Source organism: Candidatus Competibacteraceae bacterium (assembly GCA_016699715.1).
GTDB lineage: Bacteria > Pseudomonadota > Gammaproteobacteria > Competibacterales > Competibacteraceae > Competibacter.
Genome location: CP065007.1, coordinates 2,418,305 through 2,648,990, shown reverse-complemented (window position 1 = coordinate 2,648,990; position 230,686 = coordinate 2,418,305). Strand labels below are relative to the sequence as shown.

Genomic DNA, 230,686 nt, shown 5'->3' with positions numbered 1-230,686 from the left:
GTTGTGGATCGGCGCTGGACAAGCCCAGGCTGGCCAAACGGTCTTCGATCAGGCTGCGCAGGCGATTGTTGACCCGGATGCGATCCAGATCACGCTTGACGGCTTGCCCCAATGCCTCAGCGGTAATGGCATCCTCAATGGCAATCTCGGTACCGTCGCCCAGACCGATCACCATCCGGTCGCCTTCTTCCTGGTAGTACAGGCGACTTTCGGGTAACGCACTGAGGATTGCGGCGACTCGGGGATGATCCATACCCACCAGAGTTTCAATCAAGGCCGCCTTTTCGGTGAAATCGGCTTCGCGGAGTTGCGTCAAGATAGTCCGCAGTGCGTCGTCATCGGCGGCGCGGACGGAGGATGCCGCGAAGAGCGTCAGCAACAGCAGGGCAAGACCGGTCAGCCCGGCGCGAAACGACGTGCGGAATACCATAAGGAGCGCTTCTCATCGGAGGAGTGAGTGAGAAATCCCCCCTCTTTGCTGAACTTGCGGAAATGGATCGGGTGGCTTTTAGCTTCCTTGGCCAAGGCGGGGCGCGCATGGCGCCGGGGTGATTGAAGCCGGCGCCACCCGATCATTTTTTGAAGATCAACCCAGAGGGGACCGGAGAGATTACTGGTAATTCTGGCCCGAACACTTCTTGGTGACGGTGTTGTAATTGCCGCACTTGATCTTGGGATCGGCCCAGTCGGCGGTAATATCCTTGCTACCCGGCAGGTAGTCGGACCAGGCGTCGCCCGGCACCAGACCCTTGGTCTTCCACACCACATCGAACTGCCCGTCGGCCTGGATCTCGCCGATGAACACCGGCTTGGTCAAGTGATGGTTGGGCAGCATCTTGGCCACGCCGCCGGTCAGATTGGGATACTCGATGCCGACCATGGTGTCGATCACCTTGTCGGGATCGGTGCTCTTGGCCTTTTCCACCGCCTTCACCCACATATTGAAACCGATGTAGGTGGCTTCCATCGGGTCGTTGGTGACGCGTTTCTTGTCCTTGATGAAGGTGTGCCACTGCTTGATGAAGGCATCGTTGGCCTTGTTCTTGATGCTCATGAAGTAGTTCCAGGCGGCGAGATGACCCACCAGCGGCTTGGTATCGATGCCGGACAGTTCTTCCTCGCCGACCGAGAAGGCGACGACCGGAATGTCGGTGGCGGAAATGCCCTGGTTACCCAGTTCCTTGTAGAACGGCACATTGGCGTCACCGTTGATGGTGGAGACCACGGCGGTCTTTTTGCCGGCGGAACCGAACTTCTTGATGTCGGAAACAATAGACTGCCAGTCGGAATGACCGAACGGCGTGTAGTTGATCATGATGTCCTCTTCCTTGACGCCCTTGGCCTTGAGGTAGGCTTCCAGAATCTTGTTGGTGGTACGCGGGTAGACGTAGTCGGTACCGGCCAACACCCAGCGCTCCACGCCCAGGTCGTTCATTAGGTAATCCACCGCCGGGATGGCCTGCTGGTTGGGGGCGGCGCCGGTGTAGAACACATTGCGCGACGACTCTTCGCCTTCATATTGCACCGGGTAGAACAGGATACCGTTCAGTTCCTCGAACACCGGCAACACCGACTTGCGCGACACCGAAGTCCAGCAGCCGAACACCACCGCCACCTTATCCTTTTGCAACAATTCGCGCGCCTTCTCGGCGAACAGCGGCCAGTTCGAGGCCGGATCGACCACCACCGCTTCCAGTTTCTTGCCGAGCAGGCCGCCCTTCTTGTTCTGCTCATCGATCAGCATCAGGACGGTGTCCTTGAGCGTGGTTTCGCTGATCGCCATCGTCCCCGACAGCGAGTGCAGCACCCCAACCTTAATGGTATCGGCGGCATGGGCCAGTGTGGTGCCCAGCGCCAGCGCGCCGGCCAGCAGCCAATGGGATAACTTCGGCATTGTCTTTGTCATGCGCAGCCCTCAATGTGGTGATTGACCGGCCCGCCCGGATGCGGACCCAGAGGGCGCTTCATCAAACGCCGTGCCAAACCACAATATCAATGATATTCAATCGATTGATTTGGACTGTACGTTGCGGGCAAAACAGTCGCGCCTTGTCATGGTGCAAGGCGCGGCCTTATTGCGGCAAAGCGGGGCGAAGGCGGTCGTAAGGATCGGGGCTGAGTTTCAAACAGGTGCATTCGGAGAACGGAATGGGTGCGGGCATCCGCTTGGAACACGATCGGCGAATTAATCCGCCGGGCCGCGTTCCGCGCCGAGCATCCCCCGCTCAACGATGAAATCGATCACCTGCTCCAGCCCCTGCCGGGTTTTGAGATTGGTAAAGACGAACGGCTTATCAGCGCGCATTTTTCCCGCATCGCGCTCCATGACCTCCAGTGATGCACCAACATGGGGCGCAAGATCGATCTTATTGATCACCAGCAGATCAGAGCGGGTGATGCCGGGTCCGCCCTTGCGCGGGATTTTGTCGCCGGCCGCCACATCGATCACGTAGATCGTGAGATCCGACAATTCCGGGCTGAAGGTGGCACTCAAATTGTCGCCGCCGGATTCGACCATCACCAGATCCAGATCGGGAAAACGCTCGCACAACTGCGCCACCGCCGCCAGATTCATCGAGGCGTCCTCGCGAATCGCGGTGTGTGGGCAACCCCCGGTTTCCACTCCGACGATCCGTTCCGGCTCCAGCGCCTGGGCACGGGTGAGAAACTGGGCATCTTCGTAGGTGTAAATATCGTTGGTGACCACCGCGATTCGATAGCGGTCGCGCAGCGCCTTGCACAGCGCTTCGACCAGGGCCGTCTTGCCGGAACCGACCGGGCCGCCGACGCCGACCCGCAGAGGTTGTGGATTCATGAATGGATGACCTGTTGAGGAGAAGGGGGTGAAAGATCCGTGGGCAATGAATATGCCAGCCAGTCTGGCCAAATTTTCGAAGATCGCTTATCAATCGCCAGCGACATTTGATTCCATTTTGACTCATAAAGGGGCATGCGTGGATCTGGGCTGTGTACCAATACTACTTGATCCCTCTTAACCGGTTCAAACCCTATTCAATCCTTTCAATTAACACTACTATTTTGTAACTTCTCAATAAGTCATGGCGGCCTTGGCTGACGATATTCAGTTAGAGTACCCCATCGAGTCTCCCATCCTCACCCTGGAATCACCCCCCGGCATGCCGACTCCCCCGATCCAACTCCCCGACCTCCCCGACGCGGAACGGACCCCGCTGGTCGAGCAGTTGTTGGCATTGATCGAAGCGATGGCCGAGACCATCCATCGTCAAGCAGAGACGATTCAGCAGTTGCGCGATGAGATTGCGGTGCTCAAGGGCGAGAAGCCGAAGCCGACGTTCAAGCCGAGCGGGATGGAGAAGCAAACCGATCCCAACGTGACGGACGGCCGTGACGGTGACGGTGACGGTGACGGGGAATCGAAGGGCAAACGGCCGGGTTCGGCGAAGCGGCACAAGACCCAGGACTTGATCATCCACGAGGAGTGTCCGATTCCGCCCCGCGACGTGCCGGCGGGCGCCCGCTTTAAAGGGTATCGGGATTTTGTGGTGCAGGATCTGAAGATCGAGCCGCACAATACCCGCTATCGGCTGGAAGTTTGGCGGACCCCCGACGGCGAGTATCTATACGGCGAGCTGCCGCCGGCGCTGCAAGACGGGCATTTTGGTCCGGGGTTACGTGCCTACGTGCTCTATCAGCACCATCAGTGTCATGTCACCCAGCCGCTGTTGCGCGAACAACTGCTGGAATGGGGCATCGACCTCTCCGCGGGGCAGATCGATGCCCTGCTGAGCGGGCACAACGAGCCGTTCTTTGCCGAAAAGGATCGGCTGCTTGCGGTGGGTCTAGCGGTGAGTTCCTTTATCTCGGTCGATGATTCGGGGGCTCGCCATCAAGGCCGCAACGGCTACGTCACGCAGATTGGCAATGATTTCTTTGCCTGGTTCTCCAGCACCGAGAGCAAGAGCCGGATCAATTTTCTGCAACTTCTACAAGCGGGCACACCGGTCTATCGGCTCAATGACGAGGCGTTGGCGTATTGGCGCGAGCAGGGGTTACCCCAGGCGCTCTGCCAAAACCTGATGGCGCATCCCACGGTGGAGGGGGTCACCACCGCGGCCTGGGAGCAACAGCTCGACGACTGGGGCCTGGTCACCGAACGGCATCGCCGCATCGCCACCGAAGGGGCCCTGGTGGGCGGGCTGTTCGCGAAAGGACTCTCGCACGACTTGGTGATCGTGAGCGACGGTGCCGGGCAGTTCGCCATTCTGCTGCATGCCTTGTGTTGGGTGCATGCTGAACGCCTGATTCACAAACTCATCCCGCTCGATGAGAACCATCGCCAGGACCAGGAACGGGTGCGCGACGAACTCTGGACGCTCTACGCCGACCTCAAGGCGTACCAGCGCGACCCCGATCCAGCGGCGATGGACGCCCTGCGCGCGCGCTTCGAGGCCCTCTTCACTCAGAAGACCTCCTTTGCGACCCTCAATAACACGCTCAAGCGTCTGTATACCCATCAGTCCGAGTTGCTCCTGGTGCTCTTGCGCCCCGACGTCCCGCTGCATACCAATGGCAGCGAGAACGACATCCGGGGGTTTGTGAAATGGCGCAAGGTCAGCGGCGGAACGCGCAGTGACTTGGGGCGACGCTGCCGCGACACCTTTGCCAGCTTGAAAAAGACCTGCCGGAAACTCGGGATCTCGTTCTGGGACTACCTGAACGACCGGATCGGGCAGGTTGGTGCGATCCCCCCTTTGCCAGAGATCGTTCGAGAACGGGCGGCGGCGGCAGAGGCCGTGCCGTGAGTTATTGAGAAGTTACACTATTTTTACTACACACTCGCCACTCCTGGAATCCGTCATGCAAGACCGTTGGTTATCCGTCGATGAGATCGCCGAATATCTGGGTGTCAGCAAGGACACGGTGTATGCCTGGGTAAGCGGCAAGGGAATGCCCGGCTATAAGGTCGGGCGGTTCTGGAAGTTCAAGAAGGAAGATGTGGACGCCTGGGTGCGAGCCGGCGGCGCCGCCAGCATCTCCGACGACGACCTCGAAGAAGTACCCAGAGATGCCTGAGGGCGAGCGTGATCGCGAGAACGGCAAGGATGCGGTGAACGAAGGCGCTCGGACCAGTTACTGGGCCGAGCGAACCGTGCCTGTCGCTCCTTCCCAACGGACGGATACGCTGACACCCGCCGCTCGCAGCGAACGGATGAGCCGGATTCATGGAAAGGACACCCAACCGGAAATGAAGGTCCGCCGCCTCGTGCATGGCTTGGGTTACCGTTATCGCCTTCATCGCGGAAATCTCCCCGGCAAGCCCGATCTGGTTTTCTCCAAGCGACGCAAGATCATTTTCGTGCATGGCTGCTTTTGGCATCGCCATCCAGATCCAAATTGCAAGTTGGCGAGGCTGCCAAAATCCCGCTTGGAGTTTTGGTGTACCAAGTTGGAGAGCAACCGATTGCGCGATCTTGAAAATCACAAGAAACTTACCGCGGATGGATGGCGAGTGTTGGTATTATGGGAATGCGAGCTGCGCGATATCGCAAAGCTTGTGGAAAAAATCAGGAGCTTTCTGGAAGATGAACAAAGCCAAGGTCATTGAACTTTTCGCGGGTGCGGGTGGCCTGGGCATGGGCGTAAGTCACGCTGGTTTTGAGACCACCGCCGTGATTGAATGGAATCGTTATTGTTGTGACACCATTCGTGAAAATCAGAGTCGTGGCACGGAGCCAGTATGCAAATGGCCCCTGGTCGAAGAAGACGTTAGGAAGGTTGATTTTCGGCCTTTTGAAGGCGGCATCGATCTGGTTTCCGGCGGACCGCCTTGCCAGCCATTCTCGCTGGGAGGAAAGCATCGTGGTCATGGCGATCACAGGGATATGTTTCCCGAAGCGGTACGCGCTGTCCGTGAAATTCGACCACGCGCTTTTCTTTTCGAAAATGTCAAGGGATTGACGCGGGCCGGATTCGCCAGCTATTTCGAGTACATTCGTCTGCAACTGACTTATCCAGAGATCATAAAGCGTTCGGGCGAAGAGTGGTCAGCTCATCTCACCCGTCTGGAACGCCATCATACCCATGGCAGTTCCCTAGACCTGCAATATCGATTGGTGACAAGAGTTTTAAATGCCGCCGATTATGGTGTTCCACAGCGTCGCGAACGGGTATTCCTTGTGGGATTTCGGTCAGATTTAGACATTGAATGGGCTTTTCCCGAGCCAACACACTCTCAAGAAGCGTTATTTTGGGAACAGAGTCATTCCAATGCCTATTGGGAACGGCATGGAACACCAAACCCCAAGATAAAAATGATGAAATCGATCCCTCGGTGGGCTGAAAAATTAAAGGAAAAGCCCATTTTGATGCCATGGCGCACTATCAGGGATGCCCTATCCGACCTGCCTGATCCAGAATTTAATCCTCTCACCGCGGCAAAATATTTGAATCATCGTTTTCAAGGAGGAGCGCGCAGTTATCCCGGCCATACGGGTAGCCCAATTGACGAACCGGCAAAGACTCTCAAGGCTGGTGTGCATGGAGTTCCCGGCGGGGAAAACATGCTACTCAAACCGGATGGAACCGTGCGCTATCTAAGCGTTCGGGAAAGCGCGCGACTCCAGATGTTTCCCGATACCTTTGCCTTTCATGGCTCCTGGACGGAAACCATGCGACAACTTGGAAACGCCGTGCCGGTTGGCTTGGCCGAATTGCTGGCCAGCCATGTCAGGAAACATCTTGAGCACTCAACATGACCGTAAAGACATCGCCGTACAATCCGCTGGACAAGATGAATCTTGGCAAGAGTGTCGCCCAAGCATGGCTGGCGCAAGCGGTGGTCGCCCTGACCGAGACCACCGAACTTCAAGGAGCCGGAGTGTATGCGATCTACTACATCGGCCCATTTCCGGCTTACGAACCCATCGTGAAGCCCCATCGAAACGACGCGTTTTGGCAGCCGATCTATGTGGGCAAAGCCATCCCGAAGGGGGGACAAAAAGGCGGCATCACCGCCGATGCGAGCAAGGGAACAGCCCTGCGAGACCGCCTCCGACAACACGCCGCATCCATCGAACAAGCCCATAATCTGGACCTGCAAGATTTTTACTATCGCTGCCTGGTGGTTGACGATATCTGGATTCCCTTGGGCGAAAACATGCTGATCGAAACCTTCAAGCCCATCTGGAACATCATGATCGACGGTTTCGGCAACAAAGACCCAGGCAATCGCCGGGCAACCCAGTACCGCTCATCCTGGGATGTCCTACATCCCGGCAGGGCCTTTGCGGAAAAGCTGGCCAGCGGCGAAACCACGCCGGCGGAAATCTCTCGCAAACTCGAATGCTACTTTGCCGGACTACCCATGCCTCCGGTTTCCACCCAGAACGACGAAGACGAAAACGAAGACGACGCTTGAAATTTTCTCGTGGCCACCTCGCGCGAAGCCGATCAAAACCAATCTCATCGACCCAACCCCTCTGAAATCCTGAAAACAGACGGCGTCTGACCCCGGCCGGTCCGAGCGACCCATTCACGGCACCTTAACCCCAAAAACCGGTTGCGAGCGTTTATGGTTATACCGAATCCCGCTCAACCCATGGAGGTCACGACCGATGAACCGAACCCCGTTGCTGTATCCGCTCGGTATTCTGCTGCTGCTCGGCGCGGCGCCGCCGGACGCGCTGGCCCGCATCAAGCTCACCACGCTGCCAGTGCGCGAGCGGGTGGAAATCCAGCTCGATCACGCGCAAATCGCCCTGGTCGAGGAAGAACGCATCGTGCCCCTGGTCAAGGGCGTCAATCAGGTGGATTTTTCCTGGGCCAACACCCGCATCGATCCCGATACCCTGGTGCTGCGCATTCTCGCCCCGGCGGGTGAGACGGTGCTGGACGCCAAGGTGCTGTCGGTCAGTTATCCCCCGAACGAAACCGCCCTGGTCTGGTCGGTGGCCGCCAGCGCCTCCGGCGCGGCCCGCATGCGGATCAGCTATGTGCTGGGCGGACTGGGCAAGGAATTTCACTACCGCGCCGTGGCCGACCGCGATGAGAAGACCCTCAATCTGGCGCAATATCTGCGGGTGAACAACAACGCCAACGAAGCCTACGACGCCGCCCAGTTCTGGGCCGGCGTCGGCGAGCGTTTCGAGAAACCGCTGGGGCTGAACGAGACCAAGGAAGTGCTGTTGGAGCGCTTCGCCGCCGTGCCGGTGCGCAAAACCTACACCTGCGACCCGGTGCAATTCGGCTATCTGGACCGCGCCCAGGACAAACTCAACGTGCCGATGCACTACGTGGTTAAGAACGCCGGCGGCCCGCTGGGCCGGGAACCGTTGCCGGACGGCAAGGCACGCATCTTCCAGGACGACGGCCAGGGTGGCAGCGCCTTCCTCGGCGAGGATCGCGGCGCGTTCACCCCACCCGACGACGAATGGGAACTCTATCTGGGCCTGGCCCGCGACATCGGCGTGCGGCGCACCGTGGATCGCAACGAGCGCCAGCGCATCGCCGGCAATCTGTATCGCCACGAGGTGACGCTGAAATACGAGATCGAGAACTTCAAGGACACGCCCGTGACCCTGGATATCGCCGAGAGCGTGCGCCAGATCCGCAACGACATTCGCGGCGACAACGGCCGCGACCCGGACTGGCAACTGGGCGACGGCACCCTGCGCCAACCCGATCCCGAAAAGAGCGACGCCGACAAGTTGCTGTTTCATGTGAATTTGCCCGCCCGCGCCGCCAACGGCCAGGCGCAAAAACAGATTCACACCCTGCGGCTGACCCTGAACAACGAGTGGTGAGCGCCATGATCGTGAACCGGATTACCCGTTTGCTCTGCCTGTTCGGATTGCTGCTGCCGCTGGCGCTGCCGGCCCGCAACGTCGATCTGGCCACCGTGCCCGAGCGGCGCACGGTGCAATTGACCATCTACAACTCCGAAGATCTGACCCTGGTGCGGGAAACGCGGGTGGTGACCTTCAAGCAGGGCGTCAACCCCTTACAGTTCTCCTGGGCCAACACCCTGATCGATCCAACCTCGGTGGATTTGCGCTTCCGCCAGCCCCGGACCGGGCTGGACGTGCTCGACACCACCTTCCCGCACGACAAACCCCAGATGCTGTACTGGAACGTGCAAAGCGATGCCAATCGCGAGGCGACCATCGAAATCAGCTATTTCACCTCCGGCATCACCTGGGCGGCGGACTATCTGGCGGTCGCCGATCCCGATGAAAAATCTCTGCGGCTGGAAAGCTTCGTGCGGGTCCGCAATCAATCCGGCGAAGATTACGAAAACGCCCAGGTGCGGTTGGTGGTGGGCACCATCAATCTGGTGGAGAAAATCGCCGAATTGGCGAAAGTACCGGTCGGTCGAGTCAACGAACTCAAGCGCGAGGACTATCGCGATCTACGCCAGAAAGCCGCCCGCAAGATGATGGCGCCACCCGCGCCGGTGATGGAAATGGCCGCCGGTGCCATGGCGTATGACTCGGCCACGCTGGAAGCGCCCAAGGAGATTATCAAGGAAGGGCTGAGCGAGTATTTCATCTATACCATCGAAGGCACGGAGACCGTGCCGAACGGCTGGGCCAAGCGCCTGCGCAGCTTCGAGGCGGACGCCGTGCCGATGACGGTCGAGTATCGCTACCGCCCCCGCGAATACGGCGACCCACTGACGCGGCTGTACCTGCTGAAAAACGACGCGGCCTCGAAACTGGGCGGCACGCCGCTGCCGGATGGCCTGATCCGGGTGTTTCGCGCCAACGGTGGCGAGGGCTTGAGTTATCTGAGCACCCAGAACCTCAAGTACGTGCCCATCGGCGACAAGATCGAACTGAATCTGGGCGTCGATCCGGCGGTGGTGTTCGAACTGGTCAAGCAGAAAGTCTATCGCGACAACTTCTGGTTGCAGGTCAAGGGCGGCAACCTCTACCGCAAGCTGGGCGAAGACGGGCTCAAGCTGGAACTGGACAGCCAGGTGGCGGGCTGGGACGAACACACGGTTTACCGGCAACGCATCCGCAACTACAGCCGCAAGCCGATCGCGGTCCAGATCCGTCGCGACTATCCGGGCGATACGGTGTTCCGTAGCCGGCTTGATCCCACCCTGCACGACTTCCAGACCGTACAATTCGAAACCACGGTTCCCGCCGGCGAAAAAGCCGAACTGGATTACGAAATCATCCTCCGGCAGGGCTACAACCAAAAACAGAACCGGGTGGAACTGCAAACCAGGGAGCCAGGACGCTGAGATAGATGGATAATCGGTGGTTACGGCTCACCGCGCCCTCACCCCGCGCTGCCACGCCCACCCAAACTCTAGCAAACTCCAAACATACAAGGGTTTGAATCATCCGGGCCTCCACAACCCGAATAGAATGGCTATATCACCGGTGACCGGAATGGGGTTTCGATCATCACGCCATGTACCATGATTGGACGAGCACACCCGCGACGACGATGAGGATGGTTTCCATAAGTTCCATGTCAACACCGCCGAGGGCTTCGGGTCGGATCTCACTGCACGCTTTTGGTCGAGCGATGCTCAAGCCACCCACGGTGGGACCCAACGCCTGGTCCTGCCTCGTGGGACTCATGGTCGCGGGCTGGCTCCTGTTCTCCCTGACCGCCTTGGCTGGGGAGGACAGGCGCGTTCTCGTGCTGTATTCCAATCATCGCCTGCTGCCGGCAAATCTCGAATTCGAAGCCGGCCTGCGTGAGACGCTCGCCAGTTCGACCGAGCTGAGCGCCGAGTTTCTCGACTATCCCCGTTTCGACGGCGAATCCTACATTCGCGCCCTGACCACGTTCCTGCGCGAGAAGTATGCTCTGCGACCGCCGACCGTGCTGGTCGCCGGGGGCGGAGAGGCGCTCGATTTCCTGCTCCGCCATCGCGCCGAGCTGTTTCCAGGCAGCCCGGTGGTCCACGCGGCCGTTACCCGGTCGTTCCTGTCATCGCTCCCATCGCTGCCGGCCGACGTGGTCGGCGTCCCGATCCAATACGATTTCCTGGGCACCATCAAGCTGGCGCTGCGCTGGCATCCGCACGCCCGACGGCTGGTGGTGGTGACGGGCGCCTCCACGCGGGATCGCGCCTGGGAGGCTGAGTTGCGCGGCGAAGTCTTGCAATTCCAGGACCGGGTAACCGTCGAGTTTCTCGCCAGCCTGCCGACCGATGCGGTGTTGCAACGACTGAGCGAGTTGGATAGCGATACCGTGGTATTTACGCCGGGCTATTTCGAGGACGGCGTCGGTCACCAGTTCTCCCCTCGCGAAGCCGCCCGGCTCATGGCCGACACCGCCGCCGCGCCGGTGTACGGCCCATTCAACACCTTCATGGGTACGGGCATCGTCGGTGGCCTCATGCCGAATTTCGCGGCCATGGGGCGACAGGCGGGACACATCGTGAACGATCTGCTCAATGGCGCCGCGCTCCGCCTGCCCACGATCATGCCAAACACCTTGAATGTCGACTGGCGACAGATCCACCGCTGGGGCATCGACGCCAACGCGATTCCGGGCGATTCCATCGTGTGGTTCAAGACGCCGACGTTCCTGGAGGCGCACCGAACCGCAGCGATTCTTGCCGCCGCCGTGTTCGTGCTCCAGGCCGGACTGATTATCGGGTTGCTGATCGAGCGTCGCCGCCGCCGCCGGGCCGAGTTGGTCACGCAACGGCAACGCTTCGAACTCGCCCATGCGGCGCGGTTGGCAGTCGCCGGGGAATTGACCGGCGCCATCGCCCACGAGATCAACCAGCCGCTCGGCGCCATCCTGAGCAACGCCGACACCGCCGACCTCCTGCTCGAATCCGGTACGGATCGACGCGACGAGATACGCGAGATTCTCGCCGACATCCGCCGCGACGATCTGCGCGCCAGCGAAGTGATCGGCCGGCTGCGGGCACTGCTCGCCAAGCAGGTGCTCGAACGGCAACCCTTTGATCTGAACGAAGCCGTGACCGATATCGAGTTCATATTGCGGGCCGAAGCGCGGCGGCGACGAGTGATTCTCGACCTTCGGCCGGCGACCACCGCCGCCCCGCTGATCGGCGACCGGATCCAGATCCAGCAGGTGCTCCTCAATCTGGTGCTCAACGCCATGGACGCGGTGGCTGATGAGTCCGCGGACCGGCGCATGGTCGTCGTGTCCGTCGCGCACGGGGTCGGCGGTATCGTCCTCACGGTGCGTGATCGCGGTCACGGCATCGCCTCCGAGCACCTGCCGCTGATCTTCGATTCCTTTTTCAGCACGAAGCGCCAGGGCATGGGGCTGGGGTTATCGATTGTCCGCACTCTCGTCGAGGCTCACGAGGGCCGCGTCTGGGCCGAGTCCGGTCCCGGCGACGGGGCAGTGTTCCAGGTCGAATGGCCAACGGCGGGCGCGACGCTTCTTCCATCGCCGAGGCCGGCATGAGCACCACCCCGCTGATCCATGTCGTCGATGACGACGAGTCGCTGCGCACCGCGCTGCTGCGGCTGCTCGGCGCGGCCGGCTTCGAAGTGCGTGGCTATGCATCGACGGGCGATTTTCTCCTGCACCCGCTGCCTGACCGTCCCGGTTGTCTGCTGCTCGATCTGCGCCTACCCGGCCCATCCGGCCTCGAACTGCAAGCGGCTCTGCCACGGCACGGGGTTAGGCTGCCGGTCATCTTTCTCACCGGCCATGCAGATGTGGCCGCCAGCGTGCGGGCAATGAAAGCCGGCGCGGTGGACTTTCTGACGAAGCCAGTCGAGCGCGATGCTCTGTTTGAGGCGCTCCAATGCGCGCTCACACGCGACACGGCCCAGCGCGCGGCCCGTGCGGAAGCGAAGCGACTGCGCGCGACCTTTGCCGCGCTGACCCCCCGCGAGCGCCAGGTCTTCGATGGCCTCGTCGCCGGCTGGCTCAACAAGCAGATCGCCGACGATCTGGGGATCTCGGAACGCACCGTCAAGGCCCAGCGCGCGCAACTCATGGCGAAACTGGGCGTCGGCTCGGCGGCTGAACTCGGCCAACTGGCTGAGCGGTTGCGATACCTGTCTGACTGATCCCGGCTGCGTTCACACCTGCGTTTGCCCCTTCGGGCAACCCCTTTGTTCTTTCGGGTAAGCCTTTTGCCCCTTTGTCCAATTGTCTCGTTGCCGTGCAGGCTGGATGATAAGCAATCTGACTATTCCGGTCGGTAATTCAGTTAACGTGCCAATCGAGAGAAACATGATGGTGATTACCGATCATCATGTACTGATGACGACTTTCAACCAGGAGAAACGACTCCATCCAAGGCGCTTGACAGTCTTGTGTCTTCAACCGGCGGGCCGCCTGTTCCCGGCGGGTTTTGTGGAGATCCGCAATAGTGGTTGCCGACCAGAAAATACTGGTAGTCGAGGATGACGACAGCCTGCAACCGGCGATCGAACGCCTGCTGAACGCCGCCGGCTGGCGGACCGTAGCCTACGCCTCGGCGGAGGCGCTGCTGGCGAACCCCACCCCTGAGGATGTGGCGTGCGTAATCTGCGACCTGAAATTGCCGGCGATGTCCGGCTTCGACCTGCTGGCCGAATGGCGTGCACCCGGCGGGAGGCCGCCCCTGATCCTGATCACGGCGCATGACGCGCCGGGCATGGATAAGGAGGCAATGCGGCGCGGCGCGGCGGCCTATCTGGCTAAACCGTTTCGCGGCACCGCGCTGCTGGAGGTCATCAACGCGGTGACCGAAGGTCGCCGGCCCCCGTCGGTGCTCGCGGCGGAGCGGAGACCGGGACCGTGATCACCAATGGCGAGTTCTGGATAACCAGCTTCAATCCCCCAGCCATCCAACCCACCCTGAGAAGAGGTATCACCATGCCAATCAAGAAAGCATCGTGCTCCAAATCGTCTTTCATCGCGGGGCTAAAAATCACCTGCTCCGTCATCGCCTTGACGACCTGTCTGGCCGCCGCCGGCGCCCAGGCCGCCGACACGGGCGCACGCAACCACGCCAAAGGTCAATACGATACCGTTACCGCCACCTATATGGTGATCGAGGGCGACGAGCTGCTCGCGATCAGCGAGCGTTTCGAGATCCCTGTCGAAGCACTGAAGGCACAGAACAAGCTGACCTCGGACGATATTAAGGTGGGTCAGAAGCTGGCCGTGGCCACCAGCACGGACAGCCCCGCCAGCACGAGCGGTGGGAAACCCAACATCCTGTTTATCGTATCGGACGACACCGGCTACGGCGATCTTGGACCCTACGGCGGCGGTGAAGGACGCGGCATGCCCACGCCCAACATCGACAAGATGGCCGATGAGGGGATGACGTTCTTCTCGTTCTATGCGCAGCCGAGCTGCACACCCGGACGGGCCGCCATGCAGACCGGGCGCATCCCCAACCGCAGCGGTATGACGACAGTGGCCTTCCAGGGCCAGGGTGGCGGACTGCCCGCGGCCGAGTGGACACTCGGCTCCGTGCTCAAGAAAGCGGGTTACCAGACCTACTTCACCGGCAAGTGGCACCTGGGCGAGGCGGACTATGCGCTGCCCAACGCGCAGGGCTACGACGAAATGAAATACGTCGGGCTATATCACCTCAATGCCTATACCTACGGCGACCCGACCTGGTTCCCGGACATGGATCCCAAGTTGCGGGCGATGTTCCAGAAGGTGACGATCGGCTCGCTGTCGGGTAAGGCCGGCGAGAAGGCCAAGGAAGACTTCAAGATCAACGGCCAGTACGTCAACGAGCCTGGTAAGTCGGTCACGCTGCACGGCGTGACCTATCCTGACGGCGTGGTCGGCATCCCGTACTTCGACAGCTACGTCGAGAAGGCCGCGATCGAGTTTCTCGAAGAGGCGGCCAAGGACAAGAGCAAGCCGTTCTTCATCAATGTCAACTTCATGAAGGTGCACCAGCCGAACCTGCCGGCGCCCGAGTTTGAACACAAGTCGCTGTCGAAGTCCAAGTACGCCGACTCGGTCGTCGAACTCGACACCCGCATCGGCCACATCATGGCCAAGCTAAAGGAACTCGGCCTGGACGATAGCACGCTGGTCTTCTACACCACCGACAACGGCGCCTGGCAGGACGTCTACCCCGACGCCGGCTACACCCCATTTCGCGGCACCAAGGGCACGGTGCGCGAGGGCGGCAACCGCGTTCCGGCGATCGCCATCTGGCCGGGCAAGATCAAGCCGGGGGTGCGCAACCACGACATCGTCGGCGGTCTCGACCTAATGGCGACCTTCGCTTCGGTCGGTGGCGTGAAGCTGCCGGAGAAGGATCGCGAGGGACAGCCCATCTACTTCGACAGCTTCGACATCTCGCCGGTGCTGTTCGGCACGGGCAAGGATCCGCGCACCTCGTGGTTCTACTTCACCGAGAACGAGCTGACCCCGGGCGCGGCGCGCGTGGGTAACTACAAGGCCGTGTTCAACCTGCGCGGCGACGACGGGCAGGCCACCGGCGCTCTCGCGGTGGACAGCAACCTCGGCTGGAAGGGCGCGGAGAAGTACGTGGCCGCGGTGCCGCAGGTCTTCGATCTGTGGGCCGACCCGCAGGAACGCTACGACCTGTTCATGAACAACTTCACCGAGCGCACCTGGACGCTGGTCACGATCAGCGCGGCGATCAAGGATCTGATGAAGACCTACGTGCAGTACCCACCGCGCAAGCCCCAGAGCGAGGCCTACACCGGGCCGATCACCCTCTCGGGCTACGAGAGGTTCAAGTACGTGCGGGACTCGCTTGAAAAGGACGGCATCAGCATTCCGCTGCCAACCGGTAACTGAGTTAATCGTTGCGGGGCGCCGCCTTGCGACGGCGCCCCGTCGGATTCACCTTCGAGCAGATGGGACATGACACCCTACACAGGAAGCACACCACTCATGAAACTGATCCGCACCCTCATCGCCATGTTGGCTGTGGTCATCACCGGCGTTGCCACCGCCGCCAGCGACCAGACTCCGCTTCCCTCGTGGAATGACGGCCAAGCCAAGCAGTCAATTATTACTTTCGTCGAAAGTGTGACCAAAGAAGGTTCGCCAAGCTTCGTTCCCGTGTCCGAACGCATCGCCACCTTCGACAACGACGGCACGCTGTGGGTCGAGCACCCGATGTACACCCAGCTCGCCTTTGCCCTGGACCGGATCAAAGAGCTGGCGCCCCAGCACCCGGAGTGGAAGCACAAACAGCCCTTCAAGGCCGTGCTCGACAATAACCTCAAGGCATTGGGCGCCGCGGGCGAGAAAGAGTTGCTGGAACTGATCATGGTGAGCCATGCCGGCATCAGCACCGCCGAGTTCGAAACCATCGTGAAGGACTGGTTCGCCAAGGCGCGCCATCCTCGCTTCAAGCGACCCTACACCGAATTGACCTACCTGCCGATGGTGGAACTGCTCGAATACCTGCGCGCCAATGGCTTCAAGACCTACATCGTCTCCGGTGGTGGCATCGAGTTCATGCGGCCGATGACCGAAGCGGTGTACGGGATTCCGCCCGAGCAGGTGATCGGCTCAAGCATCAAAACCCAATACGAGGTCAAAGACGGCAAGCCCGTGCTGATGCGACTACCGAAGATTGATTTTATCGATGACAAGACCGGCAAGCCCGTCGGCATTAATACGTTCATCGGCCGGCGGCCCGTTGTAGCGTTCGGCAATTCCGCCGGTGACCGCGAGATGCTCGAATGGACCGGTGCCGGTAGCGGTGCGCGGCTGATGGGGTTGGTACACCATGACGACGCTAAGCGCGAGTATGCCTATGGCCCGGCCAACGGGTTGCCGGACACCCATTTCGGCACGTTCCCCGAGTCACTAATGAAAGAAGCCAAGGAGAAGGGGTGGCTCGTCATCAGCATGAAGGATGATTGGAAGCGCCTATTCACGTTCGAGCCGTAGGCCCGGACACACTTGCTTAGCGCAGCATCAGCACCAGCTCCTCCTGGCCGCGCAGCAGATTGAGCAACAACCCATCGCGATCGATCATGAGTTGCCTCAATTCGGCGGTGTTGGAGATGGGGCGGCGATTGACGCCGATGATAATATCGTTTCTGCGCAGACCGGCGCGGGCGGCGGGACTACCGGAATCGACGCCCGCGATCAGCACGCCCTGTACCTTCCCGGCCAGCGGCGAATTCGGCCCGATATCCTCGAAGGTAGCTCCGGCCAACCGTGGATGGAGCACCTCGCCTTCCGCCTTGGCCGGCACGTACTCACCTACCTTGGCATTGAGGGTGAGCGGCTTGCCATCTCGCAGGATTTCCAGCCGCGCCGCCTCGCCCACTTCCAGCAGGCCGATGGCGTTGCGCAGACCGCCGCCGTCGCGAATCGATCGCTCGTTGACCCGCAGCACCACGTCACCCTCTTTCAGCCCGGCCTTGGCGGCGGCGGAACGGGGGCTAACCTGGGCGATGATCGCGCCCTGACTGGCGGACAAATTGAACGCCCGCGCCAAGTCCGGCGTGAGATCCTGCACCGACACCCCCAACTGACCGCGCCGCACCGAACCATGCTCGACGATTTGCTCCATGAGCCGCGCCACCATGTTGGCCGGAATGGCGAAACCGATGCCGACATTGCCGCCGCCGGGCGCGATGATGGCGGTGTTGACGCCGACCAGTTCGCCGCGCAGATTGACCAGCGCGCCCCCCGAGTTGCCGGGGTTGATGGAGGCGTCGGTCTGGATGAAGTCCTCATAACCCTGAATGCCCAGACCGGTGCGGCCCAGAGCGCTGACGATGCCCGAAGTCACGGTCTGGCCCAGCCCGAACGGATTGCCGATGGCCACCACGAAGTCGCCGACCCGCAGCCGGTCGGAATCGGCCAGCGGCAGCGCGGTGAGATTGCGGGCGGGAACCTGAATCACCGCCACGTCGCTTTCCGAATCGGAGCCGATCACCTTGGCTTCGAGCTGGCGGCCGTCGCGCAGGGTGACGGTGATGGTATCGGCCCCATCGACCACATGGTGGTTGGTGATGACGTAACCACGACGGGCATCCACCACCACACCGGAACCGACGCTCTGCGCCCGGCGCGCGCGCGGCTGGTCGGGGATATTGAAGAATCGGCGGAAAAATGGATCGTCCAGCAACGGATTGCGGTGCAGTTGCACCCGGCTTTCGGTGGCGATGTTGACCACCGCCGGAGTGGCCCGTTCCAGCATCGGCGCCAGGGTCGGCAGCGGCTGGCCCTCCACCAGGGCGGGCAGGGCCGCTTGAACCGGCGGCGGAACGGCGACGGCGAGACCCAGCACCAGCAGGACCACTGGCAAGAAATGGCATTGGCTGTTCATGCGACAAAAACTCTCTATCTTGAACGGCATCGGGCAATTTAAAGCCAGGGAGCGACCGTCGGCGGGTGGCCGGTACCCACCTTACAAGGTCACCGTCCCCAATGAGCGCGCGGGTCGAACGGAAGTTCCCGCTCCATGCGCCGGAAGCATTCGCGCGCTTCCTCGGTATCGGCCGGCGGGTTGACGATACGCAGCACCGCCAGTTGATCGCCGGGCGGCTGACCGGGCAGACCGCGGCCGCGCAGCCGCAACTTCTGGCCGTTGTGGGCGTTGGCCGCAATGTTCAACGTTACCGGACCACCCAGCGTCGGCACTTCGACCTTGCAGCCCAGCGCCGCTTCCCAGGGCGCCAGCGGCAGTTCCAGCGTAATGTCGCGCCCCTTGACCTGGTATAGCGGATGCGGCCTGATTGTCACTTTCAGATAGAGATCGCCACCGGGTCCACCACCGCCCTGGCCCGCCAGCCGGATCTTCTGGCCGGTGCTCACTCCGGCGGGAATCTTGACGTTCAAGGTGCGAGTTTGGGTGCTGACCCGACCGCTGGCGTCCATCTCCGGCGTCTGCAACTGCAAGGCGCGCTGGCCACCGTGATAAGCCTCTTCCAGACTGATGTCCAGCGCCACGGTTCGATCTTGGCCACCGGACTGGAAACCGCGTCCGCCACCGTGAGACCCGCGCGCGCCACCGAAGCCGCCGAGCCCCCCCAAGTTGCCGAACATCGACTCGAAAAAGTCGCTGAAATCGCCGCCGAAGCCACCGCCGGTGGATGTCCGTCCACCCTGCCAGCCGGGCGGCGGCCGGAACTCCTGACCGGCCCGCCAGTTGTTGCCGAGCTGGTCGTAGGCGGCGCGCTTTTGGGCGTCGCGCAGCACTTCGTAGGCCTCGGCGACCTCCTTGAAACGGTCCTCGGCGTTGGTTTCCTTGCTGACGTCCGGATGATACTTGCGCGCCAGCCGGCGGTAGGCTTTTCGGATATCCTCTTCCGAGGCATTGCGGGTCACGCCGAGGATTTGGTAGTAATCCTTATATTTCATGCCGGCTCCGGGCGGTTTGGGCACAAGCGACCGGCGGGAGCGACCCCGCCGGGCATCGGGTTCAGCCTTCGACCTTCACGGTCCGCGACACGGTATGGGTCAGCTTGGGAATACCGATTTCCAGCACGCCGTGCGTGCTGCGGGCGGCGATCCGGGCCAAATCGGCGGTGTCGGGCAGGCTGAAACGGCGGTAGAAACTGCCGCAGGGCCGTTCGACCCGGCTGTAGCCGGCGCGGGTTTCGCGGGTTTCGCCCGGACGGTTGCCACGGAGAGTCAGAATGCCGTTTTCGGCGATAATCTCGATATCCTTCGGGTCCACGCCGGGGATATCGGCGCGCACCACATAGCGCTCCTTTTCTTCCTTGATGTCCACCGCCGGAATCCAGTCGCAGGTGGCGATACTGGATTGGTCGTTGCCGGCGTTGTAGGGTTCGAACAGCCGGTCCAGTTCATTGCGCAGGTGGTGCATATGCCGCCAGGGTTCGAAACGGGTCGGGTTCATGGCAGGAAGCCTCGCATGAGTCAGTGGTCGATGTTTGTAAGGTGAGGCCGGTCCGCCGGATTTCAAGCGGTTCCGACCGGATTTTCTTCGAAGCCGAAAAGGGTATCCGTCATGAACGAACGTGAGTTTCTGCCGCTGGCGATTGCGGTGCTGACCGTGTCCGATAGCCGCACCTTGGCGGACGACGCGTCCGGTCAAACCCTGGCGGAGCGGCTGAGCGCCGCCGGTCACCGGCTGGCCGACCGGACGCTCGTGCCCGACGATATCTACCGTATCCGGGCGGTGGTGTCGGGCTGGATCGCCGATCCGGCGGTGCAAGTGGTGCTGATCACCGGCGGCACCGGCATGACCGGTCGCGACAGCACGCCCGAAGCGATTCGGCCGCTGCTGGACAAGGAGATCGACGGTTTCGGCGAATTGTTCCGCATGCTGTCCTGGGAAGAGATTGGAACTTCCACCCTGCAATCGCGGGCGCTGGGCGGGCTGGCCAACGCCACTTTCATGTTCTGCCTGCCCGGTTCGACCGGGGCCTGCCGCACCGGTTGGGACCGCATCCTGCAAGCACAGTTGGACGCCCGCACCCGGCCCTGCAATCTGGTCGAGCTGTTGCCGCGCCTGCGGGAAGGACAGGAGGGCGGCGGTCGTGCGGCCGCGTAAACTCCGGCTCGGCATCGCCCTGGGCAGCGGCTCGGCTCGCGGCTGGGCACACATCGGCGTCCTGCGGGCGCTGGAACAGGCCGGCATCGTCCCGGACGTGGTGGCGGGCACCTCGATCGGCGCGCTGGTCGGCGCGGCCTACGCCAGCGACCGGCTGGACCGGCTGGAAGAGTGGGTCGCGCGGATCGACTGGTGGGAAATCATCCGCTACATGGACATGCGCCTCGGTGGAGTGGAAGGCGAACGATTGATGCGCGCCTTCGGCGAGCGGATTGGAGACGCGCGAATCGAGAGCCTGTCCAAACCGTTCGGCACGGTGGCCACCGATCTGCAAACCGGCCGCGAAGTGTGGTTTCAAAGGGGTTCGCTGCTGGAGGCGGTGCGCGCCTCCATCGCCCTGCCGGGACTGTTCAGCCCGGTGCGGTTTCAGGACCGCTGGCTGGTGGACGGCGGGCTGGTGGACCCGCTACCGGTGTCGTTGTGCCGGGCACTGGGCGCGGAACAGGTGATCGCGGTGAATTTGAACGGCGACATCATCGGCCGGCATTTGGGCGGACGATCATCGCGCCTGTTCAGATCCAGCCCCCTGCTGGGGCGGCTGAGCACCGGCTGGCAGACCGTGTTGGGGAATCTGCACGACCGGCTGTCGCCGCCGCAGGAGTCGCCGAGGCCGGAAGAGGATGAGCCGCCGAGCCTGTTCGACGTGATGGCCGGCTCGATCAACATCATGCAGGATCGCATCACCCGGGCGCGGATGGCCGGCGACCCGCCGGACGTGGTGCTGGCGCCGCGCCTGGCGCATCTGGGGCTGATGGATTTCGACCGCGCCAGCGAGGGCATCGCCGCCGGCATGGACTGCGTGCGGCTGCACCTGCCGCTGCTGCGCGATGCCTTGAACCTGATGGAAAAGTCGGAGTGACGGGCTGCGGTTTCGCCTACAATCCGCCCTCTTTCGCGCAACCCTGTTGAAATCTCCATGCCGATCCTTCGCTATATCCTGACCATCGCCTGCCCCGACCGGGTGGGGATCGTGGCCGCCGTGTCCGGCGTGCTGGCGGCCCATCGCGGCAACATCGTGGAATCCAGCCAGTTCAGCGACACCGAATCCGGCCGGTTTTTCATGCGACTGGTGTTTGATCTGGACGAAGCGACCGAACCGGCGCTGCTGGCGCATTTCACCCCGCTGGCCCGGCAGTTCGAAATGGACTGGCGCCTGTATGACCGGCGCCGGCCGCCACGGGTAATGGTGCTGGTATCCAGGGCCGAGCATTGCCTGAATGATCTCTTGTACCGGCACCGCACCGGGGCGTTGCCGATGGAGATCACCGCCATCGTTTCCAATCATCGCGAACTGGCGCATCTGGCCGACTGGCACGCGATTCCCTATCACCATCTGCCGGTGACGGCGGCGACCAAGCCGGAGCAGGAGCAACAGATTCTGGATCTGGTCGAGCAGACCCGAACCGAACTGGTGGTGCTCGCTCGCTACATGCAAATCCTGTCGCCGGAACTGTGCCAGGCGCTGGCCGGGCGGGCGATCAACATCCACCATTCCTTTCTGCCCGGCTTCAAGGGCGCCAAACCCTACCATCAAGCCTACAATCGCGGGGTGAAGCTGATCGGGGCCACCGCCCACTACGTCACCGCCAACCTGGACGAAGGGCCGATCATCGAGCAGGAAGTGGAGCGCGTGGACCACGCGCACAGTCCGGAACACCTGGCGGCGGTCGGCCGCGACATCGAGAACATCGTGCTGGCCCGGGCGCTTCATTATTACCTGGAACGGCGGGTGTTCCTGAACGGCGGCAAGACCGTGGTGCTGCGCTAGGGGCGGCGGGATGGCCATCGATCCTCCCTACCTGGCCGCGTTCCTGATCGGTCTGAGCGGCGGCGCGCACTGCTTCGGCATGTGCGGCGGCATCGTCGGGGCGCTGACCCTGGGCCTGCCACCGGCGCCGGGGCATCCGCTGCGCGCCCGTCTGCCGTATCTGCTGGCCTACAACGGCGGGCGCATCATCAGTTACATGGTTGCCGGCGCGCTGGCCGGCGGCGTGGGTGCCTGGGCCACGCATCTGCTACCGGTCCATCGTGCCCAGCTGGGGCTGCAACTGCTGGCCGGGCTGTTCATGATTTTGCTGGGCTTGTATCTGGCCGGTTGGCAAACGGTGCTGGGGCGGCTGGAACGGGCCGGCGGCATACTGTGGCGGCGGATCGAGCCGCTGGGCCGACGCTGGCTGCCGGTACGCACGCCGGCGCAAGCGTTGGGCATCGGCCTGGTATGGGGTTGGCTGCCCTGTGGCCTGGTCTACAGCGTCTTGGTGTGGGCAATCGGCGCGGGTGGAGCGCTGGAAGGCGCACTGCTGTTGCTGAGCTTCGGCCTGGGCACCCTGCCGGCGCTGCTGGCGATGGGCACGGCCGCGGCGGCGCTGGCGGAATTCGTGCGGCGACCGGCGGTGCGCCGTTTGACGGGAACGCTGGTCATGCTGTTTGGGGTTTATGAAATCGTGCTGGCGGCACGGATGCTGTCGGGCTGACACCGGTTGGGCGATACCCCCGACATTTTTTGTCCAGGTCATCCCGCGCCACGTCGTGATTCGCCACGCGGCAAGAGCGAACATCGCTCTACAAACCCGGCTGAATTCTGATAGTCTTCCACCTTTAAAGCCGCGCCCGCCCTGCCCAGCACCCGTTCCATGACTCCGACTCCTCGCACCCGCGTCAAGATCTGCGGCATCACCCGTCCCGGGGACGGCATGACGGCGGCCGCGTTGGGCGCGGACGCCATCGGCCTGGTCTTCCATCCGCCCAGCCCCCGCTACGTGAGCGCGGACGCGGCACGGCGGATCGTCGCGGCCCTGCCGCCCTTCGTCACCACGGTCGGCCTGTTCATGAACGCCGAACCGGCGGCGGTGCGCGCCGTCCTATCCAACGTTCCCTTGCACCTGCTGCAATTCCACGGTGACGAGGAAGCGACCTACTGCGCGGCGTTTGGCCTGCCCTATCTCAAGGCCGTGCCGATGAGCGCCGACGCCGATATACGGGACTACGAGCAGCGTTTCGCCGACGCGGCCGGATTGTTGCTGGACAGCCACGGCGGCGACAAAATGGGCGGCTCCGGCCAAGGCTTCGACTGGGCGAGAATTCCCACCGAACGCCGCAAGCCCCTGATTCTGGCCGGCGGCCTGCATCCCGGCAACGTCGCCGCCGCGATCCGCCAGGTCCGACCCCAGGCGGTGGACGTCAGCAGCGGCGTGGAAACCGCCAAGGGCATCAAGGGCGCCGGACTAATGCATGCATTTTTTCGAGGTGTGAACGATTGTGAAAGCCGCACTGCATAACCCGGTCGATTTCAGCCAGTTTCCCGACGCCAGCGGTCATTTCGGTCGCTACGGTGGCCGGTTCGTGGCCGAAACGCTGATGGAAGCCCTGCACGAACTGAACGATGCCTGGCGGGACTGCCGCGGCGACCCTGAATTCCTGGCGGAACTGGACGCCGATCTGGCCCATTACGTCGGTCGCCCCAGCCCGCTCTACCACGCCGAACGCTGGAGCCGACAACTGGGTGGCGCGCAAATCTACCTCAAGCGCGAGGATCTCAATCACACCGGCGCGCACAAGATCAACAACACCGTTGGCCAGGCGCTGCTGGCCAAGCGCATGGGCAAGACCCGGCTGATCGCCGAAACCGGCGCCGGCCAGCACGGCGTGGCTTCCGCCACCGTGGCCGCCCGGCTGGGGATGGAATGCGTGGTCTACATGGGCGCGGAAGACATCCAGCGCCAGGCGCTGAACGTCTACCGCATGCGGCTGCTGGGCGCCACCGTGCATCCGGTGACCTCCGGCTCGCGCACCCTGAAAGATGCGCTCAACGAGGCCCTGCGCGACTGGGTCGCCAATGTGGACGACACGTTTTACATGATCGGCACGGTGGCCGGGCCGCACCCCTACCCGCTGATGGTGCGCGAGTTCCAGGCGGTGATCGGCCGCGAAGCGCGTGAGCAGATGCTGACCGAACACAACGCGCTGCCGGATGTCCTGGTGGCCTGCGTGGGCGGCGGCTCCAACGCCATCGGCCTGTTCCATCCGTTTCTGAACGACAGCGAGGTGGCAATCTACGGGGTCGAGGCCGCCGGCTCCGGCATTGACACCGGTCGCCACGCCGCCACGCTATGCGCCGGTCAGTCCGGTGTGCTGCACGGCAACCGCACCTATCTGCTGAGCGACGAGTACGGCCAGATCACCGAAACCCACTCGGTTTCCGCCGGGCTGGACTACCCCGGTGTCGGCCCGGAGCACGCCTGGCTCAAGGATATCGGCCGGGTTCAGTACGTCGCCGTCACCGACGGCGAGGCGCTACAGGGCTTCCACGATCTGACCCGCACCGAGGGCATCATCCCGGCGCTGGAAAGCAGCCACGCCCTGGCCTACGTCACGACACTGGCCCCGACCATGCGCCCCGACCAAAGTATCGTGGTCAACCTGTCCGGCCGCGGCGACAAGGACATCCATACCGTCGCCACGCTGGAAGGCATCCAACTGTAAGAGTCTTAAATCTTATGAACCGGATTACCCACCGTTTCCAGGAATTGCGCCGCGCCGGGCGCAAGGCCCTGATTCCGTACATCACCGCCGGCGACCCGCGCCCGGAACTGACCGTACCGATGCTGCACGCCCTGGTCGCGGCCGGTGCCGACATCATCGAGCTGGGCGTGCCGTTTTCCGACCCGATGGCCGACGGCCCGGTTATTCAGAAAGCCTGCGAGCGGGCGCTGGCCCAGGGCATGACCCTGCGGCGGGTGCTGGAACTGGTGCGCGAATTCCGCCAGACCGACGCGCAAACCCCGCTGGTCCTGATGGGCTATCTCAATCCCATCGAGCGCATGGGCCACGGAGAATTCGTCGCCGCCGCCCGCGACGCCGGAGTGGACGGCGTGCTGACCGTGGATCTGCCGCCGGAAGAAGCGGTTGAACCGATCGAACTAATGAACGCCGCCGGCATTGCTCCGATCTTCCTGGTGGCCCCGACCAGTTCCGTCGAGCGCATCCGCCACACCGCCCAACTGGCGCGGGGCTATCTCTACTACGTCTCGCTCAAGGGCGTGACCGGCTCGGCCGCGCTCAATGTCGCCGAAGTGGCCGACAAGCTGGCGGCAATCCGCGCCTGCACCGATCTGCCGTTGGGCGTCGGCTTTGGCATCAAGGACCCAGCGACCGCCGCCGCCGTCGCCCAGGTCGCCGACGCCGTGGTGGTGGGCAGCGCGCTGGTCGCCAGAATGCATGAACTGGCTGACGACCCCGAACGGATGCGCCGGGAAGTCGCCGCGCAGATCGCCGCCATGCGCCAGGCCATGGATCAGGCCTGCCTGTCCGCCGCCCTCGCCGACTGAGCGCCCCACCGCGCCCCCGTTCACCTCCACCGCGGCCCGCCCGGCATCTTGGCCACCGGCCGCCGGAGGGTCCTCCCAAACCCGGAACCCGTGGCATGAGCTGGTACGAAAAACTCGTTCCCTCCCGCATCCGCACCGACGGCCGCAACAAACACCAGATTCCCGAAGGCTTGTGGAGCAAGTGCGAGGAATGCGGAGCGGTGCTGTATCGCGTCGAACTGGAGCGCAACCTGCAAGTTTGTCCCAAGTGCGGCCATCACATGTACCTCGGCGCCCGTAACCGCCTGCACGGCTTTCTGGATGAAACCGAACCGAGTGAAATCGGCGACGATATCGAACCGACCGATTTCCTCAAGTTCAAGGACAGCAAGAAATACAAGGACCGCTTGGCCCAGGCGCAGAAAACCTGCGAGGAGAAGGATGCTCTGATCGCCATGCGCGGCCTGCTCAAGGGCATGCCCGTGGTTGCCGCCGCTTTCGAATTCGAGTTCATGGCCGGCTCGATGGGTTCGGTGGTCGGTGAGCGTTTCGTCCGCGCCGCCCGGATCGCCCTGCGGGAACACATCCCCTTCATCTGCTTTTCCGCCAGCGGCGGCGCACGGATGCAGGAGGCCCTGGTCTCGCTGATGCAAATGGCCAAAACCAGCGCCGTGCTCGCCCGGCTGGCCGAGCACGGTGTCCCCTACATCTCCGTGCTGACACATCCGACCACTGGCGGCGTCTCCGCCAGCCTGGCGCTGCTGGGCGACATCAACATCGCCGAACCCAAGGCCCTGATCGGTTTCGCCGGCCCACGGGTGATCGAACAGACCGTGCGGGAAAAATTGCCGCCCGGCTTTCAGCGCAGCGAGTTCCTGCTGGAACACGGCGCCATCGATCTGATCCTCGACCGCCGCGAACTGCGCGACCGGCTGGCCACTCTGCTGGCGATGCTGACCGGCCGCAACATCCTGGCGGCTTAGGCGCGCGCATCGAGATCCTCTGATGCCCGACCCGCGGTTTGCGACCCTGGATGACTGGCTGCGCTGGCAGGAAACCCTGCACCCCCGAACCATCGAATTGGGTTTGGAACGGGTGCGGGCCGTGTTGCGCCGGCTGCAACCGGAACCGCCGCCCCACATCGTGATCACGGTCGGCGGCACCAACGGCAAGGGTTCCTGCGTCGCCCTGCTGGAGTCGGTCCTGCGGGCCGCCGGTTACCGGGTCGGCGCCTACACCTCGCCGCATCTATTGCGCTACAACGAGCGTATCCGCATCAACGGCGCGGAAGCGAGCGACGACGCGCTCTGCCGGATTTTTGCCCGCATCGACGCGGCTCGCGGCGACGTTTCCCTGACCTACTTCGAATTCGGCACCCTGGCGGCGCTGGAGCTGTTCCACGAAGCCGGCGTCGAGGTCGCGCTACTGGAAGTCGGCCTCGGTGGACGGCTGGACGCGGTCAACGTCATCGACGCCGACGCCGCGCTGGTGGTCAGCATCGGCCTCGATCATACCGACTGGCTGGGACCGGATCGCGACAGCATCGGCTACGAAAAAGCCGGCATCTACCGCGCCGGTCGGCCAGCCATCTGCGCCGATCCCGATCCGCCGCGCCGGCTGGTCGAGCACGCCCGCGACATCGGCGCAACTTTCCTGCAAGCTGGTCGCGACTACGGCTTGGCCCGCACCGGCCAGACCTGGCGCTGGTGGGCGGACGACCTGTGCTTCGACGAGCTGCCACCACCGGGGCTGGCCGGCTCGCACCAGACCGGCAACGCCGCCGCCGTGCTCATGACCCTGGCCAGCCTGCGCGATCGACTGCCGGTTTCCGCCGCCGCTATTCGTGGCGGATTGGCGCGAGCTGAACTGCCCGGCCGCTTGCAAAGCATCTCCGGCCCGGTTGAGTGGATTCTCGATGTTGCCCATAATCCACATGGCGCCGCCGTCCTGGCCGCCAACCTGTTGGAACGACCCTGCGCCGGGCAAACCCGGGCCATCATCGGCCTGCTGGCCGATAAGGACGCAAACGGCATCGTTCGGGCACTGAGCGGCCTGATCGACGGCTGGCATCCGGTCATGCTGACCGGGCCGCGAGGCGGCTCCGGCGACGAACTGGCGCGGGTACTGCGCGATGTCGACGCGCCAGCGCCCACCGACATCGCCAGCGCCTGCCGAGCCGCCCGGACCGCCGCTCGGCCCGGTGACCGCATCGTGGTGCTGGGTTCGTTCCAAACCGTTGCGCCCGTGCTGGCCGACCAGCCGTGGCTATCCGATTCTCCCCCGCCACAATCACGGGAGGCTTGATTTTGAACAACCGCTTAACCCAACGCCTGGTCGGTGCCGCCGTCATTACCGCGCTGGCCGTGATTTTCGTCCCGGAATTGCTGGAAAAATCGCAAACGCCATCCACCCCGGTTCGCTCGCCGGACACCCCATCGCCCAGTGCTCCAAAACCATCCACGCTAACTTTCTCCGTTCCGGCGCCGGCCGACACTGCCCCACCGGTCGCCCAGACGATGCCCGTGGCTCCAGAGGAGGAACCGGCCCCACCGGCCGAGACGCCGGCCGATCAGGAAGAAGCGGCACACGTCGCCAGGGACCAGGCCGAAGCCGAACGCATCGCGGCGACCAAGGCCCGCGCCGAGGCTACCCGCCGCCAAGAGCAGGCGGAAGCCGCTCTAGCGCGCGCGCGCGCCGAAGAAGCGCGCGGCGCCGCCGCCAACAGCCAAGCCGCCCGCCTGCAAGCCGCCCAGGAAGCCGCGCCGCCGCCACGCTCGTCCGCCACGGAAACCGCCGCTGCTCAAGCTGAAACCAGCCGTGCCGCCGCCGCCGCCCGCCGGGAGGCCGCCCGCGCCGAAGAAGCCCGCCGCCAGGCCCAGGCCGAGGCCGCCCGCCGCGCCGCTCAGGCCGCCGCCGCCCGCCGGGAAGCCGCGCGTGCCGAAGAAGCCCGCCGCCAGGCCCAGGCCGCCGCCGCCCGCCGGGAAGCCGCGCGTGCCGAAGAAGCCCGCCGCCAGGCCCAGGCCGCCGCCGCCCGCCGGGAGGCCGCCCGCGCCGAAGAAGCCCGCCGCCAGGCCCAGGCCAAGGCTCAGGCGGCCCGAGCCAGACCACCCGCCATGCCCCAAATCGAACTGGTCGCCAAATCCCGTCCCGCGGCGACTTCGAACCCACCAGCCCCCATGCCAGCCAGCGGCGGTGCCGTTGTAGCCAGTTTCGCGTTGCAGGACAATGCCTATGCCGTGCGCGACCGCTACCGGAGTCGCAATATCCGGGCGGCGGTCGAACAGACCACGGCCAACGGCCGGCCGCTGTACCTGGTGCGCATCTGGCGTTGAATCCTGTCGATAGCGCCGCGTTTCAGCCCACGCGCGTTTTTGCTAAGATGTAAGTTCCTGAGACCGCAAGCGACCCTCCCCTCATGATCCATGCGCACGAACGTTCCGGAGCGGGATACCGCAACCCATGAACTGGGCGGATTATCTGATCATCGCCATCATCGCCCTCTCCATGCTGGCCGGACTCTGGCGCGGCCTGCTGCGCGAAGTGATCTCGCTGGCTACCTGGATTGCCGCCTTCGCCATTGCTTTCCTGTTTGCCGAACAAACCGCCACGCATCTTACTCCCTACCTGGACGTGCCGTCGTTGCGTGCCGCGGTTGCCTTTGGTGGTCTGTTCCTCATCACGCTGCTGATCGGTGGGCTGATCGGCATCCTCACATCCTACCTGGTCCACTATACCGGCCTGACCGGTACCGACCGGGTCTTGGGCATGAGCTTCGGTCTGGCGCGAGGCGTGGCCGTCGTCGTTGTGCTGGTATTGGCGGCGGGGTTGACGCCGCTACCCAAGGATGCCTGGTGGCAACAGTCGTTGCTGTTACGGCATTTTCAGGAAACCGCCCTCTGGCTGCGGGATTTCCTGCCGCCAGAGTTGGCCCAGAATTTTCGCTTTCCTGAAATCGTTCCCAAATGACGGCGGTAGCCGTCCAGTACGCGCGGGTGGTGACAGATGTGCGGAATTATCGGTATCGCGGGGCGTGGCCCGGTCAACCAGAGCCTGTTCGACGGCCTCACCGTATTGCAGCATCGCGGCCAGGATGCGGCGGGCGTCGTCACCTGCGACCTCGGCCGCCTGTTCCTGCGCAAGGATAACGGCCTGATCCGCGATGTCGTCCGCACCCGCCACATGCGCAACCTGCACGGCAATATCGGGATCGGCCACGTCCGCTATCCGACCGCCGGCAGTTCCGATTCCGCCGAGGCGCAGCCGTTCTACGTCAACTCGCCGTTCGGCATCACCCTGGCCCATAACGGCAACCTGACCAACGCCATCCAGCTCAAGGACGAGTTGTTTCGTTCCGATCTACGCCACATCAACACCAATTCCGACTCGGAAATCCTGCTCAACGTATTCGCTCACGAATTGCAGCAGCGCAGCAAATTGTCGATCGATGCCGAGGATATCTTCGCGGCGGTGGCGGCGGTGCATCGGCGGGTGCGGGGCGCCTACGCCGCCGTGGCGCTGATTGTCGGCTTCGGCCTAGTGGCCTTCCGCGACCCATACGGCATCCGGCCGTTGGTGTTCGGCCGGCGCGAGACCGAGAGCGGCATGGAGTACATGGTTGCCTCCGAAAGCGTGGCGCTGGATGCGCTGGATTTTCAGCGCATCCGCGACGTGGCGCCGGGCGAAGCGGTGCTGTTCGACCTCGATGGGCGCATGCACGCCCGCCAGTGCGCCGATCATCCGAGCTACTCCCCCTGCATCTTCGAATTCGTTTACCTGGCCCGGCCCGACTCGATCATGGATCAGGTCTCGGTGCACAAGGCCCGGTTGCGGATGGGCGAATATCTGGCCGAAAAAATCCTGCGGGTCTGGCCGGATCAGGATATCGACGTGGTGATTCCGATCCCCGACACCAGCCGCACCGCCGCCCTGCAGATGGCTTCGATCCTGGGCATCAAGTATCGGGAAGGCTTCATCAAGAATCGTTACATCGCCCGCACCTTCATCATGCCCGGCCAGAAAATCCGCAAGAAATCGGTGCGACAGAAGCTGAATGCGATCGACCTGGAATTTCGCGGTAAGAACGTGCTGCTGGTGGACGATTCCATCGTTCGCGGCACCACCTCCGAACAAATTATTTGCATGGCTCGGGAGGCCGGCGCCCGCAAGGTGTATTTCGCTTCGGCCGCGCCGCCGGTGCGCTATCCCAATGTCTACGGCATCGATATGCCGGCCGCTTACGAGCTGATCGCCCATGGTCGCTCCGAGGAAGAAGTGGCTCGCGCCATCGGCGCCGATCATCTGATTTTTCAGGATTTGTCCGACCTGGAAGAAGCGGTGCGGCGCGGCAACCGTGCGCTCAAGGCTTTCGATGCTTCCTGTTTTACCGGTGAGTACGTGACCGGCGATATCGATCGGGCCTATCTGGACTGTCTGGCCCGCGAGCGTTCCGACAGCGTCAAGGCCACCTATGAAACCGCCGAAAACGCCGAAAACGCATTCATCGACCTGCATAACGATGCCTGAGCGCGGCGCTTGGTCTTTTTGACAGCACGGCGCTGACCTTCTAAGCTTGCCGTCCAGCGCCGATTTGAATGTTCAGCTTGCAGGCGCTTAACAAATTTCGCTAAAGCGGGTTGAACCTGCCTGGGTCGTCCCACCGAGCGGGTTTTTTCATGCCCGCGCGCCGCCGGCGCCATCATCAGGGCACTCCGCGGCGACTTTGCAACCCCCATTGACCGCGGAGATGCCCGGACATGCCCATCGACGACATTCCCGAACTCGGTTTCGCCAGCCTGGCGGTGCGCGCCGGCCAGCAGCGCACCTTTGAAGGCGAACACGCCGAACCGATTTTCGCCACCTCCAGCTTCGTGTTCGCCAATGCCGCCGAAGCCGCCGCCCGCTTCAGCGGCGCGGTCGCGGGCAACATTTACTCCCGCTTCACCAATCCAACCGTGCGCGTGTTCCAGGAGCGGCTGGCGGCGCTGGAAGGCGGCGAAACCTGCATCGCCACCTCGTCGGGGATGGCGGCGATCCTGGCAACCTGCATGGCGCTGCTCAAAAGCGGCGACCATGTCGTCTCGGCCAATGCGGTATTCGGAACCACCGTTTCGCTGTTTAATCAATATCTGGCCAAGTTCGGCATCGCCACCAGCTACGTTCCCTTGAGCGACATCGCCGCCTGGGAGGCCGCGATCCGCCCGGAAACCCGATTGTTTTTCCTCGAAACCCCGTCCAATCCGCTGATGGAACTGGCCGATATCCGGGCGCTGGCCGATCTCGCCCACGCCCACGGCTGCCTGCTGGTGGTGGATAACTGTTTCTGTACTCCCGCCTTGCAGCGGCCCTTCGAACTGGGCGCCGACTTGGTGATCCATTCCGCCACCAAGTACCTGGATGGTCAGGGTCGCTGCGTCGGCGGCGCCGTGGTGGGCGACCGACAGCGGGTCGGCGTCGATATTTACGGTTTTCTGCGCACCGCTGGCCCGACCCTGAGCCCGTTCAACGCCTGGGTGTTCCTCAAGGGGCTGGAAACCCTGTCCCTGCGGATGCGCGCCCACAGCGAGAGCGCACTGCACTTGGCTCGCTGGCTGGAGGCTCAGCCGGCGGTGGAGCGGGTCTATTACCCCGGCCTGCCCTCGCACCCGCGGCACGAGCTGGCGAAGCGGCAACAGAGCGGCTTTGGCGGCATCGTTTCGTTCGAGCTGCACGGCGGTCGGGAAGCCGCCTGGGCGCTGATCGACGCCACCCGGATGATCTCCATCACCGCCAATCTGGGCGACGCCAAAACCACGATCACCCATCCCGCCACCACCACTCACGGCCGGCTGACTCCGCAAGAGCGTGAAACCGCCGGTATTCGCGAGGGGCTGGTGCGCGTTTCGGTGGGCCTGGAGGCGATTGCGGACATCCAGCGCGATCTGGAACGCGGTTTCCAGCGCACCGCCCCTCACTCCGATCTCTCTTCCACCGGGGGAGAAGCGACTGATCGATGATCAAAGCCATCACTTTCGATCTGGACGACACGCTCTGGGATATCTGGCCGGTGGTCGAACGCGCCGAGCAGCTGCTGCACGAGTGGCTGGCGGCACGCTACCCGCGCATGGCCGAGCACTTCACCCCGCTGGAGCTGCGGGATTTATCGGTCGAGGTGGTCGCCGCTCGTCCGAACATGGCTCATGACCGCACCTGGTTGCGCAAGGCGGCGTTGAATCTGGCGGCGCGGCGGGCTGGTTATTGGGAGTTCGACGTGGAAAGCGCGTTTGAAGTATTTTTCGTCGCCCGTAATGCGGTGGAACCGTTTGCGGACGTGCGGCCAGTGCTGGAGCGGCTGGCCCGACGCTATACGCTGGCCTCCCTGTCCAACGGTAACGCCGATCTGTGCTTGATCGGCTTGCACGATGTTTTTGCCTTCTCGCTCAACGCCATCGACGTCGGCGCGGCCAAACCGGAACCGTTGATGTTTGAACTGGCTCGGCAACGACTGGCGGCGCGGCCTGAACAGATCGTCCATGTCGGCGATGACCCGGAACATGATGTCTTCGGCGCGGCTCAAGCCGGTTTCCGCACGGTCTGGGTCAATCGCACCGGCCGAGACTGGCCTGGTGGTCCGCGAGCAGACGCGGAAATCGGCCATCTGGCGGAACTGGAAAACGTGTTGGCGGCTTGGGAAAACGACGCACCCTGAGGCGAAGCGCCGCCAGCCAGCACCGGCTCACCAGGGAATCGGCTCTCCGTCGCGGAAGAAACCGCCGGTTGGCCCATCGTCCGGCAAGGTAGCGGCCCAGACGATGCCGGAAGCACCCTCCTCGACCGTCCGCTCGGCACTGGGGCCGCCCATTTCGGTGCGCACCCAGCCCGGACAGACCGAATTGACCAGGATGTTGGAACCTTGGGTCTCGGCCGCCAGGATTCGCGTCAGCGCGTTCAAGGCGGTTTTGGAAATCCGGTAAGCCGGTGATTTTCCTTCCATTTCGCTCAATTGACCCATACCGCTGGAAACATTGACGATGCGGCCATGCTGCTGCTGCTTCATCAGCGGCGCCAGTTCCTGCGCTAGCAGTAGCGGGCCATACAGGTTGGTCTTCAGCGTCGCGGTCAGCGTTTCCAGGCTGGCGTTGAACACGCTGGTGTTGCCCGCATCTTCCGCACCGTGGCTATCAAGGAAAACCCCGGCGTTGTTGACCAGCACATCCACTCGGCCACAACGGCTGTGAATGAACGCGCCCAATTCGGCGACGCTGCTTTCCGAGGTAACGTCCAACGGCTGGAACAACACGTCCAGGCCCTCGGCCAGTAATTTTTCCAGCGCCATTTCGCCCTTGCCCGCATTGCGGCTGGTGAGAAGCACGCGGAAACCGTGCTTGGCCAGTTGCCGGGCCGTTTCCAGACCCAGCCCGCGGTTGGCGCCCGTCACCACCGCCACGGGCGAAGTGTTTTTACCGGTTAGCATGATGATCTTCTCCAGTCCAGCCCTGTTTGTTGTCAAAATAACACTAATTGTTGTAAATATTAACAGTATCTCTCCTGTAAGAAAAACAAAACCCTATCGGATCGCCAAGCCCGCCGACCCGAAGGAATCGCCACGGCTTTCGACGAACCACGAAAAAGGGCGCGATGTACGCGCCCTTTGCCCCACTCCCGCAAAAAGTTCAGGTATTGATCTTGTGCAGGGCGCGGCCATGGACGGACAGTGCCGCCTCGTGCATCGCTTCGTACAGGGTCGGGTGACCATGGATGGTCCGGGCCAAATCCTCGCTGCTGGCGTTAAACTCCATCGCCAGCACCGCTTCCTGGATCAACTCGGAGGCGTAGGGACCCATGATATGGCAACCCAGCAGCGTATCGGTTTCCGCATGGGCCAGCATCTTGACCATGCCGACGGCGGCATCCATCGCCTTGGCGCGACCGTTGGCAGCGAACGGGAAGGTACCGATCTTGTAGGGGATGCCTTCGGTCTTGAGCGCCTGCTCGGTCTTGCCGACCCAGGCGATCTCCGGATCGGTGTAAATTACCCAGGGAATGGCGTCGTAGTTCAGGTGGCCGTGCTGGCCGGCGATAATCTCGGCCACCATGACGCCTTCTTCCGAGCCCTTGTGGGCCAGCATCGGCCCGCGCACCACGTCACCGATGGCGTACACGCCCGGCAGGTTGGTCTCGCAGTGTTCGCCGACGTGGATGAAACCCCGCTCGCCGAACAGCAGATCCGACTCGGGGGCGGCGACATCGTCGGTGTTTGGCCGCCGGCCCACCGACACCAGCAGTTTCTCGACCGTGATCTCGTGCTCGCCGTCCTTGTCCTTGAAGTGGACCTTGACACCGTCCCCGGTTTTCTCGGTGGCGATCACGCGGGTGCCGAGCCGGATGTCCAGGCCCTGCTTCTTGAACTGGCGCAGTGCGTCGCGGGCGATCTGCTGGTCAGCCAGGGCCAGAAAATCCTCGACCGCCTCCAGCATGACGACCTTGGCGCCCAGGCGATTCCACACGCTACCCAGTTCCAGACCGATCACGCCGGCACCGATCACGCCCAGGGTTTTGGGCACCTGGCGGAAATCCAGGGCACCGGTCGAATCCACGATGACGCTTTCAGCGTTGTCCACCGGAGCGGCGCCGATCTCGATCGGCACGGAACCGGTGGCAATAATCACATTGTCGGCGTTCACCACGTCGGTCGAACCGTCGCGGTGGGTGATTTCCACCTGCCGGTCGGCCAGCAGCTTGCCGTGACCCTGCAACCATTCGACACCGTTGGCCTTGAACAGGGCGCCAATGCCGTTGGTCAACTGCAGCACGATGTCTTCCTTGCGCGCCATCATTCGGTCGAGGTCCAGCCTGACGCCTTCGATGTGGATACCGTGGCTATCGATGCCTTCCTTAAGGTGATGGTACTGTTCGGAGGATTCGAGCAAGGTCTTGGACGGGATGCAGCCCACGTTCAGGCAGGTGCCACCCAGAGCGGGATCGCCCTTGAAATTAATCCACTTCTCCACACAGGCGGTCTCCAGACCGAGCTGCGCGCAGCGGATCGCCGCCACGTAGCCGGCGGGACCGCCTCCGATGACGACCACATCGTAAGTCTTTGCCATTGCTTGTACCTATCAGCGAACAGGGAATAGGGAATAGGGAATAGGGAATGAGGGACAGGAAACGGGGGGATACGCCCAAGGCCGCGCATTGACCCCGATACCTGTCCTTTTCCCATGTCAGACGTTCAGGACCAGACGGGCCGGGTCCTCGATGCACTCCTTGACGGTGACCAGAAAAGTCACGGCTTCGCGCCCGTCGATGATGCGGTGATCATAGGAGTGGGCCACGTACATCATCGGCCGGATCACGACTTGACCGTTCTCCGCCACCGGCCGGTCCTTGGTGGCGTGCATGCCGAGAATGCCGCTTTGCGGCGGGTTGAGGATCGGCGTGGACATCAGCGAGCCGAACACGCCGCCGTTGGTGATGGTAAAGGTGCCGCCAGTCATATCCTCGACGGTCAAGGTCCCCTCTTTCGCTTTCTGACCAAACTCGCCGATCGCTTTCTCGATATCGGCCAAGCTCATCTGGTCGGCGTCGCGCAGAATCGGCACCACCAGACCGCGCGGCGAAGACACCGCGATGCCGATATCGTAGTAGCCGTGGTAAATAACATCGTTGCCGTCGATCGAGCCGTTCACCGCCGGATAGCGCTTGAGTGCCTCGATCACCGCTTTGACGAAGAAACCCATGAAGCCCAAACGGACATTGTGAGTTTTTTCGAACTGATCCTTGTAGCGGCTGCGCAGATCCATCACCGGCTTCATGTTGATTTCGTTGAACGTCGTCAACATGGCGGTGCTGTTCTTGGCCATCAGCAGTCGTTCGGCGATCCGGGCACGCAACCGAGTCATCGGCACGCGCTGTTCCAGTCGACCGAGGGCGTCGGGTGGCAGCGGCGCGGCCGGCGCGGAAACCGGCGCGGAAACCGGCGCGGAAACCGGCGCGGAAACCGGCGCGGCGGCGATGGGGGCTGGCTGGCCTTGCTTTTGCGCCTCAATGTAGGCCAGCACATCGGCCTTGGTCACACGCCCGCCGCGCCCGCTGCCCGCAATCTTAGCGACATCCAATCCCTGCTCGGCGGCCAGGCGACGCACCGCCGGGCTCAAACCTTCCAGGTCCACTTCCATCGTTGCCGCGGGCGCCGAGGCGGCGGGGGCGGGGGCGGCGGCGGCCGGAGCGGGGGCGGCGGGCGCTTCGGCCGCGGGCTGGGCGGCACCTTCTTCCAGCGTGGCGATCACCTCGCCGGTGGTCACGATGTCGCCTTCCTGCCGCAGGATCTGGCCCAGTACGCCATCCGCTGGAGCGGGAATGTCCAGCACGACCTTATCGGTCTCCAAATCCACGAGGTTTTCACCCCGCCGCACCGGTTGTCCCGGCTGTTTCTTCCAGTTAACCAACGTGCCGTCGGAGACGGATTCAGGCAGAGTGGGGACTTTCACTTCTAGGGTCATTGTATTTGTTTCCCTTGGGTTCCGGGTTTTTTTAGGCTAAGCCATGGTGGTTATTGGCCCAGGGCCTGGTTGACGAGCGTTTGCTGCTGTTCGACGTGGACGCTGTAGTAACCCACCGCCGGCGATGCCGAAGGTTCGCGACCGGCGTAATGGAGCTTCTGGCCCGACCGCAGGCCCCGTTCCAGGTGATGCAGGCTTTGATACCAGGCGCCCTGGTTCTTGGGTTCTTCCTGACACCAGACGATGTCGGTAACGTTGGGATAACGCTCCAGTTGCTGGCTGTAGGGCGTCTGCGGGAACGGATAGAGCTGCTCGATGCGGATGATGGCGACATGCTCCAGCTTCCGCTCGCGGCGCGCTTCCAGCAAATCGTAATAGACCTTGCCGCTGCAGAACACCAGCCGGGTGACCTGCGACGGCTCGTGAGGATCGAACTCGCCGATGATCTCCTGGAAACAACCCTCGGTCAGATCCTCCAGGCTGTTCACCGCCAATCGGTGCCGCAGCAAGCTCTTTGGGCTCATCACGATCAACGGCTTGCGGAACGGGCGCAGCATTTGCCGGCGCAACATGTGGAAACACTGGGCCGGGGTTGACGGCACCACCACCTGCATGTTGTTCTCGGCGCACAATTGCAGGTAGCGTTCCAGCCGGGCCGAGGAGTGCTCGGGACCCTGGCCTTCGAAACCATGCGGCAGCAGCATCACCAGCCCGCACAACCGGCCCCACTTGGTCTGGCCGGAAGAAATGAACTGATCGATCACCACCTGCGCGCCATTGGCGAAATCGCCGAACTGGCCCTCCCAGATCACCAACCCGTTGGGTTCGGCGGTGGTGTAGCCGTATTCGAAACCCAGCACCGCTTCCTCGGACAGGATGGAATCGATCACGAAAAAGGTCGGCTGACCCGGATACAGGTTGGCCAGCGGCGTGTAGCTGCTGCCGTCCTTCTGGTTGTGCAGCACCGAATGGCGGTGAAAAAAGGTGCCGCGACCGCAGTCCTGGCCGGAAATGCGCACCTGATAGCCTTGCTTGAGCACAGCGGCGTAGGCCAGATTTTCGGCAAAGCCCCAATCCAGCGGCAGGGCACCGGCGGCCATCTTGCGGCGGTCGTCCATGATCTTGGCCACGCGCGGGTGCATTTCGAAGCCTTCGGGTACCTTCAGCAACTGCTCGGACAGTTCGCGGAGGGTCTCCAACGACACGGCGGTGTCGGCCGGAAGGCTCCAGTCCTCGTTCTTGAACGCCGACCAATCCACGGAATGCGGTCCCTTGACATGGGGCTGCGTCGGCCGCGACACCTGATGGCCGGCGTCGAGGTCGTCGCGGTACTTGGTCTGCATGTCGTGAAATTCGGCCTCGGCGATCACGCCTTCGGCAATCAACTGCTCGGCGTACAAGGTAGCCGTGGTTTTGCGTGCCCGGATCTTCTTGTACATCATCGGCTGGGTGGCGGCCGGTTCGTCGGCCTCGTTGTGACCGAGTCGGCGGTAGCAGATCATGTCGATGACCACATCCTTGTTGAAGGTCATCCGGTACTCGAGCGCCAACCGGGTCACGAACAGCACCGCCTCGGGATCGTCACCGTTCACATGAAAGATCGGCGCCTGCACCATCTTGGCCACATCGGTGCAGTACAGCGCCGAACGGGTATCCAGCGGGTTGCTGGTGGTAAAACCGATCTGGTTGTTGACGACGATGTGCACGGTACCGCCGGTGCGGTAGCCGCGTACCTGCGAGAACTGAAGGGTTTCCATGTTGACGCCCTGGCCGGCGAAAGCGGCGTCACCGTGGATCAACAGCGGCATCACGGCGTTCAGGGGTGGGAATTCCGCGCCGGGCGGGCGACGGCGCTCCATGCGGGCGCGCACCGAGCCCTCGACCACCGGATTGGCGATCTCCAGGTGCGAGGGGTTGAAGGCCAGGGCCAGATGTACCGGGCCGCCGGGCGTTTCGACATCCGAGGAGAACCCCATGTGGTACTTGACATCGCCGGTGCTGCTCTCGGCCACTCGCCGCTTGCCCTCGAACTCCTCGAACAGCTCGCTGGGGGCCTTGCCGATAATGTTGACCAGCACGTTGAGGCGACCGCGATGGGCCATGCCGATCACGATCTCCCGCACGCCCTGGGCGCCCGCCAACTGGACGATCTCGTCCATCATCGGGATCAGGCTATCGCCGCCTTCCAGCGAGAAGCGCTTCTGGCCGACGTAGCGGGTGTGCAGATAGCGCTCCAGCCCTTCGGCGGCCACCAGCCAGCGCAGCAACTCCCGACGCTGCCCGGCTTCGAGATCGAGCCGGGCGCGCCGCCCCTCCAGCCGCTTCTGAATCCAGCGCTTCTCGGCGGTGTCGTTGATGTGCATGTATTCGGAACCGATGGTGCCGACGTACACATCGCGGATCAGGTCGAGAATCTCGCGCAACGACCACTGCGAGGGTGCCATTAACGAACCGGTATTGAACAACGAGTCCATATCGGCCTCGCTGAGACCATGGTAGCCGGGCTCCAATTCCGGTACCGGTGGTCGGTCGCGCAGGCGCAGTGGGTCGAGATCGGCGGCTTTGTGGCCGCGAGTGCGATAGGCGTTGATGATGCGCAACACCGAAGCCTGCTTTTCGGCGGCGGCGGGGCTGAACGCCTGCATGCGCCCCACGCCGGCCCGCGGCTGCAACGCCAGGTGAGCGAAAGAATCGCGGATCGGGCCGTGCGCGACGTCGTGGGCACCCTGGGTCTGCGACTGCAGGTTACGAAAATACTGCCGCCAGTTCTCGCTGACCGATTCCGGGTCGCTCAGGAAACTTTCGTACAGTTCCTCGATGAACGCCGCGTTACCGCCGAACAGGGGTGAACTTTGGCGAAACTGCTCGATAAGTGTGCTCATTGATGGTTGTTAACTCCCGGGTATTGTAAGGACCCCAATAACATCCGATTTGGGGCGGTTTTTCCTGGAGCGCAGTGGATGGACGGGCGGGCCGCGCGGCGCGTCTCCGCCGAGCCGTGGCGGCGCCTTGGCCGTACCGGGAACAGGGAAGATGTCGGGCAGGACACCACCGCGCGCAGCCGCGTCGGTTGTTCCAATCATTCTCAATTTCGGCCTCAACCATTTTCCTGGCCGACCCGTCAATGATACAACCATACTCATGGTGGCGAATGACGGGATACGCCGGGCGGAAAGCATGGTGGATATCCAGAGGTGTGGGTAGTCTTAAGGACAAGGCGATTATAACGATGGCGCGGACGCGGATAAACCCGTGATTGGTTGTTCCAATTCATGCCTCCACAAGCACGATCAAACCTCGATGAGCCCATGCTCCGCGGCCGGCGACAGGCCTTTCTTCCATAACTTTTGTTCAGGCCTTTCTTCCATAACTTTTGCTATGGCAACAAGGCTGCTGTACATTTTCAATCGATGGCATCGCGAGTCGCCGGTGCCAGTATCGTGGCGGAGATCGATAACGGCTGTTTCCGCCGCGCCGGTCTGGTTCCATTCAGGAGGGAATCGCGATGGTCGCTACCAATCCGATCGCGCAGGGAGCGCCCGTGTCCTACCAGCCCGCCGAAGGCGAGGCTTATATGGGCGATGCTCAACGGACTTACTTTCGCCAAGTTCTCCAAGACTGGAAGCAAGGTCTGCTGGAGGAGGTGAGCCGCACGGTCAACCACATGCGGGACGAGTCTACCGCGTTTCCCGATCCCAACGACCGCGCTACTCAGGAAGAGGAATTCAGCCTGGAATTGCGCACCCGCGACCGGGAACGCAAGCTGCTCAAGAAAATCAACGAGGCCCTGGCTCAAATCGAAAGCGGCGATTACGGTTATTGCGAGGCTTGCGGCGTGGAGATCGGGCTGCCGCGCATGCAGGCTCGTCCGACCGCCACCTTGTGCATCGACTGCAAGATGCTGGAAGAAATCCGCGAAAAACAAGGCTAGCCGCGCACGGTATCGTTCGGCTGACCTCGCGCTTCACTCATGCGGCGGTTGCTTGACGCAAGCCCCCGGTCAATAGGGGATGGTCCAGCACGCGGCCGTTTCGCGCCATCCCCGACCGGACCGCTCCATTTTGGCTCCCTGGTCGCCGCGCTCGCCAGTTTCCTGGAGGCCCGGCGTTACGGTGGGGAGTGGTTGTTGCGCATCGAAGACGTGGATATGCCCCGCAGCGCGCCGGGCGCCACTGATGCCATCCTGCGCGCCCTGGACCGCCACGGCCTGCACTGGGACGGGCCGGTGTGGTATCAGAGCCAACGCCGGGATTGCTATCAGGTGGCGCTGGAGCGGTTGTCGCAAGCCGGGCTGGCCTATCCCTGCACCTGCACCCGGCGAGAATTGGCCGCCCACGCCAGCCACGCTCGCGACGGCAGTCCGATTTACCCCGGCCATTGCCGCGGCGGCATCCACCAACCGGGCCGCCCCGCCGCCATCCGCTTGCGCGTGACCGACACGCCGCTGGCGTTCCAAGACGGTCTACGGGGTCCTTACGAGCAAGACCTGGAGCGGGAGGTAGGCGATTTCGTCATCCGTCGCGCCGATGGTCTGTTCGCCTACCAACTGGCGGTCGTGGTGGACGACGCGGCTCAAGGCATTACCCAGATCGTGCGTGGCGGCGACTTGCTGGATTCCACCCCTCGACAGATCTATCTGCAAATCCTGCTGGGCCTGCCCACACCCGCCTATGCCCACCTGCCGGTCGCCGTTGACCGACACGGCCACAAGCTCGGCAAGCAAACCGGCGCGACGCCGCTCGATCTCGATAGACCGGGATTGGCCCTCATGGCCGCGCTGTGTTTTCTCGGCCAAAACCCGCCACTCGAGCTAAATGGAGAACCACCGGCGGCGATTCTGGCTTGGGCGCGCACTCATTGGCGACTGGAACGGGTGCCGGCGATACCGGCGCGCCGCTGGGACCTCCAGGGCGCGCGCGGACCCGCGCCGGATGGATTGACTCAGACAGCCGAGCTTCTAGACTTAGAGCGATAAAATCAAACGACCCCTGGCGTGGCGCTTGCCGCCCTCCGCCCGTCGCCGCTGATATCACAACCCCATCCCACCAAAGGAGCAACACGATAATGTCTGAAGCCAAGGTCTATCCAGTACCCGCCGAAGTCGCCGCGCACGCCTGGATCAACAACGATCAATACCTGGAAATGTACAAGCGCTCGATCGATGATCCGGAAGGGTTCTGGGCGGAACAAGCCCAACAGTTTCTGTCCTGGTACAAACCCTGGGATAAGGTGCTGGACTGGGATTTCACCAAGGGACATATTCGTTGGTTCGAGGGCGGCAAGATCAACGTCAGCCATAACTGCCTGGATCGCCACCTGGCGACCCGCGGTGACCAAATCGCCATTATCTGGGAGGGCGACAGCCCCAACGAAGACCAAAAAATCACCTACAAGCAACTGCACGAGGATGTTTGCAAGTTCGCCAATGCCCTGAAGGGCTTGGGCGTCAAGAAGGGTGACCGGGTCTGCATCTACATGCCGATGATCCCCGAAACCGCGGTCGCCATGCTGGCCTGCACCCGCATCGGCGCTGTCCATTCCATCGTGTTCGGCGGTTTCTCGCCGGATTCGCTGAAGGACCGCATCGTCGATGCCGAGTGCAACGTGGTCGTCACTTCCGACGAAGGTCTGCGCGGCGGGCGCCAAGTGCCGATGAAAGCCAACGCGGACAAGGCGTTGCAGAATACGCCCAGCGTCCAGAAGATGGTGGTGGTTAAGCGTACTGGCGGCAATATTGCCTGGGTCGAAGGCCGCGACGTGTGGTATCACGACGTGATGGCCACCGCGTCCACCGACTGCCCCCCAGAGCACATGGATGCCGAGGATCCGCTGTTCATCCTCTACACCTCCGGCTCCACCGGCAAGCCCAAGGGCGTGCTGCACACCACCGGCGGCTACCTGCTGCACACCGCGATCACCCACAAGTACATCTTCGACTATCACGACGGCGACATCTACTGGTGCACCGCCGATGTGGGCTGGGTGACTGGCCACTCCTACATCGTCTATGGCCCCCTGGCCAACGGCGCCACCACCGTCATGTTCGAAGGCATCCCGACCTTCCCGGACGCCGGCCGGTTCTGGCAGGTGGTCGACAAGCACCAGGTCAACATCTTCTACACCGCGCCGACCGCCATCCGCTCGCTGATGCGCGAGGGCGAAGCACCGGTCAAGGCCACCTCGCGCAAGTCGCTACGCCTGCTGGGCTCCGTGGGCGAGCCGATCAACCCCGAAGCCTGGGAGTGGTACTACCACAATGTCGGTGACGGCCGCTGCCCGATCGTCGATACCTGGTGGCAGACCGAAACCGGCGGCATCCTGATCACTCCGCTGCCGGGCGCCACCGCCCTGAAGCCCGGCTCCGCCACCCGGCCGTTCTTCGGTGTAACCCCCGCCCTGGTGGATGCCGAGGGCCAGTTCCTGGAAGGCGCCACCGACGGCAACCTGGTCATCACCCGGCCCTGGCCGGGAATGATGCGCACCGTGTACGGCGATCACCCGCGTTTCATCGAAACCTATTTTTCGATGTACAAGGGTTTGTACTTCACCGGTGACGGCGCGCGTCGCGACGAGGACGGGTACTACTGGATCACCGGCCGAGTGGACGATGTCATCAATGTTTCCGGTCACCGCATGGGCACCGCCGAGGTCGAATCGGCGCTGGTGCTGCATCCGGCGGTCGCCGAGGCAGCGGTGGTCGGCTTCCCGCACGACATCAAGGGTCAGGGTATCTATGCCTACGTCACCCTCAAGATGGGCATCGAACCGACCGAGGCGCTGCGCAAGGAACTGATCGCTCACGTCCGCAAGGAAATCGGTCCCATCGCCTCGCCGGATGCACTCCAGTGGGCACCCGGCCTGCCCAAGACCCGTTCCGGCAAGATCATGCGCCGCATTTTGCGCAAGATCGCCGCCAACGAAGTGGATGCGTTGGGTGACACCTCGACCCTGGCCGATCCGAACGTGGTCACCGACCTGGTCGATAACCGCGCGGTCAAATAACAATCTGTCGGGATAACAACAACGATCCCGTGGTAACCCTGAACCCGGCCGTCTCACCGAGATGGCCGGGTTTTTTTATGGCGCCGCGACGGCCTGACGCACTCCCGTTTCGCTGATCCAGACATCGATCAGTCGCGCCGGAGTGATGTCAAAATACACGTTGCGCACGCTGACACCAGACCATGCCGGCACTGCCAGTTCGGCGGACGCCATTTCCTCCAGTTCCGGCGGTGATTCATCCTCGGCGCGCTGTTTGAAACTCTCGCAGCAAACGTGGAAGGGCACGCCGCATTCGCGCGCCGCCAGCGCCAGCAACATAGTTCCAACCTTGTTGATGGCCGAACCGTCGGCCAATAGGCTGTCGGCGCCGACCAGCACGCCATCGGCGTGGGCAACGAACAGGCCCATCTGGGCGTCGGTGATGTAAATGGTCGGTACGTTCCAGGCCGAGAGCCGCTCCACCATCCGCCGTCCCTCGGCCAGTGGCCGCGATTCGGTGACGATCATTCGCAAGTCCTGGTTCCTGAGCAAACGACAGGTTTCGAGCACCGTCGAGCTGAGACTGTGAGTCATCAAGGTACGACCGGGACCGAACCAACGGGCCGCGTGGGCGGCGCAGTCGGTCACTGCTTGGCGCGACAGGGCGATCAGCGCCGCCGCGTGCTCGGTGGCCAGCCGGCGGAGCCGTTCCAAATCCCCGTTGGCCGTACCGATCCGCTCCCGCCAGCGCCGCAGCAGATTGCCGATCGGTGCCATGCTCGGTCGGATTGCCGCCAGTTCGGCGGCCAAGGCCAGCAAGCGTTGCCGGAATTCGTCACAGTCGGCGGCCGGCAGCGTCTTCGCCGCCTCCGCCAGGATCGCCAGGCAACGGCGAGCCAACTCGCTGGCGCCGTGAATGCGATCATTGCGAATTTCCGCGATTTCACGGTTGAATTGCGAGTGGTTCATCGTTAAGAATTAAAGAGATAATAAATGATCACTGGTCGCTACCAGGATATGACAACGCCGCCCCCACCGGCGGCCCGCCCACTTCCCGATTTCAGCAGGAGACCGGTTATGAGCGATGTTGATCCCATCATCGGCAATTGGTACCACAACGAGGATACCGGCAACGATTTCGAAGTCGTTGCTCTGGACGAAGACGCGCAGACGGTCGAAATCCAGTACTTCGACGGCGAATTGGAAGAGATGGATCTGGACATCTGGTACGAGCTGCCACTGGAGACCATCGAAGCGCCGGAAGACTGGTCCGGCCCCTACGATGAAATCGAGCCGGACGACCTGGGCTACGACAAGGACGAAGAGTTCAGCGACGAGAACGACCTGCTCGCCGACCGGGAAGACTGAGCGCCAGCCTCGCCGCGCCGGCGGTTCACCACCGGCGTCACTTGTCCCGTCGCGCGCGGGCAAACGCCTCGGCCAAGGCACCCGGACGATTTTCCGGCGGCGGCTCCTGACGGTCGCGACCGCTGGAGCGGTCCTTGCGCGGCCGATTCCGCTCGCGGGCGGCGGGCGGCGCGGCGGCGGGTACCTGGCGATCCTGCTCGCCGGCAAGCGGTTGACTCAGGCGCAGGGTCAGGGCGATGCGCCGTCGCTCCAGATCCACCTCCAACACCTTGACCTTCACCACCTGACCGACCTTGACCACCTCGCGCGGATCTTTTACAAAGCGGTCCGCCAGCGCCGACACATGTGCCAGCCCGTCCTGATGCACACCGATATCGATGAACGCGCCGAAGTTGGCAACATTGGTCACCACCCCTTCCAGCACCATCCCCGGCTGTAAATCGGCCAGCTTTTCCACACCCTCCTGGAACGTGGCGGTCTTGAACTCGGGCCGGGGATCGCGCCCCGGTTTTTCCAGTTCCGCCAGAATGTCGCGCACGGTCGGCAAGCCAAAGCGCTCATCGGTAAAGCGGGCCGGCTCCAGCGTCTTGAGAAAGGCGGCGTTGCCCAGCACCTCGTGCAAGCCACGCCCGCTGCCGGCGAGGATGCGTTCGACCAGCGGATAGGCTTCCGGGTGGACGGCGGAACGGTCCAGCGGATTGTCGCCATTGAGAATCCGCAGAAAACCGGCGGCCTGTTCGAAGGTTTTGTCGCCCAACCGGGAAATTTTCAGCAACTGTTCCCGCCGCCGGAACGGGCCGTTGGCGTCGCGATGCTCGACGATGTTGCGGGCCAGCGCCGCGTTCAGCCCGGCCACCCGCGCCAACAACGGCGCCGAGGCGGTATTCACGTCCACGCCGACCGCGTTGACGCAATCCTCGACCACCGCATCCAGGCTCCGTGCCAGCCGGGTTTGTCCGACGTCGTGTTGATACTGGCCCACGCCAATGGCTTTCGGTTCAATCTTGACCAGCTCCGCCAACGGGTCTTGCAGGCGGCGGGCGATGGACACCGCCCCGCGCAAGGACACGTCCACCTCGGGAAACTCCCGCGCCGCCAGCTCCGAGGCGGAATAGACCGAAGCCCCGGCTTCCGACACCATCAGTTTTTGCAGACGCAGTTCGGGATGGCGTTGCATCAACTCGGTCGCCAATCGGTCGGTTTCGCGCGAGGCGGTGCCGTTGCCGATGCTGAGCAACTCCACCTTGTGCCGGCGGCACAGTTCCGCCAGCGCGTGCAGGCTCTCGTCCCACTGCTTGCGCGGGGCATGGGGATAAATGGTCGCGGTATCCACCAACTTGCCGGTGACGTCCACCACCGCCACCTTGACCCCGGTGCGCAGTCCGGGGTCCAGCCCCAAGGTCGGCCGGGCACCGGCCGGCGCGGCCAGCAGCAGATCGCGCAAATTACTGGCGAATACTCGAATTGCCTCTTCCTCGGCGGCTTCGCGCACGCGTTGCTTCAATTCGGTCTCCAGATGCGACAGCAGCTTAACCTTCCAGGCCCAGCGAGTGGTTTCTCGCAGCCAGCCATCGGCGGGCCGGCCCTCGTCACGAATGCCAAAATGAGCGGCGACCCGCCGCTCGCCGGGGTCGGGTCCAGGGGCTTCGGGATCGCCGATTTCCAGCGTCATCTGCAATATCCCTTCATTGCGGCCCCGGAACAACGCCAGGGCGCGATGAGAGGGAACCTGCCGGAGCGCTTCCCGGTAGTCGAAGTAGTCGCGAAACTTGGCGCCTTCCTCAGTCTTGCCTTCAAGCAGTTGCGAATGCAGCACCGCGTTGTCCCATAGATACTCGCGCAACTCGGCCAGCAATTCGGCGCTCTCGGCGAACTCCTCCATCAGAATCTGCCGTGCCCCATCCAATGCCGCCTTGACATCGGCCACGCCACGCTCGACATCCACGAAGCCAGCGGCAACCTGCTCGGGCGTCTGTGTGGGGTCGGCCAGCAGGCCGTGAGCCAGCGGCGCCAGTCCGGCTTCGCGGGCGATTTGCGCCTTGGTGCGGCGCTTGGGCTTGTAAGGTAGATACAGGTCCTCCAGCCGGGTCTTGGTGTCGGCGGCGAGGAGGGCGGTTTCCAGTTCAGCGCTCAATTGCCCCTGTTCACGGATGCTGGTCAGGATGACGCCGCGCCGGTCCTCCAACTCCCGCAGGTAGCCGAGCCGTTCTTCCAGCAGGCGCAGTTGGGTATCGTCCAGCCCACCGGTGGCTTCCTTGCGGTAGCGGGCGACGAAGGGCACGGTGGCGCCGCCATCCAGCAGGGTGACGGCGGCTTCGATCTGGCTTTCCCGGACGGCGAGTTCGCGGGCGAGAGTGGCGACAAGGGTCATGGGGATGAATCGTTGGCTCTGTGTGGTGGGAGGCGAAGCACTTGTAAGACATCGCCGCTCTGCTTTCAAGAGTTCGCTTTGGCGCAGATCCTCTCGGCGGCCCTGCTGGCGTCGCGCGGGCGTGGGTCCATCCCCAGATCCATCCAGAATCGATGCGGCACAGAGGGGCAATCTCCGCCACCAACGGCGGATTTAAGAAACATTCGGGTCAAAATATACATTTTTCGTTCTATTCTGTGTTGGTGGGCGCATCCAAGTGGGGCAAAACGGTCAGCCTCGGAGCGCCGCAATGCGACAAAAACATGACAATAACCTCGTGAGGAAAAGCGAATGACGAATGACGAGCGAATGCATGATGCCTATAAAAAACAGTGTCGAACGACACTGATTGCTTTTGTGGTGGTCACCTTGATGACCCACATTTTCCCCATGTATTTCTTGTTCCCCGAACTGAACAAGATGACGATCTTTGGGTTTCCAGCCGACTACTGGCTGACCATTGTCATCGGCTGGCTGGTGCTGATCCCGGTTTTCTGGATCTACATCCAGATCAGCGAAAAAGTTGACCAGGAAATCAACGATTCCAGCAGCGGAGCAGCGGACAGCTCGCCAGGAGGCAACCCATGAGCCGGTTTCTAGCGCTGATAGCCCTGTTCCTGCCCGCGCTGGCTCTTGCGCAAGCTGAGGAACCCAAGTACTACGTCTTCGAACCGTCAGCAACGGTCTCGACGCTCGGCATCATCTACACCCTGCTGATGATCGGCTCCTTCCTCTATGTCGGTTGGCTGTCGAAGAAACGGGTTGCGTCCAGCGACGATTACTTTACCGCGGGCCGCAGTATTGGCCCGCTCGCGAACGGCTTGGCCATGAGTTCCAACTACATGAGTCTGGCCACCTTCCTGGGTTTTACCGCCCTGCTGTGGAAGATGCAGTATTACGTCGTGGCGCTGGTGATGAGCTTCACCGGCGGCTTCGTATTGATTTCGGTTGCGCTGGCGCCCGCATTGCGCCGTTGGGGCAAGTTTACCAGCATGCAGTTTATCGGCGAGCGCTTCGGGCGGACCGCCAAGGTGGTTGCCGTGATCTGCATGATCTTCCTGGCCCAGCTCTATTTGATTGGCCAGATGAAAGGTGTCGGCAACGTCTTCCAGGTGATGTTCCACTGGGATTACACGACCGGATTGATCGTCGGTGGCCTGGTCGTCACGGCTTACGTCACCATCGGCGGCATGTACGGCCTGTCCTACAACCAGACCTTGCAGGCCATCATCATGATCATTGCGCTGTACGTACCGGCGGTGATCATCCTGCTGAAGATCGGCGCCGGTCCGGCCAGCTTCTTCCCACCGTTCGGCTACGCTGACCTGGTGCCGCAGATGAATGAGGTCATGGCCTCCTATTTTAATCCGTTCCTCACCGTGAACGGCACCGTGCCGATGAGTTTCAAGTTCTATTGTGGCGTGTTCTTCTCTATTGCCTGCGGGACCATGGGCTTGCCGCATATCGCCATGCGCTATTTTACGGCGCCTTCGATTCGCGACGCCAAGATGTCAACCTTATGGGGCACCTTCTTCGTTGGCCTGGTGTTTTTCACCACCTTTGCCATCGGCTTCGCCGCCAAGCTCTACACCGTGAATGAGTTGAATGCCCAAGGTCTGCAAATCCAGGCGAAAGAGGCGGACCTGCTGATCGTCGTGATGAGTCAGGCGTTGACGCCGGGCTGGATCGCGGCGATGCCGGTGGCTGGTGCGCTGGCAGCGGGTTTTTCGACCATCGGTGGTCTGCTGATGGTGATTGGCTCTGGCCTCGGCAGCGACATCTACGAAACGATCAACCCAAAAGCCGAGGATAAGAGCAAGGTCAAGATGGGTTACATCTTCACCGCGCTGGGTGGCCTGGCCACCATCGGTCTGGCACTCAATCCCCCGGATTTTCTGCTAACCAGCGTGATCTGGGCCTTTATCGTAGCGGCCTCGACCTTCACCCCGGTGCTGGTTCTCGGCATCTGGTGGAAAGGCGCCAACAAAGCGGGCGCGATCGCCGGTCTGCTCGTCGGTGGTATCCTGTCCGGCGTCCTGTTTTTCAGCAAGGGCAAACTGGGCGATTTCACGCTGATTGACGCGGGACCCATCGTGCATTTGGTCACCGGTATCTTCACCATGTCGGCGGCCTGGTTCACGATTGTCGTCGTCAGCCTGCTAACCGGTGGCGAAAAGAACGAGAAGGTACTGCGTGAGATCGATCGTATTCACGGTTGGCAGAACTATGATTCCAAACGCTATAGCAGCAACACCTTCGCTTTGGTGACCGCTGCCCTTGCCTTGGCGCTCATGATCTGGTCAGCCATGCCTGATCCGACTTACGCCAAGCCAGTGGAAGCGCCGGCCGCTGCCGCGCCAGCCGCCCCGGCGCCGGTGGTAGATGCAGCAGCAAAAGCCGCAACTGATGCAACAGAAGCCGTAAAAGCAGCAGCAGGAACAGCAGCCGACGCAGCAAGCAATGCGGCAGACGCGGCAGCCGATGCAACAACCGATGCGGCGGACGCGGCAACCGACGCGGCAGCCGATGCGGCAGACGCGGCAGCCGATGCGGCAACCGATGCGGCAGACGCGGCAGCCGATGCGGCGGACGCGGCAGCCGATGCAACAACCGATGCGGCGGACGCGGCAGCCGATGCGGCAGACGCGGCAACCGACGCAGTAACCAATGCGGCCGAAGCCCCAGCGGCCGAAGCCCCAGCGGCCGAATCGGCTCCGGCTGCTCAACCGGCTTCTGGTCAACAGTAGCCGTTAACACTCTCCCTAAGATTCCCTCCCCCCTTGTGGGGGAGGGTTAGGGTGGGGGGTAGAAATTGCCTATTCTCGATATTTTTCTCCTACAGCCACAAGCTTGCATACACGCTTGTGAAAATCGGCGCGCTCCACTTTGGATCAGCGCCTTTATCATCCTGGTCGGGGTGATTTACGGCATTCTGGTCGCCCTGCTGCAACGCTCTATCGGCGGCGAGTTGAAAGGCATCCCGGTCACAAATATTCCGTTCTGGGTTCTGATGCTGGGTAACATTCTGCCCGGTGTTCTGATCACAATCATGATCCATATCGGCATCATGCTGGTGGCTTGGCTCATGGCCAAGGCATTAGGCGGTCGGGGTGAACTAGGTCTGCTCTACCGGGCGGGCGGCTATTTATTGCCGTTGACCCTGCCGGCATTGCCAGCAGTGGCGTTCACGGTCGCCGTGACGACCACGACTGCTCATTCTGCTGGACCGATACCACTGATCTATCAAACGCTGGCCGTTTTCGGCGCGGCCTTGTTTCTCGCAGGTCTCTACCAAGTGTTTCGCATCACCCAAAACTTCCCGTCCACCCGCGCCCTGTTTGCCGTTGCTCTATTCGCCGCCTTCTCGGTTTCGATCCTGAGTCTGGCTTGATACCCTAGCCGTCCATTCAGGCGCGTTTGGCGGCTGCGGAGGGAGCGGGGTGCGATCTCAAACGGCGATTTTCAGCAAACTGGTTCGCGACTTCATGCGCGACCGTCCGCCGACGGTGCTGTCGGGCACGAGCTGTGCCGAAGCCGTCCAGCAGATGTTCGGCGACCACCTGTCCAGCGTGGTCGTCACCGACGCCAGCGGGCGCCTGCTCGGTCTTCTCACCGAACAGGACGTGACCCGGCGAATCGCGTTCCAGGTTCCTCCCGAAACCCCCGTCGATCAAGTGATGACCCGCCGGGTGTTGACCATTCCCGCCGGCGAGTATCTCTACCACGCCATCGGCCGGATGCGGCGTTACAACCTGCGCCACTTGCCGGTGCTGGACGAAAACCACACCGTGGTCGGCATCCTCGATCTGTACGATGCCCTGTCGGCGGCGTCCGAACAGATGGTGCAGCAAATCGATTTGATCACGCACGAGGGCACGCTCGAAGGGCTCAAACAGGTCAAGACCGCCCAGGTCGAACTGGCCGCCGAACTGCTGGACGACGGTCTGCCGGCACCCGAAATTCAAGCCCTGCTGACCCATATCAACAATGACATCTACCGACGCGTGACCGATCTATGCATCGCCGGTCTTGATGCCGAGGGCTGGGGCAAGCCGCCGGTCGATTTCTCGGTCATCGTCATGGGTTCGGGCGGTCGGGGCGAGAATTTCATCGGCCCCGACCAGGACAATGGTTTCATCATCGAGGACTACCCCGACGAAGAGCACAACCGCATCGACGGCTATTTCATGGAGCTGGCGAGCCGACTGGTCGCCAGCCTCGACACGGTCGGCCTGCCGCTGTGCCGCGGTTATTGCATGGCGGTCAATCCGATGTGGCGCAAGACCCTGTCGCAGTGGTTCCGACAACTGGATGGCTGGGGACGCAAGCGCAATCGGATCGCCCTCCAGTTATCCGATATCTTTTTCGATTTCCAGCCGGTGTGGGGACATCGCCACGAACTGGCGGGTCGCCTGCGCGGCCATGTCACGACGATGCTGCGCGAAGATCGCGCGTTTTTACGGGCGATGTACGAGGAAACCAGCGACCACAATGTTGGTCTCGGGCTGTTCGGCGGCTTCGTCACCGAAAAGGAAGACCCCTATTATCGCGGCCAGATTAACCTCAAGCATCACGCCCTGCTGCCTTTGGTGGAGGGCGCGCGGCTGTTCAGTCTCCGTGAAGGCGTGGAGCAAACCGGGACGCTAGCGCGGATCGATGCCCTGCACAATCTCGGCATTCTTGACGCCACCGAACGCGAAGATCTCAAAGGCAGTTTCGTCCAAATCACCAATCTATTATTGAGTCAGCAGATCGCTGATTTCCGCACAGCCAGGAAAATCACCTACTTCGTCCATCCCGATAGTCTGTCCAAGCGAGCCAAGGAACATCTGGCGGACGCCATGAAGGCTATTGACCGGTTACGTGACCGAGTCCGTGCCGAGCTGGCCGGCCATCTGTCCTGATCGGCGCCAGTGCCGGCGTCCTGAACAACGAAACCCAACGAATCCATGAAACTGCGACTTGTTTTTGCGCTGGTATTCGCCGCCATCACTCTCACCGCGCTGGCGGCGGTCACGACCGCACTGTGGCTGGCATTCGCCGAGCTGGTCCGGAGCGGCAAGCTGGCGGCGAGCTTCGAACCCTGGAGCTATCTGATGCACTACGCGGCCGTCGCCGGCTTCTTTCTGATCGCCGCAATCGCCGCCGCCTGGTTTTTCTGCGATCAACTGGTGGCGGCGCCCCTGACCAGCCTGACCCGCGGCCTGCTCACCACCCTGCACGCCAATCCCGATCATGAAATCCAGTACGCCGGACCGAGCCAGTTGGGGCCGTTGTTTCAGGCCGTCAATGAACTGACCCGGCGTCTCGCCGCCCACCACCGCGAACTGCTTCAGGCCATGACCACCGCCACCGCGCGGGTCGAGGAGCAGAAAAGCCGGCTGGAAGCCATCCTGATGGACTTACAGGAAGGGGTGGTGGTGTGCAATCTCAACAATCAGGTGCTGCTGTACAATCAATTGGCTCTAAAAATCCTGCACGTCACCGGTGAACTCGGGCTCGGTCGCCCGTTGTTCACCGTGGTAACCCGCGAACCGGTTTCCAATGCCTTCCGCCGCCTGCGCCTGCGTGTGGCCGAAGGCCGCCACCACCAGCACCCGATGGGTATCACCACGCGCTTCGTCTGTGCCACCACCGACAGCCAGCATACCCTGCATGCCCAGATGACCCTGATTCTCGGCACTGAGGAATCGCCCACCGGCTATGTCATTACCTTCAACGACATCACCGAGGATCTGGCGGCGCTGGGCAAGCGCGACCGTCTGCTGCGCGAAGCCACCGAGGGTTTGCGGGCACCGATCGCCAACCTGCGCGCGGCGGCGGAGATGCAGGCCGCCAATCCGGACATGGATAGGGCCGCGCACCGCACCTTCGATGAAGTGGTATTCAAGGAGAGTACCGCGCTGAGCGAGACGGTGAACCGCCTGTGCCACGAGTATCGCGACGTGATCACCGGCTACTGGCCGATGAGCGATGATCTGTCCGCCACTCTGTTGGAGTTGGTGGCGCAGCGGCTGAAAGAAACCTCGGACATCGCGGTCACCGTGGTCCACCTGCCGCAGTGGCTGCACGGCGACAGCCATTCGGTCATTCTGCTGCATGAGTATCTGGTCCGCCGCATCAGCGCCCAGACCGGCGGCAAGGTCTTCGACATCGGCGCCGAGGCCGGGCCGCGCCAAATCTATATCGACACCGTCTGGCGCGGCGAACCAGTGCCGGCGGCCGTGCTCGACGGCTGGCTGGACGCTGTCCTGCCAGGTGCCCCTGGCGGCCTCACCGTGCGCGACGTGCTCGACCATCACCAGAGCGAGATCTGGAGCGACCGCCCCGGCGATGGATGGGCCCGGGTTCGGGTGCCGCTGCCGCCGGCTCGTGGCATGCACATGGCCAGTGAACTGCCGCCGCGGCCGGAGTTCTACGATTTCAGCCTGTTGCAGCAGACGGCGCCGGGCGGCGATCTGGCCGAACGGCCGCTCAAGTCGCTCGATTACGTGGTGTTCGATCTGGAAACCACCGGGCTCAAGCCCTCGGAGGGCGACGAGATCGTTTCCATCGCCGGGGTGCGCATCGTCAATGGCCGCATTCTTACCGGTGAGACTTTTGATCGTCTGGTCAATCCCGGCCGTCTCGTTCCCAAGGACTCCACCCGCTTCCACGGCATCACCGACGACATGGTCCAGGGCAAGCCACCCGCGCATCTGGTGTTGCCCCAGTTTCGCCAGTTCGCCGGCGATGCCGTGCTGGTCGCGCACAACGCCGCGTTCGACCTGAAGTTTCTCAAGTTGAAGGAAGCGGAAAGCGGTGTCGTCTTCGATAACCCGGTGCTCGATACCCTGCTGCTATCGGTGTTCCTCCACGACCACGCGCTGGAACATAGTCTGGATGCCATCGCCGAGCGCTTCGGGGTGCGGGTATCGGGCCGCCACACCGCGCTGGGCGATGCTCTGGTGACCGCCGGGGTCTTCGTGCGCATGTTGGAATTGCTGGAAGATATGGAAATCATGACCCTGGGGCAGGCTGTCGCCGCCGCCTCGACCATCGTCGAGGTGCGAGCGCGACAGCGGCAGTTCTGAGCCCAACCCGCCCACGGCAATTCCACGGCACCACCGGCCCCTAAAAAATAATGAAGGAGAGGACCGGCCGGCCCTCCCCTCCATCATCCTCAAACCAGGGAAATTTCAGAACAACGGTTCTTCCGCCACCAGCAAACCATCCTCGTCGGCGTAGACATAGTGGCCCGGCAGGAAAGTCACGCCGGCAAAGCGCACCGGAATATCCCGCTCGCCGATACCGCGTTTGACGCTCTTGAGCGGATGCACGCCCAGCGCCTTGACGCCGATGCCGATTTCGGCGATGGCGGCGGAATCGCGGATGCCGCCGTTCACCACCACACCGGCCCAGTCGTTTTCCTCGGCCATTTCGGCGAGCTGGTCGCCCAGCAGCGCGCAGCGTATCGAGCCGCCGCCGTCCACCACCAACACCCGGCCTTCGCCCGGCTCTTTCAGCGCGGCGCGAACCAGGGAATTATCCTCGAACACCTTCAGGGTCACGATGGGGCCACAGAACATCACCTCGCCGCCGTAATCGCCGAAGATCGGCTCGGCGATTTGCAGGCGATCGGAAAATTCATCGCACAGGTCGGTCGTCTTGAAGTCCATGGGGGCTACTCTCGCGGATTGGGAACAGGGGTTTTGAAGTTTACCCTACTTATTTTACGCCTTAACGGCTGGTGATCTTCAACTCAATGCGGCGGTTGCGGCGGTACGCCTCCGGGTTGTCCGCCGGATCGATCGGGTGATATTCCGCCATGCCGACCGCCGCCAGCCGCTGCGGCGGGATACCCTGCTGGATCAGATAGTTCACCACTTCCTGCGCCCTCGCGGTGGACAACTCCCAGTTGGAGGGAAAACGACCGCGGATCGGCACCCGGTCGGTATGACCCTGTACTTCGATGATCACTGGCAAATCCGGTGGCAAGCGGGCGGCCAACTGCTGGTAAACCATGGCGAATTTATCCAGGTCGCCGCGCCCTCCCGGCGACAGCGCGGCCTCGCCGGAGGGAAACAGCACCTCGGACTGAAACACGAAGCGATCGCCCACTACCTTGATGTCCGGATTGCCGGCAAAGACCTCGCGCAGCCGGCCGAAGAAGTCGCTGGCGTATTTCTCCAATTCCTCGACCCGCTCCAGCAAGCGCTTCTTGAGCGCGCTGTCCAGCGCCTCGATCCGGCCCTTCTGCTGGACGATGACGGCATCACGTTGCGCCAGTTCGTCCTGGTTGGCCGCCAGGGCTTGGTTGAGCCGCTCCAGTTCGTTGGCCAGCCGTTCGGCCCGGGCGCTGAGTAGCGCCGCCAGGTCCTGGGCACCAGCCGCCGCCTGTTCCGCCTTGCTTTTATCGACGCTCAGCGCCGACTGCGCCATTCGCAGCGCCGCCAATTCGTTGCGCAGTTGCGCCAACAGCGCGTCCCGCGCGCCGACCGTGCTTTCCAGACCCTGGACTCGTCCGCGCAGCTGCTTCGCTTCCTGTTCGGCGTCGCCGGCCAAGCCTTCCAGGTGCTCGACGATTCGTTGTAATTGGCCGATGGCGGTGTCCTTGCCCATCATCTCGCGACCGATCAGTACCTCGCTGACCACAAACACGGTGATCAGGAAGATCAGCACCATCACCAGTCCGCCCAGCGCATCGGTGAAAGCAGGCCAAATATTGATATCGCCAAGCGTGTCACGTCTGCGGGGCATGAGTATCCTCGTCCCGCTGAACGGTAGTCATCGGCTGCTGCGCCAGCAGACGGGCGATAGTGCGCAGTTCGTGCCGCAGATCGGCGGTGCGGTCGTTTTCGATATCCCGCAAGGTCGCCCGCAGGGACTCGATCCGCTCGCCCAGGCTGGCGATTTGCTCCGCGACCCGGGTGATGCCCTCGCCGCGGTTGGCCAGATACTCGGTGGTCGCCGCCACCCGCTCCAGCCGGTCGGTGGTGGCTTGCAGCAGGGCCGCCAGATGGCGCGGTGAAATGGTTTCGGTGCTGGCGGTGACCGTGACCACCGGCTGCCACAGCGGCACCAGATCGCTAACCACCAGCGCCTCCATCTGGGCATGGTGGTGGTTCTGGGCATGGAGCAGTTGCAATTCCAGAAAGCTCAGCGCCAGCGCCGCCAGCAGGCCGAACATCGAGGACGAAAACGAGGTACCCATGCCGCCCAGCGGCGCGGCCAGCCGATCCTTGAAGCTGGCGATCAAGGTCATGGTGTCGGCCGCCTTATCGGTGGACAGACCGCCGATCACGTCGCGTACTCCGGCGATGGTCAGCAGCAGGCCGTAGAAGGTGCCGATCAAACCCAGCAGCACCAGCGCCCCAACCAGATAGCGCACCAGCGCCCGCTGGTCGTCGCCCCGGGTGGCCAGCGAATCCAGCAGATACGGCAAGGTCGCGGCGGCGTCGCCGTGGCTGATGACCCGATGAATCTTGCGCAGAAAATCGCCCACTCCACGGCCGATATTCTCCAGCAGGGCCTGGTTGGCCTCGGTGTGGGACCATTCCCGGCGGCGGGCCTTCAGCGCCATGGCGGCGGCCCGTTCGGCGGCGCGGACCTCCCCCAGCGTGTCCGCCAGCGCCTTGAAGGTGTAGAACACTCCGAACAAAAACACCGCCGCGACGGTGCCGTTCAAATAGGGGTTGGTCATGAAGGCGGCAGCCAGCGGGCGCTGGAAAAACACCCCTAGCGCCGCCAGCGCGACCAGAAACAGTACGGAACGAAGCAGATATCGGCTAGCGCCCCGGGCGGAGCGCTGATCGGACAGGGTCTTGGGCATCGGCTATCCATCGTCTCCCGAACACGGGAGCGCACTCTACATGAATCGGATCAACGAGGGTACGACCGCCGGATGCGGTAAGGGTTTCTACGCCTGAAAGCCATGGCCCCAGCGACCGGCGAAGGCGATCCGGTCGAGTGGCTTGCGCGTTCTGGGCGCCAGTTCCCGCTCGCGCAACGGGTCCGGGAGGCTGTCGGCGGGCGCCGGATGGCCAACCGCGATCATCGCCATGCAGGCGTGATCGGCGGGGATGGCGAACGCAGCCTTGGCCTGGTCGGCATCGAAACCGCCCATCTGGTGCGCCACCAGACCCAGCGCCGCGGCTTGCAAGCAGAGATTTTCGCTGGCGGCGCCGGTGTCGTGCTGCCCCCAGCGGTTCGGTTTGTTGTTGTGGCCGAAGTTCGGCGCCGCCACCGACAACAGCAGTATCGGTGCATTTTTGACCCAGCTTCGGTTGCCCTCGGCCAGGCATTCGAACGCGCTTTGCCAGCCGGTGGCATCGTGAAACCGATCCCAAACCAAATAACGCCACGGTTCGTCGCCGAAGCAGGACGGCGCCCAACGCGCCGCTTCCAGCAACGCCAGTAGATTCTCGCGGCTGACCGGCTGATCGGCGGCGATGGCGCGGGGGCTCCAGCGGCGGGCGATGAGATCGGCAATGGGGTGCTGGGTGACGGCGGGTTTTTCGAGCATGAGGAGGCATCTCCCGGTTGTTGGTTATTGCAAGGCTCTATAAAGGACCACGCCGAACCGGAAAAAAGCGAAAATACCGGCGCATTTTCTTGCGAACCGTTCATTCCATTCGACCACGGGGGCCGTCATGTCCTACCTGCAGGAAATCAACGACTATCTCAACCACCACGTCCCGCTGTTTGGGGCCATGCAGGCCCGGCTGGAACGCTGCGACGATTCCGGGTTGGCGATGACCGCGCCACTGGCGCCGAACATCAACGACAAGGGCATCGCCTTCGGCGGCTCGATGGCGGCCATCGCCGCGCTCACCGGCTGGGCGCTGACCCGCTCTACCCTGGATCAGCACAGCGAGAACGCCGAGATCGTGATCACCGACAGCACCTTGAAGTTCCTGAAACCGCTGCGGGAAGACATCGTGACCGAATGCGCCCGGCCGGACCCGGCCACCACCGAAAAATTCCTGCAAAGCCTTCGCCAGCGCGGCAAGGCCCGCTGGGCGGTCGAGGTGATCATCCGCTCCGGTGGCGAAGCGGTGATGACCTTCAGCGGACAATACGGTGCCTATCGGCCTGAAAAATCGGCTTGAATCACCTCTGACGGCGGGAAACGGCATGATCGGCGATGCTTTCATCCAGGATGGCCCTCGCGGGCTGCGGTTCACCGCGCCGGCGCATGTGGTGGTCGCCATGCGGCCGGATGAAGTCATCCCGGCGCTGCAAGCCCTCGAAACCGCTGTCAACCAGCACGGCCTGACCGCCGCCGGCTTCATCACCTACGAAGCCGCCGCCGCCTATGGTCTGGCCGTCCACGCCCCGCTGCCGGACCTGCCGCTGCTGTGGTTTGGCCTGTATGAACGCATGGAAATCCTCGCTGCTTGGGCGACGGAATGGGCCGATCCACCGTCCTCCGCGTCCTACATGGTGGGTTCCTGGCAACCCGCCCTCGACCGCGCCGCCCATGCAACGATCATCCGCCGCATCAAGGATTACCTGGCCCGTGGCCATAGCTATCAGGTCAACCATACCTTTCCGCTCCAGGCCACGTTCGCGGGCGACCCGTGGCCGTTCTTCGTCGATCTGGCGACGGCGCAGCAGGGGGAGTACGCCGCTTTTATCGACACCGGCCGGTTTGCGGTCTGCTCGGCCTCGCCGGAACTGTTTTTTCAACTGGATGGCGAGCGCTTGACCACGCAACCGATGAAGGGTACGGCGACGCGCGGACGGACCTTGGCGGAAGACGAGGCGCGGATGGCCGATCTGCGGCAATCCGTCAAAAACCGGGCCGAAAACCTGATGATCGTGGACATGCTGCGTAACGATCTGGGCCGGGTGGCCGAAACCGGCAGCGTGGCCGTGCCCCGCTTGTTCGCGGTCGAGCGCTACCCCACCCTGCTGCAAATGACTTCCACCGTCACCGCCCGCACCCGGGCCTCGGTGGTGGAGATTCTGGCCAGCCTGTTTCCCTGCGCCTCGATCACCGGCGCGCCCAAGGTGCGCACCATGCAAATCATTCGGGAACTGGAACCGCAACCGCGTGGCGTGTACACCGGGGCCATCGGCTGGATCGGCCCGAAGCGGCGGGCGCGCTTCAATGTCGCCATTCGCACGGCGCTGATCGACCGCGAGCAGCGGCGGGCGCGCTACAGCGTGGGCGGTGGCGTGGTCTGGGATTCCGATGCCGGCGACGAGTACGCGGAATGCTTGCTCAAGGCCCGTGTGCTGACTGCGCGGCAACCCCAGTTTCAATTGCTGGAAGCGCTGCTGTGGGAACCGGGCGATGGCTATTTCCTGCTGGAAACGCATCTGGCGCGGTTGGCGGATACCGCGCTTTACTTCAAGGTCCCGCTCGACCGGCCCGCCGTCGAGGCCCGGCTAAGCGAATTGGCGACGACTTTAAATGCGGCGAGCAAAATCCGGCTGCTGGTCAATCGGAACGGCGCATTCACGCTGGAGGTGGTCACACTGACACAGGAGACATCTCCGCCACCGGTGCGAATCGGTCTGGCCCAGGCACCCGTCGATTCCAACGTGATCTGGCTGTATCACAAAACCACTCGGCGCGAGATATACGACGACGCCCGCGCGTCCCGACCGGATTGCGATGAGGTCATCCTGTGGAACGAACGCGGGGAGCTGACCGAGGCCAGCACGGCGAATCTGGTGCTGGACCTGGACGGCGAACGACTCACCCCGCCGGTGGCGAGCGGTCTATTGGCGGGTACGTTTCGCGATTGGCTGCTCGCTGCCGGCCACATTCGGGAGCACGTTCTGACCCCCACCGACCTGCGCACGGCCCGGCATATTTATCTGGTCAACTCGGTGCGCAAATGGCGGATGGCCGTGCTCGTTGGCTGAATTGTGCCGTTCACTTTGCCTTGTCGATCTCGTCCAGAAGAACAGAATCTTCCCAGCCATCGGGCAAGCGCGGCGCTAGAATAGCGGTCGCGGCACGCGCTTGCCGACCCGGAGATTTGCCATGGTTACCTTCGATCTACCCGGCTTTATCACCACGTTTCTGGCCGTGATGGCGGCTTTGTTCGTTTTCGCCATCGGCGTTGGCATCCTGCTGGTCGCCGTGCTTTACATCATCGACATCACCCAGACTCAACATGCCATTCGTCGCAATTTCCCGGTGATCGGGCGGTTGCGCTACCGGCTGGAGCATCTGGGCGTGTTTTTCCGCCAGTATTTCTCCGCCATGGATCGGGAGGAGATGCCGTTCAATCGGGCGCAACGCGCCTGGGTCTACCGGGCGGCGAAAAATCTGGACAACACCCAGCCGTTTGGCTCCACCCGCGATCTGCGCCCGCCGGGCGCCGTCCTGTTCGCCAACGCCGCCTTTCCCGCGCTCGATACCGAACCGGCGACAGCCGAGCCGCGGGTCATCGGCCCGGATTGCCCCCAGCCATATGCGGCGCCCAGCTTTTTCAACATCTCGGCCATGAGCTACGGCGCGATTTCTCAACCGGCGGTACGCGCGCTGTCGAGAGGAGCGCGACAAGCCGGTTGTTGGCTCAACACCGGTGAGGGCGGTTTGTCCCCCTACCATCTGGAAGGCAACGCCGACCTGGTGTTCCAGATCGGGACCGCGAGATACGGGGTGTGCGACCAGTGGGGTGCTCTGGACGAAAATAAACTGCGCGCGGTAGCCGCCCATTCTCAGGTCCGCCTGTTCGAGATCAAGCTGAGCCAAGGGGCAAAACCGGGCAAGGGTGGCATCCTGCCCGCAGTCAAGGTCACGCCGGAAATCGCCGCCATCCGCGGCATTCCGCTCGGCCAGGATTCGCGCAGTCCCAATCGTCATCCCGACATCGCCGACGCGGCGGCGCTACTGGATTTCGTCGCTCGGGTTCGCGTCATCACCGGCAAGCCCACCGGCTTTAAGCTGGTGATCGGCGATCCACGCTGGTTCGACGATCTGTGCCAGACGATCCTCCGTCGAGGACCGGCCAGTGCCCCCGATTTTATCACCGTGGACAGTGCCGACGGTGGCACCGGCGCGGCACCGATGAGTTTGCTCGATTATGTGGGTTTGCCGATTCAGGAAAGCTTGCCGCTGGTGGTGGACAAGTTGAGCGAATACGGCCTGCGCGAGCGGGTCCGGGTGATCGCTGCCGGCAAGCTGATCAATCCCGGCGAAGTGGCCTGGGCGCTGTGCGTGGGCGCCGATTTCGTGAACTCGGCGCGTGGTTTCCTGTTCGCGCTGGGCTGCATTCAGTCCATGCAGTGCGACAAGAACACTTGCCCGGCCGGGATCACCACTCACAACCCCCGGTTGCAACGCGGGTTGGACCCGACGGACAAGGCCGAACGGGTGCGACATTACGCGGAGAACTTGCGCCGCGAGGTGGCAATCATCGCCCATGCCTGCGGCGCGGCAAATCCCCGGCAACTACGACGCGAGCATTGCCGGATCGTGGTCGGCCCCGGTCGCTCGGCGCCGCTGGACGAACTGTATCGCCCGGCGCCAGTTCGGTGCTTGGACGCCACTTGAACCGCTCCTTGTCCAAATTAACCGCCTTCTTGTGACAAAGAAACATCGCTGCCGAAACGAGTATTTCCGATCTGGAGACCAATCTGACACATGTCGCCGATGGATTTCTTCTTCTCCATCCACTGATCCCATACCTGTTGATTAGGAGTAGGGAACGCGTCGCTCACACCGACTCCGTCAAGCGTTCCAGCGCCTCGCGATATTTGGCGACGGTGCGCTCGACAATCTCCGGCGGCAACTCCGGCCCCGGCGGCTGTTTATCCCAGTCCAGCGTTTCCAGGTAGTCGCGCACGAATTGCTTGTCGAAGCTGGGCGGGTTGACGCCCGGTCGATATTGATCCGCCGGCCAGAACCGTGAGGAATCGGGGGTTAACGCTTCGTCCATCAGTACCAGTTGCCCGCCCTCGTCCAGGCCGAATTCGAACTTGGTGTCGGCAATGATGATGCCGCGCGCCAAGGCATACTCCGCCGCTTCCCGGTACAGTCGCAGGCTGACCGCCCGCACCCGCTCCGCCAGCTCCGCGCCGATTTCCCCGACAACATGCTCAAAGCTCACGTTCTCGTCGTGCGCGCCCAGCGCCGCCTTGGTGGATGGGGCGAAAATCGGTTCCGGCAACCGTTCCGCCAATTGCAAGCCCGCCGGCAACGGGATGCCGCACACTCGACCATCGTACTGGTAATCCTTCCAACCGGAACCGATCAGATAGCCGCGCACGATAGCTTCGACCGGCAAGCCCTTCAATCGCCGCGCCACCACCGCCCGGCCCGCGACCGCCGCCCGTTCGGCCGGATCGGGCAGCGCCTGTTCCAGCGTCAGGCTGGCCAGTTGCAAGTGGTTGGGCACGAGGTGACGGGTGCGGTCAAACCAGAAATTGGATACCGCCGTCAGCACCGCGCCCTTGCCGGGAATCCGGGTGGGTAAAATCACGTCAAAGGCGGAAAGCCGGTCGCTGGCCACCATCAGCAGGTGCCGATCGTCAGCCGCGTACAGATCGCGGACCTTGCCGCGATAGATCAGCGGCAGACGGTGAAGCTCGGGCGAGGCGGCGACAGCGGACATAAGCATGCAACTCCTGCGGCTGGGGAAAGAATCGGCGCGGCGCATTGTAACCGTCCGGCCGGCGGCGGAAAATGCGATTGTCCACCCGCGCTCGCCCAACTGACGTTTCGCAAGGCCCCCGATCCACCGCCACGGTACCCTGCCGCCATGAACATCAACGACGATTTACTGCCCACCGACCTGCTGTTCTTCGCCAACTTCATTTGGCTGCTGGTCGGCGTGCAGGCTCTGCGGTCGGCGCCGTGGCGGCTGTTTCTGGCGAACAACCGGTTGCAACATGTATTCATGGGCGCTTCGGTGGCGTTGTTCCTGATGTGGATCTTCGAGGTGGGGGTGCGGCCGGCTCTCGGTTTTCACTTCCTGGGCGTAACCGTGTACACCCTGATGTTCGGCTGGTCGCTGGGCACGATCGGCGTCAGTCTGATCACGGTGGCGGTGACGACGATCAGCGGCGACTGGTCGGCGCTGGCCGCCAATGCCCTGCTGTTGGGCGTACTGCCGGTCTCGACCAGTTATGGGATCTATTATTTGGTTCACCGCTACCTTCCCCACCACCTCTTCGTTTATATTTTCCTGTGCGGCTTTTTCAACGCCATGCTGGCCGCCGGCGTGGTGGTACTGGCGCTGGTGTTGCTGCTGGTCACGGCCGAGGTTTATTCCTTCGCCCGCATCAGCCGCGATTATCTACCGTTCGTGCCGCTTTACCTGTTCCCGGAGGGCATGCTCAACGGCATGGTCATCACCGCGCTGATCGGGCTGCGGCCCGACTGGTTGAAAACCTACGACGACGAAACCTATCTCGCTCATTGATGCGGGAACGGGAACCTCGCTGTAACCCGGTTATCTCGACCCCGCACATTCGAAGAGGCATTTGAATCCAAGGTGTTTGGCAAATTGTTCGGCGGAACATTCGGCTTCATGGTGGGCGGGCCGGTGGGCGCGCTGCTGGGCGCGGCGGTCGGCCATAATTTCGATCAGGCTCAATCGCGGGGCAAGCGCGCAACCGTCCCCCCCGAGCGCGGCAACACCCAGGAACACATTCAAAACACTTTCCACTCGACCGCGTTCCAGCTCATGGGCCACATCGCCAAGGCGGACGGTCGGGTTTCGGATCGGGAAATCGCCACGGCCCGCGCCATCATGGATCGCCTGCGGCTCAACGCCGGCCAGCGCCAGGCCGCGATCGACGCCTTCACCACGGGCAAACAGCCGGATTTCCACCTGGATGCGGTACTGGAAGCGTTCCAGCGCGCCTGCCGTGGCCGTCCGGCGCTCCTGCAACAACTGCTGGAGCTGCTACTGAACGTTGCCTATGCCGACGAAAGCCTGCATCCGCACGCTCATACCCGGCTGCTGTACATCACCGACCGCCTGGGCATCCACCGCTTGCAATTCGAGGCGCTGCACGCCCTGTTTCGCGCCCAGCGCTGGGCACAGCGGCCAAACCAGGACGGTGGTGGCGAAACGCACGACCACCGGCAGGCGCACAATCGGCGTTCCACCACCGCCGTCGGCTCGCTGACCCAAGCCTATGCCGTGCTGGGGCTACAGCGCGAGGCCAGCCCCGACGCGATCAAACTGGCCTATCGCCGCCTGCTCAAACAGCATCATCCCGACAAACTGGCGGGCCGCAACGCCTCGCTGGCCGAACTGGCGCTCGCCACCGAAAAAACCCGCGAACTGACCGCCGCCTACGACCGCATCCGGGAAGCGCGCGGTTTCTAATCCGCCCGACGCGAACAGGATGACCGGCGCCATCCAGGCTACCGGTTGCTAGAGAACTCCCCGCTCGGCCAGCGAAACCACCTGTCCGTCGCCGATGACGATGTGATCGAGCAGGCGAACATCGACCAGGGCCAGCGCTTCCCTCAGGCGCACGGTAATCATTTCGTCGGCGCGGCTGGGTTCGGCGATCCCGGACGGATGGTTGTGTGCCACGATCGCCGCCGCCGCGTTATGGTGCAGCGCCCGTTTCACCACCTGCCGGGGATGTACGGCGGAACTGTCGATGGTGCCGAAGAACAACTCTTCGTATTGGATGACCCGGTTCTTGTTATCCAGAAACAGGCAGGCGAACACCTCGTGCGGGTGGTGGCGCATGCGGGCCAGCAGATACCGGCGGGTATCCGCCACACCCTGGATGGCATCGCCACGCTGCAGGGTCTCCTCCAAATAGCGCCGCGCCAGTTCCAGCACCGCCTGCAACTGCACGTACTTGGCCGGCCCCAGCCCCGGCGTTGCGCAAAACCCCGCCTGATCCAGCTCCAATAACTTACGCAAAGTTTCATGCTGCTTGAGCATGTCCCGCGCCAGATCCACCGCGCTGCGACCCGGTATGCCGATCCGTAGAAAAATCGCCAGTAGCTCGGCGTCGGACAAGGCGGCGGCTCCACGCCGCAGCAGCTTCTCCCGTGGACGCTCCTCATCGGGCCAATCGCGAATGGACATCGCCGCATACCCCTTTTTCGATTGATGACGCCAAGCATGGCCACTCGACTCGAACAGATCAAGACACTGTGACACTTCCCCGATGGCCGCCGGTCGCGCCGCGAAAACGGCGTATTGCCCTGAAATCGGGCACGCGTCCCACCAAAAGCACCGCCATGAAGCGAGTGTGCCCTTTCATGTCGGTCGAAAACCGCGTTTCTGGATTAGTGAATAATTTATTATTTTTTATAAACAATAAGATATAAAAGTTGGCAATCAGTTTGCTAGCACTATAGCCGTGGATTCGTGCTCGTCGGCCTCTTCAGGTTCGACCAGCGCGGGTTCCAGGCGGCTAACGGGGGCCGCCGTCGCGGACTATGGCGTCCAACCATGTATCGTCGCACGTTGCGTGGTTGGACGCCCTTTTTATCCCCCTTGCTTGAACCCTGCTCCCTCCTGCTTCTGTACCTGTTCAAGCTGCGCTAAGCTTGCCGCGATTTCCCCAATCGCGCGGAGTTTCGCCATGCTGCAACCTCTGGCCAAGAAACGTATTTTACTGGGCGTCACCGGCGGTATCGCCGCCTACAAGAGCGCCGACCTGACCCGCCGACTGCGCGAGGCGGGCGCCGAGGCGCAGGTCGCCATGACGCCCGCCGCCACCGCCTTCGTCGCCCCCCTGACCTTTCAGGCGGTATCCGGCCAACCAGTGCGGGTCGATTTGCTCGACACTCAGGCCGAAGCCGGCATGGGCCATATCGAATTGGCGCGCTGGGCCGATCTGATCCTCATCGCGCCGGCCACCGCCGACTTCATCGCCCGACTGGCCCACGGCATGGCCAACGACTTGCTCAGCACGCTGTGTCTGGCCACCGACCAGCCGATTGCGGTCGCGCCGGCGATGAATCGGCTGATGTGGCAAAACGTCGCGACCCAGGATAACTGCCGGCTATTGGCGCGGCGCGGCGTACACATCTGGGGGCCGGGAGTCGGCGAACAGGCTTGCGGCGAAATCGGCGCCGGACGAATGCTGGAGTCGGTGGAATTGTGCGCTCATGTCATCGAACTGCTCGGTGTCCGGGAAAGCATGGCCGAAATCCGCTCGGAGCCTCTCGTCGTGGAGCCGGCGACCGCGCCGCTCGCGCCCCATGACCTGCAAGGGCTAAGCGTGTTGATCACCGCCGGCCCGACCCGCGAGGCACTCGATCCGGTGCGCTTCATCAGCAACCGCAGCAGCGGGAAAATGGGCTTTGCCGTGGCCGAAGCAGCGGCGCTGGGGGGTGCTCGGGTGCTACTGGTCAGCGGCCCGGTGAATCTCGAAACTCCGCCCGGCGTCGAGCGGATCGACGTGGACAGCGCACTCGAAATGCACGAAGCGGTGATGCGGCATGTCCACGATGCGGACATCTTCATCGCCACCGCCGCCGTCGCCGATTATCGCGCCGCCAGTCCGGCCGAGCAGAAGATCAAGAAGACTCACGATACCCTGTGCCTGGAGCTGGTGCGCAACCCGGACATTCTGGCGGAGGTCGCCGCCTTGCGCTCGCACCGACCGTTCACGGTCGGCTTCGCCGCCGAAACCCACGACGTGCTGCGCTACGCCGAGGACAAGCGCCGCCGCAAGAATCTGGATTTGATCGCCGCCAATCAGGTCGGCATGGCCGGCAGCGGCTTCGAGAGCGCGCAAAACGAATTACATGTGCTGTGGGAAGGCGGGGAACGGCTGCTGCCACTGGCCGACAAGACCCTGCTTGGGCAACAACTGATCGCACTGATCGCGGAACGTTATCGCGGCTGGAAGGGAGAGCGCTGAACTGTTAGCCTGCCGACAACCTTGGAGTGTCTGATTGTGAGCCATCGCGCCATCGAACTGAAAATCCTCGATCCCCGTTTGGATCGGGACATTCCCCTGCCCGCTTACGCCACCACCGGCTCGGCGGGATTGGACCTGCGCGCTTGCCTGACGGAACCGCTGACGGTCCATCCGGGCGAAACCCATTTGATTCCCACCGGCCTGGCCATTCACATCGCCGACCCCGGCCTGGCGGCGATGGTGCTGCCACGTTCCGGTCTCGGCCACAAACACGGCATCGTGCTGGGCAACCTGGTCGGTCTGATCGACAGCGATTATCAGGGCGAACTGCTGGTCTCGTGCTGGAATCGGGGCCACGCCCCGTTCACCATCGACATCGGCGAGCGCATCGCCCAGTTAATCATCGTGCCGGTGGTGCGGGCCGAATTCGCCATCGTCCCCGAATTCACCCCCAGCACGCGCGGCACCGGTGGTTTCGGCCATTCCGGGCGGCATTGATCCTCGCGCATGATCCAAACCATCTTCCGGGAGTACGACATCCGTGGCGTGGTGGGCCGCGATCTGACTCCCGAGGGGGTGCGACTCATCGGCCAGGCGGTGGGCAGCCTCGCCGCCGAGCGAGGCGAAATCCAGGTGATCGTCGGCCGCGACGGGCGGCTGTCCAGCCCTGTCCTGTGCGAGGCCCTCAAGGCCGGTATCCGCGCCGCCGGGCTGGATGTACTGGATCTGGGTACGGTTTCGACTCCGCTGCTGTACTACGCCACCCACACCCTCGACATCAGCCATGCCGGGGTCATGGTCACCGGCAGCCACAATCCGGCGCCGTACAACGGGCTGAAGATCGTGATCGACAGGATCGCCCTGCACGGCGAGGTGATCCGCGACCTGCGCCGCCGCATCGAGGCCGGCGACCTGCGCCGCGGCCATGGCCGTGAAGGGTTCGCCGACATCCGCGCCGATTACATCCGGCGGATCAGCGACACGCTGCGCCTGTCCAAACCCTGCAAGGTGGTGGTGGACTGCGGCAACGCGGTCGCCGGCTATACCGCGCCGCCCCTGCTGCGCGCGCTGGGCTGCGAGGTGATGGAGCTGTACTGCGAGGTGGACGGGCGCTTTCCGCACCACCACCCCGACCCCAGCGTGCCGGAGAACCTGATCGACCTGCAAACGGCGGTGCGGGCGCACGGCGCCGATCTGGGGCTGGCCTTCGACGGCGACGCCGACCGGCTGGGCGTGATCACCAGCACCGGCGATATCGTCTGGCCGGATCATGTGCTGATGCCGCTGGCCGAGGACGTGCTGGCCCAGCATCCCGGCGCGGCCATCGTGTACGACATCAAGTCTTCCCAGTACCTGACCCGGCTGATCGAAGGTCTGGGCGGCCAAGCGATCCTGTGGAAAACCGGTCATTCGCTGATCAAGGCCAAGATGCGCGAAACCGGCGCGCTGCTGGGCGGCGAACTGGCCGGTCATTTCGTTCATGCCGATGCCTGGTTCGGCTTCGACGACGCGTTCTACGCCGCGGCCCGGTTACTGCGGTTGCTAGTCCGGCAGCCGCTATCCAGCGCCGAATTCTTCGCCACCTACCCGACCGGCCTCAATACGCCGGACCTGCGGCTGGACATGGCCGAGGGCGAGCCGTTCGCGTTCATGGCCCGGCTGGCGGCCCAGGCCGATTTTGGCCCGGACGCGCGAACCATTACCCTGGACGGGCTGCGGGTGGAATTCCCGCACGGCTGGGGGCTGGTGCGCGCCTCCAACACCACGCCCAGTCTGACGCTGCGTTTCGAGGCAGACGATCCGACCGCCATGACCGACATTCAGGATCGGTTCCGCCAGCAACTGCTGGCCTTGCAATCCGATTTAGCCCTACCCTTCTGATTTCTTCGTTTCCCATCGTTTTTAGAGGTTGATCCCCGCATGGCTTTAGACGCCCAGGCCGCCACCCAGGTGGCGCACGTTCTCACCGAATCGCTGCCCTACATCCGCCGTTTCGCCGGCAAGACCTTCGTGATCAAGTACGGCGGCCACGCCATGGAAAACGAGCATCTAAAAAACGGTTTCGCCCGCGACATCGTGCTGATGAAGCTGGTCGGCTTCAATCCGGTGGTGGTGCATGGCGGCGGCCCGCAGATCAGCGAACTGCTCAAGCGCATCGGCAAGGAAAGCCGCTTCGTGGACGGAATGCGCGTCACCGACAGCGAAACCATGGATGTGGTGGAGATGGTGTTGGGCGGGCTGGTCAATAAGGAGATCGTCAACAACATCAACCGCCACGGCGGTTGCGCGGTGGGCCTGACCGGCAAGGACGGCGATCTGATTCACGCCCGTAAACTGACCATCACCCGCAAGAGTCCCGATCTGGAAGCGCCGGAAATCGTCGACATCGGCCATGTTGGCGAAGTCGCCAGCATCGATAAATCCATCGTCGAGACGCTGACCCACGGTAACTTCATCCCGGTGATCGCGCCGATTGGGGTCGGTCCGGATGGACAGTCCTACAACATCAACGCCGATCTGGTCGCCGGCAAGATGGCCGAGGTGCTGCACGCGGAGAAACTGATTCTGCTCACCGACACCACCGGGGTACTGGACCAGGAGGGCCACCTACTGACCGGCCTGGATGCCCACCAGGTACAAACGCTGATCGACGACGGCACCATCCACGGCGGCATGTTGCCGAAGATCGGCTGCGCGCTGGAAGCGGTGCGCGCTGGGGTCAAGGCGGCGCACATCATCGACGGTCGGATCGAGCACGCGGTACTGGTGGAATTGTTTACCGACGCCGGCATCGGTACCTTGATTCGGGGGTAGGTGGACTACCACCCCAAGCGCTGGAAGGCCCAGGGCGCGGCCGCGATCCAGGGCGGCGGCAGGCTCCAGACGCGGCCAAGCCCCAGATGTCGATCCCGAACAGAATCACTCCCGTCAGGCTGGGCCTCTGGTGGGCGGCCTAAATTTGGTGGGCCCTGTAGGATTCGAACCTACAACCAAGGGATTATGAGTCCCAAAAAATTCATTGGGACACCTTGATTAATTTGATATTTTTACAAAAATCTCAATAAGTTGCATAAACTGCAACAAGTGGCGACTATCAGAAATAACGCCATTATTCGTGGTTAAGTGGACAACCGGTGGACAACAGCGCGTCTATCATGCCCAGGGGTGGCCCTGTCTATCCCCGCCAAGCGGACCCGGAAGCCATCCTATCTGCCCCGGAATTTCGATAGTTTTTATTTACCGTAGCAGTGTTCAATAGGGTGTGGATTTGTATAGATGGACTTTTAGTGGACAATATCCGGGGTTTGAATTTTTAACACCATACAAAATAACGATTTTTTTCATAAAATCATGGGATAGTAAATCCCCTGTTGTCATTTATCGCCGCTTAACGTAGGCTTTCGCCATGGGTTGAACCTTGGAGGAACGGCGGTGGCGACTTTCGACAAACACACTTCGAACAACGGCAAAATCACGCATCGGGTACGCATCCGCATGAAGGGTTGCCCGTTGCAAACCGCCAGCTTCGACCGGCTCACGGATGCCCGACGCTGGGCGCAACAAACCGAGTCGGCGATTCGGGAAGGGCGCTACTTCAAGACCCGCGAAGCGCAACGCCACACCCTGGCGGAACTGATTGGCCGCTACATTGCGGACGTGCTCCCCAGCCAGAAAGATAGCGTCCATCGACAACGACAATTGGCCTGGTGGCGCGAACAGTTGGGCGCCTACGCCTTGGCCGACCTAGCCCCGCCCCTGATTGCCGAGTATCGAGACAGGCTAGCGGCTGGATTCCCTGGCGATACGCCCCGATCCCCAGCAACGGTGGTTCGCTACCTGGCGGCGCTCTCACACTGCCTAACCATCGGGGTGAAGGAATACCGGTGGTTGGATGATTCGCCCATGCGGAAAGTCACGAAACCCCGCGAGCCACGCGGGCGCGTTCGCTTCCTGTCGGATGAGGAACGCGCGGCCCTGCTCTCCGCATGTGAAGCCAGCCCGAACCCCTACCTGTTCCCCGTGGTGGTGCTTGCCTTGTCTACCGGAATGCGGGCGGGCGAAATCATGGCGCTGGAATGGCGCGATGTTGACTTGCAACGCGGCTGGCTCACCTTGCGTGAGACGAAGAACGGCGAACGGCGCGGCGTTCCGCTGGCGGGCAAGGCCCTGGAACTCTTGAAGCAACATGGCAAGGTGCGGCGGCTGGATACCCCGCTGCTGTTCCCCGGCAACAACCCCGGCAAGCCGGTGGATTTGCGCGCGCCCTGGCTGGCGGCCCTGAAGCGGGCGGGCATCGAAGATTTCCGCTTTCACGACCTGCGACACTCAGCAGCCAGTTATCTCGCCATGAACGGCGCCAGCCTGAACGAGATTGCGGCGGTGTTGGGGCATAAAACCCTGTCCATGGTTCAACGCTATGCCCATCTATCGGAGTCGCACAAGTCGGGCGTGGTGGAACGGATGAACGCGGCGATATTTGGCGCGTAGGCGGCCGGCGGCGTGCGGGCAGGCAAGGTGAAGTGAAGTGAGTAAGGAGAAGGGTAGGTCGAAGGTGAAAACAGCGTAGAAACGAAGCGGGGCGGCCCTGTGGCGAAACAGGAACCGCCCCTTGTCATATCAGCCTTGGAGTGTGCTTGATGACTGGTGAACAGGATACCGGCAATCCAGAGGGGTTGCCACTAGCGGAACGGACGCGGCGCGGGTTGCTGGCAGGCGAATCGGAACTATGGTTATGGGAAATCATGGAACTGGAATTTCCGGCCGCAACAAGCTTTCAGGACAAGAAACATCCCGATTATATCGGTTGGGAAAAAGCCATTGAGGCGGCGATTCGATACGGGTCGTTAGGCGACGGCCCACACCTTGAACGGTTTAGCGAATCAGCAACGTACCGATCCCCCGCTACCAATTGGAAGCGACCGAAAACCTTTCACATTCCCGGCTATGACTGCTGGCGAATACCGCGCGAACCTTACCGGACCTGGCGCGCAACACAATCCAATGCCCCGACTGGTTCCCTCATTAATTTGTGGACATCTCTGCTCTCTCAAAGCGAACCGGAACCACTCCCCCAGGGCGAACCGGACAAGCCCGAACAGGGCGCGGCGGGAAATCAAAACCCGGCGCTGAACCGCCAGTGCGTTACCGACAAAGCCCATTTTCTGGACAATGCGGTATGGAATGGAACCCAACAAACCACGGTTAAAAACCATCCTGAAGTAGCTTATTTCAAAGGGCGATATGACACCCCAACCCTGTTGAAATGGGCAAGCGAGATTGACCCTCGCCCTAAAAACCAGCGCGGCGGCCGGCCCCGTAAATCCTAACTCTGAAAATCCCCTGTCTACGTAGAAACCCCTTTTCTACGTATACGCCTCTTTTTTTTCTCCCCAAGCCGGTTAATCCTTGTCGCTACTTTCAGCGACCATGAGGATTAACCGGCAATGCAACCTCTAACGATTCGCCAATTATCGGAACGCTTCCCGGCGTTCTCTGAACCGGCTCTACGCAACCTGGTTTTCTGCTCCAAGGAAAGGCAATCGTCGCAAGGCCCTATTCCCGGCAATGGACTAGACCGCGCGATACTCCGTGTGGGTCGTCGGGTATTGATTGACGCGGAACAGTTCCAGGAATGGATTCGGGAAAAGCAGGGCGGCGACCATGCGGCGGCTTGAGGGCGGTTCGCAACTCGCTTGGGTTCGGCTCCAGTTGCTGGCAGGAAAAGCATTGACGCACCCCGATTTAATTGGCGCCTGCAATGGGCGTGGTGGCTGGCGATTGGGCGCCGTGGTTCATCAACTGCGCCGTGATGGCTGGCCTATCGAATCCCGGCCCATGCCGAACCCCGGCCCAGATACCGAGTTGAATCCACCGGTTTGTTACGCGCTTCCGCCCGGCTGGCGGCCCGGTGGCGCGGTGCAATTGGGGCTGGAATTGTGACCACTGCGTTTTGCTCGCGATGTGGCGCCCCGTTTCACCGTGGCGTGGATGAAACGTGGAAACTCCTGTGCATCCGCTGCTTTAAGGAGAACAAACGAGCGGAAGCGGCGGAGACTCACGCGGCCGACCGGGAATCGTGGCGGGCGCGATACCTCGAGTCCAACGCTGAATGCCGCCGGTTGCGTGCGCAGGTGCACGCCCTCCTTTCACAATCGGCGGCGCTCGCCATTCCACCGTTGGACGAACTCCGGGAGCAACTTCCTCGGCTGTTACTCTGCTGCCACCCCGACAAGCACGACGGCAGCCAAGCGGCCACCAAAGCAACCCAGTACTTGCTTCAGATCCGCGCGAGGCTGAGCGCATGACGCCACTTGCCCATTGCCCGGCCCAGGACTATGCTTGTTCCCGGCGCCTGAGAAACGCCAAACGAAGCGGCCCCGCACTCCGTCAACGTGCTTTTTTAATGCCCGGATTCCGCCTGGAATTCGCGTGCAAGCCTGCCTCCTCTGTCGGGAGCGGGCGGGATGCGCTACCCGCAAGGGCGCGCGCTGCTCTTCGTTGCAGTTTCTCAGACCCGCCCGTTTCCCGGCGCCACCGCCGGGTTTCATCGTCCATTATCGGAGTTGAAACCATGCCCCGCATATCAGCGGAAACCATCAAATCAGCAATTGACCCCGAGAGTTTTTACCGCGCGGCTTTGACTTGGAGAGGCAAACCGAGCGCTAAAGGCTGGATTTTAGCGGTGTGCCCTTTTCACGCGGACACCGATCCGTCCCTTGCCGTCAATCTGCACAACGGCGGCTTCCGCTGTTTCGGGTGTGGCGAGAAAGGCGACCTCATTTCCTTTCACGCCAAGCTGAACCGGCTGTCATTTCGTGACGCAATCGATGATTTGGCGCGGCGGTATTTATTGACCCTGGAGAATTAATACCGATTACTAATAGATTTTACTACTTTAGTGCGGATAAAATAAAATCAAAACTGGTCAAAGAAACCACTTCGCTTGGGAGAAGCGATTGAATGAGTTCATCCACTTTTTTACGTAGTTCATCTAGGGTTTTTAAATTGATCCAACACAATTGATCTTTCATTGATTGCCAAACACGCTCAATGGGGTTCACATCGGGACTGTAAGGCGGTTGGAATAATAAGACGACATTATCGGGGATTACGAGTTTTTTGGCAGAATGAAAGCGACCGTTATCCAATTGAATTACGTTGAGGCTGTGCGGATAAGTTTTAGAAAATTCATTCAAAAACCACTGAAAGCAATCAGCATCTAAATGGGAAAATTCTAAAAAGAAGTTTTCGCCACTCAGTGGCTCAATGGCACCATAGAGCCAAAATGATTGAAAGGTCCATTGAACTGGACCAACTGGCTTAATCCCCAGTGCGGTGATGACCCGCCGGGTGATCGTTTTTAATCCAAAGCGACTTTCATCTTGGCACCAATACCGTAAAGGCCGGACCGCTTCATTTTCAACTTGCTGAAGAATATCAATTAATTCAAGTTGTCGTGGAAGTTTTTTTAAAAGAAACCACCGCCTCTTCATGGCGATGAACGCTCGTTGGCCGCGCCACTTTAAGTTTTGCTTTGAGTTGATAACGAACGACTTGATGCACTGTTGAATAAGGAATATCGACCTCGTATTCCTGGAGAAGCCACTGCTGGATTTGTCCGTAACTATGAAATCCATGAGTCGGATCGTCCAGACGGCGCTGGAGTGCCTCTCTCATAGCTTCGGTAATTCTCGAACGACGGCCGCCATGATAATTCCACTGCAACAGCCCGATTAAGCCTTGGGTACGATATACTTTGAGCCACTTGACAATGACGGATTTCGATCGCCCTAAATGATCGGCTAACTCTTGTAAAGAATGAAAAATTTCACTTTTAATCCAATATAGAATTTGTAATCGCTCTCGAAACTTGGCGTGAGTTTGTTCATTCATTATGCGCTTTAGTTCTTCGGAGGATTCGTGGATTTCGACTTGTAATGAGCGGCTCATGACTGGATCAATAAAAGTAGGTTAAATGAGTATGATAACAAAATCTAATCGTAAATGGTATAACCATGCTGGCGACTGCAATTCATGGCCGGCCCCGTGGCTTTATCAACTGGAAACCGCAAACGAAAACGCGGGTGCTGATTGAACAGGCGCAAGCCGTCTTGGAGGAATACCAAAAGCATTTGCCTTTGACCTTGAGGCAAGTGTTCTACCGGCTGGTGGGCGCGTATGGCTACTCCAAGACGGAGAGGGATTACGAACGGCTTTGTGAAACCCTGAACAAAGCCCGGCGGGCGCGGTTGATTCCGTTCGGCGTGATTCGGGATGACGGCTTTCACGGCGCCCGCTGGCAGGGCTGGCATACCCTGGAAGGGGCAAAGCGTTCTCTGATTGCTACGGCGGAAGGCTATCGAATCGACCGCCAGCGCGGGCAACCCGTCCAACTGGCGGCATGGTGTGAGGCGGCTGGCATGGCGCCCCAGCTTGAGCGGATTTGCGAACCGTACAGCATCCCCGTCTATTCCAGCGGCGGCTTCGACTCCGTGACCGTCAAGCACGACATGGCGCAGGCATTCGCCCGAATCGGCCGGGTGCTGGTTCTACACATCGGCGACCACGACCCCAGCGGCGTTCACATTTTCGGTTCGCTGGATGAAGACGTGCGGGCGTTCATCAACGAATTCGGCGGCGATGCCGAGTTTATCCGCCTTGCCGTAACTCCCGACCACATTACGCGCCATAGCTTGCCCACGGCCCCGCCCAAGGAAACCGACCGGCGCAACTTCACGGGTGAAACCGTGCAAGCGGAAGCGCTCCCCCCGGATGTACTCGCCAGCATCCTGCAAGACGCCATCAGCAGTTATCTGGACATGGCCGTTTATCGGCAAGCCATCGAAATCGAACAGGCCGAACGGCGGGTGCTGGTGGCGTGGCTCAAAGAAAAACCCGCACCCCATAGCGCGACTTGAACACCACCGGGAGCGGGTGAATTCCTACCAAACCGATAGGCATTTTACCCCGTTCCCCCTGCGGCGGAACCCTCTTATGAACAACCTAGAATTTTCCCCATCGCACCGGCCGGCCTTCATTCCCAAAGCCTGGAAAGACCGAACCGGCGCGTTCTATCCCTTCAAGGCGTGCTGGTGGTATCGCAACCCGGCGGGCGAACCCCTTGGAGTCGTGGCGCGCTTCGACTCCGACCGCAACGGTAAGCAAGTCATCCCCTACTTCCAGCCGAACGCTTCCGGCTTCAAGGCCGGCGGCCCAACGGCGCCCGTGCTGTTCGGCGCGGAACGATTGAACGGACACCAAGCCCCGGCGTTCGTGGTGGAAGGGGAAAAGGTAGCGGCGGCCCTGCACTCGCTGGGACTGGCGGCGGTATCCGCCCAAGGCGGCGCGAACAAGGCGGCCGGCGGCGATTGGGCGGCCCTGGCGGGTGTGCCGCAAGTCTACTTGCTCCCGGACAACGACCGGCCCGGCGAAGATTACGCACGGGCGGCGTGCAAGGCGCTGGCGACGCTTTCCCTCGCTCCCGAGATTCGAATTGTCCGCTTGCCGCAACTCCCCGAGAAAGGCGACGCGGCGGATTGGCTGGCGGAACGGTTGCCCAAGTGGAACGGCTTCGACCCGATACCAGAAGACCGGCGCGGCGAACTGGCGGCGGAATTGCTGGCCATCGCGGAACAGGGCGAACCGCCCCCGGCGGACTGGCTGGCGGATGAGGTCAAGCCCGAACGCCCCAAGGGCAAGCCGGCGGGCATGGGTGGTGGGCGCTATGTGGCGGCCTCGCGCGGAATGATGGTGGTCCGGTTCAACGCGGCGGGCGAACCCGAGGAACAGCCGTTGTGCAACTTCACGGCCCGCATCGTGGAAGAACTGGCCTGTGATAACGGGTTGGAAATCAATCTGTCGCTGGCCCTGGAAGGTGAGCAAGGCGGACGCCCCTTGCCCCGCGTGTCGGTAACCTTTGAAGAATTCATGGCCATGGGCTGGCCCGCGAAGAACTGGGGAACGCAGTGCATCGTTGAACCCGGCAACGGGAAGAAAGACACCCTTCGCGCGGCGATTCAAACCCTCTCCCATGCCAAAGGCGCGGTGGAGCGGCGCACCGTCTACACCCATACCGGATGGCGCCAAGTGGACGGCGCGTGGTTGTACCTGCACGGTGGCGGCGCGTTGGGCGCGGCCGGATCGGCGGCCGGTATCGAGGTAGACCTATCCGGCCTGAATCGCTACGAACTGCCGGCACTTTCGACCACGCCACAAGAGCGATTGGACGCGGCGGCGGCGTCCCTGGCTTGTCTGGACATCGCACCCCCGGCCGTGAGTGTGCCCCTGCTGGCCTGTGTCTACCTGGCGCCCCTGGCTCAAGCACTGAACGTCGATTTCATGTTGTGGCTTGAGGCACCCTCGCAAAGCCAGAAAAGCAGCATCGCGGCGCTGGCGTTGGCGCATTTCGGCGCGGCGATGGATCGGACCTGTTTAACGGCGAACTGGACGGATTCCGCGAACGCCATTGAGGGCAAGCTGTTTGCCCTGGCGGATGCGCTGGCGGTGATTGATGACTACGCCCCGCAACCCAACGCCAGCCAACAAGCGGCCCTGGACGCAACGGTAATACCAATTCTGCATAGATTTTACGCTATTGCCTGTAGGTCGTAGGTTGGGCAAAAGCGCAGCGTTGCCCAACAATGAGCCTGGATGCTGGGCTAACAGCTCAATTCTATTCAGAAACGGTATAAGCCGGGTTATTCGCAGTTGCGGCAACCGGCAAGGGCGCGGCCGGTTACGGGCGGATTTGTCGCAACGGCCGGACCGCTACCCGCGCGGGCTGACGGTGGGCACGGCGGAACAATGGCCGACCGGCGAAAGCATCAACGCGCGGCTGTTTGGAGTCACTCTGCAACGGGGTGATGTGGACTTGGCGGCGCTGACTCGGGCACAAGAGGCGGCGGAAGGTGGGTTGCTGGCACGCTGCATGGCGGATTACATCCAGGACTTGGCGGCGCGATTCGATGAGGCGGTGGCGGATGCCAAGCGGGCATGGACGGAGTATCGCGCGGCGGCCCTGCAACAAGGGCTATCCGGGCGGGCGCCTGAACAAGTGGCCTTCCTGCTGGTAGGCATGGGCTTGGCGTTTCGCCATTTCAAACAGGCCGGCCTAACTCTCCCCGATGTGAACCCGATTGACGTGCTGATGGAACTGGCGCGGCGCCATAGCCGGCACGTGTCCGACTCGCAACCCGCCGAACGCTTCCGGGCGGCCCTGGCGGAATTGCTGGCCAGCGGCGCGGCCCATGTGGAACCGCTGACGGATGATGGAAGCAGGAACTTTGCCCAAGAGCCGTTGCGCGGCCCCCGTATCGGCTGGCGCAACGAGAGCAAGCGGGAACTGTACTTGCTCTCTACTCCAACCCTGGAAGCGGTGAACGAAGCGCTCCGCAAGGGTGATACCGGCCTGAACATCCGGCCCCGTGCCCTGTGGCGCCAGTGCCAGCAACGCGGCTGGTTGCTGCCTGGCGACGCGATACCGGGCGGCGGCGAACGGACCACCCGCGTGGTGAAGATTGCCGGCAAGTTGGAACGGGTTTTAATGTTCGATGCAACCGCTCTCGAAAGTTAGGGCTCTCTACCCCCACAAAAGTGGTAAAAGTGGTAAAAGTGGTAACCGTACTTTTAGAATCAACAGGTTAAGGGTTACCACTTTGGTTTAAAAGTGGTAACCGAAAACTCAAAAGTGGTAACCGTGGTTGCGGCGGCATTCTGTCCGGTTACCACTTTTACCTTGGGCGGTTACCACTTTGGTTTAAAAGTGGTAACCCTTAACTCACTGAATATAAAGGCGTGGTTACCACTTTTACCACTTTTACCACTTTTACAGCCCTATAGGGAGGGAAACTATTTATGCGTGTTGATGATGATGACGTGGTGGCGGTGAAGCTGGCCCAAGGTTCCATGAAATGGCATGTGGTAGACCCTGCCGTGACCTGCTACGAAGGAAGCCGCGTGCCTGTTCCCGGACGAACGGCGGCGATGTACCACGTTCCGACCGGGCGCCTTGCCCGATCGGATGGAATCAAGCTGAACGATGGGGAAGTGTGTGGCAATTGCCGGCGTGCCCTCAAGGTGAGGATTCGCAACGACCGGGAGCGGGAACAGTTTCGGCAACGGCGGTGAACGCACTATTGGAAGTGATGCCCGGCGATGCCCTGAAATAGCGGTTTCTTTGTTGTGGACAATCGCCAGTGCTTTTCATGGAGTGGACAACCGGTGGACAGTAGGCAAAAGGAAAGGAGCTAGACTTTCGCCTAACTCCTTAATTTTACTGGTGGGCCCTGTAGGATTCGAACCTACAACCAAGGGATTATGAGTCCCCTGCTCTGACCGTTGAGCTAAGGGCCCGTGACCGTGAAATTTTACCCGGCCCGCGGAGTGCCCGCCAGCGATTCAATCCAGATCCAGGAAGCTGCGCAGTTGCTCCGAGCGATTCGGGTGCCGCAGCTTACGCAGGGCCTTGGCTTCAATCTGGCGGATGCGCTCGCGAGTCACGTCGAACTGTTTACCGACCTCCTCCAGGGTGTGATCGGTCGGCATATCGATGCCGAACCGCATTCGCAACACCTTGGCTTCACGCGGGGTCAGCGTCGACAACACTTCGCGAGTGGATTCGCGCAACCCTTCGACCGTGGCTGCTTCCACCGGCGACATCACCATGAGGTCCTCGATGAAGTCGCCCAAGTGCGAATCTTCGTCGTCGCCGATCGGCGTCTCCATCGAAATGGGTTCCTTGGCGATTTTCAGCACCTTGCGAACCTTGTCCTCCGGCATCTCCATGCGCTTGGCCAGTTCCTCCGGAGTCGGTTCACGACCCATCTCTTGCAGCATCTGCCGGGAAATCCGGTTCAGTTTGTTGATGGTCTCGATCATATGCACCGGAATGCGGATGGTGCGGGCCTGATCGGCGATCGAGCGGGTGATCGCCTGCCGGATCCACCAGGTGGCGTAAGTCGAAAACTTGTAGCCGCGCCGGTATTCGAACTTGTCCACCGCCTTCATCAGCCCGATGTTGCCTTCCTGGATCAAATCCAGGAACTGCAAACCGCGATTGGTGTACTTCTTGGCGATGGAAATCACCAGTCGCAGGTTGGCCTCGACCATCTCTTTCTTGGCCCGACGCGCCTTGGCTTCTCCGATCGACATGTGGCGGTTGATGTCCTTGATTTCGTGGATCGACAACCGGACTTCCGTTTCAATCGCCTGCAATCGTCGCTGCGCCGCCAGCACGTCGTCACGCTGCGCCGCCAGTAAGGATGAATATTTCTTGCCGGCCTGAATCTGTTCCTCCACCCAATCCAGCCGGGTCTCGTTCTGCGGGAACGAGGTGACAAACGTCTTGCGCGGCATCTGGGCCTTGCCGACGCAGATATGCATGACTTCCTTTTCGCGGGAACGGATGCGCTCGGCCATCTCATGCAGGTTGGCGATCAACTGGTCAAGCGCCTTCGGTACCAGCCGAAATTGCAGGAAACGCTCACCGAGTTGCTGGCGCAGCGCCTGAGTTTGGAGGTGCTGCAAACCGAGTTCGTCCGCGCTGGACTGGGTTTGGTGGTAGAGGGCGCGCAATTCCTCGAAACGGCGGGCGGTTTCCTCGGGGTCGGGGCCGCTTTCGACCACGCCTTGCTCCTCCTCTTCGCCCGCTTCCTCTTCGCCCGCTTCCCCTTCGTCCGCTTCCTCTTCGTCCGCTTCCTCTTCGTCCGCTTCCTCTTCGCTCGCTTCCTCTTCGCCCGCTTCCTCTTCGTCCTCGCCGACTACCGCATCCGGATCATCCGAAGTCAGCGGTATTTCTTCCTCCGATATCGGCGAAGAGGCATCTTCGTCCTCTTGGAAGCCGCTGATCACATCGCTCAGCCGGGTGCCGTTGTCGCTGATCGAATCGTAAATTCGCAACAGTTCGCTGGTTGTCAGCGGATAGTTGGCCAGCGCCGATAGCACCTGGCCCATCCCTTCCTCGATGCGCTTGGCGATCTGAATTTCGCCCTCGCGGGTCAGCAATTCGACCGTACCCATCTCGCGCATGTACATCCGCACCGGATCGGTGGTGCGGCCGAACTCGCTGTCCACGGCGGCCAGCGCGGCGGCGGCTTCCTCGGCGACCACATCGTCGTCGGCGCTGGCTGGGTTCTCATTGAGCAACAAGGTCTCGGTGTCGGGCACAAATTCGTGGACTTCAATGCCCATGTCATTGATCATCGCGATGATGTCTTCGATCTGTTCGGGATCGACGATATCATCGGGCAGATGGTCGTTCACCTCGGCATAGGTCAGAAAACCTTTTTCCTTGCCGCGGGCGATCAATTTCTTTAATTGCGACTGTTGCTGCTCGCTCATGACTTATTCACATACTGAGAGGAATAAAAAAGTTAAACGAATGAGCCTATCACAAAAACCAAACCAATAATCGCAAACAATTAAAAATTAGGTTTTTTGTGGCTTACCCAGGCTCCGCAATTCTTCCCGTTCCTCAAAACTGAGCGCGCGCGGCGTACCCCGCAGTGTTCCCAGCAAATGTTCTCGCGGGTCATTGCGCCGACGCAGGTAGCTAATGATGTCGGCAAACTCTTGTTCAAACTGAAAATCTTCTTCCAGTGCTTCCAAGCGCCACTGAGCCAACCGCTCCAGAATCGCACCCTCGCGGGTATCGCGATAGCGCTCCAGCAGCGCGGCAATGCTCAAATCGGGGTTGGCGCGCAAACCGCCGATCAATTCGGCCAACAACTTCACGCCCGGTTCGCCGCTCCGCAGGGCGGGATCGTCCGCCACCACCGCCCACGCCAGTTCGGGGCGATAGAGCAGCAAGGCAATCGCCTTGCGCAGCGGGGTGCGAGTCAGTTGCAGGTTGTGCCGGGCGAGGTCGACGGTTCCGCCCACCGGAAGCCGCAGACGGGTATGCATTAGTTGCGCTTCCTGGCGCAGACGTTCCACCATCAGATCCCGAAAATGCCCTTCGGGCAGCTTTTCCAACAGCGGTCGGGCCAGTTCGGCCAAGCGGGCGCGCCCAGCCAGCGTGTTGGGGTCGGCCTGGGCGCGCAGTTCGGCGAACAAATAATCAGCCAGTGACACGGCTTGTTCCAGCTGCCGTTCGAACCCCACCCGGCCTTCCCGCCGGATCAGCGTATCCGGGTCCTCGCCTTCGGGCAGCAGCAAAAAACCGACCTGCCGGCCGTCGCGCAGGAACGGCAGCGCGACCTCCAACGCCCGCGTCGCCGCCGCCCGCCCGGCGCGGTCGCCGTCAAAACAGAACACCAGGTCATTGACCGTGCGAAACAACCGCTCGACATGCTCGGGGGTGGTGGCCGTGCCCAGCGTGGCAACGGCGTAGGAAATATCATGCTGGGCCAGCGCCACCACATCCATGTAACCTTCAACCACCACCAACCGCCGCAAGTGCGGGGTATGGATGCGAGCCTCGTGCAGGCCGTATAGCTCCGCGCCCTTGTGAAATACCGGCGTCTCCGGGGAGTTGAGATACTTGGGCGTGGTGTCGCTATCCAGCGCCCGCCCGCCGAAAGCGATGACCCGGCCGCGGCGGTCGCGGATCGGGAACATGATGCGGTCGCGGAACCGGTCGCGCGGCCGACCCTGCTCGTCGCGGCTGGCCAGGCCGGCATCGACGAGGTCCTGAACCGTGGCACCGGCTTCGTGCAGTGCCTGGCTCAGATTGCTCCAACCGGGCGGTGCATAACCGATCCCGAACGTAGCGGCGATCTGGCCGGTCAGCCCGCGCTGGCGCAGGTAGTCGACCGCTCGTTGCCGGGCCGGATGTTCGCGCAACCGCTGGCGAAAGAACCGGTCGGCCTGAGCCAACCAGTCCAGCAATGACCGAAACGAACCGGAGCCGCTCGGGCCGCCGCCGGTCTTGGGTACTTCCAACCCGACCAGGCGAGCCAGATCTTCAACCGCGTCCGGAAATTCCAGTCGCTCGTAGGCCATCAGGAAGCCGATGGCGGTACCGTGAGCGCCACAGCCGAAGCAATGGTAGAACTGCTTGCGCGGGCTGACCGTAAACGACGGGGTTTTTTCGGCGTGAAACGGACAGCAGGCCATGAATTCATGGCCCATTCGACGCAGCGGCACTCGAGCGTTGACGATCTCGACGAGATCTGCCCGGCTAAGCAATTGATCGATGAATTCCTGAGGTATGCGGCCAGCCATATCCACAAAGCCTAGCGAACCGGCGGGCGGCCGTCAGCGGTCGAGCACAATGAAAAGCATGACGGATTGGAACGCGTGGGCGTGAAACCAGTTCCGGTCAGGCGTCGAGACGGGCCTTGACCCGGGTGCTGATCTTGGCCATGTCGGCCCGACCCTGCGCCTGATCCTTGATCAGGGCCATGACTTTGCCCATGTCGCGTACCGATTGGGCTCCGGTCACGGCAACGGCGTTGGCGACCAGTGTGTCGATGTCCGCTTCGCTCAGTGGCGCCGGCAAGTAGGATTGGATCACCTCGATTTCGAAGGACTCCCTGGCGGCCAGGTCCTCACGGCCGGCGCTTTGGTACTGCGCCAGCGATTCCCGGCGCTGCTTGATCATCTTTTCCAGCACGCCGAGCATCTGAGCATCGTTCAGCTCGATGCGCTCGTCTACCTCGCGCTGCTTGACGGCGGCCAGAATCAGGCGAATCGCGCCAAGGCGTTCCTTGTCCTTGGCGCGCATGGCGGTTTTCATGTCATCCTGAATACGGTCTTTGAGGGACATGACGGCGGACTCGCGAACGGAAGGGGCGACAGGAGGGCTGATTCAGATCAGAACAGACGAACACGGCGGGCAGCTTCCCGGGAAAGCTTCTTCAAGTGGCGCTTGACGGCGGCGGCTCGCTTGCGTTTGCGTTCCTGGGTGGGCTTTTCGTAAAACTCGCGGCGGCGTACTTCGGACAGCACGCCGGCTTTTTCGCAGGAACGCTTGAAGCGGCGCAGCGCGACATCAAACGGCTCGTTATCTTTGACTTTCACGGCAGGCATTAAACCATCACCTCATTCATGGTCTTGGGCGAAAAAAGCTGGAGTCGGACTATGCGGAAAATAGTAAATTGTACTCATGCCTGTTGCTAAATGCAAAGTGGCAACGCATTAAGGCGCGGACGGTCTTGAAACGAACGGCTCAAACGGTCGTGGATTCGTTCAATACATACCGCAGGTAAGCCTCGGGCAAACCGAGCTGTGCGGCCAACACCTCGGGCGTTGCCGCGTTCTCGCGCAGGGCCGCGCGCCAGCCCACCAGGCCAGTGGACAGCGAGCGGCCGCGCCGCTCGCCTTCCCTGGGTTCGCCGCTGGTAACGTCGTATTTATGGGCATAGCCGCGCGGCGTGACCATCAGGCCGTCGCGGACGAAGGTGTGGCTGTTGCCGATGAGCACGGTGGACGACATGCCGATCTCGCATTCCGCGAGATCGGCGAGCGTGGCCAGATCCACCCGCTGTTTGGCGCGGTAAGCGGACTTGACGATGGCGACCGGCGTTTGCGGATCGCGATGGGCGAGCAAGATCGTTTGGGCGTGAACGATCTGCTCGCCGCGCCGCCCGCTCTTCGGGTTGTAGAGCGCCACCACGAAATCGGCGACGGCGGCGGCCTGGAGCCGGCGCGCGATTACCGGCCACGGCGTCAACAAGTCGGATAGCGAAATGGCGCAGAAATCGTGCGTCAGCGGCGCACCGACCCGCGCGGCGCAACTATTGAGCGCCGAAGCACCGGGGATGACCTCGACCTCGATGTTCGAGTCCGGCGTCCAACCCGCTTCGAACAACACCTCGTAGGTCGGCCCGGCCATGCCGTACACGCCGGCATCACCGGAACACACCAGCGCCACTCGCCGACCCTGGCGGGCACGCTCCAGGGCCTCCAGGGCGCGGTCGATCTCTTCGGTCATCGCTTTCTTGATGACCTCCTTGCCATCGAGTAGGGGCTTGATCAGCTTGATGTAGGTGGCGTAGCCGATCACGGTGTCGGCTTCGATGATCGCCTGGCGCGCCGCCGGCGTCATGTGGTCCAGACTGCCCGGACCGATGCCGACCAGGGAAATTCTGCCGGTGGGACATGGGGTCGTCATCAGGGGATGATCCTTGCGATCGAGACAGTGGCGCTGCGCCCATCGGGGCCGCGCACCCGATGTTTTGCAACCAGCAACTGACTCGTGGCGGCGGGCTCGCGCGTTCCGGCGGCCAGCAGCGCGGCCGCCTCCGACACCGAAGGCGTACCGGTATGACGGCGCACGGTTTCCGAGGGATGGGGCACCGGCACGACCGCCAACCGCGCGGCTGGGTAAAAGCACAACGACCAGCCATGGGCACGAGCCAGTTCCAGCAGGCCCACCTCGTCCGCCTTGAGGTCGATACTGGCGGCGGCGACGATTTCCAGGGGCGCGCCCGCTTGCCGCGCCACCTCGGCCAGCGCTTCATCGACAGCGCGCGTCAAGGTGGCCATCGGCGTGCCACGGTCGCAGCCGAGACCGAGGGCGAGGCGAAGAGGGATCGCGTTCATTCCATGCCCTCCGGTGGGCGGTAAGTCACCAGTTTGGCGGCCAATGCCGCCGGCAGGTCCGGCACGACGCGTCGGCTGATCCACAACACGGCCGCGAAAGCCGCCGGGTCGATGTCCTCCAGCACGGTACAGATCCGAAGATTGGTCGGCAGCGGCGCCGTTCGCGTCCACCAATGCCGGGTACCGGCCTCCTGCACCAGGGCCACCGGCTCATCGTTGACCACGGCGGCGCTGGCGCGGGTGACGTTATCCTTGGGTGCGTCGATGCGCCAGCCGAACTCGCGGCCGAGCAGATCGACCGCCAGAGTGCCGCGACTGTCGGAAGCCGTGGTGAATACGGGCGTGGCGCCGATCCGCTCGGCCAGCAGCGCCGCCAGCGCGTTGGCGCCGCCGATATGACCGGACAGCACCGGAATGGCGAAACGGCCGCCCTCGTCGAGCACGACGATGCCGGGATCGTGGACCTTGTCGCGCAAATGCGGCGCGATCAGCCGCACCACGATCCCCAGCGCGACGATGGCGACGATGCCATCGAACCGCGCGAACAGCATCGGGATCTGGTCGGCGGTCTGGCCGGCGAAACAGCTCGCGAAACCGGGGGCGGCGGCTTCGGCCTCGGCGCGGAATTTTTCCGGGGCAAACAGCCGGGCACCGGGTAGGACCGCGATCACGCGGCCGGCCTGGACGACCCCGGAACGGGTGATGCTCACCACCGCCACCTGCTCCGGGCCGAACGGCAGGTGATGCCTCACGAGGCGACCTCGCGGACCCGCCGGGGGCGGCAACCCCGCGAAATCGGCGGCTTGACACGGCGGGGGTTGCGGACCAGCAACAGCGACAGATAAGGCACGGTTTCATCGCGCAGCGACAACACGTTCCGCACCACGCGCTCCTCGGGCGTGCCGACTTTTTCGACATACACCGCATGTTGGGCGATACCGCGTCGTTCGAGGAGGTCCAGCAGCTCATCGAGCATCGGCTTGATCTTCAGCAGGACCAGGCTGTCGAATTGGTCGAGCATGTGATCGACGACCTCGACACCATAGGACGCGGGTAACACCGCCAATGCTTCGTCGGCCTCGACCATCGGCTGAGCGATGCGGGCCGCGCTGGCGCAGTAGGAGCTGACGCCGGGGATCACTTCGACCGCGATCGCCGGCTGCAACTGGCGCACGGCGCGAGCCAGATGGCCGAACGTGGAATAGGTCGAGGCATCGCCTTCGACCAGGAAGAGCACATCCTGCCCGTCGGCCAGCCGTTCGACCGTCAACGTGGCCGCGTGCAGCCAGGCGCGGGCCAACAGCTCGGCCTGGGTGGTCATCGGAAACACCAGCGGCAAGGCATCGGCCGGCACCGCCAATCCGCCACGCTGGGCGATATCGAGTACAAAGGACGGCTCCCCTTCCTTCTTCACCGGATAAACCCATCGTGCCGGGCTGGACAGCGCCGTCCAAGCCCGCCGGGTGATCAGATCGGGATCACCGGGTCCCATGGAAACGCCGATCAGGCGACCAAACACTGCTTTCATGTGCACTCCTTCGTAACGACCACGATCCACACCGGGTTTTGCGCGGCCAAGCGGTGTAGTTGAAGAATGGGCTGGCTGCGCGCCGCCGACAGTTGCAGCACCTCCCACCGCAGGCCACTGCTCCGCGCGGCAGCCATGGCGGTGGCGAAATTCTCGAAGGTGACGACATCGATCGCCAGTCGGCCACCCGGCTTGAGGCGAGCAAGACTCCGTTCGATCAGCACCGACAGGGCACCGCTCGAGCCGCCGATGAACACCGCGTCGGGATCAGGCCAGGTTTCCAGTTGGGCGGGCGCCCGATCCGTGATCAGCGTGTAGTTGAGGATGCCGAAACGGCGGGCGTTGGCACGGGCGTTGGCGCTGTCGTCCGGATTTTTTTCGATGGCGTAGACATGGCCGTCCGGGCACAGCAAGGCCGCTTCGAGACCGACCGTGCCGGCGCCGGCGCCGATGTCCCAAACCAGGGCGGCGGGATCGAGTCGCAGCTTGGCGAGCGCGACGGCGCGCACTTCGAGCTTGGTGAGCAAACCCTGTTCCGGCTGGCGCTGGGCGTACTCTTCGTCCTCGATACCGAATCGCGGGCGCGGCGGGCGCGGCACGATGCGGCGCAGGATCAGCACATTGGGCGCGGGAAAAGTCCGCTCCGCCACCGCCGCCGGCGTGAGATCGGTAAATAGCGCTTCGTCGGGCGCGTTGAGGCATGCCGCCACGTCGAGGCGAAACGCCTCACCCAATCCGGCCGCCAGCAGCAGACGGGCGATGCGCGCCGGATCGTTGGCCGGCGAGGTCAGGCAAAGCAGCAGATCATGCTGGCCGAGCGCCCGCGCCAGTGGCGCCAGGCCGTGATCGTGGCGGGCGCCGGGCGCCCATTCGCCGGCGTCGGCGGCATGAACCGAAACCAGCTTGGCATCCTGCCAGGACAGGCCGAGACGGGCCGCGGCCAATTGCACGCTGGACAGCGTCGGTACGACGTGGACCCGCTCACGCCCCAACGCGGCGATCAAACCGGCGGCAATACCAAAGCAGAGTGGATCGCCGGTGGCGAGCACCACCACTCGCCGCCCGGCGCTCAGTGCCTCCTCGACCCAGGCGGCCACGGCGGCGACGCGACCGTTCGCATCACGCTGTTCGGCCTGCTCCGACAACACCGACGCGACGGCACGCAACTGATGGGGCGCGCCGATGACCAGATCCGCCGTGCGCAGGAGTTCCTGGGCGTGCGCCGTGAGGCCAGCCGCGCCGTCGTCATGCACGCCGACGATCTGACAGGGTGTCATGGCCGCCCGCCTCCAAACCGATCCAGGGCCTCGGTGTGCGACAAAACAAGCAGGGTCTGGCCTTCGGTATCGCAGACCAGCACATCGAGTTCGAAACAGCCCGGATAGCGCCGGTTGAGGCTGATCCAGGCGCGCCGGGCGAGCGCGCGATGAAAATCCACGGTCAAACCGAGTTCGGCGAGCTTTTCGGCGGCGAAGCGCCCGGTTTCGGCGGCGCGGATGGCCGTCACCAAGGAAGCCGGCGCACCCACTTCGGCGGCGGTTTCGGCCAGCAGATCGCGGTCGATGGCCTGCCGCCAGGCGTGGGTGACGGGCAGTCCCTGAGCGATCTTGGTCAGCTTGCCGACCATGCAGCCCAGAATGACACGCCGAAAACCGCAATCCCGCGCGGTGTCGAACGCCGCCTTGATGAAGTCGCCCATCTGCACGAAACAGGCTTCCGGCCATTCGGGATATTGCCGCATGGCGCGTTTTTCGGTGCGACCGCCGGTGGTGAACACCACGGCTGGCTGCCGCTGCGCGGCGGCGACTTGCACCGCCTGCACCACGCTGGCCCGGAACGCCGCCGTCGAATAGGGGTGAACGATGCCGCTGATGCCCAGAATGGAAATGCCGCCGAGAATGCCCAGCCGGGGATTGAGGGTCTTTCTGGCCATCGCTTCGCCGTCGGGCACCGAAATCGTCACTTCGAGACCGGCATGATCGAGCAGGTCGCCGGCGGCGGCCCGCACGTTGTCGGCGATGTTCCGGCGCGGCACCGGGTTGATGGCCGGGCCGCCCACCTCCAGCCCGAGTCCTTCCTTCGTCACCGTACCGACACCGGGACCGCCCTTGAGCATCAGGCAACCGGCTTGCCCGGCCAGCAGGCGCACATCGGCCGTGAGTCGCGCGCCATGCGTGGCGTCCGGGTCGTCGCCGGCATCCTTGACCACCACGGCATGGGCGGTATTCGCCGCGACGCAACCGTCCTCGACGGCGAAACGGACCCGCCGACCGTTCGGCAGGAGGCACTCGATCATGTCCGGCACGGTACCGGAGACCAGACCCAGAGTGGCTGCTCGCGCCGCCGCCGCCGAACAGGCGCCGGTGGTGAAACCGCTGCGGTTGCCGCGCGCGCGGCGCGGCGTCGCCTTGCGCGTCTTCTCGTCGGAACGGTCATGCCCGCGACGCTCAGGCGGCGGCATGCGCTTGGGTTTCGGCCAGCGCCAACAGGCCATGCAGCGCGGCGACCACCAGGGTCGATCCACCCTTGCGGCCCCGACACAAAATCCACGGAACTTCGCTCAGCGTGGCCAACTGCTCCTTCGACTCGGCCGCCGACACGAAACCCACCGGCATGCCGACGATGAGCGCCGGACGCACGCCCTCCTGGCGCACCAGGCGGATGACTTCGAGCAGGGCCGTCGGTGCGTTGCCGACGCCGATCAGCGCGCCGTCGAGCAGACCGCGCCGCCACGCCAGGCGCATGGCCTGCACGGCGCGGGTGCTACCCTCGGCGCGAGCGCGCTCGATCACCTCGGGATCGGCGATGAACTGGTGAGTCGTCAGGCCGAAGTGTTTGAGCCGGGGCGCCGAGAGACCAACGGTAATCATCTCGACATCGGCGACGATGGGCGTCATGCCCTTCAGTACCGCCGCCCGTCCGGCGGCCACGGCCCGAGGATGAAACGCGGTGAGACCGTTGAATTCGAAATCGGCCGTGGCATGGATCATGCGGCGAACGATCATCCATTGCTCGGCGCTGTAAGCGTGCTGTTCGACCTCGGCATCGATCACGGCGAAGGACTCGTGCTCGATGGCTTGACCGGCGACGGTCAGTTGCTCGGTGACGACATGGTTCATGGTCGACTCAGGCATGATGGAGGTGACCGCCACCGCTTCGCGTCGAGTCCGACGGTGGGGCGGCGTGGTGATGCGGATGGTCATGGGCGTGGCTATGCCCTGCGTCATGGCCATGGGGGCGGACACCTTCGGCGGCGGCTTGCCGGAAGGCGCAACCATCGCAATCGAGCAGCGCATCCTCGGTCGCCGCCGCCGTGGCGCGGGTATCGAGCAACGCGAACAAGCTCTCGTCGCAACCGAAGTAGGAACCGAGCGCGAAACTCACTTGAGGGTAGACCTGTTTCAAGCGCGTCATCTGTTCACCGATGCGCTCGATCAGCACGCCCGTGAACAAATAGACCGGTTGCACCAGAATTTGGCTCATGCCGAGCCGAACCTGGCGTTGCACCACCGATTCCAGGCGCGGGTGGGTAACGTCGGTAAAGGCGATGTCCGCCAGATCGTGCTCGCTGGCCTCGTACACCCAACGAGCGAGGCGCGCCATGTCGCCGTTGGCGCTGGCGTCGGACGAACCGCGACCCAACAGGATGACCCCGGTGGTGCGCGGGTCGGGCATGGCCATGTCCCGCATCAGGCCGTCGAGCCGGCGCATGACGATGGCGAAGATCTCGCGACCCAGACCCAAGTGTGGCGCACAGGCGAATTCGATCGTCGGATGGCGGATGCGCGCGGCGGCGATGGCGGTCGGGATGTCCATCTTGACGTGGCTGGCGGCGTTGAGGATCAGCGGCAGCACCACCACGCGCCGACCATGGGCGGCGGCGCGGTCGAGCCCTGTTTCGAGCAGCACCTCGGCCAGTTCGATGAAGCACAGCTCGATGCGCCAGTCCGGGTGATGTTGCCGCCAAAGCTGGGCGAAGGCCTCGATTTCGTCGTTGCTGCCGGGGCGGCGCGAGCCGTGGCCGACGAGTAATAAGGTGGTGTCATTCATGGCTGGAGTCTCCGGGAGGGCGGGCGGTCGCCCGGCGGAAGCGGTGAGCGAAGGTCGGATCATAGAGCTTGGAGCGGACCAGGTTGGGCCAGTCACGCGCGCCCAGCGCCGGGCTGGCGATGATCATGGCCTGGGCGCCGATTTTCTCGGCCTGGCATTTGCGCTTGATGTCGGCGAGGGTGCCGCGAATGATCTTTTCCGCGTCCGGCCAGGAGGCTTTTTGCACCACCAGCATCGGCGCGTCCTCGGCCCAGCCGGCGGCGCGCAAGGCGCGTTGCACGTCGTGAAGCAGGGTGATCGACAGGAAGATGCAGAGCGTGCTGTGGTGCGCGGCCAGCGCTTCCAGCTCCTCGCCCGCCGGCATCGGCGTGCGGCCGGCCACGCGGGTGAGAATGACGGTTTGCGTCACTTCCGGCAGGGTCAGGGTTTCGCCGGCGGCGGCGGCCGAGGCCAGGGCCGAGGACACGCCGGGCACCACGGCCCAGGCGATGCCCGCCGCGTCGAGCGGCCGCGTCATCTCGACCAGCGCGCCGTAGAGGCTGGGATCGCCGGTTTGCAAGCGGACCACGGTGTCATGACGGGCGGCGGCATCGAGCAGCCAGACCGTCATTTCCTCCAGCGTCATATCCTTCGAGTCGCGGATCTCGCAGCCGTCGGGCGCGTACAAGGTGGCCGCGACATCGACCAGCGAACCGGCGAACAGGATGGCGCCCGCCCGTTCGAGCAGGGCGCGGCCCTTGACGGTGATCAAGTCGGGGTCGCCGGGACCGGCACCGACGAACCAAATCTTAGCGGGCATGAGGACTTACACCGGGGAAGGAACGCGGTGGAGCCGCGTGGCGGCGGCAACGAAACCCGGTTCACTGTGCATGAGCATCCTCTGGGCTGAACACGATACTGGATCGAGCGCGGCCTCACGGGGAAGAAGCAGGAGCGGGAAAGTCGGATCATGATCGGCGCTGGGAAGCCCACGCGCCCGATGATCGGTCAAACCCACACCCCGGGGTCGCGCCAAACAAATCGATCAGGCCGGTCTTCTGGCTTAGCCGTCTTCCGCCTCCATCAACCTTCCCGCGCGGACGCGCAGTGGCCTAGCGATGGATTTGTCAGGCTTACAGCAGCGGGGGCTGCGCCGGACTGGCTGGCTTGGTCAAGACACCAGCGTCACCGGACTTCCCGTTTCACCCGGTCGCATGGCAATGCGGTCGGGAACCTGGATCGAATGAAAAAACAGCATACTCCTCCACGTAACGAAGTGACAAGATAGACCCATGAGACTCGGAAGGATTGTTTTGCAGGGTCTGCCGTCTAAATTTACCGGCTGTTTGGGTTGCAAGATGCGGTAATGCATACCCAATCAGCGCGTTGTGGTGGAAATGTTGACTCCATTGCACTGTTGTCGTGCGGCACGTCGACTGGCAGCAAAGAACCATGTGTTCGGGCGTATGGGTACTGATCACAAAGGCCAAGCCCTCCGCTATCTATTCCCGCACCAAAAGCAGCAACCGTCACCGATTACCGTAGTCCAGCTTGGTGACGGGTTCATCCATGATCACCGCTCCCTTTCGTTCCGGCGCGCTACCCCGCGCTCGACGGGTTACGTCCTTTCTATTATCTGAAACATCGCAATCTGGATAACGAACCGAAGTTAAGATCATCCACAGACATTAAACCGTTTGATTAAATTTCAGGTTGCAAGTAGAATTCTTATCACGTCAAGTTTTTGGAAACAAATGAAAAGGGAAGCCGGTGTAAATCCGGCGCTGCCTCCGCAACTGTAAGCGTCATTTTCAAAACCACCATTATTCACTGGAACTGATCTTCTGGGAAGAATAACGGTATCTAAGACGCAAGCCAGGAGACCTGCTTGATGCCAACTTCAATGATCTTCGGAAGGGAGATAGAAGTGATTCAGTGGATCAGAACTTGAATACACGCAAGAAAACACTCTGTCTTTTATTTATTGAGTGCCTGAAACAATCAGGCTTACGAGTTGTTTTTTAAATTTGTATTTACAATCGAAACACTGACTCATTGGCTTTTCTCCTTCTCTATTGATCATTTGAATTCTTCGCAAGCATTCAAAATTGTTCAGCCTGAGTGCCTTAATCACCGGTCGAGTCTGAACTAGGGGAAAGTCATGCACATAGAGCCAGGTGTCGTAGAAGGTGGGAAAATGGTGCTTAGCTATGGAACGGCTACCGTTGCGCTGGGAGTTGCGGCTAAATTAGCTGTTGATAACATCAAATTGGGCGGATTATTGCCATTGCTGATTAAAAGCTTGTTGGCAACCTGTCTAGTTTTCATGTTCTTTGAAGTCTTGCCACATTATCCCGTAGGTGTTTCAGAAGTCCATCTGATTCTAGGGACAACACTTTTCCTGATTTTTGGTATTGCTCCCGCCGCCATTGGCTTAGCAGCAGGCTTGTTGGTGCAGGGTGCATTTTTTGCACCCTTCGATTTGCCGCAGTATAGTATTAATGTCACTACGTTACTGGTGCCACTCTTTGTCATGGCCTTGTTGGCACAGCGGGTTATCCCTGAGCAGGTTGCCTATAAAGATATTACATACTCCCAAGCATTAAGATTATCCATTGCTTATCAAGCTGGTATTGTCACTTGGGTTGGATTTTGGGCCTTTTATGGTCGTGGGTTCGGCAGTGATAATTTAACGGCTGTCGCCTCATTTAGTGGCGCTTATATGAGCGTTATTATTCTGGAACCGCTCGTGGATTTAGCCGTTTTGGCTGGAGCAAAAGCGCTTCACATGCTCAAAGGCAGCGCCTTTGTTGAAAGCCGGTTATACAATCCTGCAACTCGATCCTAATCGCTTCGCCGCCCGATCCCACTCGACGGCGCGCCCGCGACGAGGAGTCCGAGCTTGGCCGTCTCGTTTCCACAACGCCGAGCGGATTGTTATAGTGCGGCTCTTCGCAACCCACCACGATCCTCATGAAGACCCCTTCCCTGATGGTGCAGGGCTGCACCTCCGATTCCGGCAAGAGCACGCTGGTGGCGGCCTTTTGCCGCATCCTGCATCGGCGCGGCGTGCGCGTGGCGCCCTTCAAGCCGCAGAACATGGCACTCAACGCGGCGGTGACCGTGGATGGCGGCGAGATCGGCCGCGCCCAGGCTTTGCAGGCCCTGGCCGCCGGGCTGGAACCGCATACCGATTTCAACCCGATCCTGCTCAAGCCCAGCACCGACCGGCAGGCGCAGATCATCATCCACGGCCGGGTGGCCACCCAGCTCGATGCCCAGGCCTACCACGCCTACAAACCACGGGCCATGCCGGCGGTGCTGGCCTCGTGGGAACGGTTGTGCGCACGCTATGAATGCGTGGTGATCGAAGGCGCCGGCAGTCCGGCCGAAATCAATCTGCGCAATCACGACATCGCCAACATGGGCTTCGCGGAAGCGATCGATTGCCCGGTGCTGCTGGTTGCGGACATCGACCGGGGTGGCGTGTTCGCGCACCTGGTCGGCACGCTCGAACTGCTCTCCGCCAGCGAGCGCGAGCGCGTCGTCGGCTTCGTCATCAATCGCTTTCGCGGCGATCTGGCCATCCTCGCGCCCGGCCTCGACTGGCTGGAGCGCCGCACGGGCAAACCGGTGTTCGGGGTGCTGCCCTACCTGCACGGGCTTTATCTCGACGCCGAGGACGCACGCTCCGGCAGCGTTTTCGAGCAGCGCGCCACCCGGCTCAAGGTGATCGCGCCGGCCTATCCCCGCCTCTCCAATCACAACGATCTCGATCCCTTGCGCCTGCATCCCGAGGTCGATTTTCAGTTCATCGCCCCCCCCGAAACACCGCCGCCGGCCGATCTGGTGGTGCTGCCCGGCTCCAAGGCGGTGCGCGCCGATCTGGCCTGGTTGCGCGCCCATGGCTGGGAAGATTATCTGAAGCGCCATTTGCGCTATGGCGGCAAGCTGATCGGTCTATGCGGCGGTATGCAGATGTTGGGCAAGGCGCTGCACGACCCGCTGGGGCTGGAGGGCGAAGCAGGCGGCGTAGCCGGACTCGGCTTGCTCGATTTGACCACAACCTTGGGCGAAACCAAGCAGTTGCGCCAAGTCAGCGGGCATCTGTGCCTGCCGGGCGCGCCAACGTTTATCGGCTACGAAATCCATCAGGGCTTGAGCCACGGCCCGGCGCTCGAACAACCCGCCGTGCGTCTGGTCGATGACGGGCGCGGCGATGGCGCGCAAAGTCCCGATGGCCAAATCCTCGCGACTTATTGCCATGGCCTGTTCGATCATCCCGATGCCCTGGCCGCGCTGCTGCGCTGGGCCGCGCCGGAGGCCGAGGACGCCGCGCCCTTCTTGCGCGTCGATCCGCTGGCCCGCCGCCAAGCCGACCTCGACCGACTGGCCGATGCCGTGGAGGCGGCCCTCGACATGGACAACATACTGGCGCTGCTGATCGGAACCGAGGCTTCCCCCCATCGACCGGAGCCGCTGCCCGGATGAGCGACGAACTCGACACCGCCGACCGCCGGCACGCCTGGCGCATGGCGCGCAAGAAAACCGTGATCGACGACAAGAAAGCCACGGCCACCCAAGCGCGCGGGGTGCTGGTCCTGCATACCGGTTGCGGCAAGGGTAAATCCACCGCCGCCTTTGGCGTGCTGGCGCGCGCGCTCGGCCACGGCCAGACCGCCGCCGTCGTGCAGTTCGTGAAAAGCCGCGCCGACACCGGCGAGACTCTGTTTTTCCGCGATCACCCGCGTGTGCATTGGCACGTCATGGGCGCGGGATTCACCTGGGAAACCCAGGACTCGATGTGTGACGCCGCCGCCGCGCGGGCGGCCTGGGACCAAGCCCTGCATTATCTGCACGATGCCACGCTCGATCTGCTGATCCTCGATGAGATCACCTACGCCTTCAAGTACGGCTGGCTGGACGTGCCGGAGGTGATCGCGGCCTTGCGCGCCCGGCCACCGATGCAACATGTCCTGCTCACCGGCCGCGCCGCGCCGCCCGCGCTGATCGCGGCCGCCGACACGGTGAGCGACATCGCCCTGGTCAAGCACGCCTTCCAGGCCGGCGTACCGGCCATGCCAGGGCTGGAATTCTGATGCCGCGCTGTCCCGCGCTGTTCGTGGCGGCGCCCGCCTCCGGTCAAGGCAAGACCACCGTCACCGCCGCGCTGGCCCGTCTGCACGCCCGACAGGGACGCACCGTGCGCCTATTCAAGTGCGGGCCGGACTTTCTCGATCCGCAGATCCACCAATTCGCCAGTGGCCAGCCTTGCCATAGCCTCGATCTCGGCATGTGTGGCGCGGCCGATGCCGCCTGGCGATTGGCGGCCGCCGCGGAAACGGCCGACCTGATCCTGATCGAAGGCGTGATGGGGCTATACGACGGCCAACCTTCGGGCGCCGATATCGCCCGAAGGTTCGGCGTGCCGGTGATGGCGGTGATCGACGCCCGCGCCATGGCGCAAACCTTTGGTGCCCTGGCCCACGGTTTGGCCACCTTTCAGCCGGGTCTGCCGTTTTCCGGAGTGCTGGCTAATGATGTCGGCGGTGCCGGTCACATCGAATTATTGCGCGCCAGCCTGCCGCCCGGCCTGCGCTTTTACGGCGCCATCCCCAGGGATGCCGAGGCGACGCTGCCCGAGCGCCATTTGGGCCTGTTGCAAGCCGGCGAAATCACCGATCTCGGGCAACGCCTGGACCGTATCGCCGATCATCTCGCCGCCACCGGCGCGGCGGAATTGCCCCCTCCGGTGGAATTCCCCGCCACGCCGGCGCCGGTCGTGCCACCGCTGCTGGCCGGTCGGACCCTCGCCATCGCCCACGATGCCGCCTACGGCTTCCTCTATCCGGCCAATCTCGACACCTTGCGCGCCCTGGGTGCCCGGCTCGAATTTTTCTCGCCGCTGGCCGGCGATGCCCTACCCGTCTGCGACGCGGTCTGGCTGCCCGGCGGTTATCCCGAACTGTACGCCGCTGAACTGGCGGCGCGGCGCGAGCTGTGGACGGCGCTGGCGGCGCATGTCGCCGTCGGCCATCCCCTGCTGGCCGAGTGCGGCGGCATGATGAGTCTGTTCGCCCGCTTGCGCGACAAGGATGGCCACACCCATATCCTGGGTGGTCTCTTGCCCGGCGAAGTCGCCATGCAACCCCGGCTGTCGGCACTCGGCACCCAGACCGTCACCCTGCCGGAAGGTGACTTCAGTGGCCACACCTTCCACTACTCGCAGACGACCACGCCATTGACGCCCATCGCCCACGCCACGCCACTCTCGACCCGTCGTCGAGGGCAAACCGGCGAAGCGATCTATCGCCAGCGACGGCTGACGGCGAGCTATCTGCACCTCTATTTTCCATCGAATCCGGTGGCCACCGCCCACCTGTTTCTGCCTTGAGCCTTCCGGTGTTAGGCTGCTTGCCCATGGAATCATGAGAAACCGATCAGGTGGCAAACGGCATGTTGATTCTCGGCATTGAAACGTCCTGCGATGAAACCGGCGTGGCGCTGTACGACAGCGAGCGGGGCCTGCTAGCGCACGCGCTGCACAGCCAGGTCGCGCTGCACGCCGAATATGGCGGGGTGGTGCCGGAACTGGCCTCTCGCGATCATGTGCGCAAGCTGTTGCCGTTGTTGCGGGAAATCCTCCGGCAGGCGGGTGCGACTCCGGACGCGGTCGAGGGTGTGGCGTACACCCGCGGGCCGGGACTGATCGGCGCGCTGCTGGTGGGCGCGGCCATCGGGCGCGGCTTGGCCTGGAGCTGGAACGTACCCGCCATCGGCGTGCATCACATGGAAGGGCATCTGCTGGCGCCGATGCTGGAACCGGAGCCGCCGGAATTTCCGTTCGTGGCGCTGCTGGTGTCCGGGGGCCATTCGCTGCTGGTGGAAGTGGAGGGTGTCGGCCAGTATCGCATTCTGGGCGAGTCGGTGGACGATGCCGCCGGCGAGGCGTTCGACAAGACCGCGAAACTGCTGGGGCTGCCGTATCCTGGCGGGCCAGCGCTGGCCGGGCTGGCGGAACAGGGCGACCCGCAACGCTTCCGGTTCCCGCGCCCGATGACCGATCGGCCCGGCTGCGATTTCAGCTTCAGCGGGCTGAAGACCGCCGCCATCAACACCTGGCGGGGATTGGAACCCACGCCGACGAACCGGGCCGACGTGGCGCGCGCCTTCGAGGACGCGGTGGTGGACACGCTGGCGATCAAATGCCGGCGGGCACTGCAAGCCACTCGGTTGCGACGGTTGGTGGTGGCCGGTGGCGTGGGCGCCAACCGGCGGTTGCGGGAGCGGTTGCGCGAGCTGCTGGCGGAACTGGGCGGACAGGTTTACTACCCCCGGCTGGAATTCTGCACCGACAACGGCGCGATGATCGCCTATGCCGGCTGGCGGCGGTTGACGGCGGGCCAACGCGAAGGCCTGGCGATCGAGGTGCTGCCGCGCTGGCCGCTGGACAGCTTGCCGGCGGTACATTGAGACTCTTCCGGCGAAACCCGTGCCGACGATACCGGCTCAGGGTCGTTTTTCGAACAGGTCGTTCGCCAAACGTCGGATCAGATCGCCATGGGCCAGACATTGACGCCATTCTCGTGGGATGCCGTCAACGCCATAATACGCGCCGGCCAACTGCCCGAAGATAGCGGCGGTGGTATCGGCGTCATAGCCCAGATTCACCGCCAGCAAGCTGCCTTCCCGAAAATTCGAAGACCGGTTGAACGCCCACAGCGCCGCCTCCAGCGACTCCACGACATAGCCGCTTCCGAAGACTTCCAGCGGCGTTTTCCGCTTGAAGGAGCCGGCGGCGACTTTATCGATCTCGGGACATAACGGCTCTTGCTCCCAAAGATGAGGAACGGGCGAGTATCGCGGTGACAGCAATGCTTCCTTGGCGACCCCTTGCAGCGCGCCGATCAGCAGCCCCGCGAAGTACCGGCACGCATCCAGGCAAGTCGTGGCGCCATGGGTCGTTCGCGAACTCTCCGCGCTGAGCTGGATGGCGGTTCTGGGCTTGGACGCAAAGAACAGGGGAACCGGCGCCAAGCGCATGAGGCTGCCGTTCCCGGCCGAGTAGGGATCGGTGGGACCGGAGAACGGTTCTCCGGTGTGGGCATAGCGCCGCAAGGCCCCGGAAACCGTGTTGCCGATATCGAAACAGCGGCCATTGCTGCTGAGATAACCGTCGCCCCACCATCGGGTATATCGCTCCATTTGATCGCGGGCGTCGAACGAGCGGCGGACGATCAGGCTTTCCGCGAGGCAAAGCGCCATTGAGGTATCATCCGTCCATTGGCCTTTCTCCAGTCCGAAGGGGCCGCCTCCGACGATGTCCGTTAAGGGAACAAAAGTGCCCGGCACCTTGAATTCGACCGTCGTCCCCAGGGCGTCGCCCGCGGCCAGGCCCAATAAACACCCTTCGTAGCGTAATCGCATTGCAAGCACCCACTCCAATTCGATATTTCAATCGACCGCCCCGTTGGGTGTCGTGAAGTTAAAAAACCATGAGTTGCAGGCACAACCCGCAAATCGGGTGAGGATGTCCCAATGTCGGGCCTGGCCGTATTGGGTTTAAACGCCGCATCAATGCCGCACCGATAACCGAAAGCGTCGGCCATCCTGACGCAGGATCGCGCCGTCGCGGACCACGCTTTCCAGCACCGGCCCCTCGCTCAGCCGCTCGCCTTCCCGATAGTGCCGGCCATTGATGACCACAAAGCGTTTATCGGGATCGGCGCTGTAGATGTGAATATCGAGATTGAGGGCGGGCAGGCCGCGCCGGTCGGCGGCGGGCAAGGTGTCCGGCGGCGGCGCCAATTCCGGTATGGGCGCGACGGTCACGGAACCGGGCGTCACGGTTGGCCGGGACGGCTTCTGGCGCTGCTCCCGACTGTCCGGAGCGACGGGTGGGCGCGATGGTGATTCGGACTCGACCGTTTGGCCCACCGGTTCCTTGCGGGACACGGCCGGCGCTCCCTCCTTCTCCGATGCCGCTGACGTGGATGGCAGGGAACGGGGCGCCGGCGTGGCGGCTGGAACGGCCACCGATGGGGCGGCGACGGACGAGGGCTGGGGCGCCGGCTGGGAGCGGCCGAGGAAGAAAGCCAGCAGCAGGGCATTGAGCCCAAGACCCAGAACCGTCAAGCCGTACCAGAACCGGCTCCGCCTGGATTCCGTCAGGGGTGGCGCGGCGGTCAGCGCCGGTGGCTGACCGAGATGGCGTTCCTGTTCCGCCTTGCGCAGCGCATCGAGGATATAAGACATCTCTACCGATCCTGAGCGGGTTGATCGAGCGCGGGCATATCGGGGGTGGGTGCCAGGTTGTTCAGCAAGACCAGCGTCCGTCCACCCGCCAAACCGTCGGGTTGCAAACCGTTATCCTGCTGAAAGACACGCAACTGCTTGCCAAGAGCGTTATCGAAGGTGGCGGACAGCGGTTCGATGCCGGGTTGGTCGGCCGCCAGTGCTAACCGCCGGCGAAGCCAGCGCACCGCCTCGCCGGTATTGCCTGGACCGATCAGTGGCAGGTCGATTTGCGGTCGCCACAACAACAGGTACTGACCGGTCCACAACGGCGCGAGTTGCGTGAGCGGCACAGTCATCGCTTGGCCGGCGATCTCCAGCGTTGCCTCATCCCCCTTCAGCGTCCGCAGCAGCGCCGTCGTTGGAATACCGCCGGGGTTGACGGTCAGCCGCAACACGGCGGGGCGGTTGAAGCGGCGCAGCATGTCCCAGTCGTCGCGGCCCGTCAGGCAGCGCAAATCCTGGGTTTTGACCCATTCGCAGAACGCCGCGCCGGCACCCGGCGTTCGAGTGACGCCCCAGACCGTCAGCAGTCGGTTGTTGGCATCGTCTCCCCGGGACTGGCGCAACAGACTGGCCAGATCAAGGGAGTCAGTAGCGGCCGAAGATGGGATCGAGCCGGCGGATATTGCCGTGGGTGGTTGCGGTGACGCCGGATCGGCTACCGGCGGTGGGGTGGGGTCGGCCGGTGGCGGCTTGGCGTGCGACAACCAGAATCCGAAGCCGATCATGCCCAAGCCCGCCAGCCCGGTGCCCAGTGCCAGCCAGGGTCGAACCCGTGGTTTGCGGGCGCCGCCGGTCGCGGATTCCGAAGCCATTGGACGGATCGGCGCCGCGTGCCGCGACCCTGACCGGAACGCGGCAATCCAGCCGCCTCCACCATCGCCCCGCAGCGCTTCTCGGGCCGCCCGACGGACCGTGCCGGCGGTTATGCGCCGCATGCCCTGACTGTAGGCACCGAGCAAAGCGCGGTCGCAGATCACGTTGATCAGGCGCGGGATGCCGCCGGAGTAGCGGTATACCACCCACCGCGCTCCGGCCGCGAACAGATCCGCCCGCCCGCCGGCCACCCGCAGGCGATGGTCGATGTAGGCGGCGGTTTCGCGGCTATCCAGCGGCGACAAGTGGTGACGGGCGGTGATGCGCTGGGCCAGTTGCCGCAAATCCGGCCGCGCCAGCAGCCGGCGCAGTTCCGGTTGGCCGACCAGGATGATCCGCAGCAGTTTGTGCTTGGCGGTTTCCAGATTGGTCAGCAGGCGGATCTGTTCCAGTACCTCGCGGCTCAGGTTCTGGGCCTCGTCGATGATCAGCACCGTGCGCCGGCCGGCGGCATGGGTGCGCAGCAGGTGCTGGTTAAGGGCGTCCAGCAGCGGTTTGAGGGTTTGGCGCTCGCGTGGGTAAGGCACACCCAACTCGTCGCAGACGACCGCTAGCAATTCCTCGACCGTCAGCCGGGGGTTGAGGCACAGCGCGATATCCACTTGTTCCAGCCGCTGCTCCAGCAGGGCGCGGACCAGCGTGGTTTTACCGGTACCGACCTCGCCGGTCAGTTGCACAAAACCGCCGTCCTCGCCAGTGCCATACAGCAGATGCGCCAGCGCCTCCTGATGATGGCGGCTCGGATAGACGTAGCCGGGATCGGGCGTGATGGCGAAGGGCGGCTCCCGCAACCCGAAATGCGCCGTGTACATCCTTACACCTCGCCGTAGCGCGCGCCGGCGCCGATCCAGCGCCGGATCAACGGTTCCACCCGTTCGGGGTGATCGCGCAGCAGCCGGTCGGCGGCGTAGCGGGCGGCGTTCAACAGATCCTGATCGCGCAGCAGGTCGGCCACCCGCAGGCTTTGCTCGCCGGTCTGGCGGGTGCCGAGCACTTCGCCGGGACCACGCAACTCCAGATCGCGGCGGGCGATTTCGAAGCCGTCGTGGCATTCCCGCAGCACCGCCAATCGGGCGTGCGCGGCTTGCGACAGCGGCGGCCGGTACAGCAGCACACAACTGCTGGCGGTCGCGCCGCGCCCGATCCGGCCGCGCAACTGGTGCAGTTGCGCCAAGCCCAGGCGTTCGGCGTTCTCGATGATCATCAGGCTGGCGTTGGGTACGTCCACGCCGACCTCGATCACCGTGGTGGCGACCAGCAAATCCAGTTCGCCGGCCTTGAACGCCGCCATCGCCGCTTCCTTGGCGGCTGCCGGCAGCCGGCCATGGGCCAAACCGATCCGCAGTTCCGGCAGTCGCTCCGCCAGTTGCCCGGCGGTGACCGTCGCCGCCTGACATTGCAACGCTTCGGATTCCTCGATCAGCGGGCAGACCCAGTAGGCTTGCCGGCCGGCGCGGCAGGCTCGGCGGATGCGCTCGATCAGCTCGTCGCGGCGGCTGTCGGGCGCGGCCACCGTGGTAACCGGCAGGCGGCCCGGCGGCAATTCGTCGATGGTCGAGGTATCGAGATCGGCGTAGGCGCTCATGGCAAGAGTACGCGGGATCGGCGTTGCGGTCATGATCAACTGATGCGGGCAACGCCCGCTGGCCCGGCCCTTCTCGCGCAGGGCCAGCCGCTGGTGGACGCCGAAGCGGTGCTGTTCGTCCACGATCGCCAGGGCCAGTTCGGCGAAGACGACCGCCTCCTGAAACAACGCGTGGGTGCCGACCGCGACCTGCACCGCGCCGCTGGCCAACCGCTCCAACGCCAACCGTCGGGCCTTGCCGGTCAGCCGCCCGGTCAGCCAGGCCACTTCGATCCCCAGCGGTTCCAGCCAGGTTCGCAGGTTGCGGTGATGTTGTTCCGCCAGCAGTTCGGTGGGCGCCATCAGCGCCGCCTGGGCGCCGCTTTCCACCGCCCGCAGCGCGGCGGCGGTGGCCACCACGGTTTTACCGGAGCCGACATCGCCCTGCAACAGCCGCAGCATGGGCCGGGGCTGGGCGAGGTCGGCGGCGATTTCTTCCAGTACCCGCTGCTGGGCGGCGGTGAGCGCGAAGGGCAGCCGCTCCACGAAACGCTGGCTCAATCCCCCGCTGCTCAGCGATGGCGAGGCCTGGCGGCGGGTGCGTTCGCGCAACCGGCGCAGACTGAGCTGGTGGGCCAGCAGCTCCTCGAAGGCCAGTCGTCGCCGGGCTGGATGGCGACCGCTCTCCAGCTCCGCCACCGATGTGTCGGCCGGCGGCTGGTGCAACAGCCGCACCGCCTCGGCGATGGGGGACAGTTGCAGTTGGGTCAGCAACACCGGTGGCAACCATTCCGGCAGCAGCGCCGCCGCATCCAACTGCTCCAGCGCCTGCTCGGCCAAGCCGCGCAGGGTGAACTGCTGTAGGCCGGCGGTGGCGGGATAGATGGGGGTCGGCCGGTTTTCCACCGGCGGCGTGTCCGCGTCGAGCCGGCGGCATTCGGGATGAATCATTTCCAGCCCGCCGCCGTAGCTTGAGCGGACCTCGCCGAAGCAACACAGTCGCGTGTCCGGCTGGCCGAGCCATTGTCGTTGCGCGGGACTGAAATGGAAAAAGCGCAGGGTCAAAACACCCGTGCCGTCGCTCAGATGACAGAGCAGGCAGCGCCGGCCGCGTGTCGTCACTGCGCTGCTGGTCACCACCGCCTCAACCTGCGCCTCCATGCCGGGCTGAAGCTGACCGACGGCGGTGACTCGGCCGCGATCCTGGTAGCGCAACGGCAGGTGCAGCAGTACGTCGGCGGCGGTGTGCAAACCCAAGCGCCGCAGCCGTTCCGCCAGCTTCGGCCCGACGCCCTTCAGGGCGGTGACCGGCAAGGGTTCGCGGGTCGGCGGCCACGCGGCATCCCGCACGGCTGATTCCTCGATCATGGCGCCGATGGCGGCGGTTCCCGATCCAGCGCCACCACCCGGTTGCGGCCCTGTTCCTTGGCCCGATACAGGGCGGCGTCGGCACGGCCCAGCAGAGCAGCGGCATCGGTTTCGTCCGACCTCGCCACCGCCAAGCCGACGGACACCGTGATAGCGGGCAATTCGCCACTGCCCCGGAACGACGGATGCAGTTGCATCACCGCCCGTCGCAGCTTTTCCAGTCGCGCCCGCGTGTCGGCCAGCGTCGCTCCCGACAGGATCAGCACCAGCTCCTCGCCGCCGTAGCGACAGGCGATGTCGCCGCCGCGCAGCGACTGGCGCAGCAAGCCGCCGACCGCCCGCAGCACGACATCGCCGGCTTCGTGGCCGTAGTTGTCGTTGAAGTGCTTGAAATGATCGAGGTCCAGCATGGCGACGGTCAACGGTTCGCCACCGCGCTGACAGCGGCTGAGTTCGCGGGGCAGGGTTTCATCCAGATAGCGGCGGTTGAACAGGCCGGTGAGCGGGTCGCGGATCGCCTGTTCGCGCAAGGTTGCTCGCAGCTTGAGGTTCGAGAGCGCCAGCTTGATGGATTCGCCAAGCTTAATGGCGAGATTGCGCAATTCCTGGAGCTGTTCCTTGGAGAGAGGATGTCCGGCGCCGATGTGCAGCAAGCCCAGGATGTCTCCCCGCACCATCAGAGGCAGACAAAAAGAGAGGTGCGCCGGCTGATTTAAAAAATGGAGGCAACAAACGTCTTGTCCGGAGTCGATGACTTCTTGCGGCTCTCCGCCTCGAAAGGCCCGGCACTGAACGAGCGGCAGCGCCGGCGGCAGCGCGCGATCGTTGCCCCAACGCGCCACCCACCGCAGGGCCGGGGCGTCGTCTTCGCGGACCGCCAGGCCGCCGGCATGATCGGCAAACAGGATTTCGGCGCCGTGGGCGATGATTTCATAGGCTTCCTGGGCGGTTTCGCAGGATAATAACGAGTTATCCATGCGGTTGGCGGCGGCGATCTGGACATTGTGGCGCCGCAGCTCGGCCAAGGTCTTGTGCAGGGTTTCTTCCATGCAGTGGCGGTCGTGGACATCGGTATGGGTACCGGCCATCCATAACGGTTGGCCGTTGGCATCGCGGCGCGTTAGCTTGCCGCGATCCAGGACCCAGCGCCATTCGCCGTTTTTGGCGCGTATTCGATATTCGCACTGGTATTGCGGCGTTTCTCCATTGAAATGGCGTTGCAAGTCCGTCTGGCAACGCGACCAGTCGTCGGGGTACACGAGAACCTGCCACGCTTCAATACGCGGTGCGATATCGGCCAGGTCGTAATCCAGCATTTCCGCCCAGCGGCGGTTGAACAGCACGTCGCCGGTGGCGATGTTCCAATCCCAGCAACCATCGTTGGCGCCATCCAGCACCCGCTGCAACCGCTCCTCGCTATCCCGCAACGCCTGTTCGGTGGTTTTGAAGTCGGTGATATCCCAGTTGACGCCCACAAAACGCAGCGGTTGATCGGAGGCGTCGCGCCGCGCCTTGGCAATGGCCTTGATGAAGCGGGTCTCCCCATCGGGCCGGACGATCCGAAAATTGGTATCGTATGGTGATCCGGCGATGGCGGCCCGCATTTCTCCGTGAAGTCGGGGCAAATCGTCGGGATGCACGCGGCTCAACCAGGTTTCGAGACTCGGAGCGAATTGCTCCGGGGAGATCCCATAGAGGGCAAACATGGCTTCGTTCCAGACCAACCGGTTCGCGCGTACATCGTAATCCCAGATGCCGACCCCGGCGTACTGGGTCGCCAGGGTCAGCCGTTCGCTCAGGGACGCCACTTGTTCGGCGGCGCGCTTGCGTTCGGTGATGCCCCGGCAAATACACAGGATCAATTTCCGCCCGGCCGACTCCGTGGCGCTGCTCACTACTTCCACATCGATCATCGAGCCATCCTTGCGACGATGACGCGTCTCGAACTGTTCCCCAGTCGCGCTGATCTGCGCGGCTTTGCTCAACAACACCTCGCGTGTCCATTGATCATCCCAGTCCCAGAGATGGAGTTGCTGGGTCTCCGCCAATGAATAGCCCAGCATGTCCGCGTAATGCTGGTTGGCCTCGTCCACTTTGCCGTTTCCGTCGACGATGACGATACCATCGCGCGACTGTTCGAAGAGGGCGCGCCGGCGCGTGACCTCGTCGGTGAGCGCCTGTTCCGTCTGCTTGCGCTCGGTGATGTCCACGATGACCGCCAGCAGCAGAACCTGGTTTTGGTGACGGATCGGGTCGGGGTAGATCGCCACATCGCGGAGTTCGCCGTTGGCGAGGCGGTGTTGGGATTCGATGCTGGTCGGCGAATCCTGGCTTTCCTTGAGCCGGGCCAACAGCGTCAGCGTGTCCTCCGGGGTTCGAGTGTCGAAATCCCAGACGGGTCTCTGTCGCAATGCGTCCCGCGGATAGCCGTAAAAATCGGCGGCGGCCTGGTTGGCGTCCACGATCCGCCCATTGTCGGGATTCACCAATATCCGGACGATTTTGCGGCTTTCGAAAATGGCGCGATGCAGGGCGGCGGCTTCCTCCAGCGATTGGTGGTCCCGATCCAGCCGACGGCAAAATTCCTCGATGGCACGCCCGATGGAGACACGGAATCGATTGAGCGGCTTCAAGATGTGGATCGTAAAGAACCTGATGGAATTCATAACCACGCTTGGATCACTGCCTGGGTTGGCTATCACAAACCTTGCCGCCGGTGTCCAGCGCCGGCCGACCAATGTGATTCGGTTCAGTATCCTCCAGCGCCAGCGATCATGGATCGGCCACGACAAGAAAGGTTCGATATAGAGGATCGCAGCATGGAATTCGCGCCCTCCGGCGGGGGATGGGCGGCTGGACCGGGAAAGCCTTCCTGGCGGACCGCCGCGATATGCGCGGTTTTTTGGCCCGGCGGGATGCGCCCGACAAGGCCGATGCCTTGAATGCCGGGGTGGTTTTCCGGCAAGCGCAAGGCTTCGACGTGGCCGTGGAGTTCCTGACGGGCGACGGTCTTGGAAGCCGCGAACAGGCTGGCGGCGCTGCGTGGAATCCGTGCCTGACTTTCGAGACGGTTCTCGATGTCGTGGGCGACCTGATCCACTCCCGCCCATGTTTCCTGGGCTCTAGTCCGGCAGCGCCAGTACCGCGTCCATTTCCACTGGCGCGCCGCGTGGTAGAGCCGCAACCCCGATCGCCGCCCGGGCCGGATAGGGTTCCTGGAAATACTCGGCCATGATCTGGTTGACCAGGGCAAAATGGCCAAGATCGGTCAAAAACACGTTGAGCTTGACCGTATCGGCCAGACCGCCGCCGCCGGCGCGGGCCACCGCCGCCAGATTGTCGAACACCCGGCGGATCTGCGCGTCCATGCCGCCATCGACCAGTTGCATGGTGGCGGGGTCCAGCGGAATCTGGCCGGACAGGTAAACGGTGCGGCCGACCTTGACCGCCTGGGAATAGGTGCCGATGGCGGCCGGGGCCTGATCGGTCTTGATGATTTCACGGGGCATGACTTGAAGGTTCCTTTGCTGCGTTCTCCGGCAGGGGTGGAGAACCGGTTCGAGCGAACGCCCTCCTCCATGTGGGACTGGAGTGGGGTTATTAGCCGCGCCGGGCCAGCTTTAGCGTTTCCGGCAAAGTGCGTAACTGGCGCATCACTCGGGCCAGTTGCGCCCGGTCGCGGACGTTGAGCAGCAGATGCACGGTGGTGGTGTTGCCGTCCCGTTCCGTGGTGTTGATGGTCTCGATATTGGTGTCGGTGGCGGAGATGGCGGCGGCGATGGTGGCCAGCACTCCGCGTTTGTTAGCCACCTCGAGCCGCAGTTCGGCGCTAAAGTCGGCACCGGATTGTTGCTCCCATTCCACCTCGATCCATTTCTCGGGGTTTTTCTTGTAGCTGGCGACGTTTTTACAATTGTCCCGGTGGATAACGATGCCACGCCCGGCGTTGAGGTAACCGATGATGGGATCGCCCGGCAGCGGCCGGCAGCACTTGCCGAAACCGACCACCGTACCCTCGGTACCCTTGATCAGCAATGGCTGGGCGTCGATGTCCTCCGGCGGACGGACTTCGTCCTCGCCATCTTCCGGCAACAGCCGCTTGGCGATCAGTGCCGCAAAGCGGTTGCCCAGGCCGATATCGGCCAGCAAGCCGTTGAAATCGCTTAGGTTGAACTCCAGCAGGAGTGTCTGGACCCGCTCCGCCGGCAGTTCGCCCAACCCGCCAACGCGTCCGGCCAACGCCTTTTCCAACAAGCGCTTACCGAGCAGGACCGCCTCCTCGCGCCGTAGGTGCTTGAGGTAATGGCGGATGCTGGAGCGTGCCTTGGCGGTGACCACGAAGTTGAGCCAAGCCGGATTGGGGCGGGCGGTGGGTGTAATGATCACCTCGACGGTCTGGCCGGTGGTCAGCGGCGTACGCAGCGGCACCAGTCGCCGGTCCACCTTGGCGCCCACGCAGGTATTGCCGACATCGGAGTGGATGGCGTAGGCGAAGTCCACCGCGGTGGCGCCGCGCGGCAGATCGACGATCTCGCCGCGCGGGGTGAACACGTAGACCTCGTCCGGGAACAGATCCACCTTGACGCTTTCCAGGAATTCCACCGGGTTACCGGCGCGGCGCTGCATATCCAACAGCTTTTGCAACCACTCGCGGGCGCGCTGCTGGGTGTGGCTACCCTGGCCGTCGCCGGATTTGTAGCGCCAGTGCGCGGCGACGCCGACCTCGGCCATGACATGCATTTCCTCGGTGCGGATCTGCACTTCGATCGGGACGCTGTTGGGGCCGAACAACACCGTGTGCAGCGACTGATAGCCGTTGGCCTTGGGGATGGCGATGTAGTCCTTGAACCGGTTCATGTACGGTTTGTACAGGTTATGCATCACCCCCAGCACCCGATAGCAGGTATCCACGGTGTCGACCACGACCCGCACCGCGTAGACGTCGTAGACATCCTTGAACGGCAGGTGCTTGCCATGCATCTTTCGGTAGATACCCCATAAATGCTTGCCGCGGCCCATGACCCGGGCCTGAATGCTTTCTTCTTCAAGGCGGGTTTGAATGCGGCTTTCGAGCTGGCCGACAATCTCCCGGCGGTTACCGCTCAGCTTGCGCACCGCATCCTGCAACACCCGAAAGCGCAGCGGGTGCAGGTGGCTAAAGCCGAGGTTTTCCAACTCCTGGCGCAGGTGGTTCATGCCCAAGCGGCCGGCGATGGGCGCGTAGATTTCCAGCGTTTCGCGGGCGATGCGGCGGCGCGATTCCGGGCGCATGGCGCCGAGAGTGCGCATGTTGTGCAAGCGGTCGGCCAGCTTGATCATGATCACCCGCAGATCCTTGGCCATGGCCAGGAACATCTTGCGGAAGTTTTCGGCCTGCGCTTCCAGTTTGGAGTTGAACTGGATCTGGGTCAGCTTGCTGACGCCGTCCACCAGATCGGCGACCTCCGGTCCGAAACGGGCGCTGAGCTGCTCCTTGCTGTAATGGGTGTCTTCGATGACATCGTGCAGCAAGGCCGCCTGCAGCGTGATGTAGTCGAAGCGGACGTTGGCGAGAATGCGGGCCACCGCCAACGGGTGAAAGATGTAAGGTTCGCCGCTCTTGCGGTAGATGCCGGCATGCGCCTCGGCGGCAAAACCGCAGGCATCGCGCAGGCGCTCGACCTGGTCGGGTTCGAGATATCCGCTGGCGATGGCACAGAGGTCGTCGATGCGGAGACGCAAATCGTCCAGCCATTCGTCGTCGACAGCCAGTTTCCGCAGCGGCTGGCTGTTGTCCCGGACTTCCCACAACGTCGCGCTCAGCAAGATCGGGTTCTCCTGAAGGATTGGAAACCGGTGCTGTCAGCCCGGCTCGGGCGGAGGCTCGCTGGGGGTGGCAAGCGGCGACTCGGCCTCGGGAGCGGCATGCATCTGGCGGTATTTTTCCTGGATCAGATGATCGATCTTGCCTTCGGCCAGTTCCCGCAACGCGACGACGGTGGGTTTGTCGTTTTCCCAGGGGACCAGTGCTTCCCGTCCCAGCGCCAGATCGCGGGCGCGGCGCGCGGCGATCAGCACCAGTTCGAAGCGGTTGTCCACCCGATCCAAACAGTCTTCAACGGTGATTCGAGCCATGTCAGCAATTGCTCCGGGTTCAATGTCGGAAGTGGGAACCGAGTATATTAGTTAAAACAAGTAATTAAGACAACAGCGACCGGAGCAGTTCCCGCTGCCGCTCCAGTTGCGCCACCCGACGCTGGCGTTGGGCGATCACAATGGCGCGCAGCGCGTCCAGCGCTACCGCGAATTGGTCGTTAACCACCAGATAATCGAACTCGGCGTAGTGCGACAATTCGTCCAGCGCCGCCGCCATGCGCTGTTCGATGACCTCGGGGCCATCCTGACCGCGCCCCGCGAGACGCTCGCGCAGGGCCTGCCGGGATGGCGGCAGAATGAAAATCGTCGTGCTGTCCGGCCACAGCGCCCGCACTTGGCGGGCGCCCTGCCAGTCGATTTCCAGGATCACATCCCGCCCGGCTTGCAACTGGGACATGACCGCGGCGCGACTGGTACCGTAGCGGTGGCTGAATACCTGAGCCTGCTCCAGGAACGCATCCTCGGCGATCATCCTCGCAAAGGTATCGGGGGACACGAAGTGGTAGTGGACGCCATCTCGCTCGCCGGGACGAAGCGGTCGAGTGGTGTGGGAAACCGAGACGGCGACTTCCGGCGTGGTTTCCACCAAACTTTTGACCAAGCTGGTTTTGCCCGCTCCGGAGGGGGCGGCGACGATGTACAGGGTTCCGGCGTTCATTTCAAACTCATCGACTTGGACCGTGAAAATTGGCGCATCGTTCGGAGCCGGCTTCAGGCGCGCGGCGGAGCAAACCCCTGCTCGCCAGTGTGTTTGGAAATGATGTCATGAATCCGGCCCGGATCAAAGCCCGCGCGCCGGTTGTCGCCAGCGCGCGGGCGGCGGCGGAGAGCACCGGGCATCATGAATGCTGTGTGCCGTGGCCGTCCACGTTAAACTAGCCGTACTGACTTTCCAACGGGACGGTGGACATGCGAGGTTTCGGGCCGCGGGCGCTGGCGCCGCGCGATGGTTGGGACTGGCTGATACAGGCCTGGCAGTTGATGCGGCGACGGCCATGGCTGTTCGTGGCCGTCGCCCTGTTCGCGCCGGCCGGCAGCGCCTTGTTGCTCGCGCTGCCGATCTGGCATTGGTGGCTGCCGCCGCTGGGCGCCTGGGTCACGCTGATCGCCACCGTATTCTGCTACGGTTTGCCGTTGAGCCTAACGGTGACTCTGGCCTGCGCCCTGGCCCGCGCCGCCAACCGCAAGCAGCCGCCGGCGCCTCGGCAACTGTTCAATCGAACCGCTCTCAAGGCGCTGGGCAAGACCAGCCTGTTTCTGTTCGTGCTGCTATTGCAGGCTTATCTGGTGATCTACTGGGTACAGGATCAACTGCTGCCGACGGATCTCGCCACCCTCGACGGCATGCCCGGAATGCCTCCAACGACCTTCGGCGTGGCCAACACCGTGTTGGGGACGCAACTCAGTGTGCTGGGTGGCGTGCTATTGGTTTTGCAGGTACTGCTCACCTGGTTTGCCATCCCACTGAAATTGTTCCGCGAACTCCCACTATCGGCCTGCTGGCGGCATAGCGCGCTGGCCATGCAGCTCAATCCGTGGCTGTTTCCGGTGCTGGGTCTGGCTGGCCTGGTGCTGGTGGTGCTGCCGTTTTTCGGTTTTTTTTCCATCCCCGCCCAAGTGCTGGCGCTGCCGCTACCGGTCTATCTGGGAGCGTTGCTGTACGTAGCCTGGAACGATGTGTTTCAGGACGGCATCGAGAACGAGGAGATCATCGAACTCACCCCCAAGTGGCAAGCCAGCGTCAGCGGCGGGTCAGTGTCGCGTCGATCCCGCGCAGCGCCAGATTGAGATCGTCGCCCAGCGGAATCGCTCCGGCGGCGCGTATGGCGACTGGATGACGTCCAGCAATCCGGCCGCCGATAAAAACCGGGATCGACACCGCGCGACACAGTTGCGGCAGGTCGTGCTCGATCGCCGTCGCGGCGGCTTCCACCGAGCCGGACAGGACAATGGCCTGGGTCGAGGCGCGTGCCGCCACCGGCGGCAATTCCTCCAGCGGCGTATTCGGACCCAGTAGCACCACCCGGTAGTTCCAGTCCAGCGCCGCCAAGGCGAACAGCAGCAGACCGACTTCGTGTCGCTCGCCCGGCAAGCAGGCCGCCAGTAGCTTTGGACCCTGCCGACCTCGACCCAGATGATGGAAACGCGCCCCCAGCTTGTTGCGCAGAAACATGCTGAAGAAATGCTCCTCGGCAATGCTACCCTCGCCTTGCGACCATCGTTCGCCCAATTCCCGCAGCAGCGGCACGATCAGCCGGCTGGTGACAATGTCCACGGGATACAGCGCGAGGATTTCGTTGTAGACCTCGTTCAACACGCCGTCATCGAACTCGATGATTGCCCGCAGCAGGCGGCGTTGGTTGGTTGGCCAAGGGTCGAGGTCCGGCGGGGCGACCGGCGGTGGGTCGAGGCACGCCTGCCCGGTTTCCAGCACTTGGCGTACCTGGCCGATGGACATGCCGTTGTCCAGCAGCGCGACCACCCGATTGATCATTTTCACGTCGGCCATGGTATACAGGCGATGGCCTTTGGGAGTGCGAATGGGTTTGATCAGGTCGTAGCGGCGCTCCCAAGCGCGCAGCGTCACCGAATTCACCCCGGTCAGGCTGGAAACCGTGCGAATGGGGACCAGTCCTTCGCCGGGTAAGCCGTGGTTGCCGTTGTTCGTCCGCATCGTCGGAGGACCTCTCGCATCGCGCAATGCGATTCAGGATAGCAGGTGACGAATTTTATACAAAAAATGCACAAATCGGTTTTTTCGTCGTATTCCTCGCCTATATCCATACAATATTTGTACGACAGTGCAGACTTTCGTCGAAGATATCGCTTCCATCGATCAAAAGGTGACCGTAATGCCGCATGTTCTGGTTCTATTGATCCTGGCACTCGCGCCGTTGCGAATGGCATTGACCGACGATTGCCCGGCCAACCTCGATTTTCGGATGCGCCCGCTCGCCAGCGACCGCGCCGAATCCCTGTGCGAGCGATATGCCGGCAAGGTGCTGCTGGTGGTCAATACCGCCAGCCAGTGCGGGTTTACGCCGCAGTACCAAGGATTGGATGCTCTGTACGACCGTTACCGCAAGCAAGGGCTGGTGGTACTGGGGTTTCCGTCCAATGATTTCGCCCAGGAGCCGGGCGGCGAAAAGGACATCCAGAATTTCTGCCGGCTGAACTACGGCGTGCGATTCCCGATGTATGAAAAGATCGGTGTATCCAGCGCGGCGGCTCACCCCTTCTACCACCAGTTGGCCGCGGGTGGCGACGGTTACCCGCAATGGAATTTCTACAAATATCTGCTGGATCGCAACGGCGTGGTGGTGGCGCTGTTTCCATCCCGAACTCGCCCGGACGACCCGCAATTGATCGCGGCCATCGAGCAACTGCTTTAATCCAACGGAGGTCTCGGCCATGAACTCGACCGTATCCGCGCACTCCAACACCGCCCAGACGACCGCTATTCCCGCTGCCGCATTATGGCTGGGCGGGACGGGGCTGATTCCCTTCATCGCGCCGGTCGCCGCGCTGTGGCTGGGGCCGGCGGAGTGGCGGGATTTGGCCTGGCTGGCGCTGCACACCTACGCCGCCGTCATCCTCGGCTTTACCGGCGCCGTCGGCTGGGGCGCGGCGTTGCGAGAGAGCGATGCCGGCCGGCTGTGGCGGGCGATGGCTTGGAGCGTGGTGCCGGCCCTGCTGGCCTGGGTGGCACTGTGGCTGCCGCATCATCAGGGCGTGGCGTTGCTGCTACTCGGCTTTGCCGCGCAGTATGCGATGGACCGCCGCGCCGTGGCGACCGGTTGCTTACCGGACTGGTACGGCCGATTGCGGCGGGTGCTGACGGCGGGCGTGACGGCCTGTCTGGCGCTGGCGCTGGCGCGAACGTTCTAAGCGGAACTAATCCGCCCACTCATGCACCGGCCTACCACTCCGCTGCCGCGCCAGATAGGCCAGGGTCAGCTCGTTCAGATCCGGTCCGTGGCGAGCGAGAAAGCGCCGCTGCCAGTCCGAGCCGGTGCGACCGCTATCCACCCGCGCCGCGACGATATCCAGATACGCTTCCACATCCGCCGCGTCGATCTCCAGCGCCCGCAGCCCGCGCCGGGCCAGCGGCAGCAGTTCCTCCAGCAGCAGTTGCCGCAACGATGCGCGCCGGCCGTTCAACCACACGATCTCGGCCCGCAACCCGTCCCGCGCCGCCGCGTAGAAATTCGCCCGGCTCAAGGCGAAAGGCAGCGCCGTCGATACCGGCGGCACCGCCCGCGCCAGTGCGTGAACCAGTCCGTAGTACAGCGCCGCGTTGGCGATCAGGTCGGGAATGCTGGGACCGGCCGGCATCACCCGGTGTTCGATGCGCAGGTGCGGCGCGCCGTCGGCCTCGAAGCCCAGCAGCGGTCGGTTCCAGCGCCAGATCGTACCGTTGTGCAGGCGCAGGTGTGGCAGTTGGCCGATTGGTTCCGCGCTGAGATCGACCGGCAGCAAGGGCGGGTAGTGCGTCAGGTTTTCCGCGAACAGTTCCAGCAGCGAGTTCCGGATGTAATCGTTCCCGAAGGTCACCCGGCGGTAGGCCGGATTGTCGGCGCTGGCTCCGCCCGGTAGATCCACGCCCTGTTCGAACAGCCGGATCCGGGTTTCTTCCCAAAGCACCTTGCCGAACAGCAGCGGCGAGTTGGCGGTGGCGGCCACCAGTGGCGCCGACAGCGCCAGCGCGGCATTGAAGAAGGCGGCGGCTTGCTCGGGTACGACTTGCAAGTGCGCCTGAAACGAGGTGGTGGCGGCTTCCAGCATCACGTCGGGATGGGAAAGACGCAGGGTTTCCGTGCCGTGGATAGCCAACTGCATTGGCTGGCCGTGCCGCCGCCGCAGGATCTGATCGTTGATGGCCCGGTAGCGCTCCTGGTTCGACATGTGTTCCACGCTCAGATCCGTGTCGCGCAGAGTCGGCAGGATGCCGATCAGCGCCACGGTGGCGTCCAGATCGGCGGCGACTCGCTGGCAGCGTTGCCACAGGCTTTCGAGGTTGCCGTGCATCCGTCGCAGCGCGCCGCCGTGCAGCGCCAGCGGTGGGGTATTGAGTTCGATGTTGAACACGCTCAGTTCCGGCACCACCAGCGGATCGGCCATCCGCTCCAGAAATGCCTGGTTGAGCGGTGCCGGCTGGCCGGCCCGATCCACCAGCCACGCCTCGACCTCGAAGCCCGCGACGCCGCTGACCGGGGCGAAACGCCGTTCCCGCAACCAGTCGTGCAGGATGGCCGTTTCCCGGCGCAGCCGTTCCCCAAACCGCTCGAAATCCCGGTGGGTGAATTGGGAGTAGGCGATTTCCTGACCCATGCGCGGCGCCTCCAGCCGTATGCCTAAGCAAACTATAGCCGCCCGCGCTCGTCCCGCATGGCGAAACCGCGCAACGGCAGGTCGAGGCCGCGCGTCAAGGCGATGGCCTGGAAGCGTTCGCCCATTTCGCCGGGCAGGGTCAACAGCTTGACCTGACGGGTCTGCTCCAGGTAACGGAGCGTGTCGGCGGGGTCCGCGTCGGCCAGCAGATCCATGAGGCCGCAGCCGAACAGAAAGTAGTTCTGGGCGGTGTAGCCGGCCACGTCCAGCCCGGCGACGAGCGCGGCGTCGGCCACGGCGCTGAAGTCCACGCTGGCGGTGATGTCCTGCAAGCCGGGCAGAATCAGCGGATCGTCGTGAACACGGTGACGGTAATGGCAGAGCAAGGTGCCGGTCACGCGTTCGGGGTGGTAGTAGTCCCGGCGCGGATAACCGTAATCGACGAACAGCAGCGCGCCCGCCGTCAGCGTTTCGGCGATGGCGCCCAGCCAGGCATCCAGATGGGGCACGTATTCGGAGGTGTAGCCTGGCGGCAGGCGCCAACCCAGTTCCTGTTCGATGCGGGCGACGGCGGCGGTTATTTCGGGATCTTCGTCGCCTTCCACCCAATCCAGCCCCGTTTCTTTCCAGGTCACCGCCAGTCGGCGTGGCCCCGCCTCGGTGATGTGGAAGCGTTCGACCGGCAGAGCGTCCAGCACCTCGTTGGCCAACACCACGCCGCGCAGGCCCGGGTCCGGCAACGCCTCCAGCCAGACCACGCGGTCCAGCAGATCGGGCACCCGTTCCGCCAGGGTCTGGCGTTGGCGCTGGTGCAACTCGCCGCTCAGTTCCAGGATGGCGTAACGCTCCGGCAGGGCCTCCAGTGCATGCAGTTCCCGCAGCAGGTCGGCGGCCATGATGCCGGTGCCGGCACCGAATTCGAGCAGGGCGCCACCCCCCAGCGCCTCCAGAATCGGCTGGCATTGACGCGCCAGACAGCGCGAGAACAGCGGCGACAATTCCGGAGCGGTGACGAAATCGCCGTCCGGGCCGAACTTGCGGGCGCCGGCCCGGTAATAGCCCAGACCAGGGGCATACAGCGCCAGATCCATGAACCGGGCAAAGGAGATGGCGCCACCAGCCGCGGTGATTTCGGTGCGAATCCGGTCGAGTAGCCGGGCGCTGTGCGCGGCGGCGGCGGGGTCGGGCGCGGGCAGGCGATCGAGCGGGTTGGAAGCTGGAAGCATGAGCGTTGCCAGTAAAATGGAGGTAGGTTTGGAGGAAGTGTCAAAATGTTTTTTACCACAGGCGCGCAAGCAGGCGCAGGCTTGCCGCCGGATTTTTTATTTGGGCATCATGGTGTTTACCTGGATATAAACCCGCGCTGCAAACAGGCTACAATCGCCCAAAATTATGCCAGCCTCCGATGAATTTCCCGACGTGCAATCTTCTCCGATGAAATCTCTCACGAGTCCGTTTTTTTGGGCCGCCCTTCTGATTATTGTTGCCCCCATGCCAGCCCTGGCTCAAACACAAGCGGCAGATCAGGCGCGATCCGCCACCTATGTCAGCGATTTGCTGGACGTCCCGCTGCGCGCGGGCGCTTCCAACCGCTACAAGATCATCGGCGCGGTGCGCAGCGGCACCGCCATCGACGTGCTGAAAGTGGATGCGGTCAAGGGCTATACCCAGATCCGCACGCCAACCGGGGTCAAGGGTTGGCTGCCTAGCGCCCAGGTCACCGACACCCCAAGCAGCCGGGAGCAACTCGCCGGTGTCCGTCAGAATCTGGAGCAATTGCAGAGTCGGAATGTGGATCTCAAACAACATCTGGAAGAGGTGGTCGGCAAGCCGGGAGAAGAGAATCTCAGCTATCCGCGGCTGTACGACGAAGCGCTGCGGTTGCGCCAGCAATTGGCGCAATACCGCAAGGTGTCGGCCGATACGGTGGCGATCGACGAGCGCAACAAGATGTTGCAGGAACAGGCTGTGGTCCTGGAACGGGAACTGCAACTGGTCCAGCAGGAAAATCGGGCGCTGCGCGACGACAACGACAACCTGCGGTTTCTGATGGGCGCGGTACTGCTGGGTGCCTGCCTGTTACTGGCTGTGATGATGCCGCGTATCCGGGAGCAGCGGCGCGAACAGTGGAGCCGGTTGTAAGGAGCAGGGCTCGGGGGCGAATCGGATACCGGGTTGAGCGGGACGCTGCATTTTGGAATAAGGCTTAGCGATCCAGCGCCAGCATCACCGGCGTGAGCGTTTCCCGCGACTGATCGTGGGCGGCCCATAGTTCGGCGAAGGTGGACCCCAACAGTGGATGGCGACGGTCGCCGGCCACCTCGGCCAACGGTCGCAGCACGAAGGCGTGGCGGACGATCTCGTCGCGAGGGATATGAGTTTCCGCCTCACGCCACACCAGATCGCCGTAGAGCAGCAAATCCAGATCCAGTGCCCGCGGCGCGAGTTTTGGACCACCACCGTGCCGCTGGTGGGTGACCTCGATCGCCCGCAGACCGGCAAGGACCTCATGTACCGTCCATTCGGTTTCGAAACCCGCCACCAGGTTGAGAAAGTCGTCGCCGACGAAACCGACCGCCGCGCTGGCGTAGATGGTGGACAGGGTCAAGGGGCCGAAACGCCGCCGCAGCGCGGCCAGCCCGGAGCGGATGTGTCGTTCCGGTTCGATGTTGCTGCCGACACCGACGTAAACCTGGACCATCGCGCTTCAGCCCCGACCGCCGCGTTCGATGACGACGCCAGCCTCGCGGGCATCGGACGGCACGCCGGGCTTGCGCAGGGTCAAGCGCAGCCAGGGCGCGGCGAATTCCCGCAGCAACAACTCCGCGATGCGCTCGGCCAAAGTTTCCAGCAACTGGAAGTCGCTGGCGGCCGCGAGCGCGGCAATCCGTTGTGCCATGGCCTGGTAGTCGAGCGTATCGGCGAGCCGGTCGCTTTCGGCCGCTGGGCGGATATCGGTGCCCAGTTCCAGATCCAGCAGCAGGTTCCGGCGGGCCTGGCGTTCCCAGGGATGAACGCCGATGAGCGTTTCTATGCGCAGTTCGCGGATAAAAATAATGTCCATGACGGGGCTCCCAGCGATGAATTATCTTTATAAGCAGTAAGGGTCGATCCGGTCGGGCGGAGGTCCTCGACCATCCCGCTTTGAGCCGGCGTTAACCGCCGCCCGACTCCGTCCCAGTCCCCGCTGGCTACCGTGCCGGCTTTCCGAAGTGCTTGACGACGGTATTCTATGCTCACAAACCTGTTGTTTGTCGTTCTCGGCTATCTGGCCGGTTCGATTTCCACCGCCATCCTGGTCTGCCGGGCGATGGGACTGCCCGACCCGCGCAGCGAAGGGTCGCGCAACCCCGGCGCCACCAACGTGCTGCGCTTCGGTGGCAAGAAGGCCGCCGCCATTACCCTGGCCGGCGACTTTGCCAAAGGACTGCTGCCGGTGCTGCTGGCACGGCTGGCGGATGTGGGGGAAATGGGATTGGCCCTGACCGCGCTGGCGGCGTTTCTGGGGCATCTCTATCCGGTATTCTTCGGCTTCGAGGGTGGCAAGGGCGTGGCGACCGCGTTCGGGGCGATACTCGGCCTCTCGTATCTGGTGGCGCTGGCGGCGTTCGCTACCTGGTTGTTCATGGCCTTCGTGGTCCGCGTTTCTTCGCTGTCGGCCTTGACCGCCGCCGCGCTGACCCCGCTGCTCGCCTGGGGATTCGGAGTGCCGGACACCTACCTTGCCGCCGTGCTGGTCATGGTGGCGCTGCTGGTCTGGCGGCACCGCTCCAACATTCGCCAACTGCTGGCTGGCACCGAAGATAAGATCGGCACCGACCGACCATGAGCGTGTCGGGCGGCGGCGATCGCTGCGTCGCCGCGCCCGCCGGCCACTCATTTTCCCCACCAGCCGGTAAAAATCCTATAAAATTTCGTATTTCCAGCTTTGCTCCATTTCGGTTTTCCCCAGTTGCGCTACTTTGAGTACCCACGGTTGTGAACAAAGAATCCAGCTACACTCGCGAGGAATTGCTCGCCTGCGCCCGCGGCGAATTGTTTGGCCCCGGCAACGCTCAATTACCGTTACCGAACATGCTGATGGTTGACCGTATCGTCCACATCGGCGCCGAGGGTGGTCAGTACGGCAAAGGCGAAATCGTCGCGGAATTGGACATTGATCCCGAGCTGTGGTTTTTCGGCTGCCATTTTATCGGCGATCCGGTGATGCCGGGTTGCCTGGGACTGGACGCCATGTGGCAACTGGTGGGATTTTTCCTGGGATGGATGGGCGGCCAGGGGCGGGGGCGGGCGCTCGGTTGCGGTGAGGTCAAATTCACCGGCCAAGTGCGTCCCGAAGCCAGGAAATTGACTTATCACATTCACATGCGGCGGGTCATTCTGCGTAAACTGGTCATGGGCATCGCCGACGCGACCCTGGACGTCGACGGCCGGACCATTTACTTCGGGAAAGACCTGCGGGTCGGACTTTTTACCTCGACCGACGGCTTTTGAGGATGAGGACCATGAGACGAGTGGTTGTCACGGGTATCGGTATCGTGTCCAGCATCGGCAACGATCGCTGGGAAGTGCTGGAATCGTTGCGGCAGGGCCGCAGTGGTCTGGAGTACGCACCGGATTACCAGGAAATGGGCCTGCGCTCGCATGTGCGCGGGCCGCTGCGAGTCGATCTGGCGGCCCAGATCGACCGCAAGGTGCTGCGGTTCATGGGTGATGCCGCCGCTTTCAACTTTCTGGCCCTGCGTGAGGCCATCGCCGACGCCAAATTAAGCGATGAGGTGGTCTCGAACCCGCGCACCGGCCTGATCACCGGCAGCGGCGGCGGCAGTCCGCAGAACATCGTCGAAGCCGCCGATCTGCTGCGCAACAAGGGATTGAAGCGGGTCGGGCCGTACATGGTGCCACGCACCATGAGCAGCACCACCACCGCCTGCCTGGCGACGCCGTTCAAGATCAAGGGCGTGAATTACAGTCTCGGTTCCGCCTGCGCCACCAGCTCGCACTGCATCGGTCACGGCGGCGAACTGATCCAGTGGGGCAAGCAGGATGTGGTGTTCGCCGGCGGCGGCGAAGAAGTGCACTGGAGTTTGACCCACCTGTTCGACGCCATGGGCGCCTTGTCCACCAAGTACAACGCCACGCCGCAAACCGCCTCCCGACCCTACGACGCCAGCCGCGACGGTTTCGTGATCTCCGGCGGTGGCGGCATCGTGGTGCTGGAGGAACTGGAGCACGCCCGGCGGCGTGGCGCGCGGATCTATGCCGAATTGATCGGCTATGGAGCGACCTCCGACGGTCACGACATGGTGCAGCCGTCCGGCGAGGGCGCGCTGCGCTGCATGCGACTGGCGCTGGAGGGGGTGAACGAGCCGGTGGATTACATCAATACCCACGGCACCAGTACGCCCGCCGGCGACATGCGCGAACTGGAGGCGATCCGTGAAATGTTCGGCGAGCACGTTCCGCCGATCAGCGCCACCAAGTCGCTAACCGGCCACGCGCTGGGCGCGGCGGGGGTGCATGAGGCGATTTACTCGCTGCTGATGATGGACAACCGCTTCATCGCCGCCTCGGCCAACATCGAAACCCTCGACCCGGCGGCGGAAGGGATGCCAATCGTCCGCGAGCGGGTGGACAACGCCGATCTCAAGGTGGTGATATCCAACAGCTTCGGCTTCGGTGGCACCAACGCCACGCTGGTATTGCGGCGGTTCGAGGCTTAACTTGCCGCTGATCGTCTGGAAAAAGGCCGCCCGCGGGGCGGCCTTGTCGCTTTCTGGAGAAAAAACGTGATGGCCAGTTTTCCGTTGCTTGCGATTATCGTCGCCGCCTACACCGCTCTGGCCCTGGTCGCGCCGGGCTGGCTGAACGGCGTGGTGTTCGTGCTACCCCTGCTATCCGAATCGATGCTGCCGTTTCAGGGCGGCGACCTGTTGCTGGTGGTGGGCCTGTTGCTGCTCTGCGTCGAGGTGTATCGCGCCACCAGCAGTTCGACCGCCGCCATTCTCAACCATGTGCTGTCGCTGGTGGTATTCATCATCGCCCTGATCGAGCTACTCGTGATGCCGCGCATGGCCAACATGACCTTCTTTCTGATCGTGCTGATGACCCTGAGCGATGTGATCGCCGGTTTTACCGTAACGATTTCGACCGCCCGGCGGGATATCCAGCGCCCGTCCTGATGCCCCGCTCGACGCCGGTCGAATCCGCCGGAGTCCGTTCCGCCCATGTCCATCTCCGAATTTTCCCTGATCGAGCGTTACTTCGCCGCGCACCGCTTCCAGCGTCCCGATGTGGCGCTGGGCATCGGCGACGACTGCGCGCTGCTACTGCCTCCGGCCGACCAGCAGTTGGCGACAACCGTGGACACGCTGGTGGCCGGGGTGCATTTCTTCGCCGACGCCGATCCGGAAGGCGTCGGCCACAAGGCACTGGCGGTCAATCTCAGCGATCTGGCGGCGATGGGCGCGACCCCGGCTTGGGCCACGCTGGCGCTGACCCTGCCCCAAGCCGACGAGGCATGGTTGGCGGCGTTTTGCCGGGGGCTGTTCACGCTGGCGGATCGATACGGGGTGCAACTGATTGGCGGCGATGTCACGCACGGTCCCGTCATCGTCATCACCATTCAAGCGCAGGGTTTCGTGCCACCGGGGCTGGCGCTGCGCCGCGACGGCGCGAAACCGGGTGATGGTCTCTATGTTACCGGCACCCCAGGCGATGCTGGCTTGGCGCTGGCGGCGGCGTTCGGCAAGGCCACTATCGCGGCCGGTCATGAGGGCTACATCCGGGCGCGACTGGAACGACCGGAGCCGCGAATCGCCGAGGGCTTGGCGCTGCGTGGAATCGCCAGCGCCGCCATCGATGTCTCCGACGGGCTGGCGCAGGATCTGAGCCATATCCTGGAACGCAGCCAGGTCGGGGCACGACTGGAGGTGGAGCGGCTGCCGCTGTCGCCGGCCTTGGTGGCCAGCCTGGACCGGGAAACCGCCACCGTCGTGACCGCCCTGACCGGTGGCGACGATTACGAACTCTGCTTCGCCGTGCCGCCGGAACGAATTTCGCAACTGGAAGGCAACGTGGCCGAGTGGAACTGCCGCCGCACCCGCATCGGCGTCGTCACGGCGGAACCGGGCTTGCGATTGGTGCACGCCGATGGTGCGACCTTTCACCTGGAGCGGCGAGGTTATGACCATTTCAGCTGAATGTTCGGCTCGGGCACCTGAAATGCGGAGAGACCCCCTTGAGCGCGGTCGTCATTTATATGGGTGACTACACCGGCGAACCGTTTGCGCGGGGCGTGGCCGACATCCTCGGCGCAACGGTCGAGGTGGCGAAGTGGAACACGCTCCATACCTTCAGGATTCTACCCAAGCGTTGGGTGGTGGCACGTTCCTTCGGTTGGCTCGAAACGTGCCGCCGTCTCTGGAAAAACCGGGAACGCAAGCTCCACGCCAGCCGCCAAATGGTCGTTCTCGCTTTCCTCGCGCTCTTACTCCGGAGATCCTAAACAGGCTCTTACATGAAGCCTGATGTATTGCCGCCTCTCCAAGAGGCTTGGAGTCACCAAGAATATGAATCGTACTTCACTCCTCTCCCCGCCTCCCCCCATCCAGGGGAAAATCGCTGAAAAGCCTTGTGCCCGCGTCTTCCGCGATCCCATCCATTTTCTCGCCCTCGGCTTCGGCTCCGGCTGCGCCCCCAAGGCGCCCGGCACCTTCGGTACGCTGGCGGCGATTCCGCTGTACCTGTTGGCGCAACCGCTGCCATTGTGGGCCTATCTTCTGTTAACCACTTTCGGTTTCGTGGTGGGCATCTGGATCTGTGATCGTGCCGCCCGCGATCTCGGTGTCCACGATCATCCCGCCATCGTCTGGGACGAGGTGGTCGGCTATTTCGTCACCATGATCGCCGCCCCAGCCGGTTGGTTATGGATCGTGATCGGCTTCATTCTGTTCCGGGTGTTCGACATTCTCAAACCGTGGCCGATCCGGCGGGCCGACCAACGCATCGGCGGCGGCTTCGGCATCATGTTCGACGACCTGCTGGCGGCCGGCTATGCCTGGCTCATACTGCAAGGCCTGGTCTACGGCATGACTCTACTGGACATTTCCTGATTTCCGCGTCCAGACTTTGTAGACCCACGACCACTGAAGGGAACCCAAACCAATGAAAATCGAGACCATCGCCATCCACGGCGGCTATACCCCGGAAGCCACCACCAAGGCCGTCGCCGTTCCCATCTACCAAACCACGTCCTACGCCTTCGACGACACCCAGCACGGCGCCGATCTGTTCGACCTGAAGGTGCCGGGCAACATCTACACCCGGATCATGAACCCCACCACCGCCGTTCTGGAACAGCGGGTGGCCGCCATGGAGGGCGGGGTCGGCGCACTGGGCGTGGCCTCGGGCATGGCGGCCATCACCTACGCCATCATGACCATCACCGAGGCCGGCGACAACATCGTCACCACCTCCAGTCTGTACGGCGGCACCTACAACCTGTTCGCTCACACCTTGCCGCGTTACGGTATTGAAGTGCGTTTTGCCGACTACCGCGACACCGAGGCGATGGGCCGGCTGATCGACGACCGGACCAAGGCGGTGTTCTGCGAATCGATTGGCAACCCGGCGGCCAACGTGGTGGATTTCGGCGCGCTGGCCGAGGTGGCGCACGCCCAGGGCGTGCCGCTGATCGTGGACAACACCGTGCCAACCCCGTACTTATGTCGGCCGTTCGAGCATGGCGCCGACATCGTGGTCCACGCCCTGACCAAGTACATGGGCGGCCACGGCACCAGTATCGGCGGCGTCATCGTCGATTCCGGCTGTTTTCCATGGGATCAGCACAAGACCCGCTTCGCCCGGCTGAACGAACCCGATCCGTCCTACCACGGCGTGGTCTATGTCGAAGCGCTGGGGCCGGCGGCGTTCATCGGCCGGGCACGGGTGGTACCGCTACGCAACACCGGCGCGGCGATCTCGCCGTTCAACAGCTTTCTGATTTTACAGGGCATCGAGACCTTGCCGGTGCGGATGGACCGCCATTGCGAAAACGCGGTCAAGGCGGCGGAATATCTGCGCGACCATCCGCAAGTGACCTGGATCAAATACCCGGCGCTGGCGGATAGCCCGGAGAAACCGCTGGTGGACAAATACATGGGCGGGCGTGGCTCCAGCATCCTCAGCTTCGGCATCAAGGGCGGCCGCACGGCCGGCGCCAAGTTCATCGACGCGCTGCAACTGGTGACCCGGCTGGTCAACATCGGCGACGCCAAATCGCTGGCCTGCCATCCGGCCACCACGACGCACCGCCAGTTGTCTCCGGCGGAGCTGGAGAAGGCGGGCGTGAGCGAGGATCTGGTGCGACTGTCGATCGGCATCGAGCACATCGACGATATCCTCGCCGATCTGGAACAAGCACTGGCGGCGGCAAAGTAAGCACGCCGTCACCCCGAACCCTCCTGGAGGAGACGACTCAGATGAAAGCACGCGCGGCCGTGGCCTGGGAGCCGAAGCAGCCCCTGGTCATCGAAGAAATCGACGTGGAAGGTCCCAAGGAAGGCGAGATTCTATTGAAAGTCGTGGCCAGCGGCGTTTGTCACACCGACGCCTTCACGCTGTCCGGCGACGACCCGGAAGGCGCGTTTCCCTGCGTCCTCGGTCACGAGGGCGGCTGTGAGGTGGTCGAATGCGGCCCCGGCGTCAAGGGCTTGAAACCCGGCGATCACGTCATCCCGCTCTATATCCCCGAATGTGGCGAGTGCGAGTACTGTCGCTCCACCAAAACCAATCTGTGCCAGTCCATCGCCGCCACGGTGTGGACCGGCTACATGCCCGACCATACCCGCCGCTTTTCCTGCAAGGGCACGCCGCTGTTTCACTACATGGGCTGTTCGACCTTTTCCGAGTACACCGTCGTCCCGGAAATCGCCTTGGCCAAAATTAACCCGGCGGCGCCGCTGGATAAGGTCTGCCTGCTGGGTTGCGGCGTCACCACCGGCATCGGCGCGGTGCTCAACACCGCCAAGGTCGAACCGGGTTCGACGGTCGCGGTGTTCGGGCTGGGCGGCATCGGCCTGTCGGTGATTCAGGGCGCGGTGATGGCACGGGCCGGGCGGATTATCGCCATCGACCTTAATCCCGACAAATTCGCCATGGCCACTGCGTTGGGCGCGACTGATACCCTCAACCCGGCCGAGATCGGCGGCGACGTGGTCGAAGCCATCAAAGAGATGAGCAACGGCGGCGTCGATTACTCCTTCGAGTGCATCGGCAACGTCAACGTCATGCGCCAGGCGCTGGAGTGCTGCCACATGGGCTGGGGCGTCTCCACCATCATCGGCGTGGCGGGAGCCGGTCAGGAAATCCGCACCCGGCCGTTCCAACTGGTCACTGGCCGCACCTGGAAAGGCACCGCCTTCGGTGGGGTCAAGGGCCGCAGTCAGTTACCCGGTTACGTGGACCACTATCTTCAGGGCAAGATCGAACTGGATCGCATGGTGACCCACACCTTGCCGCTGGCAGATATCAACACCGCTTTCGACCTGATGCACGAGGGCAAAAGCATCCGTTCCGTCATCATTTTCTAGGGGAATCCCGCCGGTGGAGCACATCGAATCGATCAAGGAATTCGGCGGCTGGCTGAACCGCTACCGCCACCGTTCGCAAGCCTGCGATTGCGACATGAGCTTTTCCGTCTATCTCCCCCCCCAGGCGGAGACGGAAAAAGTTCCGGCGGTCTACTGGCTGTCCGGCCTGACCTGCACCGACGACAACTTCCGGGTCAAGGCCGGAGCGCAGCGTTACGCGGCGGAACTGGGGCTGGCCCTGGTCATCCCCGACACCAGCCCGCGCGGCGCGGAGGTGCCGGACGTACCGGAGCGCTACGATCTCGGTCAGGGGGCGGGGTTCTACGTCAACGCCACTCAAGAGCCGTGGGCACGACACTATCGTATGTACGATTATGTGACCCGCGAACTGCCGGCGCTGGTCGAAGCGAATCTGCCGATTACCGAAGCGCGCTCCATTACCGGGCACTCGATGGGCGGCCACGGCGCGCTGATCTGCGCGTTGCGGGAACCGGAACGCTACCGTTCCGTCTCCGCGTTCGCGCCGATCTGTCACCCGATGGCCTGCGGTTGGGGGCAAGGCTGTTTCAAGGCTTATCTCGGCTCCAATCGCGAGGACTGGGTTGCTTACGATGTCGTCCGCCTGATCGAGGAAGGCGCGCCAGCCATTCCATTGTTGATCGATCAAGGCACCGCCGACGAATTCCTCGCCCAGCAGTTGCATCCGGCGTCGCTCGAACGGATCTGCGCCGCCCGCAATTTTCCGCTGACCCTGCGGTGGCAAGAAGACTACGATCACAGCTATCACTTCATCGCCACCTTCATCGGCGAACACCTCGCCTATCATGCCAAGGCGCTGCACGGTGCTTAGCGCCGTCACGCGCGCAATCCGGGATTTTTCGTGAAACAGGATCTACTGAAACTCTTGCAAAGCCTGCTGCGGGGCGAATTGAGTCGCGCCCGCCGCCGGCGCCGGAACCGTTCACCGTGGCTGATCGGGGGGCTGGTGATCGGCATCGCCGCGATCAGCTACTTTCTGCACGAACCCAAGGCGCCGCCTTCGGCGATACCGAAGGGCGCGGAATTAAGCTGCGCCGTCAAATCGGTCTACGACGGCGACACCCTGACCGCCAGTTGCCCGGAAGGCACGGTCAAAGTACGGATGTTCGGCATCGACACCCCGGAGATGGGCCAGAAGCCGTGGGGCACCAAGTCGCGTGATGCGTTGCGCGAGCTGCTGCTCCGTAACAACATCACGCTGCGGGTGCGGGATCAGGACCGCTACGGCCGGACGGTCGCCCAAGTGTTCGTCGGGCCAACCGATGTGGGTTTGGAGATGGTCCGGCGAGGGCAAGCGGCCGTTTACGAACAGTACAACGATTCGGCCGCTTACCGGCAGGCTCAGACCGAGGCGAAGCGGGACCGGCGCGGCATCTGGGAAAAACCCGGCAGTCAGCAGGACCCGGCCGCTTGGCGGCGATTGAACCCACGCTGAGGCATATAAACAACCATGACGTTTTCGAATGTAACTTTTTCATACATATCCATATGCTCTTTATCAACAATAATGTAATTATTTGCTATTGTTGATTTTTTCGTAGATTCGACTAAGTTTTTAGTGATCCATTCCGACCTTATCCAGTAAGTTTTTGAGACTGATCACCATCGGGGTGGAACTTCGGTCGTGGCGGTTCGAAACACACCCAGCCTAACCCCCTGTCTCCGTCAGGCCGCGTCGTCCTCAACAGCTCGCAATTCATAATTGCATTCATTCTTAGCTTGTTGCCGATGAGCTTAACGGATAGCCATAGAGGATATTCCAATGACTAATAATCGTCATTTCAGATTGTTAGTAAATTTTCTTGCCTTGTTCCTGGGATTGTGTCTCGCACTATTGAGTTCTTCCTCGCGAGCACAATCCCAGGCCGTGCTGGAATCCCCCGCGGCGGGAGCCTTCGTACAAAGCGGAGTGGGGCTGATCCGGGGCTGGGCCTGCGCGGCGCAACGGATCGAATTCAGCCTCGACGGCGGATCGTTGCAAGCCATCGCTTATGGCACCGACCGGCCGGACACCGCCGCCCTCTGCGGCGACAGCGACAACGGCTTCGGCTTCACCCAGAACTGGGGCGAAATCGGCGACGGCGTCCACAACCTGCGGGCCTTCGCCGACGGAGTGGAATTCGCCAACGTCAACTTCACGGTCACCACCCTGGGCCGGGCGTTTCTGACCGGCCTGCGGGCGCAATACACCCTGCGCGACTTCCCCGCCGCCGGCAATGAACCCCAGGTGCGCTGGTCCGAACCGCAGCAGAACTTCGTGTTCGCCCGCCAAGCGACGATCCCGGCCAACACCCCGCCGTCGACCCATCCCCGGGCGGCGCTGGAAGCGCCGGCCCAAGGCTCGTACCAAAGCGGGGTCGAGTTGATCCGGGGCTGGGCCTGCGAAGGGCAGCGGGTCGAGTTCAGCCTCGACGGCGGCGCGCGGCAAGCCATCGCCTACGGCACCGACCGACCCGACACCCAGAGTGTATGCGGCGACACCAACAACGGTTTCGGTTTTACCTATAACTGGAACCGGCTCGGCGAGGGCACCCACAACCTGCGCGCGTATCTCGACGGGGTGGAATTCGCCAACGTCAACTTCGCCGTCACCACCCTGGGAGCGGAATACCTGACCGGGCTCCGTCGCCAATACGTCTTCGACAATTTCCCCGAGACCGGCCAGACCACCACCGCCGAATGGTCCGAACCGCAGCAGAACTTCATCGTGGCCCGCAGCACCGCCACGCCCTCCCGGCTGGCGTTGATCGCCGCCATTACCGATGTGCTCAATCCGATGGCCGTGGCCGGCAACGGCACCGGCGCGGCGCTGGGGGAAAGCACCGGCGTGATCGCCACCAAGCGCGGCGACGGCGTGCCCACGCGGCTGGAGGGCATCACCTGGGCCAGCCGTCCCACCGGCCAGTCCGCCGATCTGTCATTGGCCGACGATGGTCTGCCCGACGCCTATATCGATTCCAGTGGCGTCGAGGCGCGATTCAGCGATTACCAGCTGACCGATGCCGCGTCCAGCGTGACGGTGAGTTTTTTCCGCAACGGCGCCGCCCAGGGCACCCCCGCGACCGTGCCGGTCGAGGGCGCCGGGTTGCGCGCGCTGCAAACCATGGCCGAGCGGGTGCGCTTGGCGCTGCAAAGCACACCGGCCAGCACCGGCCGGCAAGTGGCGCCCGCGGTGAGCACGGCAGCCGCCCGGCAGCCGCAAGACACCCCCCTGTCGCGCTTTACCCTGAGCGCGCTGCTGGTCAACAGCTACTGGTATGGCAGCGTCGCCGCCGGCGAGACCCTGTGCGCCGTGCGCGCCGCCGCCGATCAGGCCGGGGTGAGCGGCCTGGTCGCCCCGGCGGCTTGCCAGTCGCCGCTGATCACCGCCTTCCTGGCCCGGGCCGCCACCCGGCGCGGCACGGCGGCCGCACCGCCCGTGTCCGGCATCGATCCGCTGGTGCAGCAGGCCTTGCGGGCCGACGCCGATGTCGTCGAGGCACCCTGTGGTCCGGCCGGCGGCGGCGTGTCCTGCCTGGAACCGGTCGCCAGCCAGTTGCAAACCCGTCAGGACGAGGACGAACAAACCCCGGTCTTGCCTCGGGAGGAACCCACGGATGCCGTCCTGCCACCGCCGACCGGGGTCGACGCCAGCGATGGCACCTTCGCCGATCGAGTGCGGATTACCTGGAATGCCGTGGCCGGCGCGATCGCCTATGAGGTGTATCGCGATGGCTTCCTGCTCGGTTCGCCAACCGGCACCGCCTTCGAGGATACCGATGTGGCGCCCGGTGCTACCCATGCCTATACGATTAGAGCGTGCAACGCCAAGGGGTGTGGCGGTCTTAGCAACTCCGATGATGGCTATGCTCAAGCGCAACAAACCGTGACCTACCTGGTCACGGCCACCGCTGGTCCTGGCGGCACCATCAGTCCGCCCTCGCAAACGGTCAACGCTGGCGCGACCACCAGCTTCACCGTCACTCCCGACAGCGGCTACGTTATCAACTCGGTCACCGGCTGCGGCGGCAGCCTCGGTGGCACGACCTACACTACCGGTCCGATCACCGCTCCCTGCACCGTCACCGCTAGCTTCAGTGCGCTGCCGCCCGAGAGCTACTTGCTCACCCTGACCACGACCGGGACCGGATCGGGTACGGTCGGTGGCGGTGGCGGCTATCCGGCGGGTACCAGCGTGACCCTCACCGCCACTCCGGACGTCAGTAGCACCTTCGCCGGATGGAGCCCCAGCCCTTGCGCGGCCAGTTTCACCATGCCGGCCCAGAGTCTAGCCTGTACCGCGACCTTCACCCTTAAGAGCTACACGGTCACTGCTACAGCCAGCGGCGGCGGCACCATCAGTCCACCCTCGCAGACGGTCGACCACGGCGCTACCGCCAGCTTCACCGTCACCCCCGACAGCGATTACCAAATCGCCTCGGTCACCGGCTGCGGCGGTAGCCTTGGCGGCACGACCTACACTACCGGTCCGATCACCGCTCCCTGTACCGTCACCGCTAGCTTCAGTGCGCTGCCGCCCGAGAGCTACTTGCTCACCCTGACCACGACCGGGACCGGATCGGGTACGGTCGGTGGCGGTGGCGGCTATCCGGCGGGTACCAGCGTGACCCTCACCGCCACTCCGGACGTCAGTAGCACCTTCGCCGGATGGAGCCCCAGCCCTTGCGCGGCCAGTTTCACCATGCCGGCCCAGAGTCTAGCCTGTACCGCGACCTTCACCCTTAAGAGCTACACGGTCACTGCTACAGCCAGCGGCGGCGGCACCATCAGTCCGCCCTCGCAGACGGTCGACCACGGCGCTACCGCCAGCTTCACCGTCACCCCCGACAGCGATTACCAAATCGCCTCGGTCACCGGCTGCGGCGGTAGCCTTGGCGGCACGACCTACACTACCGGTCCGATCACCGCTCCCTGTACCATCACCGCTAGCTTCAGCCTCGCAACCTACCTGGTTACGGCCACCGCTGGTCCCGGCGGCACCATCAGTCCGCCCTCGCAGACGGTCGGCCCCAGTGCGACAGCCAGCTTCATTGTCACTCCCGACCCCGGCTACTATATCGATACGGTCACCGGCTGCGGCGGCAGCATCAACGGCGGCGAGTACCCCTCCAGCAGCAGGACCTACACCACCAGCCCGATCACCGCTGACTGTACCGTCACCGCCAGCTTCCGCCTCGCGACCTATGTGATCACGGCCACCGCCGGTTCCGGCGGCACCATCAGTCCGTCCTCGCAAACGGTCGACCACGGCGCGACCGCCAGCTTTACCGTTTTCGCCGATGATTATTACTATGTTTACTCGGTCGACGGTTGCGGGGGTAGCTACGTTGGTGATGACCTAGGCGGTACTTATACCACCGGCCCGATCACCGAGGAGTGTACCGTCACTGCCGGTTTCTGGAGTCCACAGTAGAGTAGCCCATCTCCTGTGTGCAGGAGCAACCTCGACCATAACGATTCACGTCTTGGTTAAGGTTGCTCCTATCGTCCGCGCTGGCTATAACCATCGGTCTATATCTACTTCCGAGAACGGTATGACTGGCGGTAAACCATGACTGTGTCCAATCTCCTTCCGACCGCCGAACCCGCCGCCGTCCGTCGCGACCAGGGCCACTACCGCTGCGAGGGTCGCTGGACCCTGGCGGGCATCGAGGCGCTCGACGCACAACTGCAAGGCATCCGCTGGTCAAGCGGCGCGCTGCAACTGGACGGCTCCGGCATTCGGGCCATCGACACCACCGGCGCGCTGCAACTGCTCAATCTGGTCGCCGTGCTGGAACGGGACGGTCGCCGGGTGCAACTGATTGGCTTGCACGAGGAACACCGGGAACTGCTGGATCTGGTGCGGGAGCGCCGCGCCGCCGCCGGAGAACCACCGCCGCTGGCCACGCCGCCGGGTCGGCTGGAACGGCTGGGCCGATGGGCTTGGCATTACCTGCGGCGTAGCATCGATTTTCTGGCTTTCGTCGGTGAAGCGGCGCTGGCGCTGGGCCAACTGCTCTTGCATCCCAGGCGGTTTCGCTGGCGGGCGCTGTTTGGCAACATCGAAACCGCCGGCGTCCATGCCCTGCCCATCGTCGCGCTGCTGGCCTTCATGATGGGCGTGGTCATCGCCTATCAGGGCGGTCGGCAACTGGAGCTTTACGGCGCCAACATCTTCATCGTCGAACTGGTTTCGCTGACCATGCTGCGCGAGCTGGCGCCGCTGATCACCGCCATCATCGTCGCCGGCCGCACCGGCTCGTCCTACACCGCCCAGATCGGCACCATGCAGATTACCGAGGAAGTGGACGCGCTGCGCACCATCGGTATCCCACCCATGAATCTGCTGGTGTTGCCCAAACTGCTGGCCCTGGTGGTGGCTCTACCGTTGCTGACGCTGTTCGCGGACGCGCTGAGCGTGTTCGGCGGCATGGTCATGGCGCGAACCATGCTGGATGTGAGCTATGGCGATTTCCTCGACCGCTTCCCGCGGGTGGTGACGCTGACCTCGTTCCTGATCGGGATCGGCAAGGCGCCGGTGTTCGCCGCCATCATCGCCCTGGTCGGCTGCTATCAGGGCTTCCAGGTACGTGGCGGTGCCGACGCCGTCGGCCGACAGACCACGGTCAGCGTGGTGCAGTCGATTTTTCTGGTGATCGCCGCCGATGCCCTGTTCTCGGTAGTCTTGGGTAGCGTCGGGTTATGGCGCTAAACATGGGTCTGGCGGAGAAGGTGATCGAAATCAGTGGCCTGCGCACGAGTTTCGGCGAGACGGTCGTTCACGACAACCTGGACCTCGCGATTCCACGGGGCGAGGTGGTAGCCCTGGTCGGCGGCAGCGGTTCCGGCAAGACCACCCTGGTCCGGGCGGTGATCATGCTGCTGAAACCAGCGGCGGGTTCCATCAAGCTGTTCGGAGAAGAGATTGTCGGGATCGGCGACGGCCCGGCATTCCGGCTGCGACGGCGTTTCGGCATGTTGTTCCAGCAGGGAGCGCTGTTCGGTTCGCTCACGGTGCGGGAGAATGTGGCGGTGCCGCTGAGCGAGCATACCCGGCTGTCGGCCCGGCGGATCGCGGAAATCGCCGATCTCAAAATCGCGCTGGCGGGTCTACCGGCCGACACCGGCAATAAACTGCCGCGCGAACTGAGCGGTGGCATGCTCAAGCGCGCGGCGCTGGCGCGGGCGCTGGCGCTGGACCCGGCGCTGCTGTTTCTGGACGAGCCGACCTCCGGCCTCGATCCGGTCAGCGCCGGCGCCTTCGACGAACTGGTGGTGCAGCTCAAGGAATCGCTGGGGCTGACGGTGGTGATGGTGACCCACGACCTGGATTCGCTGTGGCACGCCACCGACCGGGTGGCGTTTCTGGGCGAGCGGCGGGTGATCGGCTTCGCGCCGATGGCGGAGTTGGTGACGGCCGAACATCCGCTGATCCGGGCCTATTTTGAGGGGCCGCGCGGTCGCGCGGCGCGGGGACAAGCGTGTACAGCAAAGTGAATTATGCCCTGGTGGGCCTGTTCGTCATTCTCTTCGGCGCGGCGGCGGTGGGCGTGGCGTTCTGGCTGACGATCGGGGTCGAGAACAAGAGCTACAGCCGTTATCGCGTGTACTTTCACGAATCGGTGGCTGGTCTGAGCCTCAAGGCGGCGGTCCGCTATCGCGGCGTTCAGATCGGACAGGTGGAATCCATCCGCTTGGATCCCGCTAACCCCGATCAGGTGGATGTGGTGCTGAACATCGAACGCGGCACGCCGATCCGTCGCGATACCATCGCCACCCTGTCCAAGCAAGGGCTCACCGGAGTAGCGGCGGTGGAACTCAGCGGCGGTGGTGGCCAATCGCTTCCCCTGGAGAAACAACCGGGACAGGAGTTGCCGGTGATTCAGGCCGGGCCGTCGCTGGTGGCCCGCCTGGACGAGGCTTTCAACAACATCATCACCAACGTGGATAATCTGTCGCGGCGCGTCGAACGGTTGTTGGGCGATCAGAATCAAAGCGCCCTGACCCAGACCTTGCAACATCTCAGCACGATCACCGGCGCGGTGGCCGACCGCTCCGACCGCATCCGCCAGACCCTGGACCATGTGGAAGTCTTCACCGGCACGCTGGCGGGACGGGCGACGCAATTGGGCAAGGCGCTGGATCAACTGACGACGATGTTGCAGGGAAGCGGCGATTTGAGCGTGCAGCTTCGGGCCACTCTGAGCGATTTTCGCGCGGGCGCCCAAGCGGTGCGTCGAACGGCCGACACGTTCAATCGGACCAGCCGGGACTTGAGCGGCCTGGCTGAAGTCGGGCAACGGGAATTGCGACAGTTGGGGCAGAATACCGTACCGGAATTCAATAACCTGCTGACGGACGCCAACGAACTGGTGGTGGTCCTTCGACGGCTGGCCGAATTGCTGGAACAAAACCCGCGCGCCCTGCTGATGGGCAAGCCCAGCGGTCGGCCGGACCCTGGGGAGAAGTAAGCGTGTGGGAAGCCGCTTAACCGCGAATAAAAGTCAAAAAGGACGGAATGTGCGGAATCACAACGGGTTGTGCCTTGAACGCGAACGCGGGCGACGGTGGGTCCGGTTTGGGGGCGTGCTACTGACCGCCCTGGCGCTAAGCGCTTGTCTATTGCCACAGGACAAGTCACCGCCGCGACAGGATTATTTGCTGGAAGTCGCGGCCTTCGCGCCACCACCGATCCAACGCACTGGCAACAAGATCCTGCTGGTGGCGGTGCCCAGGGCAGCACCGGGATTCGATTCCAACCGCATCGCCTACAGCCGGGAGCCGCTGAAGCTGGACTACTACAACGACAGCGGCTGGAGCGACACACCGGCCAAGATGCTGCTACCCATCCTGGTGCGGGCGTTCGAAACCACTGGAGTGTTCAAGGCGGTGGTATCGCCGCCGGCACCAGGGTTGGCCGACTTGCGGGTGGATGTGGATCTAATCCGCTTGCAGCAGGAATTCATGACTCAACCCAGCACGGTGCGGTTGACCGCCCGTATCAAAGTGCTGGATATGAAAAGCAGACATGTGCTGGGAACCCAGGTGTTCGAGGCGGTGGAACCGGCTCCCAGCGAAAATGCCCACGGCGCGGTCCAGGCGACGAACGCCGCCGTTCGGAAAATTCTGGGAGAGATGGTGCCGTTTGCGCTGCAATATGTGGGGTGAGCGGCTCGACACCCCCTCTGTGGCTGCTCTCGCGCAAGACAAGGGAAGGGCCGCTCTCGTCCCTTTTCCTACAATCTCTCAATCCTTCAACGTCCACTGGAGACGCCCATGAACCCTGGCGGCATGACTAGCGAACAGACCTGTGATTTTCCACATCCATCGCTTGAGGCGGTGTGCAAGCGACTCATGGAGCGCGCGCCATGATGTACTTCTCTGGGACCATCGCCGACGTGATCGAAGACGGCGCCACCGCGACGCTGGTTTTGGATACGGGCCGAATCAAGCATCATCTACAAGCCGACTCGCGCCTGCTGGCCGAGGCGTTGACCGCGCTCTACGGGGATGACTGCATCGGCAAACCCGCCGCGGTCCAGTGCGATGGCTCGACGCTCACCAGTATCGAGATTCCCGGCGCGGCGCCGAACTACACCATTTGAACGGTGGGGCTTGCCGATATCGGAACCTTCATCGTCGAGAATGGGCTCGACGGACTGATCGATATCCGCTCGGCGGGCTTCGAATGCAGCTTGCTGAGCGGACACGGCGGCACGGTCGATCTCGACCTGACAGTCGGCTTCATGAAGCAGGCGCCGTGAAACACGACTTGAACACCGATTCGACCGGAATCCCCATAAAGGCCCACCCATGAGCGAATACCAATACTACGAATTCCTGGCCATCGACCGGCCACTGAGCGCCAAGGAGATCGCCGAGCTGCGTGCCCTGTCGACCCGCGCCCGGATCACCCCGACGAGCTTCGTCAACGAGTATCACTGGGGCGACTTCAAGGGCAGTCCCGATACCCTGATGCGGCGCTATTTCGACGCCCATGTCTATTTGGCCAACTGGGGGCAATGCCATTTTTCCCTGCGCCTGCCCCACGACGCGCTGGACGCCGAGACCGCCGCCGCTTATACGACAAAATACGCCTTTCTGATCAAGGAGACCGGCGAACACTGGGTGATCGACTGGAGCTTGAACGAATCGGAGGACTACGACCGCTTTGGAGAGGACGACGGGTGCGACTGGATGGCCCGTTTGACGCCTCTGCGCGACGAACTGCTATGCGGCGAGCAGCGGGCGCTCTACCTCGGCTGGCTGGCGGCGGTCGAGGCCGGCGAAGTGAAGGACGAACAATTGGAACCGCCGGTGCCGGCCGGCATGCAGCAGCCGACTTCGGCGCAGCGCGCCCTGGTCAAGTTCCTGGGCGTTGGCCTCGACCTGCTGACCGCCGCAACCATCGCCAGCACCGCCGCCGTGGAAGATGTTCCAGCGCCGGAAGAGAGGGAAACCTGGCTGGACACCGTGCCGGCGAATGAAACGCGCGAACTGCTCCATCTGTTGCTGGACGGTCGGGGACAGCAGGCCGAACGCACTCTGAAAGCCCGTTTCGCCGCCTGGCAACGCGAACGGCGTCCGTCCTCCGTGGCCGGAACGCCCCGCCGCACCGTGGCCGAACTCCGGCGCCTGGCCGAGGAAGTTGCTCAACTTCGCCTGCGGCGGGAAGCCGAGGCTCACGCCCGCGCCGATGCCGAGCGGCGGAAACAGCGCGAGGCGTATCTGAGCACTTTGGCGCGGGACTTCGACCGGGCTTGGGCGACGGCGGACCAGCAGGCCGAACGGGGTGTGGCATCGGCTTACGACGAGGTACGGCGCGCCGTGGTCGATCTGGCCGAAGCCTACCAGCGGCACGCGAGCCACGAACAGTTCGAGCAGGCCCTGCAACGTTTCATGGCGCCGCACCGGCGCCGCACCACGCTGGTGAAGCGACTGGCGGACGCCGGCCTTTGGAAAAAGCGGTAACTCCCTTGGCGGTAGCCACGCCTCACCCGCAATCCCGGTTCACGACGCTTCTGTATTAGCTTATAACGCGATGTTCGACTTTTTCGAGGAGAGATGAGGGCAGACCGATGCGGCATGACGGTGCGAGCTAAGCTGAGAGGAACCAACCACCTCAACCGCACGGAGAGACCGCCATGCCGCTTGAAGACTTTATCATCACGGTGTTTTGCTGGGTAGAAGAACACCTGGAAGCCCTGCTGGGGGATCATCGCTTGCGCCAGCGTGGTTTTGCCCCGAAGTTGGCGGACAGCGAAGTGATCACCATGGAGGTGGTGGGTGAGTTTCTGGGTTTGGATACCGATGTGGGCATCTGGAAGTATTTCCGTCGTCATTGGCCGTCGTGGTTTCCAAGACTCGGATCGCGAACCACGTTTGCCCAGCAAGCGGCCAATCTCTGGGTCGTCAAACAGCGGCTGCATCGGCATCTGCTGATCGACTTGGGGGCGGTGACGGACCCTATTCACCTCGTCGATGGCTGCCCCATGCCGGTGTGTATGCTGACCCGTGCCCCGCAATGCCGATGTTTTCCCGAGGCGGCCGGCTTCGGCTATTGCGCGGCAAAAAAGCAGTATTATTATGGACTTCATGGTCACTTGATGATCACATTCGATGGCGTGATCACGGCGTGGACGGTGACCCCCGCCGCCGGTGATGAACGCGAAGCGCTTTGGGATTTGACGGACGGCGTTCACGGCTTGGTCATTGGCGACAAGGGATACCTGAGCGCCTGTCTTCAGGCGGAACTGGCAACCACGGGGATCGATTTGCAAACCCCCTTGCGGGCGAACATGGCCGATTCCCGTGCGCCTTGGATCATCCAACAACTGACGAGAACCCGCCGCCTCGTGGAAACCGTCATCGGTCAACTGACCGAGCAGTTTCATTTTGAGAAAATCCGGGCGCGGGATGTTTGGCACTTGACGAGTCGGATCGCCCGAAAAATCTTGGCGCACACCTTGGGTATTTTCATGAACCGGCAAATCGGTCGGTCAGACCTGCAGTTTGAGAGCCTGATCGCCTGAAAAGTCGAACATCGCGTCTTATACTAATTTACTAAACATGCCGCATGCCGTCCGATGTCGATCATCGCGATCCAACGGTGTGGCCTGGCGCCGTAAAATCCCTTTCAAACCAGATCGCTCGCAGACCAGTTATGAACACCTCGACACCGACGCAATCCGCGCCTGCTCCCATACCCGAGCAGGCGATTTCACCCGCGCGCCTCGAACAATTCCCCATCGCCTTTTTCTCGATCGTCATGGGCATGGCCGGACTGGCGCTGGCCTGGCAGAAAGCCCACCTCGTGCTGGGCGTACCGCCGATGATCGGCACGGGTCTGCGCGGAGCGGTCAGCGCTTTGTTCGTCATCCTGTTGGTTTTTTATGCCCTGAAAGCCCTGCGTTATCCGCAGGCGGTCGCCATGGAAATGCGTCACCCCGTGAAGATCAACTTCTTCCCGACCGTCTCGATTTCCCTGCTGCTACTTGCCATCGCCTATTTGGAATCGGCGCCCGAGGCGGCATTCTGGCTGTGGGTCGTCGGCGCTATCCTGCATCTTGGCTTCACCCTGGCGATCTTTGGCAGTTGGCTGCACCACACTCACTACGATATCAAGCACGCCAATCCCGCCTGGTTCATCCCCGTGGTCGGCAACATAATCGTACCGGTGGCCGGAGTACGGTTGGCCTCGCCCGAGCTGTCCTGGTTCTTCTTCAGCATCGGCCTGGTGTTCTGGATCGTGTTGATGACCATCGTGCTGTACCGGCTGTTCTTCCACGAGGCACTGCCGGCGCGACTGGCGCCCACGCTGTTTATCCTGCTGGCGCCGCCGTCGGTGGGGTTCATCGCCTATACCCACCTGACCGGCGAGATCGACGCCTTCGCGCGTGTCCTGTATTACACCGCGCTGTTTCTGGCCCTGCTGCTGGCCAGCAACGCCGTGCGCTTCCTGCGACTGCCCTTTTTCCTTTCCGCCTGGGCCTACTCCTTCCCATTGGCCGCGCTGACGCTCGCCACCCTGATCATGGCCACGCACTTGGCCAGCCTCCCGTTTTTTACTGGGTTAGGTGTCGCGCTGCTGGCGTTGCTCTCGCTAGTGGTCGTGGTGCTGGTGCTTCGGACCCTGCTCGCGATTGGGCGGCGGGAAATCTGCGCGCCGGAATAATCACCCGTGGTCGGGCTGGGGGCCGCTTTCGGCTACACTCTTTTCCATCGAACCGGAGGAGGGCTCCCCAATGCGTTGGCGTGATCTGAGGCGCAGCAGTAACGTGGAAGACCGGCGGGACGAGTCACCATCCGTCCGGCGTGGCGGCGGCGGCATCAAGCTGGGCGGCGGCGGCGGCTTGCTGCTGGTGATGGTGGCGAGCCCGATATTCGGGGTCGATCCCATGGGGCTGAAACCCGGCGACGTCAAGGAATGCAATACCTTTGTCGCGCGGCGTCCCTGAGCGGGTTTCGCCGGTCATGGCCGCCCGCATCCTGCTGGTCGAGGACGAACCCACCATCGCCGAAATCGTCGAATTCGCCCTGAGCAGCGAGGGATTCCAGGTCGTCTGGCGTACCCTGGCCCGCGACGCCGAAACCGAGTTGGCCACCGGCCTCCACGATCTGCTGATCCTCGACATCGGTTTGCCCGATGGCTCCGGGCTGGAGCTGCTCAAGTCGATAAGACGCGACTCGGACCTCCCGGTGCTGATCCTCTCCGCCCGCAACGCCGAACTGGACCGGGTACTTGGGCTGGAACTCGGCGCGGACGATTACGTCAGCAAGCCGTTCAGCCCGCGCGAACTGGCCGCCCGGGTCAAGGCCATCCTCAAGCGCAGCGCCCGAACCCACGCCATCGCGGCGGAACCGGCCGCCGGCGAAACCACCGGGGCCGGCGGCTTCGAAATCGACGAGGCCCGCGCCACCATTCGGTTTCAGAACCGTCCCCTGGACCTGACCCGCTATGAATATCTCATCCTCAAGACCTTGTTGGCCCAGCCGGAACGGGTGTTTTCCCGTGCCCAACTGATGGATCGGGTTTGGCCCGATCCCGCCGCCAGCTTCGAGCGCAGCGTGGACACCCACATCAAGACGCTGCGAGCCAAGCTGCGCGAGATCGAACCGCAATTCGATCCGATCCGCACCCACCGCGGTTTGGGTTATTCGATCCGAGTCGTGGACCGATCCTGAAACCGCGCCGCCATGCGTCTGGGTCTCAAGCTGTTTCTCGGCTACTTCCTGATCGTCGGTCTGGGCGTCTATTTCTCCCTGAACATCTTCGGCAAGGAACTCAAACCGGCCTTTCGCCAGGCGACCGAGGACACGCTGATCGACACCGCCAACCTGCTGGCGGTGCTGGTGCGCGACGACTTGCTCGACGGGAGCATTGCCGATGGCCATTTCCAGGACCGGTTGGCGGAATACGCCCGTCGCGCACCCAACGCCCGAATTTGGGATATCGCCAAGCAGGCTTTCGACCATCGCATCTACATCACCGACCAGCGGGGCGTGGTGCTGTTCGACTCCAGCGGGCGCGCTGTCGGTCAGGACTATTCCGGCTGGAACGATGTCTACCTGACCCTGCGCGGCCAGTACGGCGCCCGCACCACCCGCGACAATCCGAAGGACGATCGGAGCTCGGTGATGTACGTGGCGGCGCCGGTTCGGGACGGCGAGCGCATCGTCGGCGTGCTGACCGTGGCCAAACCCGGCGCCAGCGTCCAGCCCTACGTGGACCGGGCCGAAGCCAAGCTGTATCGCGCCGCCGCCGTGCTGGTGGCGGTGTCGCTGACCGTGGGGCTGGCGTTCTCCTGGTCGCTGGCCCGTTCCATCGGCCGGTTGGCCGGTTACGCCCGCGCCGCCGCCGACGGCCGGCGGATGCGCGCCCCGAAAGGCGGCGGACCGGAACTGCGGGCGCTGGCGGATGCGCTGGAAACCATGCGGAGCAAGCTGGATGGCCGGGATTACGTGGAGCGCTACGTCCACACCCTCACCCACGAGATGAAAAGCCCGCTGGCGGCCATCGCCGGCGCCGCCGAACTGTTGCAGGGCGAACTGCCGGGGCCGCAACGCGAGCGCTTCGCCGGACTGGTCGCCGGGGAGGCCGAACGGCTCCAGCAGTTGGTCGAACGCCTGCTGGCGCTGGCGACCGTCGAGCAGCGGCGCGAACCGCAGGAGCGGCGGCCGGTTGCCTTGCGTCAGACCGTGGAGGAATGGCTGACCGCCCGCGCGCCCGCCGTCGCCCGCAAGAACTTGCGGATCGACAAGCGGATTTCCGAGGGCGCGGCCTTTCTGGGTGAACCGTTCCTGCTGGTGCAGGCCATTGGCAACCTGCTCGATAACGCACTGGACTTTACGCCCGCGGAAGGAAGCATCGTAATCGAGGCCGTTCCGGTCGGCGATGCCTGGCGGTTGACCGTGATCAATAGCGGCAGCGCCATTCCCGACTATGCCCGCGAGCGGCTGTTCGAGCGCTTCTATTCGCTGCCCCGCCCGGATACCGGCCGCAAAAGCACCGGGCTGGGGCTGGCTTTCGTCCGGGAAGTCGCGCAACTGCACGGTGGGACGATCACGGTGGATAATGTGCTGGACGCCGCTGGAACGGCTTCTGGAGTTGCTGCCCGGCTTACACTGTCGGCGGCCTGATTCGCCCTCGATCCCCGCGTTTGACTACTTCACCCAATCCTCACATTTCCCGCACCTCCCGCACATCGGGACCTCAATTCGCTTGGTTAGGCTGGCCTCGTTCATTCAACCGAGGAAGCCCCGATGAGAAATCCGCTGTTCGTCAAGGTGGTTTTAGTGTTTCTGGTTACGGTGGTGTTGGCCACCGGCCTGTCGCAAATCGATTATCTGGTGAGAGAGCGCACGCAGCGCCGCGATCAGGTCGTCGCCGGCATCGCCGCCGCCACCGCCCGCGACCAAACCCTGGTCGGACCGCTGCTGGTCATTCCCTATACCCGCATCGTCAAGACGCAGAAGCCCATCCAGTCGGAAGAAGGTAAAACGGTCGAGGTCGAAAGACGCTATGCGGACCGGCTTTATCTGCTGCCGGCCGAACTGGATGTCCAGGCCAACCTGAACACCGAACAAATTCGACGCAGTCTTTACCACGCCGTGGTGTTCGGCGGCGCCGTTTCGTTCAAGGGCCGCTTTGCCGCCGAGGGCGAATTGCGAAAGCCCGACCCGAACGAGCAGATCGAATTCGGCGAGCCGCGCCTGATCGTCGCGATCAGCGATCCGCGCGGCATCCTGCGAGTACCGGTGCTGACGTGGGGCGGACAACGCCTTGATTTCCTGCCGGGCACCGGCGAGGACAAGCTGCCGAATGGCATCCAGGCCCGTCTTACGGGTCTCGATCTCCAGCACGGGTGGTCGGCCGAGTTCGAATTCGCGCTCGACCTGCGCGGCACCCAGTCCTTCGATGTGGCGCCGGTGGGCGATACCACCCGCATCGACGTGCGCGGCAACTGGCCGCACCCCAGTTTTTATGGTCAGTTTCTGCCGGAGTCACGCCAGGTGAGCGATGCCGGTTTTTCCGCCGCCTGGTCCACCACCCGGCTGGCCACCAACATGCTCCATCAGTTGAACGCCCGCCTGCGCGGCGGCCAGTCGCTCGATACGCTGATCGGGGTGCGCTTCGTCGATCCGGCTGACAGTTACACGCAGACCGACCGGGCGATCAAATACGGACTGCTGTTTATCGGCCTGACCTTCGCCGCCTTCTTCCTGTTCGAGGTGCTCAAGCGGCTGGCGATTCATCCCTTTCAGTACGGCTTGGCCGGCACGGCGCTGGTGCTGTTCTATCTGCTGTTGCTGTCGCTGTCCGAACATGTGGGTTTCGGGATCGCCTATGTGATCGCCACCGCCGGCTGCGTGGCGCTGCTGGCCTATTATCTGAGCTTTGTGCTGGGTAGCCTGGGCTGGGGTTTGGGCTTCGGGGCGCTGATCGGCGCGGTGTTCGGGATTCTGTACGTGTTGATCAGCCTGGAGGATCTCGCCCTGTTGGCCGGTTCGGTGACGCTGTTTGGCGCCCTGGCGCTGGTGATGGCGCTGACCCGCAAGGTAGACTGGTATCAGTTGGGGGATGCGCTGGGCGCGCGGCGCGGCAAGGGATCGAACGGCGAGTGAGAGACCTCCCTACCCATATCCCCTCTCCCGCAAGGCGAGGGGATTACCGGTCGATCTCATGGGCGGACCTCCATGGCCATGCCGCTTGGATCGGCGCTCAAGTCGTGCCGCCGCCAGGCGTCCGGCGGCAGCGCGACCGCCGCCAACTCGCAGAGATGGCTGTGGTGGGTAAAAAACAGCACCTGCGCGCGGCGCGCCAATTCGGCCAATACCGCCAGCGTCGCCACGGCCCGGTCATCGTCGAACTGCACCAGCAAATCGTCGATGGCGATGGGAACGGCCTCGCGCTCCCGCAGGTGTTCCTCGATGGCCGCAATGCGCAAGGCCAGAAAAAGCTGGTCGCGGGTACCCTGACTCATCCCCGCCACCCTCAGCCGCGCGCCATCCGGCCGCTGGCCGAGCAGGATTTGTCGGTCATCCTGGTAATCCATCACCAAGCCGCTGAAGCTGCTCAGGGTGATTCGGGCGAAGATCTCGCTGGCACGGCTCAGCACCGGTCCCTGATGCTGCTCCCGGTACGCCTGCACGACCCGCGACACGACGGCTCCGGCCAGCCGGGCGCGGGCGTAGGCTCGGGACTGCCGGGCGATACGGGCGGCCGTCTCCTCGGCACCCTGTTGTGCCTGTGCCGCCACGTCACCACCGTCGATGGCCTCAAAAGCGCCGCGTGCGTCCAGGTAGATCGCATACGCGGTTTCCAGCTCGGCTTCACCCTCGCGGATCGTGGTTTCCAATTGGTCCAGGCGGGCGTTGGCGGCATCCAGATCCTCGCCCTCGATCTCGGCCAGCACTTCGGCCAGCGGGCGAGCGGCGCCGCGCACCAGTTGCTCCTCGATCTCGGTCACTCGCTCGGACAGCCGCCGCTTGTGCGTCGCTTGTTCCTCGACCACCGCCAGTTCGTCCGGCGATTCCACCCCGGCGCGACGCATCAATTCGGTCAGGTGGTCGCGCTGCTTGGCGGCGGCGGCCTCCGCCTGGTCGAGTCGTTGCCGCTCCCGGGCGATGGCGGCGTCGGCTTGCTTGCGCCGCCGGTCGGCGTCGCGCGCTTCGTTCAACCCGCCATACAACGCCATGGCGGTCCGGTCGGCCGTCTGATCGGCGGCGGGTTCGCCGACGACATGCGCCAATTCAGCCAGCGCGCTTTCAAAGTCGGAACGGGTCGTCCGTTCCCGCTGGACCTCGCCGGATAAGCCTTCCAGCTTGCGCAAGGTCTGGGCAAGCCGATCCCATTGATCGAGCCGGACTCGCGCCTCCGCCGGCAAGGACTGGGGCGACAACCGCAATTCGCTCATGGCGGCGTTCCATTGCACCCGCCAGATCGCCTGTTTCCCGGCCAGTCCGGCGCGCTTCGAGGCGACTTCACTCAGTTCGGCTTCGCATTGGCGGATGCCGCTATCGAGCTTGGCGCGTGCCATGGCGGTTTGGCGGCCCTGCTCAATGGCCACCTTGGCACGGCCGAGCGCGACCGACAGGGCTTCGTCATCGCTCAGCGCCGGCAACCCGCATTTCCGCAAGGCCCGATCCAGCGTTTGACGGGCCACCGCCAGTGCCGTGCCGATCTCCCGCCGTTCCCGTCGCAGCGTGTCCAGACGAGCGGCACGTTCGACCAGCAGCGCCTGTTTGCCCAGCCACTCCGCCGCCGCGCCAGGCGAAAGATCGGGTTGGCGCAAGGATTCGGCGATCGCCTTCCAGCGGGTGTCGAGCCGGTCGCGTTCGGCCGTCAGCGCGGCGAACTGGGCCACATGCTCCGAACGCGCCCGCTGCATGTCGGCGATGCGCTGGCGGAGGTTCTCGACGCTGGTGGCTCGCTTGGCATCGGCGTGCAGCAAATCGGCCAAGCGGTCGGCTTCCCGCAGGGCAAGCTCGAAGGTATCGGCCAGCGCGGGTTCCGCCGTGCGCTCGACATAACCCTGGCGAATCCGCCGCCAGCCTGCGTCGCGCGCTTGACGGGCCTGCCATACCTGATCGTGGGTCACGATTTCGCCGGCCGCCGCCAATCCGCGCAATTCGCGTTCCCGCTCGCCGATATCCCGTTGCAGGATTTCATCCTGTTTGTTGAGCGAACGTTCCGCCTCGGCCCACTGGCGATAGCCGTCAACCATCTCGGTCACCGTGGCCAAGGGCGGCACGCGCAGCGCGATCAACGCATCAAGCGTCCCTTCCCACAGCGACGCGGTTTCGTGAACGAGCGCGGTTTCCAGTGCGGCGATTTCTCGCTCCAACTGGACGCACTGGCCGGTGAGGTCGCCGGGCGCGGCCGCCTGCTCGCGCGCCTGTTCCAGCGCCTCGAAGGGCATGGGTACGGGCTGGGTTTCCAGCTCATCCCGCAGTCGCTGGCGCATGTCGGTCAGCTCGCGCTCCCGTTCTTCCAGTTGCTCGCTCTGGGCCGACCGCTTGTCGCATTCCTCCAGCAGCGCCTGTACCCGCGCCCGCGCCGTGGGTACGGGCGCCAGCGCACGGCTCCGCTCCGACAGTTCGGTGGGCGCAAGATCCGCCGCCAGCGCCGGATCGATCTCGGCAAGCTGGCCGGCGAGAGTCTGGCGCGCGGCATCGAGATCCGCTTCGATTCGGGGCAGGCGTTCCAGAGTGCCCCGGTAGTCGTTCGCGGCGTGATGCAGCCGCTCAATGGCACCCGCATGGCTCAGCAACGCTTCGCGGACCACCAGTTGGGAGCACTGTCGGCGCAACTCCTCCAGCGCCGCCCGGGCTTCCCGCTGGTTGTCGGCGGCGGCACGCAGGCGTTCCTCGGTTTCGATGCGTTGCTGTCCGGCCTCCGGTGGCAGAAGAGGAACCGTGGCCAGCGTGGCCAGTTCCTGAAGTTTCGCCGAGCGCTCGGCGGCCAGCGGCAGGTGGGCGATGATCCGGGACAAGCGGCGCTGTTCCTCACGCCAGCGATTCAATTCCACGCGCCGCTCCGAATGCTTCTTCTCGGCTTGACGCCTGGTCCGCTCGGCCTGCTCCCAGGCCGAGGAACGCACCGTGGCTTCCCGTGCCCGTTTGCGCTGCTCTTCCAACTCCTTGAGGGCGACCTGAATTTCACTACTGCCGGCTCGTGGGCGAAACAGTTTCGAGACCTCGGCCTCCAGCTTGTCCGACAACTGGCGCAGGTCGGCCAATCCCGCCGCCGCCGCGAACAGGCTTTGGCCGATCTCTCCTTTGCCTTCCAGCAGCGCTTCGCCGCCGCGCGTCAGTCCATCGTGGTCAAGCCCGAACAGGGCGCGGTACAGCGCTTCGTCCAGGCCGCCCAACAACCGGGTCAGCCTATCCTCGGCCAGTGGCTGATCGGTCCGTTCCTCACCACTGGCCTCGTTCAATGCAAACAGGGTTTGCTTGCGCCCCTTGCGCCGCATCACCGCCAGCCGCCCGGCGTCGGCGGTCGCCAGCGCGGCGCCGATCCGCAAGCGGGGGTTTGAATGGATAAAGTTGTCGGCGGTGCGCTCCTCGATCCCGAACAGCAGGCCGATGAGCGCGCGCAAGGTGGTGGACTTGCCCGCTTCGTTCGGACCGTAAATGACATGGAAATCCGGCCCGCCGCTAAAATCGAGCCGGCGTTCCGAGAACGCACCGAAGGCTTTGAGATAGAGATGCTCGATCTTCATCGGGCGCCTTCGTCCCCGGACAACCGCGCCAGCAGATCGGCCTCCACCTCGCCCAGCAGTTCGAGCAAGGCATCGGCGGTGTCCAGACACAAGGCGTCGCGGTCCTCGCGGAGTTCCATGGGCAATTTTTGTCGCAACTCGCCCAGCGCTTCGGTAGCCACGGCGCGCAGCGCGGCTTCGTCCGCCGCCAATCGGCGTAACTCACGCACCAACAAACCGATGGGATCGTCGCGTTCGGCGATGCGGTCGAGATCCAGCAGCGGACGGGTGCGGAATTCGATTTTCTCGATCCAGGCCCGCCCGTTGCTGGCTTCGATCGCGACGGCGCGCAGTTCCTGTTCCAGCTTTTCGCGATCCGCGGCCAGTCGTTGATGCAGGGGACCGCTACCCCGTACCTGAACCCGCACCGCCAGCGCGCGATCCTCGGCCCCGGCGAGCCGTCGTCGCAAATCCAGCCGGGCCGCATCCAGCAGCGCATCCAGATCGGGCAAGCCATCGATATCGAGCGACAGGGTGTCCCAGCGCATCACGTCGAGCGCGACGAATTGCCGCGAAATCGCCCCATCCTCGACCGTCACCAACGTGCAGCCCTTGGGGCCAACTTCGCGGATGTGGCGGCCCTGGGTATTGCCCGGATAGACCACCCACGGTTCGCGGCACACGATTTCCGCCGCGTGGACGTGGCCCAGTGCCCAGTAGTCGTAACCCTTGCCGCGCAGCACATCGAGCGTGGTTGGGGCGTAGGGGTCGTGACCGGGACGACCGTCGAGCGCGCTATGCAGCAGGCCCAGGTTGAAATAGCCGGCCAGCGGGCGGGGATAAGCGGCGGCCAGGTCGTCCACCACGGCGGCGGTGGCGAAGCTCTGCCCATGCACGGCGATACCAATGTCGGCGAAGATCTTGGTTTCCGGGCTGGCGTCCGCGAACAGATGCACGTTCGCCGGCAGACGCAGGGCCTTGGTGAGCCGGCTGGCCGCGTCGTGATTACCCCGGACGATGGCGACCGGGATGCCTTCCTCGGCCAATTGCGCCACGCCCTTGATGAAAAACAAGCCGGTGTTGTGATCCGGCCAGTCGCCGTCGTACAGATCGCCGGCGATGACGACCAGATCGACTCGTTCGCGCCGGGCGACGGCGATCAGGTTATCGAAGGCGCGACGGGTGGCGCCACGCACCTCATCCACTGGAGCGCCCTCATAACGGTCGAGGCCGCGCAAGGGGCTGTCGAGATGCAGGTCGGCGGCGTGCAGGAAGCGCATGGCACGGAATACAAGTTGGGTGGTGGGTTTCTTGAAGTGTAAGTGGTGTCGCCTTATTGATCAATAAGATACCACCCAACCAGGGACGTGGCGAAACGCCGCGCTCACCGCGCCGAAAAATCGATGCGCGGATCGACCAGGTGATAACTCAGATCGCTGACCAGATTCAGCAACAAACCGATCAGGCTGAACATGTAGAGCGAGCCGAACATCACCGGATAATCCCGGTTGACCACGGCCTCGAATCCCAGCAAGCCCAGCCCGTCCAGCGAAAAAATCACCTCGATCAGCAAGGAGCCGGTGAACAGCATGCCGACCAGCGTGGCGGGAAAGCCGGCGATCACCAGCAACATGGCATTGCGGAACACATGCCCGTACAACACGCGATGTTCACTCAGACCCTTGGCGCGGGCGGTCACCACGTATTGCTTGTTGATTTCGTCCAGGAAGGCATTTTTGGTCAGCATGGTGAGCGAGGCGAAGCCGCCGATCACCATCGCCGTGACCGGCAGGGTCAAGTGCCAAAAATAATCCACGATCCGCGCCGGCCAGCTCAAATCCACCCAGTTGTCCGACACCAACCCCCGCAGCGGAAACCAGTCCAGATAGCGTCCGCCGGCAAACAGGATGATCAACAGGATGGCGAACAGGAACGCGGGTATCGCATAGCCCACGATCACCGCCGCGCTGCTTAGCACGTCGAAGCGCGAGCCGTCGCGCACCGCCTTGGCGATGCCCAGGGGAATCGAAATCACATAAATCAGCAAAGTGCTCCACACCCCCAAGGAAATCGACACCGGCAATTTATCCACCACCAGTTCCCATACCTCCCGATCGCGGAAGTAGCTCTTACCGAGGTCGAAGGTGAGGTAATCGCGAACCATCAGGCCAAACCGCACATAAGCCGGCTTATCGAAACCGAATTGGCGGTTCAATTCCGCCACGAAAGCCGGGTCCAATCCCTGGGCGCCGCGATAGGCGCTACTCCCACCCGTCGCCGCGTTGCCGCGTCCCGCCTCCGCGCTTTCGCCACCGCCCACCCGAGCGGTGGCGGCCACGGCGGTATTTTTCAGTTGCGCCAGCAATTGCTCCACCGGCCCGCCGGGCGCGATCTGCACGATGGCGAAGTTGATGGCGATGATGCCAAGCAGGGTCAGGGGAATCAGCGCCAGGCGGCGAAGGATGTAGGCGAACATGATGCGGATTACGGCTTACCGGTGGTCTCGTTCCCGACCAGCGCCGCCGCCCTGGCGGGATCGATCCACCAGGTATCCAATTGCACGCCTTGCAACGGTGTCACCGACGGATAGCCGAACTTGTCCCAAAAGGCGATTCGGGCATAGGGAATGTGCCAGTGTGGAATGACCAGGAAATTCCATTGCAACGCCCGATCCAGCGCCCGTACCCGCGTCACCAGACTGGCGCGGTCCGGGGCGGCGACAACCTGATCCACCAACGCATCCACCGCCGGATTCTTCAGGCCGGCGATGTTGCGACTACCCGGCTGACCGGCGGCGGCGCTGCTCCAGAACTCGCGCTGCTCGTTGCCGGGCGATAGCGATTGACCCCAGACGTTGACGACCATGTCGAAATCGAAATCGCGCACCCGGTTTTCGTATTGCGCCGAATCCACCGTGCGCACGCTCATCTCGATACCCAAGCGTTCCAGGTTGCGGGCGAACGGCAGCCCGATCCGCTCCCAGGTCGGATCGTCGATCAGCAGTTCGAAGCGAAACGGCTCGCCGGTCTTGGCGTTGACCAGCTTGCGATCGCGAAAGGTCCAGCCCGCCTCTTGCAGCAGTTCCAGCGCCCGGCGCAGGTTGGCGCGCAACTGGCTATCATCGTTCGACACCGGCGGCTGATACTCGGTGGTGAACACCCGTGGTGGCAGATCCTGACGTAGCGGCTCCAACAGCGCCAGTTCCTCCGACGAGGGCAGGCCGCGCGCCGCCAGCTCGGAGTTATCGAAATAGCCGCGGGTTCGCTTGTACTGGTCGTGAAACAGGTTCCGATTGCTCCATTCGAAATCGAAGGCATAGGCCAACGCCTCGCGGACCTTGGGGTCCTGGAACAGTGGTCGGCGCAAATTGTAGACAAAGCCCTGCATTCCCGACGGCATTTGGTTGGAAAAGGTTTCCTTCTTCACCAAGCCCTTGGTCAGCGCCGGGAAGTCGTAACCGCTTGCCCACTGCTTGGCGACGTTCTCCACCCGCAAATCGTAGGAACCGGCCTTGAACGCCTCCAGCGCCACCGTGACATCGCGGTAGTAGTCGTAGCGCAACCGGTCGATGTTGTATCGCCCCCGGTTGACCGGCAGATCCTTGCCCCAATAGTTTTCATCGCGCTGGTAGACGATGAAGCGCCCCGGCTCGAAGCGTTCGATCCGGTACGGGCCACTGCCCACCGGTATCTCCAGAGTCGTCGCGCCGAAGTCGCGGTCCCGCCAATACTTTTTCGACAGCACCGGCATCTGACCCATGATCAGCGGCAGTTCGCGGTTCTCGCCGGGCGCGAAGGTAAATTTTACCCGCCGCTCGTCCAGCTTCTCGGCCTTGGCGACATTGGCGTAGTAGAAACGGAAAAACGGACTGCCCTTGCTTTTGAGCGCCTCGAAGGAAAACAGCACATCGTCGGCGGTGATCGGGCTGCCATCGTGAAATTTCGCCTGGGGCCGAAGCGCGAAGGTGACCGACCCGCGATCCTCGGACAGTTCCACGCTCTCGGCGATCAAACCGTACTCGCTGAACGGCTCGTCGGCGCTGCCGGTCAGCAGGCTCTCGAACAACTGGCCGATACCCGCGGCCGGCTGGCCTTTGATATTGAACGGGTTGAAGGTATCGAAGCTGCCGATGGCGGCGAAACGCGCCTCGCCACCCTTGGGCGCGTTCGGGTTGACGTAGTCGAAGTGCGTGAAATCGGCTCCGTACTTCGGTTGGCCGTGCAGGGCGATGCCGTGCGCGGGCGATCCAAACGCAACGGCCGGTGGCAGGCAGCTTCCTAAAATCAGCAAGCCGGCGGCCAGCCACGGAGTGAAATGGAATTTTGCGCGCGCCATGCATTATCCTTTACAGTTCGTTAATCTGACCACGATTTAAACGATACCAAAACACCACAGGAGTTCTCCATGGGCTTTCTCGCCGGCAAACGTGCCCTGATCATGGGTGTCGCCAGCAACCGTTCCATCGCCTGGGGCATCGCCCAAGCCATGCGCCGGGAAGGCGCCGAATTGGCTTTTAGCTATCAGAACGACAAGTTGCAGCCTCGGGTCGAGAAGATGGCCGCCGAGCTGGGCAGTACCCTCACCTTTCCCTGCGAGGTGGAACGCGATGCCGACATCGACGGCCTGTTCGAGGCGCTCCAGCAGCACTGGGACGGACTGGACATCATCGTGCATTCCTTGGCATACGCCCCGCGCGAGGCGCTGGAAGGCGACTTTCTGCAGGGAATCAGCCGCGAAAATTTCCGCATTGCCCATGACATCAGCGCCTACAGCTTCGCGGCGCTGGCCAAGGCCGCCCGGCCGTTGATGCAGGGACGGAATGGCGCGTTGATCGCCATGACCTATCTGGGCGGAGCGCGGGCGGTGCCCAACTACAACGTCATGGGCCTGGCCAAGGCCAGTCTGGACGCCAGCGTTCGCTATCTGGCCCAGACGCTGGGACCGGAAGGGATTCGGGTCAACGCCGTTTCCGCCGGACCGATCCGCACCCTGGCGGCGTCCGGCATCAAAAATTTCCGCAAGATGCTGGATACCTTCGAGCATGTTGCGCCCTTGCGCAAGTGCGTCACCATCGAGGAAGTCGGCAACGTGGCGGCCTTCCTCTGTTCCGATCTGGCCTCGGGCATCACCGGTGAGATCGTGTACGTGGACGGCGGCTTCAACACCGTCGCGCTGGGAGCCCTAGAATAAGCGAGCCACGGGCCACGCTGACCTCAACGGGTGACCGGGCACGCCTTCGAGCGCCGATGCGCTCACAACCGCTCGGAATAAACCACGACCTTGGTCTTGGCCCGTAGGCTATCCAGCAATTGCGTGAACTGCCCTGATCCGGTTTGCTGACCCAATTGTTGCCCCAGCGCCTTGCGCTCGTCTTCCGTCAGCGCATCCGGCTGGCCGGGCACTACCCGCGCGACTTCGAACACGGCCTGATCGCCGCTGGCCAGCACCGTCGAACCCAGCGCCACCTGGCCGGCTTGCGGTTGCGGCAGGCGGAACGCGGCGGCCAGTATCGTACTGTCCACCGACGCGGCATCGCGACCCACCAGCCCGACATTTTTGTACTCTCCGCCAAATTCCGCCGCTAGCGCTTGCAAGTGCTCGCCCTTGGCGGCGCGCGCCTTCAGCGCCTCGACACTCTTGGCGAGGGCTTCGCGGGCTTTCTGCTGGCGCAGTAGCTTGGCGATGTCCTCGCGCGATTCCTCCAGCGAACGTGGGGTGGCGTCCTTGTGCTCTTTCACCCGAAGCACCACCACATGCCCCGGCTCCAGTTCGAGCGGTTCGCTGTTCAGGCCACGCTTGAGCACATCATCGCCAAACGCACTGTCGACCACCTTGGGGTTGGCGGCGATCCCTTCCCCACCCTGGCGGCTGAACCAGTTGCTCTCTCGTACCGGCATACCCAATGCCTTGGCCGTCGGCTCCAAACTGTCGGGATGTTCGTAGCTCAGATTGGTCAGCGTTTGACTGATTTCGTAAAAACGGTTCTCGGCCTGTTGATGGCGCAACTCCTTGGCTACATCCTCGCGCACCTCCTCGAACGGCTTGACTTGCGCCGCGGTGATGCTGTCCAGGCGGATGATGTGGAACCCTGACGGCATTTGCACCGGATCGCTGATTTCGCCAGGCTTCTTCATGGCGTACAAGGCGTTCTCGAACGCGGGGCTGGCAAACATGCCTTGCGTGATCGCACCCAACTCACCACCCTCCAACTCGCCGGATTGATCGGCTTGCACCTCCTGCAAAACCTGATCAAAACTCTTGGCGCCGGAATGCATGTTGTCGGCAATCCGCCCCGCTCTGGCACGGGCCTTTTCCACCTCGGCCTCGGCGGCGTTCGGCGGCAACTTGACCAGAACATGCGAAGCCACGCGCTCCTCGGGCCGAGCATATTTGGCAATCTGCTCCTGGTAGCTCGTCCGCAACTCCTCCTCGCCGATCTCGATACCCTCGGCGATTTGCGCCAGTTTCAGTTCGATGAACTGCAATTGCAGCTGCTGGGGAGTGACGAAACGGTCCTTGTTCTTCTCGAAATAATCCTGGATGGCCGCATCGTCCACACTGGCCTCGGCAAGGTATTTTTCCAGCGACAGCACCGTGTATTGCAGGTCGCGCTGCTGTTTGAGCAAGGCGATCACTTGTGTCAATTCGGCTGGAGTGACCAAGGCCGACGCCACGACGCCGTCACGCAGTTGGGCGGTTGCCAGCGATTGCCGCATCCCTTCCTCGAACGCCGCCGGGGTATACCCCTGATTGCGCAACAACCGCTCGTACAGATCCTTGTTGAACCCACCGCTTTGCTCGAATACCGGCAACGCGACCAATGCATCATGCAACTGCTGGTCACCGATGCGAAGCCCCTGGTCGTGGGCCAACTGGTTCAACACCCGTTCGTCGATCAACTGCCCCAGCACCTGCTGTTTGATGCGCGGTCCTTCCAGCAGGGCCGGATCGGCGTTACCGCCCAACGCGGCCTGCATACGCTGGCGTTGCTGCTGGTAGGCCCGCTGAAATTCCTGCAGAGAGATTTTGCTGCCACTCACCACGGCGGCATCCGCGGGTCCACCGGATTCGAAATATTGATTGACGCCCCATAAGGCGAATGGAACGGTCAGCAACCCGATGATGGTGTAGGCGAACCAGCCCTGGGCATGGTCGCGGATTTTCTGTAGCAGCATGGCGGTTACCCGGTTTTAGATCGGATCGCTCGGAACGCAATGGAGGCGGCGCGCGGCGAGCGCCCATGAAAAAAGGGTGTCTGAACGACACCCCTGGACATTTGGCGGAGCGGACGGGGCTCGAACCCGCGACCCCCGGCGTGACAGGCCGGTATTCTAACCATCTGAACTACCGCTCCAAATGGGACCAATCGGACAAGATACAACGAGAATACAGTAAAATCTGGCGGAGCGGACGGGGCTCGAACCCGCGACCCCCGGCGTGACAGGCCGGTATTCTAACCATCTGAACTACCGCTCCGGCATCCAAAACTGGTGGGTGCTGAGGGACTTGAACCCCCGCCCCTCGCCTTGTAAGGGCGATGCTCTCCCAACTGAGCTAAGCACCCTCGGAAAAAGGCCTTTTATTTTATCGCGTCCCTGAGGGTTTTACCAGCCTTGAAAACTGGAGACTTACTGGCCTTGATTTCCATCGCCGCGCCGGTTTTTGGATTGTGCCCGGTTCGGGCCGGACGTTCCCGCACCGAGAATGTGCCGAAGCCCGTCAATACCACGGTGTCTCCACCTTGCAGGGATTTACCAATGGCCGCCAACATGGCGTCAACCGCCTTGCCAGCCGCCACTTTGGAGAGATCGGTCGCTTGGGTGATGGTTTCAATCAGTTCAGTCTTATTCATGGATCCCCCTTCCTGTGCAGTCTTGTGCGTTTTTGACCTGTACGGTATCGGAGCAGGGCTCACGCTAGCCGCATCAAGCGTATAATGGCAATTTTACTTTTATAACAGGGCGTTCGAAGCACTGTCAATTGGCCCGGCGATTTCAGTGGGCACGCACGTTTTCCAAGGCATTGCCAGCCTTGGCTGTCGCCGCCGTCGCCGTCTCCTCCTCTACTCCATCCTGGGATTGAGTGACGGGTAAAGACCGCAGAGCGATTTCCAGCACCTGCTCGATCCAGCGGACTGGCCGTATATCGAGCTTGGCCAAAATGTTTTCCGGGATCTCCACCAAATCCTTCCGGTTATCTTCTGGAATCAGCACCGTTGCGATACTGCCCCGGTGCGCCGCCAGCAGTTTTTCCTTGAGTCCACCGATCGGCAAAATCTCGCCACGCAGGGTGATCTCGCCGGTCATGGCCACGCTGGAACACACGGGAATCCGGGTCAACGCCGACACCAGCGCCGTGCACATGCCGATCCCAGCGCTGGGACCATCCTTGGGTGTCGCTCCCTCCGGTACATGAATATGCAGATCGTATTTCTGATGGAACTCCGGATCGACGCCCAGTTCCTCCGCACGGCTGCGGACCACGGTCACCGCCGCCTGAATGGACTCCCGCATCACCTCGCCCAATTGTCCGGTATGAATCAACTTGCCCTTACCCGGCACCAGAACCGCCTCGATACTGAGCAGTTCACCTCCAACCTCGGTCCAGGCCAATCCGGTCACCTGACCGACCTGATCCCGCTCCTCGGCCAAACCGTAGCGGAATCGGCGTACGCCCAAATACTTGTCCAGCATGTCGGGCATAACCACGATCTTGCCATCGGCCGGTTTCAGGGTAATTTCCTTGACCACCTTGCGACAGATTTTGGCGACCTCCCGCTCCAGATTGCGCACGCCGGCCTCACGAGTATAAAACCGAATGATATCGAGGAGAGCGGCCTCGGTGACTTCCAGTTCTTCCTTGCGCAAACCGTTGTTGGCAACCTGTTTGGCCACCAGATAGCGGGCCGCGATATTGAGCTTCTCGTCCTCGGTGTAGCCGGGGATCCGAATCACTTCCATGCGGTCTAGCAGCGGCGGCGGGATGTTGAGCGAGTTGGCGGTCGCCACGAACATCACGTCCGACAGATCGAAATCCACTTCCAGATAATGGTCGTTAAAGGTGTTGTTCTGCTCGGGGTCCAACACCTCCAGCAGCGCCGACGAGGGGTCGCCACGGAAGTCCATCGACATCTTATCGATCTCATCGAACAAAAATAATGGGTTGCGCACACCCACCTTAGCCAGATTCTGGACGATCTTGCCCGGCATCGAGCCGATGTAGGTGCGACGGTGGCCGCGGATTTCCGCCTCGTCGCGCACCCCGCCGAGCGACATCCGCACAAACTTGCGATTGGTGGCGCGGGCGATGGAGCGCCCCAGCGAAGTCTTGCCCACGCCCGGCGGCCCGACCAAACACAGAATCGGTCCCTTGAGCTTGCGCGCGCGTTGCTGCACGGCCAGATATTCCAGGATGCGTTCCTTGACCTTCTCCAAACCGTAGTGGTCAGCTTCCAGAATGCCCTCGGCCAAGTTCAGATTATGGTGAATCTTGGTGCGTTTTTTCCAAGGCACGCTGACCAGCCAGTCAATATAGTTGCGCACCACCGTGGCTTCGGCCGACATCGGCGACATCATTTTCAGCTTGTTCAGCTCCGCCTGCACCTTGGCCTTGGCGTCCTTGGGCATCCCGGCCTTTTCGATGCGTTGCACCAGTTCCTCAATTTCGTTGGGTGCGTCTTCCAGCTCGCCGAGCTCCTTCTGAATCGCTTTCATCTGCTCGTTCAGATAATACTCGCGCTGGCTTTTTTCCATCTGCTGCTTGACGCGGCCACGGATGCGCTTCTCGACCTGGAGGATGTCGATCTCGCCCTCCACCAGACCCAGTAGATGCTCAAGTCGTTCGCGCAGGTTCTGTATTTCCAGCACCTTCTGCTTTTCATCCAACTTGAGCGCCATGTGCGCGGCGATGGTGTCGGCCAAACGGCTGGGATCGTCGATGCCGGATACGGAAGTCAGCACCTCGCCAGGGATTTTTTTATTGAGTTTGACATACTGATCAAAGGTACTGAGCAGCGAGCGCGCCAGCGCCTGGATTTCCTGTGACTCGTTCTCGTCCAGCACGGACTCCAGCAACGATACCTCGGCGATGAAACAGGCCTGGGTTTCGGTAAAGCGGTGAATATCCACCCGCTGACTGCCTTCCACCAGGACCTTGACCGTACCATCCGGCAGTCGCAGCAGTTGCAAGACGTTCGATAGCGTCCCGATCGCGTAGATATCGTCGCTTTGCGGGTCGTCCATCTCGGCACTCTTTTGCGCCACCAGGACAATACGCTTGTTGCCCTGCATGGCCAGGTCGAGCGCATGGATGGATTTTTCCCGGCCCACAAACAACGGGATCACCATGTGGGGATAAACCACCACATCGCGCAGCGGCAATACCGGCATCGGCGCATGATCGGGCAAACTATCGAGCTTGGTTTCGTTCTGCTTCATGGCAGACCCTCCGCGGTTGAGCCGGGCAAATTGGCGGGGCGATCCAGCGGATCGGACGCAGCGAGGTTGTTGTCTAACAGCGGAATTGCACCCAACCGCGCCAAGTCGCGCACAGCTGGCCGAGTGGATCGGCCCGACGGCGAACGCCGGGCAAGAATGGAGCAGGGTGGATCAATCGTGCGCGGCCGCGCGCCGCTCGATGTTCTCGTAGATGAAATACGGTTTGGCGTGACCTTCGACCACGGAGTCGTCGATCACCACTTTGCTGACATTCTGCATGCTCGGCAAGTCATACATGGTGTCAAGCAAGATATGCTCCAGAATAGTGCGCAGGCCGCGAGCGCCAGTCTTGCGCTCCATGGCTTTACGGGCGACCGCTCGCAAGGCTTCCTCTCGGAATTCCAGCTCGCTGCCTTCCATCTCGAACAATTTGTTGAATTGTTTGGCGACGGCATTCCTAGGCTCGGTCAGAATCCGCACCAGCGCGTTTTCATCCAGTTCGGTCAATGTGGCGACCACCGGCAGCCGGCCGACGAACTCTGGAATCAGACCGTACTTGATCAAGTCTTCCGGTTCCACCTCCATCAGCACCTCGCCGACGTTCTTACCACCATCCTTGCTTTTGACGTCCGCCGAAAACCCGATTCCTCCCTTGTCGGAGCGGCTGCGAATGACCTTGTCCAGCCCGGCGAAGGCGCCGCCGCAGATAAACAGGATGTTGGTGGTATCCACCTGCAGAAATTCCTGCTGGGGATGCTTGCGCCCGCCCTGCGGCGGCACCGAAGCCATGGTACCCTCAATCAGCTTGAGCAAGGCTTGCTGCACGCCTTCGCCCGACACGTCACGGGTAATCGAGGGATTATCGGACTTACGCGAAATTTTGTCGATCTCGTCGATATAAACGATGCCAGTCTGGGCTTTCTCGACATCGTAGTCGCACTTTTGCAGCAGTTTTTGAATGATGTTTTCCACATCTTCGCCGACATAGCCCGCTTCGGTCAGAGTCGTCGCATCGGCAATGGTAAACGGCACGTTCAGAAACCGGGCCAGGGTTTCGGCCAGCAGCGTTTTACCCGAGCCGGTGGGTCCAATCAGCAAAATGTTGCTCTTGGTAACTTCTACTTCAGCATTTTTGGCGCGGACGGCGCGCTGTAGCTCCAGCCGTTTGTAATGGTTGTAGACGGCGACGGCAAGAACCCTTTTGGCGCGCTCCTGGCCGATGACGTACTCATCAAGGACTTGGTTGATGTCATGTGGCTTAGGCAATTTGCTGGAAGCAGCGGGCGCCGTCTCTTCCATCTCCTCACGGATAATGTCGTTGCACAACTCAACGCATTCGTCGCAGATGAACACATTCGGTCCCGCGATCAGTTTGCGCACCTCATGCTGACTTTTGCCACAAAAGGAACAATACAACAGCTTGTCGTCGTCGCTCCTGTCACTTCGATCTCTGCTCATAATGCCTTCCTCGTCATCGCGCGATCGTTGGATCCGTATAGGGTGCCGTGACTCACCGCACAATAGGGACCGCGGGTATCGCGGCTCGAAGTTAAGACGTCGGCTCGACGCCGGAAATCACGCGCGAATTGCGTCAGCTTAACGGGACACGCTGGTTCAGCACCGCGTCGATCAGACCATACTCCACCGCCTCGGCGCCGCCCATGAAGTTATCGCGATCGGTATCGACAGCGATCTTTTCAATGGGCTGACCAGTATGTTTGGCCAGAATCCGGTTGAGCCGGTCTCGAACCAGCAAAATTTCCCGGGCATGGATGTCAAAATCGCTGGCCTGCCCCTGAAAACCGCCCAGCGGCTGATGGATCATAACGCGTGAGTGCGGTAAGCAAAAACGCTTGCCTGGCGCACCGCCGGCCAACAGCAACGCGCCCATGCTGGCTGCCTGGCCCACGCACATGGTACTGACGCTCGGTTTGACGAACTGCATGGTATCGTAAATCGCCAAGCCGGCGCTGACCGAACCACCCGGCGAATTGATGTAGAGATGAATGTCCTTATCCGGATTATCGGCTTCGAGAAACAACAGTTGCGCGACCACCAGATTGGCGGCGTAATCCTCGACCGCCCCCACCAGGAACACCACCCGTTCCTTCAACAAACGGGAATAAATATCGTAGGCCCGTTCGCCGCGCGCGGTTTGCTCGACCACCATCGGTACGAGATTGAGGGCCTGAATGCCAGCGAAGGTGCCATTCTCACTCATTCGGAAGACTCCTGAACGACGGATCCGGCCGGTTTACCGGGCGCCATGATTTCGGCGAAAGTGCTGGATTTATCGGTCACCCGCACCCGTTCGAGCAACCAGTCCACGATCTGGTCTTCAAGCACCAGCGCACGTACGCCATCGAGCGCCTGAGGCGTCTGTCCGTACCAGCGCAGCACCTCGGCCGGCTCCTGATAGGTGGCGGCGAGGGATTGCAGATAATCTTGGACCCGCTGATCGTCGACCTGGATCCCTTGCTCAGCCGCCAAGCGGGAAACCAGCAGGCCCAAAGCGACTCGCCGGCGCGCCTCGGATCCCAGCAGTTGCTCCTTGAGTTCGCGAATCTTTTCATCATCGCCGCCAGCCGGAAAACGCAACTGGCGGGCCAGATTCTCGATCTCAAACTGAATCAGCGCCTGGGGTAGCGGAATGTCATTGGCTTCCAACAGCCCCTGCATCACTTCCCGTTTGATCCGAGCTTTGATGCCATCGCGCAACTCGCGTTCCATATTGTCGCGCAGCGATTGCCGGAGGCCGGCAATCCCTCCTTCCTTGACATCGAAGCTTTCGGCAAAAGCCTCATTCACCTCGGGCAGACTGGCCTCTTCCACCGCATGGAGCGTGACATGGAAACGAGCGGTCTTGCCGGCCACGTCCCCGAGGTGATAATCGTCTGGAAACACCAGGTCGAACTCGCTCTCCGCGCCCGCGCTCAGACCGATCAGTCGATCCTCGAAATCCTTGAGCATGGCCGCCTTGCCCAACACCAAGGCAGTGTTTTCACCCTTGCCACCCGGAAAATCCTGGCCGTCGATCCGACCCAAGAAATCGATCCGAACGCGATCGCCTTCGCGGGCCATGCGTTCCACCGCATTCCAGGCGACTCGCTGCTCGCGCAAGGTTTCGATCATGTTATCGACATCTTGTTCAGTCACCTCCGCCACTGGTCTCTCGATCGCAATACTCTCAAAGCCGGCCAGTTCAAACTCGGGCATGACTTCGAAGGTGACGCAATATTCGAGATCTTGTCCTTCTTCCAGCGGTTTCGGCTCGACTTTCGGACCGCCGAGGGGGCTTAGCTTTTCCTGAAGCAGCGCTTCGCGCAGGCTGTGCTCCATCACCTCGCTCACGGCTTCATACCGTACTTGATCCCCATACATCTGTTTGATCAACTTGAGCGGCACCTTGCCCGGACGGAAACCATCCACCTTGGCCCGCCGGGATAGGGACTGCAAGCGCTCCTGGATTTCCTTGGCGAGCCGTTCGGCGGGGACCTGCACGGTCACCCGGCGCTCCAGATCGCTCAGCCTCTCAACTGAAACCTGCATCGATGCACCTCAAATCTGTTGATCGTTTGTATTGGGAGAGCCACCCGCGCCCGCTGCCTGTTTTTCAAAAAACAGAACCCGGGCAACCATCCCGCGGGCGCGCGGCGATGAATGGTGCGAAAGGAGAGACTCGAACTCTCACGGGTTACCCCACTGGAACCTAAATCCAGCGCGTCTACCAGTTCCGCCACTTTCGCGAGAAGACAGCGTCGCCGTGGAACAACGGCGAGAAGAACCCCGCCCAAAGCCATGATTGCCGTCGTTAGCAGCGAGTATACAGGACAACACGCCGCCCAAGACAGGGAGCGGGTTTCCGTTTGGCAGGGATGGCGCGGGGACTGTGGCAACGCTGGATATCAAAGATGGTGGGCCGTGTAGGACTCGAACCTACAACCAATTGATTAAGAGTCAACTGCTCTACCAATTGAGCTAACGGCCCAGAAGAACCTTAGCGGGATTGCAAGCCATCCCGAAAAATCCAAAAGCGATTGGGGTGGACGATGGGACTCGAACCCACGACGACCGGATCCACAATCCGGGGCTCTACCAACTGAGCTACGCCCACCATTGCATCCGAATTAACCTCGCCGGGATTTGGCGCGCCCGGCAGGACTCGAACCTGCTACCCTCAGCTTAGAAGGCTGATGCTCTATCCACATGAGCTACGGGCGCGTTGTCGCGGGAAAACAGCCCAACAAGACACCCGGCCTGTATCCTGGTCGGGGTAGAGGGATTCGAACCCACGACCCCCTGCTCCCAAAGCAGGTGCGCTACCAGACTGCGCTATACCCCGTTCGCGATCAGCCAACATTGGCGACCCGCGTTTCCGTGCAGGATTCGAAATTGTATTTTTGGTTGGCGCTGACGTCAAGCCACTTCTTCAATTTCGCCGCCAGATCGTTCCTTTCGGGGTGTCCTCCAAGACAACTCCAGCCTCCTGCAACGCATTCCGAACCCGGTCCGCCTCCGTCCAATCACGGGCCTTGCGCGCGGCGGCGCGCGCGGCGATCAAGGCTTCGATCCGCTCGGCGGTCATGGCGGAGGCGGCATCCGTGTTCGCCTGTCCTCGCAGGAAGCTTTCGGGATCGGCTTGCAACAAACCGAGCAACCCACCCAACTGCCGCAGGCTGAGACTCAAACACGCCGCCGCCGTCTCATCCTCGGCGCGGAGGCGGTTGATTTCACGCGCCAGTTCGAACAGCGCCGCCAGCGCCTCGGGCGTATTGAAATCGTCGTCCATGGCCTGTTCGAACCGGGCGCGCCAACCCTCGTTGACCGGCGCATCCAGAATCGGCAGGCCGCGCAGCGCCGTGTACAAGCGGGTGAGCGAAGCCTTGGCGTGGTCCAGATTTTCATCGGAGTAGTTCAACGGGCCTCGGTAGTGACTGGCCAGTATGAACAGCCTCACTACTTCCGGCTGGTAGCGCCGCAGCACCTCGCGCACAGTGAAAAAATTACCCAATGACTTGGACATTTTCTCTTCATTCACCTGCACGAAACCATTGTGCATCCAGACATTGACGCAACGCTGGCCACTGGCCGCCTCGGATTGGGCGATCTCGTTCTCGTGATGAGGGAATTTCAGATCCATGCCGCCGCCGTGAATGTCGAAGTGTTCACCCAGGCAGTGGGTGGACATCGCCGAACATTCGATATGCCAGCCGGGCCGGCCCGTACCCCAAGGCGCACTCCAACTTGGTTCACCCGGCTTGGTGGCTTTCCACAACACGAAGTCCAGCGGATCGCTCTTGGCTTCTTCCACTTCGATTCGCGCTCCCGACCGCAAATCGTCCAGCTTCTTGTTGGCCAATTGCCCGTAGCGCTCGAACCGGCTCACATCGTAATACACGTCGCCGGTGGCGCCGACATAGGCGAACCCCTTGTCCAGCAGGGTTTGAATCATGGCGATCATGTCGGCCATCGCTCCAGTGGCGCGCGGCTCCTGGGTCGGCGACAGAATGCCCAGCGCATCCAAATCCTCATGCATGGCCTGGATGAAGCGGTCGGTCAGGGCATGAAAATCCTCGCCGTTCTCTTGGGCACGGCGAATGATCTTATCGTCGATATCGGTGATGTTGCGCACATAGTTCACGTCGTAACCCTTGACCCGCAGCCAGCGCAACACCACGTCGAACACCACCATGGCCCGCGCGTGACCGACATGACAGTAGTCGTAGACGGTCATGCCGCACACGTACATCCGCACCTTGCCCGGCTCGATGGGGTGAAACGGCTCTTTTTGACGGGTCAGGCTGTTAAAAATCTGCAACATAAATGGTTATCTCGACGATATTGAGGCTGGTCGGAACAGAACGAGGCTAGGGATCACGCCGAAAACATCCGCCAGAATCAACAACAGGCATCCAGGCGCCGCCGCGCGATATCAGGCGGCAGCAGGGCCAAAACCCGTGCCAATTCCGGACCATGGGTCTCGCCCGTCAGTGCCGCCCGCAGCGGCATGAACAGGTTTTTCCCTTTTGCGCCGGTGCGCCGCTTCAAGTCTTCGACCAAAGGTCGATAGGCCGCGCCATATTCGGCATACGCGGCCAATGCCTGAGCAAAAAACGCCGACCCCGCCGCCGCGATCACTGTCCGGCTATCGTCGCTCGGCGCCAAATCTTCACCGAACAGCCGGTTCGCCCAGAAAGCGGCATCGGCGGGAAAGCGGGTATTGGGCCGCACCGCGGCAACGAACTCCTCCCGTTGATCGGGTGGCACCCGTTCGTGAACCGCCGGCCCCATCCAGGTCCACAATCGTTCCGGCGCCGCACGCCCCACCGCCTCGGCCTGCCAATGCAGCAACTGGGCCTCATCGTAGTGGGCTGGCGCGCGCCCCAGATGCGCCACGGCAAACCCGGCCGCCAGTTCCGCTGGCTCCATCCACTCATCGTGCTCGTAGCGGTGGCCGAGTCGGGCCAGATAGTTCAACAAGGCCTCCGGCAAATAGCCGGCGGCGCGCAACTCGCGAACGCTGAAGTCGCCTTCGCGCTTGGACAGCGGTCCGCCGGCGGCCCCGACGATCAAGGCCATGTGGCCGTACTCCGGAGCCGGCAGTTCCAGCGCTTCCAGTAACAGCAACTGGCGCGGAGTATTGGTCAGATGGTCTTCGCCGCGTAGCACATGGGTAATTCCCATGAGCGCATCATCCACGGCGTTGACGAAGAAAAACTGGGCGCCGCCGTCGGCCCGGCGGATCACGAAGTCGCCAATGTGGTCGCTGGCGAAACGCTGCGGGCCGCGTACCAGATCGGTGAATTCCACCGTCCGCCCCGGCGGTACCCGAAAGCGCAGAGTCGGTTGCAAGCCTCGCTCCCGCCGTGCCTGCCGTTCGGCTTCGTTCAAACGGGCGCAGGTGCCCGCATAGCGCGGCGGCTGACCGGCCGACTGTTGCGCCTTGCGGCTCAGCGCCAACTCCGCCGGGGTGCAGAAACAAGGATAGACGTGCCCGGCCGCATCCAGTCGCTGGTAGTATTCGGCGTAAACCGTGGTCCGCTCCGACTGGGCGTAAGGCGCATGGGGACCACCCACCCCCGCGCCTTCCCGCCAGTCCAGCCCCAACCAGCGCAGATCGTCCAGCAGCGCCGCGATGTATTCCGGACGGCTGCGCTCCCGGTCGGTATCCTCGATCCGCAGCACAAACCGACCGCCCCAGCGTCGGGCCAGCAGCGCGTTGAACAGGGCCGTGCGGATGTTGCCCAAGTGCAGGTAACCGGTCGGGCTGGGCGCAAAGCGCGTTTTGATGGTCTGGGTGGTCATAGTGAAATCATGGTACCGGAAAGCGCCGACAGCCGCCAAATCTGGCGGCATGCCGGCTGGCCGATTATTATGATCCTGTCATTCTCACAACTTGGCGATTACGCATGCACAAACGACTTTTGTTAGTGGCCGCCGCCGTTCTCGGCATGGCCGCCGCCGCCCAAGCCGGCACCCAAGTCCGGCTGGACACCAGCATGGGTCCCATTACTCTGGAACTGGCGGACGAAAAAGCCCCGAAATCGGTGGAAAACTTTCTCACCTATGCCCGCGACGGTTTCTACAACGGCACACTCTTCCACCGGGTCATCGATGGCTTCATGATCCAGGGCGGCGGTTTCGCCCCCGACTTCCAGCAGAAGCCGACCCGTGCCCCGGTGCCGAACGAGGCCAATAATGGGCTCAAGAATCGGCGCGGCACGGTGGCCATGGCGCGTACCTCCGACCCGCAATCCGCCACCGCCCAGTTTTTCATCAACCTCAAGGACAACGACTTTCTCGACCATCGCGCGCCGACCCCGCAAGGTTGGGGCTATACGGTGTTCGGCCAGGTCGTCGATGGCATGGCCGTGGTGGACAAGATCGGCCAGGTATCCACGGGCGCCGGTGGTCCCGGCGGCCGATTCGGCGACGTGCCAGTGACCCCGGTGCTCATCGAATCCGTTACACTGCTGCCCGTTCCGGCGCCCGCACCGTCCTCAGTGGCGCCGAACCCAACCCCCGCGCCGTCCGTCGCGCCCGAACCCGCCAAACAGTAAGGTACCCGCCATGGTTAATTTGCACACCCGATTCGGCATCATCAGCGTCGAACTCGATCACGCCCACGCGCCGGCCACGACCGCCAACTTTCTGCAATACGCCCGCGACGGATTCTACGAAGGCACCTTGTTTCATCGAGTGATCCCCAACTTCATGATTCAGGGCGGCGGTCTTGAAGCGGACATGAGCCAAAAGCCGACTCGCGCCCCCATCCGCAATGAGGCCGAAAACGGCCTGAAAAACCAGGTGGGCACCGTCGCCATGGCGCGCACCAGCGACCCTCACTCCGCCACCGCCCAGTTCTTCATCAACGTCAAGGACAACGACTTTCTCGATCACCGCAGCCCGACCAGCCAGGGCTGGGGCTATTGCGTGTTCGGACGGGTTGTGGCCGGCACGGATGTGGTCGATGCGATCGTCGCCGCGCCGACCACCCACCGGCGCGGCCACCAGAATGTGCCGGTCGAGGACATCACGATCACCAAAGTCGAAGTCATCGACGAATAAGCCCGATGGCCACGCTATTCATCTCCGACCTGCACCTGGACCGGACCCGGCCCGCCATCGTCTCTCTGTTCCTGGATTTTCTGGAACGGCGAGCCCGGTGGGCCGATGCTCTGTATATCCTGGGTGACTTGTTCGAGGCCTGGATCGGCGATGACGACGACGCGGAACTGGGGTATACCGTCGCCGGTGCGCTGCGCGCACTGGTCGAATCCGGCGTACCGACCTATTTTCTGCACGGCAACCGGGATTTCCTGGTCGGCCAAGCTTTCGCGGCGGCGAGCCAAGCGCGGTTATTGCCGGAGAGCGTGGTGATCGAGCTGGCCGGCGAGCCCGTGCTGCTGCTGCACGGTGACACGCTTTGCACCGACGATGTCGAGTATCAGGCGTTTCGCGCCCAGGTCCGCGATCCGGCCTGGCAGGCGGCTCTGCTGGCGCAGCCGCTGGCGCGACGACGGATACTGGCCAGCCAGTTGCGCGAAACCAGTCGGCAGGCCACCCAGTTAAAAGGCACCGAGATTACCGACGTCAACCCCGTGGCGGTGGAACAAGCGCTGCGCACGCACGGCGTTAACCATCTGATCCACGGTCACACCCACCGACCCGCCATCCACCAATGGATGCTGGACGGGCGGCCCGCGCGGCGAGCGGTACTGGGCGACTGGTACGAACAGGGCAGCGTACTGTGTTGCGACAGGACCGGCTGGCGCCTGGAATCCCTGTCTCTGCCCGGTGCGTAGGCTCATGATTCTGCTTCACGCTCCCCAGACCGGATTGCTCGCGCACGACACGCCGGGCAGCTTTGCGGCACTGATGGATCTGTACGAGCGGAACTACATCAACCTGCGCCGGCTGTTGCCGATCATGCCGCCCGCGTCGACCGCCTGTGTCTCGCGGGTGGTCGGGGGCCTGGATCTGCATTTGCGAATCCTCGAGCGCAGCCGTTACACCAGCGGCCTGACTCTAACCTACCAATTTCACCAAGACGACGGCACGGTCACCGCCGAACCCAATCTGCGCATCCGCATCTATCACGATGCGCGCATGGCCGAGGTAATGGCCGCGCACTTACGGCACCGCGCCGCCTTCGCCGCCGAGTTCCATCCCGGTCACCAAGCGGACGACACGCACCTTCACGCCCGCTGGCGGACCAACCGTTTTCTTTTTAAATGGCTCGCCTACTGCCTGCGCCAAGGCCATCGATTTACCGGGCAATTCGCCCACCCCGTCTAAAACGCCCAAGGCATTATTTTTCCAAATTAGTTGACTGCGCCAATAGGTTAATATAGTTTCCTTACTCAATAGTCAGGAATTAACCTCACGGTACAGCCCAATTGCGGGGTAATACTCATGAAACTGTCGACCAAAGGCCGCTATGCAGTTACCGCCATGATGCATCTGGCCATTCACGACAAGTACGGCCCGGTCACGTTGGCCGAGATTTCCCAATGCCAGGGTATATCGCTGTCCTATCTGGAGCAGTTGTTCGCCAAGCTGCGCAAGCGCAGCCTGGTTGAGGGCGTGCGCGGTCCGGGCGGCGGCTACCGGCTGGCGAGTTCGCCCGATCAGGTCACGGTCGCCGACATCATCAGCGCGGTCGACGAACGGATGGATGCCACCCGCTGCTTCGGTCATGAGAATTGCCAGGAAGGCCGGCGCTGCCTGACGCACGAATTGTGGACCGACCTCAGCCGGCAGATTTTCACTTTCCTGGAAGGTATCACGCTGGCGCAGTTCGTCGAGCGTCCGGCGGTCTGCGAAGTGGTGCGCCGCCAGAACGGTTCGCGCCGGCGCGATCGCTCCAGCGAGCGAGTTCCAGCTTCGGCCGTGGCCTGATCGGCTTCCCCAGGCCGTAATGCGACTGCCGGTTTATCTGGATTACGCGGCAACCACCCCAGCGGATCCTCGGGTTGTCGTCATCCTGAGTCAGTATCTCGGCCAGGACGGCATCTTCGGCAACCCTTCTTCCAACACCCATGTTTTCGGTCGGGCGGCGGCCCGGGCGGTCGAAACCGCCCGGACGCAGGTCGCTGCCCTGCTCGACACCGAACCCGGCGCAATCATCTGGACTTCCGGCTCCACCGAGGCCAATAACCTCGCTTTGTTTGGCGTCATGCGCGCCGATGCCCGCAAGAGCCGGCATCTGGTCACCAGCAAGACCGAACATAAGGCCGTGCTCGACGTTTGCCGGCGGCTGGAACGCGAGGGTTGCGCAATCACCTACCTCGACCCGAACCCGGATGGGTCGATTCCGCTGGAGCGGCTCGCGGCGGCGTTGCGGCCAGACACCGTGCTGGTCTCGCTGATGCACGTCAATAACGAAACCGGCGTGGCGCAGGATCTGCCCGCCATCGGCGCGCTGCTTCGAAACCACGGCGCGCTGCTGCATGTGGACGCATCCCAGAGCGCCGGCAAGCTACCGCTCGATCCGCAAACCCTGCCAGTGGATTTATTAAGCCTCAGCGCGCACAAACTGTACGGTCCCAAGGGCGTCGGCGCACTGGTCGTGCGCCAGCGTCCGGTTCGAGTACGGCTGGAGCCGCTGCTGTATGGCGGTGGTCAGGAACGCGGATTACGGGCCGGCACCTTACCCGTCCACCAGATTGTCGCCATGGGGGAAGCCTGCCGGATCGCCCGCATCGAGATGGAGACCGAGCAGGTCCGTATCCGGCGGCTGCGCGACCGACTGTGGCAAGGATTGGCGACGCTGGGCGAAGTGGAGTTAAACGGCCACCCTGAGCGGAACGTGGCCGGTATCCTCAATATCAGCTTTGCCGGCATCGCCGCCGAGGCGCTACTGGACGCACTGCCGGAGATCGCCCTTGCCACCGGCTCCGCCTGCACCTCCGCCAGCCACGAACCCTCGCACGTACTGCGGGCGATGGGTTGCGATGCCATGCGGATGCGTGGCGCGGTCCGCTTCAGTCTGGGCCGTTTCACCATGGTCGAGGAGATCGACTACGCCATCGATGCGGTTGGCGCGGCGGTCACCCGGCTGCGGGAGCTATCTCCGGTATGGGAGACACGCCATGGAAGTCCGAAACACCGCGCGGTGGATTGGGCGGCACCATGAACGGGAGTGGCGACCAATGAACTTTCAAGAACAACGCCTCATGCTAACCCTGATCCGCGACCGACGCTGGGCGGTGCTCGCGACTCAGGGTCCAGATGGGCCGGATGCGTCCTGGGTCACCTATGTCCCGGAACCGGATTACAGCGGTTTCCTGCTGCACCTCAGCACGCTGTCCGCCCACACTCGCAATCTGCTGGCCCACCCACGCGCCGGGCTGGCCATCAGCGAACCGGAACGGGACGACGAAGATCCACAGACACTGGCTCGGGTGACGGTGCAAGGCGAGATCGCGATCATTCCCCGTGACCGCCCGGACTACCGGTCGGCGGCGCTGCGCTATCAGGAACGGTTGCCCGATGCGGTGCCCCGCTTCGAGTTCGGCGATTTCCTGCTGCTACGCCTGACTCCGGTCCGCATCCGCTTTATCGGCGGCTTCGCCCGCGCCTACACCCTGGATCACGACGGGCTGCGGGTGGCCGCTCAGTGCACCAGTTGATTGAGATCGAAGATCGGCAACAGAATCGCCAGTACGATCACCAGCACCACGCCGCCCATGAACAGAATCAGCATGGGTTCGAAAATCCCCAGCAGCGCGGCGATCAAGGTTTCGGTCTCCCGCTCCTGCTGCACCGCCGCCCGTTCCAGCATATTCTCCAAGCGGCCACTGGCCTCGCCGCTGGCAATGAGCTGCACGGTCATTGGCGGGAAATAGCCGCTGGCGCTGACCGCCTTGTACAAGCTGGCGCCTTCCTTGACCCGCACCGCCGCCTGTTCCACCGCTTCCCGCATCGGTAGGTTACCGAGCACCTGCGAGGAAATCCGCAAGGCCTCCAACACCGGCACGCCGCTCGCCATCAGGATGCTGAAGGTACGGGCAAAGCGGGCGGTATTGGTCCCCCGAATCAAGCGCGCCAGCAACGGCAAACGCAGCAGCACGCGATGCACCCGCCGCTGGAAACCGATCCGACGCAGCGCGTAGACCCAACCGACCGCGCCGGCCGCCAGCGCGAGTAGTACCAACCAACCGTACTGGCGCAGGAAATCGCTCAGGGCGATCAGACCGCGGGTCAGCGCCGGCAACTGCTGGTTGAGGCTGCTAAATACCTGCACCACTTGCGGCACCACATAGGTCAGCAGGCCGGCGACGATCAGGATGGCGACGCCGGTCAGCAGCAAGGGATAGAACAACGCCAGACCGACCTTTTGGCGCATCTGCTGGCGAGCCTCGGTGTAATCGGCCAGCCGCTCGAACACCACATCGAGATGGCCGGACTGCTCGCCGGCGGCGACGGTGGCCCGGTACAGTTCCGGGAATACCTGCGGAAAATCGCCGAGCGCGGTCGCCAGCGTGTGACCTTCCAGTACCCGGGTGCGCACCGCCAGCAGCAAACCGCTGAGCCGCGCCCGCTCGGCCTGCTGAGCCACCCCGCCCAGCGCTTCTTCCAGCGGCAGGCCGGAACCGACCAAAGTCGCCAGCTGCCGGGTAATCAAGGCCAGATCGGTGGCGCTGATCCGAACTCGCCCGCTCCACCAGTGATCGCCGCGCCGACGCTCGCGACTGGCCACCTCCTCGACTCCCAGCGGGTTCAGACCGCGCTCGCGCAGCGTCTGCCGGGCCAGCCGGGGCGTATCGGCTTCGATCAAGCCTTTGCGCTGACGGCCTTTGAGGTCGAGCGCACTGTACTGAAACGCCGGCACCTAGTCCTCCTTGGTTACCCGAATCAGTTCCGACAATGCGGTATCGCCCGCCAGCACACGCCGGCGGCCATCATCGCGGATACTGGGACTGGACAACCGGGCATGGCGCTCCATTTCCTGCTCGCCCTTGCCCTCGTGAATCAGGGTTTGCATCGCCTCGTCCAGCACCACCAGCTCGAAAATCCCGCCGCGGCCCCGGAATCCGGTCTGGTTGCACTGACCGCAACCGACCGGAACATAAAGCGTCGGCAACACGGTGGGATCGACGCACAACACCTCGCAATCGGCCGGGGTGGCGACATGCGGCTGTTTGCAGTGGGGGCACAGCTTGCGCACCAAACGCTGAGCCAGCACGCCAACCAACGATGAGGACAACAGAAACGGTTCCACGCCCATATCGCGCAGTCGAGTGATGGCACCGACCGCGCTATTGGTATGCAGGGTGGACAGGACCAGATGGCCGGTCAGCGACGCCTGCACCGCGATTTCGGCTGTTTCCAGATCGCGGATTTCGCCGACCATGACCACGTCGGGGTCCTGGCGCAGGATGGCGCGCAAGCCACGGGCGAAGGTCATTTCGACCTTGGTATTGACCTGGGTTTGGCTGATCCCGTCCAGGTAATACTCGATGGGGTCCTCGACGGTCATGATGTTGCGCTTGCGATCGTTGAGCTGGGTCAGCCCGGCGTAGAGGGTGGTGGTCTTGCCGGACCCGGTCGGGCCGGTGACCAGCAGAATGCCGTGTGGACGATGAATCACTTTCAGCAAGCGCAGCTCGTCGTGCGCTTGCATACCCAGATGGCGCAAATCCAGCCGACCTTCGCGCTTGTCCAGCAGGCGCAGCACCACTCGTTCGCCATGACCGGTCGGCAGGGTCGAGACCCGCACGTCCACCGGCCGTCCGGCCACCTTGAGCGAAATCCGCCCGTCCTGCGGCAAGCGCTTTTCGGCGATGTCGAGGTGGGCCATGACCTTGACCCGAGACACCAGCAGCGGTCCCAGCGCCCGCGGCGGCTGCAGGGCCTCCCGCAGCACACCGTCCACCCGGAACCGCACCAACAACCGGTTCTCGAACGATTCGATGTGGATATCCGAAGCGCCCTCCTTGATTGCCCCGGTCAGCAGCGCGTTGATCAAGCGGATGATCGGCGCGTCGTCGGCGCTTTCCAGCAAATCCTCCGGCTCGGGCAGGCTCTGCGCCACCTGATTGAGGTCCATCTCATCGCCGAGATCCTCCATCATGCGAGCCGCGCCGTCGCTGTCGCCTTCGTAGCTGTCCTGCAGCATCCGCTCGAAATGCTCGGCCGGCACCAGCACCGGCCGCAGCGGGGTATTCAGAAAACGGCGCAACTCCACCAGACTGCGCGTGCCGATGCCCTGCCGGCAAGCGACAGTCACCTTACCATCCTCCTCATCCACCACCAACACGCCATGGCGCTTGGCAAACGCATAAGGCAACAAGAGGTGCTCGCCCACGGTCTCGCCCACGGCCTCGCCCACGCTGGCCGGCAAGGACTCGACGCTGGCGGCTGGCTGGCTCATCGGTTATTGAACCCGAAACCCGCCGCCGGCTCCACAGCCGCGGGCGGCGGCGGCGCGGCGACCGGTGGTGGCGAGGTGTTGAGAATCGTGCCTTGCGCCTTTACCTCCTCTTGGGGCTTGAGCACCGGTGATTGCACGTTGGGCAACAGATAAACCCCCTTGTCCCGGGCCGCCAGTTGCTCTTGGCGGATGTAGCTGTACTTGCTGCTGGTGTACAGATTGCCCTGCGCCGGGTCCCGCAGGATCACCGGATGCAGGAACACCATCAGGTTGCGCTTGAGCTTGGTGGTATTGCGATAGCGAAACAGGTTGCCCAACAACGGAATATCGCCCAGCAGTGGCACCTTTTGCGCGGTCTCGGTCAACTGATCGTCGATCAGTCCACCCAGAACCAGGATCTGTCCATCCTCGACCATCACATTGGTCTTGATGGATCGTTTGTTGGTGGTCGGGCCTTGAGTCGCCGAATTGGCCGAGGGCACTACGTTGGAAACTTCCTGGGCGATTTCCAGTTTGACGGCGTTGCCCTCGTTGATCTGCGGTTTGACCTTGAGGGTGATGCCCACGTCCTGACGCTGGATGGTCTGGAATGGATTGCCTACCTGGGTGTCGGTCCCACCGGTCGAAGTGGTGTAGGTGCCGGTCACGAAGGGCACGTTCTGGCCGACAACAATTTCCGCCTCCTCGTTGTCCAGCGTCACCACGACCGGGGTGGACAGCACATTGGTGTCGGCGTCCTTGGCCAAGGCGCTGATCAGGGCACCGAAGCGGTTGGTGCCGGTGAAGTCGCCCACCGCAATCTGGCCGCCTTGCGGGATTCGCGCCGCCGAAATCGCCGTCAGATCGCCGCTGTCGGCTTGAGCCGCCAAACCGATGATGTTGGCCAGGCTGGCGGCACCGGCATCGAAATTGGTGAATCCGACCAGCCCGTTCGAACTGGCATCGATGACCCATTGCACTCCCAATTCAGCGGCTTTCTCGGCGGAGATCTCGGCGATGACCGCCTCCACCAGCACTTGGGCGCGGCGCACATCCAGTTGGGCGATCACCGAACGGATCGAGCGGATGACCTCCGGCGGCGCGGTGATGACCAGCGCGTTGGTCGCCTCGTCGGCCTGAATATCCACCAGGCTGCTTCCGCTGCTGCTGCTACCGCCCGGCGGCGCGGCTTGCCCGCCCGGCACCGGCGCGTTGCGCGCGGCCTCGCTGCTCAAATTCTTACTGACACCTTGCAGCACTGTCACCAAATCCTTGGCCTTGGCGTAGCGCAGGTAGATGACCTGAGTGTTGCCGCCGCTGTCCACCGGGGTATCCAGGTGGGTGATCAGGGTCCGCAGCCGCAACCGCGACAGCTTGTCCCCGCTCAACAGAATGCTATTGGTGCGCTCGTCCGCCACCATGCGCGGTGGTGTGCCGACGGTGGCGGCTGGATCGTTGCGGGCCTTGCCCTGCTCCAGGGCGGTGAGCACCCGCACTATTTCGGTGGCCGAGGCATGCCGCAAGGCCACGATCTCGACTTCCTCGTTGCTGGCCAGATCAATCCGGCTGATGATGCTGGCGATGCGTTCGACGTTGGCGGAACCATCGGAAACGATCAGGACGTTGGTCGGCGTGTAGGCCGCCAAATGCCCCTGCGGCGGGATCAGCGGGCGCAGGATCGGCACGATCTGGGCGGCGGAAACATTCTGGACCTGGATGACCCGGGTGACGACTTGATCCGGTTCGACACCCAGTTGCCGATCCACGGTGGGAATGCTCTCCTGCTTGGCCCCCGCCGCCGGCACGATCTTGATCACCTTACCGCTGGGTACGGCGGCGAAACCATGCACGCTCAGCACCGCCAGGAATACTTCGTAGAGCTCTTTCTCATCCATCGGCTTGGCGGAAATAATCGTCACTCGGCCCTTGACCCGCGGATCGACGATGAAATTCTTGCCGGTCAGCACCGACATGCTCTCGACCAGGGCATTGATGTCGGCGTCCTTGAGGTTCAAGGTCACTGGAGCGGCCCACACCGGCGCGACGAGCAGCAGGCCCAGCAGCAACGCACCCAGGATCTCGCGACGCGGGAGCCACCCACGGGAAATTGATGGTCTATCGGGCCGGTGAGTCATCGTCATCGTTATGGGGTCCGATCGTTGGGCACCAATTCCCGATAATCAGGGAACGGACCCGTTCAGGGAAAAAAGCAGAGGGATTTCGGTGCCACCGCGCAGCACCCGCACATTGATCCGATCGGCGCTCAACACTTCCCGCAAAATGGCGAAACCCTGCATGGGATTGTTGATGCGGGTACCGTTGACCTCGGTAATCACATCGCCGCTGTTCAGGCTAAGCCGCCGCATCAGCTGGCGGTCCCGCCCCGGGCGCAGTCGAAAGCCGATGAATTGGCCGTTTTGCACATAGGGGCTAACGAAAGCGATATTTTCCAGGACCCGCGGCCGAACCGCCGCCTCATCACGCAGCTGCCGTGCCACGACGGTCGCGTCGATCGCTTGAGGCGGGCCGGCGCCGGTGGGTTCGGGTTCGGGTTCGGGTTCGGGTTCGGGCATGGGATCGACGAGCGGCGAATCCTCCGGAACAGGGGATGGTGGGCGGGCAGTCGTGCCTAGCCTGGGGAGATTCAGCACTTCCCGCCGGCCCTGGCGGGACACGACCACATGGTCACGTTGGATCTGCTCCAATCGGGCGCCGCCGGGCAAGGCGTCACCGATGTGATAGCCGCGTTCCAAACCGCTGCCTTCGGCGATCAGCGCCAGCGCCCTGCTGTCGCCCTGCTCGATGAAAAACACCCCAGCCAGGTGCAAGTCGAGCGGAGTCACCGGAATGACGGGTGGAGGCGCTGCCACCGGCTGGCTCGCCTTCATCCGTCCAAACAGATGCCAAGCGGCGATGGTGGTGTAATCAACCTGTCCGACGGGACTTGCGGATTCAGCGGCGGATGCGCCTCTCGCCGGCATCGGCCGAACCGCCGGCGAGAACCAGCCGGACAGGAAAGCCAGCGTCAATTGCGCCAGGGAACCGGCCAGCAGAATGACCAGGACGACATTGACCCCTCGCACGGCGACCGGTAGCCAAACCTCCGGGCGCGGCAAGATGAGCCACATGCGTTTTTTTACCGCCAGCAGGGCGCGTTGTGCAAAATCGGTCAAGATGGGATTCTGGCTGCAAACGGGGTCCCGATCCACTTTGAGGATAACAAAAAATCCGCCGTCAACCCTGAGTTTTTCGCTTCAGACCCCGTCCCAGATCCGGCGCTCACAATGCGACCAGCAATACCAAAGTCGTACCCTTCGACCCGACAGCGACCCCAGAATCCCAGAACGCCGGCGCCAAAACGCCGGAGATGGAAGGCACAATCCCTCCGACCCCATTTCCCGCCGTCATGTTGCGGGATCGCTCCCAGAACCTGCTGGAACGCTCACAACCACGGTACAGCCAAGATCGCCCCCATCAAATGCTGTTCTCGGCGGGCCGAAGCGACCACCCGCTCAATCATCGTAATAGTGGCGGTGCTTATGGTGCCCCCGGTGCCGGCCAGGGCGGCGATAGCCAGGCGGCGGACCGTAGTCGCGATAACCGGGCCGGTCCACATAGATGACATCGGGTCGGCGGTAACGTCTGGTGGTAATCGCGGTTCCGGCCGCGCCGCCCAGGGCGCCGCCCAGGATTGCGCCTTCGCGTCCGCCCAATTCGGAACCCACACCCGCGCCCAGCGCGCCCCCCAGGGCACCTCCCAACATCGCATCGGCCGTCGGGCCGGCCCACAGCACCGCCGGCGCGCCCAGCATGACCGCGGCCAATAAAGAAGGTATCGCCCTATTCATGACATCACTCCCCTCAGATGGATGAATTCTGCTATTAACCATCGTAGTCGGGAAAAACTGAATGAGCGCTGACCGGTCAGCCGAGCGGGTGCCTAAAGTCAGTTATCGGGACAGCCAACGCAGTGTCGGCGTTCCGGGTTGGCTGGTCGGCGTCTTGGCCCGCACCCCCATCACTCGGCCCGATTGCGGCGGCTGCGGCAACTGGATATGAGCGGCCATCAATGCACTCAAGCGATCCAGCACCGGTAGCGGCATCGCCGTGCTGTGCCGTTCCGCCATATCGACGTGGATCACCATTAATTCGGTGGTGGCGGAGACGAACCCTTTATCGGCGTGATACAAACGATGAAAGTGGTGAATGCGCTTGTTGTCGAAGCCGAGCAGTTGGGTGGTCACCCGCATCGGGTCGCCGGCCATGAGTTCGCGTTGGTAGTTCACATGGGTTTCCACGACAAAGGCCGAGCAATGGCGGCTATCGCGGTAATTCTGCCCCATGCCCAGGTAGTCCATGAACGCGTCGGTGGCATGGTCGAATGCCAGAACGTAATAAGCGACGTTCATGTGGCCGTTGTAGTCGATCCACTCGGGCGGCACTACATCGGTATACAGGCACAGGGGGGATTCAATCCGCATGATGGGTTGTCGCATTGTCGTCGCTGCTCGTGGGGAAGCGCGGTACGCTACCTACTTTTGTCGCGTTGCGCAATTGCTGGCGCGCCGACGCGTTTCGAACCCCGGCCTTGACCCAGATAGAGATCTCCTCAATGAGTTGTGACCGGCTCAGGAGCGGAATCCCCCCAAGCCCTCTTTTGCAACGGGGGCGCCGCGTCAGCGGCAGGGGGATTTAGTTCGGCGATCCATGCCTCCACCACTCAATAGAGAGTTGCCATCACAGTGGCTCCCTCCGGTGGGAATGCCGTTCGACCACCGGAGTGGGCCGGCGGCATCATCCCTGCCGGAACGAAATGGATGTTGAGCGTTTTCCAGAACCAGGCGCTCCAACTGCCAATGGCAGCCATCCTGTCAAGCAATGCTCGGGTACCGACCATCCCCGAATACCGAAAGAGGAAAAACCGATGTTGAACTGGACTGTCTTGATAGCCTTACTGGTGGTTCTTTTCGTGGCTTGGCTGTCGATTCGTGTCTTTCTGCAGGGTCCGACGCTGCGCGATTACGATCAAGTGCCGCCGAATAGCCGGTGTGGATCGCGGGAGCGGGCGAGTTCCGCCCATCAGGAGGCCGTGAGGCGGCTGGAACAGGCCGCGGCCGAGATTCGCGCCGCTCCCGGGAAACAGCGGCGGGCCACCATCCGGCGGGTGATGGCGCGGGGCTTTGTCGAACCGCCGCTGCTGGCGAACGACACGGACTACCAGCTTCGGGAAGTCGATGTCGGCGGCGTGCCGGGCGAATGGGTGCTGGCGCCGGACTCCGACCCGCGTCGCCGCTTGTTGTATTTGCACGGCGGCAGCTTCATCAGCGGTTGTCCGCGCGGCCATCGCGTAATCACCACCAAGCTGGCGCAAGTCACGGGGGCCTCGGTCCTCGCGCTGGATTACCGACTGATGCCGGAGCATTCACGCCGGGACATCACCACCGACTGCCAGACTGGCTATCGCTGGATTCTGGATCATGGACCCACCGGTCCGGCCCCTGTCCGCGAATTGTTCGTGGCCGGAGACTCGGCCGGTGGCGGCTTGGCGCTGATGTTGGCCGCTTGGGCGCGCGATGTGGGCTTGTGTTCGGCGCAAGGCGTGATCGCGCTGTCGCCGGGAGTGGACCTGACGCTGTCCAGCCCCACGCTCAAAAGCAATCTCAAAACCGATTTGGTGCTGGGTCCCGGATTGAAAGGGTTTCTGCGCATCCCACGCCCGATCCAACTGCTGATAATCTGGGGCTTGAACCGGATGACCCCGCCCAACCCACTGGTTTCGCCGGTGTTCGGCGAGCTATCGGGGCTGCCGCCGGTGCTGGTTCAGGCCAGCGAAGCCGAAATGATGCTGGGCGATGCCGTGCGCTACGTCAACAAGGCCCGCGCCGCCGGTTCCCACGCGGAACTGGAAACCTGGCCGGACATGCTGCACGTCTGGCACTTGTTCGAGCCGATCCTGCCGGAAGCCGGAGAAGCATTCGAACGGATCGGGCAATTCGTGGAATGTTGTGTCAGGCCCCCAGAAAACCTTTAACATAGTTACGTGAGTTTGGCTTTTTTTAATAACGGACGATCGGTGGGTGTGGCATTTCGGTGTGAGCCAGGCTGAGAACCAACCCTCTCAACCCGCACGGGAATTGCCGCCATGCCGCCGCTGAAACACGTTAGTATCATTGTATCTGCCAGCTAGAAGCCAACCTCCGCACAGCCATCTGATAATTAATATTGACAGCACGATCACTGGTTGGACGGTCACCGCAGCCTCCGGCGAGGAACGGGAAGCGTTCCGGGCATTGGCCGATGGGACTCGCGGGTGGATCATCGGCGACAAAGACGACCCCTAATAAAGTTGAACATCGCGTACTTGATGGAAAACAAATGCCACCGAAGTATGTGTACAGATAAAGCAGGCCTCGACCTGTGGGCGATTGGATCAACGAGGTATTGCGATGAGTTCTGAGTTGGATATTCTGCGCCGCCGGATCTCCGAGTTGGAGGCGGCTTTGAACGCCATCCGCACTAACCAGATCGCCATGTCGGCGGAAAAATATACCGCCACTGAAGAGAGTGAGGGCCGACAACTTTCAGATCGGGACCGACGCAACCCCGGGGTGGGCGCGAACGAAATCACCGCGCGGGCCGGGCTGGATCATGGTCGCCTGTTCCGCTTGATCACCAACTCGACCGAGGACGTGATTTGGGTCAATACGTCCGAATTGGACAAAGTGCTCTATGTCAGCCCGGCATACGAGACCCTGTGGGAGCGATCACTCAGGGAGCTGTATGAATCACCCAGGGCCTTCCTGGCGGCCCTGCACCCTGAAGATCTGGCCGCGTACCTGAATACGATTGACGAAAAACATGCTCGTCGTCGTTCCTACCAGCATGACTATCGCATCGTCCGGCGTAACGGCGAGATTCGGTGGATCCGCGAACGGGGCTACCCCGCCGCCGAATCCGCGAGCGAAACGCCGTTGATGGTCCGTGCCTGTACCGATATCACCGAACAAAAGCAGACCGAGGAAGCACTGCGGGGCAGCGAGGCGCGTCTGCGCACCCTGATCGACACCATCCCGGACCTGGTCTGGTTGAAGGACTCCGAAGGCGTCTATCTCGCCTGCAATCCTGCCTTCGAGCGTTTCTTCGGCGCCCGCGAGAACGAAATCCTCGGCAAGACCGATTACGATTTCGTCGATACCGACCTCGCCGATTCTTTTCGCGCCAACGACCGGATGGCGATCGACGCCGACAAACCGCTGCGTAACGAGGAATGGATTAGTTTAGCGGTTAACGGCCGCCGGATTCTCCTGGACACCACCAAAACCCGCATTTCCCTAAATGGGGACAAGCACTTGGGGGTGCTGGGCATCGGTCACGACATCACCGAGCTGCGCCAGGCGCGGGAAAAGCTGGCCGAAAACGAGGCTTACACCCGACGGGCGCTGCAGGCAACAGATACCGGCGCTTGGAACTACGAGGTCGACAGCAGAACGGTGCATTGGTCCGCCAACATGGAAAAGCTTTGTGGCATGCAACCGGATACCTTCGACGGCAGCCTGGAATGTGTTCAGGCCGTGATCCACCCGGATGACCTGGAAGCCTGGAAAGAGAGCATGAGGGCCTGTATCGAGAATGGCATACCCCAAGAACTTGAATTGCGGGTTGTGCATTCGGATGGGTCCATCCATTGGTTGAGGGTGCTGGGGGATGTTGAGTGGGATGGAGATGGCCGGGTGGCGCATCTGAGCGGCCTGGTGCGTGATATCACCGAGCAGAAGCGGGTAAGCGACGCCTTGAACACGCGCGAGCGCACCCTGGCCAGCATCTTTCGCGCCGCGCCCATCGGCATCGGCCTGGCGGCGGGTCGGGTATTCCGCGAGGTGAATGACACCTTCTGCGCCATGACCGGCTATTCCCGGGAGGATCTGGTGGGCCAAAGCTCGCGGATTCTCTACTCTGATCAGGCGGAATTCGACCGTGTCGGCCGGGTAGTAGCCAAAGAGATCGACTTGATCGGCTACGGCAGCACCGAAACGCAGATCCGGCGCAAGGACGGACGCCCGGCCGACGTGCTGTTCTCCGGAGCGCGTTTGGACATGAACGATCAGGCGGCCGGGCTCGTCTTTACGGCTCTCAACATCACCCAGCGCAAGCAGTCCGAGAAGGCATTGCAAAACAGCGAGAAACGCTTTCGGGCGCTGTTTGAGCAGGCCGGCGGCTATTTCATGATCCTTGATCCGAATACCGCCGATGGCATACCAATCATCATTGACGCAAACGCGGCGGCCTGCGCGACCCATGGTTATACAAGGGAGGAATTTATCGGCCGGCCGGTCGACGATATCGACGACGCGGACGGTAAACGCCTGGTTAAAGCCAGGACCGCTGAAATCATGGCCGGACAGCCGTTCTACGTCGAAAACACCCATGTTCGAAAAGACGGCTCGACTTTCGCCGTGGCCGTGAACGCGCAACGCATTGATATCGAAGAATCGCCACCACTCATTTTCACGATGGAATATGACATCACCGAGCGACGCCGGGTCGAAGAGGAATTGCGTTATCGCGATTTCCTGCTCGCGGAGGTGGGGCGTATCGCGCATGTGGGCGGTTGGGAATTCGACCCGGTCACCGGCGCGGGAACCTGGACGGAAGAGGTCGCCCGGATTCACGGGCTCGACCCCACGGAAAAGACGGATCTGAGGAAAGGCTTGGGATTTTTCCTCGGGGAACACCGCGAGAAGATCGAGGAGGCGATTCAGAAAGCCGTTGATCTGGGCACACCTTACGATCTGGAATTGGAGATTCTAGCCGCTGACGGTCGTCGAAAGTGGGTTCGAACCATTGGCAGCCCGGTCATTGATCAGGGACGGGTCGTCAAGGTCAGGGGGTCGCTGCAGGATGTCACCGAGCGCAAACTGGCCGAAATCGCGCAGATAAAACTGATGCGCGCTTTTTTCACCCTAAGTGCCGGCAACGAGGCGCTGGTGCGTTCCACGACCGAGAAGGAGATACGGGACCGGGTCTGCCAGGTCATTGTCGAACAAGGCGCTTACCGAATGGCCTGCGTCGGCTACATCGAGGATAGCCCGAAGCAGGTTCTGCGATTGATGGCCAGCGCCGGCGCCAAGCTCGATGACGGTGCCGAGATCGTCGTCCCACTGGAGGGTCGTGACGCGAACTCCTCCGGGCTGATGCCGAGGGCGGTTTTCAGCGGCCAGCCGCAGGTCAGCGACCGGCTCGACGATTCGACCTGCCTGACGAAGCAACTGTCGGTTTCAGATCGCAACGAAATCCGTGCCGGCGCCGCATTTCCATTGCGTCTCATCGACAATCGCGTTTTCGGCATCTTGGGGATTTTCTCGACCGAGAAGGGCATTTTCGACGAAGCGCAGATGAACGTCCTGAACGAACTGGCCGAGGATCTCGGCTACGGCATCAGAGTGCAGCGCGCCGCCGTGTCTCACGCCAAAGCCGAGCATCGGCTACACAGGTCCATGGAACAGACGATCCAGGCCATCGCGGCAACGGTGGAGCAACGGGATCCCTACACCGCCGGCCATCAGCAACGCGTCGCAACCTTCGCCGTGGCCATTGCCCATGAGTTGGGGCTCGACGAGCAGCAAATACGGGGTCTTCGCCTCGGCGCGATCATTCACGACCTGGGCAAGATACACATTCCCGCTGAAATCCTCACTCGACCCGGCAAGCTGACCACGCACGAATTCGGAATGATCAAGGCCCATCCCGAAATCGGCTTTGAGATCGTCAAGGATATCGATTTCCAATGGCCTGTCGCGGACATGATCCTCCAGCATCATGAACGCCTGAATGGCTCGGGATATCCCCAGGGTCTGACCGATGGGCAGATCATCCTGGAGGCACGCATCCTGGCGGTGGCGGATGTCGTGGAAGCGATAAGTACCCACCGCCCTTACCGAGCGGCGCTGGGTCTCGGGGTGGCCATGGAAGAGATCATGAAAGGTCGGGGGAGCATCTACGATACTGAAGTCGTCGATGCGGCACTCAAGCTCCTGCAAGTGAAGGGTTTTTCCTTTGGAACCACCTAGGACGGAAATCCCTCCAACCCCCCCTTTTTCAAAGGGAGGCGCCGCGTCAGCGGCAGGGGGATTGAACTCGGCGCTCCACGCTTCCACCGCCAAGGAATCCGAAGGCAACATTCGTCTCGACCCGGTTTCGCTGAATCCGACCTGCGAGTACGCCGACGACGATGACCCTATCCATCAAGTACCATTCCATTACGCGGTGTTCGTAGCGGTGGATTATCTGGCGGCCGCGCGGGCGTTCGCCCTGGAACGTGGGGAAAGCAAATGGTTGCTTGCCGGGTTTTCTGGCAACGCTTCTTCTACCGTCAAAATCGCCTAAAAAGCGGGCCGCATCGACGTTCGACCAGAGGGTCTTCATCATGTTCTTCGGCCAGAAAATCCATCCGCTCAATTTTGACACCCCCGACCGACTGACAGTCGGGGCCGATGCAGCCGAACTGAGCGGGACCAGCGTCCGGCTGTGGGTCCGCTGCGCCGAGATCGCCGACGGCTGCCTGCGGCTGCGCTTCGAGAATGAGCGGGTAGCCGACGGGCGCCAGCACTCGGACGCGGTGCCGCCGGAACGCCGGGCCGGCCGGCCGGTCGCGCCACGACTGGACGGAGACACGGTGGTATTCGCGGCGGCGGCGGGCCAGGTCGAACTGGGCGCGACCCATCTGCGGCTGGAATGGGCCGGGTTTACGCTGGCGACCGTTGCCGGAGGGATCGGTGGCTGCGGCGAGGCGCTGTTGCTCAACTTCGATTTGAGCGCCGTGGACGGCTGTTACGGCTTCGGCGAGCGCACCAAGCGCCTCAACAAGCTGGGCGACAGCGCCGAGTGCCTGACCGTGGACGTGGTGGCGGTGTTCCGCCACACCTACGCCCGCGACGATTACGATCCGACCTATGTCGCCATCCCCCTGGCGATATTGAAAAGCGGCGAGCACTTTCTCGGGCTGTTCTTCGACAATCCCGGCCACGCGATCATGGACGCCGGCCAGTCCCGGCCGGGCGAGTTTTGGTATCAGTCGCTGGGCGGCAACACCGATCTTTATCTCCTCGCCGGCCCGACCCTGGCCGAGGTGGCGCGACGCCATGCGGCCCTGACCGGCCGGGCGCCGCTGCCGCCGCCGTGGGCGCTGGGCTATCACCAGTGCCGCTGGAGCTATCGCAACGCGGCGGAACTGCGGGAACTGGCCGCGCAATTCGCCGCCGCCGACCTGCCGGTCAGCGCGCTGTGGTACGACATCGACTACATGGAGAGTTTCCGGCTGTTCACCTGGAACCATACCGAGTTCCCCGACCCCGCCGCCCTGAACCGTGAGTTGAAGGCCGCCGGCATCCGCACCGTCGCCATCGTCGATCCCGGCGTCAAGCGCGAACCGGGCTACGCGGTGTACGACAGCGGCCAGGCGGGCGCGATGTTCTGCCAAACGGCGAGCGGGCGGGAGTACGTGGGCAAGGTCTGGCCGGGCGATACGGTATTCCCCGATTTCACCCTGGAAGCCACGCGCCGCTGGTGGGCCGATTGGCTGGCGGAATTTCTGCGCGACAGCGCGCTGGACGGGATCTGGCTGGACATGAACGACCCCGCCACCGGCTACAGCCGCACCGAGGAGATGCGCTTCGATCATGGCGCCATCCCTCACGACCGCTATCACAATCAATACGCGCATTTCATGGCGCTGGCCAGCCGGCGGGCCTGCGAGCAGGTCGATCCCGACGGCCGGCCTTTTTTACTAACCCGCAGCGCCTGCGCCGGCACCCAGCGCCACAGCGCGGTGTGGACCGGCGACAACGCCAGCAACTGGCAACACCTGCGCATGTCGCTGCCCTGCTCGCTGAATTTGGGCCTGTCGGGAGTGGCCTTCAACGGCCCGGATGTGGGCGGCTTCATGGACGATGTCAGCGCCGAGCTGCTGGTGCGCTGGCATCAGGCCGGCTGCCTGTTCCCGTTCTACCGCAATCATTCCGCCCACTTTAGCCGCCGCCAGGAACCCTGGCGGTTCGGGTCGGAGCCGCTGGCCGCCATTCGCGGCGCGATTCGCACCCGCTACCGGCTGTTGCCGTATCTGTATCAGTGCTTCTTCGCGCATTGGCGGGACGGCGACCCGATCATCCGCCCGCTGCTCTATCACTATCCCGAACCCGAATTCAGCGACCTGGACGATCAATATCTGGTGGGCGACGCCCTGCTGGTCGCCCCGATCTTGCACGGCGAGGGGCGGGGTCCGGAATCTCTCCGCCACGGAATCAAGGTGTGGGAACGGCTGGTGGTGTTGCCGCCGGGCTGGTGGTTCGACCTGAACCGGGGGGAATGGCTGGAGGGTGGCCAATCGCTGCCCTACGCGGCGGCGCTGGACGAACTGCCGCTGTTTGCCCGCGACGGAGCAGTGCTGCCGTATTACGCCGGTCCGCTAAAAAACAGCCTCATGGACCTGAGCGCCGTTGAATTGCATCTGTTTTGCCATGATCGGCCGGCCCTCGGCAATTATTGGCTGGACGACCGGGAGACCCGGCGCTATGAAAGCGGTGCCCATGGCGTGGCCCGTATCACGGCGGAAATCGAAGGCGAACGGTTGCGGGTCGCCATCACCGAATCGGGCGACTATCCCACCGGCACGGTGAGCTTTAGCCCGGTCATCCATGGCCGCCCGGAATTGCGGGAGCTGGAATTCACGGTCAACGGCCGCGCCGCAATCCGGCCGCTACGCGACGGTCAGCGCGAGTGGTTGTGCCGGACGCTCGATGTGCAGGCTTGAGCATCACCCACCCGACAGATTGAAATCCGAACGCTATCGGGACATAAAATCCATCCATCCCAAACCAACCACCGGAGACGTGCCATGCCCCAGAATACCTTTAAAGCCCTGGTCCTGACCCAGGAAGGCAAAAAAACCGTCGCCACTATCCAACAACTCACTCTCGACGATCTGCCCGAAGGCGATGTGCTGGTGGCGGTGGAATACTCCTCGCTCAACTACAAGGACGGTCTGGCGGTGACCGGCAAGGGCAAGATCGTGCGCCAGTTTCCGATGGTGCCGGGCGTCGATCTGGCCGGCACGGTGCTGGAATCCAGTTCCCCGGACTACCGGGCCGGCGACAAGGTGGTGTTGACCGGCTGGAGCGTGGGCGAACGCTACTGGGGCGGTTATGCCCAGAAAGCCCGGCTGCAATCCAAGTGGCTCGTGCCGCTGCCAGCCGGCATGGACACCAAAACGGCGATGGCCATCGGCACCGCCGGTTTCACCGCCATGCTGTGCGTCATGGCGCTGGAAGAGGCGGGCATGACCCCCGGCGGCGACAAGCCCATCCTGGTGACCGGCGCCAGCGGCGGGGTCGGCAGCGTGGCGGTGGCCCTGCTGGCCAAGCTCGGTTACACGGTGCATGCGGTCAGCGGCCGTCCGGAAACCGAGGGCTATCTGCGTGAACTGGGCGCCGCTGGTTTTGTCAGCCGGGAGGAAATGAGCCAGCCCCCCAAGCCACTGGAAGCGCAGCGCTGGGCCGGGGCGGTGGACACGGTCGGCAGCACGATGCTGGCGCGGGTCCTGGCCGAGATCGACTACGGCGGCGCGGTGGCGGCCTGCGGGCTGGCGGGTGGCGCCGATCTGCCAACCACCGTCATGCCGTTCATCCTGCGTGGCGTCAAACTGCTCGGCGTGGATTCGGTGATGTGTCCTTTTGCCCGACGCCAGCAAGCCTGGGAACGTTTGGTCCAGGATCTTCCCGGCAACGCCTTGCAAAGCATCGCCCATGTCGCCTCGCTGGAAGAGGTGCCTCAACTGGCTGATGACATCGTCGCCGGTCGGGTGCGCGGCCGGACTGTGGTGGACCCCAACGCGGCCTGAGCAATGTTGGCATGAGAGAACGTGACGATGGACTGCCTTGGCGCTCCATCGTCCGCGGTCGGGCATCTTTTCGGCTTGGAAAATCTCCCCGATCCCCTTTTTCCAAATGGGGAGTTCAGGTCCGGTCGATAACCTTTTTCTTCTCGGAAAATCGCCTAAACTATAGCTTTCCTCAATGAGTTATGGTCGACTCAATAGTACCCCACAACCCCCTTTTTCAAAGGGGAATACTGCGGCAAGGGGGATTGAGCGCGGTGGTCCACGCTTCCACCACTCAAAGAGGGTTGCTATATCGGACGCTCTTTCGCCCCTCCGCAAATGTTCCCGAGAACTGGATCCGAATCCTTGGCGGGGACGGAGGAAGCCGGGATAATTTCACATAAGTTTTTGTATCTTGCGCTATCCATTACTTCACTGTCCTTTGAAGCGTTTCGCCCGTCTTTCACTGCGTCAATCCTTGACCGTGCCGTATGTGGTGCTGGTGATCGGAGTTGCGTCGCTGATCGGTGCGCTTTCCTATCGCGCCGGCAGCCAGGCGGTGGATACCGTTGCCGACCACTTGCTGCGCGAAACCGTGGGGCGCATTGCCCAGGCGGTGGATCGTCACATCGTCGGTTCGGGCGCGGTGCTCGAAGCGGCCTTCCCCGAGGGCATGCCCGCGCCCACGGACATCGAAGGCCAATTCGCCGCCTTGCGTACCCGGTTCTGGATCGCCACTTCATTGCATCTGGATCCGAACAACTATGTCTATTACGGGACGCGTCAGGGTCAGTTCTTTGGTTTGTGGCGATACTCGCAACAAGACGGCGAGCTGCGCATCAAGCTCGATGCCGCGGCGCCTCGCTCTCTGTACCGCTTTAGCGGCATCAACGGCGTGCTGTCCGAACCGGAGCTGGAGACCAAGATATACGACCCGCGGGTGAGACCCTGGTACCAGGCGGGCGAGACCAGTCTGTCTCTCACCTGGACATCCGTCTACATCGATTTTCGCACCACCGAACTGGTGGCCACGCGGGCCCGGCGCGTGCTCGATGCCAAAGGCGGTCTGGAAGGCGTCGTCGCCACCGACGTTTCGCTGCGCCAGCTCAATGATTTTGTCCACAGACTGAAGATCAGCGAGCATGCGTTGGCTTTCATCATCGAGCCTGACGGCAATCTTATTGCTTCGTCGCGCAGTCCGAACACCAGAACGTTGGCCGACGGTAGCAACACCCGCATCAATGCCATCGATAGCGGCAATGCTCTTCAGGTGGCGACTTTCGATCAGGTGCGTCAAGTACTGATGAGCGTCCCATCCGCCGCCACGCCACCGCGCACGATGCGCTTTACCGGACCGAACGGTGAATCGATTCAGCTTGCCTACGAGCGATTGATGGACATGGCTGGGTTGGACTGGATTATCGTCGTAGCGGTGCCGCGCAGCGATTTCATGCAGGGCGTGACCGAAAATGTGATCCGAACGGCGGCCATTGGTGGCGTGGCGGCGCTTTTGACGGTGCTGATCGGTCTCGCCATCCTCTTCTGGGTCAGTCGCGACCTGCGGCGGTTGGCCGAGGCCGCGCGTCAAGTCGGCAAGGGTCGACTCGATGCGCCGCTGGAAATCAATCGGGGCGACGAAATCGGCGACCTCGCAACCAGCTTTCGGCAGATGCAACAGAAACTGCGGATCGATACGCTCACCGAACTGCTCAATCGCGACATGATCCTGCGCCGCATCACCGAGCGAATCCATCAGCATCGTCGGGTGACGGACAGCGAGCCGTTTGCGGTGTTCTTCGTCGATCTGAACAACTTCAAGCTCGTTAACGACCGGCTGGGTCACGATGCGGGTGACAGAGTGCTCGTCGAAATCGGCCAGCGCTTGCGCGTATCCACCCGTACCAAGGATCTAGTGGCGCGTTATGCGGGTGACGAGTTCGTATTGCTGATCGATGAGATTCGTGATGTCGACGCCGCGGAACAAATCCGCGGGCATATCGAACGGATACTGCACAAGCCGCTGACGAGCATCGACACCGAATTCTTGGCGGGCCAGACCTTGGGGGGCGCCGTGGGTCTGGCCCGCTACCCTGCCGACGCGGATACGGCCAACGGCCTGATCGTACATGCCGACGCCGATATGTACGCACGCAAGCGCGCCAGCAAGCCAACTCTCTGATGCCATACGATTCATGTCGAAGATTTTTTGCAAAATCGAGGGCGGGTTATACCAATTCTGAATAGGTTTTCGTCATTCCCGCGAATGCGGGAATCCAGGCCGCCGCTGAAAAACGGGATACCCGCTTTCGCGGGTATGACGAACAGGGTGGTTATTGGCCTCCGAAAAGAACAAAACCTATCGGGAAACGATATTAGCGTAGCGTAACTCGCCCTACAAGTTTCGCCACACCCCCCGGAACCACGGGAGATGAAACTCACGGTCAACGGTCGGGTGGCGAGCCGGCCACTGCATGGCGGTCAACGCGATGGGTTGTGCCGGGCGCTCGATGTACAGGCTTGAGCGTACTTTTCGCCCAGATCAACGATTTGCTCGTTCAACGCGGCACTGGACATGGCTGGCGATGGCCTGCTCGAATCGACCCGCGGCGATTTAGTGGATTTCCAGAAGCCTTGCGCGCACCCGCACCCGCCGACCAAGGACTTCGTCGCCGCGATCAAGAGCATCGAGCCGACGACGATCATTGGTGTCAGCACGATCGGCGGCGCCTTCACCCAACAGGTCGTCGAGACCATGGCACAGGTGAACGAGCGCCCCGTGATCCTGGCGCTGTCGAACCCGACCGAACATGCGGAGTGTTCGGCCGAGCAAGCCTACACGTGGTCGAAAGGTCGGGCGATTTTCGCGGCCAGGGTTCAGTTCCCGCCCGTCCATCTCGATGGCCAAACCTTTCTACCGGGACAGGCGAATAACTTCTACATCTTCCCGGCGGTGGGCATGATCATCTACGCCACGCAGGCCAAGCGGGTCAGTGACGAGATGTTCATCAAGGCCGCAAGAGCTGTTGCGGACCAGGTGCCGGATGCGCTGTTGAAACAGGGGCTGCTTTATCCGCTACAAGCGAACATTCTCGAAACGGAGATCAAGACGGCGGTGTGGGTTGCCAAATTGGTGTTCGATAGCGGGCTGGCGCGAGTCGATCGTCCGAACGACATGGAGGCGTTCATTCGCGGTCATGTCTACCAGCCGGAGCACCAGAAACTCGCTTGAGAGCGTCGGTCACGATGTCGACCGACCACCGGAGCGGCGAAGGTGCCGCGCGGTGGCGTGAGCAACCAGTACTCACCGGTTGCCGCTGAACAAGAACTTGATGAAGAGATCTGGGAAGTCGTCGTACTACTCTACCTGTTTGATCATGATCGCGTATTTTCCGTCGCCGGCCAGCGCGACGAAAAAGCCGGCAATGACCAAAACACAATGGCGAAGATTCCGTACCACCCATAAAAGAGCAACGTCGGCCTGCCTAATTGGACGGAATTGAACGTGGCCCCTGCCAACACCTGTCCATTACACACATCGTCTAACTGATTGAGTGGGCATGGAGATCAGAAGCCAAGTGCATCCCCCAAGCGAGGTCGCGGGCCCGCTGCAAGCCGATCCACAGGGCCTGGGGGCCAGGAGGGCCGTCGCACTTGCGGCCCAAGTGGCCGCCGAGGCGGGCGATCCAGCCGAGCATGGCGGGCAGCGGCGGCGGGATCACCGGCGGGGGCCGGCGGTGGATCGCGACCCAAACGGCCTGCCATTCGGTCGGGTCCAGCACGGCGTCACAGGGCAGCTCGGGGGTGGTCCGCCCCAGCACGGTCAGGTACTGAATCCGCCAAGCGATGATCAGGTACACGGCCAGGGCCGGTTCCAGCCGCTCCCGGGTGCTAAGTTGCAAGGCTTCCACCCGGCAGCCGGTTTTCAAGATTCGGAAAAAAACCTCGATACTCCAACGAGCTCCGTACCACTGGATCCATTCGGCCGCCTGGGCCAGGGTGTCGGCCGCGCGGTTGGTCAGCAACCGCCAGTCGAGCGGTTCGACCCCGGCCGGCGGGGACTCTTCCCGTGCCCGCAGCGCGGTGACCGTCACCGGTTTGCCCCCTTTCGGGTGCAGGGTGACCCGTTCGGCCCGCGCCGTCAGCACCACCGGCCGGCTCGGCCGGTTCGGCCGGGCCGGGAGGGCGAACGTGACCTCGCCCAACACCGGGGCCTGCGCCAGCCGGTCCCACAGCTTGTCGCCCTCGGCCAGGCAGCGGTTGTGGGTGGCCCGGATCAGCCAGTCGATTCCCGGCGCCCGTTGCGCCCGGACCATGAACTCGTGAATGTCGCATTCCCGGTCGGCGACGTAGACCAACCGGGTGTCGGGCAGGCTCGCGGCCAGTTCGGCGCAACGCTCGAAGCCTTCCAGCCAGCGCATGCTCTCCTTGGCCTCGATCGGCCAGTGCCGTCTGTCCTCGCCGAAGGTCGCCCGGTCACGGGTCCACAGCCAGGCGTCCAGCACCCCCAGCGGCACCCCGTCCGGCGTGACCGCCAGGGTGGGATGCACGTACAGTCCGTGCTGCCGCAAGTAGCTCAGCGGCCCCAACCCGGCGATGCCCGGCTGGGCGGTATAGTCCAACTCCGTGCTGTCCTGCACGCACAAGACCACCGGCTGGCGCCGCATCCGCTCGACACTACCGTCCCCGTGCGGCGCGAGCACCCGCTCCCACGTGACCGCCTCATGGGCCAGCAACCGATACGCCGCCTGCGTCTCCGCCCAGCCGCCGCAGGCGGCCGGAATGCTGGCGCCGGGTTGCGCCCCCAGGCGTTCCGCCACCCGCACCAGCCGCCGGTTCAGTCGTGCATCCCCCAAGTTCGCCCCGCCCAACTCCGCCGCCGCCCAACTGACCGCCGCCGCTACCGTCTCCGCCATCACCTTATACCCCTCATCTGTGTCTACCTCACTAGATGGGGGCGGCGGCCCTGCCGTTCAAGATGTGTGTAATGGACAGCTGCCAACACTGGTAGCAGCAACACCCAACCACAGGCAATGAGTAAAGCTTCTCTGTTAGGCGCGAGCCAACCAAGCAGTGTACCTGCAACAATTGTGGCAAATGGGATCAAGAAACCGGCATGGGGCAGTATGTGCTCGTACAGGCTGAAACGCTGCTGGACCTGCCATGGTGTGAAGTGCTCGGGCTGCCATAGCACGAGCGGCAATGTTACCAGTACAAAACCGAGCGCTGCATAAATAACGGGTTTGACCATTTCCCGCCAGCGTCGCTGAGCGATGAAATACGCCAATACCGGGAAAACCAGCAGCCAGAATACACCACGCCAAGACATGGCGATGCCGAGAAGCAGTGAGAGCCAAGGCGCGGCTTTTCGTCCCGGATCTTTCAGCAGCAAGACCAACGGTACGCAAACCCACAATAGATTCGCCAGATGATCTCCTCCGGTGAGCACCTCGGCCAGCATAATCGGAGCACCCACCAGCAGGCTGAATAGGTAGACCAAGGCCCTTTCGCCATCCCAAAAATAGGTCTTAAATCCCCAGTAAGCCATCCCAAGGCTGAGTAGAGACAGCCACCCGGCGCCACCAAACAGCAGAATCACGGGTGCCGACAGCAGAAACGCGCCTGGCATGGCGGCAATGGAATTGCCCTCCGATGGACACCCTATGTGCACCCCCGATTGGGCTCGACACAAATAAGGGTAATCACCATTTAGGAGAGCCCTGACGGAGATATCCAATCCTTCTTCGCGATCACTGGAAAAACCTAAACTACCGGAATCCGCAAGTGGGTAGAGCCAGAAAAACGCGATACCGAGTAAAACCCAGAGCACGAAAAACAGACTATCGACGTTCACGTGGTGCAATTGGCTCCACAAGATCTCCACGAGTCGGCGCAATATCAGTAAATAGCCGGCATAGACCAACATTAGCAAAAACACCATCCCTGCCTCTGGTATCCCTAATCTTGGCGCGATCACCTGGGAAAATCGCTCCACCAATGCAATTCCAGTGATGGCCAGCACGAATAAAAGTGGTAAAAAACGCCCGAATAGTGACATGCGATTATCGACCCATCGAGGTGCACACAAAATTGCACACTAATAAATATTCATGGATAAAAGAAACTCTTCCCTAGTATTTTATCAGGGTGTATTGGTGCCCTATGAGTTGGAATAGGGCGTAACCAGTCGAGCGCGCCCTTGGTTCAGGCGACGAGTCGAAGCCGGGTGGATGGGGGTTGGCTCGGGATGTTCGCATAGAGGCGCGCCGTTTCGGTTTGGATGTAATGGTTCATGAACGGCTCCCATTCGTCGTTGAGCGCCACGCAGCGCAGGTTCAACAGGGCCTGGGCGCCGGGCAGGGTCCAATGCATCCCGGCCCGTTCCATCCGGTCCTTGACCGCATGGCGGCAGGCCCCTTCGATCACCCCTGAGGCGATGGGATAGCCGGCGGCGAGATACCGATCGTAATGAATGCGGTCGCGGTGGCGGTCGAAATAACCGTGAATCTGTTCCAGCCGGGCGCGGGCGGCGGCGGACAGGTGGCCCTGCTCGGCCAGGTCCTGTAGCCAGCGAATCACCCCGGTCCCCACCCCGTCGAGCAGGGCATGCACCAGCACCTTCATCAGTTTAGTCGCCAGCGGGCTACCGGACGGCTGAAACAGGTGAACGGCGTCCCACAAATAGCCGGTCGCATGGAGCAGATCGAGGATCTCGACCCGCGCGGTGTCGCCCAAGGTGTCCGCCGCGGCGTCCCACAACGCCGGCTGACCGTCCATCAGCAGGACCCAGGTTTGCCGGTGGTCGGGGTCGCGCTGGCGAGCCTCAGCCCGCAACCAGGGGAACACCACCTCGACCGGGCGCGGTGCGGCGAGCGCCGCCGCCACGGCGGCGGCCACCGGCAACACCGCGCACAGCCGTTTCTGTCGAGGCGCCGGTCGGGGCGTCGCCGAGGGTTCCGTGGGGGCGGTCGGATCGCGAAACAAGGACTCGACCACGGCGGTGGCGGTACGCGGATGCGGCTCGATCTGATAGGCCGCACCGAGCACGGCCATCTTCTTACGATCCGGCTTCGGCCCTCGGGTGTGGTCGTGGGCGGCGATGGTCGGGGCGTCGGCCGGCTTGCGGATCGGGACCCCCTTGCCATCGGCGCTCAGCACCACGAGCTGCTGGCCCGTCGCCGGGGCCGGCGGCGGTCGGGCCGCTTCATGACCGGCCACCGCCCCGGCCAGGGTCCGGGTCATCGCCTCCAGGCTGGCCACCGACTGTTTCAGACCCAGGATGCGCGCCAGCACCGTGTTGACCTGACCGTAGGGATTCTCCACCGCCAGCGCTTGATCCCAGTCCTGCAAGAGATAGGAAAACGGGCCCTCGGGCAACCCCAGCCGGGCATCCAGCGGCGCCGCCTCGATCGCCTGGCCTTCCCGCGTGCCGTAGACCACCCGCACCAGAGTGAAGTCGCCAAAGATCGACCGATAGGGTCGGCCATGGGGTTTGGGCAAGCGCTTGACCACTCGCCCGTCGGCCAGCGTCAGGGTTTTGCCGCAATCCCCGTCGCCCACCAAGGCAAAATACTGCGCTTGCATCTCATGACCCAGTCGCAACAGGCGCGACCACAGGCCGTGCTCCAGTTCGTGCGCCGGCAAGCCGTCGCGGGCGGCGTCGTACACGAACCCGGTCAGCACCGCCAAGTGCGCCGACAGGTCCAACCCCTTGCCTTCGGTCGTCAACGGCCACATCATCGACATCGGTGGGTTCCTCGGGTGATTGCTTGTTGGGTGACATCAATCTACCCACCTCCGGGTCAACCGGGCAAGGGACCCACCGCCCCTTTCCACCCCGGCGCGCTACCCCGCGCTCGACTGGTTACGCCCGTTGGAATAAGAACCAGCGATTCCCGGTCTCTTTTGCTCATCTAACTGATTTATAAATATATTTTTTATTAAACACTGATAAATTTTCGAGAAAAAACCATTATTAATCAAAGACTAGGAAAGAGACCGGGAATCGCTGAATAAGAACCATCTTCTTTGGTAGCCGTTCTCCCCCCTCTACCGGGGCAAGGGGGCAAGAGGCAATCCGGCGCGGCGGTCGGCGATGGCGCGTTCGAGAGTGCGCCAAGGGGAGTGGCCACGCTGGCGACAGGTATCGATGACGCTGGCGAGCAGAGCGAAGACCCGCGAACCCACCGGGGTGCGGGTACCGTGACTGATCTTGCGCGCGATCACCCAATGGCGTAGTGCCCGCTCTGCTACATTGTTGGTCAGTGGCAGTTCGGGATGACTCAGCACCTGGAAGATGGCTTCCCAGTCGTTGAGCAACTCCACCGCCAAGGCGTGGGTTTTGGCGTGGGCGTGACCCTGGCGCCGTTCGCAGGCCGCGCGCAACGCGGCCAGTACCATCATGTGTTGGGTCGGCGGCGCGACCGGCGGCGGACCTTCGCGGGCCGCGTAGACCGCCGCCATCAGCGCCTCCAAGGTCTCCAGCACGAACCGGCCAAAGACACGGGCCTCGCGGTCGCCACTCTCGGCCAAGCCCCGCGCCTTGCGAATCAGGTGTGCCCAACAGCGTAACCGGCGCGGGTGGTTGCGGTAGGCCATCCAGCCATCGCTCATCAGCCAGCCGCTAAAGCCGTCCAGCACGTTCTCGACCCGCTCCTTGCCGCGCCCGGCCACGTAGTACAGGGTCGCGGTCGCCGCGACAAACACCCACAGCCACAGCGGCCGGCCGTGTTCGGGCCAGGAGGTTTCGTCGGCGTGCAGCAGATGGCTGTCCAGAACCGCCTGGACGAGTTCGTCTTCCGCCGGCGCCACGGCCGCGCCGGCTTCGTGGAGCGTCCGATGGATCGTGCCGGTACTGAGCTTCAGGCCCAGCCACTCGTCCAGGAATTCGCGAATCCGCGCCCGCGACAGCCGGAACCGGAAAGCCAGTGCCACGATCAGCGCCGCCAACCCCGGCCCCACCAGCCGCCATTCGCTGAGTTCAATCCCCGCCAGCAGTGGGTCCACCACGCCCTGGCCGGCCACCGCCCGGGTCCGATGGCCACAGGCGCAGGGGGCTTCGTCATAGCGATGGTCCACGACCCACAGCGTCAACCCCGGCCGCGCCGGATCGCCCCAGTGCAGGTCGACCGCCTGAAACCCGGTGTAGGCCACCGCACCCACTGGGTCCAGCGGCCGGCCACAACCGGCGCAGGTGTCGGGGTAATGGGCCTGTTCGGCATTCGCCTGGAACACCTGAGTCCGGCCGATCCCCGGCGCCCCCGGCTGCTTACCCGGTTTACGGGCGGGTTTCGCGTCCGCCGGTTTCGCCTCGGCCGACGGCGGTTCCGCCGGCACCGGCTTCGCGTCTGCCGGTGCCGACTCGGGTCCCTCGTCCGCCGCATCGGCGGCATCCGATTCCGGCCCGTCACCCGGTCGGTCCCACGGCGCCCGACTGCTCGGCGGCCGCGAACTGTTGTCCGGTCCCTGATTCAACCGGTCCAGCGCCTCCTTCAAATCGTCCAGCAGCTTGCCCGACAGCGCACGCACCTCGGCCTCCCCAGCGAATCCAGGTAGGCGTGGTCTCATTGGCGCAGGCTATGTGGGCTGAGGTGCATGGTGGTTGATCGTGGGGCTGGACTCTAGTTTTCCATACCTACTCCCCGAGGGGAAGTTAGCCATTACCGGGAGGGGTGTGAAGAGTTACCTTCTTTGTAAGCTGTTTAACCAGGCAACAAATCAAACCCATCTCCAGCTTGAACCGGGGAACCGCTACCGCTTCTCTTCAAGCTTGGCGCGTTCCCACAACCCATCCATCTCCGCCAGCGTCGATTCCGCCGGAGTCCGGCCCGTCTCCAGCAACCCGCTTTCGACTTGCCGAAATCGGCGCTCGAACTTGGCGTTGGTGCCACGCAAGGCCGCCTCGGGATCGAGATGAAGGTGGCGGGCCAGATTGGCGACCGCGAACAGCACGTCGCCCAGTTCGTCGGCCAGCCGTTCCGGCGCGGCGTCGCTGGCGATTTCGTGGCGGATTTCGCCGATCTCTTCCGCGATCTTGGCCAGCACCGGTTCCAATGCACCCCAGTCGAAGCCGACCTTGGCGGCCTTCTTTTGCAGCTTGACCGCCCGAGTCAGGGCCGGCAGCGCCAGCGGAACGCCATCCAGCGCGCCGGTCGGCGGCACGGCTTTTTCGGCGGCCTTGATCCGCTCCCAGGCGGCGGTTTGCTCGGCGGCGTCGGCATAGCGCTCGTCGCCGAAGACGTGCGGGTGACGGCGGGTCATCTTGTCGGCGATGCCACGCGCCACGTCGCGGAAATCGAAACGCCCTTCCTCGCGGGCGATCTGGGCGTAGAACACCACCTGAAACAGCAGGTCGCCCAGTTCGTCGCGCAGTTCCGCCCAGTCCTCGCGGGCGATGGCGTCGGCGACTTCGTAAGCTTCCTCGATGGTATGGGGGACGATGCTGGCATAGGTCTGCTCGCGGTCCCAGGGACAACCCTGTTCCGGATCGCGCAGCCGGACCATGATCTTGAGTAACTGTTCCAATTCGTGCATGGCTCGCTCTCGCCGCTGATTTGCGCTTACCCTACCCGCCGCCGTGGATCGGGGCAAGCAGCCCGATCTCAATCCCGCAAGCGGAAGGTAATCGGAATCCGCGCCACCATCCGTTCTTCTCGCGGTGGCTGGAACCGCCAGCGCGCCACCGTCCGTTGCGCCGCCTGATCCAACAATTCGTAACCGCTGCTGCGCGCGACGCTCACCGCATCGACCCGACCGGCGGCATTCACCGTCAACCGCAGCAATACTTGGCCTTCCTCGCCGCGGCGACGGGCCAGCGACGGATAGCGTGGCTGGGGGTTGCCCGGCAGCGGTCGCAGCTTGACCTCGGTCGAAGCCGGAACACCGCTTCCTTTCCTGGACGTGGTTGCGCCACCACCCACTGGCCTTTTTTCCGATCCGCCATCGCTAGCAATCGGCGAGGATGGTGTCGATGACGGATGGGTGGCGGCGAGGCGAACCGGTGGCTCCGTGCCTGGTTCGGTGGGTTTGAGCGGCTTCGAATCGACCGGCTTGGGTTTGGGCCTGACCGGCTTCGGCTTGACCGGTTTCGGCTTGACCGGCTTCGACTTGACCGGTTTCGGCTTGACCGGCTTCGGTCTGGCTACTGGACGGACGGGTTCGCGGGGTTTGGCGACCTTCGCCGTGACTACCGGACGGCGCGGCTCCGGTGGCTCCGGCCTGGATTCCGGTTTGACTGGCGCGGTTTCGGCGACTGGCGCGGTTTCGGCGACCGGGGCGACTTCTGGCATGGGCGTGACGGGACCGGACGCAAGGGGTCCCGGCACGGCGGCGGGTGGCGCGGCCGGTGGTGGCAGCAGGCTGATCTGGATCGGCGAGGCCAGCGGCGCGGTGGGCGCACGCCAGGCAATTGGAACCTGGGCCAGGGCCAGATGCAACAGCACCGCCAGTAGCGCGGCAATCGCCAGCCGCGCCGAATCCGCCCGGCCGGGCGACGAGCTATGCCTCACCGCTCTCCTCCGCCGCCAGCCGTCGCCACGGCAATACGTAGCGCTGGTCTTCGTGCTCGCCACGCAGCGCGGTCACCCGATACGCCTCGGCCAGATGCGCGGCCGACAACACCCCGTCCGCCGACCCGCGAGCCACCAGCGAGCCTTCGCGCAACAATAGCAGCTCGTCGCAGAACCGCGCCGCCAGGGTCAGATCGTGCAGCACCACGACCAGCGCCGCGCCGCTGTCGGCGTAGTCGCGCAGCAGCTCCATGACCCGCAATTGGTGATACGGGTCCAGGGACGCCACCGGTTCATCGGCCAGCACCAGCGGCGCTTCCACCGCCAGCACCCGCGCCAGCATCACCCGCGCCCGCTCCCCGCCGGACAGGGTGTCGAATGGTCGTTCGGCCAGATCGGCAATATCGGTGCGCTGCATCGCTTCCTCCACCGCCAAGCGGTCGGCGGCGGCGGGCGGGCGCCACGGTGCCAGATGCGGCAACCGCCCCAGTTCGACCAGCCGGCGCACGGTCAGCGGCCAGTGGGCAATGTGGCCCTGCGGCAGATAGGCGAGCGCGCGGGCCCGCTCGCGCCGGCCCAGCGTCGCCAACGGCCGCCCCTGCAATCGCACGCCGCCACGAAATCGCCGTAGCCCGGCCAGCGCCGCCAGCAGCGTGGTCTTGCCCGCGCCGTTGGGACCGATCAGCGCCAGCAGTTGACCGGCGGCGGCGCGCAGCGAAACCTGCTTCACCACCGTCCGCCCGCCCAGATCGACGCTGATCCGTTCCGCTTCCAGCAGCGTCATGACAGCGTCCGCCGGCCGCGCAGCAGCAGATGCAGAAAAAACGGCGCACCGATCAGAGCAGTGACCACGCCCAGCATCAACTCCTGCCGGGTCGGGACCAACCGCACCAGCAGGTCGGCCGCCGACAGCAGCGCCGCGCCGGCCAGCGCGCTGGGCAGCAACAGCCGACCGGGCTGGTGACCGAGCCAGGGGCGCAGCAGGTGCGGCGCGATCAGCCCCACGAAGCCGATGGCACCGGTCGCCGCCGTGGCCGCGCCCACCGCCAGCGCGGTGCCACCGATGACTTGAGCACGCAGCCCACCCAATCCGATGCCGAGGCTGCAAGCGGCTTCCTCGCCCAGGGTCAGCGCGTCCAGCCCGCGACCGGCGCTCAGCAGCAGCGCCCAGCCGACGACCATGAACGGCGCCGCCAGCGCCGCGTCATCCAGCCCACGATCGCGCAGCGAGCCGAGCAACCACAGTACCATCTCACTCAGCGCCAGCGGGTTGGGCGCCAGATTCAAGGCCAGCGAGGTCAGCGCCACCGCCAGACTCGACACCGCCAGACCGGCCAGGATCAGGCCCAGCGGGTTGGGATCGCGGATCGCCAGCAGCGCCAGACCCAGGGTGGCCAGCAGGGCGCCGACCAGCGCGCAGACCGGCAGCGCCCAGGCCGAAACCTGCGCCAGCCCGAAGTACAACGCCAGCACCGCGCCCAGGCCGGCGCTGGCCGTCACGCCGAGAATGCCGGGTTCGGCCAGCGGGTTGCGCAGCAGCCCCTGCAACGCCGCGCCGCTCAGACCCAGCGACGCACCGACCATCAGCCCCAGCAGCACTCGCGGCAGCCGAATCTCCAGCACGATCAGAGACAACCGCTCGTCGCCGCCGATCAGTCCGGTCAGCACCTGCCATGGCGACAGCGGCAGGGGACCCAGCAACAGCCCGGCCAGTGCCAGACCCGTCGCCAGCGCCGCCAGTACCGCGATCACCCGCCGACCGCGGCGGAGATCAACGTCCGGGGCGCGGCTCATGGCGCGGACTCCGCCGGCAAATGCTCGGCGATGTAGGCGGCGGCTTCGGCCAGGAACCAGCCGCTGCACATCCAGTAGCGATCCGGCACGGCGATGACCGGCCGCCCCGCCAGCAGTCGGCGGAATACCGGATGGTGGGCGAAAGCCATGCGCCGACTGTCGCCGCCCTGATCGAAGAAACCCAACACCACCAGATCCGGCTGGGTTTCCGTCAATTGCTCCAGGTTGAAGGAACCCCAGCCGTGTAAACCGACCGCCGTGGCCAGATTGCGCGTACCGGCGGCCTGTAGCACCGCATCGATGAAGGTGCCGGCGCCGGCGCTGCCGCCATCGGGCAGGAAGTAGGCCGCTAGTGGTGGCGCGGCGTGGCGGCGGGCCGTTTGCTGCTTCAATTGCTCCAGCCGTGCCTGCATTTCGGCGACGCGCGCCTCGCCCTGTTCGGGACGGCCAAGCGCGGCGGCGATGGCGCGGGTGGTGTCGGCGATCTCCTCCCAACTGTTCGGCAACGGGATCGAGATCACCCGGACTCCGAAGCGGTCCAGCCGGGCGGCGGTTTGCAGTGGCATCCAGCGGTCGGTCAGTACCACTTCGGCGCGCAGGGCGATCAGTTCCTCGCTGCTGCCGCGATGGACCGGATAGCGGGCGGCCTCGGCGGCGAACAGCGACTGGTCCGGATCGGCGGCGGCGGCGGAGACGGCGACGATCTGCTCCGGAGCGGCCAGCCCCAGCAGGTACTGGTCAGCGCACAAGGTCAGTGAGGCGGCGCGCGGCGGGGCCGCGAAAGCCGCCGAGCTCACCAGCGCCAGCGCCGCCAGGATCAAGCATCCGCGCACCGCCATTCCCTCAGAACTGATAGCGAGCGCCGACATAGACCCCACGCTCGATCCCGGCGTAACCGAACACCTCTTCGTATTGCTCGTTGAACAGGTTATCGACCCGTCCGAACACCTGCCAGCGGTCGTCCACCCGGTAGCGTGCCGCCAGATTGACCACGGTGAAGCTATCCAGCGTTACCGGAAAACTGACGAAGGTGTCCGGGTCGTAGGCCAGATCGGTGGCCGAACCACTGTAACGGATGGCCAGGTTGAAATCGGCGCGGTTGTCGAAAGCCCGGTAGTTCAGGTTGAGGCTGGCCAGATTGCGCGGACGGCGCGGCAATTCCTGACCTTGCGGATCTTCGGCGTCGGTGTAGGTGTAAGCCAGAGTAGCGCTGAGATCGGTGCTCAGATCGACGCTGGCGCTGAGTTCGATGCCGCGACTGCTGCTCTCGCCCGGCAGGTTGATCACCGACCGCCCGGCGCCGACGATGATGTCGTCGATGCGGTTGTCGAAGCCGGTCAGATCCAGCCGCAGCCGCCGGTCGAACAGCGCCTGTTCCCAACCCAAATCGTAGCCACGGCTCGTTTCCGGCCGCAAGTCGGGATTGCCCTGAAAATCGCCGGAGAAGCCGAACAATTCGGTCATGGTCGGGTTCTTGACCGCGCTGCCGTAGCTGGCGTGCAGTCGGCCGCCGATGTCCGGCCACAGATAGGCGGCGGTCAAGCGGTAGGTATTGGAATCATCGAAGCGATCATTGAAGTCGCGGCGAAAACCAGCGGTCAGGAAGAGTTGTTCGCTCAATCCCAGGCTGTAGTGCAGGCCGACTCCGGTGTTGCGGATTGAATTACTGGCGAAGTAGGTGTTGCTCGCCACGTCTTCCTTGTCCTTGACCAGGAAGGTCAGGGTATGTTCGGCATCGGACGTGGTGAAAAAATAATTGCTCTGGTAATCGAATTGATTGGAGTGAGACTGGTTATCGAAGGTCTCGATCCCGGCGCTGGTGGTCTTGCCGTCCAGATCGTAGCGACCGGCCCCGAGCAGGTGTTCCCAGGCGCCGCCGAGCAGACTGAACTTGCCTTGCAGGCGCAGCAGGTTCTGCCGGTTGTCGGCGCGCTCGTCGCTGTCCACCACTGGTCGAATGTCGCCACCGAAGAAGGCATCGAAGTCGCTGCGACTGTCGGTGTAGCGATCGATCAGGCTGAGTTCCACATCGTCGTGTGGCCGAACGCTGCCCTTGAACATCAGGGTGCCGATGCGCAGGCCGTCATCCTCGTTGTTGCCGCGCCAGGCACTGCCGGACGACCAACCGTCGGTGTTGAACCAGCTACCGCTGAGCAGGGCATCGTAGTTGTCGCCGCTGGCACCCAGACTGGCGCTGGCCTGCCCGGTTGAGAAGCTGCCGCCTTCGAGCCGGGCGCTGGCCTGGACAGGCTGCTCGGCGCGGCGGGTGACGATGTTGATGACGCCGCCGATGGCGGAGTTGCCCCACAGCACGCTTTGCGGGCCGCGCAGCACTTCGATGCGCTCCACCGCCACATCCAGCAGGCTGTTGAAGTCGAAGGCGCCGCCGTCGGGATTGTTGACTTCCACGCCGTCGATCAGCACCAGGGTTTGGTTGGATTCGGCGCCGCGCAGATAGACCTGAGTGATGCCGCCGGCGCCGCCACTGCGGCTGACCGTGACGCCGGGCACGTCGCGCAGGGCGTCGGCGACCACGCGGATCTGCCGTTGCTCCAGCTCTTCGCCGGTGATGACGGTGATGGCGCTGCCGGACTGCTCGGCGGGTATCGGTACCCGGGTGGCGGTGACCACCATCTCCGGTAGTTCTTGTTGGGCCGCCGCGCTGGTGGCGGCCAGCAGCGCGAGGGCCGCCGCCGGCGGAGTCAGACGGCGGGTCGGAATGTGGTGCTCGTTGTGGTGAAACATGGGGCGAACGCGTTTCCTGATGGTGGTTGTGCTCGAACCGGCTGTGCCGGCTCGCCGTCCCTTGGAAAACGCGCGCTCGCCGCCTGGCGAAACCAGGACGAAAGAAAGGGGGGTTGGCGTCCCCGCCGGGCGAGGGCGCCGGGCCTGCCGTCACGGCGAACGCTCGGTTTCCCGCATCGCCAAACGGTGGACCGTCCCGCCGAAAAAACCCGTTCGGCGGCCAGGCGATACTGAGACGGCAGGTCTCCTGGCTGGCGGGTCGTCGCCGGGCGTTCGGCCTTCCCAGTTGCCCAGTGGCCTTGCTTGAACGCTGGCTTGCCGCTCACAGTTGCGGGAACAGCCGCGGCTGCGCCCGGCTACGCCGGTGCGTCCGCGTTCCCTATTAATCCCCCGAGGGGGAACCGTCCTGTCCATAGCTTAACGTTGTGAGGGAATCGCGGCAAATTGACGTCCAGCCAGACGCGGCTAGTGCTTCAACCGACCGGTTCTCATTCTCACGCTCCAGCGTGGGAATGCTGAATCGCGACGATGGAGCGTCTGGACGTGCTCCCACGCTCCAGCGTGGGAGCCAGGCGTTCTACTACCCATCAGAATTTATGCGTCAATCCACTAGCGCGGGCCGCGCCGCTTGCCGGCGCCGCAGGGGCTGCCTTGGGTAAAGGCTCGCGCCGGCCGCCGATCCGGTGCGGGTTTGGACAATGGTTTCCCGTCTCCGCCTTTTTTCACGGGAGGGATGGCCTCGGCGCGCGGCGGCAGGCCGGTATGCTGGGTCAGAAGCCGCTGCGGCCCGTGCTTGCGGCCGGCGCGCGCTCCTTCGCCGCCGTTTGTGCCGGTGCCGGTGCCGGTGCCGGTGGGTTGCCAGGACGGAATCAGATGACGTTTGCCGTTGCCGATCAGCTCGGCGCGGCCCATGCGCTTGAGCGCCTCGCGCAGCAACGGCCAGTTCCCGGAGTCGTGGTAACGCAGAAAGGCTTTGTGCAACCGCCGTTGTCTCAGCCCCTTGGGAGAAACCACGGTCTCGCCCCGGTCGCGGTGGATGCCTTTCAGCGGGTTGCGCCCCGAGTGGTACATGGCGGTGGCCAGCGCCATCGGCGAGGGCAGGAACGCCTGCACCTGATCGGCGCGAAAGCCGCTACGCTTCAGCCACAGGGCGAGGTTGAGCATGTCTTCGTCGCTGGTACCCGGATGGGCGGCGATGAAGTAGGGAATGAGGTATTGCTCCTTGCCGGCTTCCTTCGAATATTTCTCGAACAGTTCCTTGAACTGGTCGTAGGCACCCATGCCCGGCTTCATCATTTTCGAGAGCGGCCCGGCTTCGGTATGTTCCGGGGCGATTTTGAGATAGCCGCCGACATGGTGGGTGACCAGCTCGCGCACGTAGGCCGGATCGCGCACCGCCAGATCGTAACGCACCCCGGAAGCGACCAGCACTTTCTTGACACCCGGCAGCGCCCGCGCCTTGCGGTACAGCGTGACCAGGGACGAATGATCGGTGTTGAGATTGGGGCAGATGTCCGGGTAGACGCAGGATAGCCGGCGACAATGCTTTTCGATCTCCACCGACTTGCAGGCCAGCCGGTACATGTTGGCGGTCGGTCCGCCCAGGTCGGAAACGACCCCGGTGAAACCCGGCGTCCGGTCGCGGATCTCTTCGATCTCGCGCAGGATCGAGCTTTCCGAACGCGACTGGATGATGCGGCCCTCGTGCTCGGTGATCGAGCAGAAGGTGCAGCCGCCGAAGCAGCCCCGCATGATGTTGACCGAGAAGCGGATCATCTCGTAGGCCGGGATGCGGGCGCCGCCGTAGCTCGGGTGCGGGACGCGGGCATAGGACAGGTCGAACACGGCGTCGAGTTCCGGGGTGGTCAGCGGCACCGGCGGCGGGTTGAGCCACACATCGCGGTCGCCGTGGCGCTGGATCAGGGCACGGGCGTTGCCGGGGTTGGTTTCCAGATGCAGCAGGCGCGAGGCGTGCGCGTATAGCACCGGATCGCTTTTGACCTGTTCATGGGCCGGCAGGCGGATGACGGTTTTGGCGCGGTCGTGGCGCGGCGGGCGGGGATGAACAGGCGGCGCTCCCCCCGGCGTTGCTCCCGCTGGGCGAAGGGCGTAGGGATCGGGATGCGGTTCCACCGGCCCCGGCCGATCCAGTTCGGTCGAGTCGATTTCCAGCCAGCCCTCCGGCAAGTCCTTGACGATGAAGGCCGTGCCGCGCAGGTCGCGCATGGCTTTGGGATGCTCGCCGGCGGCGGCGCGGTGGGCGATTTCGACGAGGGCGCGCTCGGCGTTGCCGTACAGCAGCAGGTCGGCTTTCGCATCCAGCAGCACCGAGCGGCGCACCGTGTCCGACCAGTAGTCGTAATGAGCGATACGGCGCAGGCTGGCCTCGATGCCGCCGATCACGACCGGCGCGTCGGGATAGGCTTCCCGGCAGCGCTGGCTGTAAACGATCACCGCCCGGTCCGGCCGCTTGCCGCCTTCGTCGCCGGGGGTGTAGGCGTCGTTGTGACGCAGCCGCCGGTCGGCGGTGTAGCGGTTGACCATCGAATCCATATTGCCGGCGGTGACCCCGAAAAACAGGTTCGGCCGACCCAGCGCCTTGAACGGTTCGGCCGAGATCCAGTCCGGCTGGGCGAGGATGCCGACTCGGAATCCTTGCGCCTCCAGCAGACGGCCGACGATGGCCATGCCGAAGCTGGGATGATCCACGTAGGCGTCGCCGGTGACCAGAATGATGTCGCAGGAATCCCAGCCGAGCGTGTCCATTTCGGCGTGCGACATCGGCAGGAAGGGCGCGATACCGAAGCGGGCGGCCCAGTAGCGGCGGTGGGAAAACAAATGGGGAGCAGTGAGCATCACAGTCCGGGCGGCGCGGGCCGCTGAATAGCCGAGAGAAGAAGTCGGGAATTATACGGGGATGGGCGGCGGATGTCGCGGCTGGCGGCAAGCACCGATAAGCCCCTTGCTATTACTGTTATGATGGTGGGGAATTTTAAGGGGATTCCCCGTCATGAAAAAACCGACCAAAACCGCCGCCTCTCTTCCAGCAGAGGCGTTCCCCATCGTCGGCATCGGCGCCTCGGCCGGCGGGCTGGAGGCGTTGGAGCTGTTTCTCGACCATGCGCCCAAGGACAGCGGCCTGGCCTTCGTAATCATCCAGCACCTCGACCCGACCCACAAGGGCATCCTGCCCGAACTGTTGCAGCGCCATACCGCCATGGTGGTTGAGCAGATCAAGGACCGGCAGCCGGTCCGGCCGAATCGCGTCTACGTCATTCCGCCCAACAAGGATCTGTCGCTGCTGTGCGGGGCGCTGCACCTGTTTGAGCCGGGCGCCACGCGCGGCCTGCGCCTGCCCATCGATTTCTTTTTCCGCTCGCTGGCGGAAGACCAGAAGGAGCGCAGCGTCGGCATCATCCTGTCGGGCATGGGCTCCGACGGCACCCTGGGTCTGCGGGCGATCAAGGAGATGGCCGGCGTTGCCCTGGTGCAGGAGCCGGCCACGGCCAAATTCGACGCCATGCCGCGCAGCGCCATCGATGCCGGGCTGGCCGATATCGTGGCACCGGTCGAGGCGCTGTGCGAACGCCTGCTCGCCTATCTGCAAGGTTCTCCGCTCACCGCGCCGCCCGCCGAACCGGTGCTGGAGGCGTGCGACCAGAGCGGCCTGGATAAGGTGGTGATCCTGCTGCGGACCCACAGCGGCCACGACTTCTCCCTGTACAAAAAGAACACCCTGTATCGCCGGATCGAGCGGCGCATGCGCCTGCATCAACTGGACAAAATCGTCCATTATGTCCGCTTCCTGCAGGACAACCCCCAGGAGCGGGAACTGCTGTTCAAGGAACTGTTGATCGGCGTGACCCGCTTCTTCCGCGATCCGCCGGCCTGGATGCAACTACGGGACCCGATCCTCCCCCGGCTGCTGGAGCAGCACCCCGAAGGCGGCGTGCTGCGGGCGTGGGTGGCCGGTTGCGCCACCGGCGAGGAAGCCTTTTCGCTGGGTATCGCCTTCAAGGAAACGCTGGCGCGGCTTTGCCCGCCCAGAGCCTATACCCTGCAAATCTTCGCCACCGACCTGGACGCGGAGGCCATCGCCAAGGCCCGTCAGGGTCTCTATCCGGAGAACGTCAGCGCCGATGTCACGCCGGAGCAATTGCGGCAGTTTTTCGTTCATGAGGAACACGGGGGCTACCGGATCGGCAAGGAGGTGCGGGAACTGGTGACCTTCGCGCCGCAAAACCTCATTCAGGACCCGCCCTTCACCAAGCTGGATCTGCTGCTGTGCCGCAACCTGCTGATCTATCTGAGCCCGGAGTTACAGAAAAAACTGCTGACCCTGTTTCACTACAGCCTGAATCCGGGCGGCGTGCTGTTTCTGGGGTCCGCCGAAACCGTCGGCAACCCATCCGATCTGTTTGTTCCACTGGAAGGCAAGTGGCGCTTCTACCAGCGCGAAGCGCACACCGCGCGGGCGCGGTCGGTGAATATGCCGATCTGGTTCACTCCGGTCGCGGCCGGCGAGAGCTTTTCGACGGAAAGCCGCCCGGCCCCGGCCCCGGCGCCGGCCAGCCTGCAAATGCAGGCCGATCAGGTGTTGCTGCAACGCTTTGCCCCGGCGGCGGTACTGATCGATAGTCAGGGCAATATCCTGTACATCAGCGGCCGCACCGGCAAGTACCTGGAACCGGCCGCCGGCCAGGTCAACTGGAATCTCTTCGCCATGGCCCGCGAGGGCTTGCGCGAGCGCCTGTTGCCCAGCTGCCAGCAAGCCCTGCGCCAGCAACCGGCCGGGGCCGTGACCCAGCGCGGTCTGCGGGTCAAGACCAACGGCGACTATCAAAGCGTGGATCTCACCGTCCAGGTGCTGGACGAACCGGCGGCGCTGCGCGGGCTGCTGATGGTGGTTTTCGCCGACGCGCCGCCGCCAACCGCTAAAAAGCGCGGCCAAACCGGCCAAGCCGCCGCCAGCATCTCCAAGGACCAACTGGAGGAAGAGCGTCAAAAATTACGCCAGGAATTGACGATCCTGCACGAGGAGATGCAAACCTCGCAGGAGGAACTCAAATCCGCCAACGAGGAGCTGCAATCCACCAACGAGGAGCTGCAATCCACCAATGAGGAACTCACCACCTCCAAGGAAGAAATGCAGTCGTTGAACGAAGAATTGCAGACGGTCAACGCCGAACTGCAAGCCAAGGTGAACGATCTGACCCGTACCAACGACGACATGAAAAACCTGCTGAACAGCACCGATATCGCCACGCTGTTTCTGGACAGCGCGCTGAACGTGCGGCGCTTCACCATTCAGGCGTCCAAGCTGATCAAGCTGATCCCCGGCGACGTGGGCCGACCGATCACCGACATCGCCTCCGACCTGCTTTATCCGGCGCTGGAGGCGGACGTGGCGGAGGTGCTGCGGACTCTGATCTTCGTGGAGAAGGCGGTGACCACCCAGGATGGGCGCTGGTTCAACCTGCGCATCATGCCCTACCGCACCGTGGACAATCGGATCGACGGGGTCGTGGTCACCTTGATGGACATTAGCTGGCCGAAAACGCTGGAGATGAAATTGCGTCAGGCGCGCGAGCAATTGGCGGCGCTGGGGACCGGTTCCAAACCCACCGAGCAAGATTGAGCGATGACCGAGAAAAAAGATCTTCCCTCAGCGGCGGCCGCCGAATTGCATCGTCGAGCGGAGGAACAGTGGCAGCGGCAAAGCGCCCGGTCCGGACCTCTCCCGACCGACGCGGAGAACCGGCGGCTGGTCCACGAACTGCAAGTCCACCAGATCGAACTGGAAATGCAGAACGAGGAACTGGCGCGGGCGCGTACTCAACTCGAACACAGCCTGGAACGCTACGTCGATCTCTATGATTTCGCGCCGGTCGGTTACTTCACGTTGAGCGGCGACGGGACCATCCGGGAACTCAATCTGACCGGCGCGGCGCTGCTCGGCGAGGAACGTGCCCGCCTGATCGGCCGGCGGTTCGGGCAGTTCGTCTCGACGGAAACCCGGCCCGCGTTTAACGCCTTTATGGACCGGACGCTGGCGGGAACGTCCAAGGAATCCGGCGAGGTGAGCCTGGACCTGGAAAGATTGCCGCCCCGTCACCTGTCCCTGGCGGGCGTGGGTCTAAAGATCGAGGGCGAGCGGCTGTGCCGCGTCGCGGCGACGGACATCACCGCGCACTACCAGTTGGAAACCGCCTTGCAAGCGAGCGAAACCCGGCTGCAAAGCATCCTGCGCGCCGCGCCGGTCGGCATCGGCATGGTCCGCAACCGCATCGTTCTGGAAGCCAACGACACCCTGTGCCGCCTCACGGGATATGCTCGCGAGGACTTGATCGGCCACAGCGCCCGCCTGCTCTACTTCAGCGACGCGGACTACCAGTGGGTCGGCCGGGAGAAATACCAGCAGATCGCCGAACAGGGCACCGGCGCCGTCGAGGTTCGCTGGCGCCGCCAGGACGGCACCATCATCGACATCATCCTCAGCTCCACCCCGCTGGATGCCACGGATCTGGCCCAGGGTGTCACCTTCACCGTGCTCGACATCACCGAGCGCAAACAGGCCGAGGAGCTGCTCAAGCTCAGCGAAGCGCGCTACCGGGCCATCGTCGAAGGACAAACCGATCTGGTGTACCGCTGCCTGCCGGACGGCACCCTCACCTTTGTCAATACCGCCTACTGCCGCTATTTTGGCCTTGCGCCGGAAGACTTGCTAGGCACCAACATTGCCCCCTTGATCCTCGACACCGACCGGGCCGACGCGCTGGCCCAGGTGCTCAGCTGCAACGCCGCGCATCCCAGCAATCGCCCGCAACATCAGGTGGTACGCGCTGACGGTGCGCACCGCTGGGTGCAGTGGCACAACCACGCCGTCCTCGATGACGACAACGCCCTGATCGAAATTCAAGGGATCGGCCGCGACGTCACCGAACAGCGGGCGATGGAAACCGAACTGCGCCGGCTGGCCACCACCGACCCGCTCACCGGCGCGTTCAACCGCCGCTACCTGCTCACGGAGCTGGAATCGGAGGTCGAACGCGCCCGCCGTCACAATCGGTCACTGGCGCTGATCATGTGCGATCTCGATCATTTCAAACGGATCAACGATACCTTCGGCCACGAGCAGGGCGACCGGGTGCTGCAAGCGGTAACGGCACAGGTGCGGGGGCGGCTGCGCCGCAGCGACGTGCTCGCCCGCTGGGGCGGCGAGGAGTTTCTGATCCTGGCCCCGGAGACAACGGGAACGGACGCCGTGGCGCTGGCCGAAACTCTGCGCGCCGCCCTGCATGAGTTGCCCAACCCCGGCGGCAGGCCGGTCACCGCCAGCTTTGGGGTGGCCGCTTATCGGCCGGAGGAGACACTGAATCAATGGTTGAAGCGAGTGGATGAGTGGATGTACCTCAGTAAACGCCAGGGCCGCGACCGGGTGAGTGGGGATGAGGTTAGCGTGCTTTAAATCACAAAGGCCGGCATTGCGCCGGCCTTTGTGAGCCTTGCAAGGTTCAGCGCCAGCATTCATCCGCTGTCGGTGGCGCTGCGACGCAAACACCTCTAACCCCGGTGTTGGTCAGGGTTAAGGTACCGCATCGGTCGTTGGCTTGGGCAGTGCCCGCGATCCGAACTGCGGAAAGGGTAAAGGTATTGGCGGTGACCGCAGCAGCACCGGCGCAGTCGGTCAGGCTGATATTGTAATACTTGGTCCCTCCCTCAATCGGGGCTTGCGTCAACCCTACAGGTAACGCCACTGCCGTGCCAGCCCGATTCTGATGGTAGCGGTTATTCTCCGTGTAAAACCGCTCCATCCACTGGGCCGCATTCAACAGCACACTCTTGGCGTCCGCTCGCCGCGATTTCCGCACGCTGTCTTGATAAGAGGGATAAGCGATGGCGGCCAGAATGCCAATCACCGCCACCACGATCATCAGTTCGAGCAGGGAGAAGCCACCTTCTCCTCGGACGCGCCGCCACATCGTCCCATAGCGATCCTGTTTGACGGGTGGAATACCCGTTTCGAACCACCCCGGCGCTGCGCGCCACCCCTCCTTATCCAAGGAGGGGAGATTCCATAACCGGTATGGGAGCGCCATAGTCCATCTTTCAGCCGCTTTCATTATTGAAACTCCAGTTGCCGCCAAGATTGCCGGCCAATCTCGGTGTCCACGATCGCGTAATTCTCCACCGTACCTCCCGAAGTACTGACATAGAGGATGGATTTCTGCTGATCCGGTGCTCTCATCACGTTCGGCGCCGACGCGATACCCACGATGCCCACGCTGCTCGGAGCAAAGCCGGTACTCGATTCGGTGACGGGCGTACTCGCATTGCTGCCCACGCCCAGGAAAGTTGTCGTAACCCGTTGCCCGCTTACTGCGTTCAATATATTCAGCCAGCTATTACCGCCGTACTGGCAGGGATCGGCATCCGGCAGAATGCTGGTGAATGCCACGCGGCTGCCGATAATCAGCGGATCGCCAACCACCCGCTCGCCCGCCAGCTTCAGGTCAAGATACCAGCCGCGCCGTTGGGCCTTTGCTGGATCGCCGCACAGTTTGGCATTGGAATCAGCGCTGTATTCCACGCATATGGCGCTGGTTACTCGAAAGTTTCTACCGCTGCTGTCGCTGAGAGTGCCCGCGGAAGTCACGGTGGTATTATTGGAATCCACCACCTGACAGGTCGGATCGACCGGATTCCCCGGACAATAAACCTGTGCTTGCAAGTCGGCGCGAGTAAAACAAGCCGTGGTGGAGCCCGCCGCACACGCACTGCCGTCCACATCGTCCCAAACGCCATAAAACGTCTGTTGGTCGGTATTGAGCACGTCGGTGGTGCCCAAGTAACGCCCCGTGCCGAACACCACCATCAAGGACGTTTTCAGATCCGTGGCTAAGGTGGGCTGCCGCGTCACTTGAGGAGCAGCCGTGATCGGCTGTGGGTTACCGTTGGCGTCCCTAGCGACAAATAGTTTGGTATAGGTCCAATTGCTGGGAGTGGGGTCGCGGATATCGAACCGCCACAGGTTACCTTCCAAGTCGCCCGCATAGATAAAGTCGGCCGTATCGTCGCCGTCGCTATCAACGACGCTGGGCGTGGATAGCCCTTTCCCCTCACCCACATCGATCTTCCTAATAATCGCCCCGGTTTGGACGTTCACCACATAGAGGACAGCGGTAGTGGTTGGCGTTTTGCCCGCGTTATTGCTGTTGTAGCCATTACCGAACACCGCGATCCAGGGATTGTTATCTGCATTATCGTCACCGTCACTTCGCCGCGCCAGCGAAGGTTGGCTGAAGGACAACCCCAAATCATCATCCGCGAATTCCCACAACACCACGCTGGCGGCATTAGTTTCGGTCAGCGAACCGGCATTCGTTACCGTACCACTGCTGTTGACGGTACCCGCCGCAGTGACGTCCAAGGCGAAATAGCTAACACCGCCGCTGCGCAACCCGCCGACCAGCACCGTATGCCAGTTCCCGTCGCTGAACTGCACGTCGATTACGGTCGGTGAAGCATCCACATAGAACTGGTGCAAGTTTTTATACGTCAGCTCCGTTAGGGCGCTCAGCTTGTTAAAGATCGCGCTGGGCACATAGGCAAATACTTCCTGCCCGGAGTTGGCGTCAAAGCCGTGCAGCATGCCGTCGTTGGCCCCGATGTACACCATGGGCCGGCGGTTCTGATACGTGTTGGAAAAGGTCTGGTAGTCCCCAAAAGAATAGCCGGCGGACGGGGCAGCCACGTAGAACGGGCTGGAGTTGACGATATCCCCCAGCACATTGCGAATGGTGCCATCAGCCCGCTTGCGATATTGCTTGCCCGCCGGATCTTCGTTAGTCGCATCGCCGCGCAGATAATCAAGGCGCGCTTGACCGTCGCCGTTGTTGCCGCTGCCTTTCAGCGCGGCGACTTGCGCTTGATCCAGCGCCGTCGAACCGGTCTGCGTGTTGGGATCGCTCGGGATGGAACTTGGCCACCGGAAGGGAATGCCAGCCTTTGTGGAAGGTTTGATGGTCAGGATTTGGCGGCCGGTGTTGAAGTTCTGCCCTCTCAATTGAGCTTGAGCCGTCCAGATCTCCAGTGGTGCTCCCGTCGTCGGATTGGCCTCCACCGCTCCAGTGTCCGGATTAACGGACAGCGCCCGCAATTCACCAGTCCAGTCGCCGCTATTAAAGCGAGCCTGGAAAAGCCGGCTACCGGCGATCAGCGAGCTGGAATTGGCCGCTACCGCCGCCGCAGAACTGGTGCGCCTGACGATTTCCTCAAAGGTTTCACTTAACTGCTGCTTGAGCTTGCCTGCGTTGGTCACTAGGAAGTAGTTATCGGGTTTACCGTCGCCATCCCGATCCCATTCGCCCTGTTTGTCTGGCAGGTTATTAGCGTCGTCGGTGTTTTCGATGAAACCGCCCCACTTGGCCGCATACCATAGTGGGTCGTGCTTGATGAAGGAAGCGGTGGATGTCTCCAGTGTGCTTGATGGTGAGAAAGTCCGACTCGACTGTGTTGGTAACGCAACTCCGTCATTCCAAGTGCCGCTTCCAGAGTCTGGAGCGGGCGGCGTACCCTGAAAGCCGGGAGGGGTATCCAGGAAATAATCCACATCGCTGCTGGGACTTCCTGTATTAGTAGTTAATCGATTCCAATCGCGGACTTCCAAGTACACGCCATCTGTGGTAGTACCCGAGATCACATAACCCATGTGATGGAGAATACCGCCTGCCTCATAATCGGAACTGAGGTCAATGATCAATTGATTGGAATCATCGACCGTGAATGTATAGGTCACAATAGCATCCATGTCATGATCGGAACCATATTCAGAATCTTCATAATTGATTCTGAACTTGATATAAGGTCGTCCTTCATTGATATCATCATCATGGTTGCCAGTTCCGGTATTGGCAATAGTTTCAATGAAGAAATCGACAATGGTATTGGTCGGCTGAAACTGTCCTTTCGTCGCATTGATGCCACTACCACCCACTGATTTTGCAAAAGGCACGACCGTGATTACTTTCCCATCGGCCATCGGAATATTGATGGTGGGTAACGGTGAAGACAAGGACACGCCGAAAACATCGGTCTTAACAATATGGGCGCTGGCTAAACCGGCAACGCTGATTTGCCGGATTCCAGTGGTTTTGCCGAAATAGCCCAAGGCAGCCGCGTAATAGCCACCTTGCCGGGTTGGTTCTTCCGGCGCCAATCCACGAATGTTGCCGAAACTGCTGACATCCTTGGGCGTTGGGGCGGTGTCATAAGTGCTACCAGACTGGCCGATGAAGATCTTCTTCGTACCGCCTTCCTCGTTGTCCCAAATAGTCTGACCGAGACTGGCAACATTCAGGGTTCCGATATCACTGCTGATGCCGCCGCCAAAGTTCGAGTCAACTCCAGGCAATTGATCGGTGTCAAAAGAAGGAAGATCCGCGATCACCACTTCGAACGGTCTGGAGCAGTATGGATAACCGCCATTGGCTTCGGAGCGATAAGGGTCGGACCAAGCTGGTTTGGGTAGATTGAGCTTATCCGCAGTGACAAAACTGCTGAACTCATTTGTAAAATCGTAAGCGGAGAGTGGTCCGGTCTTGCCCGCAAAGTAGCGCATGCTTTCGTACATCATCTCAGCGACGGGATTACCCCACATGGCACAGCGCCCCTCCTGCATGGACGCCACCATGGGTACCCCGCAACCCCCGTCGTTGTAGGCGTAGCTGCCTTGAAAACCAACGATCCGCATTTTGCTGATTGTATCCACGATGCTACCCGCGCTGGCCGGTACTATGAACTGCCCCGTATTGGCATTGATTTCATTCTTGAAGGATGAAACATTTTTGCGAAGCACACCACCTGACATATGCTTCTTAAAAGAACCTGTCAATAAACCGAAAGCCATGCGATCGGTTTCACCATAATCATGCAATAGGCCAGTTGGCTTATAGACTGTGGGAGCATTCTCCGGATAGCCTTTACACTCGGATTCCAGCAAACCGCTAACGCAGGCCTTCACTCGGACGGTGTAATCCGTCCTGGCTGAAGTGGGGACTGTACGTTGCCACCTTAAATAGTAATTATCGCCCCCACTATTTTCTTCATGCCGGAACCGCAGAGTATGCGCACCGGCAGATAAGGAAATTGAACCGGAGTGGTCATTGCAGTTGCAATTGCCATGACCACCATACCAGGAAGCTACAGTAGTGCCATCAATTTGCAGGTCAACGGCATCGTCTCCATCGACTGAAAACGTGTATGTTCCAGCAGTAGCAATATTAATTTGTCCGGTAAATACGTTAATGTAATTGTCATTATTGCAGCCATTAACACCGTCGAAGGGGTTGCCACTACCATTGATGGTGGAAACCGACCGGGAACCACATAAATTGGCGGTGATGGCGTTGGTAAGCACCAAACTATCAAATTGGCTGCTATTTGTTGGATAGGGATTTCCAGTACTGCTATTTCGGGTGGTAACTTTATGCACGGTCTGGGTTAGCGTGAGAATTGTATCCGGCACAAATTCCCATAATGTACCTCCAGCAGTCGCACAAATCGGCCCACTTCCACCATCAAGGCACTTATCCCCGGCCACGGGACGTTCGATCGCTACCCATTCCCAAATTCGATATTTGCTGTTTGTGAGTACTCGCAGCAACGGCAGTTGGTTGGTGTCATTCTGCAATGTGGTGTTGGCAAATAGATGACGGGTGTCCGCTGCCGGCAAGTCGAGCGGAGTATAGTCCCGAATATCGTATCCATCATGGGAAATGCTGACGTACTCCTTGCCCCAGCTATGGGCATCCTGAGGGATGCGCGAGCGTTCGAGAATGGTTTCCGTCGCGCTATCGGTCGATCGATACCCACCATAAAGCACCCGGCGCAGGGCATCCACCCTGGAAGTGGTCAAATAGTTTAGAAAATCACCACTCCAAGCCCCCGAGCACTTTTTGCTGCTCGTGACGACAGTCGGGGTAAACACTCCATTGTTATTGTTATAGCTATAGCACTTGTATGAGTCAAAATAACCGAAGTAATTGAGCGGTTGGTTATCTTGAGTTAGATCCGGTTTGTAACCGACATCAATCTGACCATCCTGGTTCAGGTCGGAAGCATCGTTATAGGCTTCATAATAAAGCTTGTGATCGCGCCCCATGACCAGCATGGCGAGAGGAACACCATTGCCACCCAGAAAGAGTGGTAGATTGGAAATATCCTCTTCAGCATGGGCTTGTGGCAGGAATGATGCGAGCATCAAACCGGCTAATAGGCTTCCAAACCAACGCCACGGACTGGCAATTCGTCTGTTACTCATGGGTTTCTCCTCAATTTAATTCGTGAATCTCTAAAGGATTCATTTTCCATAAACCGATTGCAGCATAACGCGGGCGATGGGTAATGGAGTTGCATCGTCGGTCGTTGCGATTCCATAACCCTGGGTTGTCGTTCGATAATAGTTGGTCAATGCCGTGGGATTTCTACCGATCACCAAAGAACCAAGGCCACCCAAGTACTCAACAATGTATCGGGGTTGCCTGGAAACGGATGGCAATGATTGAGGTGAAATACCTCCTATCTCAGTATCTTGACCATAAACCCGATAAGGTAATGCGCCATTGATGTTGTCGGCAGCTACCGCATTCCAATTAAATTCAATGTCATTAACATCATCAATGTATAGCCATTTTGGTTTATTCGGCGCTGTATTGGGTATACACAAACCATCGAACTCTCTACTCGTATTACCAATATTGCAGTCATTGGCAAAATCATTCTTCGCATAATCCGCAGGACGAAGTTTTTGTTTCGTAACAGGATCTTTATTGCTTACATCCTGCTCTCCATCAATCAATCCCACCTCTGCTGCCTGAAAAGCATTATTATAGTCACGAGTATTACCAGCCATCCGTTCTTCCATGATCGTGGTTCTCATTCCAGCCGTGCCAAGAATCAACATTAATAATAAGATTGTCAGGCCAATAATCAAGGCACTGCCCGTCTGGTATTTTTTAAGTACAAATTGCTTATTGATCATGTGAATATCCTGCAAATTCAGTTGCGCAGCGCAACGGTAGTCGTAAACACGCGACGCAAGCGCCGATCAGTCGGGGTGGTTGTCACGCCATTGATCGTGTAAGGTTGAGGAGCCTCAGCCAAATTATTTTCAGCAGTTCTTAACAAGAGGCTAATCCGCACACTAAAAACATCTTCCCATTTTTGTACATTCGTTGCTGGCACATAAGCAAGATTGCCACCTTTCCTTTCACCGTAAAGAATCTGCATATCTTCCACGTTTTCCAAGATCGGTTGGGTTTGCGCTGCTGCCCCTGCTGGTGTAACAACTTGACAGTAAAGATTAACGATACCTTGAGCATCAGTATTGATGCTCAAGGTATCAATAGAGATCGCTGGCGAAGTTATTGTTTGATTAAGACAATTTTTCACTACACCTTGACCGCTATTTTCACCCTCGAATCGGGCAATTACCTTATCACTGTTATTATACCCATCATTATTGGTGCCCCCAATCATATCAACATTAAACTTCTGCTTAAAAGATTCACCGTTCAATATGGTGGTTCTAGAACGATAACCCGTTTGTCGAACAACACGATTGATATACTCAATTCCAAATCGACCGTTTTCTTGAATACGAGATAAATTTTCCTGAATCCTTGACGATTGCCGGGTAGCGACGAACATCTGTAATAATCCCGCCAATAAGAACAGGCTGATTACAAGGGCAACCATGATTTCAATCAAGGTCATTCCATGTTGGCGATACTTTAGATTCAAGGTATTCATGGGCGGAAACTCGTGGCAAAAAGTTGCTGTGTGCCGGCCGCTTGATCATCAGTCCACCAAATCTTGATCGCGTAGGTTGCCGTTGCAGGATTTCCTCCTCCCACATTATCACAAGCCGGATCAGTGAGATCGCCATCCTCGGGAGTACTATCGACACAAACCACCCCTACGCCTCCTGGTAATACATCGACAATGGCCTGATTCCATCTGAACAGATCATGTGCCGCCATGGATGCCGTACTACAACCATTAACTGTTTCGCAATTGGTATCTTCAGTACCTGCCGATCCAGCTTGGGTAGGCTGGTTATAATCACCTACCCCATTCTTATTAGCCCTCATGCGATCAATTATGTCATAAGATTGAATTGTCGCTTGAGTACGTAAATAAGAGCTATGGCCTGTACGCAATCCAATCACCTGCAAGCCCGCTAAACTGAGCAGGCCCACCGACAACACCACCGTCGCGACCAAAACTTCGAGCAGAGTAAATCCACCGTCATGGTGGAATCGTTGAAAATTACTGAAGCCCTTATTCATGGACAAGTATCCCCCGCTTCTTTTTCCCTGACTCTGACCCGTCCGGTTATGCTAATAACAATAAAACGGGCCTGATCAACCCCTCGGCTGTCACAAAGGTTGAAAGTTCCCATTCCAGAGCTAACGCCATTAGGTAGATAGGCTATCGACTGTGTGAATGTTCCGCCGCTACGCATGGTAAAATTATTGGGGATGGTGCCATAGATCTTAATTTCCTCGCCCGCATCGAGTGCGCTATTGCCGTTTTGATCGACCCAAACGATCCAGCCATTCTCCCAAACACTCGTGGAATCGGCAGCACAGGTGGCATCATCCAGCCTGCGACAGATCGTGACTCTAATACCACGTTTGATCGCCTCGGAACGGGCAATATTGAGAACACCAACAAACTCGTTCAGTTGAGCGGTACGGGAATTGTTGAGAATCGCTGTCCGAAACGAAGGTATGCCGATCGTCATGATAATCGCCGCCAAGGCAACCGTGAAAATCAGTTCGAGGAGGGTAAACCCTGATTTTTTGTTCATGGTCTATGGGACTCTTTTGACGTTGTTTAACTATAGGTCTAGTTGAGGCCAACCGTATGGAGCACCGGGACGAGTGGTCCGATTTTCGCGACGAACGGAAGCCATCCCATGCAGTTGCAAGTCATTCAACTTTGAAATATGTTAAGCACTTAGCCAGACTAGACCAGGTGAGTTACATGCAAACCGTGAATATGCTTCAGGCGAAATCCAACTTATCCCGGGTAGTGTTCTAAATTTGGATATCACACTAAAATACCAAATTCGTACCGATTAACGAAGAGGCCGATGACGATATCATGCATTTTATCCAGTTTGGAAAAACAGATCGTTTTTCGAGCCAATCGCTTAATGCGGGTCCGTAAAGTTAAATGTTTCCGTTCGATCTTCTGGGTACCGCTTTTACCGATCACCCGTTGATCAGCGGGGAGGTGACGTTCGTAGGCACCCCAATCATCCGTGTAAAATTGCGTGATGCCAAACGGCTCCAGGAGGGCTTTTAAGGCCAAGAACGAGGGGTCTTTTCGGTCACCGAAGACATAGGCGAGCACTTCGCCGGTCGCATGGTCGATGGCATGCCATAACCAGCGCTGGTTTTCCTTGTTGCGAACATCACTCCACATTTCGTCCAGTTTGGCATCTTCAATGCGTTGAATATTAACAAGGATATGCTTTGGATTCAGCCGTTCCAGGACGGCGTGATTGACCGATTCGAGACTGGGTTCTTTTTTTTTAATTCGCTGATCACCGTGCTCGGACTGATGTGGAGGACCCGCGCTGTATCCCGAATGCCGCTACCGTTTAACGCCATCTCGACAATCTGTTTTTTAATAGTCGGTACCCGACCGAGATCGTCATAATCCAAAATAAAAGTTTGAGCGGAACAATCTGGATTCTGACATAGATAACGCTGTTTTTCGTTCGCGGTTTGGCCGCGTTTAACCACATGATCTCGACCACAATGTGGACAACAAACCGGTGCTAAAACCATAATTTTTTTCTCCCAATGCGCTGTGATTGCATCACATCAATGATCACTATTGATTCATAAAATTCAGTGATTGATGATACAATATCCAAATTTAGAACACTACCCTCTTTTAAATAACAGCAATCAGCCTTCATGCCCGCCACGCCGCGCGCCGACGTGAAATAGCTGAAGGAACCCTCATCGATACCTAATATCGTTTCCCGATAGGCTTTGTTCTTTTCGGAGGCCAATAACCACCCTGTTCGTCATACCCGCGAAAGCGGGTATCCCGTTTTTCAGCGGCGGCCTGGATTCCCGCATTCGCGGGAATGACGAAAACCTATTCAGAATTGGTATAACCGTTGCGGTTGGCCTCAGAGGGCGGTCCGGCACTAATACGATGACTTGAGAAACCGCAACTCAATCAACCGGTTGCTGGATCGAGGATGCCGCGTGCATAGTTGCGCCCGGACGGCATTCGGATCGACCGTCGGCGGGTATTCACGCTGAGGAATGAAGATGGGTATCGGAAGCGCTGTGGCGGTGCCCCAAAATCAGCCGGAGGCATCCGGGGAATCCGATCTTTCCGTATTGGAGGGAGGTGATTTTGCGAGACAAGCGCTCCACTCCCCTAAGAGTGGAGCGCTTGGGTCCAGGGAAAAACGCTAGGTTAGCGGTTTAATGCTGCCCGATCGCCCGGCGCACTTCTTCCAGCGAGTTCGGATCGTCCAGGGTGGACAGATCGCCAGGGTCGCGGCCCTCGGCCAGCGCCTGAATCGACCGCCGCAGCAATTTGCCGGAACGGGTCTTCGGCAACGAGCTGACGAAGTGGATGCTATGTGGCTTGGCCACCGCCCCCAACAGTTCCTGCACCTTGGCGATGATTTCCTTTTGCATCTTCTCGGTGGCGCCCGCCGCGTCAAGTTGCGTTGGGTCCTTCAGCCGGCAGAAGCCGACCGGCACCTGCCCCTTGACCTTATCAGCCACGCCGATCACCGCCACCTCGGCCACTGCCGCATGGGCCTGGATGGCTTCCTCGATTTCGCGGGTGCCCAAGCGATGGCCGGCAACGTTGATCACGTCGTCGGTGCGGCCCAGGATGAAGAAGTAGCCATCCTCATCGCGCACTGCCCAGTCGGAGGATGTGTACAGCGGCGTTTTGAAGCTGGAGAAGTAGCTCTGCACGAAGCGCTTGTCGTCGCCCCACACCGTGCTCAGGCAGCCCGGCGGTAAGGGCGGCTCCACGACCAGCACGCCTTTTTCGCCCCGCGGCACTTCGTCGCCGGTGCCTTCGTCGATCACCCGAATGTCGTAGCCGTACACCGGGAATCCGGGTGAGCCGAAGCGATTGGGCTTGAGATCCACGCCCGGCAGGTAGGACAGCATCGGCCAGCCGGTCTCGGTCTGCCAGTAATGATCGATGACCGGAATCTTCAGCGCGTCGCTGATCCAGCGCGAAGTCGGCTCGTCCAGCGGCTCGCCGGCCAGGAACAGGTAACGCAGGCAGGAGACGTCGTGCTCCGTCATGTACTTCTGATCCTGCGACTTCAGGACGCGCACCGCCGTCGGCGACGAGAACATGGTCCGCACCTGGTATTCGTTGACGATCTTCCACCAGATGCCCGGGTCCGGCCGAATCGGCAACCCCTCGTAGAAGATGGTCGGCGAACCGTTGATCAACGGACCGTAGACGATATAGGAGTGCCCCACCACCCAGCCGATGTCGGAGGTGGCGAACAGCGTCTCGCCTGGGTTGATGTGGTAGATGTGCTTCATGGTCGAGGCCAGCGCCACCGCGTAACCGCCGACATCGCGCTGCACGCCCTTGGGAATACCGGTGGTGCCGGAGGTGTAGAGAATGTAGCTCGGCTCGTTCGACTCCAGCCAGGTGATCGGCACCTCGGCGTCCATGTACTGGGCGCGCAGCGTCGCGTAATCCAGATCGCGGCCTTCGACCAGCGTCAGACCCTTGTCCAGACCCCGGTTGCAGATCACGACTTTTTCCGGCGGGAATTTGGCCAGACTGCAGGACTCATCGACCAGATGCTTGTAGGGCACGGCCTTGCCGCCGCGCATGCCGGCGTCGGAGGTGACCATGACCTTGGGCTTGGCGTCGTCGATACGCACCGCCAGGTTGTAGGCGGCGAAACCGCCGAACACCACCGAATGCACGGCCCCGATCCGGGCGCAGGCCAGGATGGAGAACAAGGCTTCGGCAATCATCGGCATGTAGATGATGACCCGGTCGCCCTTGCCGACACCCAGCGATTGCAGCACGGCGGCGAAGCGGTTCACTTCACGGTACAGCTCGGCGTAGCTGTAGATGACGGTCTCGTTGGTTTCCGTCGAGATGTAGATCAAGGCATTCTGATCGGCGCGATCGGCCAGATGCCGGTCCACCGCGTTGTAGCAGAGGTTGGTTTCGCCACCGACAAACCATTTGCAAAACGGTGGCTTGCTATAGTCCCGGATCTTCTGCGGTGGCTTGTGCCAATGGATCAACTGGGCCTGTTCGCCCCAGAAGCCTTCGGGGTCGTCGATGGACCAGCGGTGGAATTCTTCGTAATTCATAATGTTGGTATCCTCTGCTTTCAGTGGTTTGAAAATGCGGCTTTCATCGCCCTGCAAAGTGTAGTCGCTCGCTAGGAAATTTCCGGTGGCCGGCCTCGCATACCGCGAAACCGGCCCCAGGCGACTTTTATTTGGCCCTGAGCAGGTCTTCGATGCTGGAGCGTTCCTCGCGCAGCTCCTGCTCGGTGGCGGCCATCTTGCCGCGGCTGAACTCATCGATCGGCAAGCCCTGCACGATCTCGTAGTCCCCGTTCTTGCAGACGCAGGGATAGGAGTAAATCACGCCTTCGCCGATGCCGTAGGAGCCATCGGCGGGGACCGCCATGCTGACCCAGTCGCCCTCGGGAGTGCCCAGCGCCCAATCGCGCATGTGATCGATGGCCGAGGAGGCGGCGGAGGCGGCGGAAGAAGCGCCACGGGCCGTGATGATCGCCGCGCCGCGCTGCTGCACGGTGGGGATGAAGGTATCGCGGTACCAGCCCTGATCGACCAGCGAGGTTGCCGCCTGGCCCTTGACGGTGCATTGGCCGATGTCGGGATACTGAGTCGCGGAGTGGTTGCCCCAGATGGTCATCTTCTTGATGTCGTTGACATGGCTACCGGTCTTTTCGGCCAGTTGGCTCAGGGCGCGGTTATGATCCAGCCGGGTCATGGCATGGAACTGGCGCGGACTGAGATCAGGCGCGCTGCTGGCGGCGATCAGGGAGTTGGTATTGGCCGGATTGCCGACCACCAACACCCGCACGTCGCGCGCGGCATGGTCATTCAGCGCCTTGCCTTGCGGTCCGAAGATGGCGCCGTTGGCGGTGAGCAGGTCCTTGCGCTCCATGCCGGGGCCGCGCGGCCGGGCACCGACCAGCATGGCGAAATTGGCGTCGGTGAAAGCGGTCTTCAGGTCGTCGGTGGCAACCACGTTGGCCAGCAGTGGGAAGGCGCAGTCGTTCAGTTCCATCACCACGCCCTGCAAGGCTTGCAGCGCCGGGGTGATTTCCAGCAACTGCAGGATCACCGGCTGATCGGGACCCAGCATGCTGCCCGAAGCAATCCGGAAGGCCATGGCATAACCGATGTTGCCAGCAGCACCGGTGATGACGACGCGGACAGGTTGTTTCATGTTTGTACTCCTTCAGGGGTGGGTAATGACACGAGTGTCGCTTGAAAAGCCCCGAAACCGCGGCGCGGGTCGGGAGTGGAGGGTATCTTTGGTGACCAGGCTGGGATGCGCGCTCGAAGCGCCAGCGGCCGGCGAGAGGGAAACGGGCAAACGGAAATCGACGGGTGCCACCGCCGGGAGGGACGAAAACGCGGGCCTGAACGGCAACCGGCGACCGCCGGTGTTTTCTCGAGCGCTGTGAATTGCCATGCTCCGTGGGGGCGCAATGGCCGCGGGACAACCGGGACGAGTGACCGGATGTGCGAACTGACGGTCGGAACCGCGGCAACAAGTCTTATAATGCGACGCCGCGCGCCTGGGGTGGCGGCGTCTGATTGGAGAGAAATAGTAACGTAGATCGCCGCGCATTGAAACGAATGCCGGCACTTGCCATGAGGGTTTCCAGTACGATGAGTTCTTCCCCGATCAACGGCGCAAGCTACGTATTGACCGGCTTGCGCTGGTTGCCCAAGAGCGGTTTGCGTGGTTTCGTGGCGATTCCGCTGCTGATCAACACCCTTTTGTTCGGCGCCGGCCTCTGGTGGAGTACCGGCCAGCTCGAACGGCTCGACCGAACCGTGACCGGCTGGCTGCCGGACTGGTTGGGCTGGCTGCACTGGCTGTTGTGGCCGCTGTTCGTGCTGACCGCGCTGGTGGTGGTGTTCTATACCTTTTCCGTGGTGGCGAACGTGATCGCCGCGCCGTTCAACGGCCTGCTGGCCGAGCGGGTCGAAAAAATGGCCAACCCGGCGGGCGCCACGCCACCAACGGCCGGATTGACCTGGAAGGAACTGGTGCTGAGCCCGCTGGCGGAGCTGAGCAAGCTGCTGTACTTCATCGGCTGGGCGATTCCCCTGCTGGTGCTGTCGTTCGTGCCGGTGGTCAACGTGGCCGCGCCGGTGCTCTGGGCTTTGTTCAGCGCCTGGATGCTGGCCTTGGAGTATTCCGACTATCCGCTCGGTAACCGCGGTCTATCGTTCCGGGACCAGCGCCGGCTGCTGCGCAAACACTGGCCGCGAACCTTGAGCTTCGGTGGCATGACCCTGGTGCTGACCCTGATCCCGGTGCTGAATTTTCTGGCCATGCCGGCGGCGGTGATCGGCGCGACCCTGATGTGGGTCCGGGAGCCGCCTGAGTGAGGGAACGGGGAGCGGCGGCCAGGGATCACGGAGCGGAGACCGGGAGCGCTCAAGGCTCATGCGCCTGATCTATACCGGTTTGCTCTATCTGATTCTGCCGCTGGCGCTGCTGCGCTTGTACGGGCGCGGCCGCCGGGATGCCGGACATCGCCGGCGCTGGCGCGAGCGGCTGGGTTTCGTCCCGCCGTTGCCGCCCGGCGGCCTGTGGCTTCACGCCGTGTCGGTGGGCGAAACCCGCGCCGCCCTGCCGCTGATTCGCGCGCTGCTGGACCGTTATCCCGATCTGCCGCTGCTGGTGACCACCACCACGCTGACCGGTTCCCGTCAAGTCCGCGAAGCGCTGGGCGAACGCGTGCATCACGTTTACGCGCCCTACGATCTGCCCGGCGCGACCCGACGGTTTTTGCGGCGTGTCCGGCCCAGACTGGCGGTAATCATGGAAACCGAGCTGTGGCCGAACCTGCTGCGACAATGCGCGACGGCCGGCATCCCGGTGCTGCTGGCGAACGCCCGGCTGTCGGAGCGCTCGGCGCGCGGTTACGGCCGGATTCGTGGACTGACCGCCGCCATGCTACGGGACGTGACGCTGATCGCCGCCCAGGCCGATGCCGACGCCGCCCGCTTTCGCGCGCTGGGCGCGCCACGGGTCGAAGTGACCGGCAATCTCAAATACGACTTGGCGCCACCGACCGACCTGCCGGAGCGGGGGCGACAACTGCGACGGGATCTACTGGGGGACCAGCGGCCGGTCTGGATCGCCGCCAGTACCCATGCCGGCGAAGATGAAACGATCCTGGACGCGTTCGTCCGGCTTCGCGTCCGCTGGCCGACATTGCTGCTACTGTTGGTCCCGCGCCACCCGGAACGCTTCGACAGCGTGGCGGCATTGTGCCGGCAGCGGGGATTTTCCGTCGCCCGGCGTAGCGAGCGGAACGTCCACGCGGCGGACAGCGCCGTGTTTCTCGGCGACAGCATGGGAGAATTGTTACTGTTCTACGCCGCCGCCGATCTGGCCTTCGTCGGCGGCAGCCTGGTCGCCACCGGTGGCCACAACGTGCTGGAACCGGCGCTGCTGGGGTTGCCGGTGCTGTTCGGTCCGCACATGTTCAACTTCAGCGAAGCGGGCGAGCGGCTGCTGGCGGCTACAGCGGCTTGGCGGGTAGCGGATGCCGGCGAACTGGCGGCGGCGATTGACCGGTTGCTGGCCGATCCAGAATTCCGTCGGACCACCGGCCAGCGTGGCCGGGCGGTGGTGGAACGCCATCGCGGCGCGCTGGCGGCACTGCTGGGTTTGATCGAGATATTGCTGCTCGAAATGCCGCCGTCTTGCCATTCCTCCCTTGGGGGCGAGGCGGACTGACGGGGTTCGGCGGAACGTCGAGGGAGTTGGCGCGAAGTGCTGGTTTTACCCTGGATTTTGCGCGAAAGGCCCCGTTCTTCAGGGCGGGGATGCAGAACGCGGCGAACGAAGTTCGCCTTCTTTCTGGTCGGCATAATCGGCCAATACCTTTTGGACCAGATTGGAAAGTGTCCGCTGATCGTGCGCGGCCAGCTTGCGAAGACGCTCCTTCAGTTCCTCGTTAATTTTGATGTGCAAAATTGTGTTTGGCATGTTGCTCTTCCAGGCATGGAGAGTTATTGTTAGCAACATGATAAAGACTTTTCAGTACCGAATAAAGGATTCCGGTTGTACCGCCGAACTCACGGCCTTGGCGCGGTCGTGCAATCAGGTGTGGAACTTCTGCAACGAAACCCAAGAGCACGCCTTGCGCTGGGATCAACGCTGGCCGACATATCAAGATTTGTGCAAGCTGACCACGGGCAGCAGCAAGGAACTGGGCTTGCATTCGCAAACGGTGCAGGCCGTGTGCGAGCAGTATGCGACCCGCCGCCAGCAGTTCAAGAAGCGCAAGCTGCGCTGGCGCGGGAAACGGTCGCCGGGCTGGGTTCCGTTCAAGGCATCCGGGATCAAGGTCGTGGACGATACCGTGCGCTACGCGGGGCAAGCATTCCGGTTTTGGAACAGCCGGGGCCTACCCGGACCGATCAAGTGTGGGAGCTTTAGCCAAGACGCCCGTAAGCGGTGGTACGTCCATTTCGTTTGCGAAGTCCCGGACGAACAGCCGACCGTTGGAACCAAGCAAGTCGGCATCGACTCGGGATTGAAAATGCTGGCGACCTGCTCCGACGGTTCCAGGATCGAAGCGCCACGCTGGTATCGCAATCAGCAAAAGCGGTTGGCCGAATTTCAGCGCAAGCGAAAGCCGCGCAAGGTGCGGAACCTGCACGCCAGGATAGCCCACCGGCGCAAGGATTTTTTGCATCAGGAATCGACAAGGCTGATCAACGACTGCGAGTTGATCGTTGTCGGCGACGTGTCCAGTTTCAAGCTGACAAAAACGAACATGGCGAAATCGGTGAATGACGCCGGATGGGCCATGTTCCGCCACCTTCTTGAATACAAAGCGATGGCGCGGAAGGTGGTGTACTTAGAGGTGTCGGAACACCTCTCAACCCAGACCTGTTCCTGTTGTGGTTCGATAGGCGGCCCAAAAGGTCGAAAGGGTCTTGGGGTCAGAGAATGGGTGTGCGGCGAATGCCATGCGGTCCATGATCGCGATGTGAACGCCGCACTGAACATTCTCCGTATGGGGCATCATACGCTGGCTCTGAAGTGAGTCAGGAATCCCCGGCGTTTAGGCCGGGGAGGATGTCAAGGTTTCAGGTAGAACCGTCCGGCGCCGGGGAGAGCGGCGGTTCGATCCGCCGTCCGTGCAGGGCTTGCACGGCGCGTTGCCATTGGCCAGCCAGGATACGCGGCAGCTCGCGCAGCGCATCGAGGATGGCTTGTTCGATCAGGGTTTGCTCCGTGCGCGGAGGGTGGCGCAGCACATGATCAAGCACCTCGCGGCTGTCACCAGGATGGCCGATGCCCAGTCGCACCCGCGCAAAACCGTTGCTCCCCAGATGGGCGATCAAATCGCGCAGACCGTTGTGACCGCCATGTCCGCCGGCCTGTTTCAGCCGCACCATGCCCGCCGGCAGGTCCAGGTCATCGTGCGCGACCAGGATCGCCGCCGGTGGAATTCGATGGAAGCGCGCCAGCGCCGCGACCGCCTGCCCGCTGCGGTTCATGAAGGTCATCGGTTTCAGCAACCACAGCTCCTGTCCGGCCAGCGCAATCCGACAGGTCTCGCCGTGGTATTTCGCATTGAGGCGAAACTGGCCGCCGTACTGACGAGCCAGTTCGTCCGCCAGCCAGAAGCCGGCGTTATGGCGGGTGCCGGCGTACTGGGGGCCGGGGTTGCCCAGCCCCACCAGCAGTTGCGGTAGCGGTGCCGGTTCCGACATGGGCTCGTCCGTTTGGGAAAATCCGGCCTGGGCTTCAGTCGGCCGCCGGCTCGTCGCCAGCCGCTTCCTCTTCGTTACCGCCATGGGCATGGTGAATACTGACCAGGAGTACGTCCGACTCCGAGCCTGGTTCGATATGGCTGGTCAGTGTCACCCCGGCTGGCAGTTTGATTTCGGACAGACGAACGCTATCGCCCAGTTCCATGTCGGCCATGTCGATTTCAATGAATTCCGGCAGGTCGCTGGGCAGGCATTCGATTTCAATTTCGATCAGCGCGCGGCTGATCATGCCGCCCTGTATCTTGACGCCGCGCGCGGTGGTTTCGTTGGCGAAATGGATCGGTACGTGGGCCCGCAGCTTGTGGTCGGCGATCACCCGCAGAAAGTCCAGATGCAGGAAGGTCGGCTTGAAGGGGTGGCGCTGGATGTCGCGCAGTACGGCCTGCTCGGTGCGGTCGCCTATATTCAGGGTCAGCACATGCGAATAGATCGCGTCGTTCTTGAAATGATTCATCAGATCCAGTTGATCCAGCAACAGTGGCACCGGATCTTGCCCGCCGCCGTACAAAATGGCCGGCACCTTACCGGCACGGCGCAGGCGGCGGCTCGCACCTTTGCCCAATTTGCCGCGCGGATCGGCTTGCAGTTCGAACGTGGTACTCATTGGATTATGCTCCAGTGGTAAAAAAACACGGCGCGCCCGCGACCAGGCGCACCGCTTGGATTGACCGCCCGTTCGGCGGGCGGGGACGGCGTTTAAAACAGCGAGCTGACTGATTCCTCGAGATGGATGCGGCGCATGGTTTCGGCCAGCAGGCCGGCTACGCCGATCTGGCGGATGTTCGGGCAGGCGACCGCCGCGGGGCGCAGCGGGATGCTGTCGGTGACCACCAGTTCATCCAGCGCCGAACCACGGAGATTATCGACCGCGGGGCCGGACAGCACGGCGTGGGTGCAGTAGGCGCGCACCGAGGCGGCGCCCCATTCCTTCAGTGCCCGGGCGGCCTGGCACAGCGTGCCGGCGGTATCCACCATGTCGTCGACCACGATGCAGTGTTGTCCCTCCACATCGCCGATCACATGCATCACCTGGGTCTGATTGGGCGCCGGCCGGCGTTTGTCGATGATCGCCAGTTCCGAGTCGTCCAAGCGCTTGGCCAGGGCACGGGCGCGCACCACGCCGCCCACGTCCGGTGACACCACCATCAGATCATTGCCGAGGTTCTGCGCGCGGATGTCGTTCAATACGATCGACGTGGCGTAGACGTTATCAACCGGAATATCGAAAAAGCCCTGAATCTGGTCAGCGTGCAGATCCACGGTCAACACCCGGTCCACGCCGACGCTGGTGATCATGTTGGCGACCACCTTGGCGGAAATTGGCACTCGCGCCGAGCGCGGGCGGCGGTCCTGCCGCGAATAGCCGAAATAGGGGATGACCGCCGTAACCCGCACCGCCGAGGAACGCCGCAGGGCGTCGGCCATCACCAACAGCTCGATGATATTGTCGTTGGTGGGATAGCAGGTGGGCTGGACGACGAAGACATCCTTGCCGCGCACATTCTCCATCAGTTCGATCATGACCTCGCCATCGCTGAAGCGATCGACGATTGCTTGACCGAGGGGCAGTTGGAGATGACTGACGATATCGCGGGCCAGTTGCGGGTGGGCGTTGCCGGCGAATACCATCATTCGACCTTCGTACACGACGCAATCCCCCGTTGTCGATCTCTGTGGTAGATGGCTGGGCCGCCAGGATTCGAACCTGGGAATGCCGGATCCAAAATCCGGTGCCTTACCGCTTGGCGACGGCCCAAGAAATCGCAGGTGCTTCAGGCGGGTGCGACACATTCCCGCGTCAGGCGCTCATGCAGTGGCGAACGATTGCAACCGCGGGCGACGAACCCCTTCCAATCCGGCGGTAGCCGGTCCAGCACATACTGGGCGTGGTCGGTGCTCGGAAAGGCGGCGAACACGCATGCGCCGGTGCCAGTCAAGCGAGGCGACCCGTATCGCACCAGCCAGGCGGCGGCGGCGGCAACTTCCGGGTAGCGGCGGTAAACCACCGCCTCACAATCGTTGCCGTCAGCACCCATCATGAAGTCGGTTATTGTGATCAGCGATGAGTTTCTTGTCAATTCCGAATCGCCGAACACCGCACCCGTGGCCACATGACAGGTCGGAGCCAACACCACGAACCAGGGCTCGTCCAGTTCCAGCGGCGTCAGCCGTTCGCCGACGCCTTCCGCCCAGGCCGCTCGGCCATGCACGAATACCGGCACGTCGGCGCCCAGCCGCAGTCCGAGTTCGGCCAGTTCCACCAGCGTCAGCCCGGTCCGCCAGTAGTGGTTGAGCGCGACCAGCGTGGTAGCGGCGTCGGAGCTGCCGCCACCCAGACCGCCGCCCATGGGCAAGCGCTTGTCGATGCGGATGCGCACGCCCTGATCGACGCCGGTTGTCTGTTGCAACAGGCGGGCGGCGCGTACCGTCAGATCGGCCTCCGGCGGCACGCCGACGACTTCGCCATCGCGGGTAATCGTGTCATCGTCGCGCGGCTCGAACCACAGCCGGTCGCAGCGATCCAGGAACTGAAACACTGTTTGCAGCAGATGGTAGCCATCCGGTCGTCGGCCGACGACGCGCAGCATGAGGTTCAGCTTGGCGGGAGCCGGCCAGGCGGC

The 230,686-nt window shown here is 62.5% G+C and carries 194 protein-coding genes, 10 tRNA genes, 3 pseudogenes and 4 riboswitches (2 of these 211 cut by a window edge); of the genes and pseudogenes, 106 read left to right on the top strand and 101 right to left on the bottom strand.

The window, feature by feature from the left end; genetic code table 11:
* The 3 genes from urtB to ureG form a co-directional block, all read right to left on the bottom strand.
* Positions 1-430: the 5' portion of an urea ABC transporter permease subunit UrtB gene (gene urtB / locus IPM89_11880; GenBank protein ID QQS53567.1), read on the bottom strand. It extends 1,187 nt beyond the left edge of the window; the window shows 430 of its 1,617 coding nt (coding positions 1-430); its start codon is at positions 428-430; its stop codon lies beyond the left edge, outside the window.
* A 180-nt stretch (positions 431-610) separates the two neighbouring features.
* Entirely contained in the window at positions 611-1,906 is a 1,296-nt protein-coding gene (gene urtA, locus IPM89_11875; protein ID QQS53566.1) for an urea ABC transporter substrate-binding protein, read from the bottom strand.
* Between the two features lie 279 nt (positions 1,907-2,185).
* Positions 2,186-2,815: an urease accessory protein UreG gene (gene ureG / locus IPM89_11870; GenBank protein ID QQS53565.1), complete on the bottom strand. Its 630-nt coding sequence runs from the start codon at positions 2,813-2,815 to the stop codon at positions 2,186-2,188.
* A 322-nt stretch (positions 2,816-3,137) separates the two neighbouring features.
* Here ureG and IPM89_11865 point away from each other — a divergent pair, with 322 nt between their 5' ends.
* From IPM89_11865 to IPM89_11810, 12 genes are all read left to right on the top strand, one after another.
* Positions 3,138-4,784, top strand: a complete 1,647-nt coding sequence (locus tag IPM89_11865; protein ID QQS55897.1) for a transposase — start codon at positions 3,138-3,140, stop codon at positions 4,782-4,784.
* A 55-nt stretch (positions 4,785-4,839) separates the two neighbouring features.
* The gene (locus tag IPM89_11860; GenBank protein QQS53564.1) at positions 4,840-5,055 is read left to right on the top strand and encodes a helix-turn-helix domain-containing protein; all 216 of its coding nucleotides are present in this window, start codon (positions 4,840-4,842) and stop codon (positions 5,053-5,055) included.
* Complete coding sequence (gene vsr, locus IPM89_11855) at positions 5,048-5,587, top strand: DNA mismatch endonuclease Vsr (GenBank protein ID QQS53563.1); 540 nt, start codon at positions 5,048-5,050, stop codon at positions 5,585-5,587. Before IPM89_11860 ends, vsr begins: the two co-directional genes overlap by 8 nt.
* Entirely contained in the window at positions 5,565-6,737 is a 1,173-nt protein-coding gene (locus IPM89_11850) for a DNA cytosine methyltransferase (GenBank protein QQS53562.1), read from the top strand. The genes vsr and IPM89_11850 overlap by 23 nt, the downstream gene beginning before the upstream one ends.
* Positions 6,734-7,399, top strand: a complete 666-nt coding sequence (locus IPM89_11845) for an Eco29kI family restriction endonuclease (protein ID QQS53561.1) — start codon at positions 6,734-6,736, stop codon at positions 7,397-7,399. The genes IPM89_11850 and IPM89_11845 overlap by 4 nt, the downstream gene beginning before the upstream one ends.
* A 196-nt stretch (positions 7,400-7,595) precedes the next feature.
* Positions 7,596-8,783: a hypothetical protein gene (locus tag IPM89_11840; protein QQS53560.1), complete on the top strand. Its 1,188-nt coding sequence runs from the start codon at positions 7,596-7,598 to the stop codon at positions 8,781-8,783.
* Between the two features lie 5 nt (positions 8,784-8,788).
* On the top strand, positions 8,789-10,231 hold the full coding sequence (locus IPM89_11835; GenBank protein QQS53559.1) for a DUF4139 domain-containing protein: 1,443 nt from the start codon (positions 8,789-8,791) through the stop codon (positions 10,229-10,231).
* 290 nt (positions 10,232-10,521) lie between these two features.
* Positions 10,522-12,396 (top strand): histidine kinase, encoded by a 1,875-nt coding sequence (locus tag IPM89_11830; protein ID QQS53558.1) that lies wholly within the window; start codon positions 10,522-10,524, stop codon positions 12,394-12,396.
* On the top strand, positions 12,393-13,010 hold the full coding sequence (locus IPM89_11825) for a response regulator transcription factor (GenBank protein QQS53557.1): 618 nt from the start codon (positions 12,393-12,395) through the stop codon (positions 13,008-13,010). The genes IPM89_11830 and IPM89_11825 overlap by 4 nt, the downstream gene beginning before the upstream one ends.
* Positions 13,011-13,297: 287 nt before the next feature.
* Positions 13,298-13,729 (top strand): response regulator, encoded by a 432-nt coding sequence (locus IPM89_11820; protein QQS53556.1) that lies wholly within the window; start codon positions 13,298-13,300, stop codon positions 13,727-13,729.
* Positions 13,730-13,974: 245 nt separating this feature from the next.
* On the top strand, positions 13,975-15,729 hold the full coding sequence (locus IPM89_11815) for a sulfatase-like hydrolase/transferase (GenBank protein QQS55896.1): 1,755 nt from the start codon (positions 13,975-13,977) through the stop codon (positions 15,727-15,729).
* Positions 15,730-15,825: 96 nt separating this feature from the next.
* The gene (locus IPM89_11810) at positions 15,826-16,836 is read left to right on the top strand and encodes a haloacid dehalogenase-like hydrolase (GenBank protein ID QQS53555.1); all 1,011 of its coding nucleotides are present in this window, start codon (positions 15,826-15,828) and stop codon (positions 16,834-16,836) included.
* 16 nt (positions 16,837-16,852) lie between these two features.
* Here IPM89_11810 and IPM89_11805 read toward each other — a convergent pair whose 3' ends face one another.
* The 3 genes from IPM89_11805 to IPM89_11795 all read right to left on the bottom strand — a co-directional run bounded on the left by IPM89_11805 (position 16,853) and on the right by IPM89_11795 (position 19,765).
* Entirely contained in the window at positions 16,853-18,229 is a 1,377-nt protein-coding gene (locus tag IPM89_11805) for a DegQ family serine endoprotease (GenBank protein QQS53554.1), read from the bottom strand.
* A gap of 89 nt (positions 18,230-18,318) precedes the next feature.
* Positions 18,319-19,263 carry a DnaJ domain-containing protein gene (locus tag IPM89_11800; protein QQS53553.1) on the bottom strand — a complete coding sequence of 315 codons (945 nt, stop codon included), beginning with the start codon at positions 19,261-19,263 and terminating at the stop codon, positions 18,319-18,321.
* Positions 19,264-19,324: 61 nt separating this feature from the next.
* The gene (locus IPM89_11795; GenBank protein QQS53552.1) at positions 19,325-19,765 is read right to left on the bottom strand and encodes an Hsp20/alpha crystallin family protein; all 441 of its coding nucleotides are present in this window, start codon (positions 19,763-19,765) and stop codon (positions 19,325-19,327) included.
* 111 nt (positions 19,766-19,876) lie between these two features.
* Here IPM89_11795 and moaB point away from each other — a divergent pair, with 111 nt between their 5' ends.
* From moaB to IPM89_11725, 14 genes are all read left to right on the top strand, one after another.
* Positions 19,877-20,422 carry a molybdenum cofactor biosynthesis protein B gene (gene moaB, locus IPM89_11790; protein QQS53551.1) on the top strand — a complete coding sequence of 182 codons (546 nt, stop codon included), beginning with the start codon at positions 19,877-19,879 and terminating at the stop codon, positions 20,420-20,422.
* Complete coding sequence (rssA, locus tag IPM89_11785) at positions 20,409-21,341, top strand: patatin-like phospholipase RssA (GenBank protein ID QQS53550.1); 933 nt, start codon at positions 20,409-20,411, stop codon at positions 21,339-21,341. The genes moaB and rssA overlap by 14 nt, the downstream gene beginning before the upstream one ends.
* A gap of 57 nt (positions 21,342-21,398) precedes the next feature.
* On the top strand, positions 21,399-22,250 hold the full coding sequence (gene purU, locus IPM89_11780) for a formyltetrahydrofolate deformylase (GenBank protein ID QQS53549.1): 852 nt from the start codon (positions 21,399-21,401) through the stop codon (positions 22,248-22,250).
* A gap of 10 nt (positions 22,251-22,260) precedes the next feature.
* Positions 22,261-22,956: a sulfite exporter TauE/SafE family protein gene (locus IPM89_11775; protein QQS53548.1), complete on the top strand. Its 696-nt coding sequence runs from the start codon at positions 22,261-22,263 to the stop codon at positions 22,954-22,956.
* 159 nt (positions 22,957-23,115) lie between these two features.
* A complete protein-coding gene (locus IPM89_11770; protein ID QQS53547.1) occupies positions 23,116-23,760 on the top strand; it encodes a phosphoribosylanthranilate isomerase in 645 nt (214 codons plus the stop codon).
* Positions 23,738-24,964, top strand: a complete 1,227-nt coding sequence (gene trpB, locus IPM89_11765; GenBank protein ID QQS55895.1) for a tryptophan synthase subunit beta — start codon at positions 23,738-23,740, stop codon at positions 24,962-24,964. Before IPM89_11770 ends, trpB begins: the two co-directional genes overlap by 23 nt.
* Before the next feature lie 14 nt (positions 24,965-24,978).
* Positions 24,979-25,809 (top strand): tryptophan synthase subunit alpha, encoded by an 831-nt coding sequence (locus IPM89_11760; protein ID QQS53546.1) that lies wholly within the window; start codon positions 24,979-24,981, stop codon positions 25,807-25,809.
* Positions 25,810-25,904: 95 nt separating this feature from the next.
* A complete protein-coding gene (locus IPM89_11755) occupies positions 25,905-26,771 on the top strand; it encodes an acetyl-CoA carboxylase carboxyltransferase subunit beta (GenBank protein QQS53545.1) in 867 nt (288 codons plus the stop codon).
* A gap of 22 nt (positions 26,772-26,793) precedes the next feature.
* A complete protein-coding gene (gene folC, locus IPM89_11750) occupies positions 26,794-28,092 on the top strand; it encodes a bifunctional tetrahydrofolate synthase/dihydrofolate synthase (protein ID QQS53544.1) in 1,299 nt (432 codons plus the stop codon).
* A gap of 2 nt (positions 28,093-28,094) precedes the next feature.
* A complete protein-coding gene (locus IPM89_11745; protein ID QQS53543.1) occupies positions 28,095-29,120 on the top strand; it encodes a hypothetical protein in 1,026 nt (341 codons plus the stop codon).
* A 127-nt stretch (positions 29,121-29,247) separates the two neighbouring features.
* Positions 29,248-29,754 carry a CvpA family protein gene (locus IPM89_11740; protein QQS53542.1) on the top strand — a complete coding sequence of 169 codons (507 nt, stop codon included), beginning with the start codon at positions 29,248-29,250 and terminating at the stop codon, positions 29,752-29,754.
* 36 nt (positions 29,755-29,790) lie between these two features.
* Complete coding sequence (purF, locus tag IPM89_11735; protein QQS53541.1) at positions 29,791-31,311, top strand: amidophosphoribosyltransferase; 1,521 nt, start codon at positions 29,791-29,793, stop codon at positions 31,309-31,311.
* 46 nt (positions 31,312-31,357) lie between these two features.
* A riboswitch (SAM riboswitch) is annotated at positions 31,358-31,432 on the top strand.
* A 109-nt stretch (positions 31,433-31,541) separates the two neighbouring features.
* Positions 31,542-32,780: an O-succinylhomoserine sulfhydrylase gene (locus IPM89_11730; GenBank protein ID QQS53540.1), complete on the top strand. Its 1,239-nt coding sequence runs from the start codon at positions 31,542-31,544 to the stop codon at positions 32,778-32,780.
* The gene (locus IPM89_11725; GenBank protein ID QQS53539.1) at positions 32,777-33,472 is read left to right on the top strand and encodes an HAD family hydrolase; all 696 of its coding nucleotides are present in this window, start codon (positions 32,777-32,779) and stop codon (positions 33,470-33,472) included. The genes IPM89_11730 and IPM89_11725 overlap by 4 nt, the downstream gene beginning before the upstream one ends.
* Before the next feature lie 27 nt (positions 33,473-33,499).
* On the opposite strand, the gene IPM89_11720 is transcribed toward IPM89_11725, so the two are convergent.
* The 4 genes from IPM89_11720 to IPM89_11705 form a co-directional block, all read right to left on the bottom strand.
* Entirely contained in the window at positions 33,500-34,237 is a 738-nt protein-coding gene (locus IPM89_11720) for an SDR family oxidoreductase (protein QQS53538.1), read from the bottom strand.
* A 199-nt stretch (positions 34,238-34,436) separates the two neighbouring features.
* Positions 34,437-35,870: a dihydrolipoyl dehydrogenase gene (gene lpdA, locus IPM89_11715; GenBank protein QQS53537.1), complete on the bottom strand. Its 1,434-nt coding sequence runs from the start codon at positions 35,868-35,870 to the stop codon at positions 34,437-34,439.
* 117 nt (positions 35,871-35,987) lie between these two features.
* Positions 35,988-37,265 (bottom strand): 2-oxoglutarate dehydrogenase complex dihydrolipoyllysine-residue succinyltransferase, encoded by a 1,278-nt coding sequence (gene odhB, locus IPM89_11710; GenBank protein ID QQS53536.1) that lies wholly within the window; start codon positions 37,263-37,265, stop codon positions 35,988-35,990.
* A 50-nt stretch (positions 37,266-37,315) separates the two neighbouring features.
* Positions 37,316-40,147 carry a 2-oxoglutarate dehydrogenase E1 component gene (locus IPM89_11705; protein ID QQS53535.1) on the bottom strand — a complete coding sequence of 944 codons (2,832 nt, stop codon included), beginning with the start codon at positions 40,145-40,147 and terminating at the stop codon, positions 37,316-37,318.
* Between the two features lie 623 nt (positions 40,148-40,770).
* Between IPM89_11705 and dksA the strand changes: the two genes are divergently transcribed.
* From dksA to acs, 3 genes are all read left to right on the top strand, one after another.
* Positions 40,771-41,196 (top strand): RNA polymerase-binding protein DksA, encoded by a 426-nt coding sequence (dksA, locus tag IPM89_11700; protein QQS53534.1) that lies wholly within the window; start codon positions 40,771-40,773, stop codon positions 41,194-41,196.
* Positions 41,197-41,235: 39 nt separating this feature from the next.
* Entirely contained in the window at positions 41,236-42,240 is a 1,005-nt protein-coding gene (gluQRS, locus tag IPM89_11695) for a tRNA glutamyl-Q(34) synthetase GluQRS (GenBank protein QQS53533.1), read from the top strand.
* Between the two features lie 89 nt (positions 42,241-42,329).
* Complete coding sequence (gene acs / locus IPM89_11690) at positions 42,330-44,267, top strand: acetate--CoA ligase (GenBank protein QQS53532.1); 1,938 nt, start codon at positions 42,330-42,332, stop codon at positions 44,265-44,267.
* A gap of 75 nt (positions 44,268-44,342) precedes the next feature.
* On the opposite strand, the gene IPM89_11685 is transcribed toward acs, so the two are convergent.
* Positions 44,343-45,215 carry a translation initiation factor eIF-2B gene (locus tag IPM89_11685; GenBank protein QQS53531.1) on the bottom strand — a complete coding sequence of 291 codons (873 nt, stop codon included), beginning with the start codon at positions 45,213-45,215 and terminating at the stop codon, positions 44,343-44,345.
* A 108-nt stretch (positions 45,216-45,323) separates the two neighbouring features.
* Here IPM89_11685 and IPM89_11680 point away from each other — a divergent pair, with 108 nt between their 5' ends.
* Positions 45,324-45,614 carry a hypothetical protein gene (locus IPM89_11680; GenBank protein ID QQS53530.1) on the top strand — a complete coding sequence of 97 codons (291 nt, stop codon included), beginning with the start codon at positions 45,324-45,326 and terminating at the stop codon, positions 45,612-45,614.
* Positions 45,615-45,651: 37 nt separating this feature from the next.
* Here the strand turns inward: IPM89_11680 and IPM89_11675 are convergent, their stop codons facing one another.
* Positions 45,652-47,985, bottom strand: a complete 2,334-nt coding sequence (locus IPM89_11675) for an RNA-binding transcriptional accessory protein (protein QQS53529.1) — start codon at positions 47,983-47,985, stop codon at positions 45,652-45,654.
* A gap of 330 nt (positions 47,986-48,315) precedes the next feature.
* Between IPM89_11675 and IPM89_11670 the strand changes: the two genes are divergently transcribed.
* The 5 genes from IPM89_11670 (at position 48,316) to IPM89_11650 (ending at position 55,097) form a co-directional block, all read left to right on the top strand.
* The gene (locus tag IPM89_11670; GenBank protein QQS53528.1) at positions 48,316-48,612 is read left to right on the top strand and encodes a DUF4212 domain-containing protein; all 297 of its coding nucleotides are present in this window, start codon (positions 48,316-48,318) and stop codon (positions 48,610-48,612) included.
* The gene (locus tag IPM89_11665; protein QQS53527.1) at positions 48,609-50,771 is read left to right on the top strand and encodes a cation acetate symporter; all 2,163 of its coding nucleotides are present in this window, start codon (positions 48,609-48,611) and stop codon (positions 50,769-50,771) included. Before IPM89_11670 ends, IPM89_11665 begins: the two co-directional genes overlap by 4 nt.
* Positions 50,772-50,836: 65 nt before the next feature.
* Positions 50,837-51,415: a YIP1 family protein gene (locus IPM89_11660; GenBank protein QQS53526.1), complete on the top strand. Its 579-nt coding sequence runs from the start codon at positions 50,837-50,839 to the stop codon at positions 51,413-51,415.
* Between the two features lie 49 nt (positions 51,416-51,464).
* Positions 51,465-52,928 carry a CBS domain-containing protein gene (locus IPM89_11655; protein ID QQS53525.1) on the top strand — a complete coding sequence of 488 codons (1,464 nt, stop codon included), beginning with the start codon at positions 51,465-51,467 and terminating at the stop codon, positions 52,926-52,928.
* A gap of 45 nt (positions 52,929-52,973) precedes the next feature.
* Positions 52,974-55,097 carry a PAS domain-containing protein gene (locus IPM89_11650; protein QQS53524.1) on the top strand — a complete coding sequence of 708 codons (2,124 nt, stop codon included), beginning with the start codon at positions 52,974-52,976 and terminating at the stop codon, positions 55,095-55,097.
* Between the two features lie 105 nt (positions 55,098-55,202).
* Here IPM89_11650 and rraA read toward each other — a convergent pair whose 3' ends face one another.
* The 4 genes from rraA to IPM89_11630 all read right to left on the bottom strand — a co-directional run bounded on the left by rraA (position 55,203) and on the right by IPM89_11630 (position 58,528).
* Positions 55,203-55,682 carry a ribonuclease E activity regulator RraA gene (rraA, locus tag IPM89_11645; protein ID QQS53523.1) on the bottom strand — a complete coding sequence of 160 codons (480 nt, stop codon included), beginning with the start codon at positions 55,680-55,682 and terminating at the stop codon, positions 55,203-55,205.
* A gap of 61 nt (positions 55,683-55,743) precedes the next feature.
* The gene (locus IPM89_11640; protein ID QQS53522.1) at positions 55,744-56,763 is read right to left on the bottom strand and encodes a peptidoglycan -binding protein; all 1,020 of its coding nucleotides are present in this window, start codon (positions 56,761-56,763) and stop codon (positions 55,744-55,746) included.
* Entirely contained in the window at positions 56,747-57,835 is a 1,089-nt protein-coding gene (locus IPM89_11635; GenBank protein QQS53521.1) for a hypothetical protein, read from the bottom strand. Before IPM89_11635 ends, IPM89_11640 begins: the two co-directional genes overlap by 17 nt.
* 87 nt (positions 57,836-57,922) lie before the next feature.
* Positions 57,923-58,528, bottom strand: coding sequence for a nitroreductase family protein (locus tag IPM89_11630; GenBank protein ID QQS53520.1), 606 nt, complete (start codon positions 58,526-58,528; stop codon positions 57,923-57,925).
* A 127-nt stretch (positions 58,529-58,655) separates the two neighbouring features.
* On the opposite strand from IPM89_11630, the gene IPM89_11625 reads away from it, so the two are divergent.
* From IPM89_11625 to IPM89_11615, 3 genes are all read left to right on the top strand, one after another.
* Positions 58,656-59,114, top strand: coding sequence for a YiiD C-terminal domain-containing protein (locus IPM89_11625; GenBank protein ID QQS53519.1), 459 nt, complete (start codon positions 58,656-58,658; stop codon positions 59,112-59,114).
* A gap of 25 nt (positions 59,115-59,139) precedes the next feature.
* The gene (gene pabB, locus IPM89_11620) at positions 59,140-60,882 is read left to right on the top strand and encodes an aminodeoxychorismate synthase component I (GenBank protein QQS53518.1); all 1,743 of its coding nucleotides are present in this window, start codon (positions 59,140-59,142) and stop codon (positions 60,880-60,882) included.
* 121 nt (positions 60,883-61,003) lie between these two features.
* Positions 61,004-62,521, top strand: a complete 1,518-nt coding sequence (locus IPM89_11615; protein ID QQS53517.1) for an FMN-binding glutamate synthase family protein — start codon at positions 61,004-61,006, stop codon at positions 62,519-62,521.
* Between the two features lie 17 nt (positions 62,522-62,538).
* Here IPM89_11615 and IPM89_11610 read toward each other — a convergent pair whose 3' ends face one another.
* Both IPM89_11610 and IPM89_11605 read right to left on the bottom strand, forming a co-directional pair.
* Positions 62,539-62,688 carry a hypothetical protein gene (locus tag IPM89_11610; GenBank protein ID QQS53516.1) on the bottom strand — a complete coding sequence of 50 codons (150 nt, stop codon included), beginning with the start codon at positions 62,686-62,688 and terminating at the stop codon, positions 62,539-62,541.
* Positions 62,685-63,581, bottom strand: coding sequence for a phosphoribosylaminoimidazolesuccinocarboxamide synthase (locus tag IPM89_11605; GenBank protein QQS55894.1), 897 nt, complete (start codon positions 63,579-63,581; stop codon positions 62,685-62,687). Before IPM89_11605 ends, IPM89_11610 begins: the two co-directional genes overlap by 4 nt.
* 147 nt (positions 63,582-63,728) lie before the next feature.
* Between IPM89_11605 and IPM89_11600 the strand changes: the two genes are divergently transcribed.
* Both IPM89_11600 and djlA read left to right on the top strand, forming a co-directional pair.
* Positions 63,729-64,391 carry an energy-coupling factor ABC transporter permease gene (locus tag IPM89_11600; protein ID QQS53515.1) on the top strand — a complete coding sequence of 221 codons (663 nt, stop codon included), beginning with the start codon at positions 63,729-63,731 and terminating at the stop codon, positions 64,389-64,391.
* A gap of 72 nt (positions 64,392-64,463) precedes the next feature.
* The gene (gene djlA, locus IPM89_11595; protein QQS53514.1) at positions 64,464-65,306 is read left to right on the top strand and encodes a co-chaperone DjlA; all 843 of its coding nucleotides are present in this window, start codon (positions 64,464-64,466) and stop codon (positions 65,304-65,306) included.
* Positions 65,307-65,354: 48 nt separating this feature from the next.
* Here djlA and radC read toward each other — a convergent pair whose 3' ends face one another.
* Positions 65,355-66,029, bottom strand: a complete 675-nt coding sequence (gene radC, locus IPM89_11590) for a DNA repair protein RadC (GenBank protein QQS53513.1) — start codon at positions 66,027-66,029, stop codon at positions 65,355-65,357.
* A gap of 505 nt (positions 66,030-66,534) precedes the next feature.
* Between radC and coaBC the strand changes: the two genes are divergently transcribed.
* From coaBC to IPM89_11555, 7 genes are all read left to right on the top strand, one after another.
* Positions 66,535-67,818 (top strand): bifunctional phosphopantothenoylcysteine decarboxylase/phosphopantothenate--cysteine ligase CoaBC, encoded by a 1,284-nt coding sequence (coaBC, locus tag IPM89_11585; GenBank protein ID QQS55893.1) that lies wholly within the window; start codon positions 66,535-66,537, stop codon positions 67,816-67,818.
* 36 nt (positions 67,819-67,854) lie between these two features.
* Complete coding sequence (gene dut, locus IPM89_11580) at positions 67,855-68,316, top strand: dUTP diphosphatase (GenBank protein ID QQS53512.1); 462 nt, start codon at positions 67,855-67,857, stop codon at positions 68,314-68,316.
* Positions 68,317-68,325: 9 nt separating this feature from the next.
* The gene (locus tag IPM89_11575; GenBank protein ID QQS53511.1) at positions 68,326-69,699 is read left to right on the top strand and encodes a phosphomannomutase/phosphoglucomutase; all 1,374 of its coding nucleotides are present in this window, start codon (positions 68,326-68,328) and stop codon (positions 69,697-69,699) included.
* 39 nt (positions 69,700-69,738) lie between these two features.
* Positions 69,739-70,632, top strand: coding sequence for an acetylglutamate kinase (gene argB, locus IPM89_11570; protein QQS53510.1), 894 nt, complete (start codon positions 69,739-69,741; stop codon positions 70,630-70,632).
* A gap of 618 nt (positions 70,633-71,250) precedes the next feature.
* Positions 71,251-72,306 carry a site-specific integrase gene (locus tag IPM89_11565; protein QQS53509.1) on the top strand — a complete coding sequence of 352 codons (1,056 nt, stop codon included), beginning with the start codon at positions 71,251-71,253 and terminating at the stop codon, positions 72,304-72,306.
* A gap of 149 nt (positions 72,307-72,455) precedes the next feature.
* Complete coding sequence (locus tag IPM89_11560; protein QQS53508.1) at positions 72,456-73,145, top strand: hypothetical protein; 690 nt, start codon at positions 72,456-72,458, stop codon at positions 73,143-73,145.
* Positions 73,146-74,389: 1,244 nt separating this feature from the next.
* Positions 74,390-74,686, top strand: coding sequence for a hypothetical protein (locus IPM89_11555; GenBank protein ID QQS53507.1), 297 nt, complete (start codon positions 74,390-74,392; stop codon positions 74,684-74,686).
* A 22-nt stretch (positions 74,687-74,708) separates the two neighbouring features.
* Here the strand turns inward: IPM89_11555 and IPM89_11550 are convergent.
* Positions 74,709-75,768, bottom strand: a pseudogene (locus IPM89_11550) (IS630 family transposase).
* 65 nt (positions 75,769-75,833) lie between these two features.
* Here IPM89_11550 and IPM89_11545 point away from each other — a divergent pair.
* From IPM89_11545 to IPM89_11530, 4 genes are all read left to right on the top strand, one after another.
* Positions 75,834-76,736 carry a hypothetical protein gene (locus tag IPM89_11545; GenBank protein QQS53506.1) on the top strand — a complete coding sequence of 301 codons (903 nt, stop codon included), beginning with the start codon at positions 75,834-75,836 and terminating at the stop codon, positions 76,734-76,736.
* 76 nt (positions 76,737-76,812) lie between these two features.
* The gene (locus IPM89_11540; GenBank protein ID QQS53505.1) at positions 76,813-78,429 is read left to right on the top strand and encodes a hypothetical protein; all 1,617 of its coding nucleotides are present in this window, start codon (positions 76,813-76,815) and stop codon (positions 78,427-78,429) included.
* A gap of 136 nt (positions 78,430-78,565) precedes the next feature.
* Complete coding sequence (locus IPM89_11535; protein ID QQS53504.1) at positions 78,566-79,390, top strand: hypothetical protein; 825 nt, start codon at positions 78,566-78,568, stop codon at positions 79,388-79,390.
* A 281-nt stretch (positions 79,391-79,671) separates the two neighbouring features.
* Positions 79,672-79,944: a hypothetical protein gene (locus IPM89_11530; GenBank protein QQS53503.1), complete on the top strand. Its 273-nt coding sequence runs from the start codon at positions 79,672-79,674 to the stop codon at positions 79,942-79,944.
* A 149-nt stretch (positions 79,945-80,093) separates the two neighbouring features.
* On the opposite strand, the gene IPM89_11525 is transcribed toward IPM89_11530, so the two are convergent.
* The 14 genes from IPM89_11525 to cobM form a co-directional block, all read right to left on the bottom strand.
* A tRNA-Ile gene (locus tag IPM89_11525) sits at positions 80,094-80,169 on the bottom strand.
* 45 nt (positions 80,170-80,214) lie between these two features.
* Complete coding sequence (rpoD, locus tag IPM89_11520; GenBank protein QQS53502.1) at positions 80,215-82,155, bottom strand: RNA polymerase sigma factor RpoD; 1,941 nt, start codon at positions 82,153-82,155, stop codon at positions 80,215-80,217.
* 87 nt (positions 82,156-82,242) lie between these two features.
* Complete coding sequence (locus IPM89_11515; GenBank protein ID QQS53501.1) at positions 82,243-83,979, bottom strand: DNA primase; 1,737 nt, start codon at positions 83,977-83,979, stop codon at positions 82,243-82,245.
* A gap of 97 nt (positions 83,980-84,076) precedes the next feature.
* Positions 84,077-84,523 carry a GatB/YqeY domain-containing protein gene (locus tag IPM89_11510; GenBank protein QQS53500.1) on the bottom strand — a complete coding sequence of 149 codons (447 nt, stop codon included), beginning with the start codon at positions 84,521-84,523 and terminating at the stop codon, positions 84,077-84,079.
* A gap of 47 nt (positions 84,524-84,570) precedes the next feature.
* Positions 84,571-84,786 carry a 30S ribosomal protein S21 gene (rpsU, locus tag IPM89_11505; GenBank protein QQS53499.1) on the bottom strand — a complete coding sequence of 72 codons (216 nt, stop codon included), beginning with the start codon at positions 84,784-84,786 and terminating at the stop codon, positions 84,571-84,573.
* Between the two features lie 139 nt (positions 84,787-84,925).
* Entirely contained in the window at positions 84,926-85,870 is a 945-nt protein-coding gene (gene cobJ, locus IPM89_11500) for a precorrin-3B C(17)-methyltransferase (protein QQS53498.1), read from the bottom strand.
* Complete coding sequence (locus IPM89_11495) at positions 85,870-86,301, bottom strand: cobalamin biosynthesis protein (protein ID QQS53497.1); 432 nt, start codon at positions 86,299-86,301, stop codon at positions 85,870-85,872. The genes cobJ and IPM89_11495 overlap by 1 nt, the downstream gene beginning before the upstream one ends.
* Positions 86,298-87,053 (bottom strand): cobalamin biosynthesis protein CbiG, encoded by a 756-nt coding sequence (locus IPM89_11490; protein ID QQS53496.1) that lies wholly within the window; start codon positions 87,051-87,053, stop codon positions 86,298-86,300. The genes IPM89_11495 and IPM89_11490 overlap by 4 nt, the downstream gene beginning before the upstream one ends.
* Complete coding sequence (gene cobI, locus IPM89_11485) at positions 87,050-87,829, bottom strand: precorrin-2 C(20)-methyltransferase (GenBank protein ID QQS53495.1); 780 nt, start codon at positions 87,827-87,829, stop codon at positions 87,050-87,052. Before cobI ends, IPM89_11490 begins: the two co-directional genes overlap by 4 nt.
* Positions 87,826-89,106, bottom strand: coding sequence for a precorrin-6y C5,15-methyltransferase (decarboxylating) subunit CbiE (gene cbiE / locus IPM89_11480; GenBank protein QQS53494.1), 1,281 nt, complete (start codon positions 89,104-89,106; stop codon positions 87,826-87,828). The genes cobI and cbiE overlap by 4 nt, the downstream gene beginning before the upstream one ends.
* Positions 89,103-90,290, bottom strand: coding sequence for a cobalt-precorrin-5B (C(1))-methyltransferase (locus IPM89_11475; GenBank protein ID QQS53493.1), 1,188 nt, complete (start codon positions 90,288-90,290; stop codon positions 89,103-89,105). Before IPM89_11475 ends, cbiE begins: the two co-directional genes overlap by 4 nt.
* Complete coding sequence (locus IPM89_11470; protein ID QQS53492.1) at positions 90,277-90,948, bottom strand: precorrin-8X methylmutase; 672 nt, start codon at positions 90,946-90,948, stop codon at positions 90,277-90,279. The genes IPM89_11475 and IPM89_11470 overlap by 14 nt, the downstream gene beginning before the upstream one ends.
* 7 nt (positions 90,949-90,955) lie before the next feature.
* On the bottom strand, positions 90,956-91,879 hold the full coding sequence (locus tag IPM89_11465) for a sirohydrochlorin chelatase (protein QQS53491.1): 924 nt from the start codon (positions 91,877-91,879) through the stop codon (positions 90,956-90,958).
* Positions 91,872-92,678 carry a precorrin-4 C(11)-methyltransferase gene (gene cobM, locus IPM89_11460; GenBank protein QQS53490.1) on the bottom strand — a complete coding sequence of 269 codons (807 nt, stop codon included), beginning with the start codon at positions 92,676-92,678 and terminating at the stop codon, positions 91,872-91,874. Before cobM ends, IPM89_11465 begins: the two co-directional genes overlap by 8 nt.
* A gap of 210 nt (positions 92,679-92,888) precedes the next feature.
* A riboswitch (cobalamin riboswitch) is annotated at positions 92,889-93,111 on the bottom strand.
* 468 nt (positions 93,112-93,579) lie between these two features.
* A riboswitch (cobalamin riboswitch) is annotated at positions 93,580-93,765 on the top strand.
* Between the two features lie 254 nt (positions 93,766-94,019).
* On the opposite strand from cobM, the gene IPM89_11455 reads away from it, so the two are divergent.
* The 5 genes from IPM89_11455 to tsaD all read left to right on the top strand — a co-directional run bounded on the left by IPM89_11455 (position 94,020) and on the right by tsaD (position 99,331).
* Positions 94,020-94,706 carry an energy-coupling factor ABC transporter permease gene (locus IPM89_11455; protein QQS53489.1) on the top strand — a complete coding sequence of 229 codons (687 nt, stop codon included), beginning with the start codon at positions 94,020-94,022 and terminating at the stop codon, positions 94,704-94,706.
* Between the two features lie 125 nt (positions 94,707-94,831).
* On the top strand, positions 94,832-96,349 hold the full coding sequence (locus IPM89_11450) for a cobyric acid synthase (protein ID QQS53488.1): 1,518 nt from the start codon (positions 94,832-94,834) through the stop codon (positions 96,347-96,349).
* Positions 96,346-96,957 (top strand): cob(I)yrinic acid a,c-diamide adenosyltransferase, encoded by a 612-nt coding sequence (cobO, locus tag IPM89_11445; protein QQS53487.1) that lies wholly within the window; start codon positions 96,346-96,348, stop codon positions 96,955-96,957. Before IPM89_11450 ends, cobO begins: the two co-directional genes overlap by 4 nt.
* The gene (locus tag IPM89_11440; GenBank protein QQS53486.1) at positions 96,957-98,252 is read left to right on the top strand and encodes a cobyrinate a,c-diamide synthase; all 1,296 of its coding nucleotides are present in this window, start codon (positions 96,957-96,959) and stop codon (positions 98,250-98,252) included. Before cobO ends, IPM89_11440 begins: the two co-directional genes overlap by 1 nt.
* 62 nt (positions 98,253-98,314) lie before the next feature.
* Positions 98,315-99,331, top strand: coding sequence for a tRNA (adenosine(37)-N6)-threonylcarbamoyltransferase complex transferase subunit TsaD (tsaD, locus tag IPM89_11435; GenBank protein QQS55892.1), 1,017 nt, complete (start codon positions 98,315-98,317; stop codon positions 99,329-99,331).
* Positions 99,332-99,367: 36 nt separating this feature from the next.
* Here the strand turns inward: tsaD and IPM89_11430 are convergent, their stop codons facing one another.
* The 10 genes from IPM89_11430 to gmk all read right to left on the bottom strand — a co-directional run bounded on the left by IPM89_11430 (position 99,368) and on the right by gmk (position 111,756).
* A complete protein-coding gene (locus IPM89_11430) occupies positions 99,368-100,285 on the bottom strand; it encodes an ADP-ribosylglycohydrolase family protein (protein ID QQS53485.1) in 918 nt (305 codons plus the stop codon).
* A 147-nt stretch (positions 100,286-100,432) separates the two neighbouring features.
* The gene (locus IPM89_11425) at positions 100,433-101,113 is read right to left on the bottom strand and encodes a general secretion pathway protein GspB (GenBank protein ID QQS53484.1); all 681 of its coding nucleotides are present in this window, start codon (positions 101,111-101,113) and stop codon (positions 100,433-100,435) included.
* A gap of 2 nt (positions 101,114-101,115) precedes the next feature.
* Positions 101,116-102,843: an AAA family ATPase gene (locus IPM89_11420; protein ID QQS53483.1), complete on the bottom strand. Its 1,728-nt coding sequence runs from the start codon at positions 102,841-102,843 to the stop codon at positions 101,116-101,118.
* A 2-nt stretch (positions 102,844-102,845) separates the two neighbouring features.
* Entirely contained in the window at positions 102,846-104,963 is a 2,118-nt protein-coding gene (gene recG / locus IPM89_11415; protein QQS53482.1) for an ATP-dependent DNA helicase RecG, read from the bottom strand.
* Positions 104,960-107,629, bottom strand: a complete 2,670-nt coding sequence (locus IPM89_11410; GenBank protein QQS53481.1) for a PAS domain S-box protein — start codon at positions 107,627-107,629, stop codon at positions 104,960-104,962. Before IPM89_11410 ends, recG begins: the two co-directional genes overlap by 4 nt.
* A gap of 83 nt (positions 107,630-107,712) precedes the next feature.
* Positions 107,713-108,063 (bottom strand): CHASE domain-containing protein, encoded by a 351-nt coding sequence (locus IPM89_11405; protein QQS53480.1) that lies wholly within the window; start codon positions 108,061-108,063, stop codon positions 107,713-107,715.
* Positions 108,064-108,085: 22 nt separating this feature from the next.
* A complete protein-coding gene (locus IPM89_11400) occupies positions 108,086-108,472 on the bottom strand; it encodes a RidA family protein (GenBank protein QQS53479.1) in 387 nt (128 codons plus the stop codon).
* A gap of 91 nt (positions 108,473-108,563) precedes the next feature.
* Positions 108,564-110,723 carry a bifunctional GTP diphosphokinase/guanosine-3',5'-bis pyrophosphate 3'-pyrophosphohydrolase gene (gene spoT / locus IPM89_11395; protein QQS55891.1) on the bottom strand — a complete coding sequence of 720 codons (2,160 nt, stop codon included), beginning with the start codon at positions 110,721-110,723 and terminating at the stop codon, positions 108,564-108,566.
* A gap of 81 nt (positions 110,724-110,804) precedes the next feature.
* On the bottom strand, positions 110,805-111,077 hold the full coding sequence (gene rpoZ, locus IPM89_11390) for a DNA-directed RNA polymerase subunit omega (protein ID QQS53478.1): 273 nt from the start codon (positions 111,075-111,077) through the stop codon (positions 110,805-110,807).
* Between the two features lie 64 nt (positions 111,078-111,141).
* Positions 111,142-111,756, bottom strand: coding sequence for a guanylate kinase (gene gmk, locus IPM89_11385; GenBank protein ID QQS53477.1), 615 nt, complete (start codon positions 111,754-111,756; stop codon positions 111,142-111,144).
* 251 nt (positions 111,757-112,007) lie between these two features.
* Here gmk and IPM89_11380 point away from each other — a divergent pair, with 251 nt between their 5' ends.
* A complete protein-coding gene (locus IPM89_11380) occupies positions 112,008-112,886 on the top strand; it encodes a hypothetical protein (GenBank protein ID QQS53476.1) in 879 nt (292 codons plus the stop codon).
* On the opposite strand, the gene IPM89_11375 is transcribed toward IPM89_11380, so the two are convergent.
* A complete protein-coding gene (locus tag IPM89_11375) occupies positions 112,840-113,772 on the bottom strand; it encodes a MerR family transcriptional regulator (GenBank protein ID QQS53475.1) in 933 nt (310 codons plus the stop codon). The genes IPM89_11380 and IPM89_11375 overlap by 47 nt on opposite strands.
* Positions 113,773-113,950: 178 nt before the next feature.
* Between IPM89_11375 and IPM89_11370 the strand changes: the two genes are divergently transcribed.
* Complete coding sequence (locus IPM89_11370) at positions 113,951-114,490, top strand: glutathione peroxidase (GenBank protein QQS53474.1); 540 nt, start codon at positions 113,951-113,953, stop codon at positions 114,488-114,490.
* 19 nt (positions 114,491-114,509) lie between these two features.
* Entirely contained in the window at positions 114,510-114,986 is a 477-nt protein-coding gene (locus tag IPM89_11365; GenBank protein ID QQS53473.1) for a DUF3429 domain-containing protein, read from the top strand.
* A gap of 6 nt (positions 114,987-114,992) precedes the next feature.
* Here IPM89_11365 and IPM89_11360 read toward each other — a convergent pair whose 3' ends face one another.
* Both IPM89_11360 and IPM89_11355 read right to left on the bottom strand, forming a co-directional pair.
* Entirely contained in the window at positions 114,993-116,429 is a 1,437-nt protein-coding gene (locus tag IPM89_11360; GenBank protein QQS53472.1) for a glutamate--cysteine ligase, read from the bottom strand.
* 32 nt (positions 116,430-116,461) lie between these two features.
* Positions 116,462-117,655, bottom strand: a complete 1,194-nt coding sequence (locus tag IPM89_11355; protein QQS53471.1) for an SAM-dependent methyltransferase — start codon at positions 117,653-117,655, stop codon at positions 116,462-116,464.
* A gap of 265 nt (positions 117,656-117,920) precedes the next feature.
* Here IPM89_11355 and IPM89_11350 point away from each other — a divergent pair, with 265 nt between their 5' ends.
* Positions 117,921-118,571, top strand: a complete 651-nt coding sequence (locus tag IPM89_11350) for a TIGR04211 family SH3 domain-containing protein (protein QQS53470.1) — start codon at positions 117,921-117,923, stop codon at positions 118,569-118,571.
* Between the two features lie 64 nt (positions 118,572-118,635).
* On the opposite strand, the gene folK is transcribed toward IPM89_11350, so the two are convergent.
* Both folK and folB read right to left on the bottom strand, forming a co-directional pair.
* Entirely contained in the window at positions 118,636-119,130 is a 495-nt protein-coding gene (gene folK, locus IPM89_11345; protein QQS53469.1) for a 2-amino-4-hydroxy-6-hydroxymethyldihydropteridine diphosphokinase, read from the bottom strand.
* Between the two features lie 6 nt (positions 119,131-119,136).
* Entirely contained in the window at positions 119,137-119,493 is a 357-nt protein-coding gene (gene folB / locus IPM89_11340; GenBank protein ID QQS53468.1) for a dihydroneopterin aldolase, read from the bottom strand.
* A 168-nt stretch (positions 119,494-119,661) separates the two neighbouring features.
* On the opposite strand from folB, the gene plsY reads away from it, so the two are divergent.
* From plsY to creD, 25 genes and pseudogenes are all read left to right on the top strand, one after another.
* Complete coding sequence (gene plsY, locus IPM89_11335; GenBank protein QQS53467.1) at positions 119,662-120,258, top strand: glycerol-3-phosphate 1-O-acyltransferase PlsY; 597 nt, start codon at positions 119,662-119,664, stop codon at positions 120,256-120,258.
* A gap of 149 nt (positions 120,259-120,407) precedes the next feature.
* A complete protein-coding gene (fabA, locus tag IPM89_11330) occupies positions 120,408-120,923 on the top strand; it encodes a 3-hydroxyacyl-[acyl-carrier-protein] dehydratase FabA (protein QQS53466.1) in 516 nt (171 codons plus the stop codon).
* 11 nt (positions 120,924-120,934) lie between these two features.
* On the top strand, positions 120,935-122,152 hold the full coding sequence (fabB, locus tag IPM89_11325) for a beta-ketoacyl-ACP synthase I (protein ID QQS53465.1): 1,218 nt from the start codon (positions 120,935-120,937) through the stop codon (positions 122,150-122,152).
* A gap of 66 nt (positions 122,153-122,218) precedes the next feature.
* A complete protein-coding gene (locus IPM89_11320; protein QQS53464.1) occupies positions 122,219-122,611 on the top strand; it encodes a hypothetical protein in 393 nt (130 codons plus the stop codon).
* Positions 122,612-122,656: 45 nt separating this feature from the next.
* Complete coding sequence (thiL, locus tag IPM89_11315) at positions 122,657-123,631, top strand: thiamine-phosphate kinase (protein ID QQS53463.1); 975 nt, start codon at positions 122,657-122,659, stop codon at positions 123,629-123,631.
* A 95-nt stretch (positions 123,632-123,726) separates the two neighbouring features.
* Positions 123,727-123,936 (top strand): annotated as a pseudogene (locus IPM89_11310) (transposase).
* 64 nt (positions 123,937-124,000) lie between these two features.
* Complete coding sequence (locus IPM89_11305; protein ID QQS53462.1) at positions 124,001-124,543, top strand: phosphatidylglycerophosphatase A; 543 nt, start codon at positions 124,001-124,003, stop codon at positions 124,541-124,543.
* A gap of 52 nt (positions 124,544-124,595) precedes the next feature.
* Positions 124,596-125,870 (top strand): bifunctional O-acetylhomoserine aminocarboxypropyltransferase/cysteine synthase, encoded by a 1,275-nt coding sequence (locus IPM89_11300; GenBank protein ID QQS53461.1) that lies wholly within the window; start codon positions 124,596-124,598, stop codon positions 125,868-125,870.
* Between the two features lie 41 nt (positions 125,871-125,911).
* Positions 125,912-127,021, top strand: a complete 1,110-nt coding sequence (locus IPM89_11295) for an S-(hydroxymethyl)glutathione dehydrogenase/class III alcohol dehydrogenase (GenBank protein ID QQS53460.1) — start codon at positions 125,912-125,914, stop codon at positions 127,019-127,021.
* A 13-nt stretch (positions 127,022-127,034) separates the two neighbouring features.
* Positions 127,035-127,871, top strand: coding sequence for an S-formylglutathione hydrolase (gene fghA, locus IPM89_11290; GenBank protein ID QQS53459.1), 837 nt, complete (start codon positions 127,035-127,037; stop codon positions 127,869-127,871).
* A gap of 30 nt (positions 127,872-127,901) precedes the next feature.
* Positions 127,902-128,495, top strand: coding sequence for a thermonuclease family protein (locus IPM89_11285; protein QQS53458.1), 594 nt, complete (start codon positions 127,902-127,904; stop codon positions 128,493-128,495).
* 432 nt (positions 128,496-128,927) lie between these two features.
* Positions 128,928-132,473 (top strand): hypothetical protein, encoded by a 3,546-nt coding sequence (locus IPM89_11280; GenBank protein QQS53457.1) that lies wholly within the window; start codon positions 128,928-128,930, stop codon positions 132,471-132,473.
* A 138-nt stretch (positions 132,474-132,611) separates the two neighbouring features.
* Positions 132,612-133,754, top strand: coding sequence for an MlaE family lipid ABC transporter permease subunit (locus tag IPM89_11275; GenBank protein ID QQS53456.1), 1,143 nt, complete (start codon positions 132,612-132,614; stop codon positions 133,752-133,754).
* 2 nt (positions 133,755-133,756) lie between these two features.
* Positions 133,757-134,539 (top strand): ATP-binding cassette domain-containing protein, encoded by a 783-nt coding sequence (locus IPM89_11270; protein ID QQS55890.1) that lies wholly within the window; start codon positions 133,757-133,759, stop codon positions 134,537-134,539.
* Positions 134,524-135,513, top strand: a complete 990-nt coding sequence (locus tag IPM89_11265) for an MCE family protein (protein QQS53455.1) — start codon at positions 134,524-134,526, stop codon at positions 135,511-135,513. The genes IPM89_11270 and IPM89_11265 overlap by 16 nt, the downstream gene beginning before the upstream one ends.
* 115 nt (positions 135,514-135,628) lie before the next feature.
* Positions 135,629-136,210 carry a membrane integrity-associated transporter subunit PqiC gene (locus tag IPM89_11260; protein ID QQS53454.1) on the top strand — a complete coding sequence of 194 codons (582 nt, stop codon included), beginning with the start codon at positions 135,629-135,631 and terminating at the stop codon, positions 136,208-136,210.
* Between the two features lie 200 nt (positions 136,211-136,410).
* Positions 136,411-136,647, top strand: coding sequence for a hypothetical protein (locus IPM89_11255; GenBank protein ID QQS53453.1), 237 nt, complete (start codon positions 136,411-136,413; stop codon positions 136,645-136,647).
* A gap of 3 nt (positions 136,648-136,650) precedes the next feature.
* Positions 136,651-136,806, top strand: coding sequence for a hypothetical protein (locus IPM89_11250; GenBank protein QQS53452.1), 156 nt, complete (start codon positions 136,651-136,653; stop codon positions 136,804-136,806).
* Between the two features lie 49 nt (positions 136,807-136,855).
* Positions 136,856-138,013, top strand: coding sequence for a hypothetical protein (locus IPM89_11245; GenBank protein ID QQS53451.1), 1,158 nt, complete (start codon positions 136,856-136,858; stop codon positions 138,011-138,013).
* A 173-nt stretch (positions 138,014-138,186) separates the two neighbouring features.
* Positions 138,187-139,074, top strand: a complete 888-nt coding sequence (locus IPM89_11240) for an IS982 family transposase (protein QQS53450.1) — start codon at positions 138,187-138,189, stop codon at positions 139,072-139,074.
* A gap of 131 nt (positions 139,075-139,205) precedes the next feature.
* The gene (locus IPM89_11235) at positions 139,206-140,216 is read left to right on the top strand and encodes an SLAC1 anion channel family protein (GenBank protein ID QQS53449.1); all 1,011 of its coding nucleotides are present in this window, start codon (positions 139,206-139,208) and stop codon (positions 140,214-140,216) included.
* 70 nt (positions 140,217-140,286) lie between these two features.
* A complete protein-coding gene (locus tag IPM89_11230) occupies positions 140,287-140,499 on the top strand; it encodes a neutral zinc metallopeptidase (protein ID QQS53448.1) in 213 nt (70 codons plus the stop codon).
* Between the two features lie 16 nt (positions 140,500-140,515).
* Positions 140,516-141,226, top strand: a complete 711-nt coding sequence (gene creB, locus IPM89_11225) for a two-component system response regulator CreB (protein ID QQS53447.1) — start codon at positions 140,516-140,518, stop codon at positions 141,224-141,226.
* Positions 141,227-141,238: 12 nt separating this feature from the next.
* Positions 141,239-142,681, top strand: a complete 1,443-nt coding sequence (creC, locus tag IPM89_11220; GenBank protein ID QQS53446.1) for a two-component system sensor histidine kinase CreC — start codon at positions 141,239-141,241, stop codon at positions 142,679-142,681.
* Positions 142,682-142,804: 123 nt separating this feature from the next.
* Positions 142,805-144,166, top strand: a complete 1,362-nt coding sequence (gene creD / locus IPM89_11215) for a cell envelope integrity protein CreD (GenBank protein QQS53445.1) — start codon at positions 142,805-142,807, stop codon at positions 144,164-144,166.
* 56 nt (positions 144,167-144,222) lie between these two features.
* On the opposite strand, the gene IPM89_11210 is transcribed toward creD, so the two are convergent.
* The 4 genes from IPM89_11210 to IPM89_11195 form a co-directional block, all read right to left on the bottom strand.
* Entirely contained in the window at positions 144,223-147,765 is a 3,543-nt protein-coding gene (locus IPM89_11210) for an AAA family ATPase (GenBank protein QQS53444.1), read from the bottom strand.
* On the bottom strand, positions 147,762-149,024 hold the full coding sequence (locus IPM89_11205; GenBank protein QQS53443.1) for a metallophosphoesterase: 1,263 nt from the start codon (positions 149,022-149,024) through the stop codon (positions 147,762-147,764). Before IPM89_11205 ends, IPM89_11210 begins: the two co-directional genes overlap by 4 nt.
* A gap of 104 nt (positions 149,025-149,128) precedes the next feature.
* Positions 149,129-150,220: a microcin C ABC transporter permease YejB gene (locus IPM89_11200; protein QQS53442.1), complete on the bottom strand. Its 1,092-nt coding sequence runs from the start codon at positions 150,218-150,220 to the stop codon at positions 149,129-149,131.
* Between the two features lie 8 nt (positions 150,221-150,228).
* The gene (locus tag IPM89_11195; GenBank protein QQS53441.1) at positions 150,229-152,079 is read right to left on the bottom strand and encodes an ABC transporter substrate-binding protein; all 1,851 of its coding nucleotides are present in this window, start codon (positions 152,077-152,079) and stop codon (positions 150,229-150,231) included.
* A 69-nt stretch (positions 152,080-152,148) separates the two neighbouring features.
* On the opposite strand from IPM89_11195, the gene IPM89_11190 reads away from it, so the two are divergent.
* Positions 152,149-152,934, top strand: a complete 786-nt coding sequence (locus IPM89_11190; GenBank protein QQS53440.1) for an enoyl-ACP reductase — start codon at positions 152,149-152,151, stop codon at positions 152,932-152,934.
* Between the two features lie 62 nt (positions 152,935-152,996).
* Here the strand turns inward: IPM89_11190 and IPM89_11185 are convergent, their stop codons facing one another.
* From IPM89_11185 to IPM89_11110, 16 genes are all read right to left on the bottom strand, one after another.
* A complete protein-coding gene (locus IPM89_11185) occupies positions 152,997-154,919 on the bottom strand; it encodes a SurA N-terminal domain-containing protein (protein QQS53439.1) in 1,923 nt (640 codons plus the stop codon).
* A 102-nt stretch (positions 154,920-155,021) separates the two neighbouring features.
* Positions 155,022-155,098, bottom strand: a tRNA-Asp gene (locus IPM89_11180).
* A 45-nt stretch (positions 155,099-155,143) separates the two neighbouring features.
* Positions 155,144-155,220 (bottom strand) — tRNA-Asp (locus IPM89_11175).
* A gap of 12 nt (positions 155,221-155,232) precedes the next feature.
* A tRNA-Val gene (locus IPM89_11170) sits at positions 155,233-155,308 on the bottom strand.
* Positions 155,309-155,323: 15 nt separating this feature from the next.
* Positions 155,324-155,596 carry an HU family DNA-binding protein gene (locus IPM89_11165; GenBank protein ID QQS53438.1) on the bottom strand — a complete coding sequence of 91 codons (273 nt, stop codon included), beginning with the start codon at positions 155,594-155,596 and terminating at the stop codon, positions 155,324-155,326.
* A 142-nt stretch (positions 155,597-155,738) separates the two neighbouring features.
* Positions 155,739-158,180: an endopeptidase La gene (lon, locus tag IPM89_11160; GenBank protein ID QQS53437.1), complete on the bottom strand. Its 2,442-nt coding sequence runs from the start codon at positions 158,178-158,180 to the stop codon at positions 155,739-155,741.
* A 171-nt stretch (positions 158,181-158,351) separates the two neighbouring features.
* Complete coding sequence (gene clpX, locus IPM89_11155) at positions 158,352-159,638, bottom strand: ATP-dependent Clp protease ATP-binding subunit ClpX (GenBank protein QQS53436.1); 1,287 nt, start codon at positions 159,636-159,638, stop codon at positions 158,352-158,354.
* A 133-nt stretch (positions 159,639-159,771) separates the two neighbouring features.
* Positions 159,772-160,401: an ATP-dependent Clp endopeptidase proteolytic subunit ClpP gene (gene clpP, locus IPM89_11150; GenBank protein ID QQS53435.1), complete on the bottom strand. Its 630-nt coding sequence runs from the start codon at positions 160,399-160,401 to the stop codon at positions 159,772-159,774.
* A complete protein-coding gene (locus IPM89_11145; protein QQS53434.1) occupies positions 160,398-161,729 on the bottom strand; it encodes a trigger factor in 1,332 nt (443 codons plus the stop codon). The genes clpP and IPM89_11145 overlap by 4 nt, the downstream gene beginning before the upstream one ends.
* 112 nt (positions 161,730-161,841) lie before the next feature.
* Positions 161,842-161,926, bottom strand: a tRNA-Leu gene (locus IPM89_11140).
* A 166-nt stretch (positions 161,927-162,092) separates the two neighbouring features.
* Positions 162,093-162,168, bottom strand: a tRNA-Lys gene (locus tag IPM89_11135).
* A 50-nt stretch (positions 162,169-162,218) separates the two neighbouring features.
* A tRNA-His gene (locus IPM89_11130) sits at positions 162,219-162,294 on the bottom strand.
* Positions 162,295-162,324: 30 nt separating this feature from the next.
* A tRNA-Arg gene (locus tag IPM89_11125) sits at positions 162,325-162,401 on the bottom strand.
* Between the two features lie 44 nt (positions 162,402-162,445).
* A tRNA-Pro gene (locus IPM89_11120) sits at positions 162,446-162,522 on the bottom strand.
* An 87-nt stretch (positions 162,523-162,609) separates the two neighbouring features.
* Positions 162,610-164,001, bottom strand: a complete 1,392-nt coding sequence (locus IPM89_11115) for a cysteine--tRNA ligase (protein ID QQS53433.1) — start codon at positions 163,999-164,001, stop codon at positions 162,610-162,612.
* A gap of 77 nt (positions 164,002-164,078) precedes the next feature.
* Positions 164,079-165,536, bottom strand: a complete 1,458-nt coding sequence (locus IPM89_11110; protein ID QQS53432.1) for a glutamate--tRNA ligase — start codon at positions 165,534-165,536, stop codon at positions 164,079-164,081.
* Between the two features lie 53 nt (positions 165,537-165,589).
* Here IPM89_11110 and IPM89_11105 point away from each other — a divergent pair, with 53 nt between their 5' ends.
* The 7 genes from IPM89_11105 (at position 165,590) to IPM89_11075 (ending at position 170,314) form a co-directional block, all read left to right on the top strand.
* On the top strand, positions 165,590-166,240 hold the full coding sequence (locus tag IPM89_11105) for a peptidyl-prolyl cis-trans isomerase (protein QQS53431.1): 651 nt from the start codon (positions 165,590-165,592) through the stop codon (positions 166,238-166,240).
* Positions 166,241-166,250: 10 nt separating this feature from the next.
* Positions 166,251-166,748: a peptidyl-prolyl cis-trans isomerase gene (locus IPM89_11100; protein QQS53430.1), complete on the top strand. Its 498-nt coding sequence runs from the start codon at positions 166,251-166,253 to the stop codon at positions 166,746-166,748.
* A gap of 5 nt (positions 166,749-166,753) precedes the next feature.
* Complete coding sequence (locus tag IPM89_11095; protein QQS53429.1) at positions 166,754-167,485, top strand: UDP-2,3-diacylglucosamine diphosphatase; 732 nt, start codon at positions 166,754-166,756, stop codon at positions 167,483-167,485.
* A 4-nt stretch (positions 167,486-167,489) separates the two neighbouring features.
* On the top strand, positions 167,490-167,978 hold the full coding sequence (locus IPM89_11090) for a DUF1249 domain-containing protein (protein QQS53428.1): 489 nt from the start codon (positions 167,490-167,492) through the stop codon (positions 167,976-167,978).
* A gap of 117 nt (positions 167,979-168,095) precedes the next feature.
* The gene (locus IPM89_11085; protein ID QQS53427.1) at positions 168,096-168,581 is read left to right on the top strand and encodes an Rrf2 family transcriptional regulator; all 486 of its coding nucleotides are present in this window, start codon (positions 168,096-168,098) and stop codon (positions 168,579-168,581) included.
* A gap of 19 nt (positions 168,582-168,600) precedes the next feature.
* Positions 168,601-169,818 carry an aminotransferase class V-fold PLP-dependent enzyme gene (locus IPM89_11080; GenBank protein QQS53426.1) on the top strand — a complete coding sequence of 406 codons (1,218 nt, stop codon included), beginning with the start codon at positions 168,601-168,603 and terminating at the stop codon, positions 169,816-169,818.
* A 16-nt stretch (positions 169,819-169,834) separates the two neighbouring features.
* Positions 169,835-170,314 carry a pyridoxamine 5'-phosphate oxidase family protein gene (locus IPM89_11075; GenBank protein ID QQS53425.1) on the top strand — a complete coding sequence of 160 codons (480 nt, stop codon included), beginning with the start codon at positions 169,835-169,837 and terminating at the stop codon, positions 170,312-170,314.
* Here IPM89_11075 and gspF read toward each other — a convergent pair.
* The 6 genes from gspF to IPM89_11045 all read right to left on the bottom strand — a co-directional run bounded on the left by gspF (position 170,299) and on the right by IPM89_11045 (position 177,518).
* A complete protein-coding gene (gene gspF, locus IPM89_11070) occupies positions 170,299-171,516 on the bottom strand; it encodes a type II secretion system inner membrane protein GspF (protein QQS53424.1) in 1,218 nt (405 codons plus the stop codon). The genes IPM89_11075 and gspF overlap by 16 nt on opposite strands.
* Positions 171,517-173,058: a type II secretion system ATPase GspE gene (gene gspE / locus IPM89_11065; protein QQS53423.1), complete on the bottom strand. Its 1,542-nt coding sequence runs from the start codon at positions 173,056-173,058 to the stop codon at positions 171,517-171,519.
* Positions 173,055-175,172, bottom strand: coding sequence for a type II secretion system secretin GspD (gene gspD / locus IPM89_11060; protein QQS55889.1), 2,118 nt, complete (start codon positions 175,170-175,172; stop codon positions 173,055-173,057). The genes gspE and gspD overlap by 4 nt, the downstream gene beginning before the upstream one ends.
* A 45-nt stretch (positions 175,173-175,217) precedes the next feature.
* On the bottom strand, positions 175,218-176,210 hold the full coding sequence (locus IPM89_11055; protein ID QQS53422.1) for a hypothetical protein: 993 nt from the start codon (positions 176,208-176,210) through the stop codon (positions 175,218-175,220).
* 339 nt (positions 176,211-176,549) lie between these two features.
* Positions 176,550-176,885, bottom strand: a complete 336-nt coding sequence (locus tag IPM89_11050) for a hypothetical protein (GenBank protein ID QQS53421.1) — start codon at positions 176,883-176,885, stop codon at positions 176,550-176,552.
* A gap of 102 nt (positions 176,886-176,987) precedes the next feature.
* A complete protein-coding gene (locus IPM89_11045; GenBank protein QQS53420.1) occupies positions 176,988-177,518 on the bottom strand; it encodes a thioesterase family protein in 531 nt (176 codons plus the stop codon).
* A 443-nt stretch (positions 177,519-177,961) separates the two neighbouring features.
* On the opposite strand from IPM89_11045, the gene IPM89_11040 reads away from it, so the two are divergent.
* The 8 genes from IPM89_11040 to IPM89_11005 all read left to right on the top strand — a co-directional run bounded on the left by IPM89_11040 (position 177,962) and on the right by IPM89_11005 (position 190,370).
* A complete protein-coding gene (locus IPM89_11040) occupies positions 177,962-179,068 on the top strand; it encodes an alpha/beta hydrolase (GenBank protein ID QQS53419.1) in 1,107 nt (368 codons plus the stop codon).
* 415 nt (positions 179,069-179,483) lie between these two features.
* Positions 179,484-183,104: a PAS domain S-box protein gene (locus IPM89_11035; GenBank protein ID QQS53418.1), complete on the top strand. Its 3,621-nt coding sequence runs from the start codon at positions 179,484-179,486 to the stop codon at positions 183,102-183,104.
* A gap of 61 nt (positions 183,105-183,165) precedes the next feature.
* Complete coding sequence (locus IPM89_11030; protein ID QQS53417.1) at positions 183,166-183,420, top strand: hypothetical protein; 255 nt, start codon at positions 183,166-183,168, stop codon at positions 183,418-183,420.
* Positions 183,421-183,460: 40 nt separating this feature from the next.
* The gene (locus IPM89_11025) at positions 183,461-185,842 is read left to right on the top strand and encodes an alpha-glucosidase (GenBank protein ID QQS53416.1); all 2,382 of its coding nucleotides are present in this window, start codon (positions 183,461-183,463) and stop codon (positions 185,840-185,842) included.
* A gap of 84 nt (positions 185,843-185,926) precedes the next feature.
* Positions 185,927-186,928 carry an oxidoreductase gene (locus tag IPM89_11020; GenBank protein ID QQS53415.1) on the top strand — a complete coding sequence of 334 codons (1,002 nt, stop codon included), beginning with the start codon at positions 185,927-185,929 and terminating at the stop codon, positions 186,926-186,928.
* A gap of 421 nt (positions 186,929-187,349) precedes the next feature.
* A complete protein-coding gene (locus IPM89_11015; protein ID QQS55888.1) occupies positions 187,350-189,086 on the top strand; it encodes a diguanylate cyclase in 1,737 nt (578 codons plus the stop codon).
* A 393-nt stretch (positions 189,087-189,479) separates the two neighbouring features.
* On the top strand, positions 189,480-190,136 hold the full coding sequence (locus IPM89_11010; protein QQS53414.1) for a hypothetical protein: 657 nt from the start codon (positions 189,480-189,482) through the stop codon (positions 190,134-190,136).
* 42 nt (positions 190,137-190,178) lie between these two features.
* Positions 190,179-190,370 (top strand): hypothetical protein, encoded by a 192-nt coding sequence (locus IPM89_11005; protein ID QQS53413.1) that lies wholly within the window; start codon positions 190,179-190,181, stop codon positions 190,368-190,370.
* Between the two features lie 76 nt (positions 190,371-190,446).
* Here IPM89_11005 and IPM89_11000 read toward each other — a convergent pair whose 3' ends face one another.
* From IPM89_11000 to IPM89_10950, 11 genes are all read right to left on the bottom strand, one after another.
* Positions 190,447-191,820, bottom strand: a complete 1,374-nt coding sequence (locus tag IPM89_11000; GenBank protein QQS53412.1) for an IS4 family transposase — start codon at positions 191,818-191,820, stop codon at positions 190,447-190,449.
* Between the two features lie 23 nt (positions 191,821-191,843).
* Entirely contained in the window at positions 191,844-192,962 is a 1,119-nt protein-coding gene (locus tag IPM89_10995; GenBank protein QQS53411.1) for a hypothetical protein, read from the bottom strand.
* A gap of 146 nt (positions 192,963-193,108) precedes the next feature.
* Positions 193,109-194,650 carry an ISKra4 family transposase gene (locus IPM89_10990; GenBank protein QQS53410.1) on the bottom strand — a complete coding sequence of 514 codons (1,542 nt, stop codon included), beginning with the start codon at positions 194,648-194,650 and terminating at the stop codon, positions 193,109-193,111.
* Positions 194,651-194,953: 303 nt separating this feature from the next.
* Complete coding sequence (locus IPM89_10985) at positions 194,954-196,240, bottom strand: IS66 family transposase (protein QQS55887.1); 1,287 nt, start codon at positions 196,238-196,240, stop codon at positions 194,954-194,956.
* Positions 196,241-196,654: 414 nt separating this feature from the next.
* Positions 196,655-197,437 (bottom strand): nucleoside triphosphate pyrophosphohydrolase, encoded by a 783-nt coding sequence (gene mazG, locus IPM89_10980; GenBank protein QQS53409.1) that lies wholly within the window; start codon positions 197,435-197,437, stop codon positions 196,655-196,657.
* Between the two features lie 68 nt (positions 197,438-197,505).
* Positions 197,506-198,411 carry an energy transducer TonB gene (locus IPM89_10975; protein ID QQS53408.1) on the bottom strand — a complete coding sequence of 302 codons (906 nt, stop codon included), beginning with the start codon at positions 198,409-198,411 and terminating at the stop codon, positions 197,506-197,508.
* On the bottom strand, positions 198,401-199,195 hold the full coding sequence (locus IPM89_10970) for an ABC transporter ATP-binding protein (GenBank protein ID QQS53407.1): 795 nt from the start codon (positions 199,193-199,195) through the stop codon (positions 198,401-198,403). The genes IPM89_10975 and IPM89_10970 overlap by 11 nt, the downstream gene beginning before the upstream one ends.
* On the bottom strand, positions 199,192-200,205 hold the full coding sequence (locus tag IPM89_10965) for an iron ABC transporter permease (GenBank protein ID QQS53406.1): 1,014 nt from the start codon (positions 200,203-200,205) through the stop codon (positions 199,192-199,194). Before IPM89_10965 ends, IPM89_10970 begins: the two co-directional genes overlap by 4 nt.
* Entirely contained in the window at positions 200,202-201,038 is an 837-nt protein-coding gene (locus tag IPM89_10960) for an ABC transporter substrate-binding protein (protein ID QQS53405.1), read from the bottom strand. The genes IPM89_10965 and IPM89_10960 overlap by 4 nt, the downstream gene beginning before the upstream one ends.
* A 10-nt stretch (positions 201,039-201,048) precedes the next feature.
* Entirely contained in the window at positions 201,049-202,950 is a 1,902-nt protein-coding gene (locus IPM89_10955) for a TonB-dependent receptor (GenBank protein QQS53404.1), read from the bottom strand.
* Positions 202,951-203,169: 219 nt separating this feature from the next.
* Positions 203,170-203,371, bottom strand: a riboswitch (cobalamin riboswitch).
* A 188-nt stretch (positions 203,372-203,559) separates the two neighbouring features.
* Complete coding sequence (locus IPM89_10950; protein QQS53403.1) at positions 203,560-205,806, bottom strand: YgiQ family radical SAM protein; 2,247 nt, start codon at positions 205,804-205,806, stop codon at positions 203,560-203,562.
* A gap of 154 nt (positions 205,807-205,960) precedes the next feature.
* Here IPM89_10950 and IPM89_10945 point away from each other — a divergent pair, with 154 nt between their 5' ends.
* Both IPM89_10945 and IPM89_10940 read left to right on the top strand, forming a co-directional pair.
* The gene (locus IPM89_10945; GenBank protein QQS53402.1) at positions 205,961-208,588 is read left to right on the top strand and encodes a PAS domain-containing protein; all 2,628 of its coding nucleotides are present in this window, start codon (positions 205,961-205,963) and stop codon (positions 208,586-208,588) included.
* Positions 208,589-208,591: 3 nt separating this feature from the next.
* Positions 208,592-210,418 (top strand): diguanylate cyclase, encoded by a 1,827-nt coding sequence (locus IPM89_10940; GenBank protein QQS53401.1) that lies wholly within the window; start codon positions 208,592-208,594, stop codon positions 210,416-210,418.
* A 46-nt stretch (positions 210,419-210,464) separates the two neighbouring features.
* Here the strand turns inward: IPM89_10940 and IPM89_10935 are convergent, their stop codons facing one another.
* The 9 genes and pseudogenes from IPM89_10935 to IPM89_10895 form a co-directional block, all read right to left on the bottom strand.
* Entirely contained in the window at positions 210,465-210,932 is a 468-nt protein-coding gene (locus IPM89_10935; GenBank protein ID QQS55886.1) for a type IV pilin protein, read from the bottom strand.
* A gap of 140 nt (positions 210,933-211,072) precedes the next feature.
* Entirely contained in the window at positions 211,073-216,271 is a 5,199-nt protein-coding gene (locus IPM89_10930) for a hypothetical protein (protein QQS53400.1), read from the bottom strand.
* A gap of 39 nt (positions 216,272-216,310) precedes the next feature.
* Positions 216,311-216,991 (bottom strand): hypothetical protein, encoded by a 681-nt coding sequence (locus IPM89_10925; protein QQS53399.1) that lies wholly within the window; start codon positions 216,989-216,991, stop codon positions 216,311-216,313.
* A gap of 17 nt (positions 216,992-217,008) precedes the next feature.
* Positions 217,009-217,725 carry a PilW family protein gene (locus tag IPM89_10920; GenBank protein ID QQS55885.1) on the bottom strand — a complete coding sequence of 239 codons (717 nt, stop codon included), beginning with the start codon at positions 217,723-217,725 and terminating at the stop codon, positions 217,009-217,011.
* Between the two features lie 32 nt (positions 217,726-217,757).
* Positions 217,758-218,300: a type IV pilus modification protein PilV gene (gene pilV / locus IPM89_10915; protein ID QQS53398.1), complete on the bottom strand. Its 543-nt coding sequence runs from the start codon at positions 218,298-218,300 to the stop codon at positions 217,758-217,760.
* Positions 218,297-218,824, bottom strand: a complete 528-nt coding sequence (locus IPM89_10910) for a GspH/FimT family pseudopilin (protein QQS53397.1) — start codon at positions 218,822-218,824, stop codon at positions 218,297-218,299. The genes pilV and IPM89_10910 overlap by 4 nt, the downstream gene beginning before the upstream one ends.
* 242 nt (positions 218,825-219,066) lie before the next feature.
* A pseudogene (locus IPM89_10905) lies at positions 219,067-219,812 on the bottom strand (IS1 family transposase).
* Positions 219,813-220,469: 657 nt separating this feature from the next.
* On the bottom strand, positions 220,470-222,362 hold the full coding sequence (locus IPM89_10900; GenBank protein QQS53396.1) for a propionate--CoA ligase: 1,893 nt from the start codon (positions 222,360-222,362) through the stop codon (positions 220,470-220,472).
* A gap of 127 nt (positions 222,363-222,489) precedes the next feature.
* Positions 222,490-223,476, bottom strand: coding sequence for a malate dehydrogenase (locus IPM89_10895; GenBank protein ID QQS53395.1), 987 nt, complete (start codon positions 223,474-223,476; stop codon positions 222,490-222,492).
* A 449-nt stretch (positions 223,477-223,925) separates the two neighbouring features.
* Here IPM89_10895 and cysZ point away from each other — a divergent pair, with 449 nt between their 5' ends.
* Complete coding sequence (gene cysZ, locus IPM89_10890; protein QQS53394.1) at positions 223,926-224,654, top strand: sulfate transporter CysZ; 729 nt, start codon at positions 223,926-223,928, stop codon at positions 224,652-224,654.
* A 58-nt stretch (positions 224,655-224,712) separates the two neighbouring features.
* Entirely contained in the window at positions 224,713-226,014 is a 1,302-nt protein-coding gene (gene waaA / locus IPM89_10885) for a lipid IV(A) 3-deoxy-D-manno-octulosonic acid transferase (protein ID QQS53393.1), read from the top strand.
* Between the two features lie 78 nt (positions 226,015-226,092).
* Here the strand turns inward: waaA and IPM89_10880 are convergent, their stop codons facing one another.
* Entirely contained in the window at positions 226,093-226,266 is a 174-nt protein-coding gene (locus IPM89_10880; GenBank protein QQS53392.1) for a CopG family transcriptional regulator, read from the bottom strand.
* A 37-nt stretch (positions 226,267-226,303) separates the two neighbouring features.
* Here IPM89_10880 and IPM89_10875 point away from each other — a divergent pair, with 37 nt between their 5' ends.
* Entirely contained in the window at positions 226,304-227,332 is a 1,029-nt protein-coding gene (locus IPM89_10875; GenBank protein ID QQS53391.1) for a transposase, read from the top strand.
* A 43-nt stretch (positions 227,333-227,375) separates the two neighbouring features.
* On the opposite strand, the gene pth is transcribed toward IPM89_10875, so the two are convergent.
* From pth to ispE, 5 genes are all read right to left on the bottom strand, one after another.
* Positions 227,376-228,005: an aminoacyl-tRNA hydrolase gene (pth, locus tag IPM89_10870; protein ID QQS53390.1), complete on the bottom strand. Its 630-nt coding sequence runs from the start codon at positions 228,003-228,005 to the stop codon at positions 227,376-227,378.
* 34 nt (positions 228,006-228,039) lie between these two features.
* Positions 228,040-228,669, bottom strand: a complete 630-nt coding sequence (locus IPM89_10865; protein QQS53389.1) for a 50S ribosomal protein L25/general stress protein Ctc — start codon at positions 228,667-228,669, stop codon at positions 228,040-228,042.
* Positions 228,670-228,761: 92 nt separating this feature from the next.
* The gene (locus IPM89_10860) at positions 228,762-229,697 is read right to left on the bottom strand and encodes a ribose-phosphate pyrophosphokinase (GenBank protein QQS55884.1); all 936 of its coding nucleotides are present in this window, start codon (positions 229,695-229,697) and stop codon (positions 228,762-228,764) included.
* A 49-nt stretch (positions 229,698-229,746) separates the two neighbouring features.
* Positions 229,747-229,821, bottom strand: a tRNA-Gln gene (locus tag IPM89_10855).
* A gap of 16 nt (positions 229,822-229,837) precedes the next feature.
* Positions 229,838-230,686, bottom strand: the 3' portion of a protein-coding gene (gene ispE / locus IPM89_10850) for a 4-(cytidine 5'-diphospho)-2-C-methyl-D-erythritol kinase (protein QQS53388.1). The gene runs 24 nt beyond the window's last position; 849 of the gene's 873 nt are visible here — the last part of the coding sequence; its start codon lies beyond the right edge, outside the window — the gene reads right to left on this strand; the stop codon is at positions 229,838-229,840.

Coding starts and splice junctions, on each gene's coding strand:
- urtA (QQS53566.1), bottom strand. CDS start 1,906: ATGACAAAGACAATGCCGAAGTTATCCCATTGGCTGCTGGCCGGCGCG.
- ureG (QQS53565.1), bottom strand. CDS start 2,815: ATGAATCCACAACCTCTGCGGGTCGGCGTCGGCGGCCCGGTCGGTTCC.
- IPM89_11865 (QQS55897.1), top strand. CDS start 3,138: ATGCCGACTCCCCCGATCCAACTCCCCGACCTCCCCGACGCGGAACGG.
- IPM89_11860 (QQS53564.1), top strand. CDS start 4,840: ATGCAAGACCGTTGGTTATCCGTCGATGAGATCGCCGAATATCTGGGT.
- vsr (QQS53563.1), top strand. CDS start 5,048: ATGCCTGAGGGCGAGCGTGATCGCGAGAACGGCAAGGATGCGGTGAAC.
- IPM89_11850 (QQS53562.1), top strand. CDS start 5,565: ATGAACAAAGCCAAGGTCATTGAACTTTTCGCGGGTGCGGGTGGCCTG.
- IPM89_11845 (QQS53561.1), top strand. CDS start 6,734: ATGACCGTAAAGACATCGCCGTACAATCCGCTGGACAAGATGAATCTT.
- IPM89_11840 (QQS53560.1), top strand. CDS start 7,596: ATGAACCGAACCCCGTTGCTGTATCCGCTCGGTATTCTGCTGCTGCTC.
- IPM89_11835 (QQS53559.1), top strand. CDS start 8,789: ATGATCGTGAACCGGATTACCCGTTTGCTCTGCCTGTTCGGATTGCTG.
- IPM89_11830 (QQS53558.1), top strand. CDS start 10,522: ATGCTCAAGCCACCCACGGTGGGACCCAACGCCTGGTCCTGCCTCGTG.
- IPM89_11825 (QQS53557.1), top strand. CDS start 12,393: ATGAGCACCACCCCGCTGATCCATGTCGTCGATGACGACGAGTCGCTG.
- IPM89_11815 (QQS55896.1), top strand. CDS start 13,975: ATGGTGATCGAGGGCGACGAGCTGCTCGCGATCAGCGAGCGTTTCGAG.
- IPM89_11810 (QQS53555.1), top strand. CDS start 15,826: ATGAAACTGATCCGCACCCTCATCGCCATGTTGGCTGTGGTCATCACC.
- IPM89_11805 (QQS53554.1), bottom strand. CDS start 18,229: ATGAACAGCCAATGCCATTTCTTGCCAGTGGTCCTGCTGGTGCTGGGT.
- IPM89_11800 (QQS53553.1), bottom strand. CDS start 19,263: ATGAAATATAAGGATTACTACCAAATCCTCGGCGTGACCCGCAATGCC.
- IPM89_11795 (QQS53552.1), bottom strand. CDS start 19,765: ATGAACCCGACCCGTTTCGAACCCTGGCGGCATATGCACCACCTGCGC.
- moaB (QQS53551.1), top strand. CDS start 19,877: ATGAACGAACGTGAGTTTCTGCCGCTGGCGATTGCGGTGCTGACCGTG.
- purU (QQS53549.1), top strand. CDS start 21,399: ATGCCGATCCTTCGCTATATCCTGACCATCGCCTGCCCCGACCGGGTG.
- IPM89_11775 (QQS53548.1), top strand. CDS start 22,261: ATGGCCATCGATCCTCCCTACCTGGCCGCGTTCCTGATCGGTCTGAGC.
- IPM89_11770 (QQS53547.1), top strand. CDS start 23,116: ATGACTCCGACTCCTCGCACCCGCGTCAAGATCTGCGGCATCACCCGT.
- IPM89_11760 (QQS53546.1), top strand. CDS start 24,979: ATGAACCGGATTACCCACCGTTTCCAGGAATTGCGCCGCGCCGGGCGC.
- IPM89_11755 (QQS53545.1), top strand. CDS start 25,905: ATGAGCTGGTACGAAAAACTCGTTCCCTCCCGCATCCGCACCGACGGC.
- folC (QQS53544.1), top strand. CDS start 26,794: ATGCCCGACCCGCGGTTTGCGACCCTGGATGACTGGCTGCGCTGGCAG.
- IPM89_11740 (QQS53542.1), top strand. CDS start 29,248: ATGAACTGGGCGGATTATCTGATCATCGCCATCATCGCCCTCTCCATG.
- purF (QQS53541.1), top strand. CDS start 29,791: ATGTGCGGAATTATCGGTATCGCGGGGCGTGGCCCGGTCAACCAGAGC.
- IPM89_11730 (QQS53540.1), top strand. CDS start 31,542: ATGCCCATCGACGACATTCCCGAACTCGGTTTCGCCAGCCTGGCGGTG.
- IPM89_11725 (QQS53539.1), top strand. CDS start 32,777: ATGATCAAAGCCATCACTTTCGATCTGGACGACACGCTCTGGGATATC.
- IPM89_11720 (QQS53538.1), bottom strand. CDS start 34,237: ATGCTAACCGGTAAAAACACTTCGCCCGTGGCGGTGGTGACGGGCGCC.
- lpdA (QQS53537.1), bottom strand. CDS start 35,870: ATGGCAAAGACTTACGATGTGGTCGTCATCGGAGGCGGTCCCGCCGGC.
- odhB (QQS53536.1), bottom strand. CDS start 37,265: ATGACCCTAGAAGTGAAAGTCCCCACTCTGCCTGAATCCGTCTCCGAC.
- IPM89_11705 (QQS53535.1), bottom strand. CDS start 40,147: ATGAGCACACTTATCGAGCAGTTTCGCCAAAGTTCACCCCTGTTCGGC.
- dksA (QQS53534.1), top strand. CDS start 40,771: ATGGTCGCTACCAATCCGATCGCGCAGGGAGCGCCCGTGTCCTACCAG.
- gluQRS (QQS53533.1), top strand. CDS start 41,236: ATGCGGCGGTTGCTTGACGCAAGCCCCCGGTCAATAGGGGATGGTCCA.
- acs (QQS53532.1), top strand. CDS start 42,330: ATGTCTGAAGCCAAGGTCTATCCAGTACCCGCCGAAGTCGCCGCGCAC.
- IPM89_11685 (QQS53531.1), bottom strand. CDS start 45,215: ATGAACCACTCGCAATTCAACCGTGAAATCGCGGAAATTCGCAATGAT.
- IPM89_11680 (QQS53530.1), top strand. CDS start 45,324: ATGAGCGATGTTGATCCCATCATCGGCAATTGGTACCACAACGAGGAT.
- IPM89_11675 (QQS53529.1), bottom strand. CDS start 47,985: ATGACCCTTGTCGCCACTCTCGCCCGCGAACTCGCCGTCCGGGAAAGC.
- IPM89_11670 (QQS53528.1), top strand. CDS start 48,316: ATGACGAATGACGAGCGAATGCATGATGCCTATAAAAAACAGTGTCGA.
- IPM89_11665 (QQS53527.1), top strand. CDS start 48,609: ATGAGCCGGTTTCTAGCGCTGATAGCCCTGTTCCTGCCCGCGCTGGCT.
- IPM89_11650 (QQS53524.1), top strand. CDS start 52,974: ATGAAACTGCGACTTGTTTTTGCGCTGGTATTCGCCGCCATCACTCTC.
- rraA (QQS53523.1), bottom strand. CDS start 55,682: ATGGACTTCAAGACGACCGACCTGTGCGATGAATTTTCCGATCGCCTG.
- IPM89_11640 (QQS53522.1), bottom strand. CDS start 56,763: ATGCCCCGCAGACGTGACACGCTTGGCGATATCAATATTTGGCCTGCT.
- IPM89_11635 (QQS53521.1), bottom strand. CDS start 57,835: ATGCCCAAGACCCTGTCCGATCAGCGCTCCGCCCGGGGCGCTAGCCGA.
- IPM89_11630 (QQS53520.1), bottom strand. CDS start 58,528: ATGCTCGAAAAACCCGCCGTCACCCAGCACCCCATTGCCGATCTCATC.
- IPM89_11625 (QQS53519.1), top strand. CDS start 58,656: ATGTCCTACCTGCAGGAAATCAACGACTATCTCAACCACCACGTCCCG.
- pabB (QQS53518.1), top strand. CDS start 59,140: ATGATCGGCGATGCTTTCATCCAGGATGGCCCTCGCGGGCTGCGGTTC.
- IPM89_11615 (QQS53517.1), top strand. CDS start 61,004: ATGGTTACCTTCGATCTACCCGGCTTTATCACCACGTTTCTGGCCGTG.
- IPM89_11605 (QQS55894.1), bottom strand. CDS start 63,581: ATGTCCGCTGTCGCCGCCTCGCCCGAGCTTCACCGTCTGCCGCTGATC.
- IPM89_11600 (QQS53515.1), top strand. CDS start 63,729: ATGAACATCAACGACGATTTACTGCCCACCGACCTGCTGTTCTTCGCC.
- radC (QQS53513.1), bottom strand. CDS start 66,029: ATGTCCATTCGCGATTGGCCCGATGAGGAGCGTCCACGGGAGAAGCTG.
- IPM89_11575 (QQS53511.1), top strand. CDS start 68,326: ATGATCCAAACCATCTTCCGGGAGTACGACATCCGTGGCGTGGTGGGC.
- argB (QQS53510.1), top strand. CDS start 69,739: ATGGCTTTAGACGCCCAGGCCGCCACCCAGGTGGCGCACGTTCTCACC.
- IPM89_11560 (QQS53508.1), top strand. CDS start 72,456: ATGACTGGTGAACAGGATACCGGCAATCCAGAGGGGTTGCCACTAGCG.
- IPM89_11555 (QQS53507.1), top strand. CDS start 74,390: ATGCCCCGCATATCAGCGGAAACCATCAAATCAGCAATTGACCCCGAG.
- IPM89_11545 (QQS53506.1), top strand. CDS start 75,834: ATGCTGGCGACTGCAATTCATGGCCGGCCCCGTGGCTTTATCAACTGG.
- IPM89_11540 (QQS53505.1), top strand. CDS start 76,813: ATGAACAACCTAGAATTTTCCCCATCGCACCGGCCGGCCTTCATTCCC.
- IPM89_11530 (QQS53503.1), top strand. CDS start 79,672: ATGCGTGTTGATGATGATGACGTGGTGGCGGTGAAGCTGGCCCAAGGT.
- rpoD (QQS53502.1), bottom strand. CDS start 82,155: ATGAGCGAGCAGCAACAGTCGCAATTAAAGAAATTGATCGCCCGCGGC.
- IPM89_11515 (QQS53501.1), bottom strand. CDS start 83,979: ATGGCTGGCCGCATACCTCAGGAATTCATCGATCAATTGCTTAGCCGG.
- IPM89_11510 (QQS53500.1), bottom strand. CDS start 84,523: ATGTCCCTCAAAGACCGTATTCAGGATGACATGAAAACCGCCATGCGC.
- rpsU (QQS53499.1), bottom strand. CDS start 84,786: ATGCCTGCCGTGAAAGTCAAAGATAACGAGCCGTTTGATGTCGCGCTG.
- cobJ (QQS53498.1), bottom strand. CDS start 85,870: ATGACGACCCCATGTCCCACCGGCAGAATTTCCCTGGTCGGCATCGGT.
- IPM89_11495 (QQS53497.1), bottom strand. CDS start 86,301: ATGAACGCGATCCCTCTTCGCCTCGCCCTCGGTCTCGGCTGCGACCGT.
- cobI (QQS53495.1), bottom strand. CDS start 87,829: ATGAAAGCAGTGTTTGGTCGCCTGATCGGCGTTTCCATGGGACCCGGT.
- cbiE (QQS53494.1), bottom strand. CDS start 89,106: ATGACACCCTGTCAGATCGTCGGCGTGCATGACGACGGCGCGGCTGGC.
- IPM89_11475 (QQS53493.1), bottom strand. CDS start 90,290: ATGCCGCCGCCTGAGCGTCGCGGGCATGACCGTTCCGACGAGAAGACG.
- IPM89_11470 (QQS53492.1), bottom strand. CDS start 90,948: ATGAACCATGTCGTCACCGAGCAACTGACCGTCGCCGGTCAAGCCATC.
- IPM89_11465 (QQS53491.1), bottom strand. CDS start 91,879: ATGAATGACACCACCTTATTACTCGTCGGCCACGGCTCGCGCCGCCCC.
- cobM (QQS53490.1), bottom strand. CDS start 92,678: ATGCCCGCTAAGATTTGGTTCGTCGGTGCCGGTCCCGGCGACCCCGAC.
- IPM89_11455 (QQS53489.1), top strand. CDS start 94,020: ATGCACATAGAGCCAGGTGTCGTAGAAGGTGGGAAAATGGTGCTTAGC.
- IPM89_11450 (QQS53488.1), top strand. CDS start 94,832: ATGAAGACCCCTTCCCTGATGGTGCAGGGCTGCACCTCCGATTCCGGC.
- cobO (QQS53487.1), top strand. CDS start 96,346: ATGAGCGACGAACTCGACACCGCCGACCGCCGGCACGCCTGGCGCATG.
- IPM89_11440 (QQS53486.1), top strand. CDS start 96,957: ATGCCGCGCTGTCCCGCGCTGTTCGTGGCGGCGCCCGCCTCCGGTCAA.
- tsaD (QQS55892.1), top strand. CDS start 98,315: ATGTTGATTCTCGGCATTGAAACGTCCTGCGATGAAACCGGCGTGGCG.
- IPM89_11430 (QQS53485.1), bottom strand. CDS start 100,285: ATGCGATTACGCTACGAAGGGTGTTTATTGGGCCTGGCCGCGGGCGAC.
- IPM89_11425 (QQS53484.1), bottom strand. CDS start 101,113: ATGTCTTATATCCTCGATGCGCTGCGCAAGGCGGAACAGGAACGCCAT.
- IPM89_11420 (QQS53483.1), bottom strand. CDS start 102,843: ATGTACACGGCGCATTTCGGGTTGCGGGAGCCGCCCTTCGCCATCACG.
- recG (QQS53482.1), bottom strand. CDS start 104,963: ATGATCGAGGAATCAGCCGTGCGGGATGCCGCGTGGCCGCCGACCCGC.
- IPM89_11410 (QQS53481.1), bottom strand. CDS start 107,629: ATGAATTCCATCAGGTTCTTTACGATCCACATCTTGAAGCCGCTCAAT.
- IPM89_11400 (QQS53479.1), bottom strand. CDS start 108,472: ATGCCCCGTGAAATCATCAAGACCGATCAGGCCCCGGCCGCCATCGGC.
- rpoZ (QQS53478.1), bottom strand. CDS start 111,077: ATGGCTCGAATCACCGTTGAAGACTGTTTGGATCGGGTGGACAACCGC.
- gmk (QQS53477.1), bottom strand. CDS start 111,756: ATGAACGCCGGAACCCTGTACATCGTCGCCGCCCCCTCCGGAGCGGGC.
- IPM89_11380 (QQS53476.1), top strand. CDS start 112,008: ATGCGAGGTTTCGGGCCGCGGGCGCTGGCGCCGCGCGATGGTTGGGAC.
- IPM89_11375 (QQS53475.1), bottom strand. CDS start 113,772: ATGCGGACGAACAACGGCAACCACGGCTTACCCGGCGAAGGACTGGTC.
- IPM89_11370 (QQS53474.1), top strand. CDS start 113,951: ATGCCGCATGTTCTGGTTCTATTGATCCTGGCACTCGCGCCGTTGCGA.
- IPM89_11365 (QQS53473.1), top strand. CDS start 114,510: ATGAACTCGACCGTATCCGCGCACTCCAACACCGCCCAGACGACCGCT.
- IPM89_11360 (QQS53472.1), bottom strand. CDS start 116,429: ATGGGTCAGGAAATCGCCTACTCCCAATTCACCCACCGGGATTTCGAG.
- IPM89_11355 (QQS53471.1), bottom strand. CDS start 117,655: ATGCTTCCAGCTTCCAACCCGCTCGATCGCCTGCCCGCGCCCGACCCC.
- IPM89_11350 (QQS53470.1), top strand. CDS start 117,921: ATGCCAGCCCTGGCTCAAACACAAGCGGCAGATCAGGCGCGATCCGCC.
- folK (QQS53469.1), bottom strand. CDS start 119,130: ATGGTCCAGGTTTACGTCGGTGTCGGCAGCAACATCGAACCGGAACGA.
- folB (QQS53468.1), bottom strand. CDS start 119,493: ATGGACATTATTTTTATCCGCGAACTGCGCATAGAAACGCTCATCGGC.
- plsY (QQS53467.1), top strand. CDS start 119,662: ATGCTCACAAACCTGTTGTTTGTCGTTCTCGGCTATCTGGCCGGTTCG.
- fabB (QQS53465.1), top strand. CDS start 120,935: ATGAGACGAGTGGTTGTCACGGGTATCGGTATCGTGTCCAGCATCGGC.
- thiL (QQS53463.1), top strand. CDS start 122,657: ATGTCCATCTCCGAATTTTCCCTGATCGAGCGTTACTTCGCCGCGCAC.
- IPM89_11305 (QQS53462.1), top strand. CDS start 124,001: ATGAATCGTACTTCACTCCTCTCCCCGCCTCCCCCCATCCAGGGGAAA.
- IPM89_11300 (QQS53461.1), top strand. CDS start 124,596: ATGAAAATCGAGACCATCGCCATCCACGGCGGCTATACCCCGGAAGCC.
- IPM89_11295 (QQS53460.1), top strand. CDS start 125,912: ATGAAAGCACGCGCGGCCGTGGCCTGGGAGCCGAAGCAGCCCCTGGTC.
- IPM89_11275 (QQS53456.1), top strand. CDS start 132,612: ATGACTGTGTCCAATCTCCTTCCGACCGCCGAACCCGCCGCCGTCCGT.
- IPM89_11270 (QQS55890.1), top strand. CDS start 133,757: ATGGGTCTGGCGGAGAAGGTGATCGAAATCAGTGGCCTGCGCACGAGT.
- IPM89_11255 (QQS53453.1), top strand. CDS start 136,411: ATGATGTACTTCTCTGGGACCATCGCCGACGTGATCGAAGACGGCGCC.
- IPM89_11245 (QQS53451.1), top strand. CDS start 136,856: ATGAGCGAATACCAATACTACGAATTCCTGGCCATCGACCGGCCACTG.
- IPM89_11240 (QQS53450.1), top strand. CDS start 138,187: ATGCCGCTTGAAGACTTTATCATCACGGTGTTTTGCTGGGTAGAAGAA.
- IPM89_11235 (QQS53449.1), top strand. CDS start 139,206: ATGAACACCTCGACACCGACGCAATCCGCGCCTGCTCCCATACCCGAG.
- IPM89_11230 (QQS53448.1), top strand. CDS start 140,287: ATGCGTTGGCGTGATCTGAGGCGCAGCAGTAACGTGGAAGACCGGCGG.
- creB (QQS53447.1), top strand. CDS start 140,516: ATGGCCGCCCGCATCCTGCTGGTCGAGGACGAACCCACCATCGCCGAA.
- creC (QQS53446.1), top strand. CDS start 141,239: ATGCGTCTGGGTCTCAAGCTGTTTCTCGGCTACTTCCTGATCGTCGGT.
- creD (QQS53445.1), top strand. CDS start 142,805: ATGAGAAATCCGCTGTTCGTCAAGGTGGTTTTAGTGTTTCTGGTTACG.
- IPM89_11210 (QQS53444.1), bottom strand. CDS start 147,765: ATGAAGATCGAGCATCTCTATCTCAAAGCCTTCGGTGCGTTCTCGGAA.
- IPM89_11205 (QQS53443.1), bottom strand. CDS start 149,024: ATGCGCTTCCTGCACGCCGCCGACCTGCATCTCGACAGCCCCTTGCGC.
- IPM89_11200 (QQS53442.1), bottom strand. CDS start 150,220: ATGTTCGCCTACATCCTTCGCCGCCTGGCGCTGATTCCCCTGACCCTG.
- IPM89_11195 (QQS53441.1), bottom strand. CDS start 152,079: ATGGCGCGCGCAAAATTCCATTTCACTCCGTGGCTGGCCGCCGGCTTG.
- IPM89_11190 (QQS53440.1), top strand. CDS start 152,149: ATGGGCTTTCTCGCCGGCAAACGTGCCCTGATCATGGGTGTCGCCAGC.
- IPM89_11185 (QQS53439.1), bottom strand. CDS start 154,919: ATGCTGCTACAGAAAATCCGCGACCATGCCCAGGGCTGGTTCGCCTAC.
- IPM89_11165 (QQS53438.1), bottom strand. CDS start 155,596: ATGAATAAGACTGAACTGATTGAAACCATCACCCAAGCGACCGATCTC.
- lon (QQS53437.1), bottom strand. CDS start 158,180: ATGAAGCAGAACGAAACCAAGCTCGATAGTTTGCCCGATCATGCGCCG.
- clpX (QQS53436.1), bottom strand. CDS start 159,638: ATGAGCAGAGATCGAAGTGACAGGAGCGACGACGACAAGCTGTTGTAT.
- clpP (QQS53435.1), bottom strand. CDS start 160,401: ATGAGTGAGAATGGCACCTTCGCTGGCATTCAGGCCCTCAATCTCGTA.
- IPM89_11145 (QQS53434.1), bottom strand. CDS start 161,729: ATGCAGGTTTCAGTTGAGAGGCTGAGCGATCTGGAGCGCCGGGTGACC.
- IPM89_11115 (QQS53433.1), bottom strand. CDS start 164,001: ATGTTGCAGATTTTTAACAGCCTGACCCGTCAAAAAGAGCCGTTTCAC.
- IPM89_11110 (QQS53432.1), bottom strand. CDS start 165,536: ATGCCGCCAGATTTGGCGGCTGTCGGCGCTTTCCGGTACCATGATTTC.
- IPM89_11105 (QQS53431.1), top strand. CDS start 165,590: ATGCACAAACGACTTTTGTTAGTGGCCGCCGCCGTTCTCGGCATGGCC.
- IPM89_11100 (QQS53430.1), top strand. CDS start 166,251: ATGGTTAATTTGCACACCCGATTCGGCATCATCAGCGTCGAACTCGAT.
- IPM89_11095 (QQS53429.1), top strand. CDS start 166,754: ATGGCCACGCTATTCATCTCCGACCTGCACCTGGACCGGACCCGGCCC.
- IPM89_11090 (QQS53428.1), top strand. CDS start 167,490: ATGATTCTGCTTCACGCTCCCCAGACCGGATTGCTCGCGCACGACACG.
- IPM89_11085 (QQS53427.1), top strand. CDS start 168,096: ATGAAACTGTCGACCAAAGGCCGCTATGCAGTTACCGCCATGATGCAT.
- IPM89_11080 (QQS53426.1), top strand. CDS start 168,601: ATGCGACTGCCGGTTTATCTGGATTACGCGGCAACCACCCCAGCGGAT.
- IPM89_11075 (QQS53425.1), top strand. CDS start 169,835: ATGAACTTTCAAGAACAACGCCTCATGCTAACCCTGATCCGCGACCGA.
- gspE (QQS53423.1), bottom strand. CDS start 173,058: ATGAGCCAGCCAGCCGCCAGCGTCGAGTCCTTGCCGGCCAGCGTGGGC.
- gspD (QQS55889.1), bottom strand. CDS start 175,172: ATGACTCACCGGCCCGATAGACCATCAATTTCCCGTGGGTGGCTCCCG.
- IPM89_11050 (QQS53421.1), bottom strand. CDS start 176,885: ATGAATAGGGCGATACCTTCTTTATTGGCCGCGGTCATGCTGGGCGCG.
- IPM89_11045 (QQS53420.1), bottom strand. CDS start 177,518: ATGCGGATTGAATCCCCCCTGTGCCTGTATACCGATGTAGTGCCGCCC.
- IPM89_11040 (QQS53419.1), top strand. CDS start 177,962: ATGTTGAACTGGACTGTCTTGATAGCCTTACTGGTGGTTCTTTTCGTG.
- IPM89_11035 (QQS53418.1), top strand. CDS start 179,484: ATGAGTTCTGAGTTGGATATTCTGCGCCGCCGGATCTCCGAGTTGGAG.
- IPM89_11025 (QQS53416.1), top strand. CDS start 183,461: ATGTTCTTCGGCCAGAAAATCCATCCGCTCAATTTTGACACCCCCGAC.
- IPM89_11020 (QQS53415.1), top strand. CDS start 185,927: ATGCCCCAGAATACCTTTAAAGCCCTGGTCCTGACCCAGGAAGGCAAA.
- IPM89_11010 (QQS53414.1), top strand. CDS start 189,480: ATGGCTGGCGATGGCCTGCTCGAATCGACCCGCGGCGATTTAGTGGAT.
- IPM89_11000 (QQS53412.1), bottom strand. CDS start 191,820: ATGGCGGAGACGGTAGCGGCGGCGGTCAGTTGGGCGGCGGCGGAGTTG.
- IPM89_10995 (QQS53411.1), bottom strand. CDS start 192,962: ATGTCACTATTCGGGCGTTTTTTACCACTTTTATTCGTGCTGGCCATC.
- IPM89_10990 (QQS53410.1), bottom strand. CDS start 194,650: ATGTCGATGATGTGGCCGTTGACGACCGAAGGCAAGGGGTTGGACCTG.
- mazG (QQS53409.1), bottom strand. CDS start 197,437: ATGCACGAATTGGAACAGTTACTCAAGATCATGGTCCGGCTGCGCGAT.
- IPM89_10970 (QQS53407.1), bottom strand. CDS start 199,195: ATGACGCTGCTGGAAGCGGAACGGATCAGCGTCGATCTGGGCGGGCGG.
- IPM89_10965 (QQS53406.1), bottom strand. CDS start 200,205: ATGAGCCGCGCCCCGGACGTTGATCTCCGCCGCGGTCGGCGGGTGATC.
- IPM89_10955 (QQS53404.1), bottom strand. CDS start 202,950: ATGTTTCACCACAACGAGCACCACATTCCGACCCGCCGTCTGACTCCG.
- IPM89_10950 (QQS53403.1), bottom strand. CDS start 205,806: ATGCTCACTGCTCCCCATTTGTTTTCCCACCGCCGCTACTGGGCCGCC.
- IPM89_10945 (QQS53402.1), top strand. CDS start 205,961: ATGAAAAAACCGACCAAAACCGCCGCCTCTCTTCCAGCAGAGGCGTTC.
- IPM89_10940 (QQS53401.1), top strand. CDS start 208,592: ATGACCGAGAAAAAAGATCTTCCCTCAGCGGCGGCCGCCGAATTGCAT.
- IPM89_10935 (QQS55886.1), bottom strand. CDS start 210,932: ATGTGGCGGCGCGTCCGAGGAGAAGGTGGCTTCTCCCTGCTCGAACTG.
- IPM89_10930 (QQS53400.1), bottom strand. CDS start 216,271: ATGAGTAACAGACGAATTGCCAGTCCGTGGCGTTGGTTTGGAAGCCTA.
- IPM89_10925 (QQS53399.1), bottom strand. CDS start 216,991: ATGATCAATAAGCAATTTGTACTTAAAAAATACCAGACGGGCAGTGCC.
- IPM89_10920 (QQS55885.1), bottom strand. CDS start 217,725: ATGACCTTGATTGAAATCATGGTTGCCCTTGTAATCAGCCTGTTCTTA.
- pilV (QQS53398.1), bottom strand. CDS start 218,300: ATGAATAAGGGCTTCAGTAATTTTCAACGATTCCACCATGACGGTGGA.
- IPM89_10910 (QQS53397.1), bottom strand. CDS start 218,824: ATGAACAAAAAATCAGGGTTTACCCTCCTCGAACTGATTTTCACGGTT.
- IPM89_10900 (QQS53396.1), bottom strand. CDS start 222,362: ATGAATTACGAAGAATTCCACCGCTGGTCCATCGACGACCCCGAAGGC.
- IPM89_10895 (QQS53395.1), bottom strand. CDS start 223,476: ATGAAACAACCTGTCCGCGTCGTCATCACCGGTGCTGCTGGCAACATC.
- cysZ (QQS53394.1), top strand. CDS start 223,926: ATGAGTTCTTCCCCGATCAACGGCGCAAGCTACGTATTGACCGGCTTG.
- waaA (QQS53393.1), top strand. CDS start 224,713: ATGCGCCTGATCTATACCGGTTTGCTCTATCTGATTCTGCCGCTGGCG.
- IPM89_10880 (QQS53392.1), bottom strand. CDS start 226,266: ATGCCAAACACAATTTTGCACATCAAAATTAACGAGGAACTGAAGGAG.
- IPM89_10875 (QQS53391.1), top strand. CDS start 226,304: ATGATAAAGACTTTTCAGTACCGAATAAAGGATTCCGGTTGTACCGCC.
- pth (QQS53390.1), bottom strand. CDS start 228,005: ATGTCGGAACCGGCACCGCTACCGCAACTGCTGGTGGGGCTGGGCAAC.
- IPM89_10865 (QQS53389.1), bottom strand. CDS start 228,669: ATGAGTACCACGTTCGAACTGCAAGCCGATCCGCGCGGCAAATTGGGC.
- IPM89_10860 (QQS55884.1), bottom strand. CDS start 229,697: ATGATGGTATTCGCCGGCAACGCCCACCCGCAACTGGCCCGCGATATC.